This is a genomic window from Vibrio sp. HA2012 (genome assembly GCF_002812955.1).
Classification (GTDB): Bacteria; Pseudomonadota; Gammaproteobacteria; order Enterobacterales; family Vibrionaceae; genus Vibrio.
Genome location: NZ_PFXK01000004.1, coordinates 1 through 230,686, shown reverse-complemented (window position 1 = coordinate 230,686; position 230,686 = coordinate 1). Strand labels below are relative to the sequence as shown.

Genomic DNA, 230,686 nt, shown 5'->3' with positions numbered 1-230,686 from the left:
TGGATCGACAAATGAGAAAAATGAACCAACAATGCCGAAGGACTAGATAACCCTCTCGGCATGCAGGATAAAGCAGGTAACACATATATGGACAGAAGCTCGTTAGAGTAAACCAACTAGAACCCGTGATTCGGATAACTTTTCGTATCCTAAAACGGCAACGACCACCGTTGTCGGCGGTGGTCGATTTGAGCGGAACTGGGAGTTATTGCTCATGCTATTTCAGCGAACAGTCATGAGCTAGATTTAGGCTAGTGGGATTTTCTGCCAGTCATTTTCCAGATCATAGCATACTGTTCGTGCCCAGTATGCTCACATGTAGTTTTTCCTATATCTGTAAAACCATGACGAATATAAAACTGATGAGTTTTTTCATTTTCCGCATAGACGGTTAATGTAAGCATGTTGTATCGTTGCTTTAAGTACTCTAGCAGTTTTGTTCCGACACCTTGAGATTGAGATGCAGGATCAACAAAAATTGCAGGCATATCTCCTTCGTAATAAGAGATAAAACCAAGAATACAGTTATCTTTCTCGTAAACCCATGACGTACAATTAGGTAGATATAAGTCACGCATATTTTGTTTTTGGGATGACCAAAACTCTTCAGGAATGAAGTCGTGGGCTTTAATTGATGCTGAATACCAGATTGATACTGCGGTATCTAGGTCTTCTGCGCAAAGTGGTCGAATCATAATAACCTCGATAATTCAAAACTACTGGCAGACTGTATTGATTTCCAAGTGCTCACACGCCTGCCAAAAAATGACATTAGTGAAAGCACCTATCGCTCAAGGTTACTTGGCTTTTCCTTGGACTCTCAAGTTATGGATGGTATACCAATAATGGTTGTAAAACAAACTAGGAAGTAACACTGCTAAAATAGATTTTGAATAGCTATTCACACTACCGACTTTGCTCTAAAGAACGCTTTTCGCCCAGTTTTGGGAGCTTTCAAGCGCCGCACTTTAGCTGCCAACTATGAGAAAAATACTGCGATTTCAGTGGCGTGAACTGCCACTGAGTAATTACGTTAACGCAGAAAGGGGCAATTTCGTGATAGTTATCTTACTAAATTAGTAATACTTAAATTACTTTATGTATTGAAAAATCGCTTAATTCACTGTCTAGTTTCGATTCTTCAGCTCACTATTTAACGTATCTATATCTGAGACATTTTCTGATAGTGTTCAGGATAACCCGTGATTTCGAATAGTAACCTTAAACCTTCTCTAAACGCCCCATAATCAAACTCTTTGAAATCAATAATATTCTGACCAAGTGAGTGTGATTCTCGGTTTATATATCGAATGAAAGCCTGATACTTCACATCTTGAAGCTCTTGTTTTTGCATTACGTTACTCAAGTCTGATTTCTGCACAAAGTTGAAGAAGTATTCAACTACGTTCCTCATACAGTTTGCAATCAAAGCCGCAGGTTGATCCTTGTCATTAATAACAGACCAGTATGATTGATAGTCATTCTGTACTTCTTCATACTTCATCGTTTCAATAGTTGTACCTTTCGTATTTTTAGATAGCCGATACAGAGATTGGTTTTCTTTTCTGCGTTTGTGATTTGAATCAACAAGCTCATAAAAGAAGTAAAGGCTGTGCGTGAGGACAAAAACTTGCTCCACCCCATCACCATTGAAGAAATCGTTCTTTATTAGCTGCCCGATATTGTAAACAAAGATATGAGACAAGCTTGAAACTGGGTCGTCGATTACCGCAATTTTTTTAACGTGCGCCTCATCAGCCGTTTGTTTACCTTTAAACAATTCTCGGAAGTACAAAAAGCTAATTATCATCTTTTCACCCTCCGATAACGACAAGAAGATCGGTCCCTCTGTTCCAGTTCTTACAAGTCGATATAGGGCTTTTTCGTGCTTCTCAATATGAAAATCAGTAATCCCAATATCAACAAGGCCTTTATTGATATTTTTAATCGAATCGTCAATGTTAACTGTTTGTTTTTGTTGCTCGGTTCGTTCAGCTTCGAGTTGAACTATCTCAGTATCGACATTTTCCTTATCTGCTTTCAACTTGATTGTTTTGTCATTACTGTCTTTTTTGCTTGATTCATACCCTTTGATGGTCTGATCGTATTCCCAACGAACGATTTTCCAAAACTCGTCTTTAATACGTTTCAATTCTTGCGTTGAATTAGCAATTTTTTGGTTGTTAATGCCAATGCTGGCATTAACAGCATCTACATGTTTATTAAAAGAGGCAACTTGCTCACTAAGTTCTTCCAACTCAACTTTCAGGCTTGGCGTTTGCTCTTTTTGCTGAACTTTGAGTAAATTGGATTTTAATGTTCCAGCAATTGACGTATAAGACTCTGTCATTTCTGCAAGGAACTCGATAGAAAAAGGCGATGTCTTGTAGGTTTCTAAATCAGTAAGAGAATCAACTATCTTTTGGTATTTGGTAAGTATTTTGCCTATATTCTGCTTACTTTCTTCATACGTCTCATCAAAGTAGTCTTTGATCTGTGTGATTAACTCAGGCGTAATCGTCTTAGACTGGCAGAACGGACAAGTTTCATCTTCAATATCATCAAGGTACTGCAAACCATCACTAACCCAATCAGAGTTTTTCAACTGATTAATCAGTTTTGCGATTGGGCTATCTTCATTACCAATCACTATTTCTTTAAGTAGTTCTAATTCCTCTGGCAAAAGCTCTGACAATGAAATCTTAGGTAAGACGGTGTAAGTAGTGGCTTTATCACCATCAATTGCAGCAACTTCCTCTTTAAGCTGTTCAATCGTTTTAATTGGTTTAACGGCTGGCAAAGGGACAGAGACAAGATGATCGAACAGAACGGTTTTGTTCCCCATTAACCGTTCAAGGCAAAATTTCAGAACGCGATCACCACCAGAGTAGTTCGTCTTTATTTCCCAGGCCTTTTTTTCTGCCGTATCTTTCGCTTTCTTCAAAGCACCAATTTGTTTGTCAATGTCAGCTTGGTAGCCCTTGCTTTTTTCACTCAGTTGATCGATATCTTTCCCAAGCTGCTCTACCTTTTCCTTAGCTTCTTTGTTCTCTTTGGATAAGCTAAAAATACCATTAATAGAATCTTTGGAATAAAAGTTATCTCGAATAAACTTCTGATTATAAACAAGAACCTTACATCCATCGTTTGTGTGAGAACAGCCTTTGTATTTAGGGTCATCGGGCGCATAAAAGTAGTTTGAGAATGTACTTTTTCCAGTACCATTTAAGCCATAAATGATGTTTACTTTTTTATCTGTGTTGAGAGTTGTTGTGTTTCGATAACTTGCTACATCACCAAGGTTTATTTGTGTAATCATATTCTGCCTATACCAACTGGAGATTGAACTTATTAGTTATGCTGATTTGAAACAGCCATTGAAGTGCCACCAATATCATATCCACTTTTAGAATGAGAAAAAGTATGACAAATCACGGCTCGGCAATAAGGTGAGCTAATTAGGTGTAGCTAGCAGAGAACTCCCTTCAGCACGAATCTGGACAATTTTGTTTTAGCGCAAGACCTAGTAACGCCTGCAATAAGGTGTGCCCCAATGAACTAACAAAGCACACTGAACTCCGTGCCAAAACCGCCAAATGTAACGCATCACCTTGATTGCTTTGTTATAAATCAGTCACTCGATGCTTCAGATTTAGAATACCCAAACTTGCTTGATATAGGAGGCATATCAAATAGTGAAACTGATAAGGCCTCATCTTCAATTACATGAAGATGACTCAAATAATAGCTAGATTTAGGAAACAATCTCCAGTTCACAACTTCCTCAGCAATAACCTGATTCTGGCCATCGGCAGTAAATATTTTCAGATCGTCACCAACTTCCATTACTGTTCCAAATGGTGAAGATTGTGCTTTGAAGTATTTAAGAGTCGACAATTCAGATTTTGTTTCAACTAATTCATATTCTGTTGGGCTTTCAGTGTTATTCCAGTAAAGTTTCAAGTCTTCAGTAACACTAAACAACCCTTTGCCTGAAAACCAAGATGAAACAATATTTTCACCATTAATTTCTTTACGCTCTTTAATTTCAGGTCGAGTATTTTTTAGAACTTTCACCAGTTCCCAGTATTCTTTATCCGTACCGTCAAAATCTACCTTTTTGGGAATAGGACGATAAGAAGCAATGAATTGCCCGTCAACGGTATTAGCTACTAAGTTAGTACTATGCCAATGACAGTCTGAGCACGGAACATCGATTAGCTGGCTTACATGCTCTCTACGTGCATACTTTTGTTCTGGTGTAACAGACAATAAACCAGATTTACCCGCAGCTATTGCTAAACGATGATAGGAACTTGTTGCTAACTTAAATGACACCTCATCATAAATTCTTGTAGGACGAGTGAATTTAGATACTTTACCGTCACCCCAATCAAAATCGAATGCATCTACACCACACTCGGAAGCAACATAAAAGCGATTTTTGTAAATATTAATATCAGATGGCCAAACACCCAAATTCTTTGAGCAAAGTTCAAATTCCTCGAGCGATTTTTCTGAGACAGAATATGTTCCACTTAACTCGTCTGATATAGAAGCAGATCCTCTTGAGTAGTTTTGTAGTTGAACCTTCTGGAAAAGACCTAAACCTTCCAAACTACGTTCAAAAACGTTATCCCAAGAGTATGCCTTAAGATTTAAGTCAGAATTAACAAGAAACAGGACACCAGAATATATAAAGGAGTCGATGTAATCCCCTTCGATCTCAATCTTAACTTTGCTAGTCATTAGAATTGTCCCTGTGCCATTTTATTGCCAATACGCTTACGTATAATTTTTCTATCTACCCAATCATTGATAGCAGATGTTGGTGGACGGTCTAGCTGTCTCTTCGTTGATACTGGAAAACCATGCCATTCACCTTGGTTACCCCAAAATTTTGCAACAAACAATTCGCCGACTGCATCTACACCTATTACATCGAAATCGTCATCAATTGACCATAAACAATCTTTAGGACAAATCCACTCATTTGTTTTTGCTTTTTCAAACAAATCCGTTTCTTCTGCTTCAGTTACTCTCCATTGACTCTTTTGAGAAATCGGTAAAGCCCCTCTGTGCTGTGGATTTACCTTATATCTTATAAAATTCAATTAAGCCTCCGTAGATGAAGAGATTTATAACAGTCTTTTTTCAACGGACAATGTCCACATTTGGCAGAGATAAAATATGGACATGATGGCAGTAATTGCCTGATTAATTGCCCAAAATTTAAGATAATGAATACAAATGTGGAACATGTCGTCCTAATAAGATTCATCATGACACTTGAAGGAAAATAGTCAACCAAACTCATAAAATACGTGTACTGAAGAAGGGGGAATTCCACGAATTTGGGCATGATCGAAAAATGAAATGAGGTATTTTCGTGTTTCATACCCGTCAGCACGTCTATGGACAAAACCTTCTTAGATCAACCTACAGCGCTAGAGTAATTTTGATTAGAAAAAGTATATAGACTCCCAATAATATATTAGGTATATTTCAGTCTGGGATATTAATCCTAGAATCCAAATGGCCTAAGATAAAACGGTGTTCTTCAAATTCTGGTTCAGATTTTTCTGGCCACACAAACCCCATAACTAAATACATTTGAAATTTGTTCTTTAGTTGATATTTAGGTATATGAGTAAGAATATTAACTAAATCATTATACGTTAACCATTCTGATTTATCAGGTATGCAGCAATATCGTCTATCATAACCAATAAACTCTTTTCTAACATTACAATATCCAGTCAATATATATTCATCCCTCGAGTTAACTTTCTTGATAAAATCAATATCTTCCACAAAATTATCAATGGATATTTTAACATAAGCATTTCTTTTACTATCAGGTACGAAGTGCAGTAGGCTAAGTAATTGTTGAATTGATGGGTATTTTAACTGTGGGTCATCGACCATATTAATTAATGATGCATGGAAGCTACCTAAGTTAGACACATCCGTATGCTCAACTTCCCATAAAACAGAAGGCCATGATACCAGTTTACTAGCATCTATTCGCTCACTATGGTCAAGGATATAATACAGACAAGAGCCTTTAGGTGCTTTCTTGGCAAGTTCCAAAACCGACGCATTTGAAAAACAGCCATAGTCTGACCAACGTTCCAAATATTCTTCAAACGATACTAAACTATAACCATAGTCAACATTACCACCGCCTCCCATACATAACATGGGTTTAACTTGGCCAGATTGTGAAAGTAATTCGACACAAAATGGTCTATCTGAGTGCCCTTCTTTACACAACACTTCTAGATAAGCAATAAGTTGTTCCCAGTTTCTGGCTGGATTGATAAACTTTGTAAACGCTATTTCTTCAGTAGTTAATTCAGAAAATTCAAACTCGTTTAGATCTCGAAAATCAGCGGGGAGAGATACCGTCATATCGAATTTTGTGTCAAAGCAAAAGTCCCCAATTAATGAATTGGAAACCCAAGGAAGTTGGCGTTCATTACTTTCAGCATAGACCTTCTCACGGACGAACTTAAAAACGTTATCTAAATGGAGGTTTGTTTTTCGGATTGCTTCGAGTAAGTGGCTTGTATATAAACCATTTCGCCCACCTATACTAGAATCGGATGCTGTTTTTCCAGGTGATGTTGCATAGGCAATAAACGTTCCCTTACTAGCCGATATTTCAGCCAACCCTGAGCTTGTGATACTACGATTTGCTTCAAAAGGGTTATTTCGACAAGCATCAAGAATAATGATATTGGTATTTTTTTTATTAGTACTAATTCGTTCAATAAGCTCGTCTAAGGGATAAGCACGCCAGCGAATTTGAGTTTCGTCATAAAAATCTTGACCAACTGGTATTAGGTAGTTCCGCCCATCAACTTGAACACCATGTCCAGCAAAATAGAATAAAGTGATATATTCGCCATTTTTAACTGAGTTACAAAAGGTAGAAATCTCTCGATCAATATTCTCTATATCTAAATCATGTTTAACAGTAACATCAAATTCCTTCTCTGAAAGTAAGCTAGCTATATCATTTGCATCGTTTATTGGAGTCAACAAAGGTTTATCTAAATAATTTTCGTTGCCAATAACAAGTGCTTTTCTTAACATTTCTACTCCAATACTTCTCACAGATCGCTTAGACGTTTGCTAACTGTCCTGACTTAGTCGATGAAGCAGGAAGTCCGCGATAACACCAACCATTTGAATGATATTTTCACCTTCAGTATCACTTAACTTGGTCACTGAAATACGACCATGTCCCGTACCTTCCTTGTTACGTACCCTGTTTATAGCTAATGCCATATTGAACATAGCTTTTTCATACTCAGCTACAGGATTATCTGCAACTGGAGTAGCATTACTCTCTGGGATTGCCATTTGAAGCGCGGAATATGCCTGCCCCATTAGCGTCGGGAAGTTAGCATTGTTAGGATGTGCACCATACTTACAATGGATTACGTGTTTAGCTGTAGCTTCTAGTAACTCTTTTCCTGTACCAGCAAGCAATGCAGGATCTCCGACACCTTTTTTAGCTCTTTGGGCATAAGCTAACAGTGCGTCTGTCAGTTGCTTACCAGATAAATTGTCCAGCACTTTTGCTCGAATACTACCATCAAAAGAAAGCTCAAACCCTTCTACATCAAAAGCACTTATAGCGTTTTCAATACTATCTAACCCCACGAAGTTGGCTGACTGCTGCCTAAAGCCACCGACAGCTCGAACATGGGACAAAACTAGTAAAATAAGTTCACTTCCTTGATGTGGAGAGTTTTCTAAAGCCCAATACAAAGTTTCTTTTAAGCGTTTCGCCTTACCAACACTTTGCCCATTTTCTTTAGGATCCACATTCTTTAAACCCGATTTATTGATCATAAATGACAAATCAGAATGGCTCGGTTCACGCTTACAGTCAGACTGTGCATCGTCAATTAGCTTTGCAACGGCAACGATACAGCTATCAGTTATTGGTAGACTCATCTTTCAACACTCTAAAGTTCAACTCTTTTTAACTATAAAATGGGCTTAAAACTCTACTTTTCAAGGCACAAGAGCAAAGTGTAAGCGCTAAACCACATAAAAACTACTCACTCAAATACAACTCAGCCATACCATCTAAGCGGCTTTTCACTTCCTGCCAGTTAGGCATAACGCTGGTGAGCAAGCGCCAGAACTTATCGCTGTGGTTATACTCAGAGATATGGCAAAGTTCGTGCAGGATCACATCGTCGATACACTCTTTACTTTAAGAACACCATGGTCAGAATAACGTCTTTGTAGATGGATGGATCGACCGTACCACGGAAGGTATCGCAGGCGTTTCACACGGCTTTGTTGATTTCACTTTGGTTAATAGGGGTATGTGGCATAGATCCTAGCTCTTATTTGCTAATTTTATTGGGTTAGTTGCGATAGCTTAAGCGGCAGCCATCGGCAGTACTGAATATTTCAATTCTCTAATACAGTCGTTGAATGATGCAAATAAATTTTGGCCAAATCAGTTGATTGAGAGACAAAACAAATCTTTACTCTTTGGGTGGTCACATTTTGCAGTATTAAAAACAATTTTAATGGCCATTAAAATAGGAAGAATGGCTTAAAAAAGCCATTCCTTTGTCCTCACACTACTTGGGACGATATGAAACACCGATCTTATTTGATAAATGTTGTGCAAATCCTTTGCGATTCGAAGAACCACCAGAATTCACAACGTACATCCCATCATCACTTAAACTCAAACAACTACAGTCAGACCAATGCGTAGCCACGCGAGAGTAATCAAGCTTTCCAAGCTTCTTAGCCGCTTGATATATATGGTTGGTTCGTTCAGCAGGAGCAAGGCTTTCATATGTTACCCAAAGATTATTAAATACTATCCCTAGACCCTGAATGAGTGTAGTAACCAACTGAAATCCTGTACGGTCTTGAGAATAAGAATCACCTTGCTCATCAATCCAAGTTTCAAAAAACAATATTAAATCATGTTTTATTGGGTTGAGATTTTTACCTGAAAGAATAGCTCCGTCTGCCATTTCCCGAACACCACGCACTTTGCCTTGCATACGTTCTCCACCCAACGCACCAAGGATAAAACGAGTAACTGTATTTAAAGTGATAATAAACTCACTTTTTTGGGTCACCTTATTATCATCGAAGCTCATGCCGCCATGAGACTTCACAATTGGAAGTGCGCCAATCTCACGGGCAAACATCACCACATCATCTGTTCTGGCCAATTTCATGAGTTTATTGGTACTCATAGGTGTAGCTTGACCATTTACATCAGCGAAAATTTGAGCAAAATCATCTTCAGATAAAGCTCTATCTTCCCTAAAGATAAACAAAACCTGAACGCTCAACTCTTGCAATAAACTGGACAATTCAATTCTACGTTTTAACCTGGCATCAGATTCTTTCACTTTTTTGATCAGTGACTGATCATACCCGCCCAACACCATTCCGAGTGTTGAAAGCCTGTTTAAACCATCAACTATGAAATTTTTATCTGGCTGAATCACCAATACATCATTAAGCCTGGGATCTTCACTAAGCTCAATTTCAACTTCTGACATACATCCGATAAGAACTGGAGGAATAAGGCCACTGATATCAGTAGAAGCCGTCAAATGTCGGTAGCAATAATCTTCAAAGCTGTGCCTTCGGCTAGGGCTAGCAACTCTCTGAATCTCTTTATATATGCTTTTTAAATATGCTGGTAATAGATCAAATGAACATGCTCGTAAAAGATCGGACACCGTCATTACTGTCGACATCGTATACACACCGTTGAATGCACAATGAGTTACACAACCAAACACTTGCTTTGTCGTTGCACCTGATCGTTGCTTTTCATTAAGAAATTTACCCATCAAATATACCTACTTAGTTAGTTACTTTGGGTTAATCATTGATCGGGGCGACGCCCCGATCAAGCTTTTTTTCCATTTTTTCTTTATCATTTCCAAAAAACAATGTGAAAAATAAAAATATAAATAAATGAAAAACATAAACGAACTGATACGAAGTGGGATTCAGAGTAACAACGTGCTTGGTGGTTTATCGTTACTCCAAAGCTATATAAGTGTTGAGGAGCTACTAACCACTCTTCCCCAAGAGCACCTCTTGCTAGATCGATTTGCGGCAAATTACGAACGCTCTGTAAACAAAGAGAGACTTAGTAAAATTGAGAACTATTTCCTAAAAAGTGTTTTAGAAAATACCCCATTCGATAGCCCTAAAATTACCGTATTTGTTTTTGGAAATACTCGTGACGAAGTAGCACATAACAAACTGACAACTCTACATTATGATCAAAATACATCAGCGATTATTGAAGGTTTTTTACCAATAAGTGCTCTTTGCAACCTTTTAGATCAAGTTGACCCATTCACAGGAAAGAAAGCTCACAAAAGTAGACTTTCCGATCTCCAAAAACAAAAACTAGCAGAGATTGACGTTCGACTTAGTATTTACTACGGACATGATAGGCATATTAATGAAAAGGTAATGTCAAAATTATTTTTTGATATTAACTCTATAGATACCAATGTGTACTCACCATACATCGCAACGCACAATCAAGAATCACCACTTAGCCTTAGTGCAGAAAAACTAGCCCTAGCCCTTAAACTCGATACTATCGGTGGAGTTTCTGAACTCAATAAACTCACCAAGTCAGATAGTTTTGTTACCACAAAAAGTACGTTAATACATATTTTACTTGCTAGTTTAGGAGGCAAAGGAGCTAGAGTTGAAAAACAATTGCCTACTCATTTACCAAATAAAACTCTTATTTCAGCTCAAATGGTAGATGAGGCTTTAGAAACAGTAATTCCCCTCATGCGAGGCTGGCTCTCATGCTTAGAAAATAAATTTAAACAAGATACCAGTGGGTTTCATCGCTCTATGCAAATCTGGCAAGCATTGGGAGTTGTTGCATATTACTTAATAAATAATGCTAACCTCACCACCGAGTCTGAACTATTTTCCGCAGGTAAAACTTTAGGAGAACTCGACTACAGTAAAACGGCTTCCCATTGGAAAAACTGTAAAGCATTCAAAAAGGACGCGAGTAATAAGTTCTGGATAAATGCAACTGGCGGAGGCCGAACTCTAAGAGATCAAGTAGCTGAGTATTTTATTTCCGTTTTGGTGAGTTAGTCGTAGCTAAACTAGATTTTTGAAATCACGAAGTAACGAAATCTGGCTGGTTGTTATGAATCAATACCCACAAACCAGAATGTATCTGCTACAGTAAGAACAAGCTGAGTAAAGAATCAAAATACGACCTTTAGATTATTTTGCTATATATATAAAGCATTAAAATAACCAATAGATATACCTGGGCGCGGGTTCAGTTCCTTTTGAAGTAGGATTTTAATGTAACATTCAATGTAACACCAAATTCGAGCTTTCATTTTAACTTATTGAATTTCATTGGAATGAGACATTAATTCAACTCCCCCCAGCCCACCAATTCAACATCTAAAGACGTCCAAGGACGTCTTTTTTTGTGCCCATCACAACGAAATATCAACAAGTTAGCTTCTATTAGTGTCCAGTAACATATTTGACTTTTGGAACCAATGTAGGAACCTTTGTTTTGTGTTCCTAAAACCTGGTTCCTAACTATGCCTAGACAAGCCAACTCTTCTCACACGAAAACCCTCAAGAATAGTTCCGCACATTGCGGGGCTATTCTTCGTTAACAATGCGTCTAAACGAACAGATATAAGAAGTCTAAAAAAATCGTTCTGTGATAACAGTCGTTCAGTTCGATTTAAGCATGCCTCTGCTACGAAGTACTGGATGACAAAAAACTAAAAAATACTTCACGATATCACCCATGAAATACAAATGAGCGCATAGAAACAGCACCAAGATCTATCCCCTCAACGGTAGTAATAAGTTCATCTCTGCCATCAGACGCTCCAGCAATGGTTAATGCCGGGACATAGTGCTCAAATGTCGGGTTGGCCATTGTCATCAGATTTCCCATTGAGCGGATATCAGTCAGGGCAGTAAAATTGCGTTCATTGAGTGTCCTGGCAAAAAAATCATCAAACTCAATAGCCCAGCTGTGTGGCTCACCATTAAACCGCAGAGCATGGAGATTGTGAACCACATTGCCAGACCCAAGTATAAGCACACCCCGGTCTCTCAGCTCTGCCAGAGCCTTGCCTATCTCAAAGTGCCAGCCCATATCTCTGGTAATATCTACCGATAACTGAAAGACAGGCACATCCGCGTCTGGATACATTGCTTTTAATATAGCCCAGGCACCATGGTCTAAACCCCAACTATCATCTTTTTGCACCCGAAAATCAGAAAGTAACGTCGCAACTTCGCCTGCCAACTTCGGATGTCCCTTTGCGGGATATTGCTCCGTGTAGAGTTCATCCGGGAAACCATAAAAATCATAGATCGTTCTGGGCACCAAAGAGGTATCAACCAATGTGGTTCCTCTGGTCATCCAGTGTGCTGAAATCACCACAATAGCCTGCGGACGCGGCAGAGATCGTCCAAGCTCATGCCAGCTGCGTTTATATGAGGAATCCTCGATAATATTCATTGGTGAACCATGACCCAGAAATACCACCGGCATTCTGGGTGAAGCTTTAAGGCGGTTCTTTAGCTGTTGCAGTACAGTTTTAACATTCATCTTCTTTCTCCGGTTATTCAGTTGCCTGTTCTCAGGCCATCCGCTTGATATGAAAAAGTATGACGTATAAGTTTTTCAACACAATGGAGATGATGTAGAATAACAATCCTCAAAATGTTCTAAATAACAGAAGAACACGATGGATATAATCGATGGGTTAAAAGCTTTTGTTGCCACAGCGCAAACAGGTTCTTTTACTGAAGCCGCTGAACGTCTTGGTATCTCAAATCGTTTAACGTCAAAATACGTTGCTCAGTTGGAAAAACGTATCGGGACAAGGTTATTACAAAGAACCACCCGTAAGGTCGGCTTAACGCCAACAGGACAAGAGCTGCTCTCTCGTGCATCAACACTTCTGGACGAATTCGATGATATGCTGGATACCGTGTCTGAGGAATCAAAAGGATTAACGGGCTTACTTCGCATCTCTGCGCCCGTCACCTTTGGTGAGATCTATATTACCCGCTTACTCAATCGTTTCTCTGAACTCCATCCAGGGCTATCAATCGATCTACGTCTTACGGATTCTTATGTTGACCTCGCTACCGATGGATTCGACCTGGCATTTCGAATTGGGCTTCCGGATATTGCTACTCTAAAAGCCCGTAAGCTCGGAGAAATTACAAGTTTTCTGGTCGCGTCTCCCGATTATTTGGTTGCCAAAGGCACACCAGCAACACCGGAAGAACTTAGCAATCATATCTGCATTGTCGATACCAACCGCAGAGATTACGGGAAGTGGATCTTTTTCAATGAACAGAACCAGTTGTCATTTACACCCTCTCGTAACTTTATGGTAAACAGCGGAAAAATTGCCCGGGACTGGGCTATAGACGGACGAGGAATAGCACTGTGTCCAGATTTTGTTTTACAGGAAGATATCAACGAGGGACGACTAATTCAATTACTCACTAATTATAACACGCCAACACATCCCGTCAGTGCAGTATATCTGAGTGGTCATGTAATGCCACGCAAGGTTCGGACTCTGATTGACTTTGCTGTGGAATATTTCAAATGATGTACTACACAGAAGTAACCTGGCTAATATATACCGCCTCCAAGAGGCTTATCTTACTTCTGTTCTCGTAACCTTAAAGAGGTCTATTCTATCTAAGCTATCGTAATATTATCCCTGAGGTTGGCAGTGATGGCTAATTGTCCATCAACGGTAATAACAATGGCTTCCATACCATCAAGACTATTGACCGTTTGCAAAATACGTTTGGGATCTAACCCAAATAGTTTAGTGGTGTAGATATCACAATCCAATGATTTATCAGCAATAATAGTCAGTGAGGCCACATTGTTATCGACCGGATAGCCAGTGTGACTATCGAAAATATGGTGATACTTATTTCCGTTGAACTCAAAAGTCCGTTCATAGATACCAGAGGTTACTACTGACTGATTTCTTATCTTTACCTTGGCAACACAGTGGCCTCTTGGCAGGAAAGGATTCTGTATACCAACCTCCCAGTCCAGGTTTTGTTTAGGTGATTCTCCATAAACAAGCAAGTTGCCGCCGATATCAATCATGGCAGAAACAGGCTGTTTTTGCTTGAAGAAGTCCATGATCTTATCGCTGAAATACCCCTTAGCAATGGCACCCAGATCGATCTCAAGCCCCTCTTGGGAAAAAAATACCGATCGCCGATCATCATCCAGGACAATATTGGCAGGATCTAAGCTATCCAAAACCTGTCGGATCTCTTCTTGGCTAGGAACCCTTGCTTCTTTAAAACCGATACGCCAAAGCTTAATCAAAGGACCAATGGCAATGTTTAGAAAACTATGGGGTTCAAGACTATGCTCTATCCCTATTTTGATTAATTCATACAAATCACGGTCGACCGCTACAGGGCAACTCGCTGCCGTTGTTTTCAAAGCAGACAATGGTGACTGTTCACTGTTAGCACTAAAGACTTGCTCATAATGCCTCAACATTGTACAGGCCTCTGTAAGCCACCTCTCAGCCTGATCCCCTTTAAAATAAAGGCGAATCTTGGTTCCCATCAGATCTATTACCTTATTACCACCGGTCATGGATTTTCCTTTATATATCATCAGTCGTGAACTGTATCTTTATAACGCAGGAATGAATCAAGCAGATCTCTATCCAAAGCAGAGAGTTCCCGATTATCGTGGTGGGCTATGAAGTAATCTAAGTTTAATTGGTCAATAGGCAGAGCATAGATATTGTACTTTGCAGGACAAGGTGCTATTGCCAAACTCTCCGGGACAAAAGTAAGTCCGACACCAGCCATAGCGAGATGTTTTACTGTAGCTATTTCACTACTTTCTAAAACAATATCCGGCTTTATTTTATAAATGCCCAATAAATGATCCAGTTGTGCTCTAATGGCCGACCCCTTAGAAGTTAACACAAGCTTTTGGCACAATAACACGTCAATGGCAATACTCCCCTGTTCAATTGTGGCGATATCTTTTTGATAAAGCTCACAAGAGCTGGGTATGACAGCATAATAACTGTGTCTTCCCCAGGAAACGGCAAGAAGATCAGGAGCAAGATTACTTGAGTTCTGCCCAATCAAAAAGTCCACCTCCCCCTTTAAAAGCCGCTTCTCATTATTTTCCGGTATATCTTCCACTAACTCTATTTGACATTCGGGATGGAGAGCCAGAAATTTGGGCAAAAACAGCGGAATCAGGTAGGTTCCGATACTGGCTAACATACCGATTTTTATTGTCTGCTTATCCATCTCAGTTATCGCAGTAATTTGCCTGCGCATGTTGGAGTAAACCGTCTCAAGGGAGCCAAGATAATCATAGTAAACCTTGCCCTGCTCAGTTAAGCGGTAAGGTAGTTCACTGCGGTTAATGATTTGACAATTTAGCTCTTTTTCAATGCGTTTGATGACCTGTGTCAGATAAGGTTGGGAAATATAGAGGGATTCAGCAGCCTTACTGTAATTACTGAACTTTAGCAGAGCATTAATAAAAGATAAGGTATTTTGATTGTGATGTTTTGACATGTCCCTTTATTCCCTGTTTACCAGCTCCTCCACTATAACAAATCACTTATCAAGTGTTAATAACTAGCTATTAGATAGTGATTTCATACTGTGTTAAAACAATACCCAGAAACTGATTATGGTTATTAAAATATAGGAAAAACGGATATGAACTACTTAGCAATTGTTGGCACTAATTCTAATGTGTCAACAAACCGCCAGTTACTTCAATTCATGCAAAAGCACTTTCAACAAGAAGCCGAACTGGAACTCTATGAAATAAGAGATCTGCCTGCTTTTTACGAAGCCGAAGGTGACCAAATCCCTCATGAAGTAGAAACCCTGTCGACTAAAATCCTAAAGGCTGATGGGGTTATTATTGCCACACCGGAATATGACCACGCAATACCTGCTGTGTTAAAGAGTGCACTGGAATGGATCAGTTATACCAGTCAGGCTCTCACTGATAAGCCCGTCCTGATTGTGGGCGCTTCCCATGGATCACTAGGTTCTTCACGCGCCCAGACTCACCTACGTCAAATTCTCGACTCCCCGGAATTAGCCGCCCGGCTGATGCCAAGCAGTGAATTTCTGCTTGGCAAATCACAAAGTGCATTTAATGCCAGCGGAACTTTAATCTATGAAGATAAGCTGGCTGAACTCGATGAAATTTTCAGAGAATTTGTTCTATTTTCAGACATCATAACAAAACTATTATCAGAAAAAGCTACGATCAAAAAAGATAAAAAATACGCTTGGCAAACTCAGGAGGCATAAGAGAAATGAAATTTACAGCAATCGTCGGAACTTCGTCTCCAAAGTCCTACAACCGGACACTGCTTCAGTTTATGCAAGCGCATTTTAAAGACAAAGCTGAAATTCAGCTGTTGGAAATTAACGAAGTCCCTATGTTTAATCAGGACACCCCGTCTAACAATCCACAGCTATTGAAAATTAATGAAAACATCATCGCAAGTGATGGTGTAATCATTGCTACGCCAGAATATAACCACTCTATTCCTTCCAGCCTTAAAAGTGTGCTTGAATGGCTAAGCTATGAGCTTCATCCTCTGGATGGCAAGCCGGTTATGATTCTGGGCGCTTCTATTGATTCTCAGGGTTCATCCCGTGCGCAATTGCACCTGCGTCAAATTCTGGATGCACCAGGAGTCAATGCTAATGTGATGCCTGGTTACGAATTCTTACTCGGCAATGCTCATAAGGCCTTTGATGAAAACGGCCAGTTAAGCAGCGAAGGTACTATCGACTTTTTGGAAATCTGCTTCTTAAGGTTCATGCGTTTTGCCAAGATCTCGAACCAATTGAATCAAGAAGAGGATTTCTCTTTCGCACCTGGTACTTATGACGTTCATGCATTGGGTCATGGTGGTGCTCTTCCAATGAAGGTTTCCTTCAGCGAGAAGAAAATCGAAAGCATTAATATTGACACGGCTGGAGAGACAGAAGGTCTGGCAGATGTAGTATTTGTTCGAATCCCTGACAAGATCATCGAGGGTCAAACTCTTAACGTTGATGCTCTATCTGGTGCATCTGAAACCAGTAATGCAGTGATTGATGGCGTGGCCAAGGCGGTTAAGCTGGCCGGTGTGAACCCTGATATCTTAAAAAAACGGCCTAAACCTGCCAGCAGCCTGAATCGTGGTGATGAAGAGTACACCTGTGATGTGGTTGTTATTGGTGGTGGTGGCGCAGGATTAAGTGCGGCGGCAACCGTCTTGCAAGAAGGCAAAAGTGCTATCGTACTAGAAAAATACCCGGCTGTTGGTGGTAACACTATCCGTACCGGTGGTCCTGTTAATGCCGCTGACCCTGAGTGGCAGAAAACATTCCAGGAAAACCCAGGCGAAAGACATACTATTGAAGCATTATTAAGCACACCTGAAAGTGATATTCACGCAGAGTATCTGCCTGATTTCAGAGCTCTGAAAGAAGAATTTGCGGCTTACCAGCAGCAATTTGGCGATGAAAAAGGCTATCTGTTTGATTCTCCTCTTCTTCATAGAATGCAGACCTATTTCGGTGGTAAACGAACTGACCTTCAAGGCAACAACATCTATGGCCAATACGATCTAGTTAAAATCTTAACAGACCATGCTCTGGAAAGTGTTCAGTGGCTTGAAGACATCGGTGTTGAGTATGATAAAAGTATCGTCTTTGCCCCTGTTGGTGCTCTATGGCGTCGTGGACATAAGCCAGTTAAAAAGTATGGTACAGCCTTTATTCTTGCACTAAGCAAATATATTGAAGAGATGTCCGGAACGATTATCACCGATAGTCCAGCAAAAGAATTCCTCATCGAAAAGGGAGAAATCAAAGGGGTTATTGCTACAGGAGTCAACGGACAGAAGATTACAGTTCGAGCCAAAGCAGTGGTTCTGGCCAGTGGAGGTTTTGGTGCCAATACCAAGATGCTACAACAATACAACACTTACTGGAGCAACATTGCCGACGATATTAAGACAACCAACTCCTACGCTATGACAGGTGACGGTATCCTTCTTGGTCAATCAGTAGGTGCAGGATTAACGGGTATGGGCTTCACTCAGATGATGCCAGTAGCAGACCCTAATACAGGAGAACTCTTCAGTGGTCTTCAAGTACCACCAGAGAACTTCGTCATTGTGAATAAACAAGGTAAACGTTTCATCAATGAGTTTGCAGGACGTGACGTATTGACCAAGGCAGCATTGGCAGAAGGTGGGCTTTTCTATCTGATTGCCGATGATGAGATAAAGAAAACCGCTGCCAATACCAGTCAGGAGAAAATTGACCGTCAAGTTGAAGCGGGAACTCTGTTTAGAGCCGATACTCTAGAAGAGTTGGCTATTAAAGTGGGCATGGATCCAGCGGTACTTGTGGATACAGTCAACAAATACAACAGCTATGTAGAGGCAGCTGAAGATCCTGAATTCCACAAGGATACCTTTAGCTTGAAGGTGGAAAAAGCACCTTTCTATGCAACCCCTCGCCAACCAGCCGTGCACCATACTATGGGCGGTCTGAAGATAGATACAGCCACTCGAGTTCTTGATGAAAACAACCAACCTATCAAGAATCTCTACGCTGCTGGCGAAGTAGCAGGTGGTATCCATGCGGGTAACCGCCTAGGTGGTAATGCACTGGCTGATATCTTTACTTTTGGTCGGATTGCAGGCAAAACGGCTATTGAAGCGATGAGCTAACACTCTCTAATCAAAGGAGTAACTCTCTAATCAAATGAGTAAGGCCAATTCACACTCGAGATTTCTCAGCACCATGCACAGGATTCCGCATAGGTGAGTCAATCAAATTGACATTTAGATTGTGAAAATTTATCAACCAAAGAGACTAATCCGAATAGGATTAGTCTCTTCCTCATAATCACAACTTGAATTACAGAGATCAACCAGAGCAAGAATCAAAATTAAAATTCAGCTAGTTACACCTATTGGTTTTTATTTTTAGCAATGGATGCGCCTAATAATGACTAAATCCACCCCTTACGGGCTGCGATAACAATGGTCTGTGGATTCGTTGACGCCCCCAGAAGCTCCCGAATCAGCCCCATATAACGTTTGACTGACGGCAGACTGAGCTTCACTTCAACTGCAATTTCCTGCAGATTTTTCCCTCGACTTAGCGCTTCGAGAATCTGTCGGTACAGTAGCGGAAGTTGCCAGACTGTATAACAATAAGCATTAAAAGCTCGCCAGATAGTAACGTAAGACGCCCGTGATACTCCCGTTAATGCCTCTTCTGTTATCTCTTCCAGACGAGGACAATAATGACTTTCTCTTGGTAACCAGATAAGAGAAAAAGAGGCCTGTTGGCTGGTTAAAGTCAGGCAAATACTGGTTTCCGCATGGTAGATCTTACCTTCAAAACCCAGTACTTCCATAAACTGACACAGACACAGTTGCGATGCTTCTCTGCTCTGCCCGGATTCGAACCCGAGTAACAGCTCAACCAGTGCCCGATTATGTATAACCTGCACCATCACTACGCAATCAGCCCCATAATAATCCCTTTGGCAACCAGTTCCTCATGGGTGCTTGCCTGCAGCAGTTTTTTCAGCATCTGTAATTCTTTATTGATGGTATGGATTGAACGGTGAATTTTACTGTCAGCGATTTCCTGAAGTCTCAGCCCATCGGCTAACCAGCGCAACAGATCATGCTGACGCTGAGATAACTCCGGCACAGCATTCCTGCTTTTATTATCCTCCGGTTGCTGAAACTGCTTCAGTACCAGACCCAAAAAATAATTAGCCTGCTGAATCTCCCGCTCATGAGCAACCACTTCATTCCGGTACTCTTCCTTGTTCATACCGACGGCCGACACCCCGAATCCTCGGGTCATACGTCCGGCATAAGTATCCAGAGAAACGGCATAACCGAAATTAATCTGATAATCCAGACTGATTTCCTTAATTAGCAGCTCTTCTCTGGTCACTTCCCGCCCCAAAAGTTCGCTGGCACAACAATTATCGTCGTTAATACAGAAGTCGATTTTATTCTGCCGGGTGGCAAACAGAAGCTGAGCCGACAGATCGTTTTTTACGCCTCCGGCAGCAAGATAATCACTGAAAAAACCTGGCTCATAGGCAGAAACATAGCTGATATTGTCGTTTTCAAACGGGCAGGTCATCACATAAGGAGAGGAAACCAGAACGCCGCCGGATAAGCCGAAACGACCGACATAGCCCATATACTGATAAAAACAGTGATCAGCATCAGTGCTTCGGTTCAGCTCTTCGTAGAAATCCATTATCTGCTGCACAAACATTCCTTCCGGTGCATATAAAAAGATAAACGCAGTCTAATTATATACACAATCATCAGTAACGGTAGAGCAACGAACATGGCTAACGTTATATCTGCCGGGATTTTTCTGCTGAAATACTATGCTCCGGATAACAAAATACACAGAATTACAGAATCGTATAATGCTGCCGGAAACCTTTATATGCTAGCTTCTGTTGATATACAAAGGCATAAGCCGCACCAAGCAGATGCGGCGGCTATACATCAATCATCGCCACAGAAATAGCAGAGGGTTCTATGAAAATAAAAGGACTAGTGTGCACATTAGTACTCGTACTGGCAGCGACAACCAATAATGCTAATGCCGGAGATAAAGCAGATACGGCTGCCGCACTCGTTAAGGGACTTGGTCAGGGTGTTTCCGGTGCTATCCAGGCCGTAGGCAGCACGATGACAGGTATCGCCAAGACACTCAGAAATACTCATGGCAGTCCGACAATCGGTGGGAATGCCACCGTCAAAGCCAGCATTAATGGCATAGGCGGGATCGTAAACGTAGGGGTGAACGTAGCAGGCGCTGTAGACGCAAAACAATCCGTTGCCGGAATCCTGTCCGGAAACGTAAAAAATAACGCTAAAGTTGATGTGAGTATCAATGGAGTCGGCGGGATTGTAAACGTAGGGGTTGCAGTGGCAGGTGCCAATGCTACCTGTCAGTCAGTCGGCACCATCGGCAGCCCTGAGTGCTAAAGTATGCATAAAATCATACTGATCTCAGGCCTGATACTGCCCACACTAGCCTGCGCACAAGATATGCTGGATACCGATCTTCACTCAATGCTGTTGCTGAATAAAGCCAAAAGTACCCATCAGCACCAGCAGGGACAGATGCCAGGGCCTGGCGGACATAATGAAAAACTGCGAGCCAACCGGAACAGTGATATTGCTGCGTATAACCAGACCAGTGGTGGTGGAGTCTCCATAGGAAATATTACGCCTCAGAACGGTGCCCATGGTAACCACAGTACGACAGTAATCATCCAAGGCCCGATAATTAATACCAACTAAAACAATATACAGATTTTAATCAGGAGTTATTCCATGAAGAAGTGGTCTGATTTTTTAAAAATCGCTCTTACATTTACCTTGTCATCAGGCATGTTTATTCACTCGGCATTTGCCGCTCCGGATGATTTTAACGGCAACTCAGAACAATATGCCACACCGGCAAGTGCGGTTAAAAATGCCCTGACCAGACTGGGACACAACTATACAGAGTCAAAAGATATTCAGGGAAACCCGCATTTTGTAATAACAGATGATAACGATGCAAACGTCCAGAATATCGCTGTGTTTATGACCGACTGTGGAAAAGCCGGTTGTGATGATGTGCTGCTTTATGCCGATTTCGGTGTGCTGAAACATATCACTCCGGAACATCTGAATAACTGGAACCATATCAGTGCCATGCACAGAACCCGCCTATTCCTTTCCGGCGACGTAAACAGTGCACGCCATGTCGGTCAGTCATCCGTTGTCAGCTTCTTAGGTCACAGCAAAGCCGATCAGGAAAAACTGGCCATGCAGATCGGCCTGTTTCTGGTTGAAGTGGGTATATTCAGCAGTGCTGTTGAACAGTCAGGGCTCAAATGAAGCATTTACTAACCGTAACCGGGCTGGGAGCGATGGTCTTACTGCAGGGCTGCTCCGGGTTTGATCATGATGTCGGTATACAGGTCGAAACGGCTATTGTGTCAGCACCGGTAGGAGACATAGGAACCCGTCATCTGCGGCATAATACCAGCAGTAACAGCGTATCTAACTCTGTGGGTATAACAGAATCAGCACTCTCTGCGGGCTCGGTTTTCGCCTATGACAATCCGGCTGAACAGTGGGAAGTAACCAGCGTCGATCAGCAACATATCGCCTGGAGAAGTACCACAGGCGATACCAAACTGACGACCCTGTCGACGATACTGCCACCGCTGCGCTGGAATGGCGATGACACCATTGGCCGTCGGGTTATACGAATCGTTTCCGGAGACCTGCACCCGCTCAAAGCAGGCAATAAGTTTATCTTCCATGAGGACGTTCTGACAACCCGTCCCCCCGGAGAATACACTTTCCGCTCAGAGTGTGATGTGCAGGGTCAAGTCACCCTGACGATTCCACTGGGTACGTTCGATACCTGGCAGATCCTCTGCAAAAGAAACGGCAGAGAAGCGTTTCTGGTGAACTACTCTGAACAGCTTGCCAACAGTGTCAGAATTATCAGCGTCAGTGAAAACAGCACCACCCCGGTGGTACGCCATCTGGTTGCTGTTTCACAGACACAGCCTGACAACAAAAACCGGCAGGAATAAGTACTAACAGAATACAGCAAACAAGTAAGTACTTACTGAAATGGAACTCACTGACATAGCACTTGCTCAATAGCGAGCACGTAAACCTAATAGCGATCAGTCAACTGGAATCTTATGAGCTTAACTTATCCATCAGCTTTAACGGTAAAAACAGCGATAGCCCTTATCGGCGGTCTTAGTGTTTTTGGCTGTTCGTACAATAAAATGCCCGTCATGCCGGATGAAACCAAGGCTTTCTACCCGTCAAACCTGCCCAATCCGGTGATCACCAATTTTAATGAAGCCAGTGCCTGCATGGATGATCTGATGCTGATAAACAGAGTCTCTCCTGTTTATATCACGTCAGAACAGATCTACAACTACACCTCATCACCGGAAATCTCTTCCGGCGGTAAGGAAATGCTGATCACGGCACTTTCCCGAATGGCCATTCGCAGCAACGGGGTCAGATATGTAGCCTACGGATCCGATGTCTCAGACATTGTCACTCTATATGGCTCACATCCGGACAATAGCAGCTTCCATGTGCCGGATTACTTTATCAGAGGAGGCATCACCCAATTTACCAAAAGCCTCTGGTCGGGACAGGAAGGTGACGGTCTTTCTGTCACCATTGATAACGGTGATCTCATTGATCACAACACCTTCTATTCTATTATCAACTCAGAAGACGTTAGCGGCAGTAACTCCAACAGTTCATCCTATGGTGTCGTCACGCTGGATATGAGCGCTGGCTTTGTCTCCAACCTGCAGATTATTCCCGGAGCAAGCTCGGCAAGCACATTGGCCATGAGCGGCGGTACAAACAATTCCCGTTCAACCGATTTAACCATCGGTGATTTAGGCTACAGCTACCATTTTTCTGAAAAAATGGGCACCGATTTTAATCAGGCCTTCCGCTCACTGATACAGGTTGCAGCCATAGAGATTGTCGGTAAGATTCAGGGCGTGCCGTACTGGCGATGTCTGGCAAATGCCGGAACGGTAGAAACCAAGAATGAAGAACTAAAGACAAAGTTTGTTCTGTTGAATAATACCGACAAGGAATCTCTGGTACGCTTTACCCAGCAAGCATTAACGGATCTCCATTATTATCAGGGAGAGATTAATGGTGTGCTGGATATTCCGACCCGTGAGGCCTTGCAGGAATATCAACAACATATGGGACTACTTGCCTCCGGCGTATTAACCTACGATACCTTCCGTATGATCAATATTTTCACCCCGGCCAGAGACTCGGCTTACGTTCCATGGTGGCAAAATCATACGCCGCTCCCGAACGATGTCAGTCGAACCAAAGACAGCAATGCCCCCTAATCATGATGAGTCATACTGTATGAATGGTCGTTTAATCACTCGATTCAGAAACACCCTGATGGCACTGCTTCCCCTCCTGCCCGGAGGGGCTTATGCTGCTGCGGAACCGGACGGAACCAGTGTGTCAGTGACCACCAGCAATATCATTCAGAATGTCGGTATTGCCGCTGCAGGAAAAAGTATTGCCAAACAGCAAATCGGCAGCGCTGCGAGCCAGCAGGAATCAGATACACAGATCAATGTGATATTAAATCAAAAAGTCACTAATGTTGCCGGAGCCATTGCCGGGGCAGCAGAAGCGTATCAGAACATTGCGGTTACTAAAGGAAATAAAGAAACTTCCAGCAGCATCTCCGTCACGGCAAAAGGCAGTCTGGTCAACGTTGCCGCCGGTCTGGGAAGCAGCATTGCCAATTTAGGTGATGTGGTCGCTCATCTAGGCGACAGCATCTCTAATCAAATCCCGGTATCAAAACAGAATATCGCGGTCATAAACAGTGACCAAAGTAAAAACGATCATATCACTCTGAACCTGATGAATGATGTCACCAACACAGGCGCTGCAATATTGGGGAAAAGTTCAGCGATACAGAATATAGGAACGATTTCCGGTAGCAGTTCAGTAAGAGACCGCATACATATTACGGCCAGAGGTAAAATCCAGAATACTGCAGAAGGCATTTTAGGCTCAGGCACAGCACGACAAAATATCGGCACAATTAACGGTCAGTCTGAAGATAACAGCATAGACATCGCAGCCAGTAATATTTCCGGATTAGCCCGCGGTATACTTGGAGAAGGTTCAGTACAGCAAAATATCGGGGGTATCGCATCTGGCGGAAAAAATAATCACATCGCCATCAGCACAAAGAACATTATCGGCTCAGGTACAGGTTTTATCGGCGCGGGTTCCGTTGAACAGAATATTGGCGTGATAAAATCAGGTGGAAATAATAACAATATCACCATCTCCAGCGGCAATATCAGCGGCTCCGGTAAGGGGTTAATAGGTAAAGGCAAATCCATTGAAAATATTGGCGAAATAGACAAAAAAAACAGCCAAAATATAACCATGAACATTCAGACCGGAGATATTACTGCCGCCGCATCCGGTGTAGATTCAACAGCAAAAATTGATATAGGTCATATCACCGGAAGCGTGAATAATGTTAAGGAAAATATTCAGCTTGGGAATGTATCTAATTATATTCTCTCCGCCAATAGCATCGCCACTATAGCTGTCGGCAATATCAGTACCGATCTGAAAAGCCCGGCAGATATAAATATCAAAACCGGTGATTTAACCACGAATGTAACGGGTACCCTGAATTCAAAAGAGGGAGATATCGGTATCTGGGTCGGTAATATCAGTAAAGCTGACAGCGGAAAACAGACCATCAATATCAGCACCCATGATTTAACCGTTGATGTCACGGGCTGCTATTCCTCAGATTGCCTATTTGGCGGATATTCCCGGATCAGAATCGGCAATATCGGAATGGATAATAAATACGATAAGAGTATCGGAAAACAGATCAGTGATTGTGTAAAACACCCAGGTAAAAGCTGTTTAACCCACCTCAAAAGCTATTTTGAACAAGATAGTAGTCTGATTAAAGACGCGTGTAGTAACAAGCTTAATCAACATATCTGCAACTGGGTTGACGATGTCGGAGATCTAATTAAATATCTGTAGCCGGCTATGTTTCAGAAAAAACAGGCATTTCCACGCAGGGGCATGGGAACAAAAAATATTAAAATTATCAGACAGATACTCTTACGGTAAATCAAATATCAGCGCGGTTACTGTTTCTGAACCTCGATTGCTCAGAGCAACCGTATCCTGCTGTACCACTTTTGCAGCATCACCCGGTGCGATTTCGGTTTGGTCTACCTTCAGGTTACCACTGATCAGATGAATATAAGTATTGCGCTGCTGGCGGGTCTCAAATGTCAGTACACTGCCCGGCTCTAAGATCAGGTGATGCAGAACAGCATCTTGTTTAATTTTCAGCGTACCGTTTTCACCACGTTCAGTCGCAATCGTTGTCAGGCCGGACTGTTTATCAAACGCTTTCTGCTGATAGCCCGGCAGACCACCCGGAGTATGCGGCTGGATCCAGATCTGCAACAGGTGCAGCGGCTCACTTACAGAAGGATTGTACTCACTGTGAAAAATTCCCGCTCCTGCGGACATTAACTGAAACTCCCCGGCTGGCAGTATCTTGGTGTTCCCTTCACTATCTTTATGTTCAATCGAACCACTTAGCACATAAGTGATGATCTCCATATCCCGGTGACCGTGCGTAGCAAACCCACCGCCAGGCTGAATAACATCCTCATTAATCACCCGCAGAGCTGAAAACCCCATATGTTCCGGGTCATAATAATCGCTGAAAGAGAAGCTGAAACGGCTGTCAAGCCAGTCCAGTCTGCCTTGTCCCCGCTCCTCTGAATATCTTAGCGTAAGCATAATTCTGTTCTCCTCTGCTCTTGTATTGCCTTAGTCTAAGTGGCTTCAGAGAAAGAAAAAAACGGAATATTTTGACACAAACATTCAAATAATTTGAACCGCAGGGGCTGAGATTAATTCAACAGACAAAAGTAAAAATATGAAAATTCAGATCAGGCCATGCTTGCTGCGAGCGTTTATAATATCTTCTATCCGCTTTTGTTCTTTTTTAGCATTTTCATACTGCTGCTTTTTTTTCCAGCGTTCCGTTACCTGCTCTAAATACTTCACTCTGATATGACTGGCTTGCAGCTGTTTTCGGGAAAACTCATATTCCGCGTCCAGTATCGCTTTTTCATGCCGGTGATGTCTTAATGCCCCATTCAGCATAGCCTGAGCTTCAATAGTATTATTTAATATCATGCTATTGCATGCCCCCTTTCCCTGAGCGACAGAGGCACAACCGGATTGAAGTTCCCCCAAAGCATCCAGTTGTCGCTGATAATGATCGACATGACGTTTCATCTGTTCAAGAAGCATCCCTTTCTGCTCACGCTGTTTTTCAGCAAGCTTCTGCAATTTGCTCACAGCCCTTAGCTTACTCTGCACTCTTTATTCCCCTGAGTTTTAGTCATAGTATCAGCAAACAATTCCGACAACTGAGTCAGGCTGGTAATAAAATCAGAACGCTCATCCACCCCCTGTTGAAGATAAGCCTTCAGCTCTGGCTGCATTCTGACAGCTCTGTCCAGTTCAGGATCCATTCCAGCCTGATACCCTCCCAGAGGTAACAACTCTTTAACCTGGTGATAATTAGCATTCAACTGACGAAACTGATTTGCCAGTATGACGTGCGGTGGTTGAGTGCAACTGTTCATACAACGACTAATGGAAGCATTAATATCAATCGCCGGATAATGTCCCTGCTCAGCTAAAGTACGGGATAACACAACATGCCCGTCTAAAATAGCCCGTGCGGAGTCCACAACAGGATCCAGTTGATCATCACCATCAGCCAGCACGGTGTAAATAGCGGTAAGACTTCCGTTCGGATGTTCACCATTACCCGCACGTTCAAGGAGCTGCGGAAGCAAACTAAATACAGAGGGTGGGTATCCTCTTGACGCAGGTGGCTCTCCAAGGGAAAGTGCAATTTCTCTCTGCGCCATCGCGTAACGGGTGAGAGAATCCATCAGAAGCAGCACATTTTTTCCCTGATCCCGGAAATATTCCGCTACCCGATGACACAATTTTGTCGCCCTTAAACGCATCAAAGGGGATTCGTCGGCCGGAGCTGCAACCACTATTGCCCGCTGCATACCTTCCAGCCCTAAATTCCGCTCAATAAATTCACGGACTTCCCGACCTCGTTCACCGATCAGACCCACAATGATAACGTCTGCCTCCGTATTTTTGGTAATCATCCCCATCAACACACTTTTACCGACGCCACTGCCGGCCATCAGTCCGATACGCTGACCTTTCCCAACTGTAAGCAAGCCATTGATGGCCCGCACCCCCAGATCAAGCGGAGTATCAACCGGACGCCGTTTTAATGGATTAATAGGATTGGGTTCCAGTGAAAAACGCTCACCACTCAGAAGAAGTTCTCCATCATCTAAAGGTTCACCTAATCCATTGACAATCCGTCCAATCCAGTCAAAGCTGATCTGTACCATACTGCTTTCATTCATGGGGATCACTTTCGCTCCGGCAAATAACCCACCAAGCTGCCGGACTGGCATCAAATAAGCCGTATGATGATCAAAACCCACCACCTGAGCCTCGATCATAGTATTACTATCAGTTTCAACCAGACAACGTTGATCCAGCTTAAAACGACAACCAACGGCCTGAAGCATCAATCCGTTCACTTTAACCAGCCGGCCTGTCACCTTAGCAACAGGAATTGACTCCAGTGACGCTAAAGCCTCATTCAATCTCTCCGACAATTGAATGTTACTCACCAGACACCTCTGTTTTTGGGAGCACAACCTGTATATCAGAAAGAGAAGAAGGTGCTTCCCCCAACAGGTGCTCTCTGACATTCTGCATACAAGCTTCCAGTCGGGCATCACAGCCAGCATCGGCTTCCGCATGGTCAGTCACCAATTGACATCCTCCGGTTGGCAACTGGCTGTCAGCCAGTAACTTCCAGGCTTGCGGCAAATCCGCATTAATCTGAGTGATCCGTTCCAGATCCTGTGGATTTAAATGCACCACAACTTTTTCTGTTTTTCCAGGTAACGAATCAAGCGTTTCATCCACAAGAGCAAGGATTTGCTGAGGCATCAGCGTCAGTTCTGCGCGGATCACCCGTTGTGACACCTTCTGTACCAATTCACAAATATGTTCACGTTGTTCCCGTTCTCTGTCATTCTGCCAGCGGGTCATTTTCTCCAGTAACTGATGCACAGGCTTTACAGCCTTTATGAAAGTTTCCTTTCCTGATGCCTCACCACTGATAAATCCTTTTTGAAATCCCTCTTTCTGCCCTTCCAGCAACCCTTTCTGTTTTCCTTGCTCCATCCCCTGCCGTAAACCTTCTTCATGCCCCTGCTGAATCCCCTGATTAAAGCCGTCTTCCAGTCTCTGTTGCAGTTCGATTCTGACATCTTTCATGTTATGCACGTCATCCAGAGAAATGCTTCCGTCTTCAGACACAGGCTCGGCCACAGGAGGAAACCTGTGTTTACGGTATTGACCGGGAGACAAACGCACCACATCACTCGTCTTCATCCTATTCCACCGTCTGTTCCTGATACAAGGTCAACTCTATTTCGCCATCATCAGCCAGTGTCCGGGCCACTTGCATAATTTCCTGACGTGCTTTCTCTACCCGGCTGAGAGGCATTGCCCCTTTCAGATTCATTTCATCTTCCAGTGATTTCACCATACGCTGCGGCATTGACTGTTTGATAGCCAGTTGCAAAGGCAGCTCTGCACCTTTCAAAGCAACAGCCCACAACTCAGTAGAAACTTCCTGCACCAGACGATCCATCGTTTTTTCGTTCTGTCGCCCAAGAACCATAAAGTCGAACATATTTTCTTCAATTTCAGAAACTACTGATTCATCATGCAACTTCAACAATTCCATCAACTGGGCACGATCACCTTCAAATCGATTGATAATATCTGCTACCTGCTTAGTACCGGATACCGCAGCTCCCTGATTGGCAGACATAAACTGGATACAACGTTCAATCAGTTCATTGAGATCCCGGGCAACTTCATGATCAATTTCCTGAATACGGGCAACACGATAAAGCAGCTCATCCTGAGAATCTTCCGGTATCTTCATCAACACCTTGGAAGAGGTGTCCGGCGGCATATAGGCCAAAAAAATTGCCTGCATCTGCGGATGTTCCTGAGTAATAAATTTCGCCAACAGTTCAATATCCACCCACTGAAGACGCAGCATGTTATTACGGATCTCATCACCATAAATATTATTCAACAGGCCCTTAGCCAAATCATTTCCCAAAGCCTTGCGCAGAGTATTAGAAAGGTATTCCTTCGATGCTCCTCGAATCCCACTGTGCTCTTTAAAATCCTGAAAAAAACGGTGGATGACTTCTTTCGCACTATCACTCTTGATTCCATGCAATTTGGCCATTGCTCGGGTAACACGCTGCACTTCATCACGGCTAAAATGCTGCAGGACTTCAGCTGCCGCATTCTCTCCCATGCTCAGTAAAATTAAAGCGGTCTGTTCTACATTGGTTAGTTGAGTATCAAACTGATTCATTCTGTGTACGCTGCTCGTTAATATTCACCCATTGCTTCAGTACTTCTGCCACACGCGTTGGCTCGTCACTGGCAATAAGCTGTAAATGTTTCAACTGAATTTCCAATGGTGATCCTGGCGGTGGTAACAAATCGCCTCCCGAATCCAGACCAGAAGTCGCCCCAAGTTCGATCCCCTTATCCGATAAACGCTGATTCAGTACTTTCTCATGTTCACGTTCAGAACGTGTTTGCAGGCTGCTATCAAATTCATCCTCCTCATCCCCGGAAGCAAAATTCAGTTCATCATTTCTACGCTCAATACCGGTCAGATGCAGAACCAGAGGCCTCAGAACAAAGAAAATCATTGAAAGCCCCAGAATACCGCCAATCAGATAGCGGATGGGCTGCTGGATAGTAGGATCCTGCCACCATGGGATCTCAGCCGGAGCTGCCATTTCTACCTGAGTAAAATTAAAACTCAGGATACTGAGATTATCCCCACGTTCAGCGGAAATACCGACAGCATCACGGATCATCGTACCTATTTGCTGTTTTTCGTCCTCAGTCCAACCTGTTTCTACTGGTGCAGAAGCACTGTTCAGCAACACAGAGACAGACAACTTATTCAGCTTACCTTGCTGGTAACGGGTATGGCGAACGCTACTGCCCACCGCATACTGACGGTTAAGCTCTGTTCTTTGGCTGGTATTTTTACTGTCGTCGGTGTTTTGCCCCCGAACAACCGGCGGTTCATTACTCAGAGTACCGGGAACTCCCAGTGCAATTTTATCTACCGTAGCATTATCGATTCGGTGTTCATTGCGAACAACAGGGTCGTTATCTACGACTTCCTGAGTCTCTTCAGTTCGGCTAAAATCGAGATCCGCAGCGACCTGAACCCGAAAATTACTGGCACCGACAATGGGTGTCAACATATCGGAAGCTCGCTGAATAATCTGTTTCTCCAGCCGTTTTTGATAGTCCAGATATTTCGCATTGACCCGGCCTGATTCTTCAGAACCAATGTCTGCACTTAGCAGACGGCCATACTGATCAACTACCGAAACATTTTCGACTTTCATACCTGTAACACTACCGGTCACCAGATTGATAATAGCTTCTACCTGCTCAGTTTTCAGATCTTCACCAGCTTTTAGTTCCACCATAACGGAGGCTGACGGAGCCTGAGCATTATGACGGACAAAAAGCGTTTCACGGGGTATTGCTAAATGCACACGGACATTCGTTACGGCGTTCAGCGACAGAATAGTCCGGACAAGTTCCCCCTCCAGACCATGCCGATAACGTGCAGTTTCCATAAACTGACTGGTTCCCAAAGAGGACTCATCCTGTAATGATTCCAGACCGGTAGGTAACTGGGCCTTCACTCCTTTTGCTGCCAACAGCATCCGGATCCGGGCGACTTCCCCTTCTTCCACCAGAACCTGACCGTTTTCTTCCTGAAGGCGGTAAGGAATATCCTCTGTTTCCAGTACAGAGATAATTTCTCCGGTATCAAAACGTTCCTGATTACCATACAAAGGCCGGTAGTTCTGGTTAGAACTCCAAAGCGCAACCACAATAATAGCAGCAACAATAGCGGCCAGAACGGCAGATAAAACCAGATTTCGCTGACTGCTGTTCCATAGGGATCTGGCTCGCTCAAAATATGGATTACCCGCGACATAAGAGGAAGAAACAGCAACGGGTTGTGGAATAACTTCAGACATATTTACACCGGCATTTTCATTACATCTTCAAACGAAGAGACGACTTTATTTCTCACTTGCATAAGAGCGGAGAACGATAAGCTGGCCTTCTGGCTGGCAATCATGGCACCAACCAGATCATCACTCTTACCCGTTTCAACAGCAGCCATCAGATCACTGGCTTCCGTTTGACTGGCATTCACTCGGTCTAAAACCTGACGCATCGCCCCGGAAAAAGATAACGGCTCATTCATAGCCGTCGCGCTGAAGCTATCGTTAACTGACAACGACTGATCAAACGGATTAGCAGCCACAACAAACGGGGTCTGAGCCTGTTGTCCCATTATTTCCATTTTTTCCAGCATCAGTTGTTGTGCTGCTGACATCTGCATTACACTATTGGTTTTCATTCGTTATCTCCAAATTAAGCTGCTGAGCCCAGTACAGCCAGTAAGTCAATACCCTGCTCTCGCATCGCCGCTAACTTGTAACGCAAAGCCCGGGTCGTTACACCAAGTGCATTTGCGGTCTGCGTTCTGTTGCCGCCAAATTTACGCAGCATGTCGATAATATATTGAAATTCTGCCTGCTTCTTAACCTCAACATGGCCATATTCAGACATAGCACTATGGCTATAGTGCATGGGTGTCGTGCTTTCTACAGGCAACATAAGATCCTGCGCTGTAATAAAATCTCCATGTCGCATCACCAGTGCCCGCTGAATAATATTTTCCAGTTCACGAATATTGCCCGGCCAGTGGTATTGCAGTAATGTTCCCTGGGCATCATCGGACAGACAACAGTTACTTCTGTCCTTATATTTCTGAATAAAAAAACGAGCCAGTGGCAGAATGTCTTCCGGACGATCACGCAATGAAGGCCAGTGCAGTGGCAGCACATCAAGCCGGTAGTAAAGGTCTTCACGAAATGTCCCTTTTTGCACCGCCATTCGCAGATCCTGATTCGTTGCGGCAATAACACGGATATCCAACTTAACCGTCTTATGACTGCCGATCCGTTCCACTTCCCGCTCCTGCAGTACACGTAGTAATTTGGCCTGTAATGCCGGAGACATTTCAGCAATTTCATCCAGTAAAATAGTTCCGCCATTGGCTTCTTCAAATTTACCGGTCTGAGTCTGAGTCGCTCCGGTAAAAGCACCTTTTATATGACCAAACAATACCGCTTCCAGCATAGTTTCCGGAATTGCAGCGCAGTTTACGGCAATAAAAGGGGCATTAGCCCGGGGAGAGTGCTGATGAACATAGCGGGCCAGAACTTCCTTACCTGTCCCGGACTCTCCTGTGATAAGAATCGTAGCATTGGTACAGGCAGCCCTATGAGCCAGTTGCAGAACCTGTTTACTACGCCAGGATTCAGCGACAATATTTCCCATTGGCTTTTCCAGTGTCTCTACCCGGCGTAATAAACTAAGTAGTTGATTGGGTTCAAAGGGACGCAGCAGATAATCGGTTGCACCAGCTTTCATCGCGTCTGCAGCCATTAATCCCTGATCCTGATTAACAATTGCGATAGCGCTTTTGCCTGAACCTCGTTGCTGGTTTCTGCGGATCCACTCCGTCATGCCCATATCAGAAAGCTCTGAACTCACCAGAGTTATCGCATCATCTCTTGCAGGAAGACTACGCCCGGATGTTGAATGGAGCACCTGATACCCCGCTAACTCCAGAATCTCCGTCATTTGACTCGCTTTATCCAGATTGGGCTCGATAAGCTGTATCTTTTTGTACTGCATTATTCCACCTATTCCCTATCATCCGTCGAACGGATAACTCTGATGGTTACCCTACGGTTTTTCGCTTTTCCCTGCTCAGAATCATTACTGGCTACCGGATAGCGGGCACCATGAGACCTGACTTCAATAAGCTCAGAATGAACTCCCGCTTCATGCAGAATACTGGCAACATCATCGGCCCGGACACGGGAGATCTGCAGGTTACCTATGGGTGAACCAACATTGTCTGTGTGACCGTCGATCAAAATAGCGGATACTTTTTTATCTAGCTGAACATACTCGGCCAGATGCAATAACATCACTCTCTGCTCAGGAGTAACACTTCTCTGTCCCAGCTGATAATTCAGTTCCATATCTCTGGCTTGCTTATATGACAATTCAGGTAGCTCAGCCCGGCACTGATTAAACCGGGCCATAGATTTACTACTGTTTACCGTCGGGAACTGAATAGAAAAAGGATGTCCACCAGAAACAGATGTCAGTTGCAGCCATGCTCCCTGAGACATAGCAGAAATCAGCCCTGAGACTGATTGATGAAAAGTGATTCTGTGCTTATTGATTGATGCTGACTGGCTGACCAGTTTTTTATGACTGATGTCCAGATAAGGCTCTGACAATAAATAAATCTGAGCATTTTCAATAGGCTGAGGCAGAATAAAACTGGTAATTTCAAGGCGAATCTGGTGGTCAGGTTCAGCAATAATTTCTATTTTCCCAATTTTTTTTACTTTTTGATTTAATAAACAACGAAAGTGGTCGCCTTTATATTCCCACTGTGAAATATCCATAGGAATAGTTATATCTTTTGCTACTGAAAAATCAGAATAAAAGTTTAACACCATAATGGATAACATAGTTAAAAACGCATTATTATGAAACATAATACATTATTATTCCTAAACCAATATGCCGACAATCAGTCCATTTCTATAAAGAAAAATGAACAAAATTGACAAGCAAAAATAGACAACATTTAAATCAAGTCACGATCTTAAGCTAAATAAAAAATCTTATAATTATAAAAACGAGCATGACAGAAAACAGTTCGGTAACTGATCTGTTTTACACCATTAGACATTTCAAACGTAACATTGCATTAATTTTGTGACAAAAAAAGTCTGCGTAAGCGTTAAAATTTATTTCGTGGATAGAGATCACACTTTCAAAAAATGAGCCAATTAAAAACATATTGAACAGGTTAATCTCCAAATCCGCAATAAGTATTAACAATAAAAAACAAGCAACCTCATTAAGATAACGAAATGTTAATTTTTTTTTAGAATAGTGTTTTAAGTATATTCATATGAAGCTATCAACCAAGTTGGACGCAAACATTACCAATATTGACATTGAGCTATTGGGTAAACCCATCAATGCAATAAAGGATGAATTGCACGATATTTTATTTAAAGCAACATTAGATATTACGCATACATTACGTACATGGTTAAAAGAGCCTGCAATAAAAATATTGTTTAGCGGAATGACTATCCAGGTATCTGATAAAAAAGAATATTCTCTCAAGTCTGCCGTGCTTAGACATACGGACGGTGGCCTGCTACGTACACACATGCCTTCCGCCTTACTCATGCGCTTATCTGACTGTTTCTATTCAGCGGATGTTGTTCGTAAACCAAGCGATGACAGTACACAAGAAGATCCGCTGACCAGTAGCGACCTGCGCCTGCAACACCGTATCGCTAAGTTAATAGCTTCATATATTGCCCCTGAAGATATGTGGTACCAGATTGATGCAATAACAGGGAGAGATATCAGTCTGAGAGCTGAATTTACCATCAGTCTGAAAGATTTTTCTGGCGTACTCTGCCTTGATCTTGACAGTTCATTGGTGCAGACCCTGATAGATGAACTCGATCTTTCCCCCTCGAAAGCACTCAAAGAAAAGTTTGCTAAGGCATTAGTGGATACCCCGGTAAAACTCAATACTGTGCTATGTCGTAAAACTTTATCTCTGGATGAGGTACTGAAACTACGGCCTAACGACATTATTAACATAGACCTGCTTTCCAGTATGCCTGTTAGCATCGGTAAGGAACGCCTGTTTAACGGGCATATAGCGGAACAAAACGGACAACTGGTATTAATTCTGAAGGACTAACCCTATGAGCAACGTCAACGAACAAACTACATTTCACACCGATGATTTGATGCTCGATGAGCTGGAACTGGAGCAATTTGGTCACGGTGGAACCGACGAGTCAGACCCAATAACCAACACACCAACAGCAAGAGATTTAAGTTTCTTCCATAAAATTCCGGTAAACGTCACGCTGGAAGTATCCAGCACCGAACTTTCCCTTGGTGAACTACTGAAGGCCGGAGAAGGCAGTATTATAGAACTGGATAAGCTGAATGGTGAACCGCTGGACATAAAAGTAAACGGCTCTCTGATGGGACATGCCGAAGTCGTCGTCATTAATGATAAATACGGGATGCGTATTATTGATGTCATAGAATCACCGCTTGATTCTATAGGCAACTGACTATGAAACGTCTTCTCCATAAGTTTACGCCCTGGATGTTAATACTTCTGGGGGGAGGAGCTTTTGTTTTTTGCAACTCAGCCATATCAGCTCCACTGGGAGAGAGTGGTAGCCTGTCGTTTCTGACAGTTACAGACGGTCAGACTGAGCAAGCCTATAGTGTGAAGTTGCAAATACTGCTACTGATGACAGCCCTGAGTTTCATCCCTGCATTTCTGTTAATGGCAACTTGTTTCACCCGAATCATTATTGTACTGGCCATTTTGCGTCAGGCTCTGGGTTTACAACAGAGCCCTCCCAACAGGGTGCTGGTCGGGATCACTCTGGCGTTGACCATTTTGATCATGCGTCCTGTCTGGAGCAATATATACACTAATGCCTTCCAACCCTATGACGCTGGAGAGATCACCCTTCTTCAGGCTATGAGTACGGCCGAGAAACCCGTTAGGGAGTTTATGCTGCGTCAGACTCAGCAAACAGCGCTGGAACAGATGCTACGCATTGCAAATGAACCTCTGGATCAGCATGTCGATGACATCTCTTTTGCTGTTGTATTACCGGCATTTGTGATCAGCGAACTGAAAACTGCATTTCAGATCGGCTTTATGCTGTTTATTCCATTTTTAATCATCGATCTGGTTGTAGCCAGTGTACTTATGGCGATGGGTATGATGATGCTGTCGCCACTGATTGTTTCATTGCCGTTTAAACTGGTGATTTTCGTGCTGGTCGACGGATGGGCAATGACTGTGGGCACTCTTGCAGCCAGTTTTGGCTAAGGTACTAACGATGACTCCGGAACTTGCTGTCACTCTGATATCCGATGCTGTCTGGCTCATTATTAATATTGTCATGGTTCTGATTATACCGGGGTTACTGGTTGGGCTTGTGATCGCTATATTTCAGGCGGCCACTCAGATCAATGAACAGACTCTGAGTTTTTTGCCCCGCCTGATCGTCACTCTCCTGATGGTTATCTTTACCGGACACTGGATGCTCGGAAAGTTAATCGATCAGTTTGATTACCTGTTCCATAACATTCCGGGCATGATCGGGTAAGGTCTAAGGTAACACACCATGGAAATCAGCTTCTCAACCATTAATGTCTGGCTGGGTCAGTTCTGGTGGCCTTTCTTTCGTATGGGGGCAGCGGTACTTGCCATGCCTTTTTTCGGTGATGCCCTGATCCCCATTTGGGTCCGAACCTTGCTGGTATGCTCTCTGGTTGTTATCACCGCCCCTCTGATGCCAGCTATGCCAGAGATCGATCTTTTATCTTTTTCTGCAATTGCTCTGGCATTTGAACAAGCCATATGGGGGATCCTGTTTGGCTTAATACTGCATCTGCTTTTCACCGTTCTTACCATGCTGGGACAAATCGTCTCCATGCAGATGGGGCTGGCTATGGCTATCATGAATGATCCGGTTAACGGATTATCTGTTGCTATTCTGGGTCGAATGTTTCATCTCTTTTCCCTGCTGTTATTTCTGGCACTGGAAGGACATCTTCTGGTTATAGATATTCTGATACAGAGTTTCAGCATCTGGCCTGTCGGCTCCGGCTTCTCCGGACTATCCATACAAAATATCATCAACATGGGAAGCTGGATGTTTACCGCCTCACTAGCATTAGCGCTGCCAGCAATTGTATCCATGCTACTGGCGAATATCAGTTTTGGTGTAATGAATCGGGCAGCTCCCAGCCTGAATGTCTATGCTCTTGGTTTTCCCATGACCATGCTACTCGGGCTATTCAGTGTACTTATCTCTGTCAGCCATGTTCCCGCACGTTATACCGAGCTGGTACACGTCACACTAAACCAGTTATATCTCTATATTCAGGGGGGCGCATGAGTAATCAATCCGCTCAGGACAAAACCGAAAAAGCTTCACCGCAAAAGATAAAAAAAGCTCGTAAAGAAGGACAGGTTCCCCGGGCAAAAGAGCTGACGACAGCGCTGGTGTTTATCGGCGTTATGTTTTTTTTCTATTTCTATACGGAGAATATCTGGCAGAAGCTGGCTGGGGTATTTCGTCTTAATATGAGTCTGACAGCGTCAGATCTGGATAATCCCTGGCAAACCATAGAACATCTGGGTAATTGCCTGGGAATGATCATTGAACTTCTGCTGCCACTGTTTTCCATCATTCTTATCATCGCAGTAGCCAGCAGCATGGTACTGGGCGGCTGGTTGTTTCATCTTGCAGGCGTCTTTCCCAAACTTTCCAAACTCAACCCGCTCTCAGGCCTGAAGCGAATGTTTTCTACCCGCTCTCTGGTTGAACTCATCAAATCAGCTCTAAAAGTCAGCGTTATTTTCACCCTGCTGTATATCTACCTGCAACATCATCTGGTTGAGTTGCTCAGCATGCAGTCGATGCCTTTCAGAGAAGGCGTTATTACTATACTGCAAATCCTGTTTAACGGTGTTCTGATGCTGGGAACCATTCTGCTTCTATTTGGTTTAATCGATATTCCCTACCAACGCTGGGAACACATGAAACAATTAAAAATGACAAAGCAGGAATTGAAAGAAGAATTTAAAAACAGTGAGGGACGCCCGGAGATAAAACAGCGTATTCGTCAGGTACAGCAGCAGATGGCACGACGAAAAATTGAGAGAACCGTCCCAGATGCCGATGTAGTAATAGTTAACCCCACCCACTATGCGGTCGCAATTAAATATGAGCCGGCGATATACGATGCGCCTTTTGTCGTGGCAAAAGGCATTGATGAAGTCGCAATGCATATTCAGAAGATAGCCAGAGAAAATCAGGTTGAAATTGTCAGTTCTCCCCCCCTGACTCGTTCCATTTACCACACGACTCAGATAGAACAGGCAATACCTAACCAGCTTTATGTGGCAGTCGCACACATTTTAACCTACGTATTGCAACTGAGAGCGTCCAGAAAAGGTCAGTGCCAACAGCCTCATCCTCTTCCGGCCTTTGCAATACCGAAACATTTACAGCACTAACGGAACAACAGATGCTTAACTGGATACAGACATTTAAAACAACCGGCAAAGGCTATGCAGGTATTCCTATTGTCCTTCTGATGATACTGGCTATGGTAATACTACCATTACCGCCACTATTACTGGACGCCTTGTTTACCTTCAATATTGTACTGGCCATTCTGGTATTACTGGTCAGTACGACGGCTAAACGCCCGCTGGATTTCTCCGTTTTTCCGACGATTCTGCTGATCGCTACGCTGATGCGGCTGACACTAAACGTTGCATCCACCCGAGTGGTGTTACTGAATGGTCATAACGGAGGAGATGCAGCCGGTAAAGTGATCCAGTCCTTTGGTGAAGTGGTCATTGGTGGTAACTATGTGGTGGGTATGGTTATTTTCATCATACTGATGATCATCAACTTTGTGGTTATAACCAAAGGGGGAGAAAGGATTTCAGAAGTCGCAGCCCGCTTTACTCTGGATGCTCTGCCCGGCAAACAAATGGCCATTGATGCTGATCTTAACTCGGGACTTATCGATCAGAATCTGGCAAAACAACGGCGTAAAGAAGTCGCGAATGAAGCTGACTTTTATGGTTCTATGGACGGGGCATCAAAATTTGTCCGCGGAGATGCCATTGCCGGTTTAATGATCCTATTCATAAACATCATCGGCGGGGTCAGCATCGGGGTCTTTGAATACGGACTTCCTGCTGCGGAAGCATTCAGAACTTACGCTCTTCTTACCATAGGTGATGGTCTGGTAGCCCAGATCCCGTCACTGTTACTGGCAACATCTGCCGCCATCATCGTTACCCGCATCAATGACAGCGATGAAGATATGGCACAGTCGATGCGCAGACAACTGCTTGCCTCACCGGCCACGCTATTCACCGTTGCTGCCGTTATGCTGATCATTGGTCTGGTTCCCGGAATGCCTCACCTGGCCTTTTTCACATTTACGGCTGTTTTAAGTTTTGCCGGCTGGAGACAGATACATGCTCCTGGTCATGGTCAGCAACTGGATGAAATACAGAGCATTTCGGATGCAATGCACTATGACGAGAGTCAGACACTAAGCTGGAATGATATTCCTCACGTTCACAGTATGTCGCTGGCACTAGGTTTCCGTCTGGTTCATCTGGTGGATAAAACACAGGGAGCCCCCTTGTCTCAACGTATCAGGGGGATTCGAAAGAGTCTCTCAGAACAGGCAGGATTTCTGCTTCCGGAACTTAGCATCCGGGATAACCTGAGCCTGAAACCCAACCAATACACAATTTCAGTAAATGGTGAAATCATTGAACAAGGCTTGATTGAGCCTGACCGGTATATGGCCATCGCCGTAGGAGATACTTACGGGGAAATAGACGGTATTCTTGGCAGTGATCCGGCATACCAGTTACCGGCCGTGTGGATTGAATATCAGAATAAAGCTAAGGCACTGAACATGGGCTATCAGGTTGTGGATGATGCAACTGTCATAGCCACCCATATCAGTAAGGTAATGAAGAGCCACCTGAACGAGCTATTTACTCACGATGATGTTGAACAGATAACTCAGCGACTGGCTCATCAGGCACCAAAACTGGCAGATGCTCTTAACAGTGCCCTGAATCCGGCACAACAACTTAAAGTATATCGCCAGTTACTGCTGGATCAGGTACCGCTCAAGGATATCCGGACCATAGCGAATACAATGCTGGAAAGTTCTGAAAATACCAAAGACCCGATTCTTATTGCAGCCGATGTACGCTGCAGCCTCCGCAGAACACTGATCAGCCTGCTGAACGGAGACAAAAAAGAGCTAAACGTCTATACCCTGTCTAATGAACTGGAACAGACCCTTCTTGCCTCCCTGCAGCAAGCTCAGGCAAGCGGACCGATTATGCTGGACAGTTTCCCGGTCGAACCCAACATTCTGAACCAATTCCAGCAGAATCTACCAGTGGTTCGCCAGCAACTAAAACAGCAGGGTAACCCTCCGGTACTACTGGTCATGCCTCAGTTGCGGCCACTATTGTCACGCTATGCCCGGACATTTTCCCGTGGACTGGCTGTACTGTCCTATAACGAAGTTCCTGAAAATAAACAGATAAATGTGGTAGGTAACCTTGGATAACGAACTAAGAAGTCAGGCATTATATAACTATGTCATGCAACAACTCCCGTCTGAAGCAGAAATGCCGGATGATGAGCTGTTGCTTGAAGCATTCAGGCATAACGATGTGCGCCATGCCTGTCAGCCGATCCGCCACATCAATACAGACAGAGTCATTTACCAGCACCTGACACTACGCTACGGTAGTGACGGTGAACAGAGTCTCTACCGGTTTAATTCATCAGAAAAAATGAAGTGCTTTCTGGATCTGTACAGTTTTTATCTCTCGATTCATCAGATCAGTTTCCAGTTGGAAACCCTGCACCCCGATGTGATTAATAGTCTGGTTATTCCCCTGCGGGCAGAAACCTTTTCCCATCCTGCCACCCAAAATTTCATACATAAACTGATTCATAGTCATCGTCAGGCTCTGAATCAGATTATTCCTACTGTTCAGATATTTAGCACAGATTTGGATCTTGTTGCTCTGAATTCTCAGTTACATGCACTGAGAGAATACTGTGCCGAACTCTGGTTTGATATCAAGTCTCCGACCCCTTATCTGGATCAACTGACATTACTCAGTCCGACAACCATTAAAGTTTCTCAGCCACTGTTGGACGTATCTTCACGGGTTGGACTGGTTCCTATTGTTAAGTACATTCGCAGCCATCACCTGACATTGGTTTCCGGACAGGTCAACACGCAGAAGGAACTGAACCAGCTGAAAAAACTGGGAACCACATATTACTTTGGTTATATCAGTGACATTCCTATTTCCTATTCTTTTCACGGTCCGGTGGGGCGGTTTAACGAAGCAGAAAAAAAATAACCACCTCTATTTATAAACATTTTTTCTCAGCCCGGATTTTCCGGGCTGAACATTAAATAAAGTATCGAACCGGCATTTACATTTTAGAGCAATATCACACTTCTTCTTCCTAATAAAAAAAGCACTTTTTTTTTCCGTTTTCTGATTAATTCTTCAGTAAATACATCCGCATAGTGTAGGTGACTAGGAACCAACCTCAGATAGATTTTATAAGGAGAACTATCATGGCTCTTTCAATGCACACTAACTATGCATCACTGGTTACTCAGAACACACTGAACAATACATCTGAACTGCTGAACACTGCGATGGAGCGCCTGAGTACAGGTTATCGTATCAACTCAGCGGCTGACGATGCTGCCGGTCTGCAAATCTCTAACCGTCTGGAAATGAACTCTCGCGGTATGAGTGTCGCCCAGCGTAACGCTCAGGATGGTATCTCTATGCTACAAACCGCTGAAGGTGCTTTCGATGAAGTGACCAATATTCTTTATCGTATGAACGACCTGGCGACTCAGGCAGCAAACGGCACCAACTCAGCAGATGATAACGCAGCACTGAATGCAGAGTTTGCTGAACTAACCAGCGAACTGGATAACATTATGAGTAACACTACCTATGCTGGTGAAACTCTGCTGACAACCAGCGGTATTAAAGCCGGTGGTCTGACTCTTCAAATCGGTTCTTCCGCATCTGAAACACTGGATCTTGCCACTACGGTAGACTCAGGCGTAGGTGCTGCATTTGATAACCTGGTTGCAGGTTATACCGGTATCGATACTCAGGCAAACGCCAGTACAACAATGGGTGAACTTTCTGCTGCTATCGATTTGGTCGGCAGCGCACGTGCTGGCCTGGGTGCAACGATGAACCGTCTGGATCACACTATCACAAACCTGGGTAATATGATTGAGAACACCGATGCTGCAAAAGGACGTCTTACTGATGCAGATTTCGCAGTAGAAACCTCAAACATGACTAAGAACCAAATGCTGATGCAAGCAGGTACTAACGTACTGTCACGTACTAATCAGCTATCCAGCCTGACCATGTCTCTGCTGGGCTAATCCAGGATAGACGTTTTTATAAAAAACCTCCCGTGCGGAGGTTTTTTTATTCATCGTCCAGAGGAACAACGGAAAACAGAGACGGAAATCAGGAGGAAGAAATACTTCCTCCCCGCTCGCATTTAGCATTATAAGCACATGAAATTTAATGAATTTATTTTTTATTCATCTGGCATGTTACTTGCGTTTACACCAAAGGCTAACTGAGGAGTCTGACAATGAGCACAATTGATCCCGCGACCATGGCACAGCAACTGGCGACTTACGATATTCAGGGATTCCAGACCCGCTATACAACTCAGCAAACTGAGTATGAAGATGAACTGGAAGCACTGAATAATATTGAAACCGCTCTGGAAGCATTCCAGACAGCAGTCAATGAGATGAACACCAGTACCAGTACCGTTCTGAAAAATTCAGCAACCGTCTCTGAAGAAGGATACTTTACCGCAAGTGCAGATGCGAATGCACTTTCCGGCAGTTATCAGGTTTTTGTTCAGCAGGTTGCCACCGCTCATCAGATGTCAATCGGTATGCCAGACACCCTGACTTCCGATACGGAGATACCAGCAACCGGCTCTCTGGATTTTTCGATGAACGGAGAAAGTTTGTCTATCGATCTGTCGGCAATTGATGCCAATGGAGATGGTATTAACACAGTTTCAGAGCTCGTCAATGCTATCAATAATGCAGATGAGAATCCTGGTATTAATGCCACACTGGTCAGAAGCGATGGTATCACTCATTTCATGCTCAGCAGCACTGAAACAGGCACAGAAAATAGTATCACTGCGACAACAAACGGCACCGGAGAAACCTGGTTTGAAGATGCCATTGCCTCTCAGACAGATATCACCGTTCCGCAGGATGCCATCATCTGGCTGGGCGCAGAAAATACCGGTCTGCAACTAAGTAACAGCTCAAACACCTTCAGCAACGTGATTGATGGCGTTGATCTCACAGTAACTAAAGTTCAAACAAGTGGTGATGCATCTATTGCGACTACGATTGAAATTGATGAAGAAGGCAGTAAAGAGCAAATCAATAATCTGATTAATGCTTATAACACATTGATATCCACGATTGATAAATATACCGGTTCAGGGGATGAAGACACCGACAGAGGCATTCTGGCAAACGACAGTATGATTCGTTCTGTTGAAAACAGAATCAACAGTCTGTTCCGCTCACAATATGAAGGCAGTTCCCTGATGGATATTGGCCTGAGTATCGACCGGAATGGCAAACTCACATTAGACAGTGATCGCTTCGAAGAGGCTCAGAAAAATAACAGCGCAACACTGGAAGCCATGTTCAATGGTGACGGTAACCTGTTTGACTCTATCGATGATGTTATTGAGCCATTCGTCAAATTCTCTACAGGCTTGTTCAGTTCCCGTAAAGATTCCATCGAGCAGAATATAGACCGGATAGATGACAAGCTGGAAATTCTGGAACGTAAATACAACACCTCTTACCAACGTTACCTGACCCAGTTTACCTATATGAACAGTCTCATTACTCAAATGGATCAGACGTCCAGTCTGTTCTCTGTATAAAGGAGCTTAATAATGCTAATGCATGATTCAGGATATGGTTCCTACCAGCAAACCAATTTGGATGCTCAGGCAGCTTCTGCCACCCCACATCAATTGGTTCTGATGCTAATTGACGGTCTGCTGGATGAAATGATCCGTGCTAAAGGCCATATCAGTGCCAACCGTCTGGCAGAAAAAGGCCAGAGTATCAATAAATGCATGAATATCCTTATTGGGCTGGACAGTGCTCTGGACATAGAAAATGGCGGAGAAATTGCAGTTAACTTGCATGATCTTTACGAATTTGTACAAACGGAACTGTTCCGGTCCAGTGTCAATAATGACATCAGTCATATTGAAACCAGTGAAAATATCATCACCACCATTCGAGAGGGATGGAAAGGGTTTAGCCAACATGCATAACCTAACCCCAAACACTCTAAAGCGCTATGCCAATCAGCTTTCTATCGCGGCACAAAACAAGGACTGGATCCAAATCCAAGATCTGGATTTACAACTTCGCCCATTACTAAAACAATGTCAGACCATTTCTTTATCTCCGGCAATGAAACTCGAACTGCGCTTTCTGAAAAAAAGTCATCGGCAGGCCTACGAAACATTATCAGAAGCTAAAGCACATCTGGATAACCAATTGAGCAACTTTTCCGAAAACAAAGAGCGTCATCTGGCTTACGAGATGACTATGAATCTGGAGTGATGTTATGGGAATGAGTATTCCGAATCCTTCTCAACAAATAAAGCCAGCACCAATACTGTCCGCGGATAAAGAGCAGATCCGTCCGTCTTTCTCTTCACAGGACAACACTGCCGGGCAAGAAACGCCGGCCGGGTTCACTCTGCACCTGCCAGAGATTATCCCTTTCCCGGAAGAAAACCTAACCCGGCAGACAGAACAAGCTACCGATATTCACACTAAACCCGAGGCGGAAGACAATATCGATGGCCCCCTCCTTGAGTTTGCCGATATCAGTCAGCCGCATCAGCAGGAAATGTCTTCTTTTTTCAGGACAGGCCACCTGCCGAACTCAGTGACAACTGAACTTGTCACTCATCTGCATTCAGAGTCATTCAAACATCAGACAAGCAGTACCGAATCTTCTTTGGATAAGCTGTCTTTCAGCAGCCAACTGCAGGAAAAACCATTTCTACTGACAGCAACATCTTCCGAAAAACCGGGTGATTTTCTGCATTCACTCAAAGAAGTCACCTCCATCAGTGCAGCAATTTCGGGATCTGAGATCAAAAACCTATCTTCGATGATGCAAACTGTCTCTCTTCCAACCGGCACGACAGCCGCAGACAAACCCGCCTGGGCCAACATACAGATAGATACAACTCAGGGAAAATGGGGAGAACAGATGCTTCAGGTATTGCAGGATCGCGTATCCCTACAGGCAAACCAGAAAATGCAAGAAGCACATATCCGTCTCGACCCACCTGAACTGGGCAAGCTGGAATTACTGGTTCGCGTGGATGGAGACAAACTGAATATCCAGATAAATGCCAACCACGCCCAAGTTCGGGAAGCCTTGCTTCAGGTCTCCGAGCGTCTGCGTAGCGAACTGCAGTTACAGCAATTCGTTCATGTTGATGTCAATATCGGTGCCGATACTTCCGGTGGTTCTTCATCCCGGCAATTCAATAAAGAAAGCGATGAATCGTATCGTGTCACAGCAGCAGTAACAGACACCGACAGTGACACCACTACACCCGCTAATACTTCTGACCACTGGCTATCCACCAGCGCATAGTAAGGAACTCATTTATGTCTAAACGTACTACTATTGTTCTTTGTATTTTCATGCTGCTGAGCAGTATTCTGGTATCAGCAGGAACAGTTGTCCTGACCAGCAGCTACCTGCAGAACCCGGATGGGTTTGCATCATTATCTTTCGTTCCGGATATGCTGTCAGGGTCAGAAAAACCGGAAGAGAAGCCAACCTTTCACTCCCTTGAAAAATTGGTACTTGGTGTAAAAGGCAAACGTCAGACTCATTTCATCATGCTGGAAATTGCCGTTGAAACCCGCCAGCCAAAACATATTGAAGACATAGACAGTTATATGCCGGTTGTCCGCAACGCTCTGCTCAAGATGTTCAGTAATAAAACTTATGAAGAACTACAGGAACAGAAAGAAATAGATTCCCTGCAAAATGAAGTCAAATCAACACTGCTTACAGCTTTTGCAAATACACATTTTGTCAGAGATATCGATGATGTCATCCTGACCAAATATGTTATTCAGTGAGGCTGAAATGTTTGATACTTATTCAGTGTCCGATTATCAGGCAGGGTCTGACTATCAGCCAGCTCATTACTCTGCAAACATTGACGAAAACCAGCTCATTAAAAAGCATCTGATTATTGTCAAAAGAATAGTCAGCCAGCTTAGCTGCCACTGCACGCCTCACTGTAGTATTGAGGACATGCAACAGATTGGACTCATGGGGTTACTGGAGGCCGGACGCCGCTATGGTAATGTGGAAGACCCTAACTTCCCTGCATTTGCCGTTTGTCGTATACGCGGTGCAATACTGGATGAATTGCGCCGTCTGGACTGGCGCTCGAGACAGACAAGGCAACAAGCACACGAGCTAAATGATGTTACCCGGGATCTAACCAAAAAGTTAGGACGACAACCCAAAGAAGCCGAAATCATTGCAGCACTCGGAACTGATGCAGAAGACTTTCATCAGCGTCAGTTAGCCAGTATGGCCAGTGAAATGCAAAGTTTGGATCAGCTACTGGAAAACGGGGGCGATTACGGTTTAACCGAGAAATACAACAGCATAGAGCATGAACAAATACGACAAACCCTGAACGTTGCACTTTCCAGATTAAATCCGCGTGAACAATTACTTATGACTCTTTTCTATCAGCACGAAATGAACCTGCATGAAATAGCCATGGTATTGAATCTAACACCGCCCCGAATCTGTCAGCTCCATAAGCAGGCATTAGAACAACTGAATCAATATCTTTCCACTCAGGAGTCCCCATGCAAAAGTTCATAGGTATTTTCATTATCATCATCTGTGTGTTCGGAGGATACCTCTGGGCAGGAGGCAACCTGAATGCTATCTGGCAACCAGCTGAAATGCTGATTATTACCGGAGCAGCCATCGGCTCAGTTATCATTGGTAATCCCCCTCATGTGCTCAAAGAAATGCGAAAACAACTGAAAACGGTTATCAGTGCCCGTAAAGAAGAAGCTAAGTACTATATGGAACTGATGGCTCTGATGCAGATTCTGCTGGAAACCGTACGGAACAGCGGGTTTAAATCTCTGGATTCGCATATTGAAGAACCACAAAACAGTGATATTTTCAGCCGCTTTCCACTAATAAAACAGGACGCTCATCTGGTTGCTTTTGTTACGGACAATTTACGTTTAATGGCAATGGGACAAATGTCGCCTCATGAACTGGAAGGACTTCTGGAACAGGAAATCCATGCCATTGAACAGGATCTTCTACTGCCTTCAAAATCATTGCAGCGTACTGCAGAAGCACTACCCGGATTTGGTATTCTGGCAGCAGTAATGGGGATCATTATTACGATGCAGTCTATCGACGGTGCTATTGCTATGATTGGCTACCATGTTGCAGCGGCTCTGGTCGGTACATTTCTTGGTATTTTTGGCTGTTATTGCCTGTTGGATCCAGCAAGCAACTCAATGAGTCAGAGAGTAAAACGCGACATGTCCGCCTATGAATGTGTGCGGGCAACTCTGGTAGCCTATCTGGCAAAAAAACCAACATTGCTTGCGATTGATGCCGGACGTAAACATGTTCAGCTGGATATCAAACCCAGCTTCAATGAGATGGAGAAATGGCTGGCTAGCCAGGAGGCGTAATGCAGAATCACGAACAAGTCGTTTTCAAGCGTACCAGCCGGAACCGGCATGATGAACATCATGGTGGAGCATGGAAAGTCGCATTTGCCGACTTTATGATTGCTTTAATGGCTTTATTTCTGGTGTTATGGCTAATATCGGTTGTCGATCAAGAGGAACGAGAGGCTATTGTTTCCTACCTCAACAGCTCCAGCATCTTCGACGGGCAGGCTGGCAACCCTTTTAATACAGCCAGTAGTATGCATCCTATTGACTTCGGTGGTTCAGCTAACGACCTGAGTACCCACAGTACGGTAGTAACCACCGCATCCTTTTTTAGCGGAAACGGAAATGGTCCAGAATCGGATGCTCTTATACCGGGTACTTACGATACTCAGGAACAGCTCGCCATACTGGCCAAAGTGATTAAAGACATGATTGCTCAGATATCGGCTCAGGGTAATGTTACTGTCGAAGTCACTCCTCAGGGGTTACGCATTGTGCTTCAGGATGACTACAAACAGCAGATGTTCACACGAGGAGAATCTGAACTGACCCCGTATTTCGAGGATCTGTTACTGGCTCTGGGGCCGGTTTTCCAGCGAGTAGAGAATCCCCTGATTATCAGCGGCCATACTGATGCAACCCGTTATAACGGACGCCACAGTATATCTAACTGGGAACTTTCTGCTTCACGGGCAAATGTTGCCCGCCAGACACTGCTGTCTGGTGGTATGCCAGACGAGAGAGTGCTGCAGGTTACGGGCATGTCTGATCGTGCACTTCTGAATGAAGAGGTTCCTGCAGCCAGTGAAAACCGCCGTATAGAACTATTTGTACTCACAACCCCGACAGCTCAAATCATAGATACGCTGTTTGGCCGGAAAAACGCAGACAATGCACTGGAAAAAGCCAAACAGCAGGCTCACTTTAATCAGCCGGTTCTTCGCCGCGAGCGGGAAGCAGGGTAACCGGGACACCCGGTACCCTGAACTGCATAAAAGTAACGCTATCTATGCCTTATCTGTCAATTAACAGTCGTAAACCCGATTTATTACAGAAAGTATTTGCCTGGCTGGTTGTCATTGATTATCTACTGCTAAGCACATTTCTGCTTAAACTCAACAGCCTCACACTCAATGCAGGTGTAAGCATAAGCATACTCTTGGTTTTTTATAATATACTGCTGACATTTCTCTGCTTCCGGCGAGCTCGGCGTGCTGAAGACTTTTATACCGTGTATCCGGTTTTGTCTGCCACTCTTCTGGCTTTTGTCCTATTTCTCTATTTCTTTTTTATGCTTCCCTAATCTCCTAATAAATAAAAAACCTGATGGATAAAAAAAAGGGAGCACTAAGCTCCCAAAAAGTGGCAAATCGTTATGTCAGTAATCGCTACATCAATAATGCAACAACGGTTTGTCTATGGACATTGGCCTGAGCAGACAACGTCTTATAGGTTGAGGTAAACCCATCCTCATCCAGATGAACGGTAGCCAGTCGATCTGCAACACTAGCCTGTTGTGCTTCAGAATCAATACCTTGCAGAACAGTTTCACTCAGTTGCTTCTGATAGCTCTTGATATCGTCCGAGTTTTGCTGAACCTGACGAAGATACGAGTTAACTGATGCCAAAGTCTGACGTACGGAATCTCTGTCTTTGAGTACGGGTGTTAAATCTTCCACGCCTTGTGGATTAGGCTGAACCCGGACCAGATTAGGCTGCCCAGCCGGATAACGGTGTCCCTGGCCGGTCACCATCACTTGCTGTTGCATCTTCTGGTAGGAAGACTCTCTGGCTGAAAATAAAATCTGCCCGGAAGCATCCGCACTGACCCGAACCCCTAAAGGCAGCAGATCCCGATCCATACGCTGCATCAATATATTGTTATTCGTGTCTGGGCTAAACTGCAATATTGCCGTTCCCTGAGCAGGAAATTCAACCCTTAATCGTTCTTCCTGCTGCCGGTGACGTTTCAGATCCACCCCGGGAATGGTAAATGTCCGGGTTACTTCACCCTCATACTGAACATTAAGCTGAGCATCCAGAACACGCCGTCCGTCAACCGTTGCAGCATTAAGGATCTGCCGAATAGAGCGGGTATGTTGTTCGACTCTTGTACTGACAACCGGTAATGTAATACTTGTCGTTGCCAGAGACTGAGTCAATTCCCGCTTCATCTGTTGCAACGCTCTCCCGACCTGACCCAAAGCCTGACTGGCAACCTGAGAGGTTGTCACTTGTTGCTGACTCCGGAGTAACACAACCCCGGAAGCAGAATAACTACCGGCGGCAGAACCTGTAGTACGGGGGGCGTACATCCGTTGTGCAGACGTTGTCTGACTACTGACTTGTGGCGACGGTGCTATCGTCGCCTTATGCTGCTGCTCAGTTAACTGAACGTGCTGAGAGCGGAGTTTTACTGTTGAATTCACTAACATTTCTCTCTATATCCGATCAAACAGAGAAAGCTCCGAAATTTTCATATAACTCGCCTGTGTCGCTTCCAATGCAGCCTGATAATCAGATAAGCGAACGGAGGCTTCAGCATAATCAAGCGCACTGATGTCACTCGTTACCTTATCAACAAACAGTTTATTGTCAGCATGGCTGTCATCAAGAAGATCCAAGTTATTATGCAACCCACCGATTTTGGTAAGCCCGCCCAGCACGTTATTAACCGTCTGGTCAATGGCTGCAAGCGTACTTTCCACTTCAGCATCAAATACCGCTGTCGGATTCTCAAACTCTGCAATCATTCTGTCCAACTGATCCAGAACGTTGTTGCCAGCCCCCAGATCAAACATGTCCTGAGCAGTCAGATTGGATTGCATAGAGATCCCTTTTGCAACCGTAACCATACGCTTGTCCGCATTACCATCAAGATTATAACCCGCCGCAGAAGAGGAAATTGCCGGTACATCAGTCTGAGTGCCGGAAAACAGATAGTGCCCCTCTTCATCGCTGCTGTTAGCAGAAGAAACCACCGCTGATTGCAGTTCCCGTAACTGAATAATGATCCCTTCGCGGTCATCATCACTCAAGGTACCATTGGCTCCCCATAAGACTAAATCCCGGGTGCTTTGAAGACTGGAATTGATTGCTGTCAGTCCGATTTCCTGAGCGGAGAGTGTCGTCTTTACATTCTGAATATTATCCTGATACTGTGAAATAGCGCTGGACTCACGCTCAAGATTAACTAATTTTACGGCTGTAATAGGATCATCCGACAACTTGGTCAGCCGATCCCCTGTCGACATCTGCTGCAACACTTGCCCCAGACGACTGTTATTGGTTTGCAAGCTGTTCAGCATAATCTGACTCAGTTGCCTGTCACTGATTCTAATCATTACTCTTTCACTCCCTGCAGTCAGAACAGCTGCAATACGGTATCAAACAACTCATTGGCAGTACTGATGACCTTCATATTCGCCTGATAAGCATTGGAATAAACCATCAGGTTCGCCGCTTCTTCGTCTTCATTTACAGCACTTAAACCATCCCGAACGGCGATGGCCTGCTGGTACAGTGCGCTGGCCGCAGTATCATCAGAACTTGCCTGCCGGGCCTGTATTGCCGTCTGGCTGATCATGGATGCAAATGCATCATGTGCACTGATGTTACCGTACCCGGAGATGATAAGTGGCGTATTGCTGCTATCGATTAACTGCTGCAGAACTTCATTGTTACCCGGAGTACCATCCACAGAGAATGCCAGCTCTTCAGCAGTAATCGCGGTGATCTCAAGACTTGCAGCCGGATTGGCGGCGTTATAGGTGAACAAAGGCTGACCCGGATTTCCGTTTAGATCCTGTCCTGATGCCAAAATAGAGTTCAATTCATCAGCCAGCTCAGCAGCCATATCATCCAGCGCCTGATAAGCCGGAACCAGAATGTCTGTCTGATACTGACTGATGGCTCCAATCTGACCACCGGCATCACCGGTAACGACAAACTCCTGGCCAGAAAATTCAACAAACAGATCCGCAAGATAAGGGTCACTGGCATCCGGTACAGCTTTCAATTGAGCAGCACCATCCCCCAGTACCAAGGGCTGACCCGTTGCAAGAGTCACCTGTAGGGAACCATTCTGTTGCTGAGTCGTACGTATATCAACCAGAGACGATAACTCTTCAATAAGAAGATCCCTCTCGTCTTCTAATAAAGCCGGATTAGCACCACTACCTTGCATCTCTACTATTTTGCCATTAACGTCAGCGATGTTCTCTAACAGGCTGTTTGCTTGCGCAACTGCCGCCATACGTTGTTCACTGAGATCCCGATGCTGAGAAAGCAGCGATTCGCTCAGCGTACTGAAACGGTTTGTCAGTGCTTCAGCCTCATTTAATACCTGCAGCCTGAGCGGTGAAGATTCAGGCTCAACGGAAGCATCGTTTAGTGCTGCATAAAAATCATCCAGACCGGCACTGATACTGAAAGCATCCGAGCTGAGCATAGTTTCCAGTTCGCCCATGCTGGCAGAGAAGTTCTCCGTGAATGCTGCCTGACTTCCTGTCAGCCAGGTCTGACGCACAACATACTGATCCGTTACCCGGCGAATACCGGTAATTTCTACACCATTACCGCTCGTTAGCCCCGTATACTGATATGCACTAACCGCTGCCATATTCGCCTGCTGCCGGCTGTACCCCGGAGTATTGATATTTGCAACATTCTGAGAAGTTACATCCAGTGCAACCTTATTTGCATTCAATCCCGACAAAGCAATATTAATAATACTCATAGCGGTTCAGTCTCCATATTTCTCAGCAAAGGCTGCTGAAAAGCAACACATTCCGATAAAGGCCCGGCCCAGTCAGGCCGTTCCGCTAACGGAGTCTCTGGATATAAGGCGTCAGATAGCATCTCATTATTAAGTCTCATCTCTTTCTGTTGCCTGTTACTTACTTCGGTTACAGTCATCACCTCATTCGCCGGTTCAACCATTTGTGCTACCGCCTGATATTGTGCCGGACTTAGCTGTTTCACCAACATGTCAGCAATACCACCACGCTGTTTACCCGCTAGCTCAATAGCCATCTGGCCATCATAAAAATCACGGTATACCCCCTGTTCCTTACTGGAAAAAGGCGAATCATCCGCAGAAAGTACGTCACTTGCACTGCGCATCTGCTGCAATACCATTTGTAAAAACATGGCTTCAAACTGACCTGCCACCACTTCCAGATTATCTTCCTGATTCTGGTTATATTTCACTGTCGTCAGTGCACTGTTATCGTGGTACAAAACAGCATTCATAGCCTGTTCTGAATTAGCGTTTAGTTTCACTGTTTCTCCTAAATCGTAATCAGTTCAGCATTAAGCGCTCCGGCTTCATCCAGCGCTTGTAAGATGGACATAAGATCATCCGGTGTTGCCCCCAGACTATTGACTGCATCGACAATAACTCTCAACTCCGTTCCTTCCGGCCAGATATACATCTGAGCCTCTTCCTGATTGATTCCAACCTGGGAACGGTTGACAACCTGAGTCTCACCTTCACCAAACGGGTTAGGCTGACTCACCTGATCGGCTTCGGTAATGGTAACCGTAAGATTGCCATGACTGACGGCAGCTTCACTGACTTTTACACTTTGATTAATCACCACGGTCCCGGTACGGGAATTGAAAATAATCCGTGCAGGTTTGCGTCCTTCCTCAACGGCCAGCTCTTCCAGCATGGACATCATAATTACCCGCTGATCGGTATCTTTCGGAGCCTTAACCTCAACCCTGCCCTTGCTGACAGCCGTTGCGACATCCGGACCAAAAGTATTGTTGATTTTTCGAACAATATTCTTTGCAGTCGTAAAGCTCGCTTTTTTCAGGTTCAGACTGATCTTATCCTTGCTGTTAAAATCAGAATGAATCTCCCGTTCCAGCGTCGCCCCTCCGGGAATACGTCCTGTGGTTGGCGTATTGATAGTGATCTTTGAGCCACTGCGTCCTTCTGCTGTAACCCCACCGACAATCACATTTCCCTGAGCAACAGCATAAACTTCACCATCCACCCCTCTGAGAGGCGTCATTAATAAAGTTCCTCCCCGCAGACTTTTCGCATCACCAATGGAAGAGACGATGATATCCAGAGTCTGACCCGGCCCAGCCATTGGAGAAACCGATGCGGTCACACTGACTGATGCTACGTTTTTCAATTTAGGGTCCGTACCTTCTTCAATCTGAACCCCGAACTGGCGCAGCATATTAGTGATAGATTGACTGGTAAACTTAACCTGATTGCGGTCACCATTGCCATCCAGACCAACCACCAGACCATAACCCACAAGTTGGTTGTCCCGAATACCCTGAACATCAACCAAGTCCATTAAAGGACGGGTATCATCAGCTTTGACCTGTGGCGTAATAAAAGAAGACCATCCGCAAATCAAGAGCAGCACATAGTGAGAAACAAACTTCATTAAAAAGGCATCCATGGACTGTTAAAGAACTGAGACAACCAGCCGGCGCTGTTACTGTCAGATAAGGCTCCTCGCCCCGAATAGGTGATACGGGCATCAGCTATACGCTGAGAAGAAACCTGATTGTGCCTGTTTACATCATCAACCCGGACAATTCCCGTCAGACGAATAAATTCATCACCCTGATTCAGACGAATCCACTTTTCTCCCCGAACCCGTAATACCCCATTGGGTAACACTTCGTGTACCGTGACTGTTATCGCACCTTCAAGCTTATTTCCCTGTGACGAAGAAGAGCTGCCGTCAAAAGCACGATCAGCAGAAACACCAACGCCTAAACCACTCACAGCATGTCCGCCTATTTCCGGAATACCGAAGTCAACAGAAGAGTTTTTTCCATACTGAGTATCGGCCTGCTTACTTGATTCAGTTTCTTCATCCAACTGGACAGTAAGAATATCGCCGTTGCGAAAAGCGCGCCGATCACGAAACAGAGTCATCGCAAAATGATGTCGATACAAACTGCCGTTTTCTGCTTCTGGCAAAGAGTAATCCACAGTCGGTGGTGCATACGCCTGATCATCAGGTTTAGGCGGAACAAAATCAGGATGACTAACACATCCGCTTAGTACCACGCTAATAAGCAATAAAAGTCCGGCTGAGAACTTTTTCATAACTGTTACCTTATCTGTATCAGGCTTTACACAGACTGAGCGACAAACTTCAGCATGTCATCCGCTGCTGCAACGACTTTGGCATTCATTTCATAAGCTCGCTGAGTTGTGATCATATCCACCATCTCTTCAACGACCTGCACATTAGAACCTTCCAGCGCCCCTTGCTTAATACTGCCGACGCCTTCCGTCCCCGGAACCACTTCATCTGCCTGTCCGCTGGCCTCTGTCTGACGGAACAGGTTACCTCCAATCGCTTCCAGACCGGCTGGATTAATAAAAGAGGCCAGAGTAATCTGCCCCAGTTCCTGAGAATCCGATTCACCGCTAACAACGGCAGTGACCGTTCCGTCAGTCCCGACCGAAACACTGGTAGTACCATCCGGAATTTGAATCTGCGGCTCAAGCGGTAATCCCTGGCTATTCACCATCAAGCCTTCTGCATTCACATGAAACTGACCATTACGGGTATAGACAATTTCACCATCAGAGTTTTCGATCTGGAAAAAACCTCCCCCCATGACAGCCATATCCATTTCCTGAGTTGTGTTCTGCGTTGTTCCCTGAGTAAAGACTTTTTGTGTCCCTACAACACGGACTCCACTTCCTAACTGAACACCTGTCGGGAGGGTATTCATTTCATCAACCTGAGCACCGGGCTGACGCTGAATACTGTAGAACAAATCTTCGAAAACAACCCGGTCACGTTTAAAACCAACCGTATTGACGTTTGCCAGGTTGTTGGAAATAGCAGTCATTTTTGTATCCTGTGCCGCCATTCCGGTTTTACTTACCCATAATGCAGAGTGCATATCCCTCTCCTTTATCTCTTTTCAGTTCTTATCTGCTGCTCATCAGGCGATTTCCGGCTTCAGCCAATGTTTCTGCCGTTTTCATTGCCCGTACCTGCATTTCGAAATTACGCGTCAGAGACATCACTCCCACCAGTTCCTCGATTGCAGACACGTTACTGCCTTCAAGGTGTTCAGGAGCAACCTGAACAGCAATATCGACAGGAAATGCCCCCCCCTGCACGTTATGCAGCAGACCGTCACTTTCTTTCTGTAGCTGATCAATTTCCGGATTCACCAATTTAATCTGCCCCACGTTGATCTGTGCTCCCCCCCCTGGAGGAACCACTGTCACCATGCCACGGCTGCTGATCTCAACACTCTGATATTCAGGCAGCACAATAGGACCACCATCCGCCATAAGAGCAAAACCGTTGACACGCATATTTCCGTCCTGATCAACACGGATATTACCGGCACGGGTATAGGCTTCATTGCCATCCATTGCCTGCACAGTAAAGAATCCATCACCATTAACAGCAATATCCAGTGCTCGCCCTGTTTTAACCAGGTCACCATTGTCAAAACGGGTTGAAGCAGAGTTAGTAACCACCATTGTGCGTCCATCAAATCCAGTTCCAGGAACCGTAACACTTTGAGCTCGCTCCATATCAGCCCTAAATCCGGCAGTATCCGCATTTGACAAATTATTCGAGCGGACATGTTGTGCCTGCAGCACCCGACTTGCGCCACTGCTGGCGGTATACAATAAAGCATCCATAAAAAGACTCCTGACTCTCTTTGCCGCTACACAGCGTTAAACAATGCCTGCATCAGTTGGTCCGCTGTCGAAATGGTTTTGGCATTAGCCTGATAGTTACGCTGAGCTGTCATCAGACCAACCAGCTCACTACTCAGGTCAACATTCGATCCTTCCAGAGCACCGGCTGACAAATCACCAAGAGTGCCACTTCCCGGGGAGTTGATTATGGGTTCTCCAGAGCTGTAACTTTGCATCCAGGCTGTTCCGTTACTCTTAACCAGACCTTGAGAGTTAGCAAAATCAGCCAGAACTACCTGCCCCTGCAGCAAAGACTCACCATTGGAATATGCGGCATACACCATACCGTTATCTTCGATACGAATACCGGTAAGTTCACCCGAAGTGTAGCCATTAGGGCTGTTAGTACTGACATTAAAATCGGAACCGAACTGGGTACTTCCAGTGAGACTGATATCAATACTCATGGCATTAGCCCCGGCAGCCGGAAAACCGATAGTAAAACTGCCGGCTGGTGTTAGTAATGAACCGTCAGTATCGAACGTTACCGTCTCTGTCGCGACCGTACTGCCGCCATCAACCTGAATGTTCACTTCCCAGTTATTTGCCGCTGTTTTAGTAAAATATTGAGTTACGGTATGCGGGTTCCCCAAAGAGTCATACACTTTAGAGGTATAAGATGAGTTGAAGCTGTCCGTATCTGTCGGATCAAACGGCGTTACCGCTGTATCTATCTCAGTGGCGCGCGAATCAAAATTGGCTATAAAATCAAGACGATTTGTTGCATCGGCTGCGAGTGATGCGGTACTAATACTTAAATCACCCACACTGCCGGTATACAAAGCAGAACCATCGGCCGTCGCCGCATATCCTTGTAGCTTCAACCCCGTATTGCTGATAATGTTATTGTCTTTATCGGTACCAAACACCCCGGATCGGGTATACAACGTTTGGCCGGAACTGTCTCTGGTGACAAAAAATCCGCTGCCGTTAATCGCCAGATCCAGAGAGCGCCCTGTTGTTGAGACTGAACCATTTTCATCAAAATTTTGTGAAATACTAGCTACTTCTACGCCACCAGCCTGCATGCCGTTATAGACAGCCGCAAATTCTGTTCTTGATTTTTTAAAGCCGGTCGTTGACGAGTTAGCAATGTTGTTACTGATGGTATTGATCTGACTATTGGTCGCATCCAGACCGGTTAATGCAATATCAAAACTCATAAATTCCTCTTTATCAGGCTGTGACAGCCTGCTTGTTATTCCGGTTAACCACCAAACTGGCTGATTTCATAAAATGGTACACTGCCGACACCGGCAACATTGACCAACGCAGAACCACCATTAGAAGGCACGGTTACCTGAGATATTTCCCCGGCCAGCAAGATATCGGCGGTTACACCATCTTCCAACTGAGCAGTAATGGTGTAGCTGCCGGCAGCCAAATCCAGCGCTTCCGGATCAAGGGTAAAACTGACTTCTCCTGCAGCCTGAGGCCCCAGAGAAACTTTCGTCACTTCTCCATAAGCGTCCTGAATCAGCAGATTGACCGAGTCCGAAGCACTACTCAGAACCAGTTTTCCATTTTGTTCATTCTCTACCAGTTCAACAGTGTCAGCACTGACATAGACAGTTTGTCCAACCAGACCTGCGGTCGTCAGTACCTGCATGTTGTCCATCAGCACCAGATTGTTCTGCATCAGTGTCGCCATATTTTCGGTGCTTTCCACCTGAGAAAACTGTGCCAACTGGCTGACATATTCCGCACCATCCATCGGATTCAGCGGATCCTGATTCTGGATCTGGGCCACCATGAGTGTCAGAAATTCATTTTTTAGTGAATCTGCATCATTGGCATTTCCTGCCACACTAAGCTCTGCTTCTGTCGTAGAAACAGGAACATCCATCGCAAGAGCATCAAATTGTGCAATAGTCATTAGCTACCCTGCCCTAAGCGAAGCAACCCCTGCTGCATACTTTTTACATTGCTCAAAACTTCCACATTCGTTTCAAAACTGCGGGTTGCTGACATCATGTCTGCCATTTCAGCTACCACATCGACTCCCGGGTAGTACACATAACCTTCGTCATTCGCCAGCGGGTTATTTGGCTCAAAACGCTTTTCTGCTTCTTGCGTGCTCTGCACAACATCCACAATCTGTACCTCAGCATTCGGAAAAATATTGTCACCGGCAGACAACTGAGAGTTGCTGTATACAGTTGCAAATACCGGCTTTAGTGCCTTATAGGCATCCTGAGGGTTAGCAGAGACGGCATCAGCATTAGCCAGATTACTGGCAACCGTATTCAAACGTACCGTCTGAGCTGTCATCGCAGAACCGGCAATTGAATAAATATCAGTAAAAGCCATTGGATTAACGTCCTTCTATCGCTTTCGCCAGCCCCTGAAATTTCATGTTCAGAAAAGTCAGACTGGTTTGAAAGTCCATACTATTTTGGGTAAATTTTGCTTGCTCTACGCCCAGTTCCACGGTATTTCCATCACGGGAGTTCTGATAAGGCATTGAATACTTTGAAGTAATATGCATTCTCGGTGGAGGCGTATCCACTTTGCCCGGAGAAACACTGGTCATTACCGTGTCAAAACTTAAGTCTTTGGCAAGGTAGCCTGGCGTATCCACATTTGCTAAGTTACTTGCTATGATCTTTGTTCGCTGAACCCTGAAATTCAGAGCATCTGGATGAACGCCCAGTGCGTTATCAAAACTGATCGCCATGTAAATACCTTGATTCCGATTAAATATCAGAACAGGTAAAACAAAATACGTGCCAACATATTAGTTATTATTTATCAATGAATTACATATATATACGGAAGAAAAACTTCCGCTCATCGGAAGCAATACGGAAAAGCAGGAAACCGGAGATAGTTCAGGCGATACTGACAATCCTTCTTCTGGTCACCACGATGACCAAAGTCAATGCATCAGGAGAGCGTCAACTGGAAAACATATCGGAACGAGCTGTACAGCAAGAGATAGCCGATTATGCCCGCTTACATAACTGGAAAAATTACACTCCCCGGATAACACCCCGTGTTCCTCCGTCTGCAGCCTATCTTCCTCCATGCCCCCCAGACAGCCTGCATATCGCGGCTCTTGATTACAACCAAGAACCAATCGGTAATCTAAAACGCCAACTCAGTTGCAACATACCCGGGCAAGAGTGGAAAATCAGTATCCGGGTAAAAGTAGAGATAGAACTTCCTGTTGTTATTGCAGCATCCACGATTAGTCGGGGAACAATGATCACTGCCGATATGCTAAAACTCGAATCCATAACTTTTCTTCAGCCTAAAGATTTTGTTACTGATTTCAGTCCATTACTTGAAAAAACGGCCAAACGACGTATCCGAAGTGGACAGATTGTCAGCCCGTCCAACCTAGAGCAGAAATGGTTAGTAAAAGAAGGGGATGACGTTGTGATTATCGCCAGCAAAGATGGAATTCAGGCTACAACCAAAGGAATAGCGCTGGAAAGCGGAACTGAAAAGCAACAGATTAATGTCAAAAATACCGGCTCAGGAAAGATTATCCGTGCAACAGTAACTGCCCGTGGGAAAGTGAAAACCATGTTCTAAAACTATTTAGCGGTAAAAAGTATTTAACTTCCCATGAATAGCGGCCGCTCTTACTAGGCAAGAGAATTATATTCAGGAGCCTTCCATGAAAATCGACAAAGTTGTCAGCACGGCGATCCCAGCTTCACAACTCAATCAGCCAACTCAGTATCAGGCTGAAACAAAAATAACATCGGCTACAGTCCGTCCAGAAATCACTATCAATAAAGAGTTTATTGTTCAGGCTAATACTCAGCTGGAACAACTTTCAGATATCGATATGGATAAAGTTGCTGCGGTAAAAAGTGCTCTGGAGCGTGGTGAATTATCACTGGATATTCAGGCTCTATCCGCTGCAGTAATGCGCTTTCACACAGGACACGAGTAACCGAAACTGCGATGGCAACTTCACCCAGCAAAGTAGATGTTCTCAAAGAAATAATCAGAGGCATCCAGCATGATCTGACTCTTTATGATGCACTGTACAGGCTATTGCTAAAACAGCAGCACTGCTATCTGTCATTCGATGACAGCTCAATGCAGGAAATCACAGAAAAACTGCATCCGATGATAGATACGCTACATAAAAACGCAAAACACAGAACAGCACTACTGGGGTACTTAGGGCTGAAACAAAGCAAAGAGGGGATGAAAAAGCTCATCAATACTCTGCCCGGCAATTTAAAAATTCAGACCGCAACCCAGTGGAAGGAGCTGGAAGTCATGGTTCAGTCCTGTCATCAACAAAATCAACTTAATGGGCAGCTTTCAGTTTCTTACCGGGAAATGCTGCGTCTGTTTGGCCACGAAAATGCAAATGACTACGCATCGACAAAATTGATGGAGTTATAATGTTTTTATTTACCAAGAAATTTCACAGGCTTTTTACCCCCATATTACTTAGCACATTATTGAGTTTGTTTTTTTCGCTTTGTGCTACAGCGAAAGAAGCAGGGAGCGTTTCTTTCCAGGATAATCCAGAATATAGACAACTGGCTAAGTTTACGACTCTGATAAATCAACAATTCGAGCATTCCCGCTCTATTGTTCAGTATATTCTTGCCGAACTGGAAACCCGTGAACTTCCGATAAGTCTTGCGCTAATCCCTATGATAGAGTCTTCTTTTCAGCCGGATGCTGTATCAGAAGACGATGCAGCCGGATTATGGCAACTGATGCCACAGACAGCAAAACAGTATGGCTTGACGGTCAGTAAAGCTATTGATGAACGCTTTAACCTATATAAAAGTACAACCGCAGCTCTGAATTACCTGGCTTTTCTGTATCAAAAATTTGATAAAAACCTGTCACTGACCCTTGCCGCTTATAATGCCGGAGAAAACCGGGTACAGAAAAATCTGGAAAAAAACAAATATTTTGCAGAACTACCGCTTCCTGATGAAACAATTCAATATGTTTATCGTTTCCATGCCTTACAACAAATCGTGGATCTTAGTCGCTATTCTGCCAGTAAAACCGGGCTGTCTCCGGTTATCCGACTGACATCAACGGCAGATCAACCGATTATTCCATTAAAAGGTAACGACATCATGTTTCTGAAAAACCTGTTCGAAACACGTACATTCATTAATATGGCCAAGATTCAGCCAGTTATTATCCGATAACGTTCAAAGCCCCGATATGACACGTCCTCCATTCCTATTCACTAACGGGAATGGAGTCTGACGAAACACAGCCACACAAACATTCAAATAATTTGAACCGCAGGGGCTGAGATTTCAGTGTCGGTTTAACAAACAATATCCGATTAAGATTTCACCTCAGTGAGATCTCGTTCTTATTTTTTACTGCTTAAGGATTCGCTTAACTTGTATTTATGCCGCAGGATTAGGTATAACTCTCGCAAAACTATAAAAAATAAAACGTCAGCAGGACAAGTCATACAAATCTCTCCTATAGTTCTATTAGTCTTTTTCTGATCATTACGTCTGGAAAAGGGTTAATAGCCGGACTTTTGCTGTCGCTATATTTGCACACATCACTACGGGAATCCCTCATATGCAACTGACCGTAATAAATCGAACCATACTTGGTTTCGCCCTGATAATACTTCTGATGACAGTGATCACCGCAGCCAGCGGCATCGCACAAAATAAGTCGAATGATGCTTATAATGTCACCACCCAATCACTGATCCCTATCGTACAGAACAGCTATGAACTGGCGGTTATTGCCCAGAATGCCAACAAAGCCGTCACCCAGTACACCAATGCCACTGAGCCTCAGCAGCAACAGGCATTACGCAGTGAATTCGGGCAGTCGGTACAACAGTATGAAGAACGGAAAAATACGCTGGAAAAACAACTTGGCACCTATCCGGCTCTGCTGGTTAAACTGGAAGCTGCTGACAAATTGATCCAGCAGGCCTTTGCTGAAGAAAAAGCTCTGCTGGACATTCAGGATGAACTGCTGCAGGTCCGGATGCAGTCCCGGAATGAAATTCAGAATAATACCGCCCGCTGGATCACATTCAATGATGCTATCGGTGCTTCATTACAGATGGCACAAAATCAGAGTCTGCTGACCAAAATCGCCGTCAGCGCCATCGCCGATTCCCTGACGCTGGGCGAAACCGCCCTGAGCGGCGTCGGTAATATCGATAATCTGGCCCAGTTGGCTCAGTTACAAAAAAATCTGTCCAAACAGATACAGAAAACCACAGAACGTATGGAAAAACTGAAGCTGATGTCGTCCGGCGTTTATAACAAGCTGCAAACTTTTTCCCAGTTTTTGGACTACGCGGTGAATAATCCGTCCGGTTACCTGCCGCTGCGCATCAAATTGATCGAATCCGGTCAGCATATCAATGAGAGCTTGCATACAACCGCACAGTTTATCAACTCAGGCATCAGCGAGCTCAGCGCCCTGTCTTCAGAGATCGACATCCTTGTACAACAGACCACATCTCAGGTCAGCGAAACCTCCCGAAACTCACTGATCACTATTATTGCCCTGTACGCCGCGGCTATCGTACTGAGCCTGATCATAGTGTATGGCCAGATCCGCAGCATCCGGGTGCCGCTGAAACTGATCACCTCAGCACTGCATGAAATCAGTCAGGGCGATCTGACCCATAAACTGGCGGTGAAAAATCGTGACGAATTCGGCACCATCGCACAGGGGGTTAACAATCTCCTTGAACGTCTGGGCAGTATCCTTGGCGATATCCAGACCACTTCCGGCACACTGGCCAGCTCCACCACCGAAGCCAGCCGTTCAACACAGCAGTCCAACGACATGCTCAGCCGGCAGAAAGAGCAGACCGTACTGGTTGCGACTGCCGTGACCGAAATGGAATCGGCTTCTGCGGAGGTAATGAACAGCGCAGAACGTTCTCTGGCTGATATTCTGGACATCAAAGGGCTGGCAGAAGTCGGTAAAGACACCATGGACAGAAGTATCCGCTCGATTGCGACACTGGACGAAGATGTCCGTAAAGCCGCCAGCACCATCAATAATATGAAACAGGAATCGGAAAATATCGGCAATATTCTGGCCGTAATTACCGGCATCGCTGAACAGACGAACCTGCTGGCACTGAACGCCGCCATCGAAGCCGCACGCGCAGGTGAACACGGCCGCGGATTTGCCGTTGTTGCTGATGAAGTCCGTAATCTGGCCACCAAAACACAGCAGTCTACGGAAGAAATCTATGCCATGATCGAATCATTGCAGCGAATTTCCGTCAATTCCGTACAAATTATGGAGAAAAACAGCCAGACAGCCGATTCTGTGGTTCAGGACTCCAACTCCGCAGAACAGTCCCTGCTGCAGATCATCAGTGCTATAGACTCCATTACTGAACAGGTCGAACAGATCACTCAGGCCGCAACCGAGCAGTCTAAAGTCGCTCAGGATGTCAGCCACAATATCGTGACAATCTCTGACGTTGCAGAGCAGGTGTATCAGATTTCGGAAAACAATACCCGTACTTTCGAATCGCTGCTGCTGCTGGCGAAAGAGCAGCAATCCAAAGCCGAACAGTTCAGAGTGTAAGGAGCACAAAAAGATGAAAAGCATAAACACGATCACCTTAGCCTGTTTATCCGCCTTAACCGTCAGTGCTGCTTCTTTCGCTAAAGACAGTGTAGAAGTACTGCACGGCTGGTCTTCAGGAGGGGAAGCTGCAGCACTGCAGGTACTGAAAGACAACCTCGATAATCAGGGGATTGGCTGGGAGGATCTCAGCGTTGCCGGTGCCGCCGGAGCCAACGCCCGGAACTATCTGCGGGTACGGGCTGCCTTTGGTAACCCGCCGACGGCCGTGGTAATGGGCGGCTACACCATCCGTAACTGGGCTCAGGAAGGCGTTATGGCGAATCTGGATGCAGTTGCGAAAAAAGAAGGCTGGGAAAATAAAGTACCACCAGCGCTGAAAGACTTTTCCAAGCATGACGGACACTGGGTTGCCTCCCCGGTCGGTATCCACCGCATCAACTGGATCTGGGCCAACAAGCGTATCTTCGATACCCTGGGTCTGGATGTACCAACCACCTTTCCGGAACTGATACAAACCGCCAGAACCATCCGGGCAGCCGGATATCTGCCGTTTGCAGCCGGGGGACAGGCATGGCAGGAAACCACCATATTCGACAGTGCCGTAGTCAGTGCCGGTGGCGTTGAACTGTATCAGAAAGCATTTGGTGATATGAATATCGCCGCCATAAAAAGTCCTGAAATGATCCAAGCCTTTAATCAGTTAGGAGAGTTTCGGACATGGCAGGATGAGGGATACACAGGCCGCGACTGGAACGTGGCAACGAAAATGGTCATCGACGGTAAAGCCGCTATGCAGGTTATGGGCGACTGGGCCAAAGGCGAATTCATCAATACGGGTAAAGTGCCGGATAAGGACTTCCTCTGCTTTGACTATCCGGGAACACAGGGCAGCTTTATCTTTAACGCTGACCAGTTCGGGATGTTTGCGGTCTCTCAAGACAAACAGAAAGCACAGCAGGCCATGGCAACCGCCATTATGCAGCCGGAATTCCAGATCGGTTTTAACAAGGTAAAAGGCTCGATTCCGCCAAATATGGATATCAGCCCGGAAGCCTTCGATGCCTGTGCACAGAAATCCATGCAGAGTCTGAAATCAGCCGTCGCCAATAACAAAGTGGTCGGCAGTATTGCCCATACCCATATGGTTCCGGCTGAGATCCAGACGGCCATCTACACGGTGGTCAATCACTATATGAACAGCGATATGTCCTCCTACGAGGCGGCACAGACACTGGGTGATGCGATTGAGTTTCTGAAATAGTTTCAGGTAAGGAAATAGTTTCACACTATTTCAGTCACAGGCGTTATTCCCCTTCCGTGCATGCGGAAGGGGAATTTTTTACTGTCGGTTATTACAGAAAATCAGGCATTATACGCCCTGAGCATTGCCCCACAGATAAACATGGAGCTGTGGCAGAACTGTAACGTTGTACCAGCCTTTTTCGATGACTTTATCCACCAGTTCACGCATATTAGCTGCCAATTGTCGCTGATCCGGCTCACCATTCAGATACGGATTACACGGCTGTAAATACAGAGGCAGGTGCGGATACGCTTGCTTCATCGCTTCAGCCCAAAGCAAATCCTCGTCCGAAGCCACCACAATTTTCATACTTTTCTGACTTTCTCCGGATGCGTTAAGGCAAGCCTCAAAACGCTCTGGACGAAAACGCATTTTGCTGGAAGGGGGCTTCGGACTGAAAGTGATCATATCCAGATCCGCAAACCAGGCTGCCGAAACACTTCCCTGCGTTTCCATCGCAAAACGGTAGCCTTTGGCTTTACCCAGGGAAATCAACTCCGACAGATCCTGAATCGCCGGGTTACCACCAGACAGTGTGATCAACAGGGGGGTTCCCTGACTCAGAGCTTCCACCTTCTCCATAATCTGCACAGACGTCATTTCCAGCCACTCTGCACGATAGGAACGATCTACGGCATGCAGCGTGTCACACCATTCACAGCGAAAATCACACCCGGCAGTACGGACAAAAACCGTCGGCACGCCAATAGCCGCCCCCTCCCCCTGAATGGTGGGACCGAATATCTCTGAGATCAGGATCATGGCCGGTACTCGGCCCAGGTTTTCGGTGTTTCAGAAACGGCAACGGCACAGGTTTCCGGCCAGAGAACCAGACACCAGTCATAAAAATGTTTTGCCAGACGTTCAGCGGTAACATGTTCATCACCCAGCACATCATTCAGATGGCGGTGATCAACATGGTCATCAATATAAGTTTTAAACGCCGAAAGATCGCGGTAATCACGCACAAAACCGGTAGCATTCAGCGTTTCGGAAGCCAGTTCGACAATGACTTCATAATTATGCCCGTGCAAACGAGTGCAAGGGTGATCATCCGGCAGCCCCATCAGCTGATGAGAAGCAGAAAATTGAAAAGATTTACGGATACGATACATAGTGCATTGTCCTTAAAGATAACATTAACAATGCAGCACAAAAAATCCCCGCCGGATCCGGCGGAAGATTGTGTTTTTAACCTGGTGCTACGACAGGGCTTCAAGAGCGGAGCGGAGTGTAGCACAACTGGTGTCCGTCCGTAAATCCGGGGAAAATTAAATCCCCCGGAACAGTCCTACCCGGCTACGCAAGTGACTCATTTCATTACCAATCGCTTCCGTTGCAGTACGGCTCTGCTCAAACAGACGAGCAGTTTGATCACTCTGAGCTCCGAGGGATTCCAGATGCTGATTAATCGCAGAGACCGCCGCATTCTGTACGCCGGCTCTTTCTGCGACCTGTTCGTTCATCGCAAACAGCTGGTTCAGGAATACATCCAGCTCCGCCACTTTTTCCGCGACCATCTTCTGTCCGTCCAGCGTGGTAAGGCTTTTATCACACGCAGTTTCAATGCGCTCAGTCACCTCTTTAGAGGCCGATCTCAGATGGTTGATGATGGTCTGAATTTCTCCGGTAGAATCGCTGGTACGCTGCGACAGAGTCCGTACTTCATCCGCCACCACCGCAAAGCCCCGGCCGTGCTCACCCGCACGAGCCGCTTCAATCGCGGCATTCAGCGCCAGCAGGTTAGTCTGTTCAGATATAGCGGTAATCACTTCCAATACCGAGAGAATTTTTTCGATATGAATATTCAGCTCATCCAGACTGGATTTACTGCTGATCATCTCATCACCCAGTTCTTTCAGATAAGCCAGACTGCTCTGCACCCCTTCATTGGCGTAATTCAGTTCCGTATTACCTTTATGGGACAGCTCTCCCGCCTGCAACGCCAGCTCCGTCATCAGACCGCTCTGCTCAGTAATATCTCGGGTCAGAACAAAAATCTGCTCAACCGAACGTCGCTCTTCATTTGAAGCCTGATGCAACTCATCGGCCTGTCGGTTCAGATCAACAATGGCACCATCCGTTGTCGATACAGCTTCATTCACTGTGGTAAGAGAATCTTTCAGCGTCACCAGTAAGGTATTGATCGAAGTCGCCAGTTTCCCTATTTCCGCTTTATCCGTGCTGTGAATGGTATGCGCCAAATCCAGATGTTTAGCCACCTCATTCACTTCCCCGCCAATCGCAAGAATCGGCTTACTTAATGAGGCAACAGCAAAATGCAGCACAAGCAGAGAAAGGCCGACAAAAATCAGGATAAATGTCCCCGTACTTAACAGTTGCTGATACACAGGAGCGGTGATCTGTTTTGCCGGTACTTCAACCATCAGGAAACGATCCAGCGTCGGTATCCATAAAGATCCCAGATAATAGGTCGCGCCACCGATCTCTTTCTGCACAATGCTCAGTTGTGATTTATCCGTAACCAGATCGAGAATATCCTCTTTCTGAATCACATCGATAAACGCATCCTCAGCCTTTGCCTGAATATCTCCCTGATCGGTAACCAGCATCGCCCGGCCATGCTCACCCAAATGCATTCTGGTGATCATATTCACCAACTTATCCACTTTCAGTCCCAGTCCGGCAACCACATAAGGTTTCTCCGTCTCTGGATTAACGGCCTGACTGCGATAGTTAATAAACATCACAAAGACACCGCCGAAGTTTTCCATATTCAGCTCATATTCTTTTCCGCTGGCAAGAAAATTCGTATAAAAGTCTTTAAACTCATAGTCTTTTAATAAGATTTGAGAGAATTCATTGCCATACTGGATATATTTCGTTCCCTCCGGAGACTCTACGGTATAAAAAGCAGAATCACTTCCCAGCTTTTCTTTTATGGATTGTAAATTCTTTTCGATAACCACTAACTGTGCTGTGTCTGTACGCTTGTCTACCCAGTGTTGAATAAACTGATCATTGGCCATCATCTGCGAAGAAGCAATCAGAGGTTTGATTTCAGAACTCACCTGAAATGCCATGCTTTTTAGGTGGTTAGGGAGAATATCTTCCTGTAGCTGTTGCAGTTCTGCCTGCATAGTGGTGAATGCCTGCCGACCGGCCAGAATCGTACTGCATATCACCAGCAACAATCCCAGCACGATAAACATCCTGCTGCGAATAGATAATTTTTGCCAACCCATGTTCTACATCCTTTCATTATATTTCTGCGTTTATTGTTATTAATATGGGGAAGTCATCATTATTTTTACGACCACATATCCGATGAGTTTAGTTGCATAGCAATAATTAATCCATTAAATATTATCAGAGCTGAGGTACCGGTTTCAGGCAACCTTTTTCATTCTCAACTATGATTAATAATGACTCCATGGCTTTGCTCTCGCGATAAGCCCAGACTCACGACCGTTCTGATGTATGCCAATAGAGCCACGACCGCACGAAAGATAAAACGCAAAAATATAACATTGCTGGGCGGCTGTTACATCAGGATGCACATGACTAACGTGAGCAAGGAGGATATATGCCTGTCCCCACAAATCATCACCCCGAATCCCTGACGACAACGACAGAGAAAACCGGCAGCCGGATCATGGACGGCAGTGAAGCTGCTGCCTCAGTGGCCTACCGCTGCAATGATATTATCGGTATCTATCCGATTACTCCGGCTTCCGTCATGGCCGAACTCTGCGATGAATGGAGTGCAGCCGGTAAACTGAATTTTCGCGGCACTGTACCGGAGATCTTCGAAATGCAGTCCGAAGGTGGGGCTGCAGGTTTACTGCATGGAGCCTTAACAGCCGGAGCTCTGGCCACTTCGTTTACCTCTTCACAAGGGCTGCTGCTGATGCTGCCGAACCTGTATAAGATTGCCGGTGAACTCACGCCATTTGTGCTGCACGTCGCCACACGAACAGTCGCCACTCATGCACTTTCCATCTTCTGTGAACATTCCGATGTCATGGCTACCCGTCAAACCGGTTTTGCCCTTCTGGCCGCAGGTTCAGTACAGCAGGCGCATGACTTTGCTCTGATAGCACAAGCCGCAACGCTGAAAAGCCGGGTGCCTTTTGTGCATTTCTTCGATGGCTTCCGCACCTCACATGAAATTAATCATGTTCAGGTTCTTCCGGATGAGATACTACGCAGCATGCTCAGCGCACAGGAAATCAGTAAAAACTATCAGCGCAGGCTGACACCGGATGCGCCGACCCTGCGGGGCTCTTCGCAAAACCCGGATACCTATTTTCAGGCCAGAGAAGCCATCAATACGTTTTATGATGCCTGTCCCGATAAGGTCGAAGAGGTAATGACGCATTTTGCAATGCTGACCGGCCGTCATTACAAGCCATTTGAATACTATGGTGTTGATGATGCCACCGACCTGATAGTAGTGATGGGTTCTGCCACCAGTACTGCCAAAACTGCCGTCGATGCCCTGAACCGCTACGGCCGCAAAACCGGCCTGCTCAGCGTTAACCTGTACCGGCCTTTCTCCGTTAGTCATTGTCTGCGGGAAATTCCGGCCGGAATCACCCGTATTGCAGTGCTGGATCGCACCAAAGAAGCGGGAGCAACCGGTGAACCTCTGTATCTGGATATGGTTTCAGCCATCAATCAAGGCTGGGAAGAACGCCACCATACACCTCTGCCACAGATAGCCGGCGGACGCTATGGTCTGTCGGCAAAAGAGTTTACTCCCAAGCATGCTGAAGCAGTCTTTGTCCAAATGCAGGAAGGTCACCTGCGGCATAACTTTACTGTAGGCATCATTGATGACGTCACCCAGCTGTCTGTACCTATGCCGGAAGAATCCGTTATCACCGATCAGATAAAACTGAGCGCCATGTTTTTCGGACTGGGCTCAGACGGAACCGTGGGTGCCAATAAGAATACCATCAAAATCATCGGAGAAAACAGCCCGTTATATGGTCAGGGCTACTTCCTGTACGATTCAAAAAAATCCGGCGCGATGACCACCTCCCATCTGCGCTTCGATAACCATCCTATCGACGAACCCTATCTGATAGAACAGGCTGATTTTATCGGCTGTCATCAGTTCGCCCTGCTACATCAGAATGATGTGCTGCAACACGCCAAGTCCGGAGCAACCCTGTTGTTTAACAGCCCGTACGGAAACGAGGAAATCTGGCACCATCTGAGTTATCAGGATCAACAGCAGATCATCGATAAGCAACTGACCGTTTACACCATAGATGCAACCAAAGTGGCGAATGCGTGCGGTATCCGCGGGCGGATCAATAATATTATGCAGCGGGCATTTTTCCTGCTGACCGATATTATCGATAACGATCTGGCTCTGCAGGAACAGAAAAAAGCCGTATTCAACACCTATAACCGTAAAGGACAGGCAGTAGTAGATGCCAACTATGCCGCCATTGATGCCACTCCAGCGGCTCTGCAACGGGTTGTCATTACGCCGGACATCCGCTCCCCAGATACGGTGATGCCAGTCATATCCGGCAAAGCACCAGAGTTTGTCAAACGTGTCACCGCCCAACTGATGCAGCATAAGGGAGACTTACTTCCTGTCAGTGCTTTCCCGGTCGACGGAGTCTGGCCGACCGGCACCAGCTGCTGGGAAAAACGCAATATCGCCGCCTCAGTGCCGGTCTGGATTGAAGAGAACTGCACCCAGTGTAATATCTGCAGTCTGGTCTGCCCGCATTCAGCAATCCGCACCAAGGTGATTCATCATGAGCATAACCTGGATGACGCTCCGGCCTCCTTCAAAGCGGTGCCATACAAGGCCAGGGATTTCAAAGGAGAACGGTATACGCTGCAGGTATCCCCAGAAGACTGTACCGGTTGTCAGCTATGCGTAGAAATGTGCCCGCCGAATAAGAAAGACGATACCAGCCGTCATGCTCTGAGGATGGTAAACCGGACAGAGATCAACCACGAACAGAGTGATAACTTCCGCTATTTTGTTGACCTGCCGGAACTGGAACCCATCCAGATCGAACATATCGACGCCCGTACCAGTCAGTTGCTGGAGCCTTTATTTGAGTTCTCCGGTGCCTGTTCCGGCTGCGGGGAAACGCCTTATATCAAACTGCTGACCCAGCTATACGGTGACCATATGCTGGTCGCCAACGCTACTGGCTGCTCCTCCATCTATGGCGGTAACCTGCCAACCACTCCATACAGTAAGGATCCGCAAGGCCGGGGACCAGCATGGTCTAACTCGCTGTTTGAAGATAACGCCGAGTTCGGACTGGGTATGCGTATGGCCGTGGAAGCCGATCAGGCATACGCGACCAGTCTGCTGGAACACTATAAAGATACCCTGCCTCAGGAGCTGTATCAGGCAATCGTACACTTCTGCGGAGATTCTTCCGTTGAAGGCATTTCCGCCCAGCGCAAACTGATCACCCAACTGAAAGAGCTGTACGCCGAGGATCACCCGATGTACCGGCATGCCGATGCACTGATTGCCAAGAGCGTCTGGATCATTGGTGGCGACGGCTGGGCGTACGACATCGGTTACGGCGGACTCGATCATGTTCTTTCCTGTGGTAAAAACGTCAATATTCTGGTGCTGGATAACCAGGTATATGCCAATACCGGTGGCCAGCAGTCTAAAGCTACCCCAACCGGAGCCGTGGCCAAATTTGCCAGCAAGGGTAAAAAAATGGTCGGAAAAGATCTGGGGATCACATCGATGGTGAACGGTAATGCTTATGTCGCTACCGTCGCTCTGGGGGCAAATATGAACCAGACCATGAAAGCGATTCAGGAAGCCGAATCCTATCCGGGTCCGTCCATTATTATTGCTTATGCTTCCTGCATTGCCCACGGCATTGATATGGCCGAAGGCATTGAGCAACAGCGTCTGCTGATTGAATGCGGACTCTGGCCTCTGTACCGCTTCGACCCCCGCCTGAAAGAAGAAGGCAGACCAGCGCTGCAACTGGATTCCAAACCTCCGAAGCATGATGTGGAGGAATTCTCCGAACTGCAGAACCGCTTCTTCCAGCTTTCCACCCGGGATCATGACAGTTATGAGAATGTACTTGCTTCGCTTCGGGAACAGGTCAGCTATAAACAGTCTCTGCTGTCTCAGCTTGCTGAGTGGAAATAGACGTAAACCGGATATTAGTATATAAGACGGTTTATGATTTACCCCTTTAATTGGCATATGCCAATTAAAGGGGTATACTGACCCTTGAACTTACACCAGGAGAAACCATGGCCAGACCCAAAAAATGCCGGCGCATTTGTGGGCGACCAGCACACAGCTGCTTTAAACCCAATGGAATACCGCTTCGCCAGTTGACAAAAACTGAGATGCTCCCGGAGGAGTTCGAGGCAATCCGTCTTGCGGATTACAACAACCTGACCCAACAGGAAGCCGCTGATCAGATGGGAGTATCAAGGCAGACTTTCGGCAATATAGTCAGCAAAGCACGCTATAAACTGGCGGCCAGTCTGGTCGAAGGTAATGCCATTATGATTAAGAATGAGGAATCAGAAATATGATTTATGCCATACCACACAGCCGGGACGGCGTCGCCAGACATTTTATGAAAGCGAAAAAATTCAGCTTTCTCAGCGAAGACGGTGAAATCATCAAAACCATAGACAGTCCGGCAGCCGGAAATTCCACTTGCAGCGATAAGTCAAAAGCCATCAAACTGCTCAGAGAAATGCAGACGGATGTGGTTATCGTTCACAACATCGGTGAACGCTCGCTGGGTAAACTGCTGAATGCCGGGATCCGGGTTTTTCAGCTTGAAGACAACGCATCGGTAGCCGAAGCCATCAGAAGCCCGATGCAAGAACTGACCGACAGTAAACAGGCGCGGCCTTCTCCAAATCATGAGAAAAAAGGCGGTTCATGCTGCGGTTCACATGACCATGATCACCATAGTGCCCCCCGAATCGGCCTTCGGGCTATGACTGGCTCAGTGAATACGTTATCATCTTTTCGTCCGGTAAAATAACAGGCAATAGATATGACTATAGTTCTCATTACGTTCGGTGTTTTTCTTATCGTTATTCTGCTGATGGCGATCGGTGTGGTTCTGAATAAAAAGACCATTCAGGGCAGTTGTGGCGGGCTGAATAATGTTGGTGTCGAACGGGTGTGTAACTGTGAAGATACCTGTGAAGAGCACAAACTGTATCAGATTTCAGAGCCGGAAGAGCAGAAAAAAGAGCCGTAATTTTTCCTTCCGTTTCCGCTTGAAGAAGCATTAAAAAACCCCGGTATCGATGACCGGGGTTTTTGTTTGTTCAGTATCAGCAATAATTATGCGGTTGCCGCTGCAGCGGCCACTTCAGGCTGCTTAGTACGACTCAGACGAGGTTTACCAACCGGTAGAACTTCACGACCAAATTCGTTGTTCAGTACTGTTGCCAGAGCAAAGTAAACCGCACTTGCACCGCAGAAGATGCCTTCGAAACCAGCAATCATGCCGATAAATTCATTGTGCGTGAAGTCGCGGATAGCCAGCAGAGCAAACAGAATAGTCAATGAACCGAATACAACCTGCTTAGCCGTTGGGTACAGCAGAGAACCGACAAACATAAATCCGGTAAAGATACCCCACAGAGCCAGATACCAGCCCATAAACGGAGCCGGACTCGCAGGCAGACCCATTTTGGGCATCACAATCAGACCAACCAGTGTCAGCCAGAACAGACCGTAAGAAGTGAAGGCGGTAGTACCAAAAGTATCACCACGTTTGTAGCACATGATGCCAACGATAACCTGACCCAGACCGCCATAGAAAATACCCATAGCCAGGATCATTGAATCAAGCGGAAAAAATCCCGCATTGTGGATATTCAGAAGAATGGTAGTCATACCAAAGCCCATCAGGCCTAATGGTGCTGGATTTGCTAGTTTTGTCGACATCTCGGCATTGCCCTATTCAAATAAATGTATATTCAACTTATTGTAAAAAGTTGTGGGAAAATTTTAACGCGCGGATAATAGTCTATAAAATGGCCAGATTCAACAGATATCAGAAGGGAAAAAAATAAATATTTTTACGCCATTTAGACCACAGAGAACAAGGGAGAACAAGGGAGAACAAGGGAGAACCCCATTCTCCGGTCGGGTATTAGACAAGTAATAAAGAAAAAACATTACTCATCATCAAACATCTCATTAAATACACCTTCATAATTGCCACACGATGTATTTACGCTATCTTATAATAACTTAGACAATGTCTGCCAAAAACAAAAAAAGTCCGCAATTACGCGGACTTAAGTATGATTTAGTGCCTGTTAATGCCAGACCTTTCTTAAAGGAGGATTATTCCCACTCGATCGTTGCTGGTGGCTTACCGGAAATATCGTACACCACACGGGAGATGCCATCGACTTCGTTAATGATACGGTTGGAAACCTTACCCAGGAAGTCATACGACAGATGTGCCCAATGCGCTGTCATAAAGTCGATGGTTTCTACTGCACGCAGTGATACTACCCAGTCGTATTTACGGCCGTCACCCATGACGCCCACAGAGCGAACCGGCAGGAATACCGTAAATGCCTGAGAAACTTTGTTGTACAGATCAGCATGGTGCAATTCTTCAATAAAGATAGCATCAGCACGACGCAGCAGATCGCAGTACTCTTTCTTAACTTCGCCCAGAACACGCACACCCAGACCCGGACCAGGGAATGGATGACGGTATAACATGTTGTACGGCAGACCAAGCTCAAGACCGATCTTACGCACTTCATCTTTAAACAGTTCACGCAGCGGCTCAACCAGCCCCATTTGCATATCGTCAGGCAGACCACCTACGTTATGGTGAGATTTGATTACATGCGCTTTACCGGTTTTAGATGCTGCTGATTCGATAACATCAGGGTAGATAGTCCCTTGCGCCAGCCATTTTGCACTGGACAGTTTCTTCGACTCTTCATCAAAGATATTAATAAACTCATGACCGATGATCTTACGCTTCTTCTCTGGGTCGGCTTCACCTGCCAGCGCATTCATAAAGCGCTCTTCTGCATCCACCTTGATGATGTTCAGACCAAAATGGTCACCAAACATTTCCATCACCTGATCCGCTTCGTTCAGACGCAACAGACCGTTATCGACAAACACACAGGTCAGTTTGTCACCAACAGCACGCTGCACCAGCATAGCCACCACAGAGGAATCCACACCACCAGAAAGAGCCAGAATCACTTCGTCATCCCCGACTTTCTCTTTAATACGGGCAACCGCATCATCGATAATAGACTGAGACGTCCACAGCTTTTCACAACCACAGATATTCAGTACAAAATTTTCCAGCATACGCATACCCTGACGAGTGTGCGTGACTTCCGGATGGAACTGAACGCCGTAGAAACGTTTTTCTTCGTTCGCCATCGCAGCAAACGGACAGTTTTCGGTTTCGGCAACTTTCGTGAAATCAGACGGGATGGCCACCACTTTATCACCATGGCTCATCCAGACATCCAGAAGCGCATTGCCATCTTCAGCAACTGCATCTTCGATGTTTTTGAACAGTTCACACTCAGCAATCACTTCTACCTGAGCATAACCGAATTCGCGCTCATCAGAACCGGCCACTTTACCGCCCAGTTGCTCAGACATAGTCTGCATGCCGTAACAAACACCGAATACAGGCACACCGGCATTAAATACATATTCAGGCGCACGCGGAGAGTTCTCTTCCGTTACGCTTTCAGGGCCACCGGAAAGGATAATACCGTCGGGGTTGAATTCGCGGATATCCGCTTCTTCAACATCCCAGCTCCACAGTTCACAGTAAACGCCGATTTCACGAATACGACGGGCAATCAGTTGCGTGTACTGAGAGCCAAAATCCAGGATCAAAATACGCTGGTCATGAATATTTTTGGTCATTTTCTTTTCTCAAAATTGATTGAGTTATTCCGTCACCTGCTTACTGAGGTAACACCGGATATTCGTCATTCCTGAGAAGGCAGGAATCTCATTCAGAGCACCGGCGATTTTAAGCAGATCCCAGCCTTCGCTGGGGTGACGACAAATCTTTAGAGACCATTAAATATGGTCTCTTTAACGATTAGCTTTTACTAACCTAAACGGTAATTCGGTGCTTCTTTAGTGATCTGCACATCGTGTACGTGCGACTCTTTCATACCGGCACCAGAAATACGCACAAACTCAGCTTTGGTACGCATATCTTCGATCGTTGCAGAGCCAGTCAGCCCCATTGATGAACGCAACCCACCCATTTGCTGGTGAACGATCTCTTTCAGGCGGCCTTTATAAGCGATACGGCCTTCGATGCCTTCAGGAACCAATTTGTCGGCAGCGTTATCAGACTGGAAGTAACGGTCAGAAGACCCCTGAGACATCGCCCCCAGAGACCCCATACCACGGTAAGCTTTGTATGAACGACCCTGATACAGAATCACTTCACCCGGTGCTTCTTCAGTACCGGCGAACATAGAACCAACCATCACACAAGATGCACCGGCCACGATAGCTTTACAGATATCACCGGAGAAGCGGATACCGCCGTCGGCAATCACAGGAATATCGTATTGACCAGCCACTTCAGCCGCATCAGAAATAGCAGTGATTTGAGGAACACCAACACCGGTTACGATACGGGTAGTACAGATAGAGCCCGGGCCGATACCCACTTTAACCGCACTCACGCCCGCTTCAATCAGAGCCTTAGCACCCGCTCCGGTTGCCACGTTACCGCCGATAATATCCAGCTCAGGATACGCAGCACGCGTGTCACGGATACGCTGCAGAACACCTTCAGAGTGACCGTGAGAAGAATCGATCAACAGTACATCCACACCGGCTTCAACCAGCGCAGCAACACGCTCTTCGTTACCGGCACCGGCACCGACAGCCGCACCGACACGCAGACGACCCTGCTCATCTTTACAAGCGTTAGGTTTTTTCTCTGCTTTATGGAAATCTTTTGCGGTGATCATACCTTTCAGTTGGAAATCGTCATTCACAACCAGCACTTTCTCAACACGTGCTTCGTGCATTTTTTCCTGAACTTCGCTGCGAGGTGCGCCTTCTTTAACCGTTGCCAGACGCTCTTTCGGTGTCATCACTTTGTCTACCGTTTTGCTCAGATCTGTCACAAAACGGATATCACGACCGGTAATAATACCGACCAGCTCATTGTTATCCGTCACAACAGGATAACCGGCAAAACCGTTCTTTTCGGTCAGTTCCAGAACTTCTGCAATAGTATTGGTTGGCTTGACAGTAACAGGATGTGCAACAACACCTGCTTCAAAAATCTTAACCAGACGAACCTGTTTTGCCTGCTCTTCGATGGACATATTCTTGTGAATAAAGCCGATACCACCTTCCTGAGCCAGAGCAATTGCAAGGCGAGCTTCCGTTACCGTATCCATGGATGCAGAAATCATAGGGATATTCAGGGTAATATTTTTGGTCAGACGGGTGCGAAGATCCGCCGTATTAGGAAGAACTGTGGAATGTGCTGGGACTAGAAGAACGTCATCAAACGTTAGGGCTTCTTTTGCGATTCGTAGCATTGCAATATCTCTCAACAAAGGATTATAAAGAAAAAAATCCACCCCCGTCGTTTCGCATAACAAGGATGAATCTGAATTGATATTGCAGACGCATTATACGCACAAGGCAATCGGTTAGCCACACATTTTTTGCATTTTTATTTGCATTCCCCCCCTTGATATGTATTATATTGCCGCTAATTTCCATACCTATGTCCGGTAACGTTCTGTGCCTGCCTCTAAGAATCCCGCTATATTTACTGTCTCCCGTCTGAACGCGGAAGTTCGTCTATTACTCGAAAACGAAATGGGGATAGTCTGGCTGGTCGGAGAGATCTCCAACTTCTCGGCACCGGTTTCCGGTCACTGGTACTTCTCGTTAAAAGATTCACGGGCGCAGGTGAAATGCGCCATGTTCCGCGGCAATAACCGCCGGGTTACCTTCAAACCCAGCAACGGGAATCAGGTACTGGTTAAAGCACGACTGTCCCTGTATGAACCCCGTGGCGATTATCAGTTGATCATCGAATCCATGCAGCCGGAAGGTGACGGCAGACTGCAGCAGGAATTCGAAAAACTGAAGATGAAACTGGCGGCGGAAGGTCTGTTTGCTCAGTCTATCAAGAAACCATTGCCGGAACATCCGACTCGCATCGGCGTGATCACCTCCAAAACTGGGGCTGCTCTGCACGATATTTTGCACGTACTGAAACGCCGGGATCCCAGCCTGCCGGTAGTCATTTATCCGACCCTTGTACAGGGAGAAGATGCTGCAATCAAAATTGCTCAGGCCATAGGCCGGGCAAACAGCCGCAACGAATGTGATGTACTGATTGTCGGCCGGGGCGGTGGCTCGCTGGAAGATCTATGGTGTTTTAATCACGAAATTGTCGCCCGCACTATTGCAGCCAGTGACATTCCGGTTATCAGTGCTGTGGGACATGAAATCGATGTCACCATTGCAGATTTTGTTGCCGATGTGCGCGCACCGACCCCGTCAGCGGCAGCCGAACTGGTCAGCCGGGATCAGACCCATAAAACCCAGTCACTGAGTACGCAGCATGCCACCTTACGTCGAGCCATGCAGTCCTACCTTACCCGTACTCAGAGCGAACTGAAAATGCTGCAGTACCGTCTGGAAAAACAGCATCCGAATTACCGTCTGCAACGGCAGAGCCAGCAACTGGACGAACTGGAATCGCGTTTAACTGCGGCTGTCCGGCGCAGCATCTCAAACCGGCAACGTCATGTGGAAAAACTCAGTTACCGGCTGGAACTGCACTCGCCAGTACAATCCATTACCCGGCAGAAATATGCACTGGCCAGAGCCCGGCAACGCCTGCTGGACGCAATGGATCGACAACTGCTGGCAAACCGGCATCATCTGGCGATAACAGCCGAAAAGCTGGATACCGTCAGTCCACTGGCGACATTGCAACGCGGTTATTCTATCACCCGCAACGACCAGAAGCAGGTGATCCGCCATGCTGCAGATGTCCGGCCCGGAACCCGACTGATTACGACACTTGCTGACGGCGAAATTCACTCTGTCGTCGAATCGGCCAGCTCTCAAACAACCCTATTATCTGATACTGATCATTAACCTGTATGAATACATCACTGCTCTATTTTATTGATATGTTTGGTACTGCCATCTTTGCTATCTCTGGCGTATTGCTGGCCGGACGGTTAAAGATGGATCCTTTTGGTGTGATGGTACTCGGAAGTGTTACCGCTATCGGTGGCGGCACTATGCGCGATATGGCTCTGGGAGCCACACCGGTATTCTGGATCCGTAATCCAGCCTATATATGGGTTATTCTGTTTACCTGCCTGCTGACCATATGGCTGGTACGCCGCCCGAGACGCCTGCCCTGGTATGTCCTGCCGGTCTGCGATGCTATCGGACTGGCAGCCTTTGTCGGTATCGGCGTGGAAAAATCCCTGATGTATCAGGATTCGTATCTGGTCGCCGTTATTATGGGCGTACTGACCGGCTGTGGTGGCGGCATTATCCGCGATATACTGGCACGGGAAATTCCTATGGTTCTGCGCAGTGAAGTGTATGCCACAGCCTGTATTATCGGCGGCACCTTCCATATCAGTGCTCTGGCACTGGGATACGATAATGCAACAGCACTGCTGTCCGGCATAGTGTCTACACTGGTGATCCGACTGGGCGCGATAAAATGGCACCTGTCGCTACCGACTTTTGCGATTGACCGATAAGCCAAACAGCCTCACCAGAGAGGTGAGGCAAACTGCCCGGCAGTATTTATGCCTGTCAGCATTCGATATCCGTTTAAGAGGAAAACAACGACTCCTCCAGCAGTTCATTGACCCCGAGAAGAGCGGTAATACATGCCTGTTTTCGTACCGCTTCCCGGTCTCCGTTAAACTGATGCACCTGCTGCACTTTTTGATCGCCTTTCTGCCAGGCAAACCAGACTGTCCCTACAGGCTTTTCCTCGCTACCGCCGTCCGGCCCGGCAATACCACTGACCGCAACAGAAATAGTACCACCAGAATACAACAGAGCCCCCTGCGCCATCTGCTCGACCACCTGTTCACTGACTGCCCCCCACTTATCCAGTGTATCTGCGCGTACACCAAGCATCTCCATCTTGGCAGCATTACTGTAAGTAACGAACGCCCGGTCAAACCATGCGGAACTACCGGCTATATCGGTTACCGCACTGGCAATACCACCACCGGTACAGGATTCAGCCGTTACCAGTGTTTCGCCTGTTGCTTGTAATAACTGCCCGGTTATCTGACTTAATTGTTTTAACTGTTCCATTATTTTTAGCCTTTTCAACCCTATGCACCTTCACCTTATTCACGTATCCTAAGCCGCTATTACACAGAGATAAAGTCATAAAAGGTTTCCGCCGTGAAAAGCACTTCCAAGCATACGCCCATGATGCAGCAATATCTGACCCTGAAAGCAGAAAACCCCGATATTCTGCTGTTTTACCGTATGGGAGATTTTTACGAGCTGTTTTATGACGATGCCAAACGCGCCTCTCAGTTGCTGGATATTTCCCTGACCAAACGTGGTGCATCTGCCGGAGAGCCCATTCCGATGGCAGGTGTCCCTTTTCATGCCGTTGAAGGCTATCTGGCAAAACTGGTACAATTGGGCGAATCGGTCGCTATTTGTGAACAGATCGGCGATCCAGCCACCAGTAAAGGACCGGTAGAACGCAAAGTCGTACGTATTGTCACTCCGGGGACAGTCACCGATGAAGCTTTGTTGTCAGAACGTACCGATAACCTGATCGCTGCAATTTATCAGTCAGAGAAAGGCCTCTTCGGTTATGCCACTCTGGACATAACTTCCGGACGTTTCCAGCTGTGTGAGCCGGAAAGCGAAGAAGCTATGCAGGCAGAACTTCAACGCACTTCCCCGCGCGAATTGCTGTTCCCGGAAGATTTTGCGGCGGTGCATCTGATGTCCAGCCGCAACGGTAATCGTCGCCGTCCGGTATGGGAGTTCGAACCGGATACCGCTCGTCAACAGTTGAATCAGCAGTTCGGTACCCGGGATCTGGTCGGCTTCGGCGTGGAAAATGCGACGCTTGGCCTGTGTGCAGCAGGATGTCTTATCCAATATGTCAAAGATACCCAGCGTACCGCCCTGCCGCATATCCGTTCTCTGACCTTCGATCGACAGGATCACTCCGTTATTCTGGACGCAGCCACCCGACGCAATCTGGAGCTGACCCAGAACCTGTCTGGTGGCACAGAGAATACGCTGGCAGAGGTGCTGGATCACTGTGCAACTCCGATGGGCAGCCGGATGCTAAAACGCTGGCTCCACCAGCCGATGCGCTGCCGGGACACCCTGAATCAGCGTCTGGATGCGATTAGCGAATTAAAAGAACAGGCTCTATTTACTGAACTTCAGCCTGTATTAAAGCAGATCGGCGATATCGAACGTATCCTTGCCCGTCTGGCACTTCGTTCTGCCCGTCCGAGAGACATGGCACGTTTGCGTCATGCAATGCAGCAGCTACCAGAACTGGCAGACACTCTGCAACCACTTACCAATACCTATCTACAGAAGCTGACACAATACGCCGCTCCGATGAGTAACCTGTGTGAACTGCTGGAAACCGCAATCAAAGAGAACCCTCCAGTCGTGATCCGCGATGGTGGTGTTATCGCTGATGGCTACAGTGCCGAACTGGATGAATGGCGCAAACTGGCTAACGGGGCAACAGAATATCTGGAACAACTGGAAGCAGAGGAACGGGACAGGCACGGTATCGATACCCTGAAAGTCGGTTATAACAATGTGCACGGTTTTTATATTCAGGTTAGCCGCGGACAGAGCCATCTGGTGCCTCCGCATTATGTGCGCCGTCAGACCCTGAAAAATGCCGAACGCTATATTATTCCGGAACTGAAAGAACACGAAGATAAAGTCCTTAACTCAAAATCCAAAGCACTGGCGCTGGAAAAGCAGCTGTGGGAACAATTGTTTGATCTGCTACTGCCACATCTGGAACAAATGCAGAATCTGGCTTCTTCAGTATCACAACTGGACGTATTACAGAACCTGGCCGAACGAGCTGACACACTGGACTATTGTCGTCCCGTCCTGACAGAAGAAGTGGGTATTCACATACAGAATGGCCGTCACCCAGTAGTAGAACAAGTGATGGACGAACCTTTTATCGCCAATCCGATAGTGCTGAATCCTCAGAGAAAAATGCTGATCATCACCGGTCCGAACATGGGCGGTAAATCCACCTATATGCGTCAGACAGCCTTAATTGCCCTGCTGGCACATATCGGCTCTTATGTTCCGGCAGAAGCGGCCACCATTGGCTCTGTTGACCGTATTTTTACCAGAATCGGTGCTTCGGACGATCTGGCTTCTGGTCGTTCTACCTTTATGGTTGAGATGACCGAAACTGCCAATATTCTGCATAATGCCACACCGCATTCACTGGTTCTTATGGATGAAATCGGCCGGGGAACCAGCACCTACGATGGTCTGTCTCTGGCGTGGGCGAGTGCCGAATGGTTGGCAAATCAGATAGGAGCGATGACCCTGTTCGCCACTCACTATTTCGAGCTGACCGAACTGCCAAATCAATTATCTCATCTGGCAAACGTTCACTTGGATGCAGTAGAACACGGCGACAGCATCGCCTTTATGCATGCGGTGCAGGAAGGTGCAGCCAGCAAGTCTTACGGTCTGGCCGTAGCCGGACTGGCCGGTGTTCCGAAACCTGTGATAAAAAATGCCCGCGCCAAACTTCGGCAACTGGAGCAAACCGGTCAGGCTGAAGGCCAGACAAACGCCGTAAAACCAAATGTTGATATCGCCAACCAGCTCAGTCTGATCCCGGAACCAAGTGAGGTAGAAGAAACCCTGAGCAGTATCGACCCGGATAACCTGACCCCAAGACAAGCACTGGATGAACTGTACCGACTGAAACAACTTCTAAAGTAATACGTTAATAGCGTTAATAGAACAGGCACCTTTATCTTAATGGACAGACATTATCTTAATGGGACAGACATCATAATACCCCGGATAATTTTTCTGATAACATTTAAAAAGCCCTTGAATCATCAAGGGCTTATATTTAGACAAAAATAAGTAAATAAAGGCTCACACCGGTTCCTGAATAATCACTTGATCCGCTTTACTCATGTACTGTTCCATCTTATGGAAGTTCAGATAACGATAGGTATCCTTTGCGGTGGCATCGATCTGTCTGGCATATTCAAAGTACTCTTCCTTAGTAGGAATATGACCAAGGATCGCACCCACAGCAGCCAGTTCAGCAGAAGCCAGATACACATTCGCTCCGGTCCCCAGACGGTTCGGGAAGTTACGGGTCGATGTGGAAATCACTGTCGCACCGTCTGCTACACGAGCCTGGTTACCCATACAAAGTGAACATCCCGGGGTTTCAATACGTACCCCAGCACGACCGTAAATGCCGTAGTAACCTTCTTCTATCAATTGATCACGATCCATTTTAGTCGGCGGAGCGACCCACATGCGAGTTTTCAACTGAGCATTCTGTTTATCCAGCAATTTACCAGCCGCACGGAAGTGACCGATATTCGTCATACAAGAACCAATAAACACCTCATCAATGCCTGTCCCCTGAACATCAGACAACAGACGTGCATCATCAGGGTCATTCGGCACACACAGAATTGGCTCTTTAATCTCAGCCAGATCAATTTCAATGACATGAGCGTAATCAGCATCAGTATCTGCAGTCATCAGAGTCGGGCTATCCAGCCATTCCTGCATTGCTTTAACACGACGTTCAATCGTACGGCGATCACCATAACCTTCAGAGATCATCCACTTCAGCATAGTGATGTTTGACTTCAGGTACTCTTCAATCGATTCCTGAGATAGCTTCACCGTACAACCAGCGGCACTACGCTCGGCAGACGCATCAGATAGTTCGAACGCCTGCTCAACAGTCAGGTGCTCAACGCCTTCAATTTCCAGAATACGCCCAGAAAATTCGTTAATTTTACCTGCTTTTTCAACAGTCAACAGACCTTGTTTGATACCATAATAAGGAATAGCATGAACCAGATCACGCAGAGTGATACCTGACTGCATTTCACCTTTAAAACGCACCAGAATCGACTCAGGCATATCCAATGGCATAACCCCCGTCGCAGCAGCAAACGCTACCAGACCAGAACCTGCTGGAAAAGAAACGCCCAGAGGGAAACGGGTATGCGAGTCCCCCCCCGTGCCGACAGTATCTGGCAGCAACATGCGGTTCAACCATGAGTGGATAACACCATCCCCCGGACGCAGTGATACTCCGCCACGGTTCATAATGAAATCAGGCAGAGTATGGTGAGTATTTACATCAACAGGCTTAGGATAAGCTGAGGTATGGCAGAAAGACTGCATCACCAGATCCGCAGAGAAGCCAAGACACGCCAGATCTTTTAGCTCATCACGCGTCATTGGGCCGGTTGTATCCTGAGAGCCCACTGTTGTCATTTTAGGCTCACAGTAAGTACCCGGACGTACGCCGGCAACACCACATGCTTTACCAACCATCTTCTGAGCCAGCGTAAAACCTTTACCGGTATCTTCAGCAGCAACCGGACGGCGGAATACGTCTGAAGCATCCAGGCCAAGAGCTTCTCGGGCACGCTCAGTCAAACCACGGCCAACAATCAGTGGGATACGCCCACCAGCTCGGACTTCATCAATCAGAACGTCTGTTTTCAGAGAAAACTCAGCCAGCACTTCACCCGTTTCGTGATTAGTTACTTTGCCTTCGTATGGATAGACGTCAATCACATCCCCCATGCTCAGCTTAGACACATCAACTTCGATCGGCAGCGCACCAGCATCTTCCATAGTATTAAAGAAGATTGGGGCGATCTTACCGCCCAGAACATAACCACCAGCACGTTTATTCGGTACATGAGGAATGTCATCCCCCATAAACCATAGCACAGAGTTAGTAGCAGATTTACGTGAGGAACCAGTCCCTACAACGTCACCGACATACACCAGTTGATGACCTTTTTCTTTCAGTTTATCAATGAGTTTAACCGGACCAATCACACCTGGTTGTTCCGGTTCAATGCCATCACGTGCATTTTTCAGCATCGCCAGTGCATGCAGAGGGATATCTGGACGAGACCACGCATCCTGAGCAGGAGACAGGTCATCGGTATTGGTTTCACCAGTAACCTTAAAGACTGTCAGTGTTACTTTTTCCTGCAACTGAGGCTTAGACAGGAACCACTCCGCATCGGCCCATGATTGCATTACGGCTTGCGCATATTCATTACCCACTTTCGCTTTTTCTTCTACATCGTAGAAAGCATCAAACATCAGCAGAGTATGCGACAGAGCTTTAACTGCAATCGGTGCCAATTCCGCATCATCCAGCAGAGCAACCAATGGTTCAATATTATATCCTCCCTGCATAGTACCCAGTAGTTCAGCCGCTTTTTCACGACAGACCAGCGGAGAAGTAGCTTCACCTTTTGTAACAGCAGTCAGGAATCCGGCTTTGACATAAGCCGCTTCATCCACTCCTGGTGGGATACGATTTTCCAGCAGGTCGAGAATAAATGCTTCTTCACCCTGCGGAGGATTTTTCAGTAATTCGACAAGAGATGCAGTCTGATCTGCATCCAGTGGTTTAGGGACTACATTCTCATTAGCACGCTCTTCGACGTGTTTACGGTAGGCTTCAAGCACGACATATTCCTCATCATTATGGCCAGATTTCAAAAACGAAAACCGACTTCCCTGGAAAATATAATTTCATCATCACGGTTATCGTCCTGATAAATGTAGCCGTGAATCTGATGTTATTGTGCTTGGAGAATAGCAAATTTATCTATAAATGAAAATCTGCTCTCAGTTTCCTTTCTGAGGACAGGCACCTTGATAGGTAAATATGAATCAACTTTTTCTTCTCTCATAAGGACAGGCATCTAAAGAATAGGAGCTATTCATGAGGAAATCATTTTCTCATGAAACTCAACATATTCAGACAAACTATAATATACGACAAGCTGTAAGGAACCAGTTGTTTTTCTTCGTTAAAAAGGGAGAATATGGGTATATATTGAGAAAAGATACACCTTAATACATACAAAATTAAGCAGTAAGATGTACTATAGATGATGAGAAATTAACCGAACTGATAACCGCATACTCTCTTTCTGCGGAATTGTGATCTGGCTGCTTTAAGACTCCCACCATGACCAATAAGTAATGCTCGTTTTCTCTCCAGTCCGGAACATATCTGCAGCCATTCCCCGTCGGTAACATTCAGCCTTGCCAAAATTGGAGGAAGGTTTTTCCCAATAGCCGATTTACCATCACACAGTACTCTTCCAGTCTGATCTACTAAGGCTATATAATCGAGCAACAGAAAAGGAATCCCCGATAAACCCAGTTTAGTTCTGCTTCCAATAAAAGGATGCAGACACAGAGCTGTAGGCTGGTTATTTTTTAACGCATGAATACGTTCTTTTATGGATGTGTAGTCAGAAGTTTCTGGTGTCTTTGATATACCGGCCCGGATAGGATTCAAATCCACATAAGCCATCGCAGCAAGTAATGCTTTATCATCCAACAGAGCCTGGCTTTTGTAACGGCTTTCCCAGAAATGACCTGTACACTCATCCTCCTGATTAGCCTTAAGAGCTATCTCAAAGTTTAATTCACGCATAAACCAACTCAGGCTAAATAGTCTCTGCCGCCACTGTCCGGCAATTTTTTTGATAATGCAAAGTTCTTGCTTAGACAAAGCTTCATAATTAAGAAAACGTTGAATCAAACCAGATCTGGCATGCAGCATAGACCAGCGTTTAATTACCTCCCTCTCAGTTAATGACTTGGCCTTTTCCTGATTAATATGCACCACAATATGGTAATGATTACTCATCACCGCATATGCACAAATATCAATGCAATAGATGGTAGCAAGTTGCTTGATACGAGTCTCAATCCATTCTCGCCGATGCTCATAATTTTTTTGGGAAACTTCATCATACCCACACAAAAATGTACGTCTGACGCAGCGAGAAACACAGTGGTAATAAGGGGTAGCTTCCAGGCAAATCTGCTGTTTTCTGGCGGTAGTCATAATACATCACCTGTTTAAATAAACAGTGGTTAGTATAATAAGTCCCTGTCAGCCACAACAAGGGCTTCTTTATTACTGTTCGAGAGAACTATTACTTTACTGAAACTGATAAACTTATCTATTTCATAAAGTGCCTGTCCTTATAAAGAGGGCTACACCACCAGAAGACACTCATTTTTCAGCCGAAAGTTATCTCTAAAAAATACAGGTAAATACTTCCAGTCCTGTACCCGAACCGAAATTGGAATATCCGCATTCTGCAGTGCATACAGGAACTCATTCAGGTTATTGACTTCTCCCTCAGGAGTAAACAGCATCAGATTAAGATCAGATGTATCCAGTGCCGTTCCCTGAATCCGGCTACCGTATACCCATAACTCTGTCCCTTTTACCAGATATTTCTGCGCCAATTCAGCCACTACCAAACGTTCATTTTCTCTTAACTCAATCATAGTTACCTCTATACGTCGTCTGCTAATCTTTGAGTCCAGAACAAGTTAACCACAATCAGGGGCCACAGAAAGAAACAGCGTTGGAATTATCGAGGGAGTTCAAATCAGGCAGGCAGGGCTTAGTGACAAATTACTCACGATGTCTCAAAAATGAGTCACCCTAAAACAATCCAAATATTAGCCACTTGGATGTAGGGTATAAGTGCAGTACCATAACAACCATAGCCCTTGCGCTTTGCTTACGGCATTGTTATCACCTGTGATCAGGGCATCATCACAACATATCAGACAAAAAGAGTCTCAATAATGAAAATTGCAATTGCCGGAACCGGCTACGTTGGCTTATCTAATGCTGTTCTGCTGGCACAACACCACGAAGTGTATGCCGTAGATATTATCGAAGAAAAAGTAAACCTTATTAACAATAAACAATCCCCTATTGTCGATGCAGAGATTGAAGATTTTCTGGCAAACAAACCGCTGAATTTGACAGCAACTCTGGATAAACAGCAAGCTTATAAAGATGCGAAATTTGTGATTATCGCCACACCGACCGATTACGATGTAAAAACCAACTACTTTAATACCAGCTCAGTGGAAGCAGTGATTAAAGATGTAATGGAAATCAACCCGGATGCAGTGATGGTTATCAAATCCACCATTCCTGTAGGTTACACCAAAGGCATTAAAGAGAAGTTCAACTGCAATAATATTATCTTCTCGCCGGAGTTCCTTCGTGAAGGTAAAGCACTGTATGACAATCTGCACCCTTCACGTATTATCGTAGGTGAAACTAGCGACAGAGCGAAAACATTTGCCAGCCTGCTGGTTGAAGGTGCCCAAAAAGAAAATATCGATGTTCTGTTTACTGATTCTACCGAAGCGGAAGCCGTAAAATTGTTCTCGAACACCTACCTTGCTCTTCGAGTAGCCTATTTTAACGAACTGGACTCCTACGCAGAAGCACACGGTTTGAATGCCCGCCAAATTATCGAAGGTGTGGGGCTGGATCCGCGTATTGGTTCTCACTACAACAATCCGTCATTCGGCTACGGTGGTTACTGTCTGCCAAAAGACACCAAACAGCTTCGCGCCAACTATGAGAATGTACCGAACAACATCATCGGAGCAATTGTCGATGCGAACACCACTCGTAAAGACTTTGTGGCAGACTCAATCCTGAGCCGTCATCCCAAGCGTGTCGGTGTCTACCGCCTGATCATGAAGTCCGGCTCTGATAACTTCCGTGCCTCTTCAATTCAAGGCATTATGAAACGAATCAAAGCTAAGGGTGTCGAAGTAGTGGTATACGAACCAGTACTGAAAGAAGACGATTTCTTCAACTCAAAAGTATATCGGGATCTGGAAGAATTTAAGGATGCATGTGATGTAATTGTTTCCAATCGCATGGCTGAAGAGCTACAAGATGTTGCAGATAAAGTGTATACACGCGACCTATTCGGTAATGACTGATCGAAAATAAGAGTCAGGATACTAATGCAGCATATCTAACATACTATGAGAGATAATATGAAATATCTGGTAACCGGCGCCGCCGGATTTATTGGTAGTGCGGTCGTAGAAAAACTGACCGCAAAAGGTGAAACCGTAGTCGGTATCGACAATCTAAACGACTACTATGATGTTGCCTTAAAAGAAGCCCGCCTAAAGCGCATCGAGCACCCGGATTTTCGATTTATCAGACTGGACATTGCAGACCGCAATGCTGTGGCAGACCTATTTGCTACAGAGCAGTTTGACCGTGTTATCCACCTGGCTGCTCAGGCTGGGGTTCGCTACTCACTGGAAAACCCGCATGCCTATGCTGACTCAAATCTGGTCGGACACCTGAATATTCTGGAAGGCTGCCGTCAGGAAAAAGTTCAGCACCTTGTGTATGCCTCTTCCAGTTCAGTCTACGGCCTTAATGCCAAAGTTCCTTTTTCTACAGCCGACTCCGTTGATCATCCAGTGTCTTTGTATGCAGCCACCAAGAAATCCAACGAACTGATGGCACACAGCTATTCACATCTGTACGATATTCCAACCAGCGGTCTGCGCTTTTTCACCGTTTACGGCTCATGGGGACGTCCGGATATGGCTCCGTTTATCTTCACCAAGAAAATACTGAATGGTGACACAATAGATATCAACAATAACGGCGATATGTGGCGTGATTTCACCCATGTGGATGATATCGTTGAAGGCGTGGTTCGAGTTGCCGATGTACTCCCACAGAGAGACAGCTCATGGACAGTAGAAAAAGGCACCCCGGCAGGAAGCTCTGCTCCTTATGCGATATACAATATTGGCCACGGTTCCCCTATCAATCTGATGGATTTTGTAAAAGCCATTGAAGATGAACTGGGCATAGAAGCAAAGAAAAACTTCCGGGAAATGCAGCCGGGTGATGTATACCAAACCTACGCCGACACCGAAGATCTGTTCAAAGTCACCGGCTATCAGCCCAAAGTGAGCGTAAAAGAAGGTGTGGCGGAGTTTGTCAACTGGTACAGACAGTTTTACTCAAAGTAAATAAACATTCCCTTTCAGCCCCAGAACGATAGTATCCCGGAGCTGTATAGCAACATTGAAAATAGCCGGAATTATTTCGGCTATTCTTCATCAACCTCCATAATACCACGACCATAACCAACAGCATGGCAATAAGTTCCCAGCTATACTTTTAGCCTTTCTTAAGACGTCTGTCCTTTTAATATTTTAAGGTGTCTGTCCTTTCAATAATTCTCCAGCAACATTATGTTGTTCAAATTCTGTCGCAAATTTCCAGCGTCATCATGCAACAGGGCTGATTTTACTACTACTTCTCTCGCGATCTTTCTTTCTGCTGGTTTTTTATCCACAACGATTTTCCTACTCTGGGTAAGTCAAATCACCCGACCAGCAGAGATAATATATATGCAGAGACACGAAAAACAGCAGGGGTTTTCCCTGATTGAACTGATGATTGTAGTTGCGGTTATCGGCGTGTTGACGTCAATTGCCGTACCGCAATACCAGAGTTATGTAAAAAAATCAGAACTGGGCTCAGCCTTAGCGACAATTACTGCCCTGAAGGTGCATATTGAAGACAGCATTGCCAGCAGAGGCATCTTTCCGACCATTGCCAGTACAGCAATGGCATCTGAATTAGGTGCATCCACGACTGTATTAGGCACCCTATCCACGCAACAGCACAGTTCCATCAGACAAGCAGGACAGATCCAAATCCTGCTGGCTGCCGACACCCAGTTGGGCGGGAACATTCTGGCTCTGGAACGATCAGACAGTGGAGGATGGCGCTGTCTGACGGATATTCCTGTGACAGAGAAAAAAGCCTTTCCTAAAGGATGCGAAACCGGAACGGTGCTCTAGCATGCAACCGTATACCAGCCTCGCCATCATCCTGCATCAGGCCGGACTCATTAGCCAGGATCAGGAACAAGCGATACTCAACCGGGTTAAGCAAGAAAAACAACCGGTTCCGGCTGCCGTGCTCGCGCTGGGGATAATGACACCAAATACACTCAGCGAACATATCAGCCAGATTTTCCATATGCCACTAACCGAACCAGAACAGTTTGACTATACGAACGTTTGTCGGAAATTAGGGCTTGGGGAACTTGTGCTGCAGCATATGGCTCTTCCAGTCAAGCTTTCAGACACGACAGTGACGATTGCTGTCTGCGATCCGGCCAATCCCCAAACCGAAGCAGATTTTTGCTTTGCCACTGGCTTAGCAGCGGAACTAGTGCTGACGGATGTTAAAACACTGTCTGCTGCTATTCGCCGACTGTACGGCAAACAGACTCCCCATCCCCCGGAACACAGTGGAAAAACAATCAGTGAAGATGAACTCGCCAATCTGGTTGACGTTTCTGCAGATGAGGCTGAAGTCAGCGAAGATCTGAGCCAGGATAATGCCCCCGTTAGCCGCTTTATCCACCAGATATTACTGGATGCTGTACGCCGGGGAGCATCCGATATCCATTTCGAACCGTATGAAGATCGCTACCGTATCCGTCTGCGCTGCGATGGTATATTGGTGGAAACACAGCAACCAGCCAGCCATCTCGCCCGCCGGCTGACTGCCCGGCTGAAAATTTTGTCCGGACTGGATATTGCAGAACGTCGCCTGCCTCAGGACGGACGACTCAAACTACGTCTGGACAGTGAAACAGCTGTAGATATGCGGGTCTCTACCCTTCCGGCACTTTGGGGAGAAAAGGTGGTTTTACGTCTGTTAGACAGCAGTGTTACTACGCTGAATATCCACACTCTCGGCTACAGCTCGCAGCAGAAAACCCTATACCTGAATGCCCTGAACAGACCGCAGGGCATGATACTGGTAACAGGCCCGACCGGAAGCGGTAAAACCGTTTCACTCTATACCGGGTTGTCTCTGTTAAACACACCTGAACGTAATATATCCACCGCCGAAGATCCGGTCGAAATTAACCTGTCCGGGGTCAATCAGGTACAGATCAGCAGCAAAATCGGTTTTGGCTTTACCGAGGCTCTGCGCACATTCCTGCGTCAGGATCCTGACGTAGTGATGGTCGGAGAAATCCGGGATCCGGACACAGCGGCCATCGCAGTGCAGGCAGCACAAACCGGGCATCTTGTCCTGTCCACCCTACACACTAATTCTGCCGCAGAAACGGTTATTCGTCTGCAGAATATAGGCATTATGCCTTTTAACCTCGCGTCCTCTCTGAGCCTGATTATAGCCCAGCGTCTGGCACGCTGTTTATGCCCACACTGTAAACAACCGGATACGCTGACACCAGTACAGGCCGAAGCGCTGAATATCCATCAGGAAGAACGTCTGTACAGGGCGAATAAATCCGGCTGTGCCGAGTGTACCGGAGGCTACTGCGGACGTACCGGTATTTATGAAGTCATGCCGTTCGATAACCGGCTGGCAGAGGCAGTAATAAAAGGAGCATCGGTTAAGGAGATTGAAACAATAGCCAAAGAACAAGGAATGAAAACACTAAGGGAGTCGGGAATTGATAAATTAAAACTGGGAATAACCAGCTATGAGGAGCTGCAGCGGGTACTGGCGTTGTAAAGAATATACGTGGGAAATATGACTTGTTCGCATACGGTGTATAAAAATGCAATGAGGGGAAAATAGTATGCCGCTATTTCAGAGAACTTCCCCCCGGCTCAGTCACTTTCACTGGAAAGGGATAAACCCAAGCGGACAGCCTGTTGCCGGACAGATGCTGGCGGCCGGGGAAAACGAAGTAAGAGAACAGTTACATTATCAGCAGATCCGGATAATACACATCAGAAAACGGAGACTCTCTTCTGTTACCCGCATCCGGCATAGCGCAACCAGTAAGGATATCACCCGTTTTATCCGACAGTTATCTGTTATGCTTCTGGCTGGAATGCCCCTGATTCAAGCACTGAAACTACTGGAAAATAGTCAGACCAAAGCCGGAATGAAGCAGATCCTGATGCAGATAGTCAGACAGGCCGAAGCCGGTACACCGTTATCGAAGGCCATGTGTAATGCCAGTATATATTTTACCGGTCTGACGGCAGAACTGGTGACCAGCGGAGAACAGTCCGGCAGGCTTGCAGAAGCATTTGATCAACTCGCCACGTACCGGGAAAAAAGCGAAGCCCTGCGAGCCAAGGTTATCAAGGCCATGATCTATCCGGGGATGGTGATGTTGGTCGCCAGCGGTGTTTCATGGTTAATGCTGACACTGGTTATTCCTGAGTTTGAAAGCATGTTTCAAGGCATGGGAGCAGAGCTGCCCTGGTTTACACGCCAAGTCTTAACATTATCTGATTGGGTTCAGAATCACAGTCTGATTATACTTATAACTATAGCAAGTACTTACTTATGCATTATGTACCGGCGCAACACATCAGCCGTGTTCCGTCTACAAACCAGCCGCTGGGCATTACGGATCCCCATTATCGGCAACATACTGTCCAGAGCTGCCATTGCCCGCTTCAGCCGGACTCTTTCGGTCAGTTTCAGTGCAGGTATTCCTCTGCTGACCAGCCTGATGAACACCGCCGGATCAGCAGGAAATCAGCATTATGAACAGGCCATTCATCGTGTACACAAAGAAACGGCTTCTGGTGTTCCCATGCATATTGCGATGCGCAACAGCCGGGCATTTCCGGAACTGGTACTGCAGATGATCCGGATCGGGGAGGAATCGGGTAAACTGGACGAAATGCTGAATAACATTGCTGCGGTGTATGAAGCCGAAGTGGATAACTACGTCGATAATCTCGGGAAGATCATCGAGCCGCTGATTATTCTCTTTCTCGGAACCGTTGTTGGCGGACTGGTGATATCAATGTACCTGCCCATCTTTAACTTAATGACAGTATTAGGATAAAATGCACACTACTGCATTTAATTAACTGAGAATCAGAATGGAATCCTTTAACCCGGAAATGTTTAACCAGTTACCCTGGCTGTTTCCCTCTCTGGCCGGAGTCTTCGGCCTGATCGTCGGCAGTTTTCTGAATGTTGTGATCTACCGTCTGCCGATTATGATGGAAAGAGAGTGGAAACGCGACTGCGCTGAAACCTTTCCGGAACTGAATATTCAGACGGACTCAACACCGTTTAACCTGAGCACTCCGGGGTCTCGCTGCCCAAAATGCAACACACCGGTTCGGATCATTGACAACATTCCGCTACTGAGTTGGCTGCTCCTCCGGGGCAAATGCCACCACTGCAAAAACCCGATCAGCATTCGCTATCCACTTATCGAAGCATTAACAGCAATACTGTGTACCACCGTTGCCATAAAACTCGGGTTTAGTTATTACACCCTTGCCCTGCTGTTTTTTACCTTCTATCTGATTACCGCCACCTTTATCGATTTGGACACCATGCTGCTTCCGGATCAACTGACATTACCACTGATGTGGGGTGGAATTGCACTGGCATTGTTTGAGATCTCACCGATATCACTCAGCAGCGCGGTGATCGGAGCCATGAGCGGTTATCTCTGCCTCTGGAGTCTGTACTGGGTATTTAAACTGCTGACGGGTAAAGAGGGGATGGGGTACGGTGATTTCAAACTGCTGGCGGCTCTGGGTGCATGGCTAGGCTGGCAGATATTACCGGTAATTATTCTGCTCTCATCGCTGGTTGGACTGATCTTCGGCATTATTCAGCTAAGGCTGCAAAAACAAGGTATCGACCGCCAGTTTCCCTTCGGCCCTTATCTGGCTATTGCCGGCTGGGTCAGTCTTCTCTGGGGAAATGATATCATTCACTGGTATTTTTCTTCCGTGCTGGGAATCTGAATAAGATGCCACTGATCATCGGCGTAACCGGCGGTATTGCCAGCGGAAAAACCACCGTCGCCAATCTGTTCCGTGACCACTTTGCGATCGATATTATCGATGCGGATATTATCGCACGCGAGGTGGTAGCCCCAGGAACGCCCGGCCTTGACGCTATCCGGACGCATTTCGGAGCAGAAATACTGACCGCCGAAGGCTGCCTTGACAGGCCAAAGCTGCGGCACAAAATTTTCTCCGATAAGATGGCCAAACACTGGCTGAATACGCTGCTGCATCCGCTGATCCGCAGCGAAATGCAGCAAGCTTTAAGCCGAGTGACCAGCCCCTATGCATTATTAGTGGTTCCCTTATTGGTTGAAAACCAGCTACAATCTATGACAAATCGGATCCTGGTGGTCGATGTCAGCGAAACAACGCAGATCACCCGTACCATGCACAGGGATCATGTTTCCCGTGAGCAGGCTGAATCGATTCTTGCAGCACAAGCCAGCCGAAGCGAAAGGCTGAAATATGCTGACGACATCATTATGACTGACGACTATGACCGGCTGTTGCCACAGGTCTCTCAGTTACACAGAAAATATCTGGATCTCAGCCGGACAGGCTGCAATGATATGCAGGCAAACAGCACAGGGAGGACGGAAAGGCCACCGGAATGACAATTCATAAATTTGAACACCCATTAAATGAAAAAGCCCGCATTTATCTCAGAGTGGAATCCCTGCTGAGACAGATGCATCATTCCGCCGACTTTTCTGACAGCCTTCAGTATCAGCAGTTTTTCCGTTCTATTTTTGACCTTCTGGAAATATTCGAGCAAATCCAGCTTAAAGCCGAACTGGCCAAAGATCTGGAAAAGCAACGACTTATGTACAAAAGCTGGCTAAATATTGACGGAGTGGATCAAGAGAAACTGCATTCCATTCTGGGTGAGATTGATACTGTACATAAAAAACTGATGGCCGCTGAACGCTTCGGTAAGTCATTAAAGGAAGACCGTTTTCTGAGTTCAATCCGCCAGCGCTTTAATCTGCCGGGCGGCACCTGCTGTTTTGACCTGCCCGCCCTGCACTACTGGAACCATCTGCCGGTGGAACAGCGCATCCGCAATGCCAAAGGCTGGATGGATACGCTGGAGTCGCTATCCGAATCACTTGCGATATGGCTGAAGCTTTGCCGGGAAACCGGTTATCTGAAACCCCAGATCGCCCGCAACGGTTTTTTCCAGAGCGAAGCCGAAGAAGCCAGCATTCTACGCCTGTCTATTCCCTTGAATTACGGTGTTTTTCCTATGATTTCCGGGCATAAGAACCGCTTTGCCATTAAATTTATGTCGTTTGAAACCGGGCAGGCCTACAGTCAGGATGTAGAATTCGAGCTGGCCGTTTGTTGTTAGCAATCTTCCGACCAACCGTCTGAATCAGACATATCCGGAGCACCCGGAATCGATTTTTCTTCATCAGCCCATTCACCGAAATCGATCATCTGACATTTTTTACTGCAGAACGGACGGTAAGGACTTTCTTCTCCCCATACAACCTTTTGCTGACAAGTTGGACATTTTACGACTGTTTTTTTTGGTGATGACATTGATTAATCCTGTTCTTTATGGCTGAAAGGTGACGCACATAGCTTTTGTTTATCTCTGACTCCATACGCCAGTGCAGGAATAGAGTCCGGGTCTGGATCGATTCAGCATCTTCTATTCTAATGCCTTTCAGCATATAAAAAAACGGGTTCCATTTGGAACCCGTTTCTTACTATGAGAATGCCTGGTTTAGCATTACTTCTTAGCAAGTTTCTCTTTGATACGAGCAGACTTACCAGAACGCTCACGTAGGTAGTACAGCTTGGCACGACGTACTGCACCGCGGCGTTTAACTTCGATGCTATTAACCATTGGAGAGTGAGTTTGGAACGTACGCTCAACACCTTCACCGTTAGAAATTTTACGAACAGTGAAAGCTGAATGTAGACCACGGTTACGTACAGCGATTACAACGCCTTCAAAAGCCTGTAGACGCTCACGGTCACCTTCTTTTACCTTAACCTGTACAACAACAGTGTCACCCGCGCTGAACTTAGGAAGGTCTTGTTTCATTTGCTCTTGCTCAAGAGCTTTGATGATGTTACTCATGTTTCAATTCCTAGAATAAACTGATACTAAATAAAATAGGTTACTTGGCATTCGCACTGCGATGTTCTTTTACGAACTCTGCCAGTAATTGTTCCTGTTCGTCAGTCAGAGCTAGGTTTTCCAGGAGCTCTGGTCTTCTTAGCCAGGTTCGGCCCAGCGATTCTTTTAACCGCCAGCGACGAATATCCTTATGATTGCCGGATTTCAGTACCACAGGTACTTCCTTTCCGTCCAATACTTCCGGACGCGTGTAATGCGGGCAATCCAGCAAGCCATTAGCAAAAGAATCTTCTTCCGCCGAAGCAAAATCACCCAGCACCCCCGGAATAAACCGGGACACCGAGTCGATCAGCGTCATGGCTGGCAGCTCGCCACCCGTCATCACAAAGTCTCCGATTGACCATTCTTCGTCAACCTCAGACTGAATGATGCGCTCATCTACCCCTTCGTAGCGACCACAAATAAGAAGCAAGTTCTCATTGGTTGCCAACTCTTCAACCCCTTTCTGGTCGAGTTTTCGACCTTGTGGGGAAAGGTAAATCACTTTCGTCTTTCCCGGTGAGGCTTCTCTGGCTGCATGGATGGCATCGCGCAAAGGCTGAACCATCATTAACATTCCGGGGCCACCACCGTAAGGTCTGTCATCGACAGTCCGATGTTTGTCGTGCGTAAAATCACGGGGATTCCATGACTCAACCGACAAAAGACCTTTTTTTACCGCCTGACCGGTAACTCCAAAATCGGTAATTGCACGGAACATGTCAGGAAAAAGGCTAATTATGCCAATCCACATCTGTTCTGTATCCTTACCAAGAGTTAAAATCCAGGATCCCAGTCAACTTCGATCCGTTGAGCTTCACGATCAACATGTTTGATCACTTGCTCCTCAAGGTACGGTATCAACCGTTCCTTCTGGCCGAAAGCATCTTTCAGATTCGCTTTCACTACTAAAACATCGTTGGAACCTGTTTCCAGCATGTCGACCACTTCACCAAGGTTATAACCTTTGGTCGTGACCACATTCATTCCGAACAATTCACGCCAGTAAAATTCATCTTCTGACAGTTCAGGTAGTGAGTCCGGGTTAATCGCAATCTCGAAATTGGTCAAAAGGTTAGCATCTTCACGAAGATCCAGTCCTTCCAGTTTTGCAACCATACCTTTGTTATGGCGCTTCCAGCTTTCTACTTTGTACTCAACCCATGTGCCCTTCTGGTTAATGTACCAGGGGCTGTAATCGAAAATACTTTCAGCGTTGTCTGTATAAGAAATGACTTTAAGCCAGCCACGAATACCGTAAGTAGCACCAAACTTGCCTACAGTAACTTTTTCGTTCTGCTCACTCATCGCCCGGGTTCCTTCTACTGACATACTTATGTGTTTACTGCTAATGATTAAGCCGCTTTTTGAGCGTCTTTAACCAGTTTAGCAACACGGTCAGACAGAGATGCGCCTTCACCAACCCAGTGGTTTACGCGATCCAGATCCAGACGCAGACCTTCTTCCTGACCTTTAGCTGTAGGGTTGAAGAAACCTACTTTCTCGATGTAGCGACCAGTTGCTGCGAAGCGGCTGTCTGCTACTACAACTTGATAAAATGGACGCTTTTTAGCGCCGTGACGTGCCAAACGAATGGTTACCATATCGTCCTCTTTGCTTTCTCAATAATAAAATTAACCCCAAAAACCGCTTCGTCAAAAACAGTCTGGGGTCTCGTGCCAATTTAAAGCCCCGGAATTTTACTCTTATGGTGGGATTTTGCAAGAGGAACGGGGAAACTTTCAGCAATTATCCACGCGGCGTATAGACGAAAACATGTAATAGAAGTCAGCACAGTGTCCCAATATCCCAGTTATCAGCATCAGCCTTCTCCGGATACAAAATTTTCCACTCTTTTCTATACTGCCGTGGTGAAACCCCGACATATTCTTTAAACTTTTTATTAAACTGAGACAGCGAAGTAAACCCGGATTCTAAAGCCACGAGCGTAATTGCCGATGATGAATGAACAAGCAGATTACAAGCCTGCTCTATTTTTATCGTTGTCAGATACTCAACATAGCTCATCCCAAAGAGTTGTCTGAACACCCGAGTAAATGTCGCTACCGATATATTCATTCTGCACGCAATATCTTTCAGCGGCAAAGGGGACAGCTTATTCATCCGGATACAAGCGATAATGTCAGCGCCCGTCTTATCCACCACAAAATCACTTCCCTGTGTCAGGTAATAACGTGGTTTTTTCTGACTGATACTCAGAAAAAATTCTACGAAAGCCAATATGCGTATTTCTCGTGTACAACTGAATATTCTTTTATATCGTTCAGATTCCTCTCTATCCAGATGAAATACAGCACCTCTTCTGAACCAGTTGGTGATGCCTTCCAGGATATTCAGTTCCTGAAGATGCTGCTGCAGCACATGCAGCAGATGTTCCTTACTATGGATATAGTATGACGTAAATTTCTGTCCATCACGAAGAGCAGAAAATGCATGCGGGATATTCGCACCAATCAGCAGCAACTCATTCTCAGACAATTCCCCTTTCATCTCACCGATAACGTAGTTAACTTTTCCCTGAGAAATAAAGACGATTTCACCTTCAGGATGAACATGAACCGGACAGAAAAAAGCATCGCCTGAAAATAGCCTGCAGTTCAGGCTGCGACCTTCCGGTATCAAAAGTTGTTCAAACACAGGCTTTTTCATCGCCATCCACCAGTACAAAGTCAGGAGAAGAAACAAGTGTGCCATGCCATCCGGATTTCCTGTGCGTATCACTTCACACTTATACCGACGTGATTAAATAGCGGTATTTTCTGAGCAGAAACGAAGAGAGCGATTTATCAGTCCATGGTTTTATTGAGGCGTGAGACCAACTGGAGAAAACCATGAAATACTCAATTCTTGCCTTATTGACCATGTCATTTTGTGGCGCAGCTAACGCTTACAAGATGGAAACCATTACTATAGACAGTCAGGCGATAAAAAAAGACCATAAAGCCATCGTCGTTTTACCCGATAGTTATCAGAAAGATTCAGACTATCCGGTTGTTTATGTGTTGCATGGCTGGAGCGGTGATTATAAATCCTGGACAGAGGGAACATCGATTGCACAACAGGCCGACCGACATAACCTGATACTGGTGATGCCAGATGGCAACTATGACAAATGGTATATAGACAGTCCTGTCCTGAAAGGTTCAAATTACCAAAGTTATATAGCCAAAGATGTCGTCAGCTATATTGATAAGCACTATTCGACCAGAGCAGAAAAATCACAGAGAGCCATCACCGGATTAAGTATGGGGGGATATGGTGCCTTGCACATCAGTCTGATGAATCCAGATACTTTTGGCAATGCCGGTAGCATCAGCGGAGGCGTTAACCCTGCGAATTTCCCATACAATTGGGGGCTGGAGAATGTATTGGGCGATCCGGTACAAAACAAAATACTTTGGGAGAAAAAGGCGATAAAATTCAATGCACACAAGTTCCTGTCAGGAATTAACCTCACACTCGACTGCGGTGCCAGTGATTTCTTTATTCAGGATAACCGTGAACTGCATCAGTTACTGAATCAGTATAATATCGCTCATGATTATACTGAACGTCCGGGAGGACACACCTGGGATTACTGGAATAACGCCATCGCCTATCAGATGATCTATTTTGCTGATAAGTTCTCTGAATGATAACTCAGCTTTTTAAATGATAACCATGGGCGTGGCTCCGGAACCGGGAAACAAATAACCCGTCCAAGGAAATGAGCAGCACAAAAAAAGCCACCGCAGTTTGCGGTGGCTCTGTTTTTTTCTTTTATGAACGAAGTTACGCCTGCGGGCGCATAGCCGGGAACAGAATAACGTCGCGGATGGTTTGTGCGTTGGCGAACAGCATGACCAGACGGTCGATACCGATACCCTGACCCGCTGTTGGCGGCAGGCCATGCTCAAGTGCACGGATGTAGTCTGCATCGTAGTACATGGCTTCATCATCACCCGCGTCTTTGGCCTCAACCTGCGCTTTAAAGCGTGCGTCCTGATCTTCCGCATCGTTCAGCTCAGAGAAACCGTTACCCACTTCACGACCACCGATAAAGAACTCAAAGCGGTCAGTGATAAACGGATTGTCGTCATTACGACGCGCCAGAGGTGAAATCTCTGCCGGATATTCAGTAATGAAGGTCGGCTGAAGCAGCTTAGGCTCCGCCGTTTCACCGAAGATCTCTTCCAGCAGTTGACCACGGGTCCAGAACCCTTCGATTTCCATATGTACGGATTGAGCCAGTTTCACCAGATAATCGCGATCCTGCGCTTTAGTATAATCCAGAGCCTGAGCCAGTTCGTTATCAGGATTATACTTCTTGATCGCTTCAATCATACTCATGCGAGGATAAGTACCACCAAAATCAACCGTTTCATCCCCGTAAGGCATCGACGTTGAGCCCAGCACTTCCATAGAAACGGTGCGCAGCATCTCTTCAGTCAGATCCATCAGGTCATTGTAATCTGCATACGCCATATAGAATTCCATCATGGTGAATTCAGGGTTATGACGAGGAGACAGACCTTCGTTACGGAAGTTACGGTTGATTTCGAATACACGCTCAAAACCACCGACAGTCAGACGCTTCAGATACAGCTCCGGAGCCACACGCAGGTACATATCGATACCCAGTGCGTTATGATGCGTGATAAACGGACGTGCGGTCGCACCGCCTGGGATCACGTGCATCATCGGTGTTTCCACTTCAAGGAACTGCTTCGCCGTCATAAAGTTACGGATGGCAGACACCAGCTTAGAGCGGATAATAAAGGCATTACGGGAATCTTCGTTCACGATCAGATCCACATAACGCTGACGGTAACGCATTTCCTGATCGGTCAGGCCGTGGAATTTTTCCGGCAGCGGACGCAATGCCTTAGTCAGCAGTACGTACTCTTCCATATTGACATACAGATCGCCTTTACCGGATTTGTGCAGCGCACCTTTCACACCGATGATGTCACCAATATCCAGACCGTGATATTTCTCTTTCAGTTCTTTCTGTACATCTTTAGCAGCATAAGCTTGAATACGACCGGATACTTCCTGAATCACCAGGAACGGGCCGCGTTTTGCCATGATACGACCGGCAATAGCAACAGTATGATTCAGCTCTTCCAGCTCTTCTTTGGTTTTTTCCCAAAATTCAGCCTGAAGATCGCCCGCCAGACTGTCACGACGGAAATCATTAGGGTGACCGTTCGCCTTACAGCTTTTACGGATATGATCAAGTTTCGCACGGCGCTCGGCAATCAGTTTGTTCTCTTCCTGAGCGTTGATTTCTGGTTGTTGAACCTGTTCAGTCATTTTGTTTGTTACCCTTTTGTGCGCTTACAGGCCTGATTTCAGGCTTGCTTCGATAAATTTGTCTAGGTCACCGTCCAGAACTGCCTGTGTATTGCGGTTCTCGATACCGGTGCGTAAATCTTTGATACGGGAATCATCCAGTACATAAGAACGGATCTGACTTCCCCAGCCGATGTCAGATTTGGCATCTTCATTGGCCTGCTTCTCGGCATTCTGCTTTTGCAGTTCAAATTCAAATAGCTTCGCACGAAGCTGTTTCATCGCCTGATCTTTGTTCTTATGCTGAGAACGGTCATTCTGGCACTGAACCACAATATTCGTCGGCAAGTGGGTAATACGTACCGCCGATTCCGTGGTGTTTACGTGCTGACCACCGGCACCGGACGCGCGATAGACGTCGATACGCAAATCCGACGGGTTGATATCAATCGCAATATTGTCATCAATCTCAGGATAAACAAATGCAGAGGCAAACGAAGTATGCCGGCGACCGCCTGAATCGAATGGTGATTTACGTACCAGACGATGCACGCCGGTTTCAGTACGCAGCCATCCATAAGCATATTCACCGACAATACGAACCGTTGCCGATTTGAGACCCGCGACATCCCCTTCAGAGACTTCAATCACCTCAGTCTTGAAGCCTTTTGCTTCAGCCCAGCGCAGATACATGCGCAGCATCATTGAAGTCCAGTCCTGAGCTTCCGTACCGCCAGAGCCGGATTGCAGGTCGATATAGCAGTCAGACGCATCATGGTCACCGGAGAACATACGGCGGAATTCCAGCTGTTCCAGCTTGGTTTCCAGCTCGGCCAGTTCCGGTTCGATCTCGTCGAAGGTTTCCTGATCTTCGGCTTCGATAGCCAGCTCCAGCAGACCTTCCACATCGTCCATGCCCTGATCCAACTGGTCGATGGTTTCTACAACCGCTTCCAGCGAGGCACGCTCTTTACCCAGCGCCTGTGCACGCTCAGGTTCGTTCCAGACATCCGGCTGTTCCAGCTCTGCGTTTACTTCTTCAAGACGCTCTTTCTTGGCGTCATAGTCAAAGATACCCCCTCAGGACATTCGTGCGTTCTGACACGTCCTGCAGGCGGTTTTTGATGGGATTGATTTCAAACATGTTTGCTCAATATTAGGTTGATACATTTTTCTGCGGTCAGAGACCAATGGCAGTTATGTGTATGAGTAAAATTTAACCGGGCGATTCTACTGAAAAATGTGACAGAAATCGAGTCTATTTCGTCTCAATATGTTCAATCATCAGTTGTAGTGACTGATTTCCCCTGAACTCATTGATATCCAGCCGGAATGCCATACGCGCGGTTTTGACGGAAGCATCCGGCCAGCGGCGCAGATCGATATTAAACTTGATCGCGTCCAGCATAATATTGGTCGGATGGCCTTTAAACAACGGTTCGACCATCAGTTTCAGGTGTTTCTCTCCCACCAGCTTCTGGTGCAGGATTTTAAACTCACCATCAAACAGCGGCTCAGGAAAAGCCTGTCCCCACGGGCCGGCATCACGCAACAATTGCGCCGTGTGCATGGAAAACTCTTCCGGCAGCAGTTCACCGTCAGACAAAATCACACCTTTCAACGCACTCTCATTCAGCTCTTCACGCACCGAGCGATCAAACGCCTGAGAAAAGCGTTCCAGATCTTTTTCTGCGATAGTCAGTCCGGCTGCCATCGCGTGACCGCCGAATTTCAGGATCATACCGGGATGCTGTTTATCCACAATATCCAGCGTATCCCGCATATGCAGCCCGGGAATAGACCGGCAGGAGCCTTTAATCAGTCCGTCTCCGCCGTCTGCAAACGCAATCACCGGACGATGAAACTGATCCTTAATCCGAGAGGCCAGAATACCAATAACCCCCTGATGCCAATCACGCTGAAACAATACCAGTCCGATAGGCAAAGTATCGGTCGCACCGAATTGCAGCCGTTCGCAGAAAGCCACCGCTTCCTGCTTCATTCCCTCTTCGATCGCTTTACGGGTCTGATTCAGGCCGTCCAGCTCATTCGCCATCCGCCTTGCCGCATGAATATTATTACACATCAGCAGCTCAACCCCGAATGACATATCATCCAGACGTCCGGAAGCATTGATTCTGGGTCCGAGAGCAAAACCGAAATCCGCCGCTACCAGACGGGCTGGTTCGCGTTTTGCGACTTCGATCAGTGCCTGGATCCCCGGTCTCGCCTTACCGGCACGGATGCGTTGTAGCCCCTGATGAACCAGAATACGGTTGTTTTCATCCAGCGCCACCACATCGGCAACCGTTCCCAGCGCCACCAAATCCAGCAACTCAGCCAAATTAGGCTCCGGAGTACCGTTTTGTGCAAAAAAGCCCTGCTCGCGCATATAAGCCCGCAGCGCCAGCATCAGATAAAATGCTACGCCAACGCCAGCCAGAGCTTTAGAAGGAAACCCGCACGCCTGCAGGTTGGGATTGACCATGGCATCCGCCTCCGGCAGTACACTGCCCGGCAGGTGATGGTCGGTCACAATCACCTGCAAACCCTGTGCTTTGGCAACACGGACGCCGTCAATGGAAGAGACCCCGTTATCGACGGTCATGATCACTTCAGCACCGAGTTCAATAGCCTGTTCAACCACTTCCGGACTCAGCCCATAGCCGTCTTCAAAGCGGTTCGGCACCAGATAATCCACATTCCGGCACCCCAGCGCACGCAGAGCCAGCACAGAGAGAGCCGAGCTGGTCGCGCCGTCGGCATCGAAATCCCCGACCACGATAATACGTTTATTCTGGCGGATCGCATCCAACAGCAGCGCCACCGCTTTATCGATGCCCCATAACTGCTGAAAAGGCAGCAGCCCCTTAGCACCGCGCTGCAGTTGTGAAATGTCTGTGATACCACGGCTGATATAAATACGTTTTAACAGCGGCGTCATCGTATCCGGTAACAGAGACAGGTTGACGTCGGAGCGACGGGTTATTTCAATCATTGCTTTCTTTATCTAACAGGAAATTCGAATTCCCACATTTCTGCGCGGGAATGCATACGACCATACGGATATCACATCTGCATCAGACGCTGATACAGACCAGCTGGCGGTAAATAACCTCCGATGAGTTTACCGTCAGGCATAAAGATAGATGGGGTACCGGTAATACCTAACTCTCGTCCCAGTTGATAATGCTCAGACACTGTCTGGCGGCACTGGGTAAGGTTAGCAACCTTATCATTAAAATTACGCTTCAGCTTCGCATCATTCATCGCCTGTTTCTGATCATCGGCACACCAGATATCAGCCAATTCCTCAGCCGGTTTACTCTCCGGCCCCTGACGCGGATAGGCCATATAGCGAACTGTGATACCCAAATCATTATATCCCTGTATCTGCTGATGCAGACGCACACAGTAACCACAACTGGTATCGGTAAACACGGTGACCACAAACTTTTCATCGTCGGCCTTAAAGGTAATCATGCTGTCTTTCATTGCTTCGATTTTAGCCGCATTAATCGGAGCCTGGCGCTCTGCAAGCACATCGACATATTCACCATTTTCTGCCTGTGCATACAGGGTTCCGGCAATAAACTGCTTACCATCCGGACTGGAGAACAGCAAACCTTTATCTGTTGTAACTTCCAGCACGCCTTCGATAGACGATGGCTGAATATCCAGCACAGACAAGCCTATATCAGCAAAGTTTTTTATAATTTCCAGCTTATCCGCATAATCATCCGATGGATCTTTATCCTGTACGGCGACACCCAAAGCAGCAAAACTCTGAGCCATTTCAGCCTTATAATCATCCTTCTCTTCTGCCTGAATGCTCATCGTTACACAAGCGGTCAATAGCAGTGTCAGTGTTGTCCTTACCAGATTCATCATTTCACCTTAATTATCGGCAACCACATCCGGAACTTATTCTTAAACAGAAACTAGGCTCTGGGGTGATGCTCCTTATGAATAAGTTTCAGTCGCTCCGTCGCAACATGAGTGTATATTTGAGTCGTAGAGAGATCACTGTGTCCCAACAGCATCTGCACCACCCGCAAATCCGCACCATGATTTAACAGGTGCGTCGCAAAGGCGTGTCTTAATACGTGAGGAGACAGCGTGTCCGCATCAATACCGGCAATACTCGCATAATGTTTAATGCGGTGCCAGAAGGTTTGACGGGTCATGGCTCTCGCCCTTTTGCTGGGAAAAACCACATCCGACGTCTGTTCTCCTAGCAGCTCAGACCGCCCATGAGTAAAAAAAGTTTCGATCCACTCTACGGCGTTTTCTCCCATCGGCACCAGACGCTCTTTACTGCCCTTACCGATAACACGCACCATGCCCTGCCGCAGACTGATATTTTCCATAGTCAGACTGACCAGTTCGGTAACCCGAAGCCCGGTGGCATACAGCAGCTCCAGCATGGCTTTATCGCGCAGTTCAATAGGATTGTTGCCATCCGGAGCCTCCAGCAGCGCCTCAACCTGAGCTTCAGACAGATCTTTCGGCAGCCGTTTAGGCAGCTTAGGGCTGATCAGCAGCGCTGTCGGATCGTCGCTGCGGATTTTTTCCCGGAGCAGAAAACGGAACAGAGCCCGGATAGCAGAAAGCATCCGTGCCCGGGAGGTGGCTTTGTACGCATTTTCCACCAGCCATGCCTGATAATCCTGCAGATCAGCCATAGAGATCGATTGCAGGGAAAGTTCCTGCTTCTCCACCCACAGTATCAGCCGTTTCAGATCATTACGATAAGAATCGACCGTGTTCTGCGACAGCCCTTTTTCCAGCCAGACAGTATTAATAAACTGCTCCAGCAACGCATTATTGCTATTCATTATAAACTGCCCCTGATTAATCTAACCTGCCACCTTACCAACCGAAATCATCCTGTATTTGGTAACCACTACAAACCGAACAGATTTTTCAGCCACTGTCCCGGCCCTTTCTCACACGCCTGCTGGAGCCGGTTACCTTTATCCCAGACAGGAAGACGGAACTCATTGTCACAGTCCAGCGCCAGTGCTCCGCTGCTCTTTCTTGTAAAGCCGACAGTGCGGATCCCCTGCGGCCAAGGCAGACTCAGACGCTGCGGGATACGGTAATCCAGATACTCAGCATACACCCTCAGCGCCCCGCCGGCACCCGTCAGTTTTATCGGCTGATTATCATCTCGTCCCAGCCAGACGGTGACCACTTCCCGGCCATCGATACCGACAAACCAGCTGTCCCGGCTGTCGCTGGTCGTACCGGTTTTACCTGCCAGTGCCGCCCAGCCAAAACGCCCCTGAAGATAGCGGCCGCTGCCTTCCATCACAACCCGCTTCATGGCATAGGTTGTCAGCCATGCCGCCTGCTCATCCACCGTCGGCGTCATTTTCGGTATCGACTGATACAGGACATCGCCTTCCATATTTTTCACCATCCGCAGTGCTGAAAGTGGTGCCCGGCGGCCAGAATTAGTCAGCGTCTGATACATCTGCGAAACCTGATACGGTGTCAGGGAAAAAGTACCGAGGAACATCGACGGCACCATGCGGATTTCATCACGCCGGATCCCCAGCGCTTCCAGTGTATTGGTTACCTGCGGGATACCGAGTGCCATACCCAGTTTTACTGTCGGTACATTCAGTGATTTCGCCAGTGACAGGTACAGCGGTACTTCTCCGCGGTATTTAAGATCGAAATTTTTCGGCGACCAGACCGAGCCCTGGCTACCCTGCAAAGTAATGGGCTCATCGGTTAAAGTGGTAGCCAACGTGTAGGTGTCCGGTTGTGCCAGTGCCGTCATATAGACAGCGGGTTTAACCAGAGAACCGATCGGACGGCTGGCGTTCAGCGCCCGGTTAAAACCATCATAGCCTGTGCGCTTGCCACCAACCATGGCGCGGATCTCCCCCGTCCGGCGGTCAACAGCGACCGCAGCCGCCTCCAGCCCTTCGCCACTGACTTTTTCCAGTTGCGGGATCTTCTGGGTGATTGCTTTTTCCATCATCGCCTGAGAAACGGGATCCAGTGTAGTAAACAGCCTCAGCCCCGAATCCGACTGAAAACGTGCGCCGACTTTCTGCTGCAGTTCGTTTTTAAGCTGCTGGAAATACGCCGGCTGACGGCTGGCGATTTTAGGGTTGTCCTGAATATCCAGCGGACGACTGACCGCCTGTTCATACTGAGAAGCCGTCAGGATATCCTGCTGCATCAGTAGACGCAGCACCAGATCACGCCGTTCTTTGGTACGCTCCGGATGGCGAACCGGGTTATAGTAAGAAGGACCTTTAACCATGCCCACCAGCAGAGCCAGTTGATCAATCCTCAGCTCCTGCAACGGCAGACCGAAATACAACCGCGCCGCCAGGCCGAAACCATGCACCGACTGGCGCTCACTCTGCCCCAGATACACTTCGTTCAGGTACGCTTCCAGAATACGGTCTTTGTTATAGCGGTAATCCAGGATCAGAGCGATATAGGCTTCGCGGATCTTGCGCCATAAGGTTCGTTCGCGGCTCAGAAACAGGTTCTTGGCCAGTTGCTGCGTCAGCGTACTGCCCCCCTGCACAGTGCGCCCAGCCCGGATATTCGCCGCCAGAGCACGCAGAATTGCCAGTGGGGACACCCCGTCATGCTGATAAAAATCCCGGTCTTCAGTCACCAGCAGTGCATCCACCAGAAACTCAGGGAACTGTTCACGACGCAGATACAGACGAGTTTCGGCCACATCTTTTTCCAGCATACCGAGCATCTTCGGCTCGATACGCAAGAATCCGAGATCCGCATTCTGTTCCAGAGACTGAATGCGCTGTAGACCGGATGCATCGAAATGCAGCATCACATGCCTGTCCGGCTCCGGTCCATCTTCAAATTCAAACGCGCGGCGGATCAGCTCTATTTTTCCGGAAGAGGCAGAGTATTCGCCGGGACGGCGGGGGGAGCGCACTTTACGGTAGTGAAGAACATCCAGCTCTTTGCGCATCTCCTCGATAGTGACTTCACTGCCGGGAGCCAGATCCAGCACCCGGGCATACACTACGGTCGGCAGATCAAAAATATGCCCGTCGAATTTTGCCCTGACCATGGTGTCTAAATAGATACCGAGAAAGACCAGTACAGCAAATACTGTCAGAGAGAGTTTCCAGCCGAAACTCCATAAACGCCGCAGCCAACTGGTTTTCTGCGTTTTTTTCGCGGCGGATCCGGTCCGTTTCCGCGAGCCGGACTTGCGTGCCGGTGTCTTCTTCAGCGTAGTTTTTGGCTTCGCCGCTGTTTTTCTGCCAGACGGCGTCTTTTTCTCTGCTGCTTTTTTGCTGCTCATGCTTCTGTGTTATCTATCCTGCGCTTTCCGTTACGACAACAAACTGGTTATGCCGATGACCTGATGCAACAGTATATACGGAAGTCTCTTAAATATCTCCGCTTCTCAGTGTCTTGTAGCGGATGATAAACAAAGTCTTTAGGATCAGCAGAACCAGCAGAAAAATCCTCAGCCAGGTAATGTGCATAAAAAACAAAATCGTCACGCCGATAGAAACCCAGACAAACAGCAAAATATTGCGTTTTTCCTTCCAGCTAAGTCCCTTATTTTCCCGTATACGCCGAATAAACGGCCCCAGAGAAGAACGATACAGCAGCCAGTTCTGAAAGCGAGGGGAACTCATACTGAAGGCATAACAAGCCAGCAAAGCAAAAGGCGTAGCCGGTACCCCAGGCAGAAGTACCCCCAGAAAACCCAGTCCGGTCGCGACAAAGCCCAACAACAAAAACACCGTTTTCTTTAGCATCATGTTTGTTCCTCTCCGGCCATCAATTCACCCTTATCCATGATCCATGTGTGAACCTGAGACTGACATGCACGAAGGTAGCGGGAAGGCACAGAGTGATGAGAGATTTCCACCACAACACGATGACTGAAAAAGGATTTTATACGCCCCCGAACCTCATGTTCAGTTTCCCTGTCCAGAGCACTGAAAGCCTCATCCAGAAAATACACCGGTGAATCACGCAGTATGGCTCGGGCGAGGGCAATTCGTTGTCCTTCACCACCGCTGACTCGCACACCATTCAAGCCCATCAGAGTATCCAGACCATCTTCCATCCGTTCCAGTGCAGGAAGCAAACAAACCATACCCAAAACCTGCATGATTCTGTCATCACTGACCTCAAGACCCAGACACAGATTATGCCGCAAGCTGGCTGGAAAGATAACCGACTGCTGCGGGACATAGGTGATCTGCTGCCAGAAAGCCTCGCGGTTGTCCTCTTTGATTGGTAATCCATTAAAGCATATCTCACCCTGCTCAGGCACCCATATCCCCGCCAGAAGACGGAGCAGTGTCGTTTTTCCGCTGCCACTTTCCCCCTGCAGCAAGTGATAATCACCCGCATATATCCGCATGTTGCCATTGTGGATAACCGGAACAGCTTTATTGTGGGAGAAACCAACATTCCGAACATCAAGCAAAGGTATGGGGAGGGGCTCGACACAGGAAGACGACTTTTCGTCACCAGCAGAAAACCATTTTTTCCCCTCAGAAGACGTATCTTCATCAAACAATAGTGCCAACACCCGTTTACAGCAAGGGATCGTCAATGACAGATCTTCAAAGGTTCGGGTCAGAGCCAATACCGGACCGAAAGAGGAGGCATACAGACACAAGAGTGACAAAGACAGTTGTCCATCGGCATACCCAAGCCATGCCACCAGAAGTAATCCGAGAAAACCGATGCCGATCACCAGATCCGTCAGTCCATCTTTCATGCCGTTATGTAAAGCCAAACAAGCATACCCAGCCTGTAACGCCTCCCCTTGCTCTTGTATCCGCCGACGGAAAAACGCCATACTGCGCCAGTGCTGAATCTCTTCCGTACCGTTAATAATATCCGTCAGGCAGGCATTCATCCGGCCAAAATTTTCCCGGACAGTTTCCCCATCCAGCGTCAACCGGCAGTAATGAATCCAGGGGATAAGAACGCCGGCAATAAACAATAACAGCAGATGCAGCGCAGCAACGTCACCACCAAACCACACCCAGTCACACGCAATGAGTAACAAACTAACAATCACAGCGGAGAGCACGGGTACTATGGTGTGAGCATAGAAAACCTCAACTCTTTCGATATCAGATATGACCCGAGAGATAAGATCACCACTAGACAGATGACCGATATTCCCCGGACTCTGCTGTTCCAACTTCCAGTAGATCCGATCTCGTAACGCTTTCAGTACTGAAAATGCCGTGTGGTGGCCAGAGACCTGCTCCAGATAACGGAAAACAGCCTTAATCACTCCGATAACCAGCAAAGGCAGCACCAGATATTCAAAAGGTAAGGCATCCCTTCCACTGTGCAGCAGATGATCAGCAAAGCACCCGGCAATCACCAGCATGGCTATCGTTCCGGCCTGATTAACCACCCGACACAGAAGAGAAAAAAGCAAAACCGCCGCATAAGGACGACCAAATGCCAATAAACGGATAATTAACAGCATAGCGCCTCCTCAGCAGATTCAGGCTCAGATCCGGAATTGAGATTCACCACCTTGTCTGCTGCCTGTATAACCGCTTCAGAATGACTGATAATCACCACTGCTGAAGTCTGTTTAAGTTGTATCAGTTCCCGGATGATCAGCTGTTCGGTCTCTGTATCCAACTCCCGGGTCGGTTCATCAATAAGATAAAGATCCTCACCGGCTACAAAAGCTCTGGCCAACCCAAGTCGGGTACCTTGTCCTCCGGACAAAGTATGCCCCTTCTCTCCAATATCATGTTCAGAACAATGATTTTCTGTCAGATGCGCCAGCCCCAGACGATTAAAAATGTCATAACACGCCTGTTCACCAACAGCTGGACTAACCAGACGAATATTATCTTCCATACTGAGATTAAACAGATACGGGTACTGCTGAACGTATCCCATTCGGTCGCTGCGTAACATTATCTGCCCGGAATCCGCAGACAGCCTGCCGCTGATCAACTTAAATAACGTAGATTTTCCTGCTCCGCTGGCTCCGGTGATCACCACCAGTTCTCCTTTCTGTACCTGTAAATTCAAATCCCGGAACAGAGGCTTATCATTCCGGTAACCAAAACTGAGTTCCCGTATATCCAGCGCATAGGCAGAATGAGGATCCGTGTGCAACGGCAGGCGCTCCGGGAGCGCCATGGTCACCCGCAGATCCCGCTGAACCTCACGCCCCAGAGCCCCGGCAAAAAAGAAAGCCCCCATCAGTGATAAAGGCCGTATCAACTCAATACTGGCGAGAATAATAAATCCGGCATCGGCCAATGTCATATCCCCGTCCCGGTAGCTACTCAGTGCCAACACAGAGGCAGCGACAATGGTTCCCAGCGAAAACAGCAGATCCACCAGCAAGATAACCAGTTGGTTGGTTATCAGTAATTTCATGGTGGCTTTTCTTAGTGTTTCTCCCTGCTGCTCGATCTGTTTTCCCCAAACAACGGAGTAGCGATGCAACTTAAGAAGCGGCAGCCCATGCAGGCTCTGAATAAACAGTTCAGTCAATGAAGCAAGGTTGTCTTTATACTGACTACTAACACGGGCAAAACGCCTGAATATCAGCATTAAAATCAAAGGAATAAGGGGGATCAGTAACGCAAGAACGCCACCAATAAAAGGATCAATCAAAGCGATCAGACCACACACCATCAAAGGGCCGAGCAGACCGATAAAAAATTGCGGAACAAACAGTCCCCAGTAAAGATCCAGTGTTTCAACACCTTCACCAAGCAACCAGACCAGCTTTCCCCGCCGCTCTGGTGTCAGCACGACAGGATCCAGTCGCTGCAGTTTATCCAGCAGCTGCTGCCGATATTCCTGTTTAATCTGTGCAGCCGTTTTCGCGCCATTCACCCGGTGCAAAACAACACAGCCCAGACGGACAAGCAGCAACAGTATAAAAGCAAAGATAATCCCGGCAGTAATATCACCGCCAAGCAGCCGGCTAACCAGCCAGTACTGGGCAACCAGTGCAGCAATCACCAGCATACCGGTGAGAAAGGTACCCAGCAGCCATTTTCTTCCTGACGCAGGAATAGATCCTATCATACAAATTCATTCCCTTAGGATAATACGAATGGGAACCCATCTTATTGATAACGGTTTTCATTATCAATAGATAATTTGCATGCTCTGCTACCGCGTTTTTCTCGCTAACGACTCTATAAACGTTTCTTCGTTTTCTGAGTGGGGATATGATTCACCGGATCATCCGGCCACGGGTGCTTGGGGTAGCGCCCTTTCATTTCCTTCTGTACCTCTTTGTAGGCTCCCGCCCAAAAACCCGCCAGATCAGAGGTGATCTGCAACGGACGCTGTGCCGGAGAAAGCAGCTCCAGAACGATCTTCTTCCGTCCGTCGGCAATAACCGGCGAGACGGGTTCACCAAACATCTCCTGCATACGCACAGAGAGTACCGGTTCCTGCCCGGCCTGATAGCGAATCGCCTTTTTCGATCCGGTCGGCACCGTATAATATACCGGCAGCAACTGTTCGATCTCCTGATTCAGCGGCCAGCCGAGATAGGCATACAGCGCCTGACAGAGATCGATACCGGCCAACCCTTTCACATTGCGCACCCCACTCATATACGGCACCAGCCACCGTTCCAGATTATCCAGCAGCGCCTGCTCCGTCACCTCTGGCCACGCTTTTTCCGGTATCCACTCAGCAGCGCAGCGGATCCGTTCCAGCAGGGCAAGGCTTCTATGCTCCCAGTTCAGCGCCCCCAGCCCTTTCCTGCGCAGATAATTCAGCAGTGCGGCACAGACCTGATCACTGTCCGGCTCAGGAAGGGCTTCCCTTGCAATAATCAGACGCCCCAGGCACAACTGCTTTTCTGCGCTCAGACAACCTCTGTTTTCATCCCAGTCAGCGACATCCCGGCTCTGAAACAGCTCCGGCACTTTTTCCTGCAGCAGGCCGGTATCCAGTCCGGCCGCCAGAAAAATCTGACTGGCATCCTGTCCGGTACGCATCAGATCCACCGCAACGATATAGTCATACGCCGCCAGTGGTTCATCATCCGCCAGCATACCACCGTGACCATTGGCAAGCACAAAACGCCCATGCTGCCGCTCACGCCGTTGTGCCACCCTGTCCGGGTAGGCCAGAGCCAGACAGACCCCAGCCAGCGATTCCTGTACCCGCTCCGGGTCAAACACCGTATCCAGCTTATGTGCCAGTGCCGATGCTCGCTGTTGCCAGCGGCTGTTTTTCTGGCTGCTACCCTGTTTCAGCCGGTAAAGGGCATGACTGATATCCGTCACACCCCGCTCAGGTTCTTCCAGAATAGATACCAGAGCCAGTGCCGTACAAAGCCAGATGTCACCACCGATATGCTCCGCACTCAACAACATGGCCGCCAGACGCGGTTCAATACCCAGTTGGTGCGCCTGCCGGCCTTTATCGGTCAGTTGGCCATGTTGCGTAAGTCCCAGCGAATCCAACACATAGCGTCCCTGTGTCAGCGCAGTGTCCGGTGGCGTATCCAGCCAGTGCAGGTCACTGGCGACAGCTCCCCACTGCGCCAGCTCCAGCACCAGCGGAGCAAGATCGGTATGCAGGATTTCCGGTTCCGGTACCACGGGCTGCTGTTGTAACTGACCGTCACTGTACAGGCGCACACAGATCCCTTCTTCCAGACGCCCTGCCCGTCCGGCTCGCTGCTCTGCCGATGAGCGGGCAATCCGCACCTGCTCCAGACGGGTGATGCCGGTGCGCAGATCAAACTTAGCGACCTTCTCCAGCCCGCTGTCGAGCACCATACGGATCCCTTCTATCGTCAGTGACGTTTCAGCGATATTGGTCGCCAGCACCACTTTTCTCCGTCCCTTCTGCGCCGGGGCAATCGCTTTTTCCTGCTGAGCAATATTCAACTGACCGTACAGAGGACACACATCAATATTCGTCCTCACATCACCATTCGTTCCCGGCCTGTCCAGCTCTTCCGCCAGCCGCCGGATATCCGCACTGCCCGGCAGAAATGCCAGCAGAGAACCGGTTTCGGTACGCATAAGATGGCGGATCTGCCTCGCCATTGCAGGAACCAGACGCTCATTGGGAGCCAAAGGAGCATAACGCTGTTCCACCGGATAAGCCCGCCCCTGCGATTCAATATAAACGGCATCCGGCATCAGTGACCGTAATGCTTCACCATCCAGCGTCGCCGACATCACCACCAGCTTAAGATCATCCCTTAGTGCCTCCTGAACTTCCAGACTGAACGCCAGAGCGGTATCGGCATGGAGACTGCGTTCGTGGAACTCATCAAAGATCAGCAGATCGACCCCGTTCAGTTCCGGATCGTTTTGCAGCATCCGGGTCATGATCCCTTCGGTGACGATCTCCAGCCGGGTCTGAGCACTGACCCGTGTTTCACCCCGCACGCGAAAGCCGATGCTCTGTCCGACTCTTTCTCCCAGTTGCTGCGCCAGATATGCCGCGATATTTCGAGCAGCCAGACGGCGCGGTTCCAGCATGATGATCTTCCCTGCCACCACATTCTGCTTCAGCAGTTGCAGCGGGAAGAAGGTCGATTTACCGGCTCCGGGAGCCGCTTTCAGGATCAACTGGCGGGCATGAGCGACACCGTCCAGCAATGCTGGAAGAACACTCTGGATAGGAAGAGAGGCACTGACTTGTGACAAAAGGATAACCTTATGGTATGAAATAAATGAACCGCTATTGTACTGAAAAAAAGGGGAAAGTAATGCGCTTCGATCCTCCGCTACAGCAAGCCGTATTGCTCAGGCGCTATAAACGTTTTCTGGCCGATATTGAACTGCCCGACGGCAGCGTGACCACGATTCACTGCGCCAATACCGGAGCCATGACAGGGTGCGCCGATGCAGGAAACCGTGTCTGGTATTCCACCTCAGATAACCCTAAACGCAAATATCCTTACAGCTGGGAACTGAGCCAGACTGTGGATAAGGCAATGATCTGCGTCAATACCATCCGGGCGAATCAACTGGCAGCTGAAGCAATTCAGTCGGGTGTTATCACTGAACTGAGCGGCTATACCACGCTGAAAACGGAAGTGAAATACGGTCAGGAAAACAGCCGTATCGATATACTTCTCTCCGCTCCCAGCAGACCAGACTGCTTTGTGGAAGTAAAAAGCGTGACTCTGGCGGGGGAAAATGGTCAGGGTTATTTTCCAGATGCCGTCACAACCCGGGGACAAAAACACCTGCGGGAACTGACAGATATGGTGAATTCCGGTTCCAGAGCTATACTTTTATTTGTTGTTTTACATACAGGCATTGAAAAAGTATCTGCTGCGTACCATATAGATGCTTTATATTCTAAATTATTAACACAGGCGAAAGAGTCCGGAGTAGAAATTCTCTGTTATAAGGCGAACATTTCAGGCAGTGAAATACATTTAGTCTCTCCCGTTGCATTTTTAGATGATAACTCTGAAAAACAGCAACAATAAGACAAAAATGGTGTCATGTTCACAATGAATGCAAGCCAATAAAATCAGTAATTGCCTCCGACAATTCTTTCTGCTATAGATACCCGCCTTAAATTAGCTGCATAACGGTTAAAATTAGGTGTAAGTAGGAGATGCTGTATGCCAGAATCGAAGAAAAAAACGCTAGGCATTCTAGCCATTGCAGGTGTTGAGCCGTACCAGGAAAAACCTGGCGAAGAGTATATGTCGCCGGAACAACTTGCTCACTTTACTAAGATCTTAGAATCATGGCGCAACCAGCTCATGGAAGAAGTGGATCGTACTGTACACCATATGCAGGACGAAGCAGCAAACTTCCCGGATCCGGTTGACCGCGCTTCACAGGAAGAAGAGTTCAGCCTTGAACTGCGTAACCGAGATCGTGAACGCCGTCTGATTAAAAAGATCGAAAAAACGCTGAACAAGATAAAAGAAGACGATTTCGGTTTCTGTGAATCTTGCGGTGTTGAGATCGGCATTCGCCGTCTTGAAGCGCGTCCGACAGCCGATCTGTGTATCGACTGTAAAACACTGGCTGAAATCAAAGAGAAACAGATGCAGGGTTAATTCCGGCATGTGTGCTATCTGACCGAAAAGGGAGCTCTGGCTCCCTTTTGTTTTTGTACTCCGAAGGAACACGACTCGCGTTATGACATATATTGGCCGTTTTGCCCCATCACCTTCGGGGCCACTGCACTTCGGCTCTCTTATCGCCGCTCTGGGCAGCTACTTTCAGGCGAAATCACAGCAGGGGCAGTGGCTGGTACGGATAGAAGATCTCGATCCGCCGCGTGAAATGCCCGGCGCTGCCGATACCATTCTTCGCCAGTTGGAAGCCTACGGCCTGCACTGGGATGGCGGAATTATGTATCAGAGCCAGCGTTACGCAGCCTATCAGGCACAGATCGATGCCTGGCTGAGCAACGGCACCGCTTATTACTGTCACTGCACCCGCAAGCAAATCAAAACCTCCGGTGGCTATTATCCGGGCACCTGCCGCAATGCCGGCATCACAGATGCCACCGATTGTGCCGTACGGATACAAATGACCCTTCCTACCTGTCAGTTTGAGGATGAAAAACACGGCACTATTGCCATTCCCCCGGCTCTGGCAGAAGAAGATTTTATTATTAAGAGACGTGACGGCCTGTTTGCCTATAATCTGGCTGTCGTACTGGATGATATCGAACAGGGGATCACTCAGGTTGTTCGCGGTGCCGATCTTATCGAACCGACAGGACGGCAAATCAGTCTTTACCGTCTGCTGAATAAAACACCGGTCAGTTATCTGCATCTGCCTCTGGCCACCGATGGACTAGGCCATAAACTGTCAAAACAGAATCATGCCACAGCCATCGATCTGCAACATCCACTATCTATCTTAATCAGCGCGATGGCCTTTCTCGGCTTCGAACTGCCTGCGGATATCCGGGGCGGAAGCGTGGATGAAATCATTCGTTGGGGGGAGCAAAACTGGTCGGTGAAACAGCTTCCGGAACAGACAGAGATCACATCACCATTCTCAAATGCTGTTCTCTGAGCTATTATTAGCCGCGATTTATAGCAAGGCACCGCTAAACAGATAAAAATTAGCGGTCAATACAGACGTGAGGTGGGCTATTTTTAGTCAAGTTGCCAGCTTTTGCCGCCGACTAATCTCCACAGAAAAAAATCGCCATTCCGACAGCGATATCCAGACAGAGATTACATTGAATATTATTGAGCGACAAAAGCATAATATTTCCCGACAGGACATCAGCGATAATGCGCTGAAGGTCCTTTATCGCCTGCATAATGCAGGATTTGACGCATTTCTTGTGGGTGGCGGTGTCCGCGACCTACTGCTCGGCAAAAAGCCGAAAGATTTTGATATCGCAACCAACGCGACTCCGGAGCAGATCAAAAACCTGTTTCGTAACTGTCGCCTGATTGGACGCCGTTTCCGCCTGGCGCATATTATGTTCGGGCGGGACATTATAGAAGTCGCCACCTTCCGCGGCCATCATCAGGAAGCGGCGAAAAATATTTCCGCCCAGTCGAAAGAAGGTATGCTGCTGCGGGATAATGTATACGGCAGTATTGATGAGGATGCGGAACGCCGTGATCTGACCATCAATGCTATGTATTACAATATCGCTGATTACAGTATCCATGACTACGCCGGTGGCGTGGATGACCTGAACCAGGGGTTGGTCCGTATGATTGGCGATCCGGAAACCCGCTACCGGGAAGATCCGGTGCGCATGCTGCGGGTCATTCGTTTTGCCGCCAAGCTGGATATGCGTATCGCAGACGCCACAGCAGCACCGATAAAATCGCTCTCGCATCTGTTGGATGATATTCCGGCAGCCCGACTGTTTGAAGAGTCATTAAAACTGCTGCAGGCAGGTCAGGGGCTAGAAACCTATCGTCTGCTACGCAAATACGATCTGTTCCGGCGTCTGTTTCCTCTGGTTGCCGAAGAATTTACCGATACTGCCGATTCTCCGGCTGAGAAGATGATCGAACTAGCACTAGCGTCGACCGACCGCCGGGTCAATGAAGGCAAGCGCATCAATCCAGCCTTTATGTTTGCGGCCCTGCTCTGGTATCCGCTGGAAAAACAGGCGCGTTTTCTGATGGAACACCGCCGCTTCAGCTACTATGACGCCATTATGGAAGCCAGCAATATCGTGCTCGACAAACAGGTCGCCAGTATCGCTATTCCCCGACGCCATACAGCGACAATTCGGGAAATCTGGCAGTTACAGCTACGTTTGCCACGCCGTACAGGAAAACGGGCATCCCGCCTGCTGGAGTTGAATAAGTTCCGCGCCGGGTTCGATTTTCTGGAGATGCGCGGTGAGATTGAACAGGGAAATGTGGCTGAACTGGCTCACTGGTGGAGAACATTTCAGAATGCCGGACGGAATATGCGTCAGGCAATGGTAAATGACCTGGATCAGGGAAAAGGATCTCAGCGGCGGCGGAAGAATTACCGGAATAAGAAAAAACCGACCGAAGAATAATATCACCCGGTTGCATTCCCACACAAAGCATAAGAACAAATGCTTTTCAGTGTGGAGCCGGAAGTTGTCAATAAAATAGGAAGAGACCATGACCATCGCTTATATTGCCGTCGGCAGTAATCTGTCGGATCCGGTTACTCAGGCTCTGCGGGCGATTGAATCGCTGAAAACGTTGCCGAAGTCAACATTTTTACAGGCCTCTTCCCTGTATAGCAGCACCCCTATGGGGCCGCAGAACCAGCCTGATTACATCAACGCTGTGGTCTGCATACAAACAGAATTAACGCCGCTGGAACTGCTCGACTGCACACAAGCCATCGAACAGGAACAGGGGCGTGTCCGTAAAGAAGAACGCTGGGGACCAAGAACCTTGGATCTGGATATTCTTCTTTTCGGCAATGAGGTGATCGATTCCGGGCGACTGACCGTCCCGCACTACGGTATGCAAGAGCGGGAGTTCGTGCTCTATCCGCTGTCTGAAATCGCACCAAATTTATCACTCCCGGATGGGACTGAGTTGCCGGATCTGCTGAACAAGGTGGATCGTAACGGCCTCAGAATCTGGCAATCATAGCCAACTCCTGATAAGGAAAAAATGATGAAAAAAATAACAATCAACGATCTGATGCGCTGGAAGCAGGAAGGTCGTAAATTCGCTTCATCAACCGCTTATGACGCAAGTTTTGCGCAGCTTTTTGAAGAACAGAATATGCCTGTTCTTCTGGTTGGTGACTCTTTAGGTATGGTGCTGCAAGGCCGCACAGATACGCTTCCGGTCACAGTGGAAGATATCGCTTACCATACCGCTTGTGTCCGCGCTGGCAGCCCGAATAGCCTGCTAATGGCGGACATGCCGTTTATGAGCTGCACCACACCAGAGCAGGCTTGTACAAACGCCGCTAAAATCATGCAGGCCGGAGCCAACATGGTGAAAGTGGAAGGCGGCGAATGGCTGGCTGAAACCGTCAGCATGCTGACCGAACGCGCAGTACCTGTGTGTGCCCACCTCGGCCTGACGCCTCAATCGGTCAATATTTTCGGCGGCTACCGCGTTCAGGGCAGAGAAGACGATAAAGCAGAACAGATGCTGAATGATGCGCTGGCGCTGCAAAAAGCCGGGGCTCAGATCGTGGTACTGGAATGTGTGCCTGCCGCACTGGCACAACGTATCACAGAAGCTCTGGATATTCCGGTTATCGGTATCGGTGCCGGTAATGCCACCGACGGGCAAATCCTGGTGATGCATGATATGTTCGGTATCTCTGCTAACTATATGCCTAAATTTTCTAAAAACTTTCTGGCAGAAGCTGGCGATATCCGAAAAGCAGTTGCAAATTATATTGAACAGGTTGAAAGTGGTGCTTTCCCCGGTTCAGAACATACCATTGCGTAAGGATAACCAATGCAGACATTTGCAGACATTGCTTCTCTCAGAGAGCAACTGAAACAACTGCGACGTGAAGGACGTACGATCGCATTTGTACCGACCATGGGCAACCTGCACGAAGGTCATCTTACCCTTGTGCGCAAGGCTTTTGAAAATGCCGATGTGGTTGTGGTCAGTATCTTTGTCAACCCGATGCAGTTTGACCGGGCCGATGACCTGAACAACTATCCGCGAACCTTAGAGGCCGACCTGAGCAAGCTCAACGGTGAAGGTGTGGATTTTGTCTTTACACCGACACCAGAGCTGATGTATCCGGAAGGTGCCGATAAGCAGACCTTTGTGGAAGTACCGGGCATGTCCTATATGCTGGAAGGCGCTTCCCGTCCGGGACATTTCCGTGGAGTATCAACGGTTGTCGCCAAGCTGTTCAATATCGTTCAGCCTGATGTCGCCTGTTTCGGTGAAAAAGATTTCCAGCAGTTGGCATTAATCCGCCAGATGGTGGCCGATCTGAATCTGGATATCGAGATCATCGGCGTACCGACTGTACGTGAAATGGATGGTCTGGCTATGAGCTCCCGCAATGGCAGACTGACCATCGACGAACGCCAGCGAGCACCGGTTGTCGCCCGTACTATGCGCTGGATCAGCAGCCAGATCCGTGCCGGTAAAAATGATTATCCGTCGATGCTCGAAGATGCAACGGATCAGATGCGCGCAGCGGATATCGAACCGGATGAAATTTTTATCCGCGATGCCAGAACCCTGCTGCCCTTGTCTGATGCCTCTTCACAAGCGGTGATTCTTATCTCTGCATTCCTCGGTAGTGTCAGACTGATCGACAATCTGGTTGTGGAACTGAATAGCACCCAGGACATCGAAGAAGCACCGGAAGCGGCAGAATAAAAACCGCTTTCGTTTCCATACTTCCTCTCTTCTTACTCCCATGCACCTGCGTGGGAGTAAGAACATTCAAAGACCTATTCTTCCTGAGTAAGGCATTAAATAGAGCTGGATTTACAAAACTACGTTCTCAGCCCAATCCCTCTGGAAACCAGATAATGCGCCAGGCTATAGAGGCCGGCAATAAACACCAGAAGCACACCGAATGAGGTGGTGATCGCCACATCGGAAACCCCCAGAAAACCGTAGCGGAATGCGTTGACCATATAAACGATAGGATTGATCTTAGAGACCCCCTGCCAGAACTCCGGCAACAGGCTCAGAGAATAAAATACCCCGCCCAGATAGGTCAGTGGTGTCAGCACAAAGGTCGGCACAATAGAAATATCGTCGAAGGTTTTGGCATAGATAGAGTTGATCAGCCCGCCTAGCGAAAAGACCACGGAAGTTAAAAACACCGTCGCGATAATAATCAGCCAGTGATGCACATTAAGATCCACAAAAAACAGAGATACCATGGTAACCAGGCAGCCTACTGCTAACCCGCGGGCTACCCCCCCCATCACATAACCCCAGATGATCACATAGTGCGGAACGGGGGCGACCATCAGCTCTTCGATACTTTTGTGCATCTTGGCGCTGAAAAATGAAGAGGCAACATTGGAATAGGAGTTGGTGATCACCGACATCATGATCAGACCCGGAACGATATACTCCATATAGGAAAAACCACCCATCTGGCCGATACGCGAGCCGATAAGGTTACCGAAAATGATAAAATACAGCGTCATTGTGATCGCTGGCGGAACCAGAGTCTGAACCCAGATACGCGTAAAACGAGTGATCTCTTTTTCTACCAGACTCTTAAACGCTGTCCAATATACACTATACATCATAATTCTTTTTCTCTCTGATCACGGACGATACTGACAAACAGCTCTTCCAGCCGGTTGGCTTTATTGCGCATAGAGAGCACCCGTACCCCCTGCTCACTCAATTGGGTAAAGATGCCATTTAGCCCCTGACTTTTTTCCAGCTCGATTTCCAGAGAACCGTTACCGGCCACAACAGAATTCACCCCGGCCAGCTCACTCAGTCTTTCCAGAGCAGGCACGGTGGCACCCGGTTCCAGATCCAGAATAAAAGTCTCTACCTGCAACTTATTCAGCAAGGCCTTCATCGAGGTGTTTTCAATCAGCTCACCACGATTGATAATGCCGATATTACGGCACAGCATCTCAGCCTCTTCCAGATAGTGCGTCGTGAGAATAATGGTCACCCCCTGCAGGTTTATCTCGCGCAAGAAATCCCACATGGAACGCCGCAGTTCAATATCCACACCCGCTGTCGGTTCATCGAGGATCAGCAGTTTCGGCTCATGCATCAGTGCCCGGGCAATCATCAGACGCCGTTTCATGCCACCGGAAAGTTCTCTGGCTCTGGCATTACGCTTCTCCCACAGATCCAGTTTGGTCAGATATTTCTTAGCCCTTTCTTTGGCCAGACTCCGGGATACACCATAAAAACCAGCCTGTTGCAGAACAATCTGCTCGACCGTTTCAAACATACTAAAGTTAAACTCCTGCGGCACCAGACCCAGTTGCAGCTTAGCCAGTTCAAGTTCTGAATCGATATCATGTCCGAATACCTGAACCGTACCCGAGCTTTTGTTCACCAGTGACGAAATAACCCCTATGGTCGTTGATTTTCCGGCTCCGTTCGGCCCAAGCAGGGCATAAAAATCCCCTTTTTCAACACAGAGACTGATGCCCTTTACGGCTTCAACCCCGCCGGCATACGTTTTTTTTAAATGCTCAATTTCCAGTGCGTACATAATCTGTTCTTTATATTAAGAGATGCTGATTAACATGGGGGTCAGAGGGCATAAAAACAACACTTTCCGACCGAAACATTCCTGACCATTTGATAACCACAAACGGATAAAGGTCATTAAAACCACACTAATCTGACCAGTGACTCCCGACGATAAAACACTCACTAAAGAGAAGAACAATCATCACACCTCAGGTATAGTGAGCTGAAAAGAGGAGTAAACATGCCAGATATTATAGAGCTATTGGATAAAAACGCAGCCTGGTCTGACAGAATGACAGAGGAAAGCCCTGAGTATTTCTCCCGGCTGGTCAACAGACAAAGTCCGGATTACCTCTGGATCGGCTGCTCAGACAGCCGGGTTCCGGCGGAGTTGCTGACCGGGCTCAATTCCGGTGAACTCTTCGTGCACCGGAACGTAGCCAATCAGGTGATCCACACCGACCTGAACTGCCTGTCCGTCGTGCAGTACGCCGTCGATGTGCTGAAAGTAAAACACATCATTGTGTGTGGCCATTACGGCTGTGGCGGGGTCAATGCTGCGATTGATAATCCGCAACTGGGACTGATCAACAACTGGCTTTTGCATGTGCGGGATCTGTATCTCAAACACCGCAAGTGGCTACTGGAACTGCCGGAAGAGGAACGCGGAAATAAACTGTGTGAGATAAACGTTGCCGAACAGGTGTATAACGTCGGTAACTCCACCATTATGCAGAGTGCCTGGGAACGGGGTCAGCAGGTGGATATTCACGGTGTGATCTACGGTATTGATAACGGTAAGCTGGTCGATCTGGGCATGCGCTGTCACGATAATGCGTCTCTGGAAAAAGCATACAGCAAAGCAATTACTAAAATCACGAATGGTGAAGTGACATCATAGTGTCTGGTAAATTAAAAGACATCAAAAAAGGAGCGATTCCCCGCTCCTTTTTTTGTCTTAATAATAAGACTAACAGTAAATTAATTTTGTGGTACGACCTTACCGATATAAGGTAAATGACGGTATTTTTGTGCGTAATCGATACCCACACCCACCACAAATTCATCCGGAATCTCGAAGCCGATCCACTTCACATCCACATCCACTTCACGACGAGAAGGTTTGTCCAGCAGCGTACAAATCTGGATAGAATTCGGCTCACGAATAGAGAGAATTTCACACACCTTACTCAGTGTGTTACCGGTATCAATAATGTCCTCTACCAGCAGTACATCCTTGCCTTTAATATCGTCATCCAGGTCCTTAAGAATACGGACATCTCTGGAGCTTTCCATACTGTTTCCATAGCTGGAAGCCGTCATAAAATCAACGCAGTGCGTTAATTCAATGGCTCGGACCAAATCCGCCATAAAGACAAATGAGCCCCTCAGCAGACCGATGACAACCAGGTTGTCAGAGCCCTGATAATGGGCGGTAATCTCTTTCCCTAACTGGTGAACGCGATCCTGAACTTCCTGCTCTGAAATCATGACTTCGACGGTGTGTTTCATACTCTTCTCATTTCTTTACTTACATCAAATCGGTGACAAAACGCATGGTAACGTTTGCGCGCATTCTATCATTTCGTCCAATCCCTGACCTTACTTTTTTCATCTGGAACCGGATTCTCATTATACCGATTTCATAATAACAACTGAGTTGGTTATAAATAACAATGATTGACTTCACACTATGCACCCGTATACTCATCAATTGCAGTATATGCACAAAATAATCAACTTATAAATAATATAAGTGACATAAAAATAATCGGGTTATTAAGCCCGAACCTAATTAAACGTCTATTTGTTTTATAAATATTAGCTTTATAAAAATTAGTTTTATAACTGTTGTTTTTATAACTGTTGTTTGTATGCCAGCGCATGTGAACACAGACAGATAAAACAAACCTGTTGGCAAGGAATTCACCATGGATATGATCACTAAACGCCCCAGAACCCGACTTTCACCGCAAAAACGTAAACTGCAATTGATGGAGATTGCACTTGAAGTTTTTTCCCGTAAAGGGATTGGCCGTAGCGGACACGCCGATATTGCAGAAATTGCAGAGGTTTCTGTTGCAACCGTATTTAACTACTTTCCTACCCGGGAAGATCTGGTTGATGAAGTTCTGCACCATGTTACACGACAGTTCTCTGGCTTCCTGAGCGATACCGTCGATCTGTCAGTACCGGTACAGACAAACCTCGCAACCATCTGTCATCAGTTGATTGAACTGGTAAGACTGGATACACACTGGCTGAAAGTCTGGTTTGAGTGGAGTACCTCAACCCGCGATGAAATATGGCCGCTCTACGTTTCTCTGAATAAAAACAGCCTGATGCTGCTTCAGAGCCTGTTCAAAAACGGCATCGATAAGGGCGAGATCTGTGACAAGCAGGAGCCTGAAGCCCTGTCCCGTATGTTCCACGGCATCTGTTATGCCATTTATATTCAGGCAAATCGTGAGGACGATCGTAAAAGCATAGATAAATTAGCGGATAGCTTTCTCAGTATGCTATGTATCTATGCAAACCGATAGTATCTGTACAAACAAATAGCATCTGTACAAACAAACTGTCATTGTGCAAATAAATAACAACGTTACTGGCTAGTACAACAGAAGTAACAAAAAAGACAAAGGCGATGGTGGAAACCATCGCCTTTTTTGTATTACTTCTTCTTCGCTTTAGGGTTTGGCAGATCAGTCACCGTACCTTCAAACACTTCAGCAGCCAGACCAACCGACTCATGCAGGGTCGGGTGTGCGTGAATGGTCAGAGCCAGATCTTCTGCATCGCAGCCCATCTCGATAGCCAGACCGATTTCACCCAGCAGTTCACCACCGTTAGTGCCGACAATCGCTCCACCGATCACCCGGTGAGTCTCTTTATCGAAAATCAGTTTGGTCATACCGTCAGAACAGTCGGACGCAATCGCACGACCGGAAGCCGCCCAAGGGAAAGTCGCCACTTCATAATTCAGACCTTCCAGCTTCGCTTCTTTCTCTGTTTTGCCTACCCATGCCACTTCCGGTTCGGTATAAGCAATAGACGGAATCACTTTCGGGTCAAAGTAGTGTTTCTTACCGGCAATCACTTCTGCGGCAACATGACCTTCATGCACACCTTTATGCGCCAGCATAGGCTGACCGACAATATCACCGATCGCATAGATATGCGGGATAGCGGTGCGCATCTGCTTATCAACATTGATAAAACCACGTTCATCCACTTCCAGACCGGCTTTTTCCGCATCGATCAGTTTACCGTTCGGCACCCGGCCAATCGCAACCAGCACAGCATCATAACGTACCGGTTCAGCCGGTGCTTTTTTACCTTCCATGGAAACGTAAATACCGTCTTCTTTCGCTTCGACAGCCGTTACTTTGGTTTCCAGCATCAGGTTAAATTTATTTTTGATGCGCTTGGTGTAGATCTTAACGATATCTTTATCCGCCGCAGGGATCACCTGGTCAAACATTTCAACCACATCGATTTCAGAACCCAGTGCGTGGTATACGGTTCCCATTTCCAAACCGATAATACCACCACCCATCAGCAGCATTTTTCCCGGAACTTCTTTCAGCTCCAGAGCATCGGTTGAATCCCAGATACGCGGATCTTCATGCGGAATAAACGGTAACTCAATAGGACGGGAACCGGCAGCGATAATAGCATTATCAAAGTTCACCACTGTAACGCCGTCAGCACCATTGACTTCGATGCTGTTCGGGCTGGTAAACTTACCAAAGCCGTTGACGATATTGACTTTACGCATCTTAGCCATACCGCCGAGTCCGCCGGTCAGCTGAGTGATAACCTTCTCTTTCCACATCCGGATTTTGTTAATATCCGTTTTCGGCTCACCGAAGACAATACCGTGTTCAGCCAGAGCCTTGGCTTCTTCAATCACTTTTGCTACGTGCAGCAAAGCCTTAGACGGAATACAGCCTACGTTCAGACAAACGCCACCCAGCGTGTCGTAGCGTTCAATCAGAACGGTATCCAAACCTAAGTCTGCGCAACGGAACGCAGCTGAATACCCAGCTGGTCCAGCACCAAGTACCACGACCTGTGCTTTAATTTCTTTGCTCATTGTGACCTCTTATAGTCATTATCCATGACAGGCTAATCAGGTTATCCCTATTCCATCCAGTCTACAAACATGTGCAGCGGATGGAAAGGCAGCTCTGACAGCCTGTGAGCTATACATCAATTCGGAGCGTTCAGCTTCCCCACCATCACAGCCGGAGAAGCCACTCCGCAAACCTTTGTTACATTACCAGCCGACGAATATCTGACAAGCAGGCATTCAGGTAAGTAATAAAGCGAGCCCCTTCCGCGCCGTCAATCACACGGTGATCGTATGACAAAGACAGAGGAAGCATCAGTCTTGGTGCGAATTCACTGCCGTTCCAGACCGGTTTCATCTCAGATTTAGATACCCCAAGAATACCGACTTCCGGTGCATTCACTATCGGAGTAAAGGCTGTACCGCCAATACCGCCAAGGCTGGAGATGGTGAAACATCCGCCCTGCATATCCGCGGCCGTCAGTTTACCGTCACGTGCTTTCTTCGAAACCAGAGCCAGCTCTTCAGACAGCTCGTAGATGCCTTTTTTGTTGACATCTTTAAACACAGGCACAACCAGACCGTTTGGTGTATCCACCGCGATGCCGACATTGACGTATTTCTTCAGGATCAGGCTCTCACCATCTTCAGAAAGTGACGAGTTAAACGCCGGGAAAGCTTCCAGTGCTTTGGCTACTGCTTTCATGATAAACACCAACGGCGTAATCTTCATACCGGAATTTTTCTTCGCTTCCAGAGCATTCTGCTCTTTACGGAATGCCTCCAGTTCAGTGATATCTGCGTTATCCCATTGGGTAACATGCGGGATCATCACCCAGTTTCGGTGCAGGTTTGCACCAGAAATTTTCTTGATCCGCGACAGAGGCTGTACTTCTGTATCACCAAACTTGCTGAAATCCACCTTAGGCCAAGGAAGCAAACCTAGAGCGCTGCCATCACCTTTACCTGATGCCGCACCGGACTCCAGACGTTTCAGCGCTTCTTTTACATAGTTCTGTACGTCTTCTTTCAGAATGCGGCTCTTACGGCCGGTACCGCGTACCTTAGCAAGATTAACGCCAAACTCACGTGCCAGACGACGTACCACCGGTGAAGCATGGGTGTAGTCATCATTTTCCTGAAACTCACCCGCACTGGCCGGAGCGTCCGTTTTTGCTGCCGGAGCGGCTGCTTTTGGTGCTTCCGCTTTCGGAGCCGCTGCCGGTGCTGTCTCAGAGGCAGCCGGAGCCGCGCCCGCGACTTCAAATACCATGATCAGTGAACCAGTAGAAACCTTATCACCCTGCGCTACTTTGATCTCTTTGACCACACCAGCGAAAGGAGCCGGAACTTCCATAGAAGCCTTGTCGCCTTCAACGGTGATCAAAGACTGCTCTTCTGTCACCGTATCACCGACTGCTACCATAATTTCAGTGACTTCAACTTCGTCACCACCGATATCCGGTACGTGTACGTCTTTAGCTTCAGCCTGAGCAGCCGCAGCCGGCGCTTCCGCCACGGCTGGTGCTTCCTCAGCCGGTGCAGCTTCTGCCGCACCGCCTTCCGCTTCAAAGATCATAATCAGTGAGCCGGTAGAGACTTTGTCTCCTTCGGCTACTTTGATTTCTTTTACGATACCGGACTGTGACGCCGGAACTTCCATAGAAGCCTTATCGCCTTCTACCGTGATCAGAGACTGATCTTCTTCCACCTTATCGCCAACGCTGACAAGGATTTCAGTTACTTCAACCTCATCCGCACCGATATCTGGTACATTAATTTCGATTGTCATTGTGTTTTCCTATCTGTCTGCGTCTTATGCGTATAACGGATTCATTTTTTCAGTATCGATATCGAATTTCTTAATCGCTGCAGTCACAACTGATTTTTCGATATCACCACGTTTTGCCAGTTCATTCAGAGCCGCAACCACAACATAACTGGCGTTCACTTCAAAGTGACGACGCAGATTGTCACGGCTGTCTGAGCGGCCAAAGCCGTCTGTACCCAGCACTTTATAAGACTCAGCAGGAACAAAAGCACGCACCTGTTCTGCGTAGTTCTTCATGTAATCCGTTGCTGCTACAGCAGGCTCGCTACCCAATACCTGAGTAATATAAGGTACCTGAGCTTCCGCTTCAGGGTGCAGCATGTTGTAACGCTCTGCCGCCTGACCGTTACGGGTCAGCTCGTTGAACGAAGTAACAGAGAATACATCCGCAGTCACGCCGAACTCATCCGCCAGGATCTGACCGGCTTTACGGACTTCATTCATGATAGTACCGGAGCTCAGCAATTGAACTTTCAGGCCCTTATCAGCAGAAGGCGCATGGGTTTCCAGTTTGTAAATACCTTTACGGATCCCTTCTTCTGCGCCTTCCGGCATCGCTGGCATCGCATAGTTTTCGTTCATCAGCGTCAGGTAGTAGAACACGTTTTCCTGATCACCGTACATACGACGAATACCATCTTGCATGATAACCGCGACTTCATAAGCGAAGGTCGGATCATAAGAGACACAGTTCGGAATCGTACCAGCCATCACATGGCTATGACCGTCTTCGTGCTGCAAACCTTCCCCGTTCAGAGTGGTACGTCCGGCTGTCGCACCCAGCAAGAAACCGCGTGCCTGCTGATCACCCGCCATCCATGCCATATCACCCACACGCTGGAAACCAAACATAGAGTAATAGATGTAGAACGGGATCATTGGAACATCGTTTGAGCTGTATGACGTTGCTGCCGCCACCCAGGATGACATCGCACCCAGCTCGTTAATACCTTCCTGCAGAACCTGACCGTTTGCCGCTTCTTTGTAGTAAGAAACGATGTCTTTGTCCTGAGGAGTGTAGTTCTGGCCGTGCGGATTATAGATACCAATCTGACGGAACAGACCTTCCATGCCGAAGGTACGTGCTTCATCGGCAATGATAGGTACGATATTTTTACCGATTTGCTTATTCTTCAGCAGAATATTCAGGGTACGGACAAATGCCATAGTAGATGAAATTTCACGTTTCTGCTCATCCAGCAGCGGCTGAAACTCGTCCAGTTCCGGAGTCACAAACTCCTGAGTAAATTTCGGCAGGCGCTTCGGCATATAGCCTTGCAGTGCTTTACGATGCGCATGCAGATACTCGTATTCCGCACTGCCTTCTTCCAGTTTCAGGTAAGGCAGAGATTTTACATCGTCATCCGACAAGAGATCTTGCAGAGCCAGACGGTCACGCAGATGCAGAACATGGGTCATATCCATTTTCTTCACCTGGTGCGCAATGTTCATCCCTTCTGCGGCTTCACCCATGCCGTAACCCTTGATGGTTTTGGCCAGAATCACAGTCGGGCGACCTTTGGTTTCCTGAGCATTTTTGAATGCAGCATACAGTTTAGAGGTATCGTGACCACCGCGTTTCAGAGCGAAAATCTCTTCATCAGTCATGTCAGCAACCAGTGCCGCCGTTTCAGGATATTTGCCGAAGAAGTGTTTACGTACGTAAGCACCGTCTTTTGATTTGAATGTCTGATAATCGCCGTCAACAGTTTCGTTCATCAACTGAATCAGTTTACCCGAAGTATCTTTAGCCAGAAGTGCATCCCAGCCGCTGCCCCAGATAACTTTCACGACGTTCCAGCCAGCACCTTTAAACAGGCCTTCCAGTTCCTGAATCACGCTTGAGTTCCCCATAACCGGGCCATCAAGACGCTGTAGGTTACAGTTGATCACATAGCACAGGTTATCCAGTTTCTCACGGGCAGCGAAAGAAATCGCACCGCGTGATTCCGGCTCATCCATCTCACCGTCACCCAGGAAAGCATAGACGCGCTGTTCTGTGGTGTCTTTTAAACCACGGTTGTTCAGGTACTTCAGGAATCGAGCCTGATAAATAGAAGACATAGGAGCCAGACCCATAGATACGGTCGGGAACTGCCAGAATTCAGGCATCAGTTTAGGGTGAGGATAGGAAGGAATGCCCTTACCATCAACTTCCTGACGGAAGTTATCCAGTTGCTCTTCAGTCAGACGACCTTCAACGAATGCGCGGGAATAGATACCCGGTGCGATATGACCCTGATAGTAAACAAGATCGCCGCCATCTTTTTCGTTGGGAGCACGGAAAAAGTGGTTGAAGCAGGTTTCATAAAATGCAGCAGAAGACTGGAATGATGCCATATGGCCACCCAGTTCCAGATTTTTCTTAGAGGCGCGAAGAACAATCATTACCGCGTTCCAGCGAATAATTGAGCGGATACGGTGCTCAAGTTTTCGGTCACCCGGATAAGCAGGCTCTTTATCTACCGGAATGGTGTTGATGTAGTTGGTGGTGGTGCCGGTTGGCATATCCACACCGTCAAGACGTGCTTTATCTAAAACTTGTTCAAGTAAGAATTGAGCACGCTCTATACCTTCTTCACGCACTACAGACTCAAGAGCTTCAAGCCACTCCTGGGTTTCCAGCGCATCTACGTCATTGGTCATGACTTCAGACATGGCGATCTATCCTTTTGTTAGTTGGATCCAGTGAAGGAACCGGCGAAGGCTACCTATTCAGCCACTCCCATGACTTATAGATCATCTCCGTCAGTCTGCTGAATCCGGCGCAAAGAACGCTTTCTACGGCTCTCTTCACGATTAAGATCCAGCATTGTCTCTTCAATGTAGGCCAGATGAACGTGCGCCAACTCCCTTGCCTTTTCAGGGTTTCGGGAAAGCACCGCATCCATAATATCGGCCCGGTGTTTACTTACTTTCTCCACCGCATCATTACGGCGGTATAATAGTTTTAAATTTTGTAAAACGTTTTTCTCCAGCAAAGGAAGCATACTGCGTACGATATGTAGTAAGACTAAGTTATGAGACGCTTCGGTGATGGCTATCTGATACTCCATCACGGCGCTGACCTCGCAGATAATATTCTTGTCTTCCTGTGCCTGGCTGATCCGTTGCAGACATTGACGGATCACTGAAAAATCTTCTTCGGTACCGCGGAGAGCCGCAAAATAAGCCGCAATGCCTTCCAGCGCGTGGCGGGTTTCCAGGAGATCAAACTGGGTTTCCGAATGGGAGGAGATTAACTCCAGCAGCGGATCGGACAACCCACTCCATAGTTCATTGCTGACAAAAGTACCGCCACCCTGACGACGGACAAGCAGACGCTTCGCTTCCAGTTTCTGGATAGCTTCGCGTAAAGAAGGACGGGAAACCTCAAACTGTTTTGCCAGTTCCCGTTCCGGTGGCAACTGCTGCCCCGGAGAATAAGCGCCTTCCAGAATAAGCCGTTCCAGCTCCGCTTCAATCACTTCAGAGAGCTTAGGCTGTCGTATACGCTGTGTCACCATATCTGCTACCTGCGGTCTCTCTGCTCAGGGTGTCAATTGGTATTACCAATTGTTCAATTGACATAAAAGTTAACATGTGTGAAATGTTTTTGTCTAGCGCAAATTGATTTAAATCATAAAAACACTACACTTCAGACTTAATTTAACATTCAAGCATCATTTAATTTACATCTAAATCGTTTAATTTATACATTTATTTTTTGGGTTGAAATAAATAAGCATCACAACGGTAAATGAAAAAAAGCGGCCAAAACAAGCAGTTAAAAACACATGATATATAAGGAAAAGATAATATACAAGCCATAAAAACATTGCCATGCTAGCCTCTAAAAAAAGCTAAACGAAACTAAAAAGCCCGTTATTCGGATGAGAATAACGGGCTTTTTTATACACTCAATGTATTTAATTTGTTACTGAAAACGCATTGAAAGATCCATCGCAGTAAGATGCTTGGTCAGCGCGCCGACAGAGATATAATCGACACCGGTCTCCGCATACTCACGAATCGTTTCCAACGTCACATTACCCGAATTCTCCAGTGCAGCACGGCCGGCATTAATGATAACTGCCTCACGCATCATATCAGTGCTGAAATTATCCAGCATCACGATATCCGCTCCGGCTTCAATCGCTTCTTTCAGTTCATCCAGCGTTTCCGTTTCCACTTCAACAGGCTTGCCCGGGTTCAGCTTTTTCGCCGTTTCCACGGTTTTTGTAATACCGCCGCAGGCAATAATGTGATTTTCCTTAATCAGATAGGCATCAAACACACCGATACGATGATTATGACCACCGCCACAAGCAACGGCGTATTTCAGCGCACTGCGCAGACCCGGAATCGTTTTTCGGGTATCCAGCAGTTTACATTCAGTGCCTTCCAGTGCTTTGACATAACGAGCCACTGTCGTTGCACAACCGGACAGGGTCTGAATAAAGTTCATTGCATTACGTTCACCCGTCAGCATAATACGTGCCGGACCACGCAAGGTACATAAAATCTGGTTCGGCTCTACCGTATCGCCGTCTTCCACAAACCATTCGATAGCCACTTCACCGCCCAGTTGCCTGAAGACTTCTTCAGCCCACTCTTTACCACAGAATATGCCATGATCACGGGTGATCAGGTTGGCAACACTTTGGGTATCAGCAGGAATAAGGCTGGCAGAGATATCCAGAGCAGGATCAATTGTGCCACCGAGATCTTCTCTGAGCGTATCGGCAACAGAGCGGGTAATTTCCAAAGGAAGCTGGGTTTTCAGGTAGGTAAGACGAGCCAGGCTGTCGTGTCTGTATTTCATGTCGAATTAGTATTAAATATTTACAATAATCACGGATGATACCTCCGATGATAAAATATTGCAGCTATCAATCCCAGATTTCGTTATTCTGCTAAAAACAAAGGTGAAATTTGGGGGAAAAATGCATCCATACACGATCAATAACGGCTGGCTGAACAACGCCAGACACACACCGTCCCCCTTTTTTGACCAGCGTCCGGCATCAGAGACCATCTCCCTACTGGTGATCCACAATATCAGCCTGCCGCCGGGACAGTTCGGCAGTAATGATATCGAGCAGTTTTTCACCGGAAACCTGCAGGCGGATAAACACCCGTTCTTTACCGTCATTCAGCATATGCAGGTGTCGGCACACTGTCTGATCCGCCGGGACGGCGAGGTGATCCAGTTTGTCTCTTTTGCCGACCGGGCATGGCACGCCGGGAAATCCAGCTTCGCCGGGGTGGAAAAATGCAATGACTATTCGATTGGTATTGAGCTGGAAGGAACCGACTATACGGCATATACCGAGGCGCAGTATCAGGCACTGGCTGCCGTAACCGGAGCGCTGCAAACCGAATACCCGGCAATAACATCACACCGTATCACCGGACACCAGTATATCGCCCCGCTGAGAAAAACCGACCCGGGGCTGGCTTTTGACTGGCGAAAATTCCGCTCACAGTTGTCGCATTCCCACGGGATCGCGGGAATGGGATTGAAGTAGATAGAATTACATATCCTCTACATCAAACAGGGATTCCATATTCAGTCCCTGTTTCAGCAGGATCTCACGCAGGCGGCGCAACCCTTCAACCTGAATCTGGCGTACCCGTTCCCGGGTCAGGTTAATCTCACGTCCCACTTCTTCCAGCGTGGACGGCTCATAACCCAGCAGACCGAAACGCCTTGCCAGTACCTCTTTTTGCTTCGGATTCAGCTCTTCCAGCCAGTCGATCAGGGAGAGTTTAATATCATCATCCTGAGTCGATACTTGCGGATCTGAGTTTTTGATGTCCGGGATAATATCCAGAAGAGCTTTCTCTCCTTCGCCACCGATAGGCGTATCCACAGAACCGATACGTTCATTCAGGCGCAGCATCTTGCTGACATCACTGACCGGCTTATCCAGTTGCAGGGCGATCTCTTCCGCTGTTGGTTCATGATCCAGTTTTTGTGACAGTTCACGGGCAGTACGCAGATAGATATTCAGCTCTTTGACTACATGAATAGGCAGACGAATAGTACGGGTCTGGTTCATCAGCGCTCGTTCGATAGTCTGACGGATCCACCAGGTCGCATAGGTAGAGAAACGAAAGCCTCTTTCCGGATCAAACTTTTCTACCGCGCGGATCAGCCCCAGATTCCCCTCTTCAATCAGATCCAGCAGAGCCAGTCCCCGGTTGCTGTAACGGCGGGAAATTTTAACCACCAGACGCAAGTTACTTTCGATCATCCGTTTACGTGCTGCTTCATCGCCTCTTAATGCTCGACGGGCATACAGGACTTCTTCTTCTGCGGTCAGTAGCGGTGAGAAACCGATTTCGCCCAGATAAAGTTGTGTGGCATCAAGACTTTTACTGCTGACATCAAAGTCTTCCTGCACCTGTTTGGAAAACGACTCTTCCTCTTCAAGTTCCACATCCAGTGCATCAATATCTTCTGCTTCAATATCAAAACGGTCCGTTTTTGTTGCTGCATTGCTGATACTCATAGCGCCTCCCCGTGGCGAGTTAGCAAGACATTACTGCACATATGTCCTGATACCAGTTCTCAATAATTATCTAATAAACTAACTATTGATATTGGTATAACCTGCTATAGTTAAATTACCATCAGTTAAAGTGACATCAGGGCAGATAACGTTGCGGGTTAACCGACTTCCCCTGATAACGAATTTCAAAGTGCAGTTTGACCCGGTTTGCGCCAGAGCTGCCCATGGTGGCTATTTTCTGGCCGGCCTTAACACTTTGTCCTTCTTTTACTAGCAAACTGTCATTGTGTGCGTATGCACTTAAGTAATTATCATTGTGTTTAACGATAATCAGATTACCGTATCCGCGCAGAGCACTGCCTGAGTAAACAACCGTGCCTCCGGCGGTTGAAACAACGGATTGACCTCGCCGTCCGGCAATATCAATCCCTTTGTTTCCCTGATCACCGGAAGAGAACTTTCTGATCACTCTTCCTTTCGCCGGCCAGAGCCAGTTATCGACTTTGGTGCCTGCAGAAGAGACTCTGGCAGTGTCAGGTTTCGTCTGTTTTACATTCTTTTTAACATTTTGTTTACTTGCAAGATACTCTTTTGACTTAGTTTGATCAACCTTATTAACAACAGGTTTCTTATTCGAAGTTGAATTTTGAGAGGTAGAACGGCTTGCCGTTTTAGTTGTTGATTTTGCTGCTGAAACTGCCGGGGAAGCTGTCGCAGCAGAGGAAGAGGATGTCCCACGACCGGCGGTACTGCCACCGCTGCCGCCATAAGCCGGAGCCTTGTAGGCTGGCCTCCAGAGACGCAATTTCTGTCCCGGCTGGATGGTATAGGGAGCGGACAGATGATTGTAACGAATCAGTTCATTTACATCTTTATCTGTGATGTAGGCGATATAATACAGGGTATCACCCTGACGAACGTCGTAGTAACTCCCCCGGTAACTCCCCCTTTCTATCTGGCTGTAATCTTTATTCAGACTGGAAACAGGAGCAGGAAAATGTGCTGAACAACCCAGTAACAAGGCACTCAGACCGGCACAAACCAAGGCTGTTTTAATCTGCATCTTCATGTCGTTACTGCTTGCTCTTATCCATCATGATTCGTCAGGCCAGCTCTCCGGCAACCAGTGGCACAAACCGCACTGCTTCGATGCTGCTGGAAGTGAAATTGTCGCCGCAACGAACGACTTTCATCAGTTCCTGATGGGCTTCGCCGACAGGAATAACCAGACGCCCTTTATCCGCCAGTTGATCCAGTAACGCATGCGGGATCTCGCTGGCCGCCGCCGTAACGATGATAGCATCGAACGGGGCTCTTGCCGGCCAGCCTTCCCAGCCGTCACCGTGTTTGGTCGCAACATTGTAGATATCCAGTTGCTTCAAACGCCGTTTCGCTTCCCACTGCAGAGATTTAATCCGCTCAATGGAGTAAACCTTATCCACCAGTTGAGCCAGTATTGCCGTCTGATAGCCCGAGCCGGTACCGATTTCCAGAACCCGGCTGTCACTGTTCAGTTCCAGCAGCTCGGTCATTTTTGCCACCATGTACGGCTGCGAGATAGTCTGTCCGTGCGCTATCGGCAGCGCATTGTTGTCATAAGCCTGATGCATCATAGCTTCAGAAACAAAATACTCACGCGGTACCCGTCTGATGGCATCCAGAACATCATGGCTCTGTATGCCGTTAACCGATAAATATTCAACCAGTTTTCTGGCCTGAGGACTACTCATGGTTACTTCTCTTTAAGCCACGCATTTAAACTCTGTAGGGATTCATGCGCCGTCAGGTCAACCTGCATCGGCGTTATCGATACCATTTTATGCTCAATGGCATAAAAGTCGGTACCCTCACCAGCATCCTGCTCTCTACCCGGAGGCCCCAACCAGTAGATATCGTGCCCACGCGGATCTTTCTGTTTCAGCATACTTTCTGCATGGTGACGGGCACCCAGCCGGGTGATCTGCTCCCCTTTCAAAGCATCAAAAGGCACATCAGGAATGTTCACATTCAGCAGCCGATTCGTCGGAATCGGGGTTTTCAGGTGTTGTTCCACCACTTTGCGCACCACTTTTGCCGCCGTGTCGAAATGCTGATCGCCGACCAGAGAAAACGCCACTGACTGAACACCGAGAAAATGTCCTTCCATTGCCGCTGCAACCGTACCGGAATAGAGTACATCGTCACCCAGGTTGGCACCATGATTGATGCCGGACAAGACCAGATCTGGCATGTCATCTTTCATCAGTTCATTCAGGGCAAAATGAACACAATCCGTTGGCGTGCCCTGAACAGAGTATCGATTATCGCTGATCCGGCTGACACGCAGAGGATTTTCCAGCGTCAACGAGTTTGAGGCTCCGGACCGGTTTCTGTCCGGAGCAACAATAACAATTTCTGCCAAATCGGACAGTGCTTCAGCCAGAACATTCAGGCCATCGGCATACACGCCATCATCGTTACTAAGTAGAATTTTCATGCTTGTTTCCTTCTGTTCCCTACACGGGTTCAGGCCTGAGAGTAATGACGCTCAACCGGGATCTCTTCTGCCAGTTCCCGGATAACCGAGGTAGCAAAACAGCCGGAAGATAACGAGAAGGAAATTTTTATCTCATTATCCATACATTCATACTGCAAAGATTCCGGCAGCAGCAGGATGTCCCGCCGTTCATGCCGCATCCGGTTCCCACGGATCAAAGCCATCAGATCCGGCTCTGCATCCAGAACCGGCTGCTCCAGCTCCAGCGCCGCATCCTGTGTCGGCAAGGCATTATCCCCAGCCAGAGCCGCAGTGATAAACAGAGTCTGTTCAGCGGATCCGGCTTCCAGCCCAGCCCGGTTATCGGCACTGACCACTATGGTTTCATCACCGCTTCTGACCAGATCACCACTGAGCAGGGTAGCAAAACTGCCTTGCTGAATACGTGCCGAGACAATCTGATTAAACATCCAGGAACGAGCCGCCGACAGATACATACTGCGCTGATTCTGATTACGGGTGCGGACATTGTCCCGCCCCCAGCGCCGGGCTTCCGTCAGGTTGTTCCCTTCGCGGCCAAACCGCTGAGCACCAAAGTAATTAGGTACGCCGTGCAGAACTATCTGCTGCAGACGTGTTTCAACGGCAGCAACATCGGTGACTTCTGAGAGGATAATATCAAACTCATTACCGGCCAGCTCGCCCGGACGCAGTTTTTTATGGTGCCGGGTCACAGCCAGGATCTGAATATGCGGATATTGCTGCTCAAAAGCAGAAAAATCCGGATCATCCCCTTTCGGCAAGTGGATACTCAGCCACTGTTCAGTCACAGCATGACGGTCTTTCAGACCGGCCCAACTGACATCTCTGGATTTTACGCCACAGTATCTGGCTAACTCATTGGCAACAAAGGTGGTGTTTTCACCGCTTTTACGGATCTTCACCATCAGGTGTTCTCCCGTACCGGTAAAATCATAGCCAAGGACTTCACGCACAATAAAGTGCTCAGGTACGGCTTTCAGTTTTGCTTTGGACTGTGGTTTGCCATACAGGTAAGCCAGATCAGCAAGAATATCTGTCATAGGGTTCACTTCTTCATCAGCAACACAACGGCTTCACAGGCAATACCTTCTTTTCTGCCGGTAAAACCCAATTTTTCCGTTGTGGTTGCTTTAACATTAATATTACCGATATCGGTAAGTAGATCTGCCGCAATGGCTTCACGCATCGGCTGAATATAGGGCAACATTTTCGGTGCCTGAGCAATAATGGTGACATCCAGATTACCGATCCGGTAGCCTTTGTCCTGCACCATAGCATACACGGCTTTCATCAATTCCCGGCTGTCGGCTCCTTTCCACTCTGCATCCGTATCCGGAAAATGACGGCCGATATCGCCTTCGGCAATCGCACCGAGCAGGGCATCGGTCAGGGCATGCAGAGCGACATCACCATCAGAATGCGCCAGCAGCCCCTGCTCATAAGGCACAGCAACCCCACCGATAATGACCGGCCCTTCTCCGCCGAATTTGTGTACATCAAAACCATGACCAATACGAATCATCATTATTCCTTCGTGTTACATTCTCTTTCGAGGTAAAAACCGGCCAGCACCAGATCTTCCGGCTGAGTGATCTTCAGGTTATCGGCGCGGCCTGCAATCAGACGGGGAGCAAGGCCGGCCCATTCCATCGCCGACGCTTCATCGGTAATACTGACACCGGCAGCCAGTGCCTGTGAAAGTGCAGCATGCAGTTGCCCGATACGGAACATCTGCGGAGTCAGAGCGTGCCAGAGATAGGTTCTGTCTACCGTTTGGGTAATATGCCCGTCGGCACGGCTGCGTTTCATCGTATCCCGTACCGGAGCCGCCAGAATACCACCGACGGCATCGTCAGACAGTTCACGGATCAGTGTATCAATATCACTGACGGCAACGCAGGGGCGGGCGGCATCATGCACCAGCACCCAGTTATCAGTGAGTGACTCAAACGCTGAAAGTAAAAAGTTCAGCGCCGACAATACGCTGTCTGCGCGTTCCCGACCGCCATCCACTCGGATCACATCAGGATGCGAAGCCAGCGGCAGTTGCGCATAAAACGGATCATCCGCGCTGACGGCAATGATAACCTTACCGATGGCCGGATGACTCAGCAGCTTGTCTGCGGTATGTTCCAGTATGGTTTTACCGTGCAGCCGCAGATACTGTTTGGGCTTATCCGCCATCATCCGGCTGCCGACACCGGCGGCAGGAATAATGGCATACATAGTGTCGTTTTGGGGTTGTGTCATTGTCTTTTCTGTATCAGTGTGCCCCTTCACCGACAATGCGGTAGAAGGTTTCCCCTTCTTTTACCATTCCCAGTTCATGCCGGGCGCGTTCTTCTACCGCATCCAGCCCCTGCCGAAGGTCATCGATTTCAGAAAACATTTCGCTGTTACGTTTCTGCAGGTTCTGATTAACCGACCGTTGCACGTCGATCTCGTTCTGTACCCCGGTGTAGTCAAACCAGCCGTTTTTCCCCCAGAAAAAGGTATAAAGCAGCAGAGCCAGTAATATAAACAGCCCCAGAGTAAATAAACGCACGCCGTGTTTCCCGTTGTTGGAAATGGAAAATAAAGACTAGTTATAACATATCTGGAAGAGAAGAAGAATATAGGACCAGAGACCCGACAGTCCCCCAGCCGAAACAGAGATGCAAGGTTTCAGCAGATACCGGCGATCGCTATGTACTTCTCAGAAGATAAACAGTACTTCTCAGAAAATAAAAAGGACTTCCCAGAAAATAAAAGCGCCTCCCAAAGGAGGCGCTTATCAGAACGTCATCGTTCTTTAATACAATCGTCGATTAATACAATCGTCGGTTAACCCAATAAAGAATTAAGCCTGGCCTTTAACTTCTTTCAGACCATTGAATGGTGCTTTTGCGCCCAGAGCTTCTTCGATACGGATCAGCTGGTTGTACTTAGCAACACGGTCAGAACGGCTCATAGAACCAGTCTTGATTTGGCCAGCCGCAGTACCAACAGCAAGGTCTGCGATAGTTGCATCTTCAGTTTCACCAGAACGGTGAGAGATAACAGCTGTGTAGCCTGCATCTTTAGCCATCTTGATAGCAGCCAGAGTTTCAGTCAGAGAACCGATTTGGTTGAACTTGATCAGGATAGAGTTAGCGATGCCTTTTTCGATACCTTGAGCAAGGATCTTAGTGTTCGTTACGAACAGGTCGTCACCAACAAGTTGGATCTTGTCGCCTAGCAGTTTAGTTTGGTGTGCGAAACCATCCCAGTCAGACTCGTCCAGACCGTCTTCAATAGAAACGATTGGGTATTGAGCAACCAGACCTTCCAGGTAGTGGTTGAACTCTTCAGAAGTGAAGATTTTACCTTCACCTTTCATGTTGTAGTTGCCAGCTTCTTTGTCGTAGAACTCAGATGCAGCACAGTCCATAGCCAGAGTAACGTCTTTACCCAGCTCGTAACCAGCCGCTTCAACAGCTTCTTTGATTGCAGCAAGAGCAGCAGCGTTAGATTCCAGGTTAGGAGCGAAACCACCTTCGTCACCAACCGCTGTGTTAAGACCTTTCGCCTTAAGTACTTTAGCCAGGTTGTGGAATACTTCAGCACCGATACGCAGAGCTTCTTTCAGAGTAGAAGCGCCCACTGGCTGGATCATGAATTCCTGGATATCAACGTTGTTGTCTGCGTGCTCACCACCGTTGATGATGTTCATCATTGGAAGAGGCATAGAGTAAACGCCAGGAGTGCCGTTCAGTTCTGCAATGTGAGCGTACAGAGGCATGCCTTTAGCAGCAGCTGCTGCTTTTGCGTTTGCCAGAGAAACAGCCAGGATTGCGTTTGCACCAAAGTTGTTTTTGTTATCAGTACCGTCAAGGTCGATCATGATTTGGTCAACAGTAGCCTGATCTTTTGCGTCTTTACCAAGCAGAGCTTCAGCGATTGGGCCGTTCACAGCAGCAACAGCTTTAAGAACACCTTTACCCAGGAAACGTGATTTGTCACCGTCACGCAGCTCAAGAGCTTCACGAGAACCAGTAGATGCGCCTGATGGAGCTGCCGCCATACCAACGAAACCGCCTTCTAGGTGTACTTCAGCTTCTACAGTTGGGTTACCACGTGAGTCGATGATTTCACGACCTAGAACTTTAACGATCTTAGACATTATGTTTCCTCTCGTTCAATATAAATGTCAAAATTAAAGACAGCAGCACCACTAACGCTGCTGTCCGTATCCTTACTTAACTTAAACTTACAAACTTACTTAACTAATTCACCGCGCTGATATTCGCCAGCTGCTTTTACGAATCCTTCAAACAACGGATGACCGTCGCGAGGCGTCGAGGTAAATTCAGGGTGGAACTGAGCCGCGACAAACCATGGGTGAGCCGGGTTCTCAATTACCTCAACCAATTTTTTATCCGCAGACAGGCCAGACACTTTCAGACCCGCTTTTTCAAGCTGCGGACGCAGGTTGTTATTCACTTCATAACGGTGACGGTGACGTTCGTAGATCGTCGCGTTACCGTACAGTTCACGCGCTTTCGTCCCTTTTTCCAGATGACAAAGCTGTGAACCTAAACGCATAGTACCACCAAGATCGGATTTTTCGGTACGTTCTTCGACGTTGCCTTCCTGATCAACCCATTCGGTGATCAAGCCTACCACAGGGTACTTGGTTTCTTTATTAAATTCTGTTGAATGTGCACCTTCCATACCCGCGACGTTACGCGCGTATTCGATCAGTGCGACCTGCATACCCAGACAAATGCCCAGATACGGGATGTTATTCTCACGGGCATACTGAGCTGCGCGGATCTTACCTTCAACACCACGGTCACCGAAACCACCCGGAACCAGAATCGCATCCAGTCCCTGCAGAGCTTCTTCGCCTTTAGTCTCTACATCTTCGGAATCCACATACTGGATATGCACGCTGAGACGGTTCTTCAGGCCCGCATGTTTCAGGGCTTCGTTCACCGACTTATAGGCATCCGGCAATTGTATATATTTGCCGACCATACCGATTGTCACTTCACCAAGCGGATTCGCTTCCTGGTAGATAACCTGTTCCCATTCAGACAGATCCGCTTCCGGTGCATCAATACCAAAACGGGCACACACCAGATCATCCAGTCCCTGAGATTTGATTAACTGAGGGATCTTATAGATGGAATCCACGTCTTTCATACTGATAACCGCTTTTTCCGGCACGTTACAGAACAGCGCAATTTTCTTGCGTTCCGGTGCAGGGATCATACGGTCACTACGGCATACCAGAATATCCGGCTGAATACCGATAGACAAGAGTTCTTTCACTGAGTGCTGAGTCGGTTTGGTTTTTACTTCACCCGCAGCCGCCAGATAAGGGACCAGTGTCAGGTGCATGAACATGGCACGTTCACGGCCCAGCTCAACCGCCAACTGGCGAATCGCTTCCATAAACGGCAGTGATTCGATATCACCGACAGTACCGCCAATCTCTACAATGGTCACGTCCTGACCCTGAGCACCGTCAACAATACGGTCTTTAATCGAGTTGGTGATGTGCGGGATAACCTGAATGGTTGCACCAAGGTAATCACCACGACGCTCTTTACGCAGTACGTCAGCGTAAACACGACCTGCCGTAAAGTTATTGCGCTTGGTCATTTTGGTACGAATAAAACGTTCGTAGTGGCCAAGGTCAAGATCGGTTTCAGCGCCATCTTCCGTGACAAACACTTCACCATGTTGCGTCGGGCTCATTGTACCCGGGTCAACGTTGATGTAAGGGTCAAGCTTCATCATGGTCACTTTAAGACCGCGAGCTTCTAAAATTGCTGCCAGTGAAGCAGCTGCAATACCTTTACCTAGTGAGGATACAACCCCGCCAGTAACAAAAATATAATTTGTCGTCATGTTTAACCTGAAATTGGTTGAATGTGGGAATGGGTATGTTCTGGACGGGATGCAAATATACCAGAACGCCCTTTCTGTCACAACGTGAAACTTATCACAGCCTGATTTTTTCTTTTTTGCTTCAAATCAATTCTGCTATCTCTGTTTATAGCGACCCGATTGTCTTTTTATATTTCCGGTTATCTTCTTATATTCCCGATCGTCCTATTATACGGTTTATTCAGCACGTTTAACCTGAACCCAGTGTTCTTCCAGCTCTTCCAGCGAACACTCTTTCATCTGTTTGCCCTGCGCCCGAACCCCCTGCTCGACCTGACGAATACGGCGGTCAAATTTATTGTTCGCCTTGCGCAGCGCCACTTCCGGGTCTTTGCCCAGAAAACGCACCAGATTCACCACAGAAAACAGCAGATCGCCCAGTTCTTCTTCCAGATGTTCTTCATCCGGCGTTACCTGAAGGGCTTCTTCCATTACCTCGTCAATTTCTTCCCGAACCTTATCCGCCACCGGCCCCAGCGTATCCCAGTCAAAACCGTGTTTGGCACACTGCTTCTGGATCTTCTTCGCTTTGGACAGTGCAGGTAAAGAAGCTGGTATTGAGTCTAGAATACTTTCTGCCGCTTCGCCTGTTTTCTCCGGATTTCCTGCCCGTCTGGCTTTTTCCGCCTTTTCTTTGGCTTTTTCCAGTTCCCAGTTGGCATTGATCTCAGTCTCAGAAGCAAACTCAGCATCGGAAAAAACATGCGGATGACGGCGGATCAGCTTCTGATTCAGCCCGCGAACCACCTGCTCAAAATTGAAGTGACCGGATTCCTGTGCAATCTGGCTGTAAAACACCACCTGAAACAGCAGATCACCCAGCTCTTCCTGCAGGTTTTCCCAGTCACGGTTATGGATGGCATCCACCACTTCGAACATCTCTTCAATGGAATGCGGGATCAGGCTGTCGATATCTTGTTTCCGATCCCACGGGCACCCCTGCTGCGGATCCCTGAGTGTTGCCATCAGCGCCAGCAGCTTCTCCGTTTCCTGTGTCATCACTTTTATCCTAACCGCTTCACTTTTATTACATCTTTTATCTGTTCAATACGGGCAGAGATGCGCCCCAGCACTTCAACGCTTTCCACCTCAATATCAAAATCCATCACCGACATCTGACGTTTATAGTCCGTGCGGCTTTTCATCCCGGTTACCTTCATCTTTTCGTTCGCCAGCAGAGTGGTAATGTCTTTCAGCAGACCACCGCGCTCCAGCGCTTCTACCCTGAGCGTCAGGATGTAAGAGCCGACAAAGCCGCCGCCCCAGACTGTCTCGATGATCCGCTCCGGTGCGTGGATCCGCAGTTCGGCTAACTGTTCACAGTCGGCGCGATGCACCGAAATCCCCCGTCCCTGCGTGATATAGCCGCAAATCGCATCACCGGGGATAGGCTGGCAACAACGGGCAAGGTGCGTCATCAGGTTATCCACCCCTTCCACCACCACCGCATCTTTATGCGGACGGCTCTGCTGCTGCACTTTGGCCTCGGCTCCCTGCAGCTTTTCCAGCACCTGCTGATCTTCTTCTTCAGCGGTCGGCTTATTCACCAGAGCATTAATATGGTTGATGATCTGATTGATACGCAGGTCACCGCTGCCGACACCGACATACAGTTCATCCGGAGTATTTACGTTAAAGCGTTTCAGCGCATATTCGCTGGCATCTTTCAGGGTCGCGCCGATCTTATGCAGTTCGTGCTCCAGTATTTCCCGACCGGCTTCCAGATTCTTCTCCCGGCTCTGCTTACGGAACCAGGCGTTAATTTTGGCGCGGGCACGTCCGGAATGCACAAAGCCCAGTGACGGGTTCAGCCAGTCACGAGAAGGATTCGGTTCTTTCGCGGTAATGATCTCAACCTGATCACCCATCGTCAGTTTATGGGTGAAAGGCACAATACGTCCGCCCACTTTGGCACCGATACAGCGATGGCCGACCTCAGAGTGAATATGGTAAGCAAAATCGAGCGGCGTAGCCCCCATCGGCAGGTCAACCACATCCCCACGCGGGGTAAAGGCATAGACACGATCATCAAACACCTGAGAACGCAGCTCATCCAGCATTTCGCCGGAATCCGACATTTCTTCCTGCCAGTCGAGCAGTTTTCGCAGCCAGGTAATTTTTTCATCGTAACCGCTGCGGCCACCGCTGCCGCCTTCTTTATATTTCCAGTGAGCCGCCACCCCCAGCTCCGAATCTTCATGCATCTGCTTGGTGCGGATCTGGATTTCGATCGTCTTGCCTTCCGGACCTAAGATCACCGTATGGATAGACTGGTAGCCGTTGGGTTTGGGGTTGGCGACGTAATCGTCGAATTCGCTCGGCAGATGCTTATATTTGGTATGCACCACACCCAGCGCGGCATAACAGTCCTGCAACTGATCAGCAATGATACGAACAGCTCGCACATCGAACAGTTCGTCAAAGGCGAGGCTTTTTTTCTGCATCTTACGCCAGATGCTGTAGATATGCTTCGGACGGCCACTGACTTCCGCATTGATACCGGATGCACGCATTTCATCAGCCAGATCCGTCACAAAATCAGCAATGTAATGTTCCCGGTCGATCCGCCGCTCAGCCAGTTGCTTCGCTATCTGCTTGTAAGTGTCAGCATGCTGATAACGGAACGCATAATCTTCGATTTCCCATTTCAGCTGACCGATACCAAGCCGGTTCGCCAGCGGCGCATAGATATTGGCACACTCTCTGGCGGCTGCCTGCCGAACCTCATCCGGCTCCTGAGTGACTTCGCGCAGGTTGCAGATCCGCTCTGCCAGTTTGATGATCACGCAGCGGAAATCATCCACCATCGCCAGCAACATGCGGCGAACATTATCCACCTGCCCAGAGGCTTCGGAGCCTTCCAGCGTGACATTCAGCTGACCGATAGCCGCCATCTCTTCCACACCGTCAATCAGCTTGATGATCTCTTTACCGTAAGTTTCTTCAAAGGCTTCCCGTTCAAAACAGCCGGAAGAAACCACAGGGAAAAGCTGTGCGGCCACCAGTGTGGCTCTGTCCATAGACAGGGTGATCAGTATTTCGATCATCTCCCGTCCGCGCCACAGCAACAGGGCTCCGTTGTCTTTACCTTCGACCTGTTTTTCACACTGCCGGTATACCTCCAGCAGCCTCGCTGAGGTCGCCTTATCCTGCTTTAAGCTGGCAATCCAGCTTTCCAGTTCAAACTGTTCGTCTTTATTTAAGTGTGCGCCACGTACTGCGACCATCGATCTTTCCCTAGCTGCTGACCGGTATCGCCCTGAATAAGCCAGCGGATACCGGTACTATTTATTGTGCTTGCGGATATCTGTGATCCGTTATCTGAATAAGTTCGCCGTTATTTCACAAACAGCGCCATAGACTCCAGATGACTGGTGTGCGGAAACATATCCAGCATGCCCATCTTCTGCAGCTTATAACCCTGTTGCAGTAAACATTGAGAATCTCTGGCAAGAGTAGCAGGGTTGCATGAAACATACACCACTCTTTTTGCCCCCAGTCCGGCCAGCTGTTCAACGACACCGGCGGCTCCCGCCCGTGCCGGATCCAGCAGCACTTTTTCAAACCGGGTCTCTGCCCATGCCTGTCCGGCCAATGCCTGTTCCAGATCTGCCTGATAAAAAGCGGTGTTGTGCAGGCCATTGGATGCGGCATTATCGGCCGCCTGAGTCACCATCTCCTGAACGCCTTCCACACCGACAACCTGTGCAGCCTGCTGCGCCAGCGGAAGGCTGAAATTACCCAACCCGCAGAAGAGATCCAGTACCTGCTCGTCCGGCTGAACATCCAGCCATTCCAGTGCCTGAGCCACCATCTGCTGGTTGACACTGCGGTTGACCTGAATAAAGTTGGTCGGCAAAAACGGGATACGGAGTCCGGTTTCCGTATAGCAGGCCGTCTCACCCGTTATCCGCTCTGGTGCGCTGTCAGCCACCTGCAGATACAGAGCTAAATGATGCCGGCCGGCAAAATCGGTTATCGCCTGTTGATCGGCCGCCACCAGCGGTTTTAGGATCCGCAGCAGAACCACAGGGGTATTGTCTCCCAGCACCAGTTCCGCATGTCCCAGTTGTTCCTGATGCTTAAACCCGCTCAGTACACGTTTCAGCTCCGGCAGCAGGGCATTCAGCTCCGGTGCCAGTACCGGGCACTGATCAATATTGACGATCTGTTTACTCTGTTTTTTCCGGAAACCGAATCGGAGCGCCGCGGTTTTCTTATCTTTTAACAGACTGAATCTGGCCCGGCGACGGTATCCGGTTTGCGGGCCGGTAATCGTCGCCTCCGGTTCGGTCTGCTCACCGGCAAATTTTTTCATCAACTGACTCAGAGAAGCCTGCTTATGTTTCAGTTGCTCAACATAAGAGAGATGCTGCATATTGCAACCACCGCATTCACTGTAATGCGGGCAGAAAGGCGTGACCCTATGTTCGCTGACAGAAAGCTGTCGGATCAATGTTCCCCGGGCGTATTTACTTTTGTCTTCAGTAAGCTGAATAAGCACCTCTTCACCGGGCAGAGCACCTTCCACAAAAACCGGTTTACGGTTCAGATAACCGATACCGGCTCCCTGATGGTCCAGTTTTTCGATCATGATTGCCTGATGTTTGGTTGCCGGTGCGGCTTTCTTTTTCGGTTGATAAAAACGTGCCATGCCTGTTGCTCAGATGCCCTTATTTGTGTCCGGTAAAACGAGTTCCCCCTGAATATCACTATTTTAGCAGGGAGGAATTGTCGAAATGGTCAGCTTTGATTTAAGCTACTGCATATTTTCCCATATCCGGACCGCCTTGTAATCAGATAAACACGGTAATCGGGTAAACACGGCAATCAGGCAAACATGACCAAATACGGCTTACGCGCCCGCGTCATCACTTTAACACTCGCTCCGACACTGATTATCGGGCTGCTGTTAAGTTCATTCTTTACCTTCAATCGCTATCACGATCTGGAGCATCAGCTTATTGACTCAGGAACCAGTATCCTTGAACCTCTGGCTATCGCCAGTGAGTACGGTATGCTGAGCCAGAGCCATGACGCCGTCAGACGCCTTATCGGCTATGCGCACCGGAAAAATTCCGACATCATCCGCAGTATCGCCGTCTTTGATGCTAAACATCAGCTGTTTGTGACCTCCAACTTTCACCCCAATTTTGAATCCCTGACCCTGCCGAAAGATAAACCGATCCCCCTGCTGAGCCATGTTGAAATGCTCGGTAACCGTCTGATCCTGCATGCTCCGATCCTGGCCGAAGGGCAGTTTGATATGGAAAACGGTCTCAGAACCGATATGACCCGAGTGCTGGGCTATATCGCCATGGAACTGGACACCTCACCACTGCGGCTGCAGCAATATCAGGAAATGTTTGCCGCATTGATTGTGCTGATCTTTGGTCTGGCTCTGGCCGGGCTGTTTTCCTACCGCCTGATGCAGGAAGTCACACAGCCGATCACTAATATGAAACGCACTGTGGATAAAATCCGCCGCGGTCATCTGGACTCGCGGATCGAAGGCAAAATGCACGGGGAACTGGATACGCTGAAAAGCGGTATCAATGCGATGGCCATGTCGCTGTCGGAATACCATATGGAGATGCAGAACAGCATCGATCAGGCAACATCGGATCTGCGGGAAACACTAGAACAGCTTGAGATCCAGAACGTAGAACTGGATCTGGCGAAAAAACGGGCTCAGGAGGCCGCGCGGATCAAATCTGAATTTCTGGCCAATATGTCCCATGAGCTGAGAACACCACTAAATGGTGTGATCGGCTTTGCCCGGCAGATGCTGAAAACCACACTGACCAGCAGTCAGGTGGATTATCTGCAGACCATTGAGCGCTCGGCCAATAACCTGCTGAATATCATTAACGATATTCTGGACTTCTCCAAACTGGAAGCCGGTAAGCTGCTGCTGGAAAATATCCCGTTTGAGTTTCAGGAAAATCTGGAAGAAGTGGTCAGCCTGCTGGCACCGTCGGCGCATGAAAAAGGGCTGGAACTGACCCTGAAAGTAGACTCACGCATCCCTCCGGGTCTGGTCGGCGATCCTCTGCGTATCCAGCAAATTCTGACCAATCTGGTCGGTAACTCGATCAAATTTACCGAACGGGGCAATATCGATATCACGGTAGAGCTGAAAGATCAGCATAACGACTCCGCCGAACTGCAGTTTATGATCCGGGATACGGGAATCGGTATTTCAGAACGGCAGCAGACACAGCTGTTTCAGGCCTTCCGTCAGGCGGATGCCAGTATTTCCCGTCGCTATGGCGGCACTGGGCTCGGGCTGGTGATCGCCCGGAAACTGGTCGGTCAGATGGGCGGGGAGATCAGCCTGACCAGCCGTCTGCACCAGGGCTCCACCTTCTGGTTTACCCTGCATCTTGCCACCACCGATCTGCCGCTCAGCCAGCCGATTGATAAACAATACCTTAAAGATAAGCGCCTGCTGCTGATTGAGCCGAATATGCAGGCCGCCTCTGTGATCCAGCAGATGCTCGGACAGGAAGGCGTTCAGGTAACCTACCAGACCAGCGTTCCGGAACAGTCCCGCCCACAGGACAGCGTGCTGCTCAATCTGTCACCGAAACAGGCGTGCGATCCGGCCACCATTGCCGGCTGGATCGGCACCATCCGCCAGTATACCGGGCAGATCATCATCGGCCTGCCGAGTACCGAGCTGGCGCTGTCGGAGCAACTGCTGAAAGCCTTCCCGGTACAGTGTCTGACCAAACCGATTTCGCGCCGTAAGCTGCTGATGACCCTCACCCGCCACCAGCAGGTCAGCGCGCTATTGCCACTGGCAGAGCCCGTCAGTGATGAAGAGAAACTGCCGCTGAAAGTCATGGCAGTGGATGATAACCCGGCCAACCTGAAACTGATTTCGGCTCTGCTGAAAGAACGTGTGGAACAGGTTGTGTCCTGCAGCAGCGGCGAAAAAGCCGTGGAAGAAGCCGGTAAACAGAAGTTCGATATTGTGCTGATGGACATCCAGATGCCACATATGGACGGCGTGCAGGCCTGTCAGCATATCAAAGCTATCCCGCTCAATCAGGATACCCCGGTGATTGCCGTTACAGCACATGCGATGTCAGGGGAGCGGGATCGGTTGCTCAACGCCGGGATGGATGATTACCTGACCAAGCCGATTGAGGAACATATTCTGCAACAGGTACTGGTGCACTGGAATCCGGCGACCGATGCCCGTCAGGTCGAAAAGCTGGTACTGACCGGAGAGCCGTCCGAGACTCCGGCACACAATGGACACATCATCGACTGGCAGAAAGCCTTGAAACAGGCCGCCAATAAGGAGTCTCTGGCCAGAGAAATGCTGGATATGCTGGTCAGCTATATCGGCGAAGTAAGCCGGGTGGTCGATCTGGCGATTGCCGATAAGGAATATTCGATCAATACCCTGCTGCACCATATCCATAAACTGCACGGCAGCTGCTCATACAGCGGTGTTCCGGGACTGAAGAAAGTCTGCGCAACGATAGAAAAAAATCTGCGTTCCGGCATGAGCATTGAAGAGACAGAACCGGAACTGTTCGAACTGCAGGATGAGATGACAAAAGTGGTTCAGGCTGCCGGGGAATATTTAAGTGAGAAGGATACCTAAGCTGTTTCAGGAGCTTTTACTTTTAAAGCTTTAGCCAATGATGACTTGCTTTTACAAGCGTGAGATTGCATACGTTTAATTGCTTTAAAAACTGCCACTTTTAATCTGTGAGCAAGAGTATGCTTTATTGTCATAGGCAACTCGTAATTTGATTTTGATTTTGAGTTTATCTATTCTTGTTGTGTTAAATATTAACACACATAGGTAAAAATATGTCACGCACAACGAGTGTTACGATTGGCTCTCAGTTAGATGAGTTTGTTAGTCAACTCATAGCAAGTGGTCGCTATGGCTCAACAAGTGAAGTAGTTCGTTCTGCATTGCGGTTACTCGAAAGACAGGAGAAACAAACTACTGCTCTAAAAATGGCAATTGAAGCTGGTGAACAAAGTGGCGAGTGCTCATTATCACTTTATGACATCGCGGCTAAAGTAAAGCAGAAACACAATGTATAAACTGTCCAACCTTGCCGCAAAGGACTTTGAGCAGATTTTTGAATACACGCTACTGAACTTTGGCATAGAACAAGCTGATGTTTATACAGACAGTATGCATAACGTTTTGCTAACTCTTGCCGAGCAACCGTTGATGGGCTTTGAGTGTATGGAAATTGCTGAAGGACTTCGTCGTCACGATCATAATAAACATGCTATTTATTATCGAGCACAGTCTCATGATATTTACATCATTCGTATTCTTCATCAGCATATGGAGCCGTTACTGCACTTACATCCGAGTATTTACTAAAAATGTAGTACAACATCGGTTTATCAGTTCGCTTCCCTGGTAGTTTCTTAACCGATTTAAGTCAGGTGCTGCGGTTAATACCAGCTTGTGCTGTAAGTCGCGATAAGCCGGTTCAATAGCTGCTAAATTAATAGCCTGACAACAATGGCTTATGCAGGTATCCATGATAACGATTGCTTTAATCGACGACCATACGATTGTCCGTTCAGGTTTTGCTCAGTTACTCAATCTGGAACAGGATATGACGGTAAGCGGCGAGTTTGATACGGCAAAAGACGCCTTTCGCGGCTTAGTCAACACACCGGTTGATGTCGCAATTATTGATATCTCAATGCCGGATGAAAACGGATTAAGCCTGCTGGAACGACTGCATCAGCATGATCCGGCATTTAAAGCGATCATACTCAGTATTTACGATTCCGCTTCTTTTGTAAAAAAAGCCTTAGATGCCGGGGCGCAAGGCTACCTGTCCAAGCGCTGCGGCCCCAGTGAGCTGGCAACCGCGATTCGTACCGTAGCAGCCGGTAAACGTTATTTATGCGCCGATGCCTTAATTAACCTAAGCAACCCCAACAGTCAGAATGCACTGAGCGAACTCACCAAACGTGAAGTAGAAATCTTCGATCTGTTAATTCAGGGAAAAGAGGTGAAGGATATCGCGCAAGCACTGTTCCTCAGTCATAAAACCGTACATGTACACCGCGCAAACATACTCAGCAAACTCAACCTTGCCAACAACGTAGACTTAATCCGCTTTGCCTTGCAGCACCACCTGCTGGCAGAAGGCCAATAAATAATAGCAGAAGGCCAGTAAACAATGGCAAAACGGCTTTTTCCCTTAACGTTCAGCTTTGTTCTCTACAGCATCAGCCAGTTTAGCCTGTGGAATATCAGTCAGTATTTAAGCCAAACCCCGGTACAAGCCTATTTATTGTTTCCGACCGGTCTGCGTCTGGCCGCTTATCTGCTGACCAGACCCGGCTATGCTGCGGTATTTATCAGCAGTGACCTGCTTCTGGCCGGTGCCATTATTTATTTTATTCCCACCCAGTCAGATACCCTGTTGCTGTTGCTGCCTTTTGTAAGCTGGTCTGCTACATTATTTGTCCGTCAACGCTGGCAGAATCTGACACTCTACTGGCAACGGCTGCTCCTGATCGTTGCCCTGATTATGCTGCACAGTGTCCTTATCGGGGTCACATTTGTTCTGCTGGGCAAGCCTTTGAACATCGACAACCACGCCATTATTTCGTTGCTGATAGCTTCTCTTACCGGAGGGATCGTATTAGCGCCGCTTCTCTATCTGGTCACTGACTACCTGCGACAGCAAATCTGGGCTCCGCTGACGCCTCAGCTTATCCATCATGACGTCAGGCTGCGGCCAAAGATGCTGATCTGGTGCCTGTTCTTTTTCGGGCTGGGCTTACTGGCCGAACTCACCCTGCTGGAGCAGATGAAGCCCTTTGCACTGCTGCTTATCATGTTTCCGACGCTTTTCCTTGCTTACCGCTACGGCTGGCAGGGAGGTGTGCTGGCCACCAGCATCAATTGCATTTTACTGACCACCGCCAAGCAGGTCAGCGGTGCCTTCGGTTCCAATCAGGAACTGATGATCTTTATGTCCAGTATTGGCTTAGTCGGATTAGGGTTAGGCATCGCCATCAGCCGCCAGCACCGGTTGTCGCAACTGGTGCAGGAGGTTAACTCTCGTTTAGCCACCGAACTGAGTGAAAAACAGCAGCTCGCCCGGCAACTGGTGTCACTTGAAGAGCAGATCCGCAAATCCATCGCCCGCGAACTGCATGATGAAATCGGCCAGAACATCACCGCAATCCAGATACAGTCTACGCTGGCAGAACGCTTAACCGATAACGAACAGATCAGACAAACAGCGACCACGATCCAGTCTCTGGCCAGCCGTATTCATACCTCTACCCGTCAATTGTTAAAACAGTTGCGGCCGCATATTCTGGATGAACTGGGGCTTGAGCATGCGATTCGCCAGTTAGTTCAGGAGATGCGCTTTGTCGAACAAGGCGTCGAAGTGCGGCTGAATATGGGGATAAAACAGCAGAAATTAGACGATACCACCAGCGTCACACTGTTTCGTATCCTGCAAGAACTGCTCAATAATATCGCCAAACATGCCGCCGCCACAGAGATCCATATCAGTCTCTTACCTGGCCGGGACATGGTACTCGAAGTGAAAGACAACGGCATAGGTTTACCCGAAGATTGGCGAATTCGCGGTCAGGGATTAAAAGGGCTAACAGAGCGGGTATCGGCATTGGGCGGCAATTTACTCGTTTCGGCTCCCCATCTTCCGGATACGGGCACCCGGGTTATTGTGCATTTACCGACCACCCAGACCTGACCGGCACCGGTTCCCCATCGGCTATCGTTGATCGCATCACAATCGTTAGCCTCATCACAACCGTTGCCCATGCTGCAAGTGTTAACTCAGCCACAAAAGCGTAAAACCCCGTCCCAAATTAGGAAAAATTCCTAGATGAATAAAACACCTTCTCATGTTTTTACGCCGACCTTTCTCTAGACTCAGTGCAAATAAGGACAGATAAGTATGACGCAGACACCGGCACAAGAGAGCGATACCCATCAGGCCTATCGTTACTGGCGCATTCATCTGATGATCTCTATGTATGTGGGTTACGGCGTTTTCTATCTCACCCGTAAGAGTTTAAATTTCGCACTGCCGGAGATGCTGGCAGATTTAGGCATGAGTTATTCCGACTTCGGCCTTTTGGGGACACTGTTTTATTTAACCTACGGTGCCTCCAAATTTATTTCAGGCATCATGATTGACCGCTCTCCTTCCCGTTATTTTATGGGGCTGGGACTCATCGCTACCGGTCTTATCAATATCGCCTTTGGCTTAAGTTCGTCGCTGTTCGCGTTTACCCTGCTCTGGTTGGCGAATGCTTTTTTTCAGGGTTGGGGATGGCCGGCTTGTGCCAAGATATTAACCCATTGGTATTCACGCAGTGAACGCGGATTCTGGTGGTCAGTATGGAACACCAGCCACAACCTGAGCGGAGCACTCATTCCGGTCGTTATCGGCTTTGTCAGCCTGACCTTCGGCTGGCGCTATGGCTTTATCCTGCCCGGCTGTATTGCCATCGTAACCGGGGGCTGGCTCTGCTTTCGCATTCAGGAAAAGCCCACACAGATAGGGTTACCTTCCGTCGGACAGTGGCGTCATGATGAGCTGGAACTGAAGCACGAAAAAGAAGGCCAAGAGCTGGCATTTAATAAAGCGGTTTATCGCTATGTACTCAGCAACCGTTATATCTGGCTGTTATGCGGATCTTACTTGCTGGTGTATATCGTCAGAACCGGCATCAACGACTGGGGAGCGCTATATCTGGTTGAACGGCACGCTTACAACATACTCAGTGCCAATACAGCGGTATCCCTGTTTGAAGTTGGTGGTTTTTTAGGGTCACTGTGTGCCGGATGGGGGTCGGATTACTATTTTCGTGGCAACCGGGCGCCGATGAACCTGATATTTGCCCTCGGGATTTTTATCTCAGTCGCGGCATTATGGTTAACCCCGATTGATCACATCTGGTTTCTGGCGGGCTGTTTTTTCTGTGTCGGTTTTTTCGTGTTTGGCCCGCAGATGATGATCGGAATGGCAGCCGCAGAGTGTGCCAGAAAAGACTTAGCCGGAACAGCAACAGGATTTATCGGTTTATTCAGTTATCTGGGCGCGGCACTTGCCAGCTATCCGATGTCGCTGGTTATTGAAATCTGGGGCTGGGAAGGTTTCTTCAGCCTGATTACTGCGGCAGCAGCTGTGATCAGTTTACAGCTACTGCCCTTTATAAAAGAAGCTCAGCAAGCCACCAACGGTGATGAGCTGACAACAGAGTAATACGGTAAGACCAAAGCAACAAAGTAAAAACCACCCAATAACGTGACAGTGCTCCGCTTAATAGCCTCTCTGAATGCAGGGGATCCGAGGGAGCATCAATAAAGAGGGAAACGCTATGATTAAAGCAAAACGTACGCTACTCGCATTGAGTATTCTTGGTTCGGTTATCGCAGCGCCTGTCGCACAGGCAGAAGGACGACTGGTTGTGTACTGCAGTGCGACTAACGCGATGTGTGAAGCAGAAACACAAGCCTTTGCAGAGAAGTATGACGTTAAAACATCCTTTGTGCGCAACGGATCCGGCAGTACTCTGGCCAAGATTGATGCCGAGAAAAATAACCCGCGTGCCGATATCTGGTACGGCGGCACCCTTGATCCGCAATCTCAAGGCGGTGAAATGGACCTGCTTCAGGCTTATCAGTCACCACAGCTTGAGAACATTATCGAAAAATTCCGTGATCCGGCAAAACGTAAAGGCAACTACTCTTCAGCCGTTTATATGGGTATCTTAGGCTTTGGTGTCAACACTGAACGTCTGGCACAAAAGAACCTGCCTGTCCCACGTTGCTGGAGCGATCTCACCAAACCTGAATATAAGGGTGAAATCCAGATAGCGGATCCGCAAAGTTCCGGAACCGCCTATACCGCTTTAGCGACTTTTATTCAGTTGTGGGATGAACCGACCGCATTCGAATATTTCAAAGAGCTGGATAAAAACGTATCCCAATACACCAAATCCGGGGTCACCCCATCCCGTAACTCCGCGCGCGGAGAGATAGCCATTGGCATCGGTTTCTTACACGATTACTCACTGGAACAGTCAAAAGGAGCCCCGCTAGAGCTGATTTCTCCCTGCGAAGGCACCGGCTATGAGATTGGTGGTGTCAGTATAATTAAAGGGGCTCGTAACCTGGATAATGCCAAGCTGTTTATGGACTGGGTTCTGTCTAAAGAAGGACAGGAACTGGCATGGAAGAAAGGACAATCGTTCCAGATCCTGACCAACACCCTGGCAGAACAATCCCCCAATGCGCTCAACCCGAAAGATCTGAATTTGATCAACTACGATATGGAAACCTACGGTTCATCCGATGAACGTAAACGTTTGATCACGAAATGGGTCAACGAGGTCAAAATGGGTAATTAACCCGGATTGAATGTCACCGCCACGATGTGGCGGTTCTACGCTCCTGACACTTAGCCTGAACGATTGATCGGGCAGGTTAAGTGCGACTCAAATTTAAGGTTTTACTATGAACGAGCAACTTCAGGCTCTGAACATTGCACGCCAGCAGCGCCGTATTGACGTGGTGTTTTACTGGCTCGGTGTCATGCTGTTCAGCTTTATTCTTCTACCGTCCTTTTCCCTTGATTACGGTCTGTTTGAATCCACCTCCGATGAATTCTATGCAGCAATGGGCTGGAGCGGGGTCAATATCTCCTGGCTATGGTTCAGCTTGCCCCTGCTGCTCATTATCCGCCCATTCACACCATTGGGAATGCAACATAAAAGACGCCATTATTTCGATATCGGCTACACAGCATTCTGCATGCTGGTGATCCTCTTAACCGCCTGGCTATCCCACAGAGGGCTGGGTTATTCAACGATCCTGCTGTTTATCACTCTTGGCGCCATCATGACCATGGCATTTGCCCGTCTGGAATACCTCGGTGGCGATCACTTTGTGATTGGTTCACTGATCAGCATTATTCTCCTGATCGTTATTTTTATTATTTTCCCCAGCGTCGCTATTTTTCTGCCCATGTTTAAGGATGAGATGGGAAACTGGGTGGCCTGGCAGTTTTTAGATATCCTCTTCCAGTCTCATACCGTGTCGGTGATCCGTAACTCCATCGTACTTGGTATCGCTGTCGGGGTCGGAGCAACCTTCTTTGGTCTGATTTTTGCGATTTATACAACGCGTATTGCTCAGCGTTCAGCCTTTATTGCCCGTATCTTTTCTATCCTGCCGATTGTCACCCCGCCTTTTATCGTCGGACTCGGAGTCACGCTGATGCTGGGTCGTTCCGGCTACATCACCGAACTGATGGTCAGTTGGTTTGGACTGCAAAAGACCAACTGGCTGTACGGCTTTACCGGTATCTGGCTGGCTCAGGTGCTGGCCTTTGCCCCCATGTCGTTTATGATATTGGATGGTGCACTCAAATCGCTGCACCCTTCTCTGGAAGAAGCGTCTTACACCCTCAAGGCCAACCGCTATCAAACGTTTTTCCGCATTATCATGCCGCTGCTGAAACCGGCTCTGGCCAACTCGTTTCTGATTATTTTTGTACAGTCGCTGGCTGATTTCAGTAACCCGCTGGTTCTGGGCGGCAGTTTCGACGTATTAGCCACCCAGATCTACTTCTACATTGCAGGGGCACAGCTGGATTATGCTTCAGCCAGTACCTTAGGTTCCGTCCTGCTGATTTTCTCACTGACCATTTTCATTGTGCAGTATCTCTGGATTGGACAGCGCTCCTACGTCACTATTTCCGGTAAAGCCTACCGTGGCGACGTACAGGAAATGCCGTCTTCCCTCAAGTTAGGGGTCACCATCATTCTGTATTTCTGGATGGCCTTCAACGTTCTGCTCTATGGCAGCATCTTCTTCGGCAGTTTTACCAAAAACTGGGGAGTAGACTACACGCTGACCCTGCACAACTACATGAATCTGTTTGGCAACGGACTCTCTGACGGTGCCTGGCCATCGCTGATCACCACCATGATCTATGCCGGTGTGGCCGCCCCGGTTACCGCCCTCTTCGGCCTGTTAATTGCCTATGTCGTGGTTCGGCAACAGTTCTATGGCAAAAAAGTGATTGAGTTTTCAACCATGCTCTGTTTCGCCGTACCGGGTACCGTTGCGGGTGTGTCTTATATCTTAGCCTTTAACGATGCACCGATTTACCTGACCGGCACCGCCGCCATTGTGGTGATCTCGATGGTGATGCGTAACGTTCCGGTCGGGATCCGTTCCGGCATTGCCGGGCTGGGTCAGTTGGACAAATCGCTGGATGAAGCGTCACTCAGTCTGCGAGCCAGTTCACTACAAACCATTCGGCATATCATTCTGCCGTTATTACGCCCGGCGATCTTATCGACACTGGTTTACAGTTTCGTCCGCGCCATGACGACCGTCAGCGCCATTATCTTTCTGGTCACGCCGGAAACCCGGGTGGCAACCTCGTACATTCTTAATCGCGTTGAAGACGGTGAATACGGCATCGCTATCGCTTACGGTTCCGTACTCATTGTTGTGATGTTAGCCATCATATTGTTATTTGATTTGCTGGTCGGTGAAGCGCGTGTTTCCCGGTCGAAAGCCACCAATCAGGATTCCTAGGAGAGCCGATAATGGAAAAACAAAATTTTGTGGTACTGAAAAATATTTGTAAGCGTTTTGGCAACAATACTGTCATCGGCAATCTGGATCTTGAGATTAAAAAAGGCAGCTTAGTCACCCTGCTCGGCCCTTCCGGATGCGGAAAAACCACAGTACTGCGCCTTGTGGCCGGGCTGGAGAAGCCCACCAGCGGGCAGATTTTTATTGATGGTGAGGACGTGACGGAGCGTTCTATCCAGCAACGCGATATCTGTATGGTGTTCCAGTCTTATGCGCTGTTTCCGCACATGTCGCTGTACGAAAACGTCGCATACGGTTTAAGCATGCTCAAACTGCCGAAAGACGAGATCCGCCAGCGGGTAGACGAGGCATTAAAGATTGTTGATCTGGAAGGCATGGGCGAGCGCTTTGTGGATCAAATTTCCGGTGGTCAACAACAACGAGTGGCGCTGGCCCGGGCTCTGGTACTGAAACCCAAAGTACTGCTGTTTGATGAACCGCTCAGTAATCTGGATGCTAACTTACGCCGCAGCATGCGTGAAACCATCCGCGAACTGCAACAACGGTTTGATATTACATCGCTCTACGTTACCCACGATCAGGCTGAAGCCTTTGCGGTATCAGATACGGTTATCGTTATGAAAAATGGGGATATTATGCAAATAGGCTCCCCTCAGGAGCTGTATAAATCGCCACAGTCGATGTTTATGGCCAATTTTATGGGGGAAGCCAATATGTTTTCCGGTTATCTGCAGGATGACGCCATTCGCATCAATGGTTACGTCATTCCCGCATCAGCAGAGATAACCCAGGGTAAAACAAACGGAGAATACCAGATCGGCATACGGCCGGAAGCCATCACCCTGCAAACGCAGGGGGAGGACAGCCAGGCTTGTGAGATCATAAAATCAGCGTATATGGGATCAATGTATGAGGTCACCGTAAACTGGCATGAACAAGAGCTGCTATTGCAACTCAACTCCGCCCGGTATAACTGCAACAGTCACCAGCACGCGTATCTGGAATTCAACCCGAATGGGTTATTTATTCTGGATAAAGAGTAACGCCATTCTACAAATCCCCCACTGTGGCGCAGACCCAGAAAAAGGCCATCAACTCTGAACTGATGGCCTATCCCTGTCCTTCTAAGAAGACTGCTTACTCAAACAGACATAGACTGATTTGCCGAACAAACGTACGAAAATCATCAAGATGCTGCTCAACGACTGCAATCACAATATCCAAGTTAAGGTTTTGATAATCATGCACAGCAATATTACGCAGCCCCACCATTTTTTGCATCGCGACAGACTGTTCCGAAGTCAGTATTCCCATCACCTGTAACTGGACAAATGAATCCCTGCTACTTTGAGGAACCGGGCCCTGATTCAGTTTCAGACAGCGGTTTGCAATATCAATAGAGGCCTCACACGCACGCTGCAAATTTAAGATCACCGAATCCTGCTTAGTGAAATTACGTCGAAAATCATCGCTGTCACCTTGATATTCTTCCGCTATACGCTGTAAACAACGTTCAATAATCGTGATTTTATTAATCAGAACATCATCCATAGCTACTCCGCATATATTATATTCTATTTGACCCAACGTTGTTTAAATGCAGCCAAATTATCCTGACGGCTGAACTGCAAATCCTGATACATACGATAGGTGTCCGTTTCAAACATCGGTGCCTTATTCTGTAAATCAAACAGCAAAATCCCCTGCTGGATAACCTGCATTCTAAGTACCGTATTGCATTCCATCAGGTTAATCACATCGACATCTTTTCCTATCGAAATCGCCAGTTTTTGTGCCAACTCCCACACCTGTGCATGTGCCATCGGTTTAGAAGGCAATATTGCTACATCAATATCACTGTGCTCATTTTCCCTTCCATGAGCATACGATCCAAACAGATACCCGAGCACTACCTTTTCACCGGCCAACTGTTGCAAAGTTTGAGCAATTTTAGCCTTGTCCATATATTATCCTGACATTACCCAAAGAATATTTATGTTCAATAAATACAATCAATAAGGCCATAATACGTGGTTTTATCCTGAGTTCCCATACACTTCCTCGGTATCCGTGGTTATTTGACCTCAGGGTCTTGCCTATCTTTTGGCTACATGCTTGTGATGAAATTAAGCCACCGTAACGGTGACCATGGGTTAATCTCTTTTAGGTAAAGCCATCGCGGCTTGTACCTTGGCAACCTCTGCCAAGGTTTCAATTCTAACCAGACGTTTATCAATTCCATCCACTTTATCAGCAAGTCTCGTTGTGTTGCTGTTAAGTCTCTTTACTTCATCTGTCAGCGTTAGAACATCTTTCAAAATCCCCATGATTCCTGATACTGCCATTATTCTTGTTCTCCTAGCTTATCTAATAGTGATTCAATTTTCTCATTGCTATCTCTGGTATCTTTGATAGCGGCAGCAAGGTGATCAGCTAAGAACTGAATCGCTTCGCGTGTAAATTCATCTTCTTTTGGCTTGTCTGGGTCATAAGCCTCAATTGCAGAACGAACCGCCTCGGCTGCGGAAATGTTCTTACGTTTAGTTATGTCTTCTAGCTTTGCTATATTGGAATCACTAACTAAATATTGCTTGCGGTGTAATGTTTCAGTTTGCATATTCGGCCCTCCATTTCGTATGTTTACATCATACACATACACAACAATATACACAACTTTAGAGCAAAAGTTGTGCAGCACTAAACAGCAGGGTTATAACTTTTACTCAATAAATAAATCAGTTAGAAAACACACACTCCAATACATATGCTTGACATATGCTTGACATATGCTTGACATATGTTGCACACAGCCTACACTAGACATATGTTAAGCATATGCCTTTAAAGAGAGGATGTGATGAGAACCGTATCTATATTTAAAAACGGAAAGAATCAGGCGGTACGCTTGCCAAAAGATTTAGAGTTCGATGGAGTCAATGAGCTTGAAATCCATAAAGAAGGGGATGTGATTACCCTGCGTCCGGTTCGTCCTGATTGGCTTTCTTTTGCCAGCCAAGAGAAAGCGGATTCTGATTTTATGACTGAACGTGAAGATGTCATAACAGATGAAGGACGGTTTAATTTTGACTAAGAAAATCACTTATATGTTAGATACTTGTATCTGTTCATTTATCATGAGAGAACAACCTGTTTCTGTCCTGAAAAAGCTGCAGTCGGTCGTTAATCAGCAGCATAGAGTAGTGATTTCCGCGATCACTTATCAGGAAATGCAAGTTGGTTTGCTAGGCAAGAAAGCATCTCCGAAACATGCGGTATTAGTGACTGAGTTCCTAAAACGTGTAGAAGAAGTATTACCTTGGGACAGAGCGGCCGTAGATTCGACGATACAGGTGAGAAAGCAGCTTATGGCTAAAGGAACCCCTATCGGTAATAACGATAGCTCCATTGCCGGTCATGCGATCGCTACAGGCTGCGTAGTCGTCACCAACAATACAAGGGAATGTAGCCGTGTGGAAGGGCTGATATTCGAAGACTGGGTACATTAGATTAATAAACAAATCACATCCCCATCTCATATTTTAATAACAAATTTTAAGCTGACGTTCGTTAGCCTAACAAACATCAGCTTAGTGACTTTAGATCCCCACCAGCTACTACTCTTCCCGGCGAAACGCAAAGCGAATCAGCACCATCGCCACACCGAGCATACCGCCCAGCAATGTGCCTAACACACAGATCAGAGCACGCTTAGGTTTAATATGCGACGTCGGTTTAACCGGAGGACTTACCACCTGAATCAGTTCAGAACTCGGATTCTCCAGAACCGCTTTTTTATAAAGCTGCTGAGCATAAATTTCCGCAACCGATTCCTGCACCTTCCCCGACACATGAGCATTTTCCAGCGAAGCCGCTGAATCCACCGCCGACGAAACGCCAGCCAGCATAACCTGTTTAAGAATGGCGTTCAGATTCTGATAAACCAGCTCGACACTCTGAAATGCCTCATCCGGAGAAGCGGATGTTTTAGACACCGTAATTAACTGCTCCCACTTATCAAAAGCGATACTAATCCCACGTAATAATGACTCATCAGCGTCAACCTGAGATGCAATCACCCCTTTAATCAGTTTCCCGGTCAGGATCTTAGGTGATAAAACCGGTTTTTCAGACTCTTCAAGGCCATAAATATTATTGTTAAGCACAAAAGAGGCCTGAGCTTGATAGATATTCGGCTGGCTAAACGCAAACACCGCCGCTCCAATAGCAAATAACGCAGTTGTAATCAAGACAACCCACTTGCCTTGCCATAACGCTTTAAACAGATCACGAAGATCTATCTCGCCACCACGATAAAAATCAGGTACCTGCTGAGCAGGAAAATAGTTTGTTTTTTGAGGGGGTTGTTCTGACACGACGCAATGGATCCTTTGTTACAGTCAACATACTGACATATTTATAAAAATGATTGCTCAAAGAAGAAGCAACCCGTGACAACGATCTTAAAAAGACCGAAATTTACCCGATAATAAGTCTTTGCTAGCTTTATACTAAAACTAATTTGTTTTAAAATCACCTTATCACTATAACAACAGGCATAGAACTTGTGTTTACTACCATTGTCAATTTGGCTTTTTTGTTTTTCTTCTCTTTGACTAGCTTATTTTTCTTGCGTAAATTGGCTCAACGAATTGACTTAGTTGACAGACCAAATGCTCGAAAATTACACAATGGTGCAATACCATTAGTTGGTGGTATCTCTATCTGTCTGTCGTTACTTTACTTCTTATTTAATAACCCAACAATCATTCCCAATACACCCATCTATATCGCTTGTATTGTTATATTGGTGATCGTCGGCGCATTGGATGACAAATTTGATATCAGTTTTAAAATTCGTTTTATCGTCCAAGCCGGACTTTCTATCATAATGATGAAAATAGGAAATATTGAACTTCATACCATAGGAAATATTGTTGGTTCAGGAGAAATAACCCTAGGTTGGTTTGGCTACGTCATTACAATATTGGCAGTTATGGGGGCTATTAATGCATTTAACATGGTAGATGGTATAGATGGTCTTTTAGGTGGACTTTCTATTGTAACATTTGTTGGACTAGGGGTTCTGCTTACTCATGATGGACAACTAAATATTGCATATGTCTGTCTGGTCATGGTCGTCATTACCCTTCCTTACATCCTGTTAAATTTAGGGATATTAGGCAAAAAACATAAAGTATTCATGGGTGATGCCGGTAGCATGCTAATCGGCTTTACTGTAATTTGGCTCTTATTACTTTCTAGCCAAAATGGTAAAACTCCCCCCCTCCGCCCTGTTACAGCACTATGGCTGATTGCTGTACCACTGATGGATATGGCCGCGATTATGATTCGCCGTATACGCCGTGGTGATTCTCCATTTAAACCAGATCGAGAACATCTACACCATATATTTCAAAGATTAGGATTAAGCTCATACCTAACACTAATAGCAATTATATTGATTGCAGCATTATTTGCAGCATTGGGTATACTAGGCGAAATATACAATATTAGTGAAAGCATTATGTTTTATAGCTTTATACTATGTTTTATTATTTACACACTATCACTGAATTATATTTGGCGCATCACAAGTATATTGAGGAAATTAACCAAATAGCCATTATTTTTAATGTATTGTATTTTTTTAAATCATTAGCATTTTATCAGCGGCTAGTTCCCTGATAAACATTTTAGATTGTTTTATTCCTGACATTTTAATATATTTATATATTAGGGCAAGATTACGAAGCCCCTTGCCCTGCCTCAGTGACTGTTGCACCAATGTTTTCCAGTGATAAAGCACCGATTAGGTTCAGGAGTATGCGGCTACCAGTTATTTAGATAAGCTTATCGTGAGTGAATAGTTACCTTTCTAACAAGCCCCCTCTGGCAGGATAGTTGTCACTGTTAAAATTTAACCAGTTAGGGGCGGTAACAGAGTAAGTCATGTCTCGTTATCCGCAGGAAAGAAAAGAAGCAATATTGAAAAAGCTATTACCTCCATACTCTCGTTCAGTGGCGGAAGTAGCAAAAGAAGAAGGCATCAGTGAAGCAACCCTGTACAATTGGCGTAACGCATTAAGACAGTCAGGAGCCGTTGTGCCAGATAGTAATACTTCCTACGATCAGTGGTCAGCCCAAACTAAGTTAGCAGTGGTTGCTGAAACCTTTTCCATGACAGAGCATGAGTTAAGTCAGTATTGTCGTGAAAAGGGGCTTTACCCTGAGCAGATCAAAGAGTGGCGCAGCGAATGTATGCACGGCTTCATGACTCAAAAAGAACGAGAAGCGGAAGCCAAGAAACAGGCAAAAGCGGACAAACATGAAATAAAAGAGTTGAAGAAAGAACTCCGTTACAAAGAAAAAGCGCTGGCAGAAACCACCGCGCTTCTGGTGCTGAGAAAAAAGCTCAGAGCCTTTTACGGGGAAGAACCCGAGGACGATTAACCTCAACCGATGAAAGGCAAAGTTTGATTGCACTCATCCATGAGGCTCGACAAAATGGCTGTCGATTGGAGAATGCCTGTCATGAAGCTGAGATCGATTTACGGACTTACCGTCGCTGGTATCAGAGCGGTGAAATACAGGAAGATCAAAGGCCGATAGCGACACGACCAGAGCCAGTAAACAAGCTCTCGAAGCAAGAAAGGCAGTTGATTGTTGAAGTCAGTAACGCACCTGAATACGCGAGTTTACCACCGAGTCAAATCGTCCCAACCTTGCTGGATAAAGGTGAATATATTGCATCGGAATCGAGCTTTTATCGGGTTTTGAAAGCAGAAGGTCAGCTCAGTCGTCGAGGTCGCCAACGTAGTCGGAAAAAGTCATCGAGACCAACAAGTTACACCGCTACAGGGCCGAATCAGGTTTTCACTTGGGATATTACGTATATGCCGTCTGGGGTTTGTGGTCAGCATTATTATCTCTACATGATCGAAGATATTTATAGCCGAAAAATCGTTGGGTATGACGTCTATGACCGAGAGTGCGGAAAGTTGGCAGCTCAGTTACTGCAACGAACCTTGATGCGAGAGCAATGCTTCAATCAGTCTCTGGTTCTGCATTCAGATAATGGCGCTCCAATGAAATCATTGACGTTCAAACCCAAGATGGAAGAACTGGGTATTATCTCGTCCTACAGTCGCCCACGAGTCAGCGATGACAATCCGTATGTGGAATCCTTATTCCGCACATTGAAATATGTGCCGAATTGGCCATCGAAAGGATTTAGTGGCCTAGACGTATGTCGAGCTTGGGTGGCTGAATTCGTTGTCTGGTATAACACCGAACACAAACATAGTTGCTTAAACTTTGTCACACCATCAGAGCGCCATAGTGGAAAAGACAAGCAAATCTTGGAACATCGGACAAAGGTGTTGATGGAACATCGCCAGAAAAAACCAGAACGCTGGTCAGGGAAAATCAGGAACTGTGAGCCGATCGGAGAGGTTCATCTGAACCCAGAAAAAGAAGCTGCTTGATAATTAAGCAAGTCGTGACAACTAGCTTGAAAAACGCCGCAAGCGCTATTCGCAGATATGACAAAATCACAGATGCATTCCCAATCAACCAAGACAGAAGATACAGTGCGAATGGATAACAGAATAATATCTGCCAACGTATGTTTGACCTTCGATTTTTTGGCGGTAACTTTGAATGATGTTAAAAAACATAACTGAATGTTCTTTCGGCTACAGCGACTTCTGGCAGTAGCCGTTACACTGCTCTACAACGCGCTCCTTACCCAGTTTAAGTTGTTTTGATATCAACGAGGTTTGAATTCTGTTCAAACTAAAAACACTCCCGATTTTGCCATACAGATCAATGCCACTAGTGATTTCCCCCTATTTCATTCGCTGGCTCACCAATCAGACACTAGCTTGATGAACGACTAGCTAGCCATACCCTGCCAGCATGGAACTAAGACGATTTTCCTGAGACACAAAACTAAATATTCGCCCTTCCGGACATACCCCAAAAAGTGAGACAGTACGGATGTTTTCTTTATTTTCAGGCAGTAACAGTGGCAGCTTTCGCCGCCCAATAGGTCACACTATTGGGCTCGCCATCAACATTAGAGAAGCGATAACTCCAACTGCTGAATTCGCGTTAATACCGTTACCACCAACTGTTTGGCTTTGTCTACAGAATCCGATTCCGCATAGCAACGCAGCTCTGGGGCATTACCTGACGGTCTTAGGTGAATAATATCACCATTGTCTAGCGTCATACGCAAGCCATCAGTGGTATCAACCGTAGTCACCTCAACATCATAACCCAATAGTTCAAGTAGCTGACTTTCTTTACCTTCAGCTTTAGCCAAAATTTCACGACTCTTTTCTGTAGCAAAATTCTGCACGCGATCACTGTCGGTAAAGCGTGTAGAAACTTCACTCACTAGTGGTGCAATCCCATCCAATAAGCCCGCGAACAACACCATCAGCGCAGGTAACACGGCATCACGAGTCGGCAAAGATTTTAACATCTTACCATTAACCAAAACATCGCTTCCCAACAAAAAACCACCATTAGCTTCAAAACCTGCGATTGACTGGTAGGTTTTCGCCAATTGCTCAAACTCAGCAATCACATACGGAGAACCAATTCTAGTCAGGGAAACATGAGAAAAATCCGGAGAAACTTTAATTGCGGTATTACTACTTACCGGAATCGCCAGTGCTTCAATATCCATCGCTTTAGCACACAAAAGTCCAAGAATATCACCACGCAGCCACTCACCATTTTCATCCGCAACGAGTGGACGGTCACCATCACCATCGGTTGAGAAAATGAAATCTAAATCGTGTTCTAGTGACCAGATTTTAGCCTTAGCTTTATCACCGTCAGATACCGCTTCGGTATCAATCGGAACAAACTCATCGCTGCGCTCGATCGCGATAACTTCCGCACCCAGCGCACCAAAAATATCGGGATAGAGATCGCGTCCAGCACTGGAGTGCTCATAAATACCAATACGCTTACCCGTCAAAGTTTTTGCATCAAACAAGCTGACATAGCGTTCAATATATTGCTGTGCGGCTTTATTATCTGCTTCCAATTCGGGCAAGTTGGTCACAGACGTAAACTCAACATCGGCACTTAAAATAGCCAGTTCATCGGCTTTAGTAATTTCGCTATCGGGGCGATAGAATTTTAAACCATTACGATCAAACGGAATGTGGCTGCCAGTAACCATGATGCAAGGAATATTGTCTTGCATTGCAGTATACGCCAGTGCGGGTGTTGGGATCACACCGTAATAAATCGGCGTTAATCCGCGATCTTTCACTGCCTGAATGCACGCCTGAGCCATCGCCAGACTGCTTGGTCGGTTATCAATCGCAATCGCCACTTGCTTGAAGTCAAAATCAGCAGTAATGCTGCTGATAAATGCATGCACAAAGGCTGCACAAACATTCGAAGTAAATTGCGTAACCAATCCACGCGCTCCACTGGTGCCAAACTGGATACCGGAGGTTTGAATTTCTTGATTAGTATTAAGTAACATCATAACGCCTTAAATATTTTAATAACCTTCACCAATTTGGCCAATACGAATAACATCATCCTCTTCCAAATACCCCCCAGTTCTTACTTCGATGATCACTAAAGGTATTTTCCCTGGATTTTCGATAGCGTGTTGCTCTCCAATTCTAATATAGATAGATTCATCTTCAGAGACGATTTGTGAGCCTTCACCCCTATGAACTCTTGCAGTACCAGAAACAACTATCCAGTGTTCAGCCCGATGGTAATGGATTTGCATCGCAGTTTTTTCACCAGGCTTAACTGTCACTTTTTTCACATGATAACGAGAACCTTCGGCAACGTGGTCATGTTTACCCCAAGGCCGATAAATCTCTCGATGCTCCAAAAACTCACTTCGGTCGCAATATTTCAATTCACTAACCACATTTTTGACATCCTGGACGTTGTCTTTATGCGCAACCAATAGTGCATCTTTAGTATCAACAATCACTAAATCTTCCACCCCAACCGCCGCGACTAAACGCTCTGGAGCTGATATGTAGCAATTTTGGGAATTATCTGCAATCACATCACCTAGCAGTACATTACCGTCAGCATCTTTATCGCTAACTTCCCATAAAGAAGACCATGAGCCGACATCACTCCAGCCTGCATCCATCGGAACTACTATAGCATCGGAGGTGTTTTCCATCACTGCATAATCGATAGACTCATCAGGACAGTTTAAAAACACTGGCTTATCCACTCGAGTAAATTCTAAATCTCTCTTTGCCGCCTCTAGCGAGGCTTTACAAACCGTTAAAATATCAGGCCGAAGCTTAGCTAATTCATCGAGATAACGCGAAGCTTTAAACAAGAACATACCACTGTTCCAATAGTAAGCTTGGGTAGCAAGATAAGATTGAGCCGTAGCTAAATCTGGTTTTTCGACAAAGGCATCAACAATATAAGCTGATGCATCATCAGATGTCGTCACCTCACCCCGACGAATATAGCCATACCCGGTTTCTGGAGATAGTGGCACGATACCAAAGGTCACAAGCTTATCATTTTTGGCAAATGCACCCGCCAGTTCAACAGAGCGGGTAAAAGCGCCAACATCTTTAATCAAATGGTCAGCGGCTAACACTAGCAGCATAGGATCATTGCCTTCAGACATCGCTTTTAAGGCCGCTAGCGCAATCGCCGGAGCGGTATTACGTCCAACCGGTTCAAGAATAATTCCACTATGGCTAGTTTGTGATTGACGTAATTGTTCTGCCACTAAAAAGCGGTGCTCTTCATTACAAATAACACAAGGCGGCAGGTGTTCAATACCATCGAGTCTGGAGACGGTTTGCTGCAACATTGATATATCACCCGAAAGCGACAAGAACTGCTTAGGATAATGAGTACGTGAAAACGGCCACAATCGACTGCCTGAACCACCAGCCATAATAACGGGTAATAACATAATATTTCCTGCATAAATCATTTATTTTTTAAACTACGTCTCACTCGCATACAAATGCTATGCAAATTACTTACTTTGAAGTAGAGATCTGACAAGAAAACTAAAAAAGGGTTTCTAGTTTTTGTATTGAAATATTTATGACGGATACCCTGCATTTCCTGAACACTAATATTTCTGTAATTGCTGGTTAAGGAGCTATCGTGAATCCGGAAACTAGATAAACAACTTGAAGATCGACTAATTTCACTAGTTAAACACCTACAAAAAAAATCATAGTCTCCAGCCATTTTTAATTGTGGATCAAACCCTCCAACTTCGACAAACAACTCAGACTTCCAAAATGTACTGGGTTGACCAAACATGCTATAATTCACATTTTTGAAAAAGGTTCTAATTAATGGTGGGTAAATAACTCTTTGTTTATAGTCCTTACCAAAAATGTACATATTACCAAAAAGAAACTCTGTCTTAGGACTTTTCAAAAAACAATCACAAACACTTTCTAGAGTGTTGTTTTCATAAAGATCATCACTATTCAGATAACAATATATATCGCCACATGCCAAATCAAAACCTTTATTTAAAGCATCGTACATTCCCATATCTTGGGAGGATCGAACAAAAATATTAAGTTTATTCGAATATGAATCTACAATCGCTAATGTGTTATCTGTTGACAATCCATCCGAGATTATCACCTCGAAGTTTTTATATGTTTGATCGACCAAAGAATCAAGGGTTTCAGAAATAAACTCTTCACTATTATATGTTGGGATGACTATACTAAACTTCATTATCTAACACCAAGTTTTTAATTATATCTTTAAAGCTATATTTAGCTTCCCAATTAAGGTTGACAAGAGCTTTACTAGGGTTACCAACACTAATTTCTATATCATCCTTCCTCACAAAATCTAGATTCAGTTCATAGTAATCTCTAAGATCAAGGTCAAAATAATTAAAAATTCCTTGAGCTAGTTCAAACAAACTATGTCCTTCTCCAGAAGATATAATATAATCCTCCGGCGTCTCCTGATTTAACATCAGGTGCATAGGAACAACATAATCTTCCGCCCAACCCCAATCCCTGATTTTATTCAAACACCCTAGTTCTACATGTGAACTAATTCCTAACTTAATAGCTCTAGCTGAATTCACTAGCTTTTTACTAAAGAATGTTTCTGGTCTAATATTAGATTCATGATTAAACAAATAACCATTAACACAATATAGCTCGTAAACATTTCTGTATAACTTAACTAATTCTGATGTTGTTTTTTTGGCCACCCCATAAGGACTAACAGGATTCATTGGTGAGTCCTCTGTTGCTCCTTCGAGAGGAGTATTTCCGAAGACCTCACTAGAGCAAGCGTTATAAAGACGTATTTTTACGTTCTTATTTCTTATTCCATCGAGGATCATAGTTAAAGGTATTACAAAGCTAAAAATCGTTTGTGAAGGCTCATAAAATGAACGTCCTACGGAAGATTGACCGGCCAATACATAGACTTCGTCTATGTTTGTCCAATCCATAAACTCACAAAGTTGCGTCTCACTCCAGTAATCCCAGCATGACCATTTATCAACGTATGAATTATCACATTCACTATATCCCCTAGACACCCCGTGAACGAAATAACCTTTACTCTTCAATAGCTTGGATAAAAAAAAACCATCTTGTCCCGATGCACCAAAAATTACAGCGTATCTCCCCACCATCACACCACCCCCTTGTATGGTTTTCTTTCTATGCTTTCTGCATAGTGACAGGTGCTCTTTAGTTTAGTTTTAAGCACTCGTAAATCAATTACATATTACCAGAATTTAAGTTAATCCAAGCAATGAAAGAAATTCGTTTCTTTTCTTTTCATATGAAAAGCCACGTATAAAAACCTTACCACTACGACTCATTTCGTTGAGCTTTGATTTACTATTGACAAGAGTAGTAATTTTATCTACTAGGTCGTCAACATTTTTAGGTTCACTGATCAAAGCTGCTCCAGATGCAATAGCAACTTCACTAACTCCCGACTTCTTAATGTCAGTTGCAATTACTGGTAAACCATACGCATACGCTTCTATCTGAGCCATTCCATACATTTCCTGTTCAGATATCGATGGAAAGCAGAAGATGTGAGAGCTCTGAAGTTCAATATCTAACTCATCTATTGGTACGTTTTGTCTAATTTTAACTCTTTCTTCAAGACCATATTTTTTTACTCGATTACACAATTCTTGATATAACGGACCACTTCCAACCAGAGTTAAGTAAATATCATAGTCTTTAATGAGTAACTTTTTAACTGCTTCAATTAAATATACTTGACCTTTATAATCAACCAACCTACCTATATTTAACAATTTAATCCCGTCACTAAAATCAAAATATTTTTCTGATTCACTCAAAGACACATCATACAATTTTCGACTTACAGGATAACTGAACTTCCGGCATTTATCTGACAACGAATCGTAATTTGGCATATTCTTATAATGAGCAGATGTCGCACCAAATATATAATCAGCTCTTTTTAGTAATTTATTCTGAAAAAAATTAACCATGTATTCAAGAATTGGATATCCTTTTGACTCAGCATGCCAATAAATAATAATCTTTCCGTTATAGCCAGCTAACAACAGTGATATTATCGACCAAGGGTTAGGTACATGCAATATAATATAATCATATTCATTTACATGTTTAATTATACTAAATAACATAGAAAGACTAATTGGTGTTCTATGGACATGTATATAATTGAATCGATTTATTGACTCATCGACTTCCTCTTGTTTAGAATCACCATATACAAAAGTTGTAACTTCGATGTCTTTACTCGATAACACATGGTTCAAGTTATAAGTTACAGTCTCAATCCCCCCCCAATTAGGGGGGTAGTATTTACCTAATTGCAGTACTTTAATAGTCATTTATATACTACTTTATACGTTAGATTTAAAATATTCATAAGTTATTCTAAGCCCTTCACTTAATGATACCTCTGGCTTCCACCCTTTCCCTTTAAGCAAAGAGGAATCTAATAATTTCCTTGGAGTGCCATCAGGTTGAGTACTGTCGAACTCAATCTCACCTTCAAACCCTACTATTTCCTTAATTATATTAGCAACATTTTTTATACTAATATCTTCGCCATAGCCTACATTTATATGCGATTGCATATCATCAAGCCTATCATAATACTTATCTTTAGGCAGGCCTAACAAGTGAACGCACGCAGACGCCATATCATCAACAAAAAGAAACTCTCGCTTTGGTGTGCCAGAACCCCAAACCTTTACAGATGGTAGATTTTCAAGCTTAGCCTCATGAAAGCGACGAATTAGAGCCGGAACCACATGGCTATTCTCGGGGTGAAAGTTATCATTCGGGCCATAAAGATTTGTCGGCATCACACTTCGATAATCCCGACCATACTGGCGGTTATAACTTTCGCACATTTTTATTCCGGCGATTTTTGCTATTGCATATGGCTCATTTGTAGGTTCAAGAGGCCCAGAGAGGAGGGATTCTTCTCTAATGGGCTGCTGGGCCATTTTAGGGTAAATACAAGAAGACCCTAAGAAGAGAACTCTATCAATATCAGCTAGATGTGAGCCATGAATTAAGTTATTTTGAATTTGAAGGTTATTATAAATAAATTCTCCAGGAAAGTGGCTATTTGCATAAATACCACCGACCTTTGCCGCAGCAATAATAACAACATCGGGTTTTTCTTCAGTTAAAAAGTCAAAAACGTCACTTTGCCTTAAAAGGTCTAATTCCGTTTTGTCTCGAACTAATAGTTCGAATTGGCGTTGTCTACTCAAAATACGGCAAATGGCACTACCAACCATACCATTATGTCCTGCAACGAAAACCTTCATTGGATAACACTCCACTAAATTTCTAAGGATACAGGTAGATCGAGTCCGTTGGTTTTAAGTACTAGAGACCTTTTTGCGTTTTTCAAATCTTCGGCAACCATCTCTGAGCACATTTTTTCAACTGTAATTTCAGGTATCCAACCTAAATTTTTCTTAGCTTTGGTTGGATCTCCCAATAATGTATCCACTTCAGCTGGGCGGAAAAACTTCTCGTTGACTTTAACGATCACATCACCAACTTTAACCTCTGGAGAGATTGAGTGATCAACTGACCTCACTAATCCGACCTCTTCTACGCCTGATCCTTGGAATTCTAGATCAATACCCAACTCTTTCGCAGACATTTTTACGAACTCTCTCACTGATATCTGGTAACCTGTAGCAATAACGTAATCCTCTGGTTTATCTTGTTGCAACATTAGCCATTGCATACGCACATAATCTTTAGCATGCCCCCAATCCCTAAGCGAATCTAAATTCCCTAACTCTAATGTATTCTCCAGCCCTTGGGATATATTCGCTAAGGTTCTAGTTATTTTACGCGTAACAAAAGTCTCACCTCGTCTTGGTGACTCATGGTTAAATAAGATACCGTTACAACCATAAATACCGTATGATTCTCGATAGTTGACCGTTATCCAGTAAGCATACATTTTTGCTACGGCATAAGGTGAACGAGGATAGAAAGGAGTAGTTTCCCGCTGAGGCACTTCTTGAACTAATCCGTATAATTCTGAAGTTGAAGCTTGATAATATTTACTTTTCTTCTCCAATCCATTGATACGAATGGCCTCTAGCAACCTCAATGTTCCAATAGCATCAACATCAGCTGTATACTCTGGAGATTCAAAAGAAACCGCAACATGTGACATAGCACCAAGATTATAAATCTCGTCAGGTTGAATCTTACCGATTAACTGAATCAAATTTGCCGAATCAGTAAGATCCCCATAATGCAGATGGAGGTTGTCTGTATTTTGCTTTATCAAATCAATTCTACTGGTATTTAGTGAAGACGAGCGACGAACCAAGCCATGAACCTCGTATCCCTTTTCAATCAAAAACTCAGCTAAGTAAGAGCCATCCTGACCGGTAATGCCTGTTATAAAGGACTTCTTCATATTATGTTACCCTTTTGACTTTTCTACTAAAAAACATCCAACATATACACATTATAAAAGGAAAGTTAAAATATCCCATTCCTCTAATAAATAACAATACTAAAATAGAAGTACAACACACAAATCCAAAAGAAACAGTGTTATCATATATTAATTCTGTAAAGGTAATTTTGCTCAAAAAATTCCTAACCTTTAAGAGAAAAAATGCAACTATAATAAAACCTAAAATACCAAACTCAGAGATAATCTTTGAAGACACAAAGGAGCCATCACTAACATTAAGTGGCATGCCTAAAAATCGCACGATATCTTTTGTATAAGAACCATATTCAGAAAACGCTCCACACCCCATTCTGTTAATACCCACACCAAGCCCATTTGTGTTGACCAAGTAGTCATAAAGCATACTCCACCCATTCAACCAAACGATAGAACTTAAGGCTGAATCTTGAATATTACTACCTGCTTCAATTATTCCGGTAACGCGTGCGATTGTGTCCTGCATGCCTAACGCAAATGCCATAAAAACAACTATAAGAGTAACTAATGGAAGACTAAAAGATAGTAAAAAAAATCCAAATCTAACATACATTAACAAGTTAGCAGCTATAAAACAAAAAACAAATGCGGTTGAGCTAAATCCAAATCCCATTATTATTGTAAAGCTGACTATTGAATAGAGCCTTTTTCCCACGAAAAATAGATACAAGACGGAAGGTAAACTAAATATTGCCAAATGAGAGTATTCAGAGTATAAACCAATCTTACTCCGTGTTTTATAGGCCAATAAATCAATAATACTATAACCTAACAATGATAATATTAAAAAGAATACTGTTAGACCCACGATTAGATAGTGAAGAAGAGGATCGCTAAATGCGTAAAATACATCTTCTCTATCGTAGACAATAAAAACAACCAAAAGTAAAAACAGGGAAAAAGTATACTTAAAGTTAAAGTCGCAGGGGTTAAAAACGTAAGCAATAATAAAATGGCTTGATATCGTAAAAAAAACAATTAACAAACTGATATTAAGTCTTATATAAAGACCTTTAAAAACTAAAAGTAAAGACAAGATTACTAAAGATGAGGCCATTGGATATATATTAAATCCTACAATCTTTTCTATTATTTGTGAACAAATCGCTAACGATAATAAAATAGTTAGTAATGTAGGTGACGTTTTGGGTCTTGGCCCCTTTCTATATATATCTAGCATATTCATTAATACTTTTCTCAGCTCTAACTTTATAATTCACTAGCGTATTCATAGACGTTTTTGAACAAAGAAGCCAAAATGTCTTGTCATCAAGACTACTTACAAGTACTGGTAACTGCTCAAAAGTTTCAGGCTCAATAAATAAGTCATACTCCTCTGGGAAGTAGTCTGCTACCCCACACCTTCTTGATACAATAGCTGGTGTTCCATGTGCGGCAGCTTCTAATGGAACCAAGCCAAAAGACTCATACCATACCGAAGGCATAATAACTGCCCTTGCCTTTTTAATGTGTTCTCTAACCGTATCCTTATCACACCAACCAATAAACTCGATAAACTCTGATTTAGGCAGTTTCTTTCCCCTAATATCACCAACTACTTTCAAAGGTATTTGATACCTCAAACAAGCTTCTATAAGAGCATCATAACCTTTTTCATCATCAAGCCTGCCAATATACAGCAATCCAGATCTGGATTCAAAAGAACTTATTTTTTCATCTATAGGTAAAGATATCTGATTAAGTACAATACGTGAACAATAGCCAAAAGATCGCAACTTGTTTTTTGACACTATTGAAATAGATAAAAACTTAGGCATACGAAAAAAAAATATAATTTTCTCGATACTAAACTTGATCCTTCTAAGGATTCCCTCAAGCCAACTTCTCTTATCGCATCCAGTTAGATAACACTGAAGTCCTCCACCTTTGATTTTACATGGTTTGTGTATTTTAAAATTATAATGAGCACCATTTGGGCAAATGGTAAAGTAGTCATGTGCAGTAAGGAAAACCTTTCTATCGGAAAATCTAGGAATGGAAAGAAATATACTAGACGTAAACTCATTAACGTATGTGTGTATATGGATTATCGAGTCTAATGGATAGCTAGCTAACACCTGTTTTAATAATACAAAAGCTTTAAAGTTAAAGATATAGTTCAAAGCTCTAATAACTTTCCATTTAGAACCAACAGAAAGACAAATTAACGTTACGTTATTACTAGCAAAATATTTTCTAGTTTTCTCATCAATTTTTGCACATATAAATGTAACTTTAAATTTTCCTGAATTAGCTATGCTAATTGCAGAGTCTACAGCGACTCGCGCAGCTCCACCATTAACAAAGCCATAATCTGATATTATAATTATTTCTTTCTTTTTATGCATGTTCCTGGTTTCACAATACTGTTTTCTTCTACTACAACCCCTCGCAGGATTGTTGCATTCGCGCAGAGCCATGAATTAGATCCAATAACTATTTCACTACAACGTTTTCTCAAAAAGTCTATCGTGATGCCGGTTTTATTTGAAACATAATAGTCATTATCTGTAATTGTACAGAAATGAGAAACTCTAACCCTTTCATTAATAGTTATACCTTTTTGACAATATATAATATTGTAAGGTCCAATCCATACATTATCTTTTATACATAGTCTTGCACCTTTATATACATGGATAACACTTCCTGACGTTATGCGAGAATTCCTACCAATTGAGAATTCTGCACCAGGTTCCACTCTAAGCTCCGAAAATAAAGAAATCCAAGAACCATACTTAATAAATGCAACAAGCCTTAAATAAATAGAATTCGATGTCAGCAGGAGCCTTGTATATAATTTGTGGAATTTCATATTAGTAAAGCCTTAAGAATTTATAAACTCTTATAAAAGTTAGCTGTCTCTTCTCTCATATTATCCCAAGTGAATCTCTCCTTGTTATTTGAAAGAAAATCCATATTCTCTGAAGCAATTTTTTCTAAAGAGCAACTATCTATTAGGTGACTTAGCTCATCCTTCTCAGTCAAATCAAAAACAAACCCGTAAGGAGAAAATAGTTCTTCAAAAACACTATTACAATGAACTATTGTTCTGCACCCACTTGCTATTGATTCAAAAGGTGTTAACCCAAACCCTTCATATAGAGAAGGCACCACATGCAAGTAGGCATTTCGGTAAAATTCCGTCAAGGTACAGTCATCACCCTGAACGAAAGAAACTTCCTCTTCTGAGAGTCCAAGTTTATCAAGCTCCTTCATCTCTTCAAGAGTAGGTGGTGCACCAAACGCTACAAGCATTCCACCATTTCTCCGAAAAAAAGACATAGAATAAGCATCTAATAATGTGGAAAAATTTTTATATCCATTTCGGTTACCAACAAATAAAATGTATGGCCTATCACTATTAAAACTATCTACGGAGACATTAACACCTTCCAGAAAATCCACTCCAAGATATATCGTTTTTATTTTGTTACTTGACACACCATAAATATCAATTACATCTTGAGCCGTCGTATTTGAAATAGAAATAATTTTATCTGCATTTTTTATGCACTTACGCTTTTGTGATACAACCCGGTCGTCATTTGAATCTACGCCTAACTTTTCGTGAATACAATCATAAACAGTGATTATATTACTACTATTCGAACTAAAGCTATCAAAGTCATAGTAGCTTATATGCCGAATATCACTACTGCTAAGTCTATAGATATTTTTATTGATTAATCTTTGAAGTCTATTTATATAGCGGTTATTGTATATCCGGTACCTTCCTGGCATATACAAGTTGTTTCCGAATATTACATCACAATTAATTTTTAGTTCCGATGACTCAATTTTATTTAGCTCTGAAAAATATCGAGATATTCCACCTACAGTTTGAGAATGAAAAATCTCTGGAGATATATTTATATTTAACATTCTAACATTTCTTTTAGCTTATTTTGGGATTCACTTATCCAGTAATTCAATTCTGAATTTAAGCATTTGTAATCCAATCTCTGAGGCAACTTGTCAGTCACCGTTTCTTCATCAACAAATCTATCATGAAGATCTAATCGATTAACCACTGTTTCCAATTTATTTTTCCGATATAAGTCTTCATATATAAGAAATTGTTTGTTAAACTTCAAAGAGAACATAACCCCATGAAACATTGATGTAACGACCATTTTACAACTAGCAAAAATATCAATAAATTCAGATGGTGATAAAGCGATTATACTTTTTATACCAGGTATTCTATAACCTATCGCAATCACCTTAAAATTCCTGTCCTTGGCATACTCCACAATCTTACGAACAAACTTTTCAGGTAAACCTGTAGAGTAAATTACTATCGTATCTTTGTATTTATCCAACCTAACTTTTGGTATATCATACAAAAACACTGGATCACAAACTATATTAGACTGTTTCCCCAAGTTTTTTGATATTATAGATTCTGAATTCGAATCTCTAGTAGTAATATGTTCAAATTCACTTAAAGCATTTATAACTTCGCTAGGCAATTCTTTATTCTGCTCTACAGTACCAAAACTAGGGGCATAAGCTATTTTCTTCTGATATTTGGTGCCAATTTTCCCAAAAAAAACCAGATCTAACCCAATTAGCGGGTTGGTAAAATTCCAAATTTCATCAGCACCAAAGACTAAAGTTTCGATATCTGTATCAGAAAGTTTGTCTACTGCAAGTAACTTGAAATTTTTCTTCTGATAATTTCTAAACTTTATAAGCTTTATATAATTTTTCACTAAAAGGTTAATTCTTTTAGTGAAAAATAAAGTTTTTAATTCATTTGATTTAAGTGTGCCTGGTTTATAATCGACTATAGAAACATCATGACCAAGCGATTTCAAAAAATTCGCCAAGCAACTTGCTTGCCAATAAGCACCGTAATTAATTCCATCATGGTAAGTAACTGTAGCTATTTTCATTTTAGCTTATCTACTATTTCAATTTCAAGTTCTGTTTTAATCTTTGTAAGCTCTCTAAACTTCTCTATATTACTTTTAAATTCGTTGTAGCTTATTCCTTTATTTACAAAGCAATTCAAGGTAGACTCCGATATATTTTCAGATAGAGATTTAGGTATTTGCCTTGAGAATAAAGTGTATTTTCTAATCAGGTTAGAATATGTCTTATGCCTATCCTTTGTGATTTTGGATACACTACGAATTAACATTTCTACGATGTTATCAATTAAGTTATTACGAAAGATATCTTTGTATATATTTCTAGTAGAAAATGTACTACCAAGATTAGGGTATTTTTTCTCTTGATAAGAACCTCGTAATAACCTCACTTTTTTAGCATTTTCAGCAATTACTGACAGATCATTAGATTGACTTAGATTTGAAAGCAAACAGCTGACAATGATTACATTCTGGAATTCATCTCTCCTAAAAATGCTTGTTCTCCATCTAAACTCACACTCTTCTTTTGGGATTGTCTGTATTTCACCATTTCTATTTATATATGTCACACTCTCTATAAAATCGGAAATACAACAACCATAAGAACTAGCATTCATATAAATACCTCCTCCAACAGTTCCAGGTATACCTACCAGGCCTTCAAAGCCAAGATAACCTTTTTTTATAAGGGATGTAGCTAACGAAGGCATAAGTGCACCAGCACCAACTTCTATTTTATCATCCTTTATTATTATACTTTTGAAATATTTTAACGAGATGCCTACCGTCTTGATTCTACCCTCACGAATGAGAACATTGGATAAGTTCCCTAAAACGAAATAATCTCTATTATCATTTTTAAGAAAATTTATCAGCTCAAAAAGTTCATCTAAACTTTTTGGAAAGTAAACCACATCGAATATACCACCGATTTTAACGTAACTCTTTTTGGATGTGTCATAATCTCTTTTACATAGGATATCTTCTAACACAACTTCTCCTCACATCTTGTTTTATAACTAACTTTGGCTAACAGCATAAAAATTAACACTGAATATCCTGCTACAACACAAAAAGGTACATTAATAGGCTTGTCAGTACCAAAAATGAAAAGTAAAGAGGCATACACCATAATTGCAATAAGATTAAACTTAGAAACATTTATATTGTCTCCTGTAGAAATCAAAACTGTTTGAATCATAGAAGCTATATGTGATAAAAGAATATATAATACCATAGGAAAAATAAATTTAGCATCACTGTGAAACTTTTCATCTATAAAGTACTCTAACCCAATCTTAGCTATAGGGACATAAAGAAAGCTGCCACTCACAGTGATCAACGAAAATATTGCAATATATTTAAATTGCATTTTTACATTTTCTCTATTTCTATATATCGATGTATATATAACTCGCCCAAACCCATTAAGACAAAGGTCAAGTGGTAAACACAACGTATATATTAAAAAATATCCCCCAGCTTCATCCACACTGTGAAGTTTACCCATAAATAACTTATCTGAATACAACAAAAACCAAGTCATTAGCGAAAGTGGATATAATTTAAATCCTTCTATTATCCATTTTTTATTGATTATTTTTAAAGACATTCTATATATGGAATTATTTATTTCTCTACAAAAAGGAAGATATAAACCAACAATTATTGCACATGCACGGGTAAAATAGTCCAACTCATTAAGAAAGAAGAAAAGTAGTGTAATTAATATATTACCAATCATACCAATTAACTGTAATATACCAAACCTCTTTGCGTTGTTATTTAATTGAAGCTTCATTAAGTGTAATGCACTAAAAGAACCAAATAAAGATGCCATCAAGGATAGAATAATTAATTCCCCATAAACAGGAATAAATAACCAAGCCATTAAGGCAAACACCATTGCAACAATAAAGACAAATATTGAATTATTTTGTAAATGACTAATTATTAATTTATTATCTGTATTGAAATTGCGAGATAGTGTAATATTTCCATTCATCGAAATTAATGGTGTAAAAAATATCATCAAGTTTGAAAATATGGATAAATAGCCAAAATCATCTTTGGACATATTTACAGTTAATAGAGGAAGTAATACGAATGCCCCAGAACGTCCTAATGCAGTAAATATTATATATGTAAAAGCGGTTTTAAACATTTTTTCTTGCTACTTTAGCGGGGTTACCTAAAGCTATAGTGTTGTCTGGAATATCTTTGGTAACAACGCTGCCAGCCCCCACTATCACATTCGATCCAATCGTAACACCCTTTAAAATAATAACACCAGCACCAATCCAACTGTTATCACCAATAGTTATCGCCGATATACCCACATCTGACCAATCTTTAGTTCTTCCAGATAGGTAATCAGGCAAATCTTTCATTCTAACTTTGGGATCAAATGAATGCCCATTATTATCCGTGAATAAACAATTAAATGAAACTAGTACATTGTTGCCAATATATATACTATCTGCTATAGATAATATAGTTCCTGCTCCAATAGAACTATTATCTCCCAAATTCAACTTCGATTCATTTCGCTCAAAACTCACCAAAGCCCGACATATCGATCCTTTACCTAAATGTAGTTTTGAAGGATCGGGACTAACACCATAAGCATATTGAACACTACCTAAGTTGCTCAACTTCGACTTTATGGTCTTCGATTTTATCTTCTTTAATAGTTTGATCAACATCATACTATGTCTTCACTTGTATTTTGTAATATTAAATTATGCACTTTTTCAATAGCTTTGTCAGACAAGCCTTTTTCGCGTATTTCTTTCATTGACGTAGTATTATCAAAAAACGATCTCAACACATTAGATTGAACTGCTTTTATGTCCATATAGGTATACATAGCTCGCTTCGCAACTTCCATTTTATCAAATGAAAAATCATCAACACTTTCCAAGTAAGATAAGTAGTCAGTAGCGTTACTAAATTCTTCGGCTATACCTAATCCAGTATGGGGTCCATCTCCGGCTGTTACTACTTTTTTTCCTAGCGATGCCGCTTCAAATGTAATAGTTCCCCTACATGTAACTATAAAATCAACTTCTTTAATTAATTGAAAAGTACTTACCTTCGTATCTGAGTCTAAGAAATATATGTTGGGTGGTATCTTCTTTCCAAATAAATCATTTAGTATTGTAACTACTTTTTCATTTGTCCCTAAATGTTTCTCAGAAGGATGTGATTTAATAATCCAGTTAACATCATTTCTTTTTTCAGCAATTTTTAGTGTTTGGATTAACCAATCAATATAATCTTTAAATAGACTTTCGTAACCTGGATTATCCCATACTAGATGGCAGGCAACTAAAGCATTATACTTATTTTCTTTCACATCAATTGAAGTTATACCAAAGTTCTTACCCTGCTGATAACCTCCATCAAAGAGTTCTGTCTTTCCTTCAAAACGTTTGTCAACAAATTCCTCAATCACTGAACTATCTATAGTCTGTGCTTTGGCCCAAGTTGAATCGTTAAACGAAAATGGAAATCTTCTTACGGCATCATTATAATCAGCGTGGTTGACATAACTTCTACCGCCGATTTTTCCAGTCTTACCGTACGGAAAAGAGACGATAGTGTTTATATTTTTATTTAGTGATGCTATGAACACAGGCAAAAATGACGTATATGCGATATCTGAAAGCAATAAACAATTTATACTTTTTTCTTTCAAAAACTGTTCCATTGCCTCATAACGACCTAAGAATTCTGAGATTTCCTTTTCATAATAGTGAGTCTCCGGATAAAATCTGCCAATTTTGTTGTTTCTTAATTTGCTGAAATATATATCTTGACCAACATTAAATCCATTAAAGTTTATATCGGTTATGTATTTATTATTTTCAATAAAATATAATAACCTTTCTCCAACCACTTTTTTACCAGATAATGTTATTTCTTCCGCATCCAAGTAATTTTTTAGTAATTTATTTTGCCAAAGATACTTATCCATAGATTTTTTATATACTAAGTATACTTTATTTATTTTATTTTCTTTTAATAATTTAGATAAAACAGCTACATAGTAAAAATTCAGAACTTCATATCCAGTAAAGCACTCAATAGCTATATTGATTCCTTCATTGTTGTGCCTTTTATACCTTTCCCTTCTAGGTATAGCTGTATTGTCGTTAGGGAAGAAATTATTAATCCTATATAGGATGCTATTAAGAAAACTCATATAATACCAATATCCTGTTATTTAAACACCTTTCCCAAAAACAATAAAATCTTCATTTTTATTTATTGGTGAAATTAATTGTTTAGCTAGATTTTCCGGCAGTTTCATACTTTCAGCCCGATCATCACTTTCACTGATTAGATGATTCACTTTGTCAAGTTTATGTAGTTTAAACCAATCATATCCGCTTGAAGTCACACCTAACCAATCAAAAAATGGCTTAACACAAACTTTCGAACATGTGTAATGAGCTGAAATCTGATTTCCTTCCTCTGTAGATATCCTTCCATGACGAATTTCCCTCGCCACGTGATCTGTCACTTTTCGATAACCAACACGCTTATACTTAAGGATATCGTGCAGATTATAATATACCGAACTTCCTGCTCTCTCATAGATATCAAAAGATGAAGTGTTTTGTTCGGGCTGAAAGCCAAACTCAATAACACTCTTGTTCTGAGCTAAAGGGTCCCAACGAAAATAATTGCTCAAGTAAAGCCCCTTCACACCACGACGCCCTAAATCTGAAACTTTGGGATACTGATAATAGTTCAAATGGCGTAAATCTACCTGAGCACCATTACCAATCAATGTATCCACTTCCACTTCAAATAGATCATGTTGTCGTCGACTCCAGCGACTCATCTGCACGGCGTCATGATGTGAAAATTTACCAACTTGTTCAACCGATTGATTTTGTCCCCATATAATTAACGGGATCTTCCGTTCATACGCAACATGAACAGGAAAAGACGTATGTAATTGTAAGAACGGCAGCAAAATATGATCATATTTTCTTAAAGACGTTCTGACTAGGTCTTTATAAACCCTTATATCTGGGTTAAATACAAAAGAATCAACATCAAAATGTGTAATTAGTTGATGTATATTATGCCAACCAATATCATTTTTAAAATAGTCATTCACGCAAACTACTAAAGGAGAGAGCCCAAGTTCCAGCACCTTCGATAAGGTATAGAAATCTTCTGCATCTCCGATGACTGGTACAACGCAATCATACTTTCTGTGATTATTTTTATATTTCTTAATTTCTGCTTCTAACTCACCGCGCTTATCAGACCAGTTGATAACATCTTTTTCTCGATGGGTAAAACACCCAGAACATTCATCATTGGTAATACTGAGGCCAAATGGATGCGCTTTAGGATAATGGCATTTAGGACAAAACTGTTGCATGTTTATAACCTGAAATTGAATACTCTTGGTGCAATACTTTGTTATCGATCAAAACCGATGCTAAGTTCTTCTGACGAGCAATATGCAATGTTTTTTCCCCTACCCCTCCACTAATAATTAATTTCCCGAATGGAAAAGGTACGCCTTCCAGTAATGCCCAGTCAAACTTATCACGGCTTCCTTCATGAAGTATGTCAAAAAGCACAACCTCGTTTGCAAGCTCATCAATGAACTCAATATCAATTTCAGAAAAAGGAATGAACCTCCTTTGAGAGCAGTGATAGACGACAACATCACTCCCCCGATAAGCCACTGGCAGTAGACATTGAATGGCTTGACGACCAAATAACTCATTTGCCATTACAATTAAATTTCTATTTTTTTCAAGAAATGCAGAAGAAAACACAAGGCGCTCAATTGGAAGATCTTTAAACAGCTTTAGATGCTCTACAGAACGGATTCCCCCACCAAAGCTAATTGGTGTCATGGTTTTAAGTGCTGTAATCACTTCTATATCCTGCTGGAACTGGAGCAGCGTATCGTCATGCCTGACTGGACGAATAATTGTCACTTCATCACAGTGATACTCTTCCAATGAGTCTAGGACGCCTTGTAGACTTCCCAGAGGACGAACTCTATTCCACTCGTAGGATTGCACACATTGTTGTTCACTCAACAGCACTGTTGCACCTATTCGCATATTATTACTCCTACAAGATCATCGAAATCAGTTCTAACCCTGTCAGTTGACTTTTCTCAGGATGAAACTGAATACCAATTATGTTGTCTTTCACCAGCAGACCGCTGTATTCAGACAGACTTTCTGATATCGGAGTTGTAAAAGCCCCGGTTTCATTACTCACAAAGCCATATTCATGGTTGTAAAATACTCGTCCATCAAGAATTCGTTTTTGGGTTAAATGACACTGACTATGGAAGGATTGGCTATTCATTTCATTACGTCGTAAGTATATAGGCTCCCAGCCATTATGAGAAACATCCCCTTTCAGGCGCTCTACATAACCATTAATCAAATTCAGCCCTTCTACCCCGCCATCCTCTTCTGAGTGTGATGACATAATTTGAAAGCCCAAGCATATACCTAATAGCCTACCTCCTTTATCCACATGTTCCAGCACTGCCTGGTCATAGCTGCCCTGCTTAAGACGCGACATGTAAGAGCCAGCTGAGCCAACACCGGGTAAAATCAGTAAATCCGACTGAATATTAGAAGGTTTGGTAACAATACGCGTCGGTACATTCGCTTTCTCAATCCAGTTCTTAATCGAGCGTATATTACCACTGCCAATATCAAGAATATCAACTGTCATAATCCACTCCGACTTCAAACTTACGTACAGGTCTTTCCCCCGAACGAATATGAAAGATATCACCATTTACCCATTGGTTTGCTATATTCCAAAACTCTGTTTCGGATATCCCAACATAGTCGGAAAAGGCTCGAATAATACGGTCAGAGCACAAACCATCATACCGCTCAACCACCTTAATCGCCTCTTCTCTGCTCATTCGACCTGCACGAATTTTTTCGTTGACACTATCTGTCGCTCGGCCAAAACCAAATTTGTAATATTTCAGCATCATATTGATATTGGTAAATTCCTCATCCAACATTGATGCATTCGACAGATCTCCCGTCTCAAGCTCTTCTCCCGGACGCAAGGTTAATCCCTGAAGAGATGCATAAGTAGAATTATCATCATTACTCCAGTCATCCCAGGCTGGGCCTAAGTAAAAAATATTAATTTTCTTCTTTTCAAATTCTATTTCATCTGGATAGATATAATGCTCTGACAAGTAAGGATGTTTAACAGAATCTTGAAGCCACTCCATACCACCCGCCGTTAATGTATTTAGTCGGCGAAGATTATTGCCATCAAACTCGTCAAATCCCTCTACCGCAGCATCTCCCACCTGTAGAGCTGGGTTTTCCCCCCAAAAAATAGTGTTCACTCCTAGTTCAATTGCAAGACGCGGCACTGTAGAAAATAACGACATCTCGGTTGATTTGCATACATTGCCAAACTGCTTGAATGATTCTAATGCCAAATGTGCTCCAGTTTGAGGTGCCGGCGTTGCCGTAATGACATCAAACCCCATTTCAATTAAGTTAGAGAGGTTTTTGGCACCAATTTCCGACATCTGCTTGGGAGGGTAAGCGCAGCACACCAATAATGGCCTTAGTCCCAGACGATCCCTTACCCAGTGAGCCTGACGAGTGCTGTCTTTACCTCCGCTTACACCAACAATGCAGTCATAGGCACCTTTATTTCTCTGTTTCTGCCGGCTTTTCTGAATCTTGTCCTGAAGTATTTTGAGCTTAAGCTCCGTGTTACCGTGATGCTCAGACTCAGAATAACTACACGCGATGCATACTCCATCACTCAAAGATGCATTCGGCCTCAAATCCGTAGTCAGACATTTTTTACAATACTTCACACTATCATCTCTCTAGCAGATCAAAACTCAGTGCTGTTCCTCTGGGAATATCGTTCTTCGCTTTCTGACCAAGCACTTCTTCATAATATTTTGGTGCAAGCCCAAATCCTGGACGAATGCTTCTAACATTTTCTTCGGTCAAGACTTCTCCGGATTTAATATCCTTAACGACATACAAGGAGCGGCGAAACTTAACATTACCTTTCTCTGCTTCTGTGCGCTCATAGTTCACCTTTCCCATTGCTTGCCATGCTGTCTTCGTATCTTTGCACAATGCTTGAAGCTCATGAGGCTCTAGTGAAAAACTATCATCGGGGCCACCACCATTTCGATCTAATGTCACATGTTTCTCAACAAGGCATGCTCCTAATGCAATAGATGCGACTGCCGTTGCATTATCAATGGTATGATCAGAAAGACCTGACAACACATAAAAGCGCTGTTGCATATCAGTAATTGTTTTCAGGTTATACTGCTCTGCAGGCGACGGATAGCCACTAACACAATGAAGAACCACTAACTCTTCACAACCGTTGCTTTTAGCCACGGTAATCGCCTCTTTAATTTCTTCTTCATTTGCCATACCTGTTGACATAATCACCGGTTTGCCTGTTTTAGCCACTCGAGCAATCAACGCATGGTCAACCAGTTCAAATGATGCAATTTTATAAGCAGGAGCATCCAGTTCTTCAAGCAAATCAACCGCTGTAAAGTCAAATGGTGAACTAAATATTGTAATGCCGACTTCTTTTGCTTTTTTAAATAATGCTTTGTGCCAATCCCAAGGAGTATGAGCCCATTCATAAAGCTGATATAGACTATAGCCACCCCACAATCCACCATGAATTTGGAAATCTTCTTTGTCACAATCTATGGTAATAGTATCCGGACGATAAGTCTGAAGCTTTATAGCATCTGCCCCTGCCTTGTGGGCCTCTTCTATAATTCTAAAAGCATTATTAATATCGCCATTATGATTAGCAGATAGCTCAGCAATAATGTAAGGTTCGTAATCAGGGCCTATTTTTCGCCCCTCTATCTCGATATAATTCTTAGGCATCTGCCTTCTCCAAACGAATATTGTATTTTGTATCATTGATTATCACGTAGGCTGGATACCTATCCGGGTCACAAATTCTTAGCAAATTAAACTGCGATCGAATCGATGCATCTGCATCAAGTTTACTGTCTTCCGGAGTGCGCTTTCGATGATAACTTCCTACAATGTCACTTTGAGGCTGAGCTATAGATGATTCAATGCTCTCACAAGCCCATGACATTAATTCCAATTCAGCGATAAACAACTTGTGATTTATCTCATCGTAAAGCTCATTACCACGTAGCCTGATCTGTTTCTTTTGCCAAATATCACCTGTATCTACAGGGTCTTCAACATTCAGTAAAGATAACGTCAAGGTATCTTTTCCATTCAAAATATCCCAAATGTAGGGACTCCAGCCTCGACCTTCTGGCAAGTCACTTGCGTGTAACACCAAACTATAGCGGAACATGTTTCTTATAGAGTGATGAACAATTTCAGAGCAAGATACTAAAAACAAAATATCTCTATGATCAGAAACATCCTTCACTGTCGTTAACAGCTCAATATCGTAGCTATTACTATTTTCTTTTTTCCATTTTTCTAAATAAGAATAAACCGGATGCTGTGGATTATTGCATATAATAGTTACTTTCATTGTTAAGCCTAATAATTTCTTGTGTCACTCTTTCTGTACCTTTTCCATCACATGAAGCAAGGCTTCTGTGAAAGAGATCTTCCCAACTTAAGCAAAGTATATTAAACGCACCAGGAAGCTTCTCCTCAACTTCATTGAGCAACACCTCTATCCCTATCCCATACTCAACCAACTGCTTACAGATCTCTTTTTGATTATCCGCTAGTGGGATGATTATACTTGGTAATCCAAGACAAGCTCTTTCCCAACTCGTACTGCCTGGAGCACCAATAGCTACATCATGCTCTAGCATCATCGTTGCCATGTCACTAACAAATTCAATATGATGAACTTCATCATGCTTCGCACACCAATCAGAAACCACCTTAAAGTTAGGGGAGCGTTTACTGAGCAGCACTGAGAATTCTGCCTCAACACACCCAACCAATGACTGTAACACAGACATTGTCGCATTAGGCATATCAACCCCCCCCATAGAGATCAACACTTTAGGCTTGGAAAAATGGAACTTACGTTTTTCAGCTTGAGGTCTGACTAATGCAAACTTATCATTTAATAATGCATACTTTGTCCCTGTTAACGCCACCCCATTAGTCTGATACTCACAAGCAGTTCTTCCTAAAGTTTGGTCGACGATTAAATCAGCATTATGTTCCCTCACTAAGTCATCGATGGCTACAATAAAGCAATCTCGCTTTGCTTTGATGATATCGTGCCATGACTTACCAATACCATAATGATCAGTGATGACTAAATCAGCATCCCGAACACATTCTAAAAAGTCAATAGCATCTTTCGCCTGTGACTTTTGAAGCCAAGCTTCATAATCTGAGCTATGCTTAGGTGTTTGGAATACTTTTGGTGGGGTGAGTTCAATGACCTGGTAACCACGCTGGCTTATAAAGGCTTTCATATCACCATTTTGAGGGAGACAAGCGAAACTCACGGAACAGCCATGGGACTGTAGTGCATCCGCCAAAACTAGGCACCGCATAACATGCCCACTGCCGATCCAGACAGATGCATCAACTCGGATTACGACTTTCATATGACTTTAATTTAATGTAGAGAAAAGGGCTTCAGCAAACTCCCAATCTTCCAGTGTATCAATATCCTGAACTCGGCTTCTTGGTAGCAGTACTACTCTGGAATGTGGAGCAAAAATGGATTTACGCTCCAGGAATGCAGCTTTACGTCCCCAATAAAACTGACCTGCATCATGGTAAGCTTCTTCTAAATCTTGAGAGCGCACTTGCTCTTTACTTGGCTCGAACATGGATACTGCACCAGTATCTGATAATTTAATTGCACGCTGAATAGGAAAAGAAAATGTTGCTGCACTGAATACAAACTCAGCATTATCTTTTTCTAATCGTTGTAAACCTTCTACCAAATCAGTTGATGTCACTAATGGTGCTGTTGCATACAGACAACATACGATATCAATATCCCACCCTTGCTCTTCACACCAAGTAATTGCATGCTGCATTACATCCATCGTTGTCGCATAATCATCAGAGATACTCTCCGGACGGATAAAAGGCACCTCTGCTCCATATTCTCGTGCAACTGCTGCGATCTCATGATCATCAGTGGAAACGATAACCTTATCAAAACATCCAGACTGCAATGCAGCATCTATGGAATAAGCAATCATTGGCTTACCGTGAAAAAGCTTAATATTTTTACGAGGAATACGTTTGCTCCCTCCTCGTGCCGGGATAATAGCGACTTTCATTACTTACCTCGCTAAGATATCAGATAAAACCTTTACGACAGTATCCTGCTGCTCCAAACTCATACTATGAAATATTGGCAGGGAGATTGCCTCTTGGTAATAGCGTTCTGATTCAGGAAAATCGCCTTGTTTAAAGCCCATACGCTGATAATAAGGTTGGGTATGTACAGGAATATAATGCAAGTTAACTCCAACCCCACGTTCTCTGAGCAATTCGAACACTTCCCGATGAGAAAGCACGATATTATCCAGCTGCAAACGAATAACATATAAATGCAGACCAGAATATGTATTTTCCAGCTGGTAAGGAACCGTTACCGGCAAGTCTTTTAATAACTCGTTATATCGCTTTGCCAGCTTATGTCTTGCCGACACAAACCGCTCCAGTCTTTGCATTTGAGTAACACCCAATGCAGCCTGAAGCTCTGTCATCCGGTAATTATAACCAAGCTCAACTTGCTGATAATACCAACCACCGTGGGACTCTCCTTCTATCAAAGCAGGATCCCGGGTAACACCATGGCTACGGAAGAGAGCCATTCTTTCTGCTAACTCTGACTGATTGGTCAACGCAGCCCCACCTTCAGCAGTGGTCACTATTTTCACCGGATGGAAGCTAAATACCGTAATATCAGAATACTCACAATTCCCTATGGGTTGACCATGATATTGGCCGCCAATGGCATGCGAAGCATCTTCGATTACTTTAAATCCATATTCTTTCGCAAGCTTGCCTATCGCCTTCATATCACACGGCTGTCCACATAAATGAACCGGCACGACCACTTTAGGCAAGGTCCCTTTGGCTTTTGCTTCTACTAATTTTTGCTCCAGTTTCACCGGACACATATTGTAGGTGTTAGGGTCAATATCAACAAAATCAACTTTTGCTCTACAATACAAACCACAGTTTGCTGAAGCTACAAACGTGATTGGTGACGTCCATAACCAATCCCCCTCGCCTAATCCAAGCGCCAGACAAGCGATATGCAAAGCTGATGTTGCACTATTTACTGCCAAAGCATGCGTAGCTCCAGTTTGATTCATCAGAGCTTTTTCAAACTCAGGAACCTTAGGCCCCTGAGTCAAAAAATCGGATTGAAGGACTTCTACAACCCCATCAATATCTTGCTGGGTAATCTCTTGTCTGCCGTATGGGATCACTTTGTTACTCACACTGTAAAGTTAGGGTCAACATGTTCTTTAATTAGCTCACGGAGGCTTTCTACGGTTTCCCACTCAGTGTTAGTACCGGAGTTATATTTAAAACCAAATGGTACTTTTTTAGCGTTATGATGCTTAATAAAATCCTCTTCGGTATTATCAAAAGACACTGATGGTAAAATTACATAATATTTACCTAAGTCTATAGTATTTAAAGAGTCAGCATCCGTAATCATCTCCTCATGAATCTTTTCACCTGGCCGCACACCAACAATTTTCATCTCACACTCAGGAGCAACAGCTTTAGCCACCTCAATAACACGATAAGATGGAATTTTAGGAATAAAAATTTCCCCCCCCAAATGATGTTCAATCGCGTACATCACCATATTGACGCCATCTTGCAACGAAATATTAAAACGTGTCATTTCTTCATGAGTGATTGGAAGTACACCCTCTTCTTTTTTCTTCATAAAGAAAGGAATAACTGAGCCTCGAGAACCCATCACATTTCCATAGCGAACAACACTAAAACGAATATCTCTGGAACCCTTAATGTTATTGGCTGCAGTAAAAAGTTTATCTGATACTAATTTTGTTGCACCGTAAAGATTTACTGGTGCGCATGCTTTATCTGTAGAAAGCGCAACAACATCTTTTACACCACAGCTCAACGCTGCATGTATCACATTTTCGGCACCATCAACGTTTGTTCGAATGCATTCTGTCGGGTTGTATTCAGCAGTATCAACTTGTTTGATAGCTGCGGCATGAATTATCACATCCACCCCTTCACAAGCCTGAATCATACGCTGGCGATCACGGACATCACCAATAAAAAAACGCAACTGCGGATAATATTTATGAGGATACTTTTGTTTTAATTCAAACTGTTTTAACTCATCTCGTGAAAATATGATTATTTTTTTTACTTTAGAGAATCTATTTAAAATAGTTTTAATAAATTGTTTACCAAAAGATCCTGTACCACCGGTAATTAATACCACTTTATTATTTAACATATTTATTTTATACCTATTAACTTATTTTATTGAGGTAGCATTTTCATTAACACCACACAAAAACATTAACCATTTGACAAATTGGGTTTTCTTTATATTCTATATTATAGAAATAGAAAAATCACCAAATTCCACATGTAGATTTTTCATTGCAATTGCTTTGACTTTTAATATATTTTATATCTAAAATAATTAATATTAATTAGTTGTAAATATGTTGTAACCAAACAGACTTAAGATACAATCCAAACATATCTCTCATTTCAAACACGCTACCGCCCTTAGGTTTCGCCCCTAAATGCGTTCAATAGTCTTTCGCAAATACTCTTGCTTTCTGCGTGTTTTGGTGCCCAAGAGTGTAAACCAAAACACACTTGGGTGCGACTGCTTGTCGGCATTCGGTTACAAATTGTGATTCGATACGTAACTTAACTGTATACAACTTGAGCACCCGGAAAAACAAGGTGCTTTTCCGGGCTGAGACGGTATAAAAACACATCAGAAACAGCGGTTAATCACATACCGCTGCCGGGCTTCTTTGATGCATTGCACGCCAATAAGCAGGTGAGTGGGTTTGCCATCGGTGTTTATTGTTTCCACATCAATAAAGATTCTGGCGTTGCGCAGTATGGAATGCAGGGTGTATTTCCCGGTGATGCGCAGTTGCCGGTTGATCTCCTCCAGGCTCACCGGCTGCGGATAAGCACAGAATAGCAGGTTCAGCAGCTCGTAAGTGCGGCCATCAGCACCGTTAATGTGGGCCTGTAAGATCCGTTTTTCCTCTTGTAGCGTTAAGCGTGTTTTCATACATCACCTGCCTGTTACTGAACATTTATGCTGTCGGAGCATATGCTGAATATGCCGTTCGATGGGGTGTTTCTTGCCGCTATTGCGGTATTTTTCGAGTGCTTTATCGGTTATTCCCGGCTGGGTGTCTGATGCTGAGCTCGCTTGCCGATGCCGTAAACTGCCCGCCTTCTGAAGATCTTTTTCTTTATGACCGGTTATGTGTGCAGCGCGATCATCCTCTGCCGGTGCAGCCGCTGCGTCCTCCCCCGTGCAGGAATAGCATGGCTCCACATGGCAGTTCTCCGGTATACGCAACTGATACAGATTGCTTCGCTGCCTTCCCCTGTTATCGAAACGGTTGATCCGGGTAATAAAACCGTCTTTCTCTAAGGTTTTGATATGGCTTTTGACCGTGCGCAGTGAAATTTCACAATACCGGGCAAGGTAGTCACAAGAAGGGAAACAGACGCCGCGGCTGTCTGCGTTATCGGCAAGCTTTAACAGGATCAGTTTACTGATGGGAGAACCGGTTTTTACTGCCATAAATGACAATATCAGCTGTTGGCTCATACGTGCTCCTTATGTGGAATGAGGAGCCTCCACCTAAACAGCGAATGGCTGATTAGGGTTGAGTTGACTATCAATAAATCGGGTTAGTTGTTGATTTTACGAACGAACGTTTATTTTTTCCGGAAAAGAAACCTCTTTTTTAGCCCACTCTGTGTGGTCACTCCAAAAACGCAACAAAACTGTTTCTTTGCTCAAACTGCCCGCCCCTTCTGCCGGTTTCTCTTTTACTCTGTGCCCTGACTCAGCCACAAGGAGGCCATATTTATCCTGTTACCCATCACCGGAGATCAATCTATGTGCATGACAATACGGCGATTTATCGCGGTTTATTCCCCTGCAACCGCCAGTGCAGAAACCCGGCAGCAGCAGAGCCTGTTTGTGCCGCCGGAGCAGGAGTACGGCGAGCTTATCAGCCAGGAAACCTTCTTGTACCAGCTTGCCCGGGCAAAACGTCATTGTCCGCGGGGGTTCTGTCTGGCCTACCTGCGCTATGTTCACACCCGGCAGCGGTATTTTCTGACCCTGATGGTGTGGCTCCGGCAGCAGATGGCACACGCACCGTTTACCCGGCAGCAACAAACAGCCGTTGCCCTCACCTGTCTGTATCTGTTGCTTTGTCAGAAGCATAAGGTGACATACCGGCAGGCGCTGCATGTGTACCGCTTCGGCACCATCAGCGCCGAGCAATTACAGATGAGCGAGCACTGGGTCAACCAGCTTTATTATCGTTTGGAACAGGAACTGGCGCAGTTTATACAGTTGCTGGAAACACAACCGACGGAGGCAGAATGAAACAACATCCGCTTAAATACATCACGGTTCACTGCAGCGCAACCCCACCCGATATGGATATCGGAGTCGCAGAGATCCGCCACTGGCATCAGCAGAAAGGCTGGCAGGATATCGGTTATCACTATGTGATCCGCCGTTGTGGCACCGTGGAGCATGGACGGCCACTGACCCGGACCGGGGCGCATGTCAGAGGACATAACCGGGGCAATATCGGCGTGTGTCTGATTGGCGGATGCGATACGCAGCAGTACCCGCAGGATAATTTTACCCTCGCCCAGCGCAAGTCGCTGTTTCTGCTGCTGGCTGAATTGCAGCATGTCTTTGCCATTGATGATGCGCATGTCTGCGCCCACTCCCAATGGGACTCCGGCAAAGCCTGCCCTGTGATCAGTATCCATGCGGATCCGTTTTTACCACTACCCGAAAAGGAGTAACCGATGGGTTTATTCGGACGAATATTTGGCAGCCCGACGCTGTTGGAAAAAGGCCTGAACACTCTGACCAAAACAGGAGATGCGATGTTTTTTACCGACGAAGAAAAATCACAATATAAACTGAACCTGCTGAAGGCTTACGAGCCGTTTAAGTTAGTACAGCGCTATATTGTGTTGTTGTTCACTGTCCCCTATGTGTGCCTGCATATCTGTGTCATTCTCGGTTGTATGCACGGACTGGCGTGGCAGCCGTTAAGTGTGATGATCAACGATGCATTCGGCTACCCGGTACTGGCGGCTGTCGGTCTGTATCTGACCGGAGGCGTGCTGAATAAGAAGTGAGTGAATAAACCTCGCCCTTCCCTCGCTTTGGGGGAGGGGTGACATCGGCCATACAGCATTTTGATTAGTGTAAATTATATTACAGTAATATAATTTACACTAAAGGTATCGTGATCTATTCTAGTGCTAATTCGTGAAAGCAAAAGTAAAAGGTAATGAAAAAATTTTATAATCGTCAGAAGGAATTAAAAGCTCTACAAACTGTTTCTGCGCAAATAGTAGAAACAAAGGGGCAACTTAGCGTCATGGTTGGGAGACGACGCGTAGGTAAAACCCGTCTTTTAAACGAAGCTTTTCACCAAGGCAATACCCCATTCCTTTACCTTTTCATCAGTCGAAAGAGTGAAAGCGCCTTAGTGGCTGAATTCGCAGAAATCATCAATAGTGAGCTCGGTGTTAAGTTTTTCCAGCCCCAATCACTGCGGGATATCATTGAGTTCTTGTTGGATTATACAAAGCAAAAACCTCTGACCGTCATCATTGACGAGTTTCAAGATATCGATATCGTTAACCCTGCTCTATTCTCCGATATGCAAAATTTATGGGATGCAAACAAGAGAGACTCGATGATGCACCTAGTGTGCTGTGGCTCCCTTTACAGCATGATGACGAAGATTTTCAAAGGCAAAGACGAGCCTCTATTCAATCGTGATGATAGATTCTTTAAAATTCAACCGTTGCAGCCCTCTTATCTTGCTGAGGTAATGAAAGATCACAACCAATTTGATGCTGAAAATATGCTCCGATGGTGGTGCCTATCTGGCGGGATACCCAAATACCTTGAGTGGTTAACCCGATTCTCCGCTGAGAACGATGACCTATTTGAGGCGGTAATCTCCGAGTTCTCACCACTCATAAAAGAAGGAACTCATCGACTTGTGGAAGATTTTGGCTCCGAACATCGAATTTACTTCGATATTCTTGGTGCAATATCAAAAGGCAATACAAGCCGTGCCCGCATTGAAAACTTCTTAGGTATGAGTGTCGGAGTTCATCTGGAAAAGCTTGATGGCGTTTTTGATGTAATTACCAAAAAACGCCCGATTAGCTCTAAAGAGAATTCACGAGATATTCGTTACTCCATTTCCGATCCGTTTCTGAATTTCTGGTTTCGATTCATCCATGCCAACAAAAGTGCTGTTGAGATGGAGAACTACGAATACATCCGAAGATATATTGAACGAGATTTCACCGTTTACTCGGGGCGGGAATTAGAGAGCCTGTTCGTCGAGATATTGGTTGAATCAAAGCAATTTGGAAAGATTGGTGGATACTGGGATGCCAAGGGTCACAATGAGATCGATATCGTGGCTATTAATGACTTAGATAAAAAAATACTCATTGCCGAAGTGAAGAGACAGCAAAAACGTTACAGTGAGGCCAAATTAATAGAGAAATCCCACAGCCTTTTGAATAAGTTAAATCTACAAGGTTATGATATTGAATATCGTGGGTTTTCATTGGATAACTTAGTTGAAACAATGCAAGAGTATCAAGCGTAATCAACACCTTTGTTCTTGAGATGCTTTTGTCACACCCGATCATACCGCATTAAGACTCAAACAGCACGGTAACTACGGCGTAGTGGCGTTCGTCGGAGATAGAAATATGGGTATGCTTCACCCCCATACCCTGTGCGATTTCCAGAGCTTTATGGCTCAGCACCAGCACGGGTTTACCGTGTTCATCGTTGCTGACCACAAAATCATGAAAGGTAACGCCGTGGGCAATGCCAGTTCCCAGTGCCTTTGAAGCAGCTTCTTTGGCGGCAAAACGTTTGGCCAGGTAGCGGGATTTCTGCTTCAGTCCGGCAAATACCGTCATTTCCGGCTCAGCCAGAATACGCTCGGCAAAAGCCTCACCGGAGCGTTCCAGTGCTTGTTCAATCCGTCCGATTTCAGCGATATCGGTGCCTAGTCCAAGAATTGCCACGTTATACTCACCCGATACAATATAGGAAGTCCGTTATTATTAACAGCAGACAAAAAGTGCTCAGTTCCGATTAATCGCTAGCGGCGCGCTTCCAGCATCACGGCTTTCATATCCGCCACGGCCTTATCCAGCCCATCGAATACGGCACGACCGATGATCGAGTGACCGATATTCAGTTCATAGATTTCCGGCAAGGCTGCAATCGCCGCCACATTGTGGTAAGTCAGGCCATGCCCGGCGTTCACGGTTATACCCAGTCCGGTCGCATACGTCGCTGCCGTTGCAATACGTGCCAGCTCGCTCTGCTGCTCGTCTTCCGTTTCTGCATCGGCATAGTGCCCGGTGTGCAGTTCGATAAACGGAGCGCCGCACGCCTTGGCGGCATCAATCTGTGCTTTACTGGCATCGATAAACAGGGAAACTTTTATCCCGGCAGCCGTCAGTTTTGCTGTCGCAGCTTTGATTTTTTCCAGCTGACCGGCCACATCCAGCCCGCCTTCTGTGGTCAGTTCTGCGCGTTTTTCCGGCACCAGACACACGTATTCAGGTTTAGTACTGACAGCAATGTCGACCATTTCATCCGTGACCGCCATTTCTAGGTTCATCCGGGTCTGGATCGTCTCACGCAGGATCCGTACATCACGGTCTTTGATATGCCGGCGGTCTTCACGCAGATGAATGGTAATGCCGTCAGCACCCGCACGTTCGGCGATTTCTGCCGCATGCACAGGATCCGGATATTTCGTTCCGCGGGCATTACGTAAGGTTGCGATATGGTCGATATTGACGCCTAAAAGAATGGAACTCATGATTCAGTACTCCGTACTACGGGAGCTGTCCTTAAGGTAAATAGCTCCCTGCTTTTTAATGGTTTTCCGCCAAGATACGGCTTAAGTGCTATGCGTGTAAAGCGCTTTGCCGCTTTTAGCTGTTCTTTGGTTAAAAAACGCCGCTCAGCAATGGCAATCAGTTCATTGCCCAGAAAGGTCAGGTTATCCCGGCGTACGCTGGCAATAAAGCCTTTCTGCTCCCGGTAACGATAAGTCATCTCCGGGGCAACCGGTTCGCCGGTTCCGGCGCAGTGCAGAAAATCGACGCCGTAGCCCATGGCAGACAGCAGCGCCAGTTCAAAGCGGCGCAATGCCGGTTCCGGGTTCTCAGCCTGAGCCAGTTCGGCCAGCACCAGCAGGTAGTCGTGAAACAGTGCAGGATAAGGGGTTTCGGCTTCCAGAACCCGCGCCAGCAATTCGTTGACATACATGGCGGAGTAAAGTGTGATCCCACTCAGAGGCAGGCCGAGACTGATGGGTTCAGCCTGACGCAGGGTTTTCATGCTGCCCTTTCCCGACCATTTGATCAGTAGCGGCGTAAAAGGCTGCAAAGCACCTTTCAGGGCAGAACGTTTGCTACGGGCTCCTTTGGACATCAGGGTCAGGCGGCCGTATTCTTCGCTGAATACGTCCAGGATCAGGCTGGATTCGCTGTAGGGGCGGCGATGCAGAACAAAACAACGCTGGAGAGCGGAAGCTTCCTTCATATTAGCCATCCCCTGATTACGTCTGCATTTCCACTTACGTATGCATTCCCACGCAAAAGCAGGAACGAGGGATTCCCCCGCTCCGTATGCCAATGATCCTAATCCAGATCGTCAATATAACCCAGAGAGCGCAGAGCACGTTCGTCATCTGCCCAGCCGGATTTCACCTTCACCCAGGTTTCCAGATAGACTTTGCGTCCAAACAGCTCTTCCATATCCAGACGAGCCTCACGGCCGATGGTTTTGATTTTTTCACCACCCTTGCCGATCACCATTTTCTTCTGCCCGTGGCGTTCCACCAGGATCAGGGCATTGATATGGAAACCGTCCGTTTCCGGATTATAATCAAAACGTTCGATCTCCACGGTGACCGAATAAGGCAGCTCTTCTCCGGTAAAGCGCATCAGCTTTTCCCGGATAATTTCCGAGGCCATAAAACGCTGTGAACGGTCAGTCACATACTCTTCCGGGAAGTGATGTATCGCCTTTGGCAGATGCTCACGCACATGCTTGCGAATCGCATCGGTATTTTTACCGAGCTTGGCCGAAACCGGGATCACATCCACAAAATCCATCTTCTTCGACAGCTCCTGCATGTGCAGCATAACGTCGTTGCGGTCTTTTACGTTATCGACTTTGTTGACACACAGCACGACCGGAAAGTTCGCTTTTTTAAGCTTGTTCAGCACCATCTCGTCATCGGCAGTCCAGTGTGTTCCTTCCACCAGAAACAGCACCAGATTGACATCACTCAGCGAGCTGTTGGCCGCACGATTCATCAGGCGGTTAATGGCCCGTTTCTCTTCGATATGCAGTCCGGGAGTATCCACATAAATGGCCTGATAATCACCATCGGTCTCCACCCCCATAATACGGTGACGGGTGGTTTGCGGTTTACGCGAGGTGATGGAGATCTTCTGCCCCAGAATATGGTTCAGCAGGGTGGATTTCCCCACATTCGGACGGCCGACAATGGCGATAAAGCCACAGTGCTGGTTGTCCGGCTCCGAACTTTTCTCGCCATGAGCAGCGGCAAAGTACGCATCCAGATCGAATTCGTTGTTGTCATCAGACATGGGTTAATTTTTCCAACGCTAATTCCGCAGCCGCCTGTTCTGCCTTGCGGCGGCTGGTGCCTTTACCGATAACAGGCGCGTCCATACCTGCTACTTCACACGCAACCGTAAATTCCTGATTGTGTGCTTCGCCTTTAATGTTAGAAACCGAATACACCGGAAGCGGCTTCTTCCGTCCCTGCAAAAATTCCTGCAGACGGGTTTTCGGATCCTTCTGTGACACGCCCGGCTGGATACTGTCCAGACGGCTCTGATACCAGGAAAGAACGATGCCGCGCACGGCTTCGATATCGCTGTCCAGATAGATGGCTCCGATGATCGCTTCTACGGCATCCGCCAGAATGGAGTCACGGCGGAATCCGCCGCTTTTCAGCTCACCTGGACCTAATTTTAAGTAATCTCCCAGCACGAACTCACGCGCCAGTTCCGCCAGCGTATGACCGCGAACCAGAGTGGCACGCATGCGGCTCATATCTCCTTCATTCACCTTCGGAAAACGATGATAGAGATCGTCAGCGATGACAAGACTTAAAATTGAATCGCCCAGAAACTCAAGACGTTCGTTATGTTTGCTGTTGGCGCTGCGATGTGTCAGCGCCAGATTGATCAGGCCGCTGTCATTAAACTGATAGCCAAGCCTTCTTTCTAATCGATTAATAGGAGTAGTCATACTCTCTCTGTTATTTAATGCCACCGATGCGCTCGAAGCGAACACCAGTAGGAACCCATGAAGGCAGTGCGCTGTCTGCACCGCGTTCAAATTCAAAGCTAATCCAGATACCGATAGCTTTACCAACAAGGTTTGCTTCCGGGACAAAGCCCCAGTAGCGGCTGTCTGCACTGTTATCACGGTTGTCACCCATCATAAAGTACTGACCTTCCGGCACCACCCATTCATTAATACCGGGGCGAGGCTGATACGCGGCCACGTTATCCCGGCGAACAGGGTTCACCAGAACCTGATGCTGTACGTCACCCAGTTGTTCATCCATGCTCATCAACGGAATGCCGCTTTGCTGAAACTCGCTTTCCGCTACATGAGACAGTTGAACCGGTGTGCAATCGGAGGTGCCCTGCGGCTGAATGCAGATCTGCTTATGGCCACTGTAGCGAATCGTGTCACCGGGCAAGCCAACCACACGTTTAATATAGTCAATGTTCGGTTGTGGCGGATATTTAAATACCACGATATCCCCACGCTCGGGCTGTCCGGTTTCGATCAGTTGCGAACGAAACACCGGGTCTTTAATGCCGTAGGCGTATTTTTCCACCAGAATAAAATCGCCCACCAGCAGGGTCGGCATCATAGAACCGGATGGGATCTGAAACGGTTCAAACAAAAACGAGCGCAACACCAGCACAAAAGCAATGACCGGGAAGATAGACACGCTGTTTTCCACCCACCATGACTGAGGGGCAACTTTATCGGCCAGTGCGCTGTCCAGACCATTTGCAGTCTGAGCTTCTACATCGGCCAGCTTCTGTGCCCGCTGCTTTGCCCATACAAACTTGTCCAGTACCCAGACGATTCCGGTCACAAACGTCACAATCACCAGAATCAGCGAAAACGTATTAGCCATCTAGTCTCCCTTATATTTTATGGGTTCCCGGGCAGCCCCCGGGAATCAATGCTATTTTAATCTTTACCCACATGCAGAATGGCAAGGAAGGCTTCCTGCGGCAACTCAACGTTACCAATCTGCTTCATGCGTTTTTTACCTTCTTTCTGCTTCTTCAGCAGCTTCTTCTTCCGGCTCACATCACCGCCGTAACATTTGGCGATCACGTTTTTACGCAGCTGTTTCACCGTAGAACGGGCAATAATATGGTTGCCAATGGCGGCCTGAATGGCGATATCGAACATCTGGCGCGGAATGAATTCTTTCATTTTTTCCACCAGAGCACGGCCGCGGCCCTGCGCCTGATCCTTGTGCGTGATAATAGCCAGTGCATCCACCCGGTCACCGTTCAGCAGAACATCCACCCGCACCATATCAGACGCTTCGAAACGCTGGAAGTTATAATCCAGAGAGGCGTAACCGCGCGAAGTCGATTTCAAACGGTCGAAGAAGTCCAGTACCACTTCAGCCATCGGGATATCATACGTCACCGCGACCTGATTACCGTGGTAGATCATATCAACCTGAATGCCGCGTTTTTCCACACACAGGGTAATAACGTTGCCGAGATAATCCGCTGGCACCAGAATATTACAGCGGGCGATCGGCTCGCGCATTTCCTGAATATCATTCACCGCCGGCAGTTTGGCCGGGCTGTCCACGTGGATCTGTTCGCCATCGGTTTTCACGACTTCATACACCACAGTCGGAGCCGTGGTGATCAGATCCAGATCGTATTCACGTTCCAGACGCTCCTGAATGATCTCCATGTGCAGCATGCCAAGGAAACCACAACGGAAACCAAAGCCCAGCGCTGCGGAGTTTTCCGGCTCATAGAAGAGAGAGGCATCGTTCAGGCTGAGTTTACCCAGCGCATCACGGAAGTTTTCATAATCGTCCGAAGAGACTGGGAACAGGCCGGCATACACCTGCGGCTTCACTTTCTGGAAACCGGGCAAGGCTTTTTCACAGCCGTTTTTCGCCAGTGTCAGCGTATCCCCGACCGGAGCACCGAGAATATCTTTAATACCACAGACGACCCAGCCCACTTCGCCGGTACCCAACGTTGTCGTATCCAATTGTTTCGGGGTAAAGATCCCCAAACGGTCAACGCCCCAGACCTGACCGGTACTCATGACTTTGATCTTGTCGTTTTTCTTCAGTACACCGTTTTTGATCCGCACCAGAGAAACCACACCCAGATAGTTATCAAACCATGAGTCGATAATCAGAGCCTGCAACGGTGCATCCGGATCCCCTTCCGGAGCCGGAATAGCGCTGACGATATTTTCCAGCACATCTTCAACCCCGAGACCGGTTTTGGCCGAGCAACGGGTAGCTTCCAGTGCGTCGATGCCGACAATCTCTTCGATCTCTTCCGCGACCCGTTCCGGATCGGCCGCTGGCAGATCAATTTTGTTCAGGATCGGCACGACTTCCAGATCCATTTCAATGGCGGTATAGCAGTTCGCCAGTGTCTGGGCTTCAACCCCCTGACCGGCATCCACCACCAGCAGAGCCCCTTCACAGGCAGCCAGTGAGCGGGAAACTTCATAGGAGAAGTCCACGTGTCCGGGAGTATCGATAAAGTTAAGCTGGTAAGTTTCCCCGTCTTTAGCGGTATAGTTGAGTGTCACACTCTGCGCTTTGATGGTAATACCACGCTCGCGTTCCAGATCCATAGAATCCAGAACCTGCTGTTCCATTTCACGGTCGCTTAAGCCTCCGCACACTTGGATCAGACGGTCTGAAAGGGTCGACTTACCATGGTCGATATGGGCGATAATCGAAAAATTGCGAATGTGCTTCATAGATTGGCGTGACTAAACTCTTAAATAGGTGGATGGAGGAAACACCGGCTCGGGCGGGTATTTCAATCAAGTTGCGCGATTCTACCCAATATCGATCGGATCGCCAAGCACTCTTATAAGCGTGATCGCCTGCTCGGATGCCTGCTTCATCTTTCCGGCGATCCGACGTGCCAGCCAGAGTCCGGCAGCCATAGAGAGGAAAGCCGTCAGAATCACACCGCCTTCCCCGGAAGAACCCAGCAGAGACTGGCCGAGCAAACCACCCAGCATCAGCATCAGCAACGGGATAAGATAGACAACAGAAGCAAACTGGATCAGCTTCTTCTCCGGCAGGCCGATTTCAATCACCTGCCCCGCCGAAACAGGCTGCGGGGTGACCAGCTCCCATTTATGGCTCCGGTTACCGACAGCTTTAGACACAATACCTGTGCCGCAGCTACTTTGTGAGGCACAATGGCTGCAACTGGTCTGCTGTTGGCAGCTCAGTTCCAGCACGTGTCCCCTTTCATCATCCTTAACGGCAATCACGGTTGCCAGTGCAGTCATCATGGCTGAGTTTCCTTACTCTGGGGAATGGCTTTGTCCCCAGACGGTAACGCGTTTTTTCCGGCTGCGCCAGCGTTAAATACCACAGAAAGGGCGATCCGCTTGGCCGTTTCCGGCGGGATATCTCCCACCACGGTGATCTCTTTATTGCCTTTCACATAGGTTTGCAAAGTGCGGCGTCCCTGACGAACCAACTGACCGGACAATTCACTCTCATCACCGGAATCGGAGACATAGACAGAGAAATTAAACAGGCCGTCGCTGAACATCTGACTTTCCACCAGCTTATCCACCTTCATCATTTTATAGCGGTGAAGATGACGGGGCTGAAAGCCGTCCGGAACCCAGCCAACCTGCCAGAAAGAAGCTTCTGTTTTGCTTTGTGGCAGGGTGATCACTTTAGGCAGGGTGACATCATTGAGATGCTCCATGACCCCGGCAATCTTGTCATTGACCGAATACGAAACGGTCCGAAACTGTTCCAGTACTTCGCCGTCCCGGTCAACCAGATCCGCCCGCAACGGCAGCGCCGATTTTTCATCGACCCACAGCATATAGGAATAACGGGTGCCGTCTTTTGGTACAATACGTACTACCTGAGACGCGGATCCGGCTTCGCGGGCACGTCCCATCAGTACAAAGTCATAATAGGTTTTGAGCTGGCGGATATCGCTCTCCAGCAGCGGGATCAACGGAGCGATCATCTCTCCGGAGCGGATCGAAAACGGTTCTACACCCGGTTCGATATAGCTGATTTCCTCCCCGCGGCGGATCACTTCCCGGACAGGACCACTGAGGTACACCAGATGCGCCAAGTGTGCGTCATCGACCCGTGCATGACGGTATACGAGTGGTTCAATGCTGTTTTTCTTTATCAGCATATAAGACAGTTCGTAATTTAATTGCTGACTGGCCTGGTTCATTTGAAGCAACAAAGCCTCCGCAGAGTTCTCTTCTGCCGAGGCTTGTGTTGGGATCAAACTGAACAGTGCCAGTGCACTGATCAGAAGTTTTTTCATTCTACTACCGGTTGTAAAGATTCATGTTCCGCAGTCAGCGTGCCTGTGGTATTTAAGCGCAATTGCAATTCATAATCCTGCAACAGGGCATTGATCTGCCGACGCTGTTCCAGCACCTTGGCTTCACGTTCCTGCTGAGTTTTCTGCGGATATAAAGCCTCTCGGGTTAAACTGACCGGCTCAACGTTTCCGGACAGAGGAATCGTCTGCAGCACAGGAAGCTGACCGGCCTGCTGTGACATATCACTGCCGCCATATTGCTGCACCCCAACGATAACCGCCAGTGAAACGCTGGCTGCAACAGCCACCTGACCGAACTGAGTCAGCCACATCGGCAGCCTTCGCCGCGCTTCTTTCGGTGTCGGCTGAGCTTCAACCATTGGGGTCGCAGTTGTGAATTGCGTGTGAGCTGGTTCATCTTCCAGCGCCGCCGCAACCTTACTGGCGATATCCCAGTGCAGGGTTTCCGGAGCTTCTCCCCGCATAATATCACCAATCAGATGATAGTTTTGCCATGACGTCTGACTTTCAGGCTCCTGTGACAGCTTTGATATCAAAGCCTTATCGACAGTTTCCCCATCCATGAGCGCTGAAAGTAATTCTTTGTCAGCCATTCTTTTCACCATACCTGTCTGTGGTTTCGTGTATCTGTTGTTTGGACAATCAACTCTGTCTAACGTTCCAGAAGTGGTTGAATTTTTTTCTCAACCGCTTCCCTGGCACGGAAAATCCGGGAACGTACCGTACCAACGGGACAGTCCATCACTTCGGCTATTTCTTCATAGCTCAGGCCATCCAGTTCGCGCAGTGTCATTGCCGTTTTCAAATCTTCCGGCAAGGCATCTATCGCAGCAAAAACCGTGCGTTTCAGCTCACCGGTCAACGCCAGATTCTCCGGGTTTGAGACTTCTTTTAACGCACTGCCGGTTTCATAATATTCGGCATCGTCAGCGTCAACATCACTCGCCGGAGGCCTGCGCCCTTGTGCGACAATGTGATTCTTGGCTGTATTAACAGCAATACGGTATAACCAGGTGTAAAATGCGCTTTCACCTCTGAAATTCGGGATGGCCCGGTATGCCTTAATAAAAGCTTCCTGTGCCACATCCGCCACATCACCCGAGTTGTTGATATACCGGGAAATAAGATTGCATACTTTATTTTGATATTTAATCACCAAAAGGTTGAATGCCTGTTTATCTCCTTTCTGAACCCGCTCAATCAATACCTGATCGGTCAATTGCTCGTTCATGCGAGCATGTACTCCTATTCTTTCGCCCTTACCTTCTCAGATATGAGCACTAATTATGCAAAATGTAGTATTGACACCACCACTTACATGAGCACTATTGTGACTCACCGGTAACAGGAAAGTTCCACTGTTCCTCAATTTTTTTACCGTTTCTGTCAGGTAATGATTCCACACACTCAGATAAAAATGAATGATTCGCAGTGAAAATAACAGGATTATTTCAAAGCAGGCAGGCAAAGTCATTTGAAGGCATGAGTGTTTAGCCGCATAATGGTTGGAATCTCCGTTATGGTTTAACCTCTTTTTGAAGAGCGAATCTCTGATTGCTCCAGTATAGTTCGGGAATTTAAACGTTTTATGAACACAGACCGAGAACATCAATGCGATGTATTAGTAATAGGGAGTGGTGCTGCTGGCTTATCTCTGGCACTGCGTGTGGCAAACAAAGGGAAAGTAATCGTCTTAAGTAAAGGACCGTGGAGCGAAGGCTCGACATTCTATGCTCAGGGCGGTATTGCTGCCGTATTCGATGAATCCGATAGCGTTGAATCCCATATCAAAGACACCCTGATCGCTGGTGCCGGAATTTGTGAAGAAGAGGCGGTCGAATTTATTACCCGCAATGCCAAGAACTGCGTTCAGTGGCTGATTGACGGTGGTGTTCCCTTTGACCGGGAAGAAAACGACTCCGACGAACACCCCCGCTATCACCTGACCCGCGAAGGCGGACACAGCCATCGCCGTATCCTCCACGCTGCCGATGCAACCGGCATGGCTATGCAGACTTCTCTGCAGGATAATGTGGCCAACCATCCGAATATCACCATTCTGGAACGGCATAATGCGCTGGATCTGATCACCGAAGATAAACTCGGCGGAGATAAAAATAAAGTTGTTGGGGCTTATGTCTGGAACCGCAAGAACGAACACGTGGACACCATCCGTGCCAAATTTGTGGTACTGGCAACCGGTGGTGCTTCCAAGGTGTATCAGTACACCTCCAACCCGGATGTTTCCTCCGGTGACGGTATCGCCATGGCATGGCGTGTCGGCTGCCGGGTCGCCAACCTTGAGTTCAACCAGTTCCACCCGACTTGTCTGTTCCATCCGGAAGCACGTAACTTCCTGCTGACCGAAGCGTTGCGCGGTGAAGGGGCTTATCTGAGACGCCCGGACGGTTCCCGCTTTATGAAAGATTTTGATGAGCGTGGCGAACTGGCTCCGCGGGATGTGGTTGCCCGGGCAATCGACTTTGAGATGAAACGTCTCGGTGCCGACTGCATGTATCTGGATATCAGCCATAAACCGGCAGATTTTGTCGAAAAGCATTTCCCGATGATCTATTCCCGTCTGATGAAGCTGGGCATCGATATGACGCAGGAGCCGATCCCTATCGTTCCGGCCGCCCACTATACTTGTGGCGGGGTCATGGTGAACCAGCAGGGTCAAACCGACCTGAAACAGCTGTATGCCATCGGTGAAGTGAGCTATACCGGTCTGCATGGTGCAAACCGCATGGCCTCCAACTCTCTGCTGGAGTGCGTGGTCTACGGCTGGTCTGCGGCCAATGATATTTTATCCAAACTGGCGGATGCAGAACTGCCGGGCTCCCTGCCGCAGTGGGATGAAAGCAAAGTATCCAATTCCGATGAAGAGGTCATCATCCAGCACAACTGGCATGAGCTGCGTCTGTTTATGTGGGACTATATGGGTATTGTGCGTACCGATAAGCGTCTGGAACGCGCCATGCGCCGTATTCAATTGCTGAAACAGGAAACCCACGAGTACTACAGTAATTTCCGGGTTTCCAATAACCTGCTGGAGATGCGGAACCTATTACAGGTGGCAGAGCTGATGGTACGCTGTGCGATGAAACGTAAGGAAAGCCGCGGCCTGCACTATACGCTGGACTATCCAGAACAACTGGAAAACAGCGGCCCGACCATTTTAACCCCGGCAGAGGTTGAAGCGGAGTAGATGCCTGATGGCACAGGCTATTCTTCGGTCTGTGCCTTTTCTATGATTCTAATAGCACGATTCGGATCATATAACCTCCCCATTTACCTGATTTGCTGTACCACAACGGACAAATGGCGATAATCATTTTCGGCACAGCTGTCCCGCCAGATCCGGATTAGTGGCTGATGTTCGGCTTTTATCCCTATCATCAGAGGACGGAAGCGGGTGTTCACCTGCACAATCCGGTGTTCTTTTTTCTCTCCGCTCCGGCTCTCAGCCACCAGATAACCGTCTTTGCGTATCCGCAAGATGCCGGTGTATTCCGGTGTCAACAGCTCCGTTTTTTCAGACAAACTCAGCCCGAACAGAAACAGAGCCACAGGCAGAGGAATCGCCGAGCTCACGATCACCCAGTTCAGCATGCCGCAACAGAGCAGCCGGAAAATCAGCCCTGTCCGGGATGCTCGCAGATAAAGATTAGCCGTGCTTACCGAGGTTATAGGCAACGATTTTGTCCACCATGTCCGCTAGCCTGCGGTCGTCACTCCTTCCCTGCCGCATTACCCAGCGAAACAGATCCGGATCATCACATTCAAGCAGAGCCACAAAATCCTGCTGCTCTGCTGCGGGTAAAGCCTCAAAACACGCTTCATAAAACGGCATAATCATCACATCCAGTTCCAGCATACCTCTCCGGCATGCCCACTTGATGCGTGCTTTTTCCTGCTGCGTATACATAATTCCAACCTGATTGATTACTCTGTTTCTGATGTATTTTCCTGTCGAAGTGACAAAGTACCGCAAGCCGGAGATTTCAGCGAGATATTATTAGATAACAGGCAGATATCCTCATCACAAACCCACAAAAAAGTGGTGGCTGACAAACCGGAGGAAGAGGATTAACATGGCGGATACAGATAACAACAGGTAGCCCGATATGACTTGGAACACACTATTTACCCCTTTGGACACCACACCAGCAACACCGCTTCCTGCGCTGGTCATCACCCATCTTGCCTCCTGGGCTGCCATCAGCGTGACCGGAGCGGATCAGAAAACCTATCTGCAGGGGCAGTTAACCTGTGATGTGAACGCCCTGAGTGCCGGGCAGTCCACGCTGGGCGCACATTGTGATCCTAAAGGTAAAATGTGGAGTATTTTCCGTCTGTTTCATCACCATGCCGGGCTGGCACTGTTTCAGCGTGCTGATGCTCTGGATACGGCTTTACAGGAGCTGAAAAAATACGCTGTATTTTCCCAGACGGAAATCACCCGCTCAGCCGATATTGCACTGGGGGTGATCGGTGAACACGCAGACGCGTTTATCGGTTCTCTGTCAGAACAGACCGGAGATGTCAGAGCGGTCAGTGGCGGTACGGCGGTAAGAATCAGCCCGCTGCGCTGGTTACTACTGCTCAGTGAGGAGAGTACCGAAGCAATAATTTCCCGTACGCAGAATGCCATCTTTGCTGATGAAAGCCTCTGGGATTATTACGATATTCAGGAAGGTATCCCGCGCATTACAGCGGTGAATCAGAATGAGTATATCCCACAGGCGCTGAACCTGGAGCGCCTTGACGGCATCTGTTTTACTAAAGGCTGTTACTCCGGTCAGGAAACCGTCGCCCGGGCTAAATATCGCGGGGTAAACAAGCGTGCTATGTATCAGGTTTGCGGCCACAGCGACACTAAGCTGGAAGAGGTCACTGAACTGGAACGGCAGGTAGGAGATAACTGGCGCTCTGCCGGTCAGTTGATTGTTCATTACCGGCACAGTACCGGCGAGTGCTGCGGACTGATTGTTCTGCCCAACGATCTGGAAACGGATACAGCACTAAGAATCAAAGAACAGCCAGATTCACAGTGGAGAATTGAAACACTTCCTTACCTATCGGAAGAATAATCTCCAGCCAGCCTTTCACTATGGATCATAGCATACACTCCGTTCCCTCTTATGGGAACGGAAAAGATATTAAGTACCAGTCTGTTATCTCTTCCTACACAGGGTATAAAACGCGCAAAACAGTGACACAGATCACAAAATAAAATGTAGCACCATGAATATTTATCGATCAGTTATAAATAAATATTCACAAACAGAGAAATCCTGTACTCTCCTTTTGCCCGCCCTATTGTGTCCCTCTGCCGAACCGGCAGATATATAGCTTCGGCGGGTCAAAAGTGAATCCACTGGCTATTCACGGGTCTGTAAGGAGACTCTGGTAGTCATATCCACTTTTTGTGTAATGCATCTGTGACTATTTCGCCCGCAATTTTTTGCGGGCTTTTTTTTATTGTTTCAGTGCAAAATTTCTCATTTCTGAAAAGCCGGACTAAGCTTGATCTGTAGGAAAAACACCTGCCAGGCGCTATGTGGCTCTGGTTATTTTTTATCCGGAAAAGGTTCTGATATTTACTCAGGAAGCAAGCCCGGACAGCCTGAAAATGGAGGCTATCCTTCATTTTTGCTAGGCTTAGCACAAATCACTAAATTAGCCGGGGTTATGCATAAGTTCTCCTAATCCCGTCACAATAGTGCCACATAGGTATCTGTATAATCCGACGTGCAAGACAGATAAAAAGGATAAAATATGAGGCTGTTTAAGCGTTACACGCCAAATATGATAGCGAAACACGTGAGTCGGTTATTTAAGGGTAGAATCTATATCTACGGTGTCGGAAAGTTTGAGTTTGACAACGGTAAGTTGATTCTGCCGGAACGTGCGGAACAGCGACATTTTAAGACGGTAAAAGAAGTCAATCAGGCCATTATGAAGCTGCGCTGCTCTTATGCTTGAGAGCGGATGTAGAATAATTATTCTAAAACGGTGCTTTTTCCGGTTCCGTCTGTATTCCCGTACAGACGGATGAGGACAGGCCGCAGAATAAAGAATAAGCAACATAGAGAATAAGCAACAAAGTATGAAGAGCTAGCGGGAAAGGCCTGAAGCCTGAGCCCGCTAGTCGCTGAACGAATAATCTCTTGCCAGTTCGGGCAGTTCGCCTTTCAGCCCCAGAGCGCGCTGCATCAGTTCAGATTTGGCTCCGGGCAGTTGATCCGCCAGTTGCATGCCAAATCCGCGCAGCAGTTTTTTTACCGGATTATCCCCGTCAAACAACGCCTTAAATCCCTGCATAGCCGCTATCATTCTGGCCGCTTCCGCTTTGCGCCACCGCTCGTAAGGACGCAAATTGATCCGGGTACCGATGTCTTCTCCGGCCTTCCACAGGCGCTGAATTTCCTGAGCCAGACTTGCCGCATCCATCAGACCAAGGTTGACCCCCTGTCCGGCAAGCGGATGAATCGTGTGTGCGGCATCACCGATCAGAGCCAGCCTGTCCTGTACAAAATCCCGTGCGTAACGCATCCTGAGCGGATACCCGGCTCGCTGGCCGATCACTTCACACAGTCCCAGACTCATATCAAACTCGGCACTGAGGATTTTATTGAATTCAGGTTCGCTGACCGATAACAGTTTTTCTGCCCTGCGGGTTTCCGCTGACCAGACGATAGCACTCATATCCGGCTCAGCATGCGGCAGAAAAGCCAAAGGCCCGTATGGCGTAAATACCTGGCGGGCCACAGAACAATGCGGCTCATGGGTACGTACGTTTGCAACAATAGCAGACTGTCCGTAGTCCCAGTGGGTTAAGGGGATATCCGCCTGTTCACGCAGCCAGGAATTTGCTCCGTCAGCACCGACAATCAGTTTTCCTGTCAGGGATACGCCGCTGTCGAGCGTCAGCCAGACTTCACTTTCCCCGATGATCAGGCACTGACAGCTGTCCGGCATAAATAGGCTGACATTCTCCTGTTTATACAAAGTATCCAGCAGCGCCAGTTGTACGACCCGGTTTTCCACGATATGTCCGAGATCAGGCTGACCGATATGAGCGGCAGAAAAATCGATGCGGGCAAAGCTGTCCTGTTCCCAGACATGCATACCGGTATAAGGCGAGCTGCGGCGTTGCTCTATCCCGCTCCAGACACCAAGATTAGCCAGCACAGACTGGCTGGCACGGTTCAGTGCCGAAACCCGCACATCAGGCAGCCAGCCTAATTCGGTTTTCGGCTGTGTTTCCTCAATCACAGCGATGCGCAGATCCGATTCCTTTAATGCTGCGGCAAACGTCAGACCGACCATGCCGCCGCCAACGATGATGACGTCAAAACTCTGTATCATAATTATCTTTTCACTAATCCCAGTGTGCGCAATAAAAAAGGCATGGCCGGAGCAGAACAGGTATCCATCACCATGAGCCCAGCCTGTCTTGCCATCACTAAAGGCAGACGGTTATCAGAAAATAACGCCACCAGATGACTTGTTAAGTCTATCGTAGATAAACAATCCTGCTCTCTGCGTTGCCGGTATTGTGCAAGAAATGAGAAACTTCCGACATCTTTTCCCCCGCAAGTTGCACTATTTACTTCTGACAGAACACCATTTACCTCTGACACAACACTATTTACCTCTGAAACAGCATGGTCAGTTTCATTGCACTGTTCCGCCAGCAGTTCTGCCAGTGTCGCGACGTCCCGGATCCCAAGATTGAACCCCTGTCCGGCAACCGGATGCAGTGTCTGTGCTGCATTTCCCACGGCAACGAACCGGTGTGACACCGGCCGGTTTTTCTGCCGGATCTGTAACGGGTAAGCCGTTCTGGCTCCCGCTTTCTGCATGGCTCCCAGCCGCCAGCCGAACATCGTCTGCAGCCGCTGCAAAAATGCGGCCTCAGAAAGCTGCATTACATCTCCGGCCTGCTGTGGAGACATACACCAGACCAGTGACATACGCCCGTCACTCATGGGCAGAAGAGCCAGAGGGCCATGTGCCGTAAAACGTTCAAATGCCCGGTGATGATGCGGCTCTGCGGTGACAATATTGGCAATCACTGCGACCTGATGAACGTCGTGACAACGCTCCGTCAGCCCGAGTTGACGACAACAGCCGGATGCGGTGCCGTCCGCCGCCACCAGCAGAGAGCAGGAAATCTGTCTGCAGGAAGATAAGCTGATGATGTTTTTATCCGGACAGCGTTCAATCTTATCAACCGTATCAGGACAGAAAAAATCACCCGTGGAAGCCTGCAGTTTTCTGTGATAAATACGCCCGATATCCGCCAGTTCTGCCACATATCCCAGCGCACTGATGCCGTAATGTGCCGCAGACAGTTGCGTCATTCCGGCATGCCCCCGGTCAGAGACATGGATCTCGCGGATCGGTACGGTAAATGGCTGCAGTTCATCCCACAGGGAAAAAGATTTCAGCAGTTGTACCGAACCATAAGACAACGCAATCGACCGGGCATCGAAACCGGGATGGTCATCCCCAGCACGGAATGGTTCCACCACCGCAACAGAAAGACGCCCTTTCGCCAGCGTTTCCAAAGCCAGAGCCAGCGTGGAACCGACCATACCGCCTCCGGCAATGACGATGTCATAATGCGTCATTTTCCAAACCCTTCCGTCAATGAATGGTCGGCTCTTTGGCGCTTGCAGACGGTTTCTCGCCATATTCGGCATGGACCGTCAGGACACACACCTTAATATGTTCAATCACCTGCTCCAGCAGTTCCTCCTGTTCAGCCAGATCACCCTCTTCATCAATGCCCAGCTTAGCCATCTCTTCCAGATCCGCCAGCGCTTCTCTGACATCGTCCGGGATCTGATTCAGTGTCGCATTGGCCAGTCCAAGACCGGAAATAAAGTGATTCACCCACTCTGAAACCTCATCGGCCAGTTCCATCAGTCCGGCTTCCGACGGCAGCAGCAAAGAGAGTGTCATCATGCCGCCGGTCAGCTCTTTCGCAGCCAGTGAGAACAGGTTCTCCGCGGTTGTTAGAGCGCGAACCGGCCAGCCCATACCATCATTGGTATAATCATACAGCAGCGGCTGCCAGCTTTTATCGCTGACAGAAAGACCGCCACTCAACATGCCGGTCAGCAGCCCCTGTAATTCTGCCGGAGTTACGGAAAGGCCGGAAGACTGCAGATCAGAGGCTACAGCCGCATAGTCGGGAAGAGTTTTTTCGCTCATGGGTAATGCTCATTTAATTTGAATAAGGGCTAATCGTAACACTTCATCCAGCGGGCGAAAACGTTGGTATCAATCTGTACAGCATTTGCTCACCTTGCTGATTTCCTGACTGATCCGTATTCGATCCAATGATTCCCGTTGCGAAACCCTTGAATCTTCTTAACGCATTCCCTATAGTGCTTTCTCGGTGGTTATGCCGGTTCGGCAATAAAGACACGTCTGTTGCGAGGCAAGAGTTTCCGGGAATGAGTAATCAAGCAGTCGAAATTGAGATTTTGGGTAAGCCGATGCAGGTTAACTGTCCCCCCGGACAGGAAGACTCGCTGCGTCAGGCAGCAACCGAGCTGGATAACCGTCTGCAGGAGCTGGCCAAACGGACTCAGATCACCAATAGCGAAAAGCTGCTCACCTTTGCGGCTCTTAACGTGTGTTATGAGCTGCAAGAGTCTAAACTTGAAGTAGAGAAGCAGAAAAACCAGCTCTCTGAACGAATGCAACGCTTGAGTGCCTCTCTGGAAGAGACACTGAGCAAACTGAGTAACGATTGATCGTTTTCTCTCATAACAGTTTTACCCTGGGGTGTTTGTCAGCAGGATAACGTCCCTGAGCCGATAAGCAATACCAAAGGGTTAGTACTTGGTAGCTATTGAGCAGGCTCGGCCCGTACCGAGAAGCCTACGGTTATCATTGCTGATCCGCCTTGAACCAGCTGGTTCAAGGGTCAATATCCGCGACGGCACTCTGGGGTATCCCTTATGAAACAGACACAAAACACCACCACCTTTATCCCGACACATCAGGAAGAACGTACTAGGATCCGCCGGGACATCCGAACCCGCCGCCAGTCTTTAACGTCACTGGAACAGACCCTTGCCTGTGAAGATGCCCTGTTTAATCTGCAACAACTTCCTGTGGTTCAGTCTGCCCGGAAGATCGCAATTTATCTCTCGGTTGACGGTGAGCTGGATACCCATCCGATGATCGAGTATTTCTGGCAACAGGGGATAACCGTCTGTCTCCCCGTTCTGCATCCTTTCTCTCCCGGACATCTGTTGTTTCTTGAGTACGCACCGGACAGTGCAATGACAGAGAATAAATTTAATATTCAGGAGCCGAAGCTGGATGTCACCAAAGTGATCCCAGTGGCTGAGCTGGATATCATTTTCACCCCACTGGTGGCTTTTGACAGTGAAGGCCATCGTCTGGGCATGGGTGGCGGCTATTATGACCGCACGCTGGAAAACTGGTTCCGCTCCCGCACCGGCCCCCGCCCGGTGGGTATTGCCCATGATTGTCAGTTTGTTCAGCACCTGCCGACAGAACACTGGGATGTTCCCCTGCCTGTGGTTGTGACACCCGGCAAAATCTGGCACTGGTAACAATCTATACGGGTAACAATTTAAACTGGTAACGATCTAAACGGGTAACAACCTAAAATAGCAGGCTCGCATATTGGCTCTGCTTAGGTATATAATCCGCACGGCTATTACTCACCCCCACATTTGCTATTCAGGAGATAGGCATGACTCAAGATGAAATGAAAAAAGAAGCTGGCTGGGCAGCACTGAAATACGTTAAACCGGACAGTATTGTCGGTGTCGGAACCGGCTCAACAGTGAAACACTTCATCGATGCACTGGGCACAAAAAAGAATGAAATCAAAGGTGCGGTATCAAGTTCTGTTGACTCCACTGAAAAGCTGAAGGCTCTGGGTATTGAAGTGTTCGACTGTAACGATGTCGATAAGCTGGATGTTTATGTCGACGGAGCAGACGAGATCAACTCTGCCCGCGATATGATCAAAGGTGGTGGTGCGGCTCTGACCCGGGAAAAGATCATTGCGGCGATTTCCGATAAATTTGTCTGCATTGTGGATGGCTCTAAAAAAGTCGATGTGCTGGGTGAATTCCCGCTGCCGGTTGAAGTGATCCCGATGGCACGTGCCTATGTCGCCCGTGAGCTGGTTAAACTGGGGGGCTACCCGGTTTACCGTGAAAACGTGGTGACCGACAACGGCAATATTATTCTGGATGTTCGCGGTTTGTCTATTACCGACCCTAAGGGGCTGGAAGATAAGATTAATGCCATCGCCGGTGTGGTGACCGTTGGCCTGTTTGCTCACCGTGGTGCTGATATTGTGATCACCGGAACGCCGGAAGGTGCGGTGATCGAAGAATAATTATCATTTACCGGGTATTTCTCCCCGGTTTTTAAATGATATAAATAACTTATATATCTTATTTCGTTATTTCATTACAAACGGTGCCAAAGTGCGCCGTTTTTTTTGATTAATTGCTGTAATTTTCTTACCCAAACGACTTTTTTTTGATAGTTTATTGGGCAAGGTTTGCTGTTTGGCTCCGCTTTGCAGGGTTAAACAGTCTCCGGAAGACGCACAAGGAACTGGCTTTCTTCATTTTTATCTGTTTTATCAACAGGAAAGCTTCTGCCACTTCGTTAAGTTTTACCAAACCGCCGGCATTTTCTGCCATAAACGCGGATAACTACTGAAGTCCTCCTATCTATAATATGTGCGCCAGTTTGCATCCCATTTTAAGGACGAGAATAAATGGCCAAAGTATCACTGGAAAAAGACAAAATTAAATTTTTACTTCTTGAAGGTCTCCACCCTTCTTCTGTTGAAGTTCTGGAAGCGGCAGGTTACACCAACATCGAATACCACAAAGGCTCCCTTTCCGAAGAGGAACTGCTGGAAGCAGTAAAAGATGTGCACTTTATCGGTATCCGCTCCCGCAGTAATTTAACTGAAGAAGTATTTGCAGCCGCAAATAAACTGGTCGCCGTTGGCTGTTTCTGTATCGGTACCAATCAGGTTGATCTTAATGCTGCGGCCAAACGCGGTATTCCAGTGTTCAATGCCCCATTCTCCAACACCCGAAGTGTTGCCGAACTGGTTCTGGGTGAAATCCTTCTGCTGATGCGCGGCATTCCGGAAAAAAGTGCAGCCGCTCACCGTGGTATCTGGAAAAAATCGGCGGATGCGTCTTACGAAGCCCGTGGTAAGCGTCTGGGTATTATCGGTTACGGCCATATCGGTACTCAGTTGAGTATTATTGCTGAAAACCTGGGTATGCGCGTGTATTACTATGATATTGAAAGTAAACTTTCTCTGGGTAATGCCACTCAGGTGCATACGCTGAAAGAACTGCTGGAAAAATGTGACGTGATCAGCCTGCACGTGCCGGAAACACCGGATACCAAAAATATGATGGGCAGCGAACAGTTTGCACAGATGAAGCCAGGCTCTATCTTTATCAACGCAGCGCGCGGTACTGTGGTCGATATCCCTGCGCTGTGTGAGGCACTGGAAACCGGTCATATCCATGGTGCCGCCGTGGATGTATTCCCTGTAGAACCGAAAACCAATGCCGATCTGTTTGAATCTCCGCTGACTAAGTTCGACAACGTGATCCTGACTCCGCATGTGGGGGGCTCGACTCAGGAAGCTCAGGAAAATATCGGTATCGAAGTGGCCGGGAAACTGGCGAAATACTCCGACAACGGTTCAACCCTGTCCAGTGTTAACTTCCCTGAAGTATCGCTTCCGGGTCACAGAAACGCTTCCCGTCTGCTGCATATTCACGAGAACCGTCCGGGTATCCTGAATAAGATCAACACCATTTTCGCTGAAGACGGTATCAACATTGTAGGTCAGTATCTGCAGACGTCTGCTGAGTTCGGTTATGTGGTTATCGACGTTGAGTCCGACCGTGCCTACGAAGCGCTGGAAAAACTGAAAGGTATCGAAGGGACTATCCGTGCCCGCGTGCTGCATTCAGAAGAATAATCTACGACAGAGCCGAATTCTCTGATAGATAAACCCGCCGGAATGTGGCGGGTTTATTTTTGCTGCCGGTAACGAACTTATCGCTATGGCTTGATGCGGTAGATCACCTCGACCTGATCCCGGATCCGTATGGTGGAATCAACATACCCGGCGGCACTGCCGACTTTTGCGTCCATCGCCATGGTTCTCATCAGTACCGGCTGCTGTGCGCTATTGTGGTAGCGAACCTGCCAAACGCCATCCAGAGCAACGCCGAATCCCTGTGCCAGTGATCCGGCTTTTTCCCGGGCATCCAAAATCGCAGCATTCCGGGCAGCCTGCTGGTATTTATCCGGCTCTCGGACCTGCAGAGAAATATCATCCACCCGGTTAATACCGTCACCCAACGCACTATCAAGAATGCGGTTCAGTTTATCCAGCTCATACACACTGACCGTCAGCCTGCGTGATGCGCGAAAACCCACCAGTTCCTGTTCACCGTCTTTGGGGTAGTTATAACGGGGAGACAAGTTCAGGTTACCGCTGACGATATCATCCCGGCTGACCCCCTCTTCTGTCAGGTGCTGAATAACATCAGCCACCACCTTATCCACCCCCTGCTTGGCCTGTTCTGATGTTTTCGTCAGCTTTTCCACCTGAACACTGAATTCCGCCATATCCGGCTTGGCAATGACTTCGCCGTAGCCGGAGGTTTCTATATGAGGAAAACTGATTTCCGCGGCACAGACAGAAAACGTCAGCAGAGCCGGAACCGGAAGCAGTAAACGAACAAAATATTGCATAGAGAATCCTTATTATCAGATTGTTGCATATGATTATCATAGCCGGATAACCGGGCTGATTACCAGTGTTCCGATCGATACAGATGTTGTCTTGCGTACTGAATAATAGCGGCTGACAGCTCTTTTATCACTCCGCTTTCAAGCTGCCAGTGATGCCAGTACAACTGCTGATCGACGTATTTTCCCGGTGTGAGGTCAATGAGTTGCCCTTGTTTCAGCTCTTCCCGGATCTGAATTTCAGGGATCATACAATAGCCGAACCCGGCCAATGCCGCTTTAACACACGCTTCTGAACTTGCAACACCATGCTTTATTTCACTGATCATTTCATGGCCGAAGTTTTTCAGCACAAAACGTTCATTCACAAAATCATGCTGATCAAACGCTATCGCCGGTGCTTTCTGCAGCGTGTGGATATCCACCCCGGAGGAAAAATGGGTCTGATAAAACTCCGGGGTGGAGACGCACAGATAAGGCATGTCGCCCAGCAGTACCGCATTGCAGCCCGGCAGAGCCTGAGACGACTGGCTGATGGCACCAATCACCTCGCCCTGTTTCAGCTTATTGATGGTCCGGCGTTCATCATCCACCAGCAGATTGATTTCGATATTCCCACGCTTTATCAGGGGGGCAATGGCGGGAAACAGCCAGGTCGCCAGGCTGTCGGCATTGGTTGCCACTGAAACCAGCACTGCTTTCTCCAGCCCGTCACCGCTCAGCTCCGGCAAAATATCCTGCTCCAGAACGCAGACCTGACGATACAGTCCCAGCAGTTTTTGCCCGGCCGGCGTCACTCTGGGCGGCTGCTCGCGGACCAGAACCGGCTGTGCCAGCCATTTCTCCAGTTGTTTGATCCGCTGTGATACGGCGGACTGAGAGACACACAGTTCCTGTGCTGCTTTTTCAAAACTGCGCTGAGATATAATAGCATCCAGAGCCTCTATCCAGCGGTAATCCAGACCTCTCATCATCGCCTCCACTTAATAAGTTAAACTAATGACCTATTAATATTATTAGTTTTATTTATTTTTATCCATGCCGTATTTTATATCTCAACTAAGTATTTATTCATTTTTAAGGTATAACTATGAACATTTGGGTCTTACTGCAGGGCTTTGGTTTCGGTGCCACTATGATCATTCCTATCGGCGCTCAAAATGCGTACGTACTGAATCAGGGCATCAAACGTAACCACCACCTGACCACAGCAACCATTTGCAGTGTTCTGGATATCTTTTTTATCTCACTGGGGATATTCGGCGGCGGAGCGGTTCTGGCACACAATGAGACACTGCTGATGTCAGTGACCATTGGCGGTATTTTATTTCTGCTTTACTACGGCTATATGTCGCTGAAAAGCGCTTTTACAGCACAGGATGAAGAGACAGCAAATACCGTGATTGCCCGGGGACGAAGAGCCGTTATCCTCGGCACACTTGCCGTTACCGTGCTGAATCCACACCTGTATCTGGATACGATTGTGATCCTCGGCTCTATCGGCGGACAGTTTGAAGGGAATGACAGAGTCGCATTTGCGGTCGGCACCATCATGGCTTCGTTTGTCTGGTTCTATTCCCTTTCCATTGGCGCGGCCAAATTAGCCCCACTGCTTTCTCAGCCGAAGGTGAAAAAAGGGATTGATATCGGTGTCGGGCTGGTGATGTTTGCAATTGCCGCATCGCTGGCCAGAGGATTATGGCCATTTTTGTGACGGTTTGCGATTGGTGAGTACCTCGGGGAAGTCAATAAGTTACCAGCTCAACGAACGCGTTAATACCGGATCGTTACGCAAAGAATACGTTCCCGCATACGGGAACGTATTTGTACCACTGTCGGTTAACTGGCTACTACCGGTTAATTTACTGCAACCAGTTAATTGAGTACGACCGGTTAATCGACTTTGTTCAGATGAACATCCATTTGCGGGAATGGTATTTCGATACCTTCTCTGTCCAGTGCTTCTTTGATGCCTTGCATGGTATCAAAATAGACGGCCCAGTAGTCGGAGGTTTTTACCCATGGGCGAACCACGAAATTCACCGACGAGTCTGCCAGCGTATGCACACCAATAATTGGTTCCGGCTCTTTCAGAATACGTTCATCCGCCTTCAGGACAGAGGCCAGCACCTCTTTGGTTTTCTGCAAATCCGACTTATAGGAAACTCCGATCACCAAATCGATACGCCGGGTACTGTGGCGCGAATAGTTAGTAATCGGCCCGCTGATCACGGATGAATTGGGAACAACGACCATCTTATTATCCGGCGTAGTCAGTACCGTCTGGAACACCTGAATCGACTCGACTGAACCGGCAACACCACCGATTTCCACATAGTCTCCCGATTTAAACGGACGGAAAGCCACGATCAAAACCCCGGCAGCAAAGTTGGACAGTGAGCCCTGCAATGCCAGACCAATGGCCAGACCCGCAGCACCGATCACCGCGACCACAGAAGCGGTCTGCACTCCGATACGCCCCAGAGCGGCAATCAGTACGATGATAAACAGCAGATAGCGCACCAGTGCCGAAATAAAATCGACTACGGCTTTATCCATCTCCCGCTTATGTAAGATCTTGGATACGCTTCCGGCAATTGCCTTCACGATAATATTACCGATAAACAGGATCAGTACCGCAGAGATCAGGTTCACCCCATACTGGATCAGCAGATCAGAATTGTCCGCTACCCATTGCCCGACGCTGGACAGACTGCCGGTCACATCAAGTTCAACCGGTGTAGTTACCTCATTAGCCATTTTATCCTCTCTGATTTTTGTTGAACCTGTAAAGATTAGCGACACTCGACCAGTAAAGCTATAAAAATCACAGTAAAAAAAACCGCCCCATTTCTGAGGCGGCTTATCAGCAATATAAACTATTCTCTGTTTAAAACAGTAATAATTACAGTACGTCGATTGCGTTAAGGTCAGCAAATGCTTTTTCAAGACGAGCAACCATTGACGCCTGACCAGCACGCAGCCATACGCGTGGATCGTAGTATTTCTTGTTAGGCGCAGCTTCACCAGTCGGGTTACCGATTTGACCTTGCAGGTAATCGTGGTTGTCAGCTTCGTACTGACGCACACCGTCCCAACTTGCCCACTGAGTATCAGTATCAATGTTCATTTTGATAACACCATAAGAGATAGACTCTTTGATTTCTGCTTCAGAAGAACCTGAACCACCGTGGAATACGAAGTTCAGAGAGTTAGCAGGGATACCGAATTTTTCAGAAACGTAAGCCTGAGAATCACGCAGAATAGTCGGAGTAAGAACAACGTTACCCGCCTGGTAAACGCCGTGTACGTTACCGAAAGATGCTGCGATAGTGAAACGATGGCTCACTGCACTCAGTTTTTCGTAAGCGTATGCCACGTCTTCAGGAGAAGTGTACAGCTCAGAAGAATCCATATCAGAGTTATCAACGCCGTCTTCTTCACCACCAGTACAACCCAGTTCGATCTCGATGGTCATGTTCATTTTAGCCATGCGCTCAAGGTACTTAGCACAGGTTTCAACGTTTTCTTCCAGAGATTCTTCTGACAGGTCAAGCATGTGAGAAGAGAACAGAGGCTTACCAGTTTGAGCGAAGAACTCTTCACCAGCATCCAGCAGACCGTCGATCCATGGCAGCAGTTTCTTAGCCGCGTGGTCGGTGTGCAGGATAACAGGCACACCGTAAGTTTCAGCAACAGCGTGTACATATTTTGCACCAGCAACTGCACCAAGAATTTGTGCGCCCTGACCTTCCAGTTTAACGCCTTTACCGCAGAAGAAGCCTGCGCCGCCGTTAGAGAACTGAATGATAACAGGAGCTTTAACTTTAGCAGCTGCTTCCAGAACGCCGTTCACTGAGTCAGTGTTCACACAGTTAACAGCTGGTAGTGCGAAGCCGTTTTCTTTAGCTACTTCAAATACTTTTTGTACGTCGTCGCCAGAGATTACACCTGGTTTTACGAAATCGAAGATCTTAGACATGGAATGAGTCCTATTTTCTGTCGTATTAAATTAAAAAATCTGCAATCGTTTGCTAACAGCGGGCGGCATTGTAACAACTTTTATCAGCCCACAGCAAACGTAAAAAGGCGGGAAAAATGTCCCGCCTTATAAATCATAGCATTACGCTTTAGCACGCTCTTCCAGCATCGCAACCGCTGGAAGTACTTTACCTTCAACGAACTCAAGGAAAGCGCCGCCGCCAGTTGAAATGTAAGAAACGTCAGCTTTGATACCGAACTTATCGATAGCAGCCAGAGTATCACCACCACCTGCAACAGAGAAACCTGCAGATTGAGCGATCGCTTCTGAAATACCTTTCGTACCCGCTTCGAAGTTTTTGAACTCGAATACGCCTACTGGGCCATTCCAAAGGATTGTTTTTGCGTTACCGATGATTTCAGCAAGAGCCGCTGTTGAATCCGGACCCAGGTCGAAGATCATGTCGTCATCCTGAACATCGGCAACGTTCTTGATTTCAGCTTCTGCGTTTTCGTCGAATGCTTTCGCACATGCAACGTCAGTAGCCACTGGAATAGAACACTCTTTCATCAGTTTTTGAGCGGTTTCGATAAGGTCTGCTTCGTACAGAGACTTACCTACATTGTTACCAGCTGCTGCAATGAAGGTGTTCGCGATACCGCCACCAACAACCAGTTGGTCTGCCACTTTAGACAGAGATTCCAGAACAGTCAGTTTAGTAGACACTTTAGAACCACCAACGATGGCAACCAGCGGACGTTCTGGTTTGTCCATTGCTTTGCCCAGTGCTTCAAGTTCAGCCGCCAGAAGAGGACCCGCACAAGCCACAGGCGCGTGCATACCTACACCGTGAGTTGAAGCTTGGGCACGGTGAGCAGTACCGAATGCATCCATAACGAAGATGTCACACAGTGCAGCGTATTTCTTAGACAGCTCTTCTTCGTTTTTCTTCTCGCCTTTGTTGAAGCGAACGTTTTCCAGAACAACCAGTTCACCAGCATTCAGTTCCAGACCGTCAAGATAGTCTTTCGCCAGTTTCACTTCGCAGTCCAGTGCGTCGTTCAGGTAGTTAACAACAGGTAGTAGAGAGAACTCTTCTGCGTACTCGCCTTCTGTCGGACGACCCAGGTGAGAAGTCACCATTACTTTAGCGCCAGCTGCAATACAGTGTTTGATAGTAGGTAGTGAAGCCAGGATACGTGCATCAGACGTTACTTTGCCGTCTTTCACTGGTACGTTTAGGTCAGCACGGATAAATACGCGTTTACCTGCAAGATCCAGATCGGTCATCTTGATTACAGACATGGTTTGTCCTCTCGATTAAATAATTAAAGTTTTAACGGTTCAGCGTCATGCCAAACCAGGGAATTCTTTTACTACTTTCGGTACTACTGCACCGGAAATGGGGATTCGTTCCCCTTATTTCAAGGGAAGATATGGGTTCCCTTGTGTTTTATTCTTACTGTTCCACCACACCGGCAGACATAGCCTCCGAACAGGAATGCACAGCCGCCGTACAGGAAAACATCGCCATAGCGGTATCCAACATCCGGTTGGCGAAACCCCATTCGTTGTCACACCAGACCAGCATTTTTACCAGACGCCCGTTACTGACTCTGGTTTGTGTGCCATCCACAATCGCACTGTGCGGGTCGTGGTTGAAGTCACAAGAGACCAGAGGTGCTTCAGTATAGTCAACAATGCCCCGTAATGTACACTGAGATGCCTCAATGATGGTTTGATTTACGTCATTAACTTTCACATTTGAATTAATTGTGACACTTAAATCCATGGCCGTGACGTTAACTGTAGGCACCCTCACAGAAATTGCCTCAAACCTGTCAGAAAATTTCGGGAAAATGCGTACTATCCCTTTATGCAGTTTGGTATCGACAGGAATAATCGACTGGCTGGCCGAGCGGGTCCGGCGCAAATCCGGGTGATAAGCATCAATCACCTGCTGATCATTCATCGAAGAATGGATACTGGTTATGGTGCCTGAGTCGATACCGAAGGCTTCATCCAGCACCTTGATAACCGGTACGATACAGTTGGTGGTGCAGGAACCGTTGGACACGATATTGTGTTCCGGTTTCAGGGTATCGTGATTGACGCCATAGATAATGGTGTTATCCAGATCATTGGCTCCCGGATGAGAGAAGAGCACTTTTTTCGCTCCGGCCTGAATGTGCTTCAGACCATCCGCCTGTGAACCGTATACACCGGTACAGTCCAGTACAATGTCAATATTCAGATCGTTCCACGGCAACAGTTCTATCTCGGCCAGATGCAGCACCCGAACCCGATCGCACTCGCCACTGGCATGATGGATAAACAGATGTTCCTGATCATGGGTGATCTTTTTCCCGAACCGCCCGTGGCTGGTATCGTACTGCAGCAGATGCGCCATGGCTTCCGGCTGAGCCAGTTCATTCACTGCCACCACCTGTATCTGCTCATACTTACCGCTTTCATAAACAGCCCGCAGTACATTCCGGCCAATCCGGCCAAATCCGTTGATCGCCACTCTTAACATCCGTTTACTCTCTTACCTGTTACCTTATAGACAAACTATTCTAAAGACGCCCTCCTCTGACGACAAGAATTTCATACCCGCTTGTCGATACGCAATGAGATATATGTGTGTTTATGTCTTTCACAAGTTTGTTGTGTTCAAAAACCTCAGCCATTAATCCGGCAAAAAAAACGCCCCGTCTTATCAGAGACAGGGCGTTTAACAATCAGAAACAGCTAAGAATTAAGCCAGAATTTCTTTTGCTTTTTCAACAACATTCTCAACAGTAAAGCCGAACAGCTTAAACAGCTCGCCTGCCGGTGCGGATTCACCGAAGGTGGTCATACCCACGATACGGCCGTTCAGACCCACGTACTTGTACCAGTAATCAGCAATACCCGCTTCAATCGCAACACGGGCTGTCACGTCCGATGGCAGTACAGATTCGCGGTAAGCCGCATCCTGTGCATCAAACACATCCGTTGATGGCATAGACACAACACGTACGTTTTTGCCTTCTTCCGTCAGCTTAGCAGCAGCTTCAACAGCCAGTTCCACTTCTGAACCTGTTGCGATAAAGATAAGCTCTGGCTTGCCAGCGCAATCTTTCAGTACATACGCCCCTTTGCCGATGTTCGCCAGTTGCCCGGCATCACGAGCCTGCTGCGCCAGATTCTGACGAGAGAAAATCAGCGCTGTCGGGCCGTCTTTGCGTTCAATGGCGTATTTCCATGCCACCGCCGATTCCACCTGGTCACACGGACGCCATGTGCTCATGTTTGGTGTCACACGCAAAGAAGCCATCTGTTCTACAGGCTGGTGTGTCGGACCGTCTTCACCCAGACCGATAGAGTCGTGAGTGTACACCTGGATGTTCTGCACCTTCATCAGCGCTGCCATACGCAGGGCATTACGCGCGTATTCCATGAACATCAGGAAGGTCGCACCATAAGGCACAAAACCACCGTGCAGGGCAATACCGTTCATGATGGCGGTCATTCCGAATTCACGCACACCGTAGTGGATGTAGTTACCGGAGAAGTCGTCATGAGTCAGCGATTTGGAGCCGGACCACATGGTCAGGTTAGACGGTGCCAGGTCAGCAGAGCCGCCCATAAATTCAGGCAGTAGCTTACCGAACGCTTCCAGCGTATTTTGCGACGCTTTACGTGAAGCGATGCTGGCAGGATTAGCCTGCAGGTCTGCAATAAATGCGCTCGCTTTTTCTTCCCACTCTGCCGGCAGTTCACCATTCACACGACGCTTAAATTCAGCCGCCAGTTCAGGATAAGCCGCCGCATAAGCCGCAAACTTCTCATCCCATGCGTTTTCTTTGGTCGCACCGGCTTCTTTCGCATCCCATTCCGCATAGATATCAGCAGGGATATCGAACGGAGCCTGTTTCCAGCCCAGGAATTCACGGGCAGCCGCAATTTCATCGTGGCCCAGAGGCGCACCGTGACAGTCGTGCGAACCGGATTTGTTCGGTGAACCAAAACCAATGATGGTTTTGCAGCAAATCAGTGTCGGCTTGCCGGTTTCCGCTTTTGCCGCTTCAATCGCTGCGTTGATGGCCGCACTGTCGTGGCCATCGACCGCCGGGATAACATGCCAGCCGTACGCTTCAAAACGCTTCGCCGTATCATCAGCAAACCAGCCTTCAACATGACCATCGATAGAGATACCGTTGTCATCCCAGAACGCAATCAGTTTACCCAGGCCCAGAGTCCCGGCCAGAGAGCACGCTTCGTGGGAAATCCCTTCCATCAGACAGCCGTCACCCATAAATACGTAGGTGAAGTGGTCAACGATATCGTGGCCGGCCTGATTGAACTGTGCAGCCAGAGCGCGTTCAGCCATCGCCATACCAACCGCGTTAGTAATGCCCTGACCCAGAGGACCGGTTGTGGTTTCGATACCCGGTGCGTAACCGTATTCAGGGTGACCCGGTGTTTTGGAATGCAGCTG

The 230,686-nt window shown here is 46.3% G+C and carries 221 protein-coding genes, 1 other RNA gene and 4 pseudogenes (1 of these 226 cut by a window edge); 87 read left to right on the top strand and 139 right to left on the bottom strand.

From position 1 onward, the window contains the following. Window positions 1–46 carry the 3' portion of a hypothetical protein gene (locus CSW98_RS09660; protein WP_157810380.1) on the top strand. It extends 1,565 nt beyond the left edge of the window, so only the last 46 of its 1,611 coding nucleotides appear in the window; its start codon lies off the left edge, out of view; it ends in the stop codon at window positions 44–46. A gap of 205 nt (window positions 47–251) precedes the next feature. On the opposite strand, the gene CSW98_RS09655 is transcribed toward CSW98_RS09660, so the two are convergent. The 9 genes and pseudogenes from CSW98_RS09655 to CSW98_RS09610 form a co-directional block, all read right to left on the bottom strand. Then, window positions 252–695, bottom strand: a complete 444-nt coding sequence (locus CSW98_RS09655; RefSeq protein WP_100800276.1) for an N-acetyltransferase — start codon at window positions 693–695, stop codon at window positions 252–254. A 467-nt stretch (window positions 696–1,162) separates the two neighbouring features. Further along, window positions 1,163–3,319: an AAA family ATPase gene (locus tag CSW98_RS09650; protein WP_100800275.1), complete on the bottom strand. Its 2,157-nt coding sequence runs from the start codon at window positions 3,317–3,319 to the stop codon at window positions 1,163–1,165. A gap of 311 nt (window positions 3,320–3,630) precedes the next feature. Beyond that, window positions 3,631–4,749, bottom strand: a complete 1,119-nt coding sequence (locus tag CSW98_RS09640; RefSeq protein WP_100800274.1) for a hypothetical protein — start codon at window positions 4,747–4,749, stop codon at window positions 3,631–3,633. After that, on the bottom strand, window positions 4,749–5,114 hold the full coding sequence (locus CSW98_RS09635) for a hypothetical protein (protein WP_100800273.1): 366 nt from the start codon (window positions 5,112–5,114) through the stop codon (window positions 4,749–4,751). The genes CSW98_RS09640 and CSW98_RS09635 overlap by 1 nt, the downstream gene beginning before the upstream one ends. Before the next feature lie 391 nt (window positions 5,115–5,505). Next, on the bottom strand, window positions 5,506–7,101 hold the full coding sequence (locus CSW98_RS09630; RefSeq protein ID WP_100800272.1) for a caspase family protein: 1,596 nt from the start codon (window positions 7,099–7,101) through the stop codon (window positions 5,506–5,508). A gap of 39 nt (window positions 7,102–7,140) precedes the next feature. Further along, window positions 7,141–7,971, bottom strand: coding sequence for an abortive infection family protein (locus tag CSW98_RS09625; protein ID WP_100800271.1), 831 nt, complete (start codon window positions 7,969–7,971; stop codon window positions 7,141–7,143). Between the two features lie 103 nt (window positions 7,972–8,074). Beyond that, window positions 8,075–8,233 (bottom strand): annotated as a pseudogene (locus tag CSW98_RS09620) (YgjP-like metallopeptidase domain-containing protein); the annotation flags it as partial. A gap of 1 nt (window position 8,234) precedes the next feature. Further along, a pseudogene (locus CSW98_RS17740) lies at window positions 8,235–8,360 on the bottom strand (type I restriction-modification system subunit M N-terminal domain-containing protein); the annotation flags it as partial. A gap of 255 nt (window positions 8,361–8,615) precedes the next feature. Continuing rightward, entirely contained in the window at window positions 8,616–9,860 is a 1,245-nt protein-coding gene (locus tag CSW98_RS09610; RefSeq protein WP_100800269.1) for a ParB N-terminal domain-containing protein, read from the bottom strand. A gap of 175 nt (window positions 9,861–10,035) precedes the next feature. Between CSW98_RS09610 and CSW98_RS09605 the strand changes: the two genes are divergently transcribed. Next, the gene (locus tag CSW98_RS09605; protein ID WP_232733505.1) at window positions 10,036–11,151 is read left to right on the top strand and encodes a ParB N-terminal domain-containing protein; all 1,116 of its coding nucleotides are present in this window, start codon (window positions 10,036–10,038) and stop codon (window positions 11,149–11,151) included. A gap of 679 nt (window positions 11,152–11,830) precedes the next feature. Here CSW98_RS09605 and ygiD read toward each other — a convergent pair. Further along, the gene (ygiD, locus tag CSW98_RS09600; RefSeq protein WP_100800267.1) at window positions 11,831–12,652 is read right to left on the bottom strand and encodes a 4,5-DOPA-extradiol-dioxygenase; all 822 of its coding nucleotides are present in this window, start codon (window positions 12,650–12,652) and stop codon (window positions 11,831–11,833) included. 139 nt (window positions 12,653–12,791) lie between these two features. Between ygiD and CSW98_RS09595 the strand changes: the two genes are divergently transcribed. Then, window positions 12,792–13,673 carry a LysR family transcriptional regulator gene (locus CSW98_RS09595; protein ID WP_100800266.1) on the top strand — a complete coding sequence of 294 codons (882 nt, stop codon included), beginning with the start codon at window positions 12,792–12,794 and terminating at the stop codon, window positions 13,671–13,673. Window positions 13,674–13,765: 92 nt separating this feature from the next. Here the strand turns inward: CSW98_RS09595 and CSW98_RS09590 are convergent, their stop codons facing one another. Both CSW98_RS09590 and CSW98_RS09585 read right to left on the bottom strand, forming a co-directional pair. Then, the gene (locus CSW98_RS09590; RefSeq protein ID WP_100800265.1) at window positions 13,766–14,698 is read right to left on the bottom strand and encodes an FAD:protein FMN transferase; all 933 of its coding nucleotides are present in this window, start codon (window positions 14,696–14,698) and stop codon (window positions 13,766–13,768) included. A gap of 20 nt (window positions 14,699–14,718) precedes the next feature. After that, window positions 14,719–15,648 carry a LysR family transcriptional regulator gene (locus CSW98_RS09585; protein WP_100800264.1) on the bottom strand — a complete coding sequence of 310 codons (930 nt, stop codon included), beginning with the start codon at window positions 15,646–15,648 and terminating at the stop codon, window positions 14,719–14,721. A 147-nt stretch (window positions 15,649–15,795) separates the two neighbouring features. Between CSW98_RS09585 and crdA the strand changes: the two genes are divergently transcribed. Then, complete coding sequence (gene crdA, locus CSW98_RS09580; protein WP_100800263.1) at window positions 15,796–16,404, top strand: NADPH-dependent FMN reductase; 609 nt, start codon at window positions 15,796–15,798, stop codon at window positions 16,402–16,404. A 5-nt stretch (window positions 16,405–16,409) separates the two neighbouring features. After that, window positions 16,410–18,830, top strand: a complete 2,421-nt coding sequence (crdB, locus tag CSW98_RS09575; RefSeq protein ID WP_100800262.1) for a flavocytochrome c — start codon at window positions 16,410–16,412, stop codon at window positions 18,828–18,830. A gap of 284 nt (window positions 18,831–19,114) precedes the next feature. Here crdB and CSW98_RS09570 read toward each other — a convergent pair whose 3' ends face one another. Both CSW98_RS09570 and CSW98_RS09565 read right to left on the bottom strand, forming a co-directional pair. Further along, window positions 19,115–19,624, bottom strand: coding sequence for a helix-turn-helix domain-containing protein (locus CSW98_RS09570; protein WP_100800261.1), 510 nt, complete (start codon window positions 19,622–19,624; stop codon window positions 19,115–19,117). A 2-nt stretch (window positions 19,625–19,626) separates the two neighbouring features. Further along, the gene (locus CSW98_RS09565; protein WP_157810379.1) at window positions 19,627–20,406 is read right to left on the bottom strand and encodes a helix-turn-helix transcriptional regulator; all 780 of its coding nucleotides are present in this window, start codon (window positions 20,404–20,406) and stop codon (window positions 19,627–19,629) included. Window positions 20,407–20,687: 281 nt separating this feature from the next. Here CSW98_RS09565 and CSW98_RS09555 point away from each other — a divergent pair, with 281 nt between their 5' ends. The 6 genes from CSW98_RS09555 (at window position 20,688) to CSW98_RS09530 (ending at window position 25,766) form a co-directional block, all read left to right on the top strand. Next, entirely contained in the window at window positions 20,688–21,140 is a 453-nt protein-coding gene (locus CSW98_RS09555; protein WP_100800258.1) for a hypothetical protein, read from the top strand. Between the two features lie 3 nt (window positions 21,141–21,143). After that, complete coding sequence (locus tag CSW98_RS09550; RefSeq protein ID WP_100800257.1) at window positions 21,144–21,458, top strand: hypothetical protein; 315 nt, start codon at window positions 21,144–21,146, stop codon at window positions 21,456–21,458. A gap of 33 nt (window positions 21,459–21,491) precedes the next feature. Continuing rightward, on the top strand, window positions 21,492–22,043 hold the full coding sequence (locus CSW98_RS09545) for a type III secretion system chaperone family protein (protein WP_100800256.1): 552 nt from the start codon (window positions 21,492–21,494) through the stop codon (window positions 22,041–22,043). Continuing rightward, entirely contained in the window at window positions 22,040–22,753 is a 714-nt protein-coding gene (locus CSW98_RS09540) for a hypothetical protein (RefSeq protein WP_100800255.1), read from the top strand. The genes CSW98_RS09545 and CSW98_RS09540 overlap by 4 nt, the downstream gene beginning before the upstream one ends. A gap of 114 nt (window positions 22,754–22,867) precedes the next feature. Then, window positions 22,868–24,070 (top strand): peptidoglycan-binding domain-containing protein, encoded by a 1,203-nt coding sequence (locus CSW98_RS09535; RefSeq protein ID WP_100800254.1) that lies wholly within the window; start codon window positions 22,868–22,870, stop codon window positions 24,068–24,070. Window positions 24,071–24,089: 19 nt separating this feature from the next. Beyond that, window positions 24,090–25,766, top strand: a complete 1,677-nt coding sequence (locus CSW98_RS09530) for an autotransporter outer membrane beta-barrel domain-containing protein (protein WP_157810378.1) — start codon at window positions 24,090–24,092, stop codon at window positions 25,764–25,766. An 81-nt stretch (window positions 25,767–25,847) separates the two neighbouring features. Here CSW98_RS09530 and CSW98_RS09525 read toward each other — a convergent pair whose 3' ends face one another. From CSW98_RS09525 to CSW98_RS09485, 9 genes are all read right to left on the bottom strand, one after another. Next, entirely contained in the window at window positions 25,848–26,543 is a 696-nt protein-coding gene (locus CSW98_RS09525) for a pirin family protein (RefSeq protein WP_100800252.1), read from the bottom strand. A gap of 147 nt (window positions 26,544–26,690) precedes the next feature. After that, window positions 26,691–27,110, bottom strand: coding sequence for a flagellar export protein FliJ (fliJ, locus tag CSW98_RS09520; RefSeq protein ID WP_157810377.1), 420 nt, complete (start codon window positions 27,108–27,110; stop codon window positions 26,691–26,693). 5 nt (window positions 27,111–27,115) lie between these two features. Continuing rightward, complete coding sequence (gene fliI, locus CSW98_RS09515; protein ID WP_269799020.1) at window positions 27,116–28,489, bottom strand: flagellar protein export ATPase FliI; 1,374 nt, start codon at window positions 28,487–28,489, stop codon at window positions 27,116–27,118. After that, entirely contained in the window at window positions 28,482–29,261 is a 780-nt protein-coding gene (gene fliH, locus CSW98_RS09510) for a flagellar assembly protein FliH (protein ID WP_100800249.1), read from the bottom strand. Before fliH ends, fliI begins: the two co-directional genes overlap by 8 nt. Window position 29,262: 1 nt before the next feature. Further along, on the bottom strand, window positions 29,263–30,270 hold the full coding sequence (locus tag CSW98_RS09505; RefSeq protein WP_100800248.1) for a flagellar motor switch protein FliG: 1,008 nt from the start codon (window positions 30,268–30,270) through the stop codon (window positions 29,263–29,265). After that, entirely contained in the window at window positions 30,257–31,981 is a 1,725-nt protein-coding gene (gene fliF, locus CSW98_RS09500; RefSeq protein WP_100800247.1) for a flagellar basal-body MS-ring/collar protein FliF, read from the bottom strand. The genes CSW98_RS09505 and fliF overlap by 14 nt, the downstream gene beginning before the upstream one ends. A 2-nt stretch (window positions 31,982–31,983) precedes the next feature. Then, window positions 31,984–32,370: a flagellar hook-basal body complex protein FliE gene (fliE, locus tag CSW98_RS09495; RefSeq protein WP_100800246.1), complete on the bottom strand. Its 387-nt coding sequence runs from the start codon at window positions 32,368–32,370 to the stop codon at window positions 31,984–31,986. A 14-nt stretch (window positions 32,371–32,384) separates the two neighbouring features. Beyond that, window positions 32,385–33,716: a sigma-54-dependent transcriptional regulator gene (locus CSW98_RS09490; RefSeq protein ID WP_100800245.1), complete on the bottom strand. Its 1,332-nt coding sequence runs from the start codon at window positions 33,714–33,716 to the stop codon at window positions 32,385–32,387. An 8-nt stretch (window positions 33,717–33,724) separates the two neighbouring features. Then, on the bottom strand, window positions 33,725–34,597 hold the full coding sequence (locus tag CSW98_RS09485; RefSeq protein ID WP_100800244.1) for an OmpA family protein: 873 nt from the start codon (window positions 34,595–34,597) through the stop codon (window positions 33,725–33,727). 422 nt (window positions 34,598–35,019) lie between these two features. On the opposite strand from CSW98_RS09485, the gene CSW98_RS09480 reads away from it, so the two are divergent. The 18 genes from CSW98_RS09480 (at window position 35,020) to CSW98_RS17735 (ending at window position 49,884) form a co-directional block, all read left to right on the top strand. Next, complete coding sequence (locus tag CSW98_RS09480) at window positions 35,020–35,835, top strand: FliM/FliN family flagellar motor switch protein (protein WP_100800243.1); 816 nt, start codon at window positions 35,020–35,022, stop codon at window positions 35,833–35,835. A gap of 4 nt (window positions 35,836–35,839) precedes the next feature. Then, window positions 35,840–36,220, top strand: coding sequence for a flagellar motor switch protein FliN (fliN, locus tag CSW98_RS09475; protein ID WP_100800242.1), 381 nt, complete (start codon window positions 35,840–35,842; stop codon window positions 36,218–36,220). A gap of 2 nt (window positions 36,221–36,222) precedes the next feature. Beyond that, complete coding sequence (gene fliP, locus CSW98_RS09470) at window positions 36,223–36,999, top strand: flagellar type III secretion system pore protein FliP (RefSeq protein ID WP_100800241.1); 777 nt, start codon at window positions 36,223–36,225, stop codon at window positions 36,997–36,999. Window positions 37,000–37,009: 10 nt separating this feature from the next. Beyond that, window positions 37,010–37,279, top strand: a complete 270-nt coding sequence (gene fliQ / locus CSW98_RS09465) for a flagellar biosynthesis protein FliQ (protein WP_100800240.1) — start codon at window positions 37,010–37,012, stop codon at window positions 37,277–37,279. Between the two features lie 18 nt (window positions 37,280–37,297). Then, the gene (gene fliR / locus CSW98_RS09460; RefSeq protein ID WP_100800239.1) at window positions 37,298–38,074 is read left to right on the top strand and encodes a flagellar biosynthetic protein FliR; all 777 of its coding nucleotides are present in this window, start codon (window positions 37,298–37,300) and stop codon (window positions 38,072–38,074) included. Next, complete coding sequence (gene flhB / locus CSW98_RS09455) at window positions 38,071–39,198, top strand: flagellar biosynthesis protein FlhB (protein WP_100800238.1); 1,128 nt, start codon at window positions 38,071–38,073, stop codon at window positions 39,196–39,198. The genes fliR and flhB overlap by 4 nt, the downstream gene beginning before the upstream one ends. Before the next feature lie 11 nt (window positions 39,199–39,209). Beyond that, the gene (flhA, locus tag CSW98_RS09450; protein WP_100800237.1) at window positions 39,210–41,303 is read left to right on the top strand and encodes a flagellar biosynthesis protein FlhA; all 2,094 of its coding nucleotides are present in this window, start codon (window positions 39,210–39,212) and stop codon (window positions 41,301–41,303) included. Next, window positions 41,296–42,114 carry an EAL domain-containing protein gene (locus tag CSW98_RS09445; RefSeq protein ID WP_157810376.1) on the top strand — a complete coding sequence of 273 codons (819 nt, stop codon included), beginning with the start codon at window positions 41,296–41,298 and terminating at the stop codon, window positions 42,112–42,114. The genes flhA and CSW98_RS09445 overlap by 8 nt, the downstream gene beginning before the upstream one ends. Before the next feature lie 224 nt (window positions 42,115–42,338). Next, window positions 42,339–43,181 carry a lateral flagellin LafA gene (lafA, locus tag CSW98_RS09440; RefSeq protein ID WP_100800235.1) on the top strand — a complete coding sequence of 281 codons (843 nt, stop codon included), beginning with the start codon at window positions 42,339–42,341 and terminating at the stop codon, window positions 43,179–43,181. A 218-nt stretch (window positions 43,182–43,399) separates the two neighbouring features. Then, window positions 43,400–44,740, top strand: coding sequence for a flagellar filament capping protein FliD (gene fliD / locus CSW98_RS09435; RefSeq protein ID WP_100800234.1), 1,341 nt, complete (start codon window positions 43,400–43,402; stop codon window positions 44,738–44,740). Window positions 44,741–44,752: 12 nt separating this feature from the next. Next, window positions 44,753–45,142, top strand: a complete 390-nt coding sequence (fliS, locus tag CSW98_RS09430; RefSeq protein WP_100800233.1) for a flagellar export chaperone FliS — start codon at window positions 44,753–44,755, stop codon at window positions 45,140–45,142. Then, entirely contained in the window at window positions 45,135–45,437 is a 303-nt protein-coding gene (locus CSW98_RS09425) for a hypothetical protein (RefSeq protein WP_100800232.1), read from the top strand. The genes fliS and CSW98_RS09425 overlap by 8 nt, the downstream gene beginning before the upstream one ends. Window positions 45,438–45,441: 4 nt before the next feature. Then, entirely contained in the window at window positions 45,442–46,491 is a 1,050-nt protein-coding gene (locus tag CSW98_RS09420; protein WP_100800231.1) for a flagellar hook-length control protein FliK, read from the top strand. 14 nt (window positions 46,492–46,505) lie between these two features. Then, complete coding sequence (locus tag CSW98_RS09415) at window positions 46,506–46,988, top strand: flagellar basal body-associated FliL family protein (RefSeq protein ID WP_100800230.1); 483 nt, start codon at window positions 46,506–46,508, stop codon at window positions 46,986–46,988. A gap of 7 nt (window positions 46,989–46,995) precedes the next feature. Beyond that, the gene (locus CSW98_RS09410; protein WP_100800405.1) at window positions 46,996–47,754 is read left to right on the top strand and encodes a FliA/WhiG family RNA polymerase sigma factor; all 759 of its coding nucleotides are present in this window, start codon (window positions 46,996–46,998) and stop codon (window positions 47,752–47,754) included. Next, window positions 47,739–48,596, top strand: a complete 858-nt coding sequence (gene motA / locus CSW98_RS09405) for a flagellar motor stator protein MotA (protein WP_100800229.1) — start codon at window positions 47,739–47,741, stop codon at window positions 48,594–48,596. The genes CSW98_RS09410 and motA overlap by 16 nt, the downstream gene beginning before the upstream one ends. Next, window positions 48,596–49,546 carry a flagellar motor protein MotB gene (locus CSW98_RS09400; RefSeq protein WP_100800228.1) on the top strand — a complete coding sequence of 317 codons (951 nt, stop codon included), beginning with the start codon at window positions 48,596–48,598 and terminating at the stop codon, window positions 49,544–49,546. The genes motA and CSW98_RS09400 overlap by 1 nt, the downstream gene beginning before the upstream one ends. 44 nt (window positions 49,547–49,590) lie before the next feature. After that, a complete protein-coding gene (locus CSW98_RS17735; protein WP_100800227.1) occupies window positions 49,591–49,884 on the top strand; it encodes a hypothetical protein in 294 nt (97 codons plus the stop codon). Window positions 49,885–49,969: 85 nt separating this feature from the next. On the opposite strand, the gene CSW98_RS09390 is transcribed toward CSW98_RS17735, so the two are convergent. From CSW98_RS09390 to flgB, 12 genes are read right to left on the bottom strand one after another with little or no spacing between them, the layout of a single operon-like run. Then, a complete protein-coding gene (locus CSW98_RS09390) occupies window positions 49,970–51,016 on the bottom strand; it encodes a hypothetical protein (protein WP_157810375.1) in 1,047 nt (348 codons plus the stop codon). A gap of 6 nt (window positions 51,017–51,022) precedes the next feature. After that, a complete protein-coding gene (gene flgL, locus CSW98_RS09385; protein WP_100800404.1) occupies window positions 51,023–51,922 on the bottom strand; it encodes a flagellar hook-associated protein FlgL in 900 nt (299 codons plus the stop codon). A gap of 23 nt (window positions 51,923–51,945) precedes the next feature. Beyond that, window positions 51,946–53,319: a flagellar hook-associated protein FlgK gene (gene flgK, locus CSW98_RS09380; RefSeq protein WP_100800225.1), complete on the bottom strand. Its 1,374-nt coding sequence runs from the start codon at window positions 53,317–53,319 to the stop codon at window positions 51,946–51,948. Next, the gene (locus CSW98_RS09375; RefSeq protein WP_443083664.1) at window positions 53,316–53,834 is read right to left on the bottom strand and encodes a rod-binding protein; all 519 of its coding nucleotides are present in this window, start codon (window positions 53,832–53,834) and stop codon (window positions 53,316–53,318) included. The genes flgK and CSW98_RS09375 overlap by 4 nt, the downstream gene beginning before the upstream one ends. 38 nt (window positions 53,835–53,872) lie before the next feature. After that, window positions 53,873–54,994, bottom strand: coding sequence for a flagellar basal body P-ring protein FlgI (locus tag CSW98_RS09370; protein ID WP_100800223.1), 1,122 nt, complete (start codon window positions 54,992–54,994; stop codon window positions 53,873–53,875). Then, window positions 54,994–55,668, bottom strand: a complete 675-nt coding sequence (gene flgH / locus CSW98_RS09365) for a flagellar basal body L-ring protein FlgH (protein ID WP_100800222.1) — start codon at window positions 55,666–55,668, stop codon at window positions 54,994–54,996. The genes CSW98_RS09370 and flgH overlap by 1 nt, the downstream gene beginning before the upstream one ends. A 26-nt stretch (window positions 55,669–55,694) precedes the next feature. Then, window positions 55,695–56,480, bottom strand: coding sequence for a flagellar basal-body rod protein FlgG (flgG, locus tag CSW98_RS09360; RefSeq protein ID WP_100800221.1), 786 nt, complete (start codon window positions 56,478–56,480; stop codon window positions 55,695–55,697). A gap of 28 nt (window positions 56,481–56,508) precedes the next feature. Then, window positions 56,509–57,240 (bottom strand): flagellar basal body rod protein FlgF, encoded by a 732-nt coding sequence (locus CSW98_RS09355; RefSeq protein ID WP_100800220.1) that lies wholly within the window; start codon window positions 57,238–57,240, stop codon window positions 56,509–56,511. A gap of 26 nt (window positions 57,241–57,266) precedes the next feature. Next, window positions 57,267–58,463, bottom strand: a complete 1,197-nt coding sequence (gene flgE / locus CSW98_RS09350; protein ID WP_100800219.1) for a flagellar hook protein FlgE — start codon at window positions 58,461–58,463, stop codon at window positions 57,267–57,269. Between the two features lie 44 nt (window positions 58,464–58,507). Beyond that, window positions 58,508–59,176, bottom strand: coding sequence for a flagellar hook assembly protein FlgD (flgD, locus tag CSW98_RS09345; RefSeq protein WP_100800218.1), 669 nt, complete (start codon window positions 59,174–59,176; stop codon window positions 58,508–58,510). Next, window positions 59,176–59,610 carry a flagellar basal body rod protein FlgC gene (flgC, locus tag CSW98_RS09340; RefSeq protein ID WP_100800217.1) on the bottom strand — a complete coding sequence of 145 codons (435 nt, stop codon included), beginning with the start codon at window positions 59,608–59,610 and terminating at the stop codon, window positions 59,176–59,178. The genes flgD and flgC overlap by 1 nt, the downstream gene beginning before the upstream one ends. A 4-nt stretch (window positions 59,611–59,614) precedes the next feature. Further along, window positions 59,615–59,977, bottom strand: a complete 363-nt coding sequence (gene flgB / locus CSW98_RS09335) for a flagellar basal body rod protein FlgB (protein WP_100800216.1) — start codon at window positions 59,975–59,977, stop codon at window positions 59,615–59,617. A 77-nt stretch (window positions 59,978–60,054) separates the two neighbouring features. Between flgB and flgA the strand changes: the two genes are divergently transcribed. The 6 genes from flgA (at window position 60,055) to CSW98_RS09305 (ending at window position 66,100) form a co-directional block, all read left to right on the top strand. Next, on the top strand, window positions 60,055–60,840 hold the full coding sequence (gene flgA, locus CSW98_RS09330) for a flagellar basal body P-ring formation chaperone FlgA (RefSeq protein ID WP_100800215.1): 786 nt from the start codon (window positions 60,055–60,057) through the stop codon (window positions 60,838–60,840). Window positions 60,841–60,925: 85 nt separating this feature from the next. Continuing rightward, a complete protein-coding gene (locus tag CSW98_RS09325) occupies window positions 60,926–61,207 on the top strand; it encodes a flagellar biosynthesis anti-sigma factor FlgM (RefSeq protein ID WP_100800214.1) in 282 nt (93 codons plus the stop codon). A gap of 11 nt (window positions 61,208–61,218) precedes the next feature. After that, window positions 61,219–61,671, top strand: coding sequence for a flagellar export chaperone FlgN (flgN, locus tag CSW98_RS09320; RefSeq protein WP_100800213.1), 453 nt, complete (start codon window positions 61,219–61,221; stop codon window positions 61,669–61,671). Between the two features lie 59 nt (window positions 61,672–61,730). After that, window positions 61,731–62,444, top strand: a complete 714-nt coding sequence (locus CSW98_RS09315) for a lytic transglycosylase domain-containing protein (RefSeq protein ID WP_157810374.1) — start codon at window positions 61,731–61,733, stop codon at window positions 62,442–62,444. A gap of 394 nt (window positions 62,445–62,838) precedes the next feature. Continuing rightward, window positions 62,839–64,836: a methyl-accepting chemotaxis protein gene (locus tag CSW98_RS09310; RefSeq protein WP_100800211.1), complete on the top strand. Its 1,998-nt coding sequence runs from the start codon at window positions 62,839–62,841 to the stop codon at window positions 64,834–64,836. A gap of 13 nt (window positions 64,837–64,849) precedes the next feature. Continuing rightward, window positions 64,850–66,100 carry an ABC transporter substrate-binding protein gene (locus CSW98_RS09305; protein ID WP_100800210.1) on the top strand — a complete coding sequence of 417 codons (1,251 nt, stop codon included), beginning with the start codon at window positions 64,850–64,852 and terminating at the stop codon, window positions 66,098–66,100. 108 nt (window positions 66,101–66,208) lie between these two features. Here the strand turns inward: CSW98_RS09305 and queE are convergent, their stop codons facing one another. The 3 genes from queE to CSW98_RS09290 form a co-directional block, all read right to left on the bottom strand. After that, window positions 66,209–66,904 carry a 7-carboxy-7-deazaguanine synthase QueE gene (queE, locus tag CSW98_RS09300; protein WP_100800209.1) on the bottom strand — a complete coding sequence of 232 codons (696 nt, stop codon included), beginning with the start codon at window positions 66,902–66,904 and terminating at the stop codon, window positions 66,209–66,211. After that, complete coding sequence (locus CSW98_RS09295; protein ID WP_100800208.1) at window positions 66,901–67,257, bottom strand: 6-pyruvoyl trahydropterin synthase family protein; 357 nt, start codon at window positions 67,255–67,257, stop codon at window positions 66,901–66,903. The genes queE and CSW98_RS09295 overlap by 4 nt, the downstream gene beginning before the upstream one ends. 156 nt (window positions 67,258–67,413) lie before the next feature. Next, entirely contained in the window at window positions 67,414–69,348 is a 1,935-nt protein-coding gene (locus tag CSW98_RS09290) for a methyl-accepting chemotaxis protein (RefSeq protein WP_100800207.1), read from the bottom strand. Between the two features lie 341 nt (window positions 69,349–69,689). Here CSW98_RS09290 and nifJ point away from each other — a divergent pair, with 341 nt between their 5' ends. The 4 genes from nifJ (at window position 69,690) to nqrM (ending at window position 74,355) form a co-directional block, all read left to right on the top strand. Next, window positions 69,690–73,271: a pyruvate:ferredoxin (flavodoxin) oxidoreductase gene (nifJ, locus tag CSW98_RS09285; RefSeq protein WP_232733504.1), complete on the top strand. Its 3,582-nt coding sequence runs from the start codon at window positions 69,690–69,692 to the stop codon at window positions 73,269–73,271. A gap of 107 nt (window positions 73,272–73,378) precedes the next feature. Beyond that, on the top strand, window positions 73,379–73,669 hold the full coding sequence (locus CSW98_RS09280; protein WP_100800206.1) for a DUF134 domain-containing protein: 291 nt from the start codon (window positions 73,379–73,381) through the stop codon (window positions 73,667–73,669). Continuing rightward, complete coding sequence (locus CSW98_RS09275) at window positions 73,666–74,133, top strand: NifB/NifX family molybdenum-iron cluster-binding protein (protein ID WP_100800205.1); 468 nt, start codon at window positions 73,666–73,668, stop codon at window positions 74,131–74,133. The genes CSW98_RS09280 and CSW98_RS09275 overlap by 4 nt, the downstream gene beginning before the upstream one ends. A gap of 12 nt (window positions 74,134–74,145) precedes the next feature. Beyond that, window positions 74,146–74,355: a (Na+)-NQR maturation NqrM gene (gene nqrM, locus CSW98_RS09270; RefSeq protein WP_100800204.1), complete on the top strand. Its 210-nt coding sequence runs from the start codon at window positions 74,146–74,148 to the stop codon at window positions 74,353–74,355. An 86-nt stretch (window positions 74,356–74,441) separates the two neighbouring features. Here the strand turns inward: nqrM and CSW98_RS09265 are convergent, their stop codons facing one another. The 3 genes from CSW98_RS09265 to guaB form a co-directional block, all read right to left on the bottom strand. After that, complete coding sequence (locus tag CSW98_RS09265) at window positions 74,442–75,050, bottom strand: acetate uptake transporter (RefSeq protein WP_100800203.1); 609 nt, start codon at window positions 75,048–75,050, stop codon at window positions 74,442–74,444. 405 nt (window positions 75,051–75,455) lie between these two features. Further along, window positions 75,456–77,033 (bottom strand): glutamine-hydrolyzing GMP synthase, encoded by a 1,578-nt coding sequence (guaA, locus tag CSW98_RS09260; RefSeq protein ID WP_100800202.1) that lies wholly within the window; start codon window positions 77,031–77,033, stop codon window positions 75,456–75,458. Window positions 77,034–77,224: 191 nt separating this feature from the next. Beyond that, window positions 77,225–78,688 (bottom strand): IMP dehydrogenase, encoded by a 1,464-nt coding sequence (gene guaB / locus CSW98_RS09255; RefSeq protein WP_100800201.1) that lies wholly within the window; start codon window positions 78,686–78,688, stop codon window positions 77,225–77,227. A gap of 208 nt (window positions 78,689–78,896) precedes the next feature. Between guaB and xseA the strand changes: the two genes are divergently transcribed. Both xseA and CSW98_RS09245 read left to right on the top strand, forming a co-directional pair. Beyond that, window positions 78,897–80,270, top strand: coding sequence for an exodeoxyribonuclease VII large subunit (gene xseA / locus CSW98_RS09250; protein ID WP_100800200.1), 1,374 nt, complete (start codon window positions 78,897–78,899; stop codon window positions 80,268–80,270). A 5-nt stretch (window positions 80,271–80,275) separates the two neighbouring features. Further along, window positions 80,276–80,896, top strand: coding sequence for a TRIC cation channel family protein (locus CSW98_RS09245; protein ID WP_100800199.1), 621 nt, complete (start codon window positions 80,276–80,278; stop codon window positions 80,894–80,896). A gap of 73 nt (window positions 80,897–80,969) precedes the next feature. Here CSW98_RS09245 and pncC read toward each other — a convergent pair whose 3' ends face one another. Beyond that, window positions 80,970–81,467 (bottom strand): nicotinamide-nucleotide amidase, encoded by a 498-nt coding sequence (gene pncC, locus CSW98_RS09240; protein ID WP_100800198.1) that lies wholly within the window; start codon window positions 81,465–81,467, stop codon window positions 80,970–80,972. Window positions 81,468–81,560: 93 nt separating this feature from the next. Here pncC and mutS point away from each other — a divergent pair, with 93 nt between their 5' ends. Further along, complete coding sequence (mutS, locus tag CSW98_RS09235; protein ID WP_100800197.1) at window positions 81,561–84,134, top strand: DNA mismatch repair protein MutS; 2,574 nt, start codon at window positions 81,561–81,563, stop codon at window positions 84,132–84,134. 162 nt (window positions 84,135–84,296) lie between these two features. Here the strand turns inward: mutS and acnB are convergent, their stop codons facing one another. The 3 genes from acnB to CSW98_RS09220 all read right to left on the bottom strand — a co-directional run bounded on the left by acnB (window position 84,297) and on the right by CSW98_RS09220 (window position 88,745). Further along, window positions 84,297–86,894, bottom strand: a complete 2,598-nt coding sequence (acnB, locus tag CSW98_RS09230) for a bifunctional aconitate hydratase 2/2-methylisocitrate dehydratase (protein ID WP_100800196.1) — start codon at window positions 86,892–86,894, stop codon at window positions 84,297–84,299. Between the two features lie 439 nt (window positions 86,895–87,333). Then, window positions 87,334–88,293: a transposase gene (locus CSW98_RS09225; protein ID WP_100800195.1), complete on the bottom strand. Its 960-nt coding sequence runs from the start codon at window positions 88,291–88,293 to the stop codon at window positions 87,334–87,336. A 152-nt stretch (window positions 88,294–88,445) separates the two neighbouring features. Next, a complete protein-coding gene (locus CSW98_RS09220) occupies window positions 88,446–88,745 on the bottom strand; it encodes a nucleotidyltransferase family protein (RefSeq protein ID WP_100800194.1) in 300 nt (99 codons plus the stop codon). A gap of 306 nt (window positions 88,746–89,051) precedes the next feature. Between CSW98_RS09220 and CSW98_RS09215 the strand changes: the two genes are divergently transcribed. The 8 genes from CSW98_RS09215 (at window position 89,052) to zapD (ending at window position 97,437) form a co-directional block, all read left to right on the top strand. Then, window positions 89,052–90,218: a nucleotide sugar dehydrogenase gene (locus CSW98_RS09215; protein WP_100800193.1), complete on the top strand. Its 1,167-nt coding sequence runs from the start codon at window positions 89,052–89,054 to the stop codon at window positions 90,216–90,218. Window positions 90,219–90,275: 57 nt separating this feature from the next. Continuing rightward, window positions 90,276–91,280 (top strand): NAD-dependent epimerase, encoded by a 1,005-nt coding sequence (locus tag CSW98_RS09210; protein ID WP_100800402.1) that lies wholly within the window; start codon window positions 90,276–90,278, stop codon window positions 91,278–91,280. A gap of 378 nt (window positions 91,281–91,658) precedes the next feature. Next, window positions 91,659–92,120: a pilin gene (locus tag CSW98_RS17790; protein WP_100800401.1), complete on the top strand. Its 462-nt coding sequence runs from the start codon at window positions 91,659–91,661 to the stop codon at window positions 92,118–92,120. A 1-nt stretch (window position 92,121) separates the two neighbouring features. Next, window positions 92,122–93,819 (top strand): type IV-A pilus assembly ATPase PilB, encoded by a 1,698-nt coding sequence (gene pilB / locus CSW98_RS09200; protein WP_100800192.1) that lies wholly within the window; start codon window positions 92,122–92,124, stop codon window positions 93,817–93,819. 67 nt (window positions 93,820–93,886) lie between these two features. After that, window positions 93,887–95,119, top strand: a complete 1,233-nt coding sequence (locus CSW98_RS09195) for a type II secretion system F family protein (protein WP_100800191.1) — start codon at window positions 93,887–93,889, stop codon at window positions 95,117–95,119. A 37-nt stretch (window positions 95,120–95,156) separates the two neighbouring features. Further along, window positions 95,157–96,041, top strand: a complete 885-nt coding sequence (locus tag CSW98_RS09190; RefSeq protein WP_100800190.1) for a prepilin peptidase — start codon at window positions 95,157–95,159, stop codon at window positions 96,039–96,041. Between the two features lie 5 nt (window positions 96,042–96,046). Then, window positions 96,047–96,700 (top strand): dephospho-CoA kinase, encoded by a 654-nt coding sequence (coaE, locus tag CSW98_RS09185; RefSeq protein WP_100800189.1) that lies wholly within the window; start codon window positions 96,047–96,049, stop codon window positions 96,698–96,700. After that, on the top strand, window positions 96,697–97,437 hold the full coding sequence (zapD, locus tag CSW98_RS09180) for a cell division protein ZapD (protein ID WP_100800188.1): 741 nt from the start codon (window positions 96,697–96,699) through the stop codon (window positions 97,435–97,437). Before coaE ends, zapD begins: the two co-directional genes overlap by 4 nt. Here the strand turns inward: zapD and yacG are convergent. The 6 genes from yacG to CSW98_RS09150 all read right to left on the bottom strand — a co-directional run bounded on the left by yacG (window position 97,434) and on the right by CSW98_RS09150 (window position 100,932). Continuing rightward, window positions 97,434–97,631, bottom strand: a complete 198-nt coding sequence (gene yacG, locus CSW98_RS09175; protein ID WP_100800187.1) for a DNA gyrase inhibitor YacG — start codon at window positions 97,629–97,631, stop codon at window positions 97,434–97,436. The genes zapD and yacG overlap by 4 nt on opposite strands. A gap of 193 nt (window positions 97,632–97,824) precedes the next feature. After that, window positions 97,825–98,178 carry a 50S ribosomal protein L19 gene (gene rplS, locus CSW98_RS09170; protein ID WP_100800186.1) on the bottom strand — a complete coding sequence of 118 codons (354 nt, stop codon included), beginning with the start codon at window positions 98,176–98,178 and terminating at the stop codon, window positions 97,825–97,827. 40 nt (window positions 98,179–98,218) lie between these two features. Then, window positions 98,219–98,971 (bottom strand): tRNA (guanosine(37)-N1)-methyltransferase TrmD, encoded by a 753-nt coding sequence (gene trmD, locus CSW98_RS09165; protein WP_100800185.1) that lies wholly within the window; start codon window positions 98,969–98,971, stop codon window positions 98,219–98,221. Between the two features lie 23 nt (window positions 98,972–98,994). Next, a complete protein-coding gene (rimM, locus tag CSW98_RS09160) occupies window positions 98,995–99,525 on the bottom strand; it encodes a ribosome maturation factor RimM (RefSeq protein ID WP_443083663.1) in 531 nt (176 codons plus the stop codon). 47 nt (window positions 99,526–99,572) lie between these two features. Next, window positions 99,573–99,821 (bottom strand): 30S ribosomal protein S16, encoded by a 249-nt coding sequence (gene rpsP, locus CSW98_RS09155; protein ID WP_100800183.1) that lies wholly within the window; start codon window positions 99,819–99,821, stop codon window positions 99,573–99,575. Between the two features lie 184 nt (window positions 99,822–100,005). Next, on the bottom strand, window positions 100,006–100,932 hold the full coding sequence (locus CSW98_RS09150; RefSeq protein WP_100800182.1) for an AraC family transcriptional regulator: 927 nt from the start codon (window positions 100,930–100,932) through the stop codon (window positions 100,006–100,008). Window positions 100,933–101,069: 137 nt separating this feature from the next. On the opposite strand from CSW98_RS09150, the gene CSW98_RS09145 reads away from it, so the two are divergent. Continuing rightward, on the top strand, window positions 101,070–101,873 hold the full coding sequence (locus CSW98_RS09145; RefSeq protein WP_100800181.1) for an alpha/beta hydrolase: 804 nt from the start codon (window positions 101,070–101,072) through the stop codon (window positions 101,871–101,873). A 136-nt stretch (window positions 101,874–102,009) separates the two neighbouring features. Here CSW98_RS09145 and lysS read toward each other — a convergent pair whose 3' ends face one another. From lysS to hrpB, 10 genes are all read right to left on the bottom strand, one after another. Beyond that, window positions 102,010–103,533, bottom strand: a complete 1,524-nt coding sequence (lysS, locus tag CSW98_RS09140) for a lysine--tRNA ligase (protein WP_100800180.1) — start codon at window positions 103,531–103,533, stop codon at window positions 102,010–102,012. Window positions 103,534–103,557: 24 nt separating this feature from the next. Beyond that, window positions 103,558–104,656 (bottom strand): peptide chain release factor 2 gene (gene prfB / locus CSW98_RS09135; protein WP_100800179.1). Its coding sequence is split into 2 segments (ribosomal slippage): window positions 103,558–104,580 and window positions 104,582–104,656, totalling 1,098 coding nucleotides; the frame shifts between segments, so codons are not numbered across the junction. 114 nt (window positions 104,657–104,770) lie between these two features. Further along, window positions 104,771–106,510: a single-stranded-DNA-specific exonuclease RecJ gene (gene recJ, locus CSW98_RS09130; RefSeq protein WP_100800178.1), complete on the bottom strand. Its 1,740-nt coding sequence runs from the start codon at window positions 106,508–106,510 to the stop codon at window positions 104,771–104,773. Between the two features lie 71 nt (window positions 106,511–106,581). Beyond that, the gene (locus CSW98_RS09125) at window positions 106,582–107,400 is read right to left on the bottom strand and encodes a thioredoxin fold domain-containing protein (RefSeq protein ID WP_232733503.1); all 819 of its coding nucleotides are present in this window, start codon (window positions 107,398–107,400) and stop codon (window positions 106,582–106,584) included. A gap of 53 nt (window positions 107,401–107,453) precedes the next feature. Continuing rightward, window positions 107,454–108,350, bottom strand: a complete 897-nt coding sequence (gene xerD, locus CSW98_RS09120; RefSeq protein WP_100800177.1) for a site-specific tyrosine recombinase XerD — start codon at window positions 108,348–108,350, stop codon at window positions 107,454–107,456. Between the two features lie 68 nt (window positions 108,351–108,418). Continuing rightward, window positions 108,419–110,821: a penicillin-binding protein 1B gene (gene mrcB / locus CSW98_RS09115; RefSeq protein WP_100800176.1), complete on the bottom strand. Its 2,403-nt coding sequence runs from the start codon at window positions 110,819–110,821 to the stop codon at window positions 108,419–108,421. Between the two features lie 88 nt (window positions 110,822–110,909). Continuing rightward, window positions 110,910–111,290: a YbaN family protein gene (locus CSW98_RS09110; RefSeq protein ID WP_100800175.1), complete on the bottom strand. Its 381-nt coding sequence runs from the start codon at window positions 111,288–111,290 to the stop codon at window positions 110,910–110,912. Further along, entirely contained in the window at window positions 111,287–112,993 is a 1,707-nt protein-coding gene (locus CSW98_RS09105) for an amino acid ABC transporter ATP-binding/permease protein (RefSeq protein ID WP_100800174.1), read from the bottom strand. The genes CSW98_RS09110 and CSW98_RS09105 overlap by 4 nt, the downstream gene beginning before the upstream one ends. Next, complete coding sequence (locus tag CSW98_RS09100) at window positions 112,984–114,570, bottom strand: ATP-binding cassette domain-containing protein (protein ID WP_100800173.1); 1,587 nt, start codon at window positions 114,568–114,570, stop codon at window positions 112,984–112,986. The genes CSW98_RS09105 and CSW98_RS09100 overlap by 10 nt, the downstream gene beginning before the upstream one ends. Before the next feature lie 113 nt (window positions 114,571–114,683). Next, the gene (hrpB, locus tag CSW98_RS09095) at window positions 114,684–117,170 is read right to left on the bottom strand and encodes an ATP-dependent helicase HrpB (RefSeq protein WP_232733502.1); all 2,487 of its coding nucleotides are present in this window, start codon (window positions 117,168–117,170) and stop codon (window positions 114,684–114,686) included. 62 nt (window positions 117,171–117,232) lie between these two features. On the opposite strand from hrpB, the gene sfsA reads away from it, so the two are divergent. From sfsA to panC, 7 genes are all read left to right on the top strand, one after another. After that, on the top strand, window positions 117,233–117,964 hold the full coding sequence (sfsA, locus tag CSW98_RS09090; protein WP_100800171.1) for a DNA/RNA nuclease SfsA: 732 nt from the start codon (window positions 117,233–117,235) through the stop codon (window positions 117,962–117,964). A gap of 138 nt (window positions 117,965–118,102) precedes the next feature. Then, entirely contained in the window at window positions 118,103–118,549 is a 447-nt protein-coding gene (gene dksA / locus CSW98_RS09085; RefSeq protein ID WP_100800170.1) for an RNA polymerase-binding protein DksA, read from the top strand. An 82-nt stretch (window positions 118,550–118,631) separates the two neighbouring features. Continuing rightward, complete coding sequence (gene gluQRS / locus CSW98_RS09080; RefSeq protein ID WP_100800169.1) at window positions 118,632–119,522, top strand: tRNA glutamyl-Q(34) synthetase GluQRS; 891 nt, start codon at window positions 118,632–118,634, stop codon at window positions 119,520–119,522. A gap of 115 nt (window positions 119,523–119,637) precedes the next feature. Continuing rightward, complete coding sequence (pcnB, locus tag CSW98_RS09075) at window positions 119,638–120,990, top strand: polynucleotide adenylyltransferase PcnB (protein ID WP_100800399.1); 1,353 nt, start codon at window positions 119,638–119,640, stop codon at window positions 120,988–120,990. Between the two features lie 88 nt (window positions 120,991–121,078). Further along, on the top strand, window positions 121,079–121,564 hold the full coding sequence (gene folK / locus CSW98_RS09070) for a 2-amino-4-hydroxy-6-hydroxymethyldihydropteridine diphosphokinase (protein WP_100800168.1): 486 nt from the start codon (window positions 121,079–121,081) through the stop codon (window positions 121,562–121,564). Between the two features lie 24 nt (window positions 121,565–121,588). Next, entirely contained in the window at window positions 121,589–122,383 is a 795-nt protein-coding gene (panB, locus tag CSW98_RS09065; protein ID WP_100800167.1) for a 3-methyl-2-oxobutanoate hydroxymethyltransferase, read from the top strand. A 9-nt stretch (window positions 122,384–122,392) separates the two neighbouring features. Continuing rightward, the gene (gene panC, locus CSW98_RS09060; protein ID WP_100800166.1) at window positions 122,393–123,283 is read left to right on the top strand and encodes a pantoate--beta-alanine ligase; all 891 of its coding nucleotides are present in this window, start codon (window positions 122,393–122,395) and stop codon (window positions 123,281–123,283) included. Window positions 123,284–123,402: 119 nt separating this feature from the next. On the opposite strand, the gene CSW98_RS09055 is transcribed toward panC, so the two are convergent. Further along, a complete protein-coding gene (locus CSW98_RS09055; RefSeq protein WP_100800398.1) occupies window positions 123,403–124,173 on the bottom strand; it encodes an ABC transporter permease in 771 nt (256 codons plus the stop codon). Next, window positions 124,173–125,114 carry an ABC transporter ATP-binding protein gene (locus CSW98_RS09050; protein WP_100800165.1) on the bottom strand — a complete coding sequence of 314 codons (942 nt, stop codon included), beginning with the start codon at window positions 125,112–125,114 and terminating at the stop codon, window positions 124,173–124,175. The genes CSW98_RS09055 and CSW98_RS09050 overlap by 1 nt, the downstream gene beginning before the upstream one ends. Window positions 125,115–125,336: 222 nt before the next feature. Here CSW98_RS09050 and can point away from each other — a divergent pair, with 222 nt between their 5' ends. Further along, a complete protein-coding gene (gene can / locus CSW98_RS09045) occupies window positions 125,337–125,996 on the top strand; it encodes a carbonate dehydratase (RefSeq protein WP_100800164.1) in 660 nt (219 codons plus the stop codon). Window positions 125,997–126,076: 80 nt separating this feature from the next. Here can and hpt read toward each other — a convergent pair whose 3' ends face one another. Then, window positions 126,077–126,607, bottom strand: a complete 531-nt coding sequence (gene hpt, locus CSW98_RS09040) for a hypoxanthine phosphoribosyltransferase (RefSeq protein WP_100800163.1) — start codon at window positions 126,605–126,607, stop codon at window positions 126,077–126,079. 419 nt (window positions 126,608–127,026) lie between these two features. On the opposite strand from hpt, the gene CSW98_RS09035 reads away from it, so the two are divergent. Next, window positions 127,027–127,638, top strand: a complete 612-nt coding sequence (locus CSW98_RS09035; RefSeq protein WP_100800162.1) for a TetR/AcrR family transcriptional regulator — start codon at window positions 127,027–127,029, stop codon at window positions 127,636–127,638. 131 nt (window positions 127,639–127,769) lie between these two features. On the opposite strand, the gene lpdA is transcribed toward CSW98_RS09035, so the two are convergent. From lpdA to nadC, 5 genes are all read right to left on the bottom strand, one after another. Next, window positions 127,770–129,194, bottom strand: a complete 1,425-nt coding sequence (gene lpdA / locus CSW98_RS09030; RefSeq protein ID WP_100800161.1) for a dihydrolipoyl dehydrogenase — start codon at window positions 129,192–129,194, stop codon at window positions 127,770–127,772. A 178-nt stretch (window positions 129,195–129,372) separates the two neighbouring features. Next, entirely contained in the window at window positions 129,373–130,962 is a 1,590-nt protein-coding gene (aceF, locus tag CSW98_RS09025) for a pyruvate dehydrogenase complex dihydrolipoyllysine-residue acetyltransferase (protein WP_100800160.1), read from the bottom strand. A gap of 24 nt (window positions 130,963–130,986) precedes the next feature. Next, the gene (gene aceE / locus CSW98_RS09020; RefSeq protein ID WP_100800159.1) at window positions 130,987–133,659 is read right to left on the bottom strand and encodes a pyruvate dehydrogenase (acetyl-transferring), homodimeric type; all 2,673 of its coding nucleotides are present in this window, start codon (window positions 133,657–133,659) and stop codon (window positions 130,987–130,989) included. 74 nt (window positions 133,660–133,733) lie between these two features. Continuing rightward, complete coding sequence (gene pdhR, locus CSW98_RS09015) at window positions 133,734–134,507, bottom strand: pyruvate dehydrogenase complex transcriptional repressor PdhR (RefSeq protein WP_100800158.1); 774 nt, start codon at window positions 134,505–134,507, stop codon at window positions 133,734–133,736. 410 nt (window positions 134,508–134,917) lie between these two features. After that, a complete protein-coding gene (gene nadC / locus CSW98_RS09010; protein ID WP_100800157.1) occupies window positions 134,918–135,805 on the bottom strand; it encodes a carboxylating nicotinate-nucleotide diphosphorylase in 888 nt (295 codons plus the stop codon). A gap of 121 nt (window positions 135,806–135,926) precedes the next feature. Here nadC and ampD point away from each other — a divergent pair, with 121 nt between their 5' ends. Further along, window positions 135,927–136,511 (top strand): 1,6-anhydro-N-acetylmuramyl-L-alanine amidase AmpD, encoded by a 585-nt coding sequence (gene ampD, locus CSW98_RS09005; RefSeq protein ID WP_100800156.1) that lies wholly within the window; start codon window positions 135,927–135,929, stop codon window positions 136,509–136,511. Window positions 136,512–136,517: 6 nt separating this feature from the next. On the opposite strand, the gene rpoS is transcribed toward ampD, so the two are convergent. The 13 genes from rpoS to rlmD form a co-directional block, all read right to left on the bottom strand. Further along, window positions 136,518–137,498, bottom strand: coding sequence for an RNA polymerase sigma factor RpoS (gene rpoS / locus CSW98_RS09000; RefSeq protein WP_100800155.1), 981 nt, complete (start codon window positions 137,496–137,498; stop codon window positions 136,518–136,520). Window positions 137,499–137,634: 136 nt separating this feature from the next. Further along, a complete protein-coding gene (locus CSW98_RS08995) occupies window positions 137,635–138,567 on the bottom strand; it encodes a peptidoglycan DD-metalloendopeptidase family protein (protein ID WP_443083660.1) in 933 nt (310 codons plus the stop codon). 34 nt (window positions 138,568–138,601) lie between these two features. Then, the gene (locus CSW98_RS08990; RefSeq protein ID WP_100800154.1) at window positions 138,602–139,228 is read right to left on the bottom strand and encodes a protein-L-isoaspartate(D-aspartate) O-methyltransferase; all 627 of its coding nucleotides are present in this window, start codon (window positions 139,226–139,228) and stop codon (window positions 138,602–138,604) included. Window positions 139,229–139,230: 2 nt separating this feature from the next. Next, entirely contained in the window at window positions 139,231–139,974 is a 744-nt protein-coding gene (surE, locus tag CSW98_RS08985; protein ID WP_100800153.1) for a 5'/3'-nucleotidase SurE, read from the bottom strand. Between the two features lie 29 nt (window positions 139,975–140,003). Further along, the gene (gene truD / locus CSW98_RS08980) at window positions 140,004–141,056 is read right to left on the bottom strand and encodes a tRNA pseudouridine(13) synthase TruD (protein ID WP_100800152.1); all 1,053 of its coding nucleotides are present in this window, start codon (window positions 141,054–141,056) and stop codon (window positions 140,004–140,006) included. Window positions 141,057–141,061: 5 nt separating this feature from the next. Beyond that, window positions 141,062–141,538 carry a 2-C-methyl-D-erythritol 2,4-cyclodiphosphate synthase gene (gene ispF / locus CSW98_RS08975; RefSeq protein WP_100800151.1) on the bottom strand — a complete coding sequence of 159 codons (477 nt, stop codon included), beginning with the start codon at window positions 141,536–141,538 and terminating at the stop codon, window positions 141,062–141,064. Between the two features lie 2 nt (window positions 141,539–141,540). Next, window positions 141,541–142,266: a 2-C-methyl-D-erythritol 4-phosphate cytidylyltransferase gene (gene ispD / locus CSW98_RS08970; protein WP_232733501.1), complete on the bottom strand. Its 726-nt coding sequence runs from the start codon at window positions 142,264–142,266 to the stop codon at window positions 141,541–141,543. 13 nt (window positions 142,267–142,279) lie between these two features. Further along, window positions 142,280–142,561: a cell division protein FtsB gene (ftsB, locus tag CSW98_RS08965; protein ID WP_100800149.1), complete on the bottom strand. Its 282-nt coding sequence runs from the start codon at window positions 142,559–142,561 to the stop codon at window positions 142,280–142,282. A gap of 294 nt (window positions 142,562–142,855) precedes the next feature. After that, on the bottom strand, window positions 142,856–144,157 hold the full coding sequence (gene eno / locus CSW98_RS08960) for a phosphopyruvate hydratase (protein ID WP_100800148.1): 1,302 nt from the start codon (window positions 144,155–144,157) through the stop codon (window positions 142,856–142,858). 95 nt (window positions 144,158–144,252) lie between these two features. Then, entirely contained in the window at window positions 144,253–145,893 is a 1,641-nt protein-coding gene (gene pyrG / locus CSW98_RS08955; RefSeq protein WP_100800147.1) for a CTP synthase, read from the bottom strand. 216 nt (window positions 145,894–146,109) lie between these two features. Beyond that, a complete protein-coding gene (mazG, locus tag CSW98_RS08950; RefSeq protein ID WP_100800146.1) occupies window positions 146,110–146,931 on the bottom strand; it encodes a nucleoside triphosphate pyrophosphohydrolase in 822 nt (273 codons plus the stop codon). A 5-nt stretch (window positions 146,932–146,936) separates the two neighbouring features. Beyond that, window positions 146,937–149,159, bottom strand: a complete 2,223-nt coding sequence (gene relA, locus CSW98_RS08945; RefSeq protein WP_100800145.1) for a GTP diphosphokinase — start codon at window positions 149,157–149,159, stop codon at window positions 146,937–146,939. Window positions 149,160–149,269: 110 nt separating this feature from the next. Beyond that, complete coding sequence (gene rlmD, locus CSW98_RS08940; RefSeq protein WP_100800144.1) at window positions 149,270–150,586, bottom strand: 23S rRNA (uracil(1939)-C(5))-methyltransferase RlmD; 1,317 nt, start codon at window positions 150,584–150,586, stop codon at window positions 149,270–149,272. A 186-nt stretch (window positions 150,587–150,772) separates the two neighbouring features. On the opposite strand from rlmD, the gene barA reads away from it, so the two are divergent. The 9 genes from barA to fbpC all read left to right on the top strand — a co-directional run bounded on the left by barA (window position 150,773) and on the right by fbpC (window position 162,606). After that, window positions 150,773–153,553: a two-component sensor histidine kinase BarA gene (gene barA, locus CSW98_RS08935; protein WP_100800143.1), complete on the top strand. Its 2,781-nt coding sequence runs from the start codon at window positions 150,773–150,775 to the stop codon at window positions 153,551–153,553. Window positions 153,554–153,765: 212 nt separating this feature from the next. After that, window positions 153,766–154,008, top strand: a complete 243-nt coding sequence (locus tag CSW98_RS08930) for a type II toxin-antitoxin system ParD family antitoxin (protein WP_100800142.1) — start codon at window positions 153,766–153,768, stop codon at window positions 154,006–154,008. Beyond that, window positions 154,001–154,300: a type II toxin-antitoxin system RelE/ParE family toxin gene (locus CSW98_RS08925; protein WP_100800141.1), complete on the top strand. Its 300-nt coding sequence runs from the start codon at window positions 154,001–154,003 to the stop codon at window positions 154,298–154,300. Before CSW98_RS08930 ends, CSW98_RS08925 begins: the two co-directional genes overlap by 8 nt. A 163-nt stretch (window positions 154,301–154,463) precedes the next feature. Then, window positions 154,464–155,093, top strand: coding sequence for a response regulator transcription factor (locus tag CSW98_RS08920; protein ID WP_100800140.1), 630 nt, complete (start codon window positions 154,464–154,466; stop codon window positions 155,091–155,093). A gap of 24 nt (window positions 155,094–155,117) precedes the next feature. Continuing rightward, window positions 155,118–156,674: a signal transduction histidine-protein kinase/phosphatase UhpB gene (gene uhpB, locus CSW98_RS08915; RefSeq protein WP_100800139.1), complete on the top strand. Its 1,557-nt coding sequence runs from the start codon at window positions 155,118–155,120 to the stop codon at window positions 156,672–156,674. A gap of 207 nt (window positions 156,675–156,881) precedes the next feature. Beyond that, a complete protein-coding gene (gene uhpC / locus CSW98_RS08910; RefSeq protein WP_100800138.1) occupies window positions 156,882–158,195 on the top strand; it encodes an MFS transporter family glucose-6-phosphate receptor UhpC in 1,314 nt (437 codons plus the stop codon). A gap of 115 nt (window positions 158,196–158,310) precedes the next feature. Continuing rightward, complete coding sequence (locus CSW98_RS08905; RefSeq protein WP_100800137.1) at window positions 158,311–159,342, top strand: ABC transporter substrate-binding protein; 1,032 nt, start codon at window positions 158,311–158,313, stop codon at window positions 159,340–159,342. Window positions 159,343–159,448: 106 nt separating this feature from the next. Continuing rightward, window positions 159,449–161,542, top strand: a complete 2,094-nt coding sequence (locus tag CSW98_RS08900; RefSeq protein ID WP_100800136.1) for an ABC transporter permease — start codon at window positions 159,449–159,451, stop codon at window positions 161,540–161,542. A gap of 11 nt (window positions 161,543–161,553) precedes the next feature. Next, the gene (gene fbpC / locus CSW98_RS08895; protein ID WP_100800135.1) at window positions 161,554–162,606 is read left to right on the top strand and encodes a ferric ABC transporter ATP-binding protein; all 1,053 of its coding nucleotides are present in this window, start codon (window positions 161,554–161,556) and stop codon (window positions 162,604–162,606) included. Window positions 162,607–162,700: 94 nt separating this feature from the next. Here the strand turns inward: fbpC and hepT are convergent, their stop codons facing one another. The 4 genes from hepT to CSW98_RS08875 all read right to left on the bottom strand — a co-directional run bounded on the left by hepT (window position 162,701) and on the right by CSW98_RS08875 (window position 164,180). Beyond that, a complete protein-coding gene (gene hepT / locus CSW98_RS08890) occupies window positions 162,701–163,114 on the bottom strand; it encodes a type VII toxin-antitoxin system HepT family RNase toxin (RefSeq protein WP_100800134.1) in 414 nt (137 codons plus the stop codon). 23 nt (window positions 163,115–163,137) lie between these two features. Beyond that, the gene (mntA, locus tag CSW98_RS08885; protein WP_100800133.1) at window positions 163,138–163,527 is read right to left on the bottom strand and encodes a type VII toxin-antitoxin system MntA family adenylyltransferase antitoxin; all 390 of its coding nucleotides are present in this window, start codon (window positions 163,525–163,527) and stop codon (window positions 163,138–163,140) included. Window positions 163,528–163,716: 189 nt separating this feature from the next. Next, window positions 163,717–163,908: a hypothetical protein gene (locus CSW98_RS08880; RefSeq protein ID WP_100800132.1), complete on the bottom strand. Its 192-nt coding sequence runs from the start codon at window positions 163,906–163,908 to the stop codon at window positions 163,717–163,719. After that, entirely contained in the window at window positions 163,908–164,180 is a 273-nt protein-coding gene (locus CSW98_RS08875) for a hypothetical protein (protein ID WP_100800131.1), read from the bottom strand. Before CSW98_RS08875 ends, CSW98_RS08880 begins: the two co-directional genes overlap by 1 nt. Before the next feature lie 240 nt (window positions 164,181–164,420). Between CSW98_RS08875 and vapB the strand changes: the two genes are divergently transcribed. Together vapB and CSW98_RS08865 are read left to right on the top strand one after the other, a co-directional pair. Beyond that, window positions 164,421–164,654: a type II toxin-antitoxin system VapB family antitoxin gene (vapB, locus tag CSW98_RS08870; protein ID WP_100800130.1), complete on the top strand. Its 234-nt coding sequence runs from the start codon at window positions 164,421–164,423 to the stop codon at window positions 164,652–164,654. 13 nt (window positions 164,655–164,667) lie between these two features. Beyond that, the gene (locus CSW98_RS08865; protein ID WP_100800129.1) at window positions 164,668–165,069 is read left to right on the top strand and encodes a type II toxin-antitoxin system VapC family toxin; all 402 of its coding nucleotides are present in this window, start codon (window positions 164,668–164,670) and stop codon (window positions 165,067–165,069) included. Window positions 165,070–165,177: 108 nt separating this feature from the next. On the opposite strand, the gene CSW98_RS17895 is transcribed toward CSW98_RS08865, so the two are convergent. Both CSW98_RS17895 and CSW98_RS17890 read right to left on the bottom strand, forming a co-directional pair. Further along, entirely contained in the window at window positions 165,178–165,639 is a 462-nt protein-coding gene (locus CSW98_RS17895; RefSeq protein WP_443083662.1) for a GNVR domain-containing protein, read from the bottom strand. A 96-nt stretch (window positions 165,640–165,735) separates the two neighbouring features. After that, window positions 165,736–165,936: pseudogene (locus CSW98_RS17890) on the bottom strand (Wzz/FepE/Etk N-terminal domain-containing protein); the annotation flags it as partial. A 191-nt stretch (window positions 165,937–166,127) separates the two neighbouring features. Here CSW98_RS17890 and wecA point away from each other — a divergent pair. Continuing rightward, window positions 166,128–167,183 carry a UDP-N-acetylglucosamine--undecaprenyl-phosphate N-acetylglucosaminephosphotransferase gene (wecA, locus tag CSW98_RS08850; protein WP_100800128.1) on the top strand — a complete coding sequence of 352 codons (1,056 nt, stop codon included), beginning with the start codon at window positions 166,128–166,130 and terminating at the stop codon, window positions 167,181–167,183. A gap of 329 nt (window positions 167,184–167,512) precedes the next feature. Next, window positions 167,513–169,047 (top strand): IS3 family transposase gene (locus tag CSW98_RS08845; RefSeq protein ID WP_443083659.1). Its coding sequence is split into 2 segments (ribosomal slippage): window positions 167,513–167,966 and window positions 167,966–169,047, totalling 1,536 coding nucleotides; the frame shifts between segments, so codons are not numbered across the junction. Between the two features lie 593 nt (window positions 169,048–169,640). Here the strand turns inward: CSW98_RS08845 and CSW98_RS08840 are convergent. The 28 genes and pseudogenes from CSW98_RS08840 to CSW98_RS17715 all read right to left on the bottom strand — a co-directional run. Then, entirely contained in the window at window positions 169,641–171,077 is a 1,437-nt protein-coding gene (locus tag CSW98_RS08840) for a phosphomannomutase (protein WP_100800126.1), read from the bottom strand. Window positions 171,078–171,092: 15 nt separating this feature from the next. Further along, on the bottom strand, window positions 171,093–172,508 hold the full coding sequence (locus CSW98_RS08835; RefSeq protein ID WP_100800125.1) for a mannose-1-phosphate guanylyltransferase/mannose-6-phosphate isomerase: 1,416 nt from the start codon (window positions 172,506–172,508) through the stop codon (window positions 171,093–171,095). Window positions 172,509–172,525: 17 nt separating this feature from the next. Next, complete coding sequence (locus CSW98_RS08830; protein WP_100800124.1) at window positions 172,526–173,302, bottom strand: glycosyltransferase family 2 protein; 777 nt, start codon at window positions 173,300–173,302, stop codon at window positions 172,526–172,528. Then, window positions 173,292–174,227, bottom strand: a complete 936-nt coding sequence (locus CSW98_RS08825) for a GDP-mannose 4,6-dehydratase (RefSeq protein WP_100800123.1) — start codon at window positions 174,225–174,227, stop codon at window positions 173,292–173,294. Before CSW98_RS08825 ends, CSW98_RS08830 begins: the two co-directional genes overlap by 11 nt. Window positions 174,228–174,332: 105 nt before the next feature. Further along, on the bottom strand, window positions 174,333–175,439 hold the full coding sequence (locus CSW98_RS08820) for a glycosyltransferase (RefSeq protein WP_100800122.1): 1,107 nt from the start codon (window positions 175,437–175,439) through the stop codon (window positions 174,333–174,335). A gap of 12 nt (window positions 175,440–175,451) precedes the next feature. Next, a complete protein-coding gene (locus tag CSW98_RS08815) occupies window positions 175,452–176,393 on the bottom strand; it encodes a GDP-L-fucose synthase family protein (RefSeq protein WP_100800121.1) in 942 nt (313 codons plus the stop codon). A gap of 14 nt (window positions 176,394–176,407) precedes the next feature. Beyond that, window positions 176,408–177,514 carry a GDP-mannose 4,6-dehydratase gene (gene gmd / locus CSW98_RS08810; protein WP_100800120.1) on the bottom strand — a complete coding sequence of 369 codons (1,107 nt, stop codon included), beginning with the start codon at window positions 177,512–177,514 and terminating at the stop codon, window positions 176,408–176,410. 1 nt (window position 177,515) lies between these two features. Further along, window positions 177,516–178,739, bottom strand: a complete 1,224-nt coding sequence (locus tag CSW98_RS08805; protein WP_100800119.1) for a hypothetical protein — start codon at window positions 178,737–178,739, stop codon at window positions 177,516–177,518. Then, complete coding sequence (locus CSW98_RS08800; protein WP_157810371.1) at window positions 178,717–179,901, bottom strand: glycosyltransferase family 4 protein; 1,185 nt, start codon at window positions 179,899–179,901, stop codon at window positions 178,717–178,719. Before CSW98_RS08800 ends, CSW98_RS08805 begins: the two co-directional genes overlap by 23 nt. Further along, complete coding sequence (locus tag CSW98_RS08795; RefSeq protein WP_157810370.1) at window positions 179,880–180,254, bottom strand: acyltransferase; 375 nt, start codon at window positions 180,252–180,254, stop codon at window positions 179,880–179,882. Before CSW98_RS08795 ends, CSW98_RS08800 begins: the two co-directional genes overlap by 22 nt. A 134-nt stretch (window positions 180,255–180,388) precedes the next feature. Then, on the bottom strand, window positions 180,389–181,438 hold the full coding sequence (locus CSW98_RS08790) for a glycosyltransferase (protein WP_100800116.1): 1,050 nt from the start codon (window positions 181,436–181,438) through the stop codon (window positions 180,389–180,391). Next, a complete protein-coding gene (locus tag CSW98_RS08785; protein WP_100800115.1) occupies window positions 181,432–182,454 on the bottom strand; it encodes a polysaccharide pyruvyl transferase family protein in 1,023 nt (340 codons plus the stop codon). Before CSW98_RS08785 ends, CSW98_RS08790 begins: the two co-directional genes overlap by 7 nt. Next, window positions 182,451–183,425, bottom strand: coding sequence for a UDP-N-acetylmuramate dehydrogenase (locus CSW98_RS08780; RefSeq protein ID WP_100800114.1), 975 nt, complete (start codon window positions 183,423–183,425; stop codon window positions 182,451–182,453). The genes CSW98_RS08785 and CSW98_RS08780 overlap by 4 nt, the downstream gene beginning before the upstream one ends. Next, on the bottom strand, window positions 183,419–184,597 hold the full coding sequence (locus CSW98_RS08775; RefSeq protein WP_100800113.1) for a lipopolysaccharide biosynthesis protein: 1,179 nt from the start codon (window positions 184,595–184,597) through the stop codon (window positions 183,419–183,421). The genes CSW98_RS08780 and CSW98_RS08775 overlap by 7 nt, the downstream gene beginning before the upstream one ends. Next, the gene (locus CSW98_RS08770; protein ID WP_100800112.1) at window positions 184,590–185,141 is read right to left on the bottom strand and encodes a DapH/DapD/GlmU-related protein; all 552 of its coding nucleotides are present in this window, start codon (window positions 185,139–185,141) and stop codon (window positions 184,590–184,592) included. Before CSW98_RS08770 ends, CSW98_RS08775 begins: the two co-directional genes overlap by 8 nt. Beyond that, window positions 185,138–186,640: a hypothetical protein gene (locus CSW98_RS08765; protein WP_100800111.1), complete on the bottom strand. Its 1,503-nt coding sequence runs from the start codon at window positions 186,638–186,640 to the stop codon at window positions 185,138–185,140. The genes CSW98_RS08770 and CSW98_RS08765 overlap by 4 nt, the downstream gene beginning before the upstream one ends. A 21-nt stretch (window positions 186,641–186,661) precedes the next feature. Continuing rightward, entirely contained in the window at window positions 186,662–187,837 is a 1,176-nt protein-coding gene (locus tag CSW98_RS08760; RefSeq protein WP_100800110.1) for an N-acetyl sugar amidotransferase, read from the bottom strand. After that, window positions 187,818–188,537 carry a HisA/HisF-related TIM barrel protein gene (locus CSW98_RS08755; RefSeq protein WP_100800109.1) on the bottom strand — a complete coding sequence of 240 codons (720 nt, stop codon included), beginning with the start codon at window positions 188,535–188,537 and terminating at the stop codon, window positions 187,818–187,820. Before CSW98_RS08755 ends, CSW98_RS08760 begins: the two co-directional genes overlap by 20 nt. A gap of 10 nt (window positions 188,538–188,547) precedes the next feature. Then, window positions 188,548–189,168, bottom strand: coding sequence for an imidazole glycerol phosphate synthase subunit HisH (gene hisH / locus CSW98_RS08750; protein WP_100800108.1), 621 nt, complete (start codon window positions 189,166–189,168; stop codon window positions 188,548–188,550). Beyond that, on the bottom strand, window positions 189,158–190,297 hold the full coding sequence (locus CSW98_RS08745; RefSeq protein ID WP_100800107.1) for an N-acetyl sugar amidotransferase: 1,140 nt from the start codon (window positions 190,295–190,297) through the stop codon (window positions 189,158–189,160). Before CSW98_RS08745 ends, hisH begins: the two co-directional genes overlap by 11 nt. 4 nt (window positions 190,298–190,301) lie before the next feature. After that, window positions 190,302–191,357: a pseudaminic acid synthase gene (pseI, locus tag CSW98_RS08740; protein WP_100800106.1), complete on the bottom strand. Its 1,056-nt coding sequence runs from the start codon at window positions 191,355–191,357 to the stop codon at window positions 190,302–190,304. Continuing rightward, a complete protein-coding gene (locus CSW98_RS08735) occupies window positions 191,350–191,994 on the bottom strand; it encodes a formyltransferase family protein (RefSeq protein ID WP_100800105.1) in 645 nt (214 codons plus the stop codon). Before CSW98_RS08735 ends, pseI begins: the two co-directional genes overlap by 8 nt. Continuing rightward, entirely contained in the window at window positions 191,969–193,042 is a 1,074-nt protein-coding gene (gene pseG / locus CSW98_RS08730) for a UDP-2,4-diacetamido-2,4,6-trideoxy-beta-L-altropyranose hydrolase (protein ID WP_100800104.1), read from the bottom strand. The genes CSW98_RS08735 and pseG overlap by 26 nt, the downstream gene beginning before the upstream one ends. Before the next feature lie 6 nt (window positions 193,043–193,048). Then, on the bottom strand, window positions 193,049–193,732 hold the full coding sequence (pseF, locus tag CSW98_RS08725) for a pseudaminic acid cytidylyltransferase (RefSeq protein WP_100800103.1): 684 nt from the start codon (window positions 193,730–193,732) through the stop codon (window positions 193,049–193,051). 3 nt (window positions 193,733–193,735) lie between these two features. Continuing rightward, the gene (gene pseC / locus CSW98_RS08720) at window positions 193,736–194,908 is read right to left on the bottom strand and encodes a UDP-4-amino-4,6-dideoxy-N-acetyl-beta-L-altrosamine transaminase (RefSeq protein ID WP_100800102.1); all 1,173 of its coding nucleotides are present in this window, start codon (window positions 194,906–194,908) and stop codon (window positions 193,736–193,738) included. Beyond that, a complete protein-coding gene (gene pseB / locus CSW98_RS08715) occupies window positions 194,905–195,918 on the bottom strand; it encodes a UDP-N-acetylglucosamine 4,6-dehydratase (inverting) (protein ID WP_100800101.1) in 1,014 nt (337 codons plus the stop codon). The genes pseC and pseB overlap by 4 nt, the downstream gene beginning before the upstream one ends. 498 nt (window positions 195,919–196,416) lie before the next feature. Then, on the bottom strand, window positions 196,417–196,725 hold the full coding sequence (locus CSW98_RS08710; RefSeq protein WP_100800100.1) for a hypothetical protein: 309 nt from the start codon (window positions 196,723–196,725) through the stop codon (window positions 196,417–196,419). A gap of 281 nt (window positions 196,726–197,006) precedes the next feature. After that, window positions 197,007–197,277 (bottom strand): annotated as a pseudogene (locus CSW98_RS17715) (helix-turn-helix domain-containing protein); the annotation flags it as partial. Between the two features lie 294 nt (window positions 197,278–197,571). Here CSW98_RS17715 and CSW98_RS08700 point away from each other — a divergent pair. The 4 genes from CSW98_RS08700 to CSW98_RS08685 all read left to right on the top strand — a co-directional run bounded on the left by CSW98_RS08700 (window position 197,572) and on the right by CSW98_RS08685 (window position 200,347). Then, complete coding sequence (locus CSW98_RS08700; protein ID WP_100800098.1) at window positions 197,572–198,069, top strand: hypothetical protein; 498 nt, start codon at window positions 197,572–197,574, stop codon at window positions 198,067–198,069. Continuing rightward, the gene (locus CSW98_RS08695) at window positions 197,964–198,503 is read left to right on the top strand and encodes an N-acetylmuramoyl-L-alanine amidase (RefSeq protein ID WP_443083661.1); all 540 of its coding nucleotides are present in this window, start codon (window positions 197,964–197,966) and stop codon (window positions 198,501–198,503) included. The genes CSW98_RS08700 and CSW98_RS08695 overlap by 106 nt, the downstream gene beginning before the upstream one ends. 3 nt (window positions 198,504–198,506) lie before the next feature. Then, on the top strand, window positions 198,507–198,845 hold the full coding sequence (locus CSW98_RS08690; protein ID WP_100800096.1) for a hypothetical protein: 339 nt from the start codon (window positions 198,507–198,509) through the stop codon (window positions 198,843–198,845). Window positions 198,846–199,000: 155 nt separating this feature from the next. Next, window positions 199,001–200,347: an ATP-binding protein gene (locus tag CSW98_RS08685; RefSeq protein ID WP_100800095.1), complete on the top strand. Its 1,347-nt coding sequence runs from the start codon at window positions 199,001–199,003 to the stop codon at window positions 200,345–200,347. A 49-nt stretch (window positions 200,348–200,396) separates the two neighbouring features. Here CSW98_RS08685 and acpS read toward each other — a convergent pair whose 3' ends face one another. The 11 genes from acpS to rpoE all read right to left on the bottom strand — a co-directional run bounded on the left by acpS (window position 200,397) and on the right by rpoE (window position 209,637). Then, on the bottom strand, window positions 200,397–200,777 hold the full coding sequence (gene acpS / locus CSW98_RS08680; RefSeq protein ID WP_100800094.1) for a holo-ACP synthase: 381 nt from the start codon (window positions 200,775–200,777) through the stop codon (window positions 200,397–200,399). A 77-nt stretch (window positions 200,778–200,854) separates the two neighbouring features. Next, window positions 200,855–201,586 carry a pyridoxine 5'-phosphate synthase gene (gene pdxJ / locus CSW98_RS08675; RefSeq protein WP_100800093.1) on the bottom strand — a complete coding sequence of 244 codons (732 nt, stop codon included), beginning with the start codon at window positions 201,584–201,586 and terminating at the stop codon, window positions 200,855–200,857. Continuing rightward, window positions 201,583–202,314 (bottom strand): DNA repair protein RecO, encoded by a 732-nt coding sequence (gene recO / locus CSW98_RS08670; RefSeq protein ID WP_443083658.1) that lies wholly within the window; start codon window positions 202,312–202,314, stop codon window positions 201,583–201,585. The genes pdxJ and recO overlap by 4 nt, the downstream gene beginning before the upstream one ends. A 98-nt stretch (window positions 202,315–202,412) precedes the next feature. Further along, window positions 202,413–203,390, bottom strand: coding sequence for a GTPase Era (era, locus tag CSW98_RS08665; protein WP_100800091.1), 978 nt, complete (start codon window positions 203,388–203,390; stop codon window positions 202,413–202,415). Continuing rightward, entirely contained in the window at window positions 203,383–204,060 is a 678-nt protein-coding gene (gene rnc / locus CSW98_RS08660) for a ribonuclease III (RefSeq protein ID WP_100800090.1), read from the bottom strand. Before rnc ends, era begins: the two co-directional genes overlap by 8 nt. Before the next feature lie 10 nt (window positions 204,061–204,070). After that, window positions 204,071–204,970: a signal peptidase I gene (gene lepB / locus CSW98_RS08655; protein WP_100800089.1), complete on the bottom strand. Its 900-nt coding sequence runs from the start codon at window positions 204,968–204,970 to the stop codon at window positions 204,071–204,073. A gap of 56 nt (window positions 204,971–205,026) precedes the next feature. Further along, window positions 205,027–206,820, bottom strand: a complete 1,794-nt coding sequence (lepA, locus tag CSW98_RS08650) for a translation elongation factor 4 (protein ID WP_100800088.1) — start codon at window positions 206,818–206,820, stop codon at window positions 205,027–205,029. Window positions 206,821–206,901: 81 nt separating this feature from the next. Then, window positions 206,902–207,369 (bottom strand): SoxR reducing system RseC family protein, encoded by a 468-nt coding sequence (locus CSW98_RS08645; RefSeq protein ID WP_100800087.1) that lies wholly within the window; start codon window positions 207,367–207,369, stop codon window positions 206,902–206,904. Continuing rightward, window positions 207,366–208,385 carry a sigma-E factor regulatory protein RseB gene (gene rseB / locus CSW98_RS08640; RefSeq protein ID WP_100800086.1) on the bottom strand — a complete coding sequence of 340 codons (1,020 nt, stop codon included), beginning with the start codon at window positions 208,383–208,385 and terminating at the stop codon, window positions 207,366–207,368. The genes CSW98_RS08645 and rseB overlap by 4 nt, the downstream gene beginning before the upstream one ends. Then, entirely contained in the window at window positions 208,382–208,999 is a 618-nt protein-coding gene (locus CSW98_RS08635; protein ID WP_100800085.1) for an RseA family anti-sigma factor, read from the bottom strand. Before CSW98_RS08635 ends, rseB begins: the two co-directional genes overlap by 4 nt. 59 nt (window positions 209,000–209,058) lie before the next feature. Then, complete coding sequence (rpoE, locus tag CSW98_RS08630) at window positions 209,059–209,637, bottom strand: RNA polymerase sigma factor RpoE (RefSeq protein WP_100800084.1); 579 nt, start codon at window positions 209,635–209,637, stop codon at window positions 209,059–209,061. Window positions 209,638–209,994: 357 nt separating this feature from the next. Between rpoE and nadB the strand changes: the two genes are divergently transcribed. After that, window positions 209,995–211,614: an L-aspartate oxidase gene (nadB, locus tag CSW98_RS08625; RefSeq protein WP_100800083.1), complete on the top strand. Its 1,620-nt coding sequence runs from the start codon at window positions 209,995–209,997 to the stop codon at window positions 211,612–211,614. A gap of 83 nt (window positions 211,615–211,697) precedes the next feature. On the opposite strand, the gene CSW98_RS08620 is transcribed toward nadB, so the two are convergent. Both CSW98_RS08620 and CSW98_RS08615 read right to left on the bottom strand, forming a co-directional pair. Beyond that, entirely contained in the window at window positions 211,698–212,102 is a 405-nt protein-coding gene (locus tag CSW98_RS08620; protein WP_157810369.1) for a hypothetical protein, read from the bottom strand. Continuing rightward, on the bottom strand, window positions 212,074–212,334 hold the full coding sequence (locus CSW98_RS08615; RefSeq protein WP_100800081.1) for an FAD assembly factor SdhE: 261 nt from the start codon (window positions 212,332–212,334) through the stop codon (window positions 212,074–212,076). The genes CSW98_RS08620 and CSW98_RS08615 overlap by 29 nt, the downstream gene beginning before the upstream one ends. Before the next feature lie 199 nt (window positions 212,335–212,533). On the opposite strand from CSW98_RS08615, the gene ygfZ reads away from it, so the two are divergent. Both ygfZ and CSW98_RS08605 read left to right on the top strand, forming a co-directional pair. Beyond that, on the top strand, window positions 212,534–213,499 hold the full coding sequence (ygfZ, locus tag CSW98_RS08610) for a tRNA-modifying protein YgfZ (protein WP_100800080.1): 966 nt from the start codon (window positions 212,534–212,536) through the stop codon (window positions 213,497–213,499). A gap of 688 nt (window positions 213,500–214,187) precedes the next feature. After that, complete coding sequence (locus CSW98_RS08605) at window positions 214,188–214,394, top strand: DUF1107 domain-containing protein (protein WP_100800079.1); 207 nt, start codon at window positions 214,188–214,190, stop codon at window positions 214,392–214,394. A 162-nt stretch (window positions 214,395–214,556) separates the two neighbouring features. Here CSW98_RS08605 and CSW98_RS08600 read toward each other — a convergent pair whose 3' ends face one another. Genes CSW98_RS08600 through CSW98_RS08590 form a run of 3 tightly spaced genes read right to left on the bottom strand, consistent with a single transcriptional unit; the run spans window position 214,557 to window position 217,634 of the window. Then, on the bottom strand, window positions 214,557–215,780 hold the full coding sequence (locus CSW98_RS08600; RefSeq protein ID WP_100800078.1) for an FAD-dependent 2-octaprenylphenol hydroxylase: 1,224 nt from the start codon (window positions 215,778–215,780) through the stop codon (window positions 214,557–214,559). Between the two features lie 2 nt (window positions 215,781–215,782). Beyond that, complete coding sequence (ubiH, locus tag CSW98_RS08595; RefSeq protein WP_100800077.1) at window positions 215,783–217,048, bottom strand: 2-octaprenyl-6-methoxyphenyl hydroxylase; 1,266 nt, start codon at window positions 217,046–217,048, stop codon at window positions 215,783–215,785. 16 nt (window positions 217,049–217,064) lie between these two features. Further along, window positions 217,065–217,634, bottom strand: a complete 570-nt coding sequence (locus tag CSW98_RS08590; protein ID WP_100800076.1) for a YecA/YgfB family protein — start codon at window positions 217,632–217,634, stop codon at window positions 217,065–217,067. A 245-nt stretch (window positions 217,635–217,879) separates the two neighbouring features. On the opposite strand from CSW98_RS08590, the gene zapA reads away from it, so the two are divergent. The 5 genes from zapA to serA all read left to right on the top strand — a co-directional run bounded on the left by zapA (window position 217,880) and on the right by serA (window position 221,442). Further along, a complete protein-coding gene (gene zapA, locus CSW98_RS08585) occupies window positions 217,880–218,182 on the top strand; it encodes a cell division protein ZapA (RefSeq protein ID WP_100800075.1) in 303 nt (100 codons plus the stop codon). A gap of 20 nt (window positions 218,183–218,202) precedes the next feature. Then, window positions 218,203–218,386, top strand: a non-coding RNA gene (gene ssrS, locus CSW98_RS08580) — 6S RNA. 3 nt (window positions 218,387–218,389) lie between these two features. Continuing rightward, window positions 218,390–219,013: a 5-formyltetrahydrofolate cyclo-ligase gene (locus CSW98_RS08575; protein ID WP_100800074.1), complete on the top strand. Its 624-nt coding sequence runs from the start codon at window positions 218,390–218,392 to the stop codon at window positions 219,011–219,013. Window positions 219,014–219,156: 143 nt separating this feature from the next. Then, a complete protein-coding gene (gene rpiA, locus CSW98_RS08570) occupies window positions 219,157–219,813 on the top strand; it encodes a ribose-5-phosphate isomerase RpiA (RefSeq protein ID WP_100800073.1) in 657 nt (218 codons plus the stop codon). Window positions 219,814–220,203: 390 nt separating this feature from the next. Beyond that, window positions 220,204–221,442, top strand: coding sequence for a phosphoglycerate dehydrogenase (gene serA, locus CSW98_RS08565; protein WP_100800072.1), 1,239 nt, complete (start codon window positions 220,204–220,206; stop codon window positions 221,440–221,442). An 83-nt stretch (window positions 221,443–221,525) separates the two neighbouring features. Here serA and CSW98_RS08560 read toward each other — a convergent pair whose 3' ends face one another. Next, the gene (locus CSW98_RS08560) at window positions 221,526–222,224 is read right to left on the bottom strand and encodes an oxidative stress defense protein (RefSeq protein WP_100800071.1); all 699 of its coding nucleotides are present in this window, start codon (window positions 222,222–222,224) and stop codon (window positions 221,526–221,528) included. A gap of 59 nt (window positions 222,225–222,283) precedes the next feature. Then, window positions 222,284–223,192 (bottom strand): LysR family transcriptional regulator ArgP, encoded by a 909-nt coding sequence (locus CSW98_RS08555; RefSeq protein WP_100800070.1) that lies wholly within the window; start codon window positions 223,190–223,192, stop codon window positions 222,284–222,286. Between the two features lie 119 nt (window positions 223,193–223,311). Between CSW98_RS08555 and CSW98_RS08550 the strand changes: the two genes are divergently transcribed. Continuing rightward, window positions 223,312–223,935 (top strand): LysE/ArgO family amino acid transporter, encoded by a 624-nt coding sequence (locus CSW98_RS08550; protein ID WP_100800069.1) that lies wholly within the window; start codon window positions 223,312–223,314, stop codon window positions 223,933–223,935. Between the two features lie 179 nt (window positions 223,936–224,114). Here the strand turns inward: CSW98_RS08550 and mscS are convergent, their stop codons facing one another. From mscS to tkt, 5 genes are all read right to left on the bottom strand, one after another. Continuing rightward, window positions 224,115–224,981, bottom strand: coding sequence for a small-conductance mechanosensitive channel MscS (gene mscS / locus CSW98_RS08545; protein WP_100800068.1), 867 nt, complete (start codon window positions 224,979–224,981; stop codon window positions 224,115–224,117). Window positions 224,982–225,126: 145 nt separating this feature from the next. Beyond that, window positions 225,127–226,203 carry a class II fructose-bisphosphate aldolase gene (gene fbaA / locus CSW98_RS08540; RefSeq protein WP_100800067.1) on the bottom strand — a complete coding sequence of 359 codons (1,077 nt, stop codon included), beginning with the start codon at window positions 226,201–226,203 and terminating at the stop codon, window positions 225,127–225,129. A gap of 141 nt (window positions 226,204–226,344) precedes the next feature. Then, window positions 226,345–227,508, bottom strand: coding sequence for a phosphoglycerate kinase (locus CSW98_RS08535; protein ID WP_100800066.1), 1,164 nt, complete (start codon window positions 227,506–227,508; stop codon window positions 226,345–226,347). A 154-nt stretch (window positions 227,509–227,662) separates the two neighbouring features. Next, window positions 227,663–228,739 (bottom strand): erythrose-4-phosphate dehydrogenase, encoded by a 1,077-nt coding sequence (gene epd / locus CSW98_RS08530; protein ID WP_100800065.1) that lies wholly within the window; start codon window positions 228,737–228,739, stop codon window positions 227,663–227,665. 222 nt (window positions 228,740–228,961) lie between these two features. Next, window positions 228,962–230,686: transketolase (gene tkt / locus CSW98_RS08525; RefSeq protein WP_100800064.1), on the bottom strand; the 1,725-nt coding region annotated here is incomplete at its 5' end.

What these genes read in the sequence shown, in the direction of transcription:
- CSW98_RS09655 (WP_100800276.1), bottom strand. Translation starts at nt 695, where the DNA reads ATGATTCGACCACTTTGCGCAGAAGACCTAGATACCGCAGTATCAATC.
- CSW98_RS09650 (WP_100800275.1), bottom strand. Translation starts at nt 3,319, where the DNA reads ATGATTACACAAATAAACCTTGGTGATGTAGCAAGTTATCGAAACACA.
- CSW98_RS09640 (WP_100800274.1), bottom strand. Translation starts at nt 4,749, where the DNA reads ATGACTAGCAAAGTTAAGATTGAGATCGAAGGGGATTACATCGACTCC.
- CSW98_RS09630 (WP_100800272.1), bottom strand. Translation starts at nt 7,101, where the DNA reads ATGTTAAGAAAAGCACTTGTTATTGGCAACGAAAATTATTTAGATAAA.
- CSW98_RS09625 (WP_100800271.1), bottom strand. Translation starts at nt 7,971, where the DNA reads ATGAGTCTACCAATAACTGATAGCTGTATCGTTGCCGTTGCAAAGCTA.
- CSW98_RS09610 (WP_100800269.1), bottom strand. Translation starts at nt 9,860, where the DNA reads ATGGGTAAATTTCTTAATGAAAAGCAACGATCAGGTGCAACGACAAAG.
- ygiD (WP_100800267.1), bottom strand. Translation starts at nt 12,652, where the DNA reads ATGAATGTTAAAACTGTACTGCAACAGCTAAAGAACCGCCTTAAAGCT.
- CSW98_RS09595 (WP_100800266.1), top strand. Translation starts at nt 12,792, where the DNA reads ATGGATATAATCGATGGGTTAAAAGCTTTTGTTGCCACAGCGCAAACA.
- CSW98_RS09590 (WP_100800265.1), bottom strand. Translation starts at nt 14,698, where the DNA reads ATGACCGGTGGTAATAAGGTAATAGATCTGATGGGAACCAAGATTCGC.
- CSW98_RS09585 (WP_100800264.1), bottom strand. Translation starts at nt 15,648, where the DNA reads ATGTCAAAACATCACAATCAAAATACCTTATCTTTTATTAATGCTCTG.
- crdA (WP_100800263.1), top strand. Translation starts at nt 15,796, where the DNA reads ATGAACTACTTAGCAATTGTTGGCACTAATTCTAATGTGTCAACAAAC.
- crdB (WP_100800262.1), top strand. Translation starts at nt 16,410, where the DNA reads ATGAAATTTACAGCAATCGTCGGAACTTCGTCTCCAAAGTCCTACAAC.
- CSW98_RS09570 (WP_100800261.1), bottom strand. Translation starts at nt 19,624, where the DNA reads ATGGTGCAGGTTATACATAATCGGGCACTGGTTGAGCTGTTACTCGGG.
- CSW98_RS09555 (WP_100800258.1), top strand. Translation starts at nt 20,688, where the DNA reads ATGAAAATAAAAGGACTAGTGTGCACATTAGTACTCGTACTGGCAGCG.
- CSW98_RS09550 (WP_100800257.1), top strand. Translation starts at nt 21,144, where the DNA reads ATGCATAAAATCATACTGATCTCAGGCCTGATACTGCCCACACTAGCC.
- CSW98_RS09545 (WP_100800256.1), top strand. Translation starts at nt 21,492, where the DNA reads ATGAAGAAGTGGTCTGATTTTTTAAAAATCGCTCTTACATTTACCTTG.
- CSW98_RS09540 (WP_100800255.1), top strand. Translation starts at nt 22,040, where the DNA reads ATGAAGCATTTACTAACCGTAACCGGGCTGGGAGCGATGGTCTTACTG.
- CSW98_RS09535 (WP_100800254.1), top strand. Translation starts at nt 22,868, where the DNA reads ATGAGCTTAACTTATCCATCAGCTTTAACGGTAAAAACAGCGATAGCC.
- CSW98_RS09530 (WP_157810378.1), top strand. Translation starts at nt 24,090, where the DNA reads ATGAATGGTCGTTTAATCACTCGATTCAGAAACACCCTGATGGCACTG.
- CSW98_RS09525 (WP_100800252.1), bottom strand. Translation starts at nt 26,543, where the DNA reads ATGCTTACGCTAAGATATTCAGAGGAGCGGGGACAAGGCAGACTGGAC.
- fliH (WP_100800249.1), bottom strand. Translation starts at nt 29,261, where the DNA reads ATGAAGACGAGTGATGTGGTGCGTTTGTCTCCCGGTCAATACCGTAAA.
- CSW98_RS09505 (WP_100800248.1), bottom strand. Translation starts at nt 30,270, where the DNA reads ATGAATCAGTTTGATACTCAACTAACCAATGTAGAACAGACCGCTTTA.
- fliF (WP_100800247.1), bottom strand. Translation starts at nt 31,981, where the DNA reads ATGTCTGAAGTTATTCCACAACCCGTTGCTGTTTCTTCCTCTTATGTC.
- fliE (WP_100800246.1), bottom strand. Translation starts at nt 32,370, where the DNA reads ATGAAAACCAATAGTGTAATGCAGATGTCAGCAGCACAACAACTGATG.
- CSW98_RS09490 (WP_100800245.1), bottom strand. Translation starts at nt 33,716, where the DNA reads ATGCAGTACAAAAAGATACAGCTTATCGAGCCCAATCTGGATAAAGCG.
- CSW98_RS09485 (WP_100800244.1), bottom strand. Translation starts at nt 34,597, where the DNA reads ATGTTTCATAATAATGCGTTTTTAACTATGTTATCCATTATGGTGTTA.
- CSW98_RS09480 (WP_100800243.1), top strand. Translation starts at nt 35,020, where the DNA reads ATGAAGCTATCAACCAAGTTGGACGCAAACATTACCAATATTGACATT.
- fliN (WP_100800242.1), top strand. Translation starts at nt 35,840, where the DNA reads ATGAGCAACGTCAACGAACAAACTACATTTCACACCGATGATTTGATG.
- fliP (WP_100800241.1), top strand. Translation starts at nt 36,223, where the DNA reads ATGAAACGTCTTCTCCATAAGTTTACGCCCTGGATGTTAATACTTCTG.
- fliQ (WP_100800240.1), top strand. Translation starts at nt 37,010, where the DNA reads ATGACTCCGGAACTTGCTGTCACTCTGATATCCGATGCTGTCTGGCTC.
- fliR (WP_100800239.1), top strand. Translation starts at nt 37,298, where the DNA reads ATGGAAATCAGCTTCTCAACCATTAATGTCTGGCTGGGTCAGTTCTGG.
- flhB (WP_100800238.1), top strand. Translation starts at nt 38,071, where the DNA reads ATGAGTAATCAATCCGCTCAGGACAAAACCGAAAAAGCTTCACCGCAA.
- flhA (WP_100800237.1), top strand. Translation starts at nt 39,210, where the DNA reads ATGCTTAACTGGATACAGACATTTAAAACAACCGGCAAAGGCTATGCA.
- lafA (WP_100800235.1), top strand. Translation starts at nt 42,339, where the DNA reads ATGGCTCTTTCAATGCACACTAACTATGCATCACTGGTTACTCAGAAC.
- fliD (WP_100800234.1), top strand. Translation starts at nt 43,400, where the DNA reads ATGAGCACAATTGATCCCGCGACCATGGCACAGCAACTGGCGACTTAC.
- fliS (WP_100800233.1), top strand. Translation starts at nt 44,753, where the DNA reads ATGCTAATGCATGATTCAGGATATGGTTCCTACCAGCAAACCAATTTG.
- CSW98_RS09425 (WP_100800232.1), top strand. Translation starts at nt 45,135, where the DNA reads ATGCATAACCTAACCCCAAACACTCTAAAGCGCTATGCCAATCAGCTT.
- CSW98_RS09420 (WP_100800231.1), top strand. Translation starts at nt 45,442, where the DNA reads ATGGGAATGAGTATTCCGAATCCTTCTCAACAAATAAAGCCAGCACCA.
- CSW98_RS09415 (WP_100800230.1), top strand. Translation starts at nt 46,506, where the DNA reads ATGTCTAAACGTACTACTATTGTTCTTTGTATTTTCATGCTGCTGAGC.
- CSW98_RS09410 (WP_100800405.1), top strand. Translation starts at nt 46,996, where the DNA reads ATGTTTGATACTTATTCAGTGTCCGATTATCAGGCAGGGTCTGACTAT.
- motA (WP_100800229.1), top strand. Translation starts at nt 47,739, where the DNA reads ATGCAAAAGTTCATAGGTATTTTCATTATCATCATCTGTGTGTTCGGA.
- CSW98_RS09400 (WP_100800228.1), top strand. Translation starts at nt 48,596, where the DNA reads ATGCAGAATCACGAACAAGTCGTTTTCAAGCGTACCAGCCGGAACCGG.
- CSW98_RS17735 (WP_100800227.1), top strand. Translation starts at nt 49,591, where the DNA reads ATGCCTTATCTGTCAATTAACAGTCGTAAACCCGATTTATTACAGAAA.
- CSW98_RS09390 (WP_157810375.1), bottom strand. Translation starts at nt 51,016, where the DNA reads ATGTTAGTGAATTCAACAGTAAAACTCCGCTCTCAGCACGTTCAGTTA.
- flgK (WP_100800225.1), bottom strand. Translation starts at nt 53,319, where the DNA reads ATGAGTATTATTAATATTGCTTTGTCGGGATTGAATGCAAATAAGGTT.
- CSW98_RS09375 (WP_443083664.1), bottom strand. Translation starts at nt 53,834, where the DNA reads ATGAATGCTGTTTTGTACCACGATAACAGTGCACTGACGACAGTGAAA.
- CSW98_RS09370 (WP_100800223.1), bottom strand. Translation starts at nt 54,994, where the DNA reads ATGAAGTTTGTTTCTCACTATGTGCTGCTCTTGATTTGCGGATGGTCT.
- flgH (WP_100800222.1), bottom strand. Translation starts at nt 55,668, where the DNA reads ATGAAAAAGTTCTCAGCCGGACTTTTATTGCTTATTAGCGTGGTACTA.
- flgG (WP_100800221.1), bottom strand. Translation starts at nt 56,480, where the DNA reads ATGCACTCTGCATTATGGGTAAGTAAAACCGGAATGGCGGCACAGGAT.
- CSW98_RS09355 (WP_100800220.1), bottom strand. Translation starts at nt 57,240, where the DNA reads ATGGATGCTTTATTGTATACCGCCAGCAGTGGCGCAAGTCGGGTGCTG.
- flgE (WP_100800219.1), bottom strand. Translation starts at nt 58,463, where the DNA reads ATGAGTTTTGATATTGCATTAACCGGTCTGGATGCGACCAATAGTCAG.
- flgD (WP_100800218.1), bottom strand. Translation starts at nt 59,176, where the DNA reads ATGACTATTGCACAATTTGATGCTCTTGCGATGGATGTTCCTGTTTCT.
- flgC (WP_100800217.1), bottom strand. Translation starts at nt 59,610, where the DNA reads ATGGCTTTTACTGATATTTATTCAATTGCCGGTTCTGCGATGACAGCT.
- flgB (WP_100800216.1), bottom strand. Translation starts at nt 59,977, where the DNA reads ATGGCGATCAGTTTTGATAACGCACTGGGCGTTCATCCAGATGCTCTG.
- flgA (WP_100800215.1), top strand. Translation starts at nt 60,055, where the DNA reads ATGAATTACATATATATACGGAAGAAAAACTTCCGCTCATCGGAAGCA.
- CSW98_RS09325 (WP_100800214.1), top strand. Translation starts at nt 60,926, where the DNA reads ATGAAAATCGACAAAGTTGTCAGCACGGCGATCCCAGCTTCACAACTC.
- flgN (WP_100800213.1), top strand. Translation starts at nt 61,219, where the DNA reads ATGGCAACTTCACCCAGCAAAGTAGATGTTCTCAAAGAAATAATCAGA.
- CSW98_RS09310 (WP_100800211.1), top strand. Translation starts at nt 62,839, where the DNA reads ATGCAACTGACCGTAATAAATCGAACCATACTTGGTTTCGCCCTGATA.
- CSW98_RS09305 (WP_100800210.1), top strand. Translation starts at nt 64,850, where the DNA reads ATGAAAAGCATAAACACGATCACCTTAGCCTGTTTATCCGCCTTAACC.
- queE (WP_100800209.1), bottom strand. Translation starts at nt 66,904, where the DNA reads ATGATCCTGATCTCAGAGATATTCGGTCCCACCATTCAGGGGGAGGGG.
- CSW98_RS09295 (WP_100800208.1), bottom strand. Translation starts at nt 67,257, where the DNA reads ATGTATCGTATCCGTAAATCTTTTCAATTTTCTGCTTCTCATCAGCTG.
- CSW98_RS09290 (WP_100800207.1), bottom strand. Translation starts at nt 69,348, where the DNA reads ATGGGTTGGCAAAAATTATCTATTCGCAGCAGGATGTTTATCGTGCTG.
- nifJ (WP_232733504.1), top strand. Translation starts at nt 69,690, where the DNA reads ATGCCTGTCCCCACAAATCATCACCCCGAATCCCTGACGACAACGACA.
- CSW98_RS09280 (WP_100800206.1), top strand. Translation starts at nt 73,379, where the DNA reads ATGGCCAGACCCAAAAAATGCCGGCGCATTTGTGGGCGACCAGCACAC.
- CSW98_RS09275 (WP_100800205.1), top strand. Translation starts at nt 73,666, where the DNA reads ATGATTTATGCCATACCACACAGCCGGGACGGCGTCGCCAGACATTTT.
- nqrM (WP_100800204.1), top strand. Translation starts at nt 74,146, where the DNA reads ATGACTATAGTTCTCATTACGTTCGGTGTTTTTCTTATCGTTATTCTG.
- CSW98_RS09265 (WP_100800203.1), bottom strand. Translation starts at nt 75,050, where the DNA reads ATGTCGACAAAACTAGCAAATCCAGCACCATTAGGCCTGATGGGCTTT.
- guaA (WP_100800202.1), bottom strand. Translation starts at nt 77,033, where the DNA reads ATGACCAAAAATATTCATGACCAGCGTATTTTGATCCTGGATTTTGGC.
- guaB (WP_100800201.1), bottom strand. Translation starts at nt 78,688, where the DNA reads ATGCTACGAATCGCAAAAGAAGCCCTAACGTTTGATGACGTTCTTCTA.
- CSW98_RS09245 (WP_100800199.1), top strand. Translation starts at nt 80,276, where the DNA reads ATGAATACATCACTGCTCTATTTTATTGATATGTTTGGTACTGCCATC.
- pncC (WP_100800198.1), bottom strand. Translation starts at nt 81,467, where the DNA reads ATGGAACAGTTAAAACAATTAAGTCAGATAACCGGGCAGTTATTACAA.
- CSW98_RS09225 (WP_100800195.1), bottom strand. Translation starts at nt 88,293, where the DNA reads ATGACTACCGCCAGAAAACAGCAGATTTGCCTGGAAGCTACCCCTTAT.
- CSW98_RS09220 (WP_100800194.1), bottom strand. Translation starts at nt 88,745, where the DNA reads ATGATTGAGTTAAGAGAAAATGAACGTTTGGTAGTGGCTGAATTGGCG.
- CSW98_RS09215 (WP_100800193.1), top strand. Translation starts at nt 89,052, where the DNA reads ATGAAAATTGCAATTGCCGGAACCGGCTACGTTGGCTTATCTAATGCT.
- CSW98_RS09210 (WP_100800402.1), top strand. Translation starts at nt 90,276, where the DNA reads ATGAAATATCTGGTAACCGGCGCCGCCGGATTTATTGGTAGTGCGGTC.
- pilB (WP_100800192.1), top strand. Translation starts at nt 92,122, where the DNA reads ATGCAACCGTATACCAGCCTCGCCATCATCCTGCATCAGGCCGGACTC.
- CSW98_RS09195 (WP_100800191.1), top strand. Translation starts at nt 93,887, where the DNA reads ATGCCGCTATTTCAGAGAACTTCCCCCCGGCTCAGTCACTTTCACTGG.
- CSW98_RS09190 (WP_100800190.1), top strand. Translation starts at nt 95,157, where the DNA reads ATGGAATCCTTTAACCCGGAAATGTTTAACCAGTTACCCTGGCTGTTT.
- coaE (WP_100800189.1), top strand. Translation starts at nt 96,047, where the DNA reads ATGCCACTGATCATCGGCGTAACCGGCGGTATTGCCAGCGGAAAAACC.
- zapD (WP_100800188.1), top strand. Translation starts at nt 96,697, where the DNA reads ATGACAATTCATAAATTTGAACACCCATTAAATGAAAAAGCCCGCATT.
- yacG (WP_100800187.1), bottom strand. Translation starts at nt 97,631, where the DNA reads ATGTCATCACCAAAAAAAACAGTCGTAAAATGTCCAACTTGTCAGCAA.
- rplS (WP_100800186.1), bottom strand. Translation starts at nt 98,178, where the DNA reads ATGAGTAACATCATCAAAGCTCTTGAGCAAGAGCAAATGAAACAAGAC.
- trmD (WP_100800185.1), bottom strand. Translation starts at nt 98,971, where the DNA reads ATGTGGATTGGCATAATTAGCCTTTTTCCTGACATGTTCCGTGCAATT.
- rimM (WP_443083663.1), bottom strand. Translation starts at nt 99,525, where the DNA reads ATGAGTGAGCAGAACGAAAAAGTTACTGTAGGCAAGTTTGGTGCTACT.
- rpsP (WP_100800183.1), bottom strand. Translation starts at nt 99,821, where the DNA reads ATGGTAACCATTCGTTTGGCACGTCACGGCGCTAAAAAGCGTCCATTT.
- CSW98_RS09150 (WP_100800182.1), bottom strand. Translation starts at nt 100,932, where the DNA reads ATGGCACACTTGTTTCTTCTCCTGACTTTGTACTGGTGGATGGCGATG.
- CSW98_RS09145 (WP_100800181.1), top strand. Translation starts at nt 101,070, where the DNA reads ATGAAATACTCAATTCTTGCCTTATTGACCATGTCATTTTGTGGCGCA.
- lysS (WP_100800180.1), bottom strand. Translation starts at nt 103,533, where the DNA reads ATGACTGAACAGGTTCAACAACCAGAAATCAACGCTCAGGAAGAGAAC.
- recJ (WP_100800178.1), bottom strand. Translation starts at nt 106,510, where the DNA reads ATGATTGAAATAACCCGTCGCTCCGACGTCAACCTGTCTCTGTTACCG.
- CSW98_RS09125 (WP_232733503.1), bottom strand. Translation starts at nt 107,400, where the DNA reads ATGAATCTGGTAAGGACAACACTGACACTGCTATTGACCGCTTGTGTA.
- xerD (WP_100800177.1), bottom strand. Translation starts at nt 108,350, where the DNA reads ATGAATAGCAATAATGCGTTGCTGGAGCAGTTTATTAATACTGTCTGG.
- mrcB (WP_100800176.1), bottom strand. Translation starts at nt 110,821, where the DNA reads ATGAGCAGCAAAAAAGCAGCAGAGAAAAAGACGCCGTCTGGCAGAAAA.
- CSW98_RS09110 (WP_100800175.1), bottom strand. Translation starts at nt 111,290, where the DNA reads ATGATGCTAAAGAAAACGGTGTTTTTGTTGTTGGGCTTTGTCGCGACC.
- CSW98_RS09105 (WP_100800174.1), bottom strand. Translation starts at nt 112,993, where the DNA reads ATGCTGTTAATTATCCGTTTATTGGCATTTGGTCGTCCTTATGCGGCG.
- CSW98_RS09100 (WP_100800173.1), bottom strand. Translation starts at nt 114,570, where the DNA reads ATGATAGGATCTATTCCTGCGTCAGGAAGAAAATGGCTGCTGGGTACC.
- sfsA (WP_100800171.1), top strand. Translation starts at nt 117,233, where the DNA reads ATGCGCTTCGATCCTCCGCTACAGCAAGCCGTATTGCTCAGGCGCTAT.
- dksA (WP_100800170.1), top strand. Translation starts at nt 118,103, where the DNA reads ATGCCAGAATCGAAGAAAAAAACGCTAGGCATTCTAGCCATTGCAGGT.
- gluQRS (WP_100800169.1), top strand. Translation starts at nt 118,632, where the DNA reads ATGACATATATTGGCCGTTTTGCCCCATCACCTTCGGGGCCACTGCAC.
- folK (WP_100800168.1), top strand. Translation starts at nt 121,079, where the DNA reads ATGACCATCGCTTATATTGCCGTCGGCAGTAATCTGTCGGATCCGGTT.
- panB (WP_100800167.1), top strand. Translation starts at nt 121,589, where the DNA reads ATGAAAAAAATAACAATCAACGATCTGATGCGCTGGAAGCAGGAAGGT.
- panC (WP_100800166.1), top strand. Translation starts at nt 122,393, where the DNA reads ATGCAGACATTTGCAGACATTGCTTCTCTCAGAGAGCAACTGAAACAA.
- CSW98_RS09055 (WP_100800398.1), bottom strand. Translation starts at nt 124,173, where the DNA reads ATGTATAGTGTATATTGGACAGCGTTTAAGAGTCTGGTAGAAAAAGAG.
- CSW98_RS09050 (WP_100800165.1), bottom strand. Translation starts at nt 125,114, where the DNA reads ATGTACGCACTGGAAATTGAGCATTTAAAAAAAACGTATGCCGGCGGG.
- can (WP_100800164.1), top strand. Translation starts at nt 125,337, where the DNA reads ATGCCAGATATTATAGAGCTATTGGATAAAAACGCAGCCTGGTCTGAC.
- hpt (WP_100800163.1), bottom strand. Translation starts at nt 126,607, where the DNA reads ATGAAACACACCGTCGAAGTCATGATTTCAGAGCAGGAAGTTCAGGAT.
- CSW98_RS09035 (WP_100800162.1), top strand. Translation starts at nt 127,027, where the DNA reads ATGGATATGATCACTAAACGCCCCAGAACCCGACTTTCACCGCAAAAA.
- lpdA (WP_100800161.1), bottom strand. Translation starts at nt 129,194, where the DNA reads ATGAGCAAAGAAATTAAAGCACAGGTCGTGGTACTTGGTGCTGGACCA.
- aceF (WP_100800160.1), bottom strand. Translation starts at nt 130,962, where the DNA reads ATGACAATCGAAATTAATGTACCAGATATCGGTGCGGATGAGGTTGAA.
- aceE (WP_100800159.1), bottom strand. Translation starts at nt 133,659, where the DNA reads ATGTCTGAAGTCATGACCAATGACGTAGATGCGCTGGAAACCCAGGAG.
- pdhR (WP_100800158.1), bottom strand. Translation starts at nt 134,507, where the DNA reads ATGGTGACACAGCGTATACGACAGCCTAAGCTCTCTGAAGTGATTGAA.
- nadC (WP_100800157.1), bottom strand. Translation starts at nt 135,805, where the DNA reads ATGAAATACAGACACGACAGCCTGGCTCGTCTTACCTACCTGAAAACC.
- ampD (WP_100800156.1), top strand. Translation starts at nt 135,927, where the DNA reads ATGCATCCATACACGATCAATAACGGCTGGCTGAACAACGCCAGACAC.
- rpoS (WP_100800155.1), bottom strand. Translation starts at nt 137,498, where the DNA reads ATGAGTATCAGCAATGCAGCAACAAAAACGGACCGTTTTGATATTGAA.
- CSW98_RS08995 (WP_443083660.1), bottom strand. Translation starts at nt 138,567, where the DNA reads ATGAAGATGCAGATTAAAACAGCCTTGGTTTGTGCCGGTCTGAGTGCC.
- CSW98_RS08990 (WP_100800154.1), bottom strand. Translation starts at nt 139,228, where the DNA reads ATGAGTAGTCCTCAGGCCAGAAAACTGGTTGAATATTTATCGGTTAAC.
- surE (WP_100800153.1), bottom strand. Translation starts at nt 139,974, where the DNA reads ATGAAAATTCTACTTAGTAACGATGATGGCGTGTATGCCGATGGCCTG.
- truD (WP_100800152.1), bottom strand. Translation starts at nt 141,056, where the DNA reads ATGACAGATATTCTTGCTGATCTGGCTTACCTGTATGGCAAACCACAG.
- ispF (WP_100800151.1), bottom strand. Translation starts at nt 141,538, where the DNA reads ATGATTCGTATTGGTCATGGTTTTGATGTACACAAATTCGGCGGAGAA.
- ispD (WP_232733501.1), bottom strand. Translation starts at nt 142,266, where the DNA reads ATGACACAACCCCAAAACGACACTATGTATGCCATTATTCCTGCCGCC.
- eno (WP_100800148.1), bottom strand. Translation starts at nt 144,157, where the DNA reads ATGTCTAAGATCGTTAAAGTTCTAGGTCGTGAAATCATCGACTCACGT.
- pyrG (WP_100800147.1), bottom strand. Translation starts at nt 145,893, where the DNA reads ATGACGACAAATTATATTTTTGTTACTGGCGGGGTTGTATCCTCACTA.
- mazG (WP_100800146.1), bottom strand. Translation starts at nt 146,931, where the DNA reads ATGACACAGGAAACGGAGAAGCTGCTGGCGCTGATGGCAACACTCAGG.
- relA (WP_100800145.1), bottom strand. Translation starts at nt 149,159, where the DNA reads ATGGTCGCAGTACGTGGCGCACACTTAAATAAAGACGAACAGTTTGAA.
- rlmD (WP_100800144.1), bottom strand. Translation starts at nt 150,586, where the DNA reads ATGGCACGTTTTTATCAACCGAAAAAGAAAGCCGCACCGGCAACCAAA.
- barA (WP_100800143.1), top strand. Translation starts at nt 150,773, where the DNA reads ATGACCAAATACGGCTTACGCGCCCGCGTCATCACTTTAACACTCGCT.
- CSW98_RS08930 (WP_100800142.1), top strand. Translation starts at nt 153,766, where the DNA reads ATGTCACGCACAACGAGTGTTACGATTGGCTCTCAGTTAGATGAGTTT.
- CSW98_RS08925 (WP_100800141.1), top strand. Translation starts at nt 154,001, where the DNA reads ATGTATAAACTGTCCAACCTTGCCGCAAAGGACTTTGAGCAGATTTTT.
- CSW98_RS08920 (WP_100800140.1), top strand. Translation starts at nt 154,464, where the DNA reads ATGATAACGATTGCTTTAATCGACGACCATACGATTGTCCGTTCAGGT.
- uhpB (WP_100800139.1), top strand. Translation starts at nt 155,118, where the DNA reads ATGGCAAAACGGCTTTTTCCCTTAACGTTCAGCTTTGTTCTCTACAGC.
- uhpC (WP_100800138.1), top strand. Translation starts at nt 156,882, where the DNA reads ATGACGCAGACACCGGCACAAGAGAGCGATACCCATCAGGCCTATCGT.
- CSW98_RS08905 (WP_100800137.1), top strand. Translation starts at nt 158,311, where the DNA reads ATGATTAAAGCAAAACGTACGCTACTCGCATTGAGTATTCTTGGTTCG.
- CSW98_RS08900 (WP_100800136.1), top strand. Translation starts at nt 159,449, where the DNA reads ATGAACGAGCAACTTCAGGCTCTGAACATTGCACGCCAGCAGCGCCGT.
- fbpC (WP_100800135.1), top strand. Translation starts at nt 161,554, where the DNA reads ATGGAAAAACAAAATTTTGTGGTACTGAAAAATATTTGTAAGCGTTTT.
- hepT (WP_100800134.1), bottom strand. Translation starts at nt 163,114, where the DNA reads ATGGATGATGTTCTGATTAATAAAATCACGATTATTGAACGTTGTTTA.
- mntA (WP_100800133.1), bottom strand. Translation starts at nt 163,527, where the DNA reads ATGGACAAGGCTAAAATTGCTCAAACTTTGCAACAGTTGGCCGGTGAA.
- CSW98_RS08880 (WP_100800132.1), bottom strand. Translation starts at nt 163,908, where the DNA reads ATGGCAGTATCAGGAATCATGGGGATTTTGAAAGATGTTCTAACGCTG.
- CSW98_RS08875 (WP_100800131.1), bottom strand. Translation starts at nt 164,180, where the DNA reads ATGCAAACTGAAACATTACACCGCAAGCAATATTTAGTTAGTGATTCC.
- vapB (WP_100800130.1), top strand. Translation starts at nt 164,421, where the DNA reads ATGAGAACCGTATCTATATTTAAAAACGGAAAGAATCAGGCGGTACGC.
- CSW98_RS08865 (WP_100800129.1), top strand. Translation starts at nt 164,668, where the DNA reads ATGTTAGATACTTGTATCTGTTCATTTATCATGAGAGAACAACCTGTT.
- CSW98_RS08840 (WP_100800126.1), bottom strand. Translation starts at nt 171,077, where the DNA reads ATGATGTTACTTAATACTAATCAAGAAATTCAAACCTCCGGTATCCAG.
- CSW98_RS08835 (WP_100800125.1), bottom strand. Translation starts at nt 172,508, where the DNA reads ATGTTATTACCCGTTATTATGGCTGGTGGTTCAGGCAGTCGATTGTGG.
- CSW98_RS08830 (WP_100800124.1), bottom strand. Translation starts at nt 173,302, where the DNA reads ATGAAGTTTAGTATAGTCATCCCAACATATAATAGTGAAGAGTTTATT.
- CSW98_RS08825 (WP_100800123.1), bottom strand. Translation starts at nt 174,227, where the DNA reads ATGGTGGGGAGATACGCTGTAATTTTTGGTGCATCGGGACAAGATGGT.
- CSW98_RS08820 (WP_100800122.1), bottom strand. Translation starts at nt 175,439, where the DNA reads ATGACTATTAAAGTACTGCAATTAGGTAAATACTACCCCCCTAATTGG.
- CSW98_RS08815 (WP_100800121.1), bottom strand. Translation starts at nt 176,393, where the DNA reads ATGAAGGTTTTCGTTGCAGGACATAATGGTATGGTTGGTAGTGCCATT.
- gmd (WP_100800120.1), bottom strand. Translation starts at nt 177,514, where the DNA reads ATGAAGAAGTCCTTTATAACAGGCATTACCGGTCAGGATGGCTCTTAC.
- CSW98_RS08805 (WP_100800119.1), bottom strand. Translation starts at nt 178,739, where the DNA reads ATGAATATGCTAGATATATATAGAAAGGGGCCAAGACCCAAAACGTCA.
- CSW98_RS08800 (WP_157810371.1), bottom strand. Translation starts at nt 179,901, where the DNA reads ATGCATAAAAAGAAAGAAATAATTATAATATCAGATTATGGCTTTGTT.
- CSW98_RS08790 (WP_100800116.1), bottom strand. Translation starts at nt 181,438, where the DNA reads ATGTTAAATATAAATATATCTCCAGAGATTTTTCATTCTCAAACTGTA.
- CSW98_RS08785 (WP_100800115.1), bottom strand. Translation starts at nt 182,454, where the DNA reads ATGAAAATAGCTACAGTTACTTACCATGATGGAATTAATTACGGTGCT.
- CSW98_RS08775 (WP_100800113.1), bottom strand. Translation starts at nt 184,597, where the DNA reads ATGTTTAAAACCGCTTTTACATATATAATATTTACTGCATTAGGACGT.
- CSW98_RS08770 (WP_100800112.1), bottom strand. Translation starts at nt 185,141, where the DNA reads ATGATGTTGATCAAACTATTAAAGAAGATAAAATCGAAGACCATAAAG.
- CSW98_RS08765 (WP_100800111.1), bottom strand. Translation starts at nt 186,640, where the DNA reads ATGAGTTTTCTTAATAGCATCCTATATAGGATTAATAATTTCTTCCCT.
- CSW98_RS08760 (WP_100800110.1), bottom strand. Translation starts at nt 187,837, where the DNA reads ATGCAACAGTTTTGTCCTAAATGCCATTATCCTAAAGCGCATCCATTT.
- CSW98_RS08755 (WP_100800109.1), bottom strand. Translation starts at nt 188,537, where the DNA reads ATGCGAATAGGTGCAACAGTGCTGTTGAGTGAACAACAATGTGTGCAA.
- hisH (WP_100800108.1), bottom strand. Translation starts at nt 189,168, where the DNA reads ATGACAGTTGATATTCTTGATATTGGCAGTGGTAATATACGCTCGATT.
- pseI (WP_100800106.1), bottom strand. Translation starts at nt 191,357, where the DNA reads ATGCCTAAGAATTATATCGAGATAGAGGGGCGAAAAATAGGCCCTGAT.
- CSW98_RS08735 (WP_100800105.1), bottom strand. Translation starts at nt 191,994, where the DNA reads ATGAAAGTAACTATTATATGCAATAATCCACAGCATCCGGTTTATTCT.
- pseG (WP_100800104.1), bottom strand. Translation starts at nt 193,042, where the DNA reads ATGAAAGTCGTAATCCGAGTTGATGCATCTGTCTGGATCGGCAGTGGG.
- pseF (WP_100800103.1), bottom strand. Translation starts at nt 193,732, where the DNA reads ATGAAAGTCGCTATTATCCCGGCACGAGGAGGGAGCAAACGTATTCCT.
- pseB (WP_100800101.1), bottom strand. Translation starts at nt 195,918, where the DNA reads ATGTTAAATAATAAAGTGGTATTAATTACCGGTGGTACAGGATCTTTT.
- CSW98_RS08710 (WP_100800100.1), bottom strand. Translation starts at nt 196,725, where the DNA reads ATGAAAACACGCTTAACGCTACAAGAGGAAAAACGGATCTTACAGGCC.
- CSW98_RS08700 (WP_100800098.1), top strand. Translation starts at nt 197,572, where the DNA reads ATGTGCATGACAATACGGCGATTTATCGCGGTTTATTCCCCTGCAACC.
- CSW98_RS08690 (WP_100800096.1), top strand. Translation starts at nt 198,507, where the DNA reads ATGGGTTTATTCGGACGAATATTTGGCAGCCCGACGCTGTTGGAAAAA.
- CSW98_RS08685 (WP_100800095.1), top strand. Translation starts at nt 199,001, where the DNA reads ATGAAAAAATTTTATAATCGTCAGAAGGAATTAAAAGCTCTACAAACT.
- pdxJ (WP_100800093.1), bottom strand. Translation starts at nt 201,586, where the DNA reads ATGAGTTCCATTCTTTTAGGCGTCAATATCGACCATATCGCAACCTTA.
- recO (WP_443083658.1), bottom strand. Translation starts at nt 202,314, where the DNA reads ATGAAGGAAGCTTCCGCTCTCCAGCGTTGTTTTGTTCTGCATCGCCGC.
- era (WP_100800091.1), bottom strand. Translation starts at nt 203,390, where the DNA reads ATGTCTGATGACAACAACGAATTCGATCTGGATGCGTACTTTGCCGCT.
- rnc (WP_100800090.1), bottom strand. Translation starts at nt 204,060, where the DNA reads ATGACTACTCCTATTAATCGATTAGAAAGAAGGCTTGGCTATCAGTTT.
- lepB (WP_100800089.1), bottom strand. Translation starts at nt 204,970, where the DNA reads ATGGCTAATACGTTTTCGCTGATTCTGGTGATTGTGACGTTTGTGACC.
- lepA (WP_100800088.1), bottom strand. Translation starts at nt 206,820, where the DNA reads ATGAAGCACATTCGCAATTTTTCGATTATCGCCCATATCGACCATGGT.
- CSW98_RS08645 (WP_100800087.1), bottom strand. Translation starts at nt 207,369, where the DNA reads ATGATGACTGCACTGGCAACCGTGATTGCCGTTAAGGATGATGAAAGG.
- rseB (WP_100800086.1), bottom strand. Translation starts at nt 208,385, where the DNA reads ATGAAAAAACTTCTGATCAGTGCACTGGCACTGTTCAGTTTGATCCCA.
- CSW98_RS08635 (WP_100800085.1), bottom strand. Translation starts at nt 208,999, where the DNA reads ATGGCTGACAAAGAATTACTTTCAGCGCTCATGGATGGGGAAACTGTC.
- rpoE (WP_100800084.1), bottom strand. Translation starts at nt 209,637, where the DNA reads ATGAACGAGCAATTGACCGATCAGGTATTGATTGAGCGGGTTCAGAAA.
- nadB (WP_100800083.1), top strand. Translation starts at nt 209,995, where the DNA reads ATGAACACAGACCGAGAACATCAATGCGATGTATTAGTAATAGGGAGT.
- CSW98_RS08615 (WP_100800081.1), bottom strand. Translation starts at nt 212,334, where the DNA reads ATGTATACGCAGCAGGAAAAAGCACGCATCAAGTGGGCATGCCGGAGA.
- ygfZ (WP_100800080.1), top strand. Translation starts at nt 212,534, where the DNA reads ATGACTTGGAACACACTATTTACCCCTTTGGACACCACACCAGCAACA.
- CSW98_RS08605 (WP_100800079.1), top strand. Translation starts at nt 214,188, where the DNA reads ATGAGGCTGTTTAAGCGTTACACGCCAAATATGATAGCGAAACACGTG.
- CSW98_RS08600 (WP_100800078.1), bottom strand. Translation starts at nt 215,780, where the DNA reads ATGATACAGAGTTTTGACGTCATCATCGTTGGCGGCGGCATGGTCGGT.
- ubiH (WP_100800077.1), bottom strand. Translation starts at nt 217,048, where the DNA reads ATGACGCATTATGACATCGTCATTGCCGGAGGCGGTATGGTCGGTTCC.
- CSW98_RS08590 (WP_100800076.1), bottom strand. Translation starts at nt 217,634, where the DNA reads ATGAGCGAAAAAACTCTTCCCGACTATGCGGCTGTAGCCTCTGATCTG.
- zapA (WP_100800075.1), top strand. Translation starts at nt 217,880, where the DNA reads ATGAGTAATCAAGCAGTCGAAATTGAGATTTTGGGTAAGCCGATGCAG.
- CSW98_RS08575 (WP_100800074.1), top strand. Translation starts at nt 218,390, where the DNA reads ATGAAACAGACACAAAACACCACCACCTTTATCCCGACACATCAGGAA.
- rpiA (WP_100800073.1), top strand. Translation starts at nt 219,157, where the DNA reads ATGACTCAAGATGAAATGAAAAAAGAAGCTGGCTGGGCAGCACTGAAA.
- serA (WP_100800072.1), top strand. Translation starts at nt 220,204, where the DNA reads ATGGCCAAAGTATCACTGGAAAAAGACAAAATTAAATTTTTACTTCTT.
- CSW98_RS08560 (WP_100800071.1), bottom strand. Translation starts at nt 222,224, where the DNA reads ATGCAATATTTTGTTCGTTTACTGCTTCCGGTTCCGGCTCTGCTGACG.
- CSW98_RS08555 (WP_100800070.1), bottom strand. Translation starts at nt 223,192, where the DNA reads ATGAGAGGTCTGGATTACCGCTGGATAGAGGCTCTGGATGCTATTATA.
- CSW98_RS08550 (WP_100800069.1), top strand. Translation starts at nt 223,312, where the DNA reads ATGAACATTTGGGTCTTACTGCAGGGCTTTGGTTTCGGTGCCACTATG.
- mscS (WP_100800068.1), bottom strand. Translation starts at nt 224,981, where the DNA reads ATGGCTAATGAGGTAACTACACCGGTTGAACTTGATGTGACCGGCAGT.
- fbaA (WP_100800067.1), bottom strand. Translation starts at nt 226,203, where the DNA reads ATGTCTAAGATCTTCGATTTCGTAAAACCAGGTGTAATCTCTGGCGAC.
- CSW98_RS08535 (WP_100800066.1), bottom strand. Translation starts at nt 227,508, where the DNA reads ATGTCTGTAATCAAGATGACCGATCTGGATCTTGCAGGTAAACGCGTA.
- epd (WP_100800065.1), bottom strand. Translation starts at nt 228,739, where the DNA reads ATGTTAAGAGTGGCGATCAACGGATTTGGCCGGATTGGCCGGAATGTA.